The sequence below is a fragment of the Streptomyces sp. NPDC086989 genome (assembly GCF_044745505.1).
Classification (GTDB): domain Bacteria; phylum Actinomycetota; class Actinomycetes; order Streptomycetales; family Streptomycetaceae; genus Streptomyces.
This window is the reverse complement of sequence record NZ_JBIVAL010000002.1, coordinates 1-225,215: the sequence shown is the minus strand read 5'-3', so window position 1 is coordinate 225,215 and position 225,215 is coordinate 1. Positions and strand designations below refer to the sequence as shown.

Here is a 225,215-nt window from a genome sequence, read left to right as displayed (position 1 = left end):
GGCCACGTTGACGAGCAGGGCGAGGAGCAGCAGCGCACAGAAGTACGCGCACCAGCGGATGTACCGGATCACGCAGCGCCCTCCGCTCCGGCCGGGCGGGGCCGGCGGGCACTGTCGCCGAGCCGGACGAGCAGCGCGACCATGATCCAGTTGGTGACGACGGAGGAGCCGCCCTGGGCGAGGAAGGGCATGGCCATGCCGGTGAGCGGGATCAGCCCGGTCACTCCCCCGGCGATGACGAAGACCTGGAGCGCGACGGTCGAGGCGACTCCGGTGGCGAGCAGGCGCCCGAAGGGATCGCGCAGCGAGAGCCCGGCGCGGAAGCCGCGGTCGACGAGGAGCCCGTACAGCAGCAGGATCGCGGTGAGGCCGGCCAGGCCGAGCTCCTCGCCGGCGGTGGCCAGGATGAAGTCCGACTTGGCGGCGAACCCGATCAGGAAGGACTGGCCGTGGCCGAGCCCTGAGCCGAGGAGCCCGCCGGCCCCGAAGGCGAACAGGGACTGCGCGAGCTGTCCGGGGCCCTCGCCGCGGTCGATGGAGGCGAAAGGATTCGTCCAGTCCCCGACCCGACTGTGCACGTGCGGCTCCAGGGTGCCGACGGCGTACGCCCCCACGGCGGCGAGCAGCAGGCCGATCGCGATCCAGCCGATCCGGCCGGTCGCGGTGAACAGCATGACGACGAACAGCCCGAAGAAGAGCAGCGACGTCCCCAGGTCCCGCTCCAGGACGAGTACGCCGACACTGAGCAGCCAGATCGCCAGGATCGGGCCGAGGACCCGGCCGGGCAGCAGCCGCAGTTTCCAGAAGAGCCGGCGCCCGGTGAGGGCGAGCGCGGTGCGGTTCGCGGCGAGGTAGGCGGCGAAGAACACGGCGAGCAGGATCTTCGCGAACTCCCCGGGCTGGAAGGAGAGTCCGGCGAACCGGATCCAGATGTGGGCGCCGTTGACGGCCGGGAAGAACACGGGGACGAGCATCAGCGCGAGCGCAGCGGCCACGGAGAGGTACGCGTACCTCTGGAGCACCCGGTGGTCGCGCAGCAGCACGACGACGAGGACGAAGAGGGCCACGCCCAGCGCCGACCAGCGCAGTTGGTCGCCGGCGGCGAGATGGGCGGGGGTGGTGAGGTCGAGCCGCTGGATCAGGACCAGGCCGAGTCCGTTGAGCAGGACCGCGATGGGCAGCACGAGCGGATCGGCGTACGGGGCCCGGAACCGGACCGCGAGGTGCGCGAGCAGGGCGGTCCCGGCGAGGCCGGCGGCGTACCGGCCGGCGGTGCCGGGAACGCGGCCGGTGGTGGCGAGGCCGACGTAGAGGTGGCCGAGGACCGAGATGAGGACGGCTCCGGCGAGGAGCGTCAGCTCGACACCCCCGCGCGGGGACGCGGGGCCGTCGGGGGGCGGGGGCGGGGCGGGCTCCGCCACCTCTGCCGTCAGAGCGGTCATGCGGGAAACGTAGCAAGCGGACGGATGGTATGTCCGCTTATGTCATAGAGTGCCGAAGAGTCGTCAGAAACGGTCACGAGTGGGAGCCGCGGCACATGGGACCAGTGGAATTCATCGTCCTCGCCTTCCCGGAGGAACAGCTGCGGGTACCCGCGGTCGAGGCCGTGATGGGACTGCGCAAGGCCGGGGTCGTACGGCTCATCGACGGGCTCGTGGTCACGAAGACCGCGGGCGGCGAGGTGCTGGCGGCGGAGTTCGACGAGTTCATGGAACTCCAGGGCCTGCTGCGGCACCGGGAGGCCGCGCAGCTGATCGGGGCGGAGGACGTCACGGAGTCGGCGGAGCTGCTGGAACGGGGCAGCTGCGCGCTGCTGCTGGTGGTGGAGCACGTGTGGGCCGAGGACGCGGCGATCGCCGTCCGGGCGGCGGGCGGACGGATCGTGGGCTCGGTCCGGATCCCGCCGGAGCGGACGGGGGCGGCCTGATGTTCATCCGCCCGATCGGAACGAGAGTCGAACCGGCCCGGCGCCCCTCGGGCCACCCCCTCCTGGCCGGCCTCCTCTCCCGGGCCGCGGGCCACACCCCGGGCCCCCCGCCCCCGCAGACCCCGCAGAGTCCGCAGGCCGAACCGGCCCCCGGGACGGAGGCCCCGCCGGCCGCCCGACCCGGCGGCACCACCGGCGGGCTGGCGGCCGAACTGGCGCAGCTGGCCGAGCTGGCCCGCGAGGGCGTCCTGACACCGCAGGAGTTCAAGGAGGCCAAAACCCGCCTCCTCCACCCCTGACCCCGGGGCTGCGGCAGGCTCGGCCCGCGGGGATGGGCCGGTCGGGTGAGCGCGCGGAACTGGCCGTTCCCGGTCGGGGATTTGTCATACCGGGCGTGGCAGCATCGGCCGCCTGGAGGTGATCACATTGTCATGCCGCCTGCTCCGCGCCGCCTGCATCGCCGCCGTGCTCGTCACGGCGGGCCCGCCGGCCACCACCCACGCCGCCGACCCCCTGCCCGACGCCCACACGCACAGCCACACCCCGTCGCAGGCGCCCCCCGCCACCCGAAGCCCCGGCCCGGCCGACGCGATCCGCACCCCCGCCGCCACCGCATCCCCCGCCACCACCCCTTCTTCCCCCACCGCCACCACCGCCCCGAGCCCCCGTCCGGCGGCGGACTCCGGTGGCAGTGCCCTGCCCGGGCCCGAACAGTCCGTGGGGGCCCTGCTCACCCGGTTGCAGGGGCTGTACCGGCAAGCCGAAGAGGCCTCCGAGGCCTACAACGCCACCGAGGTCGCCCTCAAGGCCGGCCAGGACGAGGAGCACCGGCTCAGCGCCGAGCTGGGCAAGGCCCGTACCGCCCTCCGCGCGCAGAAGGCGGCGGCCGGGCGGCTGGCCCGGGAGCAGTACCAGCACGCCGCCGGCGTCGGCTTCTCCCCGTACGCCCGCATGCTGCTCACCGGCGACGCCCAGGCCGCCGTGGAACAGCGCCGGCTCGCCGCCCGCGAGGGCGCCCGCCGGGCCGGGGTGCTGGCCCGGCTCACCCGGGACGTCCACCGGGCCGACCTCCTCGCCACTGCCGCCCGCAAGACCCTCGACGCCCGCCAGACCCTGACCGCGCAGCGCAGACTGCACAAGCAGCAGGTCGACCTGAAGCTCAAGCAGGTCGAGGCCGTACTGGCCTCGCTCACCCCCGAGCAGCTCACCCGGCTCGGGGCCCGCGAGGCCGCGGACACCGCCACCGCCCAGCGCACGCTGGTCGATTCGGGCCGGCTCGCCGCCACCCCCCGTACGCCGACGGCGGCCGGCGGGGCCGCCCTGACCTACGCCACGGAGCAGATCGGCAAACCGTACGTCTGGGGTGCCGAGGGGCCGGGCTCCTTCGACTGCTCCGGGCTGACCTCACAGGCCTGGGCGCACGCCGGCCGGTCCATCCCCCGGACCAGTCAGGAGCAGTGGGCGCAGCTCCCCAAGGTGCCGCTGGACGAGCTGCGGCCCGGCGATCTGGTGGTGTACTTCCCCACCGCCACCCATGTGGCCCTGTACGTCGGCGACGGGAAGGTGATCCAGGCGCCGCGGCCGGGGGCGAAGGTCAAGGTGTCCCCGATCGCCGCCAATCCGCTGCTCGGCGCCGTGCGGCCCGACGCCGACGCGGCCCCGCTGAGCCAGTTCACGCCGCCGTCCCTGCCGGAGGCCCCGGAGGGCGGCGACGCCGGCTACTCCGCCGCGGCGGCACCGGATCCGGCCGACGACGACGCGACCTCGTCCAAGTAGTCCTGCGCGTCCTCGGGGTCGTAGAAGTACGCGTCGAAGTCGGCCGGGTTGTCGAAGCCGTTGGCGAAACGGTCCGCCACCGGCTGGAGCCGCCCGGCGGCCCCGATCAGGTTCAGTACGTGCTCCGGCGGGACGCCCAGCATCGCGTTCGTCCACCGGGTCACCGGCTTGCCCGTCGTGAACCAGAACTTGTCGAAGGTGGCCTTCATCCACGCCTCGTCGAACGGCTTGTCCCCGTGCATCAGGATCGACGACAGGTAGGAGGCCGCGCACTTGGACGCCGCGTTCGAGCCCTGGCCGGTGATCGGGTCGTTCGCGACGACCACGTCGGCGACGCCCAGCACCAGCCCGCCGCCCGGCAGCCGCCCGACCGGGTTGCGGACGACCGGCGCGTACCGGCCGGCCAGCGTGCCGCCCGCGTCCGTCAGCTCCACGTTCCTCGCCCGCGCGTACTCCCAGGGCGTGAACTTCTCCATCAGTTCCAGCGTCAGCGCCAGGTGTTCGGCCGGGCCGGCGACCCCGCGGAACACGTCGAGCGGGCCGCCCGGGAGCCCCTCCCAGAACAGGATGTCCGCCCGCCCCGACGTCGTCAGCGCCGGCATCACGAACAGTTCGCCCACGCCCGGGACGAGGTTGCAGCGCACCGCCTCCGTGTCGGGGTGCTCGGGGCGCGGTGCGAGCCCGTGCACGTACGAGACGGCCAGCGCGCGCTGCGGCGTGTCGTACGGGGAGCGCGCCGCGTCCCGGCCGAACATCGACACCAGCTCGCCCTTGCCGGCGGCGACGAGAACCAGGTCGTACGTACGGGAGAAGTAGTCGAGGTCGGCGACCGACGCGCCGTGGATGACCAGCTGTCCGCCGCGCTGCACGAAGGTGTCGAGCCAGCCGGCCATCTTCAGGCGCTGGTCGACGGACTGCGCGTACCCCTTGAGGCGGCCGAGCCAGTCGACGGGGCGCGAGGTGTCCGGGGCGGCGACGGAGACGCCGATGCCCTCGATCCGCGGGGCGTGCCGCTCCCAGAAGTTCAGTTCGAGGTCACGCTCGTGCTGGAGCGCCGTGTCGAACATGACCTGCGTGGACATGATCCGCCCGGTGCGGATCTCGTCCGCCGTCCGGTTGGACATGAGGGTGATCTCGTACCCCTTCGCCTGGAGGCCGAGGGCGAGCTGGAGACCGGACTGGCCGGCCCCCACGACGAGTATCTTGCGCATCTCACGTTCTCGATTCGGGTGAGGGGTCGGCAGTACGGCGGTTCGACGGTTCGGCGGTTCCGGAGGCTCAGCGGATCCGGAAGCCGGGCGGTTCGGGAGGCCGGGCGGTTCCGGGGGCCCGGGAGCCTACGCGGGCGTCGCGTCGAGGGCGTGTCCCACCAGCGTCAGCAGGGAGGCGACGACCGTGTCCCGGCGCCGCGCGTCCATGATCTCCACCGGTACGTGCGCCGGGATGGTCAGCGCCTCGCGCACGTCCTGCGGTTCGTACGCGCGCGAGCCCTCGAAGTGGTTGACGGCGACGGCGTACGGGAGCCCGCAGCTCTCGAAGTAGTCGAGGGCCGGGAAGCAGTCGCGCAGCCGGCGCGTGTCGGCCAGGACGATGCCGCCGATGGCACCGCGCACCAGGTCGTCCCACATGAACCAGAACCGCTCCTGGCCCGGGGTCCCGTACACGTACAGCACGAGGTCGTCGTCGAGGGTGACGCGGCCGAAGTCCATCGCGACGGTGGTGGTGCCCTTGTCCGGCGTGGCGGAGAGGTCGTCCGTGGGGAGGCTGGCCTGGGTCATCACCGCCTCGGTGCGCAGCGGGGTGATCTCGGAGACGGACGAGACGAAGGTGGTCTTGCCGACGCCGAAGCCTCCGGCGACGAGCACCTTGACGGCGACGGGCGCGCGGGAGCGGTCGTACTGCCAGGGCTGGACGGGCTCGTCGTCCGGGGCGGCGGGACGGACGGGCGGGTCAGAGACGGCGAAGACCACTGAGCACCCTTTCCAGCAGCGCGCGTTCGGGGCGGCCGGGGCCGTGCCCCGTCCCGTAGACGCGTATGCGTCCCTGGTCGGCGAGGTCGCTGACCAGCACGCGGACCACCCCGAGCGGCAGCTTCAGCAGCGCGGATATCTCGGCGATGGTGCGCATGCGGCGGCAGACCTCGACGATGGCGGGCATCTCGGGCGTGCGGTCCGTGGCCGCCGCGGGGTCCTGGGGGTCCGAGGCGCGGGTGTCGAGGGCGGCGACGAACGTCTCCACGTGCAGGACCTGCGTGAAGCGGGTGCGGCCGCCCGTGAGGGAGTACGGGCGGACGCGTGCGGGCCGGCGGTCGGCTCCGCGTATCGGCAGCCGGTCGGCCGCCGGGGCCGTGCTCCTCACGTGGTCTTCTCCATCGACTGGCGCAGCTCGCTGCGGACTTCCGGGGTCAGGACGTGGCCGGCACGGCCGACGAACAGCGCCATGTGGTAGGCCACGACGCTCATGTCGCAGTCGGGTGTGGCGTGCACGCCGAGGAGCGAGCCGTCGCTGATGGCCATGACGAAGACGGAACCGTACTCCATCGCGACCATCGTCTGCTTGACCGCCCCGCCGTCCATGAGTTCGGCGGCGCCGGTGGTGAGGCTGCCGAGGCCGGAGACGATGGTGGCCAGGTCGGCGGAGGCGCCGCGCGGGCCCTTGGTGCGCGCGGGGTTCCCGGCTGCGGCCCCTCCGGGGTCGGAGGACAGCAGCAGGAGGCCGTCCGAGGACACGACGGCGACGGAGTTGACGCCGGGCACCTCCTCGACCAGGTCGGTCAGCAGCCACTGCAGGTTGCGGGCCTGGGTGCTCAGTCCGTACGTACTGGGCGCGGTCATGTGCGTGCCTCCTGTGCGGTGTCCCCCTGGTCGGTGTCCTGTGCGAGCTCGGCGGCCACGACGCGCCGTCCGTCCCGCGTCCCCTGGTAGAAGCCGCCGAGCCGGCGGCGCAGCTCCTCCGCGTCGACGCGGCGCGCCGGCTCGGGCCGCACGGCGTCGGTGCGGCCGGGCCGGGGGGCGCCCACCGTGCGCGGGGTCCGCTTGGGCAGGCCCTTGTCGGTGACGGCGTCCGGTCCGGCGTCGGGGTGGCTCCCCTGGCGGGGGGCCCAGTCGGCCTCGTCGGGTGCGTGCCGGTGGGGCTCCGCGGGGCCGTCGGGGGCGACGGCGGGGGCGGACCGCACGGGCAGGGACGGGCGTTCTTCCGGTACGTCGGCCCGGAGCCCGGCATCGGGCAGCGGACCGGGGGACACCGGCTCGGCGCCGGATCCCGCGAAGCCCTCCGGTCCTGCGTCGGGGACGACCCGCGCGAGCAGCTCGTCGCCCGGATCCCGGTCACCCGGGACCTCCGCGGCCGGGGCGGCCGGGGTGAACGGCCGGTCTCCGCCGGTCAGCTCGACCTCCGGCTCCGGCGCGGGCTCGAACTCCGGCTCCGGCACGGCCTCGGGGGCGGCCTCGGCCTCCGGCTCCGGCGCGGGCTCGAACGCGGGCGCGGGCTCGAACTCCGGGGCGGCTTCGAACTCCGGCTCCGGCGCGGGCTCGAACTCGGGGGCGGCTTCGAACTCCGGCTCCGGCTCCGGCTCGAACTCCGGCTCCGCTATGGGGGCCGGGTCGGGGACGACCCGGGCCAGCAGCTCCTCGCCCGGTCCGCTCGCCGCGGTGAACACCTGGTCGGCCGGAGGCAGTGCGGCCTCGGCCTCCGGGTCCGCGAAGGCGCGGCCGCCCGGGACCGGCTCCGCGTCCTCCTCCGGCGCCCGGGCCGTGAAAACCTGCTCGGCGGGCGGCAGTGCGTCTTCGGCCGCCGGGGCGGGCGTGTCCGCGTCGGGATCCAGGCCGCCGGCCAGGTCGGGGCCGAACTCCCCGGCCAGCTCCGCGCCCAGGTCCGAGGCCGCGGCCTCGGCCACCGGCTCGGCCCCTTCGGCGGCGGCCGGCGGAGTGGGGTCCCACTCCATGGCGCGCAGGAGCTCGGCGTCCGCCTCCGGTCCCGGGTCCGTGAAGGGCCCGGGCCCGGCGGCGGGCCCGGGCTCGGCCCGGACCTCGGCCCGGGCCTGCGGCTCCGCGTCCCGTTCCGCCGCCGGAGGCGTCCGGCGCGGCGGGATGGTGTTCTCGTTCGCCTCGGCGATGACGCCCGGCAGCCGGATCTCGGGCACGCCCGGCGTGGCGAAGGTGTGGACGGGCGAGGTCGGCGCGGTGGCCGGGAGCAGCGCGGCCGGGACGACCACGAGGGCCTCCGTGCCGCCGGGGCGCCCGGGGCGCAGCTCCGCCGTGACCCCGTGCCGGGCCGCGAGGCGTCCCGCCACGTACAGGCCGAGGCCCAGGCCGTGTTCCGCTTCCGGTTCCTCGTCGTACGCCTCGGGGGTGGCCAGGCGGGCGTTCAGCGCCTCCAGGCGGTCGCCGCTGATCCCGATGCCCTCGTCGACGACGGACAGCACGACGTCGCCGGAGTCGAGCAGCCGGCCGGACACCTTGACCTTGGCCTCGGGCGGCGAGAACGTCGTCGCGTTCTCCAGCAGCTCGGCGAGGACGTGCGAGATGTCGTCGGCGGCGTGCCCCGCCACGTGCGTGAACGGGGGAAGCGTCGTGAGGTCGACGCGCTCGTAGCGTTCGATCTCGCTGACCGCGGCGCGCATGACGTCGATCAGCGGGACGGGGACGGCCCCGGCGCCGTGACCGTGCTCCTGTCCGGCGAGGACCAGCAGGTTCTCGTTGTGGCGGCGCATGACCGTCGCCAGGTGGTCCATCTTGAACAGGGTCGCGAGGCGGTCCGGGTCCTGTTCCCTGGACTCCAGTTCCTCGATGACGGCGAGCTGGCGCTCGACCAGGCCGAGCGTGCGCAGCGACAGCGACACGGAGGTCGTCGACATGATGCGGCGGTGCTCTTCCAGGCCGGTCCGCAGCTCGGTGAGTTCCTTCTCCAGCGCGTCGCGGCCCGCGGTCAGTGCCTCGTTGCGGCCGATGAGGCGGCGGCCGTCCGCGTCGAGGCCGGCGATCCGGGTGTGCAGGGCGACGGTCTGGTCGCGGACGGCGTTCAGGTGGCGGACGACTTCGGCGAACTCGTCGTTGCGGCCGGTGAAGCGGACCGGTTCCACCGAGCCTTCGGGGGTCGCGAGCCGGGCCGCGCCGCGGCGCAGTACGGACAGCGGCCGGGTCAGGGAGCGTGCGACGGCGGTCGAGAACCCGACGGCGACGAGGAACAGCAGTCCGAGGACGGCGACCAGCATTTCGAGCCGGGTCACGTCGTCGTCGCGCAGGGTGGCGAGCGCGGTGGCCCGCTGGCCGGCGAGCGTGGACTCCACGGACCGCATGCGGTCGATGCGGGCGGTGAGCGCGGGGGCGATGGTGGCGCCGTCGAGCTTGCGGTCGGCCGTGGACAGCGTGGGCCGTTCGGTGAGCCGCTTGAGGTGGTCGTCGGCCGTCTTGACCTCGGGGCCGGTGACGGTGGCGGCGAGGGTCTGGCGCACGTCGGGGCGTGCGACCCGGGAGAAGTCGTCGAGGGCGGCCTGTTCGCGTACGCGGGCCCGCTGGGCGGCGGTGGTCAGTTCGTCCACGGCCGCGGTGCCGGAGGGCTGCTCGCCGCGGGGGACGGCCAGCGCGGCCAGCAGCAGCCCGCGGGTGGCCGAGGCCTGTTCGACGGCCTGGCCGAGGGGGGCCAGCGGGCGGGTGGTGGCGAGGGCGGCCACGGCGCGCGGCGGGGTCAGCACGGCGAGCCGGTCGCCGGGGGCGAGGAGTTCCGCGATGACGCCGGTGTACGCCTGCTGGGCGGCGAGGGCGGTGCCCTTGCCGTCGACGGCCTCGTTGCGGACGGTCTGGACGCGGGCGAGGGCGCGGGCGAGCGCCTCGTCGGCCTCGTTCTGGACCTCGGCGAGCTGGCGGTCGGTGAGCGCGGTGCGCTCCTGGACGGGGCCCTTCGCCTGGGCGCCTGGGCGGCCCTTGGCCACGTACTCGACGACGGCGTCGCGCTCGTCGCCGAGGAGGTGCGCGAGGGTGAGGGTGTGCTGGGCCTGCTCGGCGAGCGTGACCAGCTGCTGGGAGTCGTTCAGCTCCCGTGTCGCGGAGACCACGGCGGGAGCGCCGGCCGCGAGGACGGTGAGGCCGGCGACGGCGACGCCGAGGACGAGCCTGCTGCGCACGCGGACGCGGCGTCCTGCGGGGGCGGGTCCGTCGGTGGCGGTGCCGTTCTTCCGAGACCGCTTCTTCTGCACCGGTGCTCGCAATCCTGTACGTGTGCTCGTGCTCGTCTACTCGTGTGGCCGAGGTAACGGCCGGTCAACAAGTAAACGCCCCCTGCCCCCTCGTACCGCCTCAGACCTTTGCAGTGTGTTGGGGAGAGAGCCTGACATCGCCCACCCGGCCACTCGAACGAGTGAACATCACGGATGAGTTGGCGACCAACTCGGCGGGGCGCCGTCAGAGGGTCGCCATGGACGGGTGGTTGAAAGATAGACGGGGGCTTTGGCAATATGCGCGCCCACATCCCGTCCCGGGCCCGCCGGGCCCCCGTGCGGACGGGCGGGCGGCGCCGGCCCCACCCCCTCCGCATTGGTACGGACCTTCCATCCCGCCGCAGCTGCCCGGGGTGCGCCCGGCGGGCAGAATGTCCGTATGCGCATCGACCTCGCCTCGGCCCCCGGCAACCCGGAACGCCCCAACGAGGACTGGCTATCGGCGGCGATGCCCGCCATGGGCGGCGGAGTCCTCGTCGCCCTGGACGGGGTCACCCCACCGGGCGGCGAGGTGGGCTGTACGCACGGCGTGCCCTGGTTCGCGGCCCGGCTCGGAGGGCGTTTGACCGAACTGTCCGGATCGCGGCGGGACATGCCGCTGGACCGGATCCTGGCCGAGGCCATCCGCGGCACCGCCGACGCACACCGGGACACCTGTGACCTTTCTCACGTACGGACCCCGCAGGCGACGGTGGTGGTGGTCCGCTGGGACGAGGCGTACGTGGAGCACCTCGTGCTCTCGGATTCCGTACTGCTCCTCGAAGCGCCCGGGGGCGGGGTGACGGCGGTGCTCGACGACCGGCTGGACCGGATCCCGCGCGAGCTGCTGCGCACGCGGGCCTCGGCGGACGCGCTGCGCAACGCGGAGGGCGGCTTCTTCACGGCGGCCGCGGACCCGGCGGTCGCCGCCCGGGCGGTGACCGGCCGCAGCCCGCGCGAGCGGGTGCGGGCGGTGGCGGCGCTCACCGACGGAGCGAGCCGGTGGACGGACACGTTCGGGGAGGGCGACTGGGCCCAGTGCCTGGCGGTGCTGCGGAAGGAGGGCGCGCAGGGCCTGATCGCCCGGGTCCGCACCCTGGAGTCGGACCCGGCCCGCCCCCTCACCCGCGGCAAGCGCCACGACGATGCCTCGGCGGCCTACGCGGAGCTCTGAGGGCTGTCCCGTAATCCCCGGCGGGGGTTATTCCTCGCCCTGGTTCAACTGGTTCAGCAGCCGGGCCAGTTCGGCGACCTCGCCCCGGTCCCAGTCGGCGAGCTTGCGCATGTACTGCTCGCGCCGGGCCCCCCGTACGCGCAGGAAGCGCTCGCGCCCCTCGTCCGTGAGGCCGACCAGGAAGGCCCGCCCGTCGGCCGGATCGGGTTCGCGCGCGACCAGGCCGAGCAACTCCAGGGCGCGCAGCTGCCGGCTCATGGTGGCCTTGCCGACCCCGAAGTAGGCGGCGAGCTCGGTGGCGCGCTGCCGGCCCGCGGCCTCCAGGCGGACGAGCAGCCCGTACGCGGCCGGCTCCAGCTCGGGGTGCAGGGCGCGCGCCATCTCCCCCGAGGAGGCCCTGGCGCGCCGGAGGAAGACGGACAGCTCCCGCTCCAGGGCAAGGAACTCCTGGTCTTCGCTTCCGTGCACGTCTGCTCCCAATCGATGGTGTCCGGGGGCACCAGTATTTCGCAGCCCGCACGCCCCCGGCCCGGGACCCTCCCCGGGGGTCCCCCCGGACGGAGTCCGGGGGGGAGGGCTCCGGGCCGGGGGCGTGTACGCCGGGCGCCGGTCAGGCGGCCGCGGCGACCGGGACGGCGTCCGCCGCGAGGGCCAGTTCCAGGACCTGCCGCACGTCCGTCACCGGGTGCACCTCCAGGCCCTCCAGCACCTCGGACGGGACGTCGTCCAGGTCGGCCTCGTTGCGCTTCGGGATGATCACCGTGGTGAGTCCGGCCCGGTGCGCGGCGAGCAGCTTCTGCTTGACCCCGCCGATGGGCAGGACGCGCCCGGTCAGCGAGACCTCGCCGGTCATGGCGACGTCGGTGCGGACCTGCCGCCCCGACAGCAGCGAGGCCAGCGCGGTCGTCATCGTGATGCCCGCGCTCGGCCCGTCCTTGGGGACGGCGCCGGCCGGGAAGTGGATGTGCACGCCCCGGTCCTTCAGGTCGCCCACCGGGAGCTCCAGTTCGGCGCCGTGGGAGCGCAGGAAGCTGAGCGCGATCTGCGCGGACTCCTTCATCACGTCGCCGAGCTGCCCGGTCAGGGTGAGCCCTGCGGCGCCCGTCTCCGGGTCGGCCAGCGAGGCCTCGACGAAGAGGACGTCACCGCCCGCGCCGGTCACCGCGAGCCCGGTGGCCACGCCGGGGACGGCAGTGCGCCGCTCGGCGGGGTCCTGTGCGGATTCCGGGACGTGGTGCGGGCGCCCGATGAGCGCGCGCAGGTCCTCGGCGCCGATGCGCAGCGGCAGCTGCATCTCCCCCAGCTCGTGCTGGGAGGCCACCTTGCGCAGGAGCCGGGCGATGGAGCGCTCCAGGGTGCGCACGCCGGCCTCGCGGGTGTACTCGCCGGCCAGCTTGCGCAGGGCGTCCTCCTCCAGGACCACCTCGTCGGCGCCGAGGCCGGCGCGCTCCAGCTGGCGGGGCAGCAGGTGGTCGCGGGCGATGACGACCTTCTCGTCCTCGGTGTAACCGTCGAGACGGACGAGCTCCATGCGGTCGGCGAGGGCCTCCGGGATGGACTCCAGGACGTTGGCGGTGGCCAGGAACACCACGTCGCTCAGGTCCAGCTCGACCTCCAGGTAGTGGTCCCGGAAGGTGTGGTTCTGGGCCGGGTCCAGGACCTCCAGCAGGGCCGCGGCCGGGTCTCCGCGGAAGTCGGAGCCCACCTTGTCGATCTCGTCGAGCAGGACCACGGGGTTCATGGACCCGGCTTCCTTGATGGCGCGGACGATCCGGCCGGGCAGCGCGCCGACGTACGTACGGCGGTGGCCGCGGATCTCGGCCTCGTCCCGGACGCCGCCGAGGGCGACGCGGACGAACTTGCGGCCCATCGCGTGCGCGACGGACTCCCCGAGGGAGGTCTTGCCCACGCCGGGGGGTCCGACGAGGGCGAGCACGGCTCCGCCGCGCCGCCCGCCGATGACGCCCATGCCGCGCTCGGAACGCCGCTTGCGCACGGCCAGGTACTCGGTGATGCGGTCCTTCACGTCGCTGAGCCCGGCGTGCTCGGCGTCCAGGACGGCCCGGGCGCCGCGGATGTCGTACTCGTCCTCGGTCCGCTCGTTCCACGGCAGCTCCAGCACGGTGTCCAGCCAGGTGCGGATCCAGGAGCCCTCCGGGGACTGGTCGCTGGACCGCTCCAGCTTGTCGACCTCCTTGAGCGCGGCCTCGCGGACCTTCTCGGGGAGGTCGGCCCCCTCGACGCGGGCCCGGTAGTCGTCGGACTCCTCGCCTTCCTTCTCGCCGTTCAGTTCGCGCAGTTCCTTGCGCACGGCCTCGAGCTGGCGGCGCAGCAGGAACTCGCGCTGCTGCTTGTCGACGCCGTCCTGGACGTCCTTGGCGATGGACTCGGCGACGTCCTGTTCGGCGAGGTGGTCGCGGAGCCAGGTGACGGCGAGCCGGAGGCGGGCCACCGGGTCGGCGGTCTCCAGCAGCTCGACCTTCTGGGCGACGGTCAGGAACGGCGAGTACCCGGAATTGTCGGCGAGCGCCGACACGCCCTCGATCTGCTGGACCCGGTCCACGACCTGCCAGGCTCCGCGCTTCTTGAGCCAGGTGGTGGCGAGCGCCTTGTACTCCTTGACGAGTTCGGTGACGGCCCCGGGCAGCGGATCCGCGAGCCGTTCGTCGACGCTCTCGCCCTCGACCCAGAGCGCCGCGCCGGGGCCGGTGGTCCCGGCTCCGATCCGGACGCGGCCGATACCGCGGATCAACGCGCCGGGGTCCCCGTCGGAGAGCCGCCCCACCTGCTCGACGGTCCCGAGCACACCGGTGCCGGCGTACTTCCCGTCGACCCGCGGCACGAGCAGCACCCGGGGCTTCCCGCTGCGGACCGCCGCCTGGGCGGCTTCGACGGCTCCCCGCACCTCGGCATCGGACAGGTCCAGCGGAACGACCATCCCCGGCAGCACGACCTCGTCGTCGAGCGGCAGTACGGGCAGAGTGAGCGTTACGGACGTCGAAGCCATGATCTTCCCTCCGGCAGTGAAGTTGAGCTATGCCGACTCAATGCATGTGCGCCTCCCAATGTTCCCCACCTCCGTTCGCCCGGGGTGAACACTCGGATCCGCGTCAGGGGCGGGGCAGGGACCGGACCGCGGCCACGACCACCGCTCCCGGGATCAGCAGGCCCGCCTCGCCCAGTGCGTAGACCAGCCAGTGCGGCATGTCGGTCCAGGCCTCGTAGGGGATGCCCACGGCGATTCCGCTGGCCACCGCGAGCAGGCCGCTGAGCAGGAGGGTCGTCCAGGCGCACGCCGAGACCCGGCGGTTGAGGGTGGTCTCGTCCCGCCAGTGGCCCTGCGCAAAGGGAGGGGCGGGGGCGGGCCGGGGACGGGCCGCCACCAGCACAGGAGGACCAGCAGCATCAGCGCGGCCCCGCTCACCCATGACGCCGCGTCGGACCAGGGGGACGCGTGCCGGCGCAGTACCGCGTTGTCGAAGCCGATGGACGACACGATCAGCATCAGCACCGAGAACTGCGCGGCGAACTGGACCAGGCCGCGGAAGAAGTGGACCTCGCCGTGCCGGTTGCGTTGGTACGCGGGCAGCAGCCAGGCCAGTCCGGCGATCACCACGACGGCGTCCGCCGCGAGGATCGCCCCGGAGAACAGCTGCTCCGTCGTGGCGCGCAGGCACACCAGCTCGCCGGAGGCCAGCGCGTACAGGTACGAGGCCGCCGCGAGGCCGAAGAAGCAGGGCAGCAGGAGCCGCAGGCCGCGCGAGGCGTGGCCGTCCCCGCCCGGCGGGTTCTTCTCGCCGATCACCACGACGACCCCGGCGAAGACGAAGCCGGCGAAGATCCCGCAGAACGCGCTCATCGCACTGGCCGACCCGACGGCGCTCCAGTCCCCCGGCCCGTTCTGGCAGTTGTCCGGTACGAACGGCGGCGGGGCGGCGAGCGCATACGGCGTCATAGCGGCCGATGCTGGCACCGGGGCGCCGGCGCCGATCGGGGGTTGGCCTAAAAGTGGCACACGGGGTGAGGCATTGCGGAGCGCACTCGCGCGGCGCATGCGCCCTTGAAACGCCCCTCGGGCCCGATCCGGGCAGACGGAAGTTTGACGACAGGCCCTTAAACGCCCTCGATGCGGATGTCACCCGAGGAGGTCCGGACCGAGAGGTGGGACGGGGCCGTCGGGGTGGACAGGAGGGGGATGTCCCGTCTGCCCGATGAGGTGACGGTCGTGATCCGGTACGGGCCTTGCGGGAGCCGGAGCGCGACGTCCCCGGAGCCGCTCTGCGCGGACACCGACACCGGCGGCATCGCGAACGTCAGGCGGGCGTCGCCCGAGGAGGCGTGGACCTCCGCGGTCGGGCCGGTCAGGCCGGTGGCGGTGACCGACCCGGACGACGTACGGACCTTCAGCGGGCCCGCGATCCGGTCGGCCGTGACGTCGCCGGAGGAGGACGAGAGCTCGGCCCCCGCCACCCCGGCCACGGCGATGCGGCCGCTGCCGCTCTCCAGTCTGACCGTGACCGAGGCCGGGACCTGGAGGCGGTAGTCGATGAAGCAGGCGTCCGAGCAGCCGTCCGTGAGGCGCAGGACGCCTCCCGAGACCTGTTCGCCGCCCGGCTTCGGCGCGCTGTCGCCCCGGTAGTGGACCGTGCGCTGCAGGGATACCGCCGTCCCGGTGCCGGCGACGACCTCGATGGAGCCGCGCCGCACGCTCTTCACCTCGACCGCGGTGACGGCCCCTGCGACCGTCGCGTCGGCGGTCGCCGTCCTGTCCCGCTCGTCCTCGAAGGAGCAGCCGTAGAAGAGCAGTCCGGCGGCGAGGACGACGACCACCGTCCGGCTGAACCGCAATGACGTGACGTGAGAGGACATGCGCACCAGTGTCCTGTCGGCGGACCCGTCTCACGATGGGGGCCGTACCCGGGCACCGTGTGGGGTTATCCCCCCTCCACCACCGTTTCAGACGCCGATCGCACCGTCGATCCGTTCGCGCAGCAGGTCGGCGTGGCCGTTGTGGCGGGCGTACTCCTCGATCATGTGGATGAGCACCCAGCGCAGGGACACCTTCCCGCGCCACTCGTCGTCGGCCTCCACGTCCAGGTCGGGCGCCGCGGCCGTGAACGACTGCGCGAACGCGACCTCGTCCCGCCATGCCTCCCACGCCGTCGCGACGGCTTCCGGACCGGACACCGCCCTGTCGAAGTCGCCGTCCGGGTCCGCGTCCGAGGAGAACAGGGCGGGCGCGTGCTGCCCGGCCAGGACCCGGCGGAACCAGCGGCGCTCCATGTCGGCGAGGTGGCGGACCAGGCCGAGCAGCGAGAGCGTGGACGGCTCCACCGACCGCAGGGCCAGCTCGGCCTCCAGGCCCGCGCACTTCAGCTCCAGCGTCGCGCGCTGCGCCGCCAGGAAGTCGGTGAGCAGGACCCGCTCGTCGCCCGTCGCGGGCGTGGCGAACCGGTCCCCGGACGCGGCGCCGTCGAAGAGCTGCCCCCGCCGGCCGGTCAACGCGGGCAGCTCCGGGCGCATCGCCCAGTCGGTCCACGAGCCGTCGTACACGGCGAGCGACTCGTACCCGGCCAGCGTGGCGCCCAGGGCCAGGACGCACGCCGTCACGCCCGAGCCGCAGCTGAAGTACAGCCGCCCCCTGTCCCCGGTCAACGCGGTGAAGGCCGCGCGGAGTTCCGCCGCGGGCCGCATCAGGCCGTCGCGCTGGAGGTCCCCGAACGGCAGGTTCACCGCGCCCGGCATGTGGCCGCCGCGCAGGCCGGCCCGCGGCTCCGGAGCCGTGCCGGTGAAGCGCCCGCGGGTACGGGCGTCCAGTACGACGGCGGACGGATCGGCCAGGGCCGCGCGGACCGCACCGGCGTCGACCAGCAGCCCGGTCCGGGGCCGGGCGGTGAAGGAGCCGCGCGGGCCCTCGTACGCGGGTCCGCACTCCTCTACGGGCAGCCCGGCGGCGGTCCAGGCGGGCAGGCCGCCGTCCAGGACGGCGGCCCGGTCGAAGCCCATGGCGCGCAGCATCCACCAGGCCCGGGCGCTGGAGTAGATGCCGGCGCCGTCGTAGACGACGACGGTGTCGGTGTCGTCGACGCCGAGCGCGCGTATCGCGTCCTCGAACGCGGCGGCACCGGGCATGGTGTGCGGGGCGGGGGCATCGTGGTCGGACAGGGCGCCGTCGAGGTCGAAGGGCCGGGCGCCGGGGATCCGCCGGCCGGCGCCGCGGTGGGCGCCGACGGAGGCGTCGAACACGACGGTCCCCGGCTCGCCGAGGCGGCCGGCCAGCCAGTCCGCCCCGACCAGCGGTCCGGGCAGCGGTCCGGGCAGGGCGGTGGCGGGGCGGGGCGTGGTCATGCGGCACCTCCGGTCGGGTCGGCGGGCCTTCGCTTCGGGGGCCCGCCGGACATCTTCCTACGGCACCCGAATTCGCCGGCAAAGTGCTTTTTCGGTGCGGTAGTTCGCGAGGATCCTGTGCCGAACACCGGGGCACCGGGGCACCGGGGCACCGGGGAACCCACTCGCCACTCGGACCTGATACGCCTTCCCCCTGCCCCGCGTTCCGGGCCCGCCTGCTCCGGGGGGACGAGGGTACGGGCGGGGCCGACCCGCCTCCCGTCCTCTAGGGTGCGGACATGGAGCCGGAAACGATCACCGTCCTGGACCACTCCGAGTGGACTCCCGATCCGGAGGCGGTCCACCGCGTCCTGGCGGACCTGGTCGCCGGCGGCGCGGCGCTCGGCTGGGTCGACCCGCCCTCGGCGGACGAGGTCGCGGAGTTGCTCGACGAGGTGCTGTCGCAGGCCCGGGCCGGGGACGCGGCCCTGCGCGTCGCCCACCTGGGCGGCCGCCTCGTCGGGCTGGGCTACTGGCGGCGCTACGCCCGGCCGACGCACCGCCCGCACGCCGATCTGGAGAAGGTCGCGGTGGACGCCGCCGCCCACGGGCGCGGCATCGGCCGGACGCTCACCGCGGCCCTGGTCGCGGACGCGGCGGCCGCGGGCATCGAGGTCCTCACCCTGGACGCCCGGGGCGACAACACCCGCGCCCTGGCGCTGTACCGCTCACTCGGCTTCACCGAATACGGCCGCCTCCCGGACTTCGTCGCCGTCGGAGAGCGCCGCTTCGACAAGGTGTTCCACATGAACGACCTCCGCACCCGGGGCGGGCAGTAGCCGCCCGGCCGGCGAACGCCGAGGGCGGCCCCTCACGGGCACTGCCCCGGCTGCGCGTAGACCGCGATGCGGGCTCCCCGGACCTCGTCCATCGAGCAGAGGTCGAAGTGCGAGGCCAGCGTCTGCCGTTTGACCGCTTCCCTGGGGTACGCGTCCAGCGGCTGGTCCGCCGGATCGAGCAGGGCCACCACCCGGGGGGCGTCCACCAGGCGGGCCCAGATCTGCTCCGCCGGCAGTTCCGTGCCCTGGAGGCTGCGCGAAGCCGCCGGGGTGCGGGCCAGGGCCAGGTCGTGCAGGGTCCCGTAGAGCTCCGGCGAGGACAGCAGCCACTCGCGCCGCCGTGAGGGCATGAACAGCACCGCGTCACCCGGCCGGGCCCGTTCCCGGACCGCGGCGGCCACCGCGAGCACGTCGTCCTTGCGGCTGTCGGGCGTGCGCAGCCAGACCGACCACCAGCCGAACGGCACCAGCAGGGCGGCCGTGAGCAGCCACGGCCGGCGGCGCCGGGCCGCGGCGAGGCGGGTTCCGGCCAGCAGGGCGAGCCCGGCCAGGGCGTAGAGCACGTACCGGTCGACGTACCAGGGGTGGACGAGGGAGATCGCCATGAGCAGGCCGGGGGGCAGCAGCGCCAGCGGCACGGCCACCCGTACGAGCTCCCTGGGCGCGGCGGGGCCCCGGGCGAGCAGCAGCACGGCCGCCGCGAGCACCCCGTACGCCGCCCAGTCCTGCCAGCCGGGCCGCCCGAGCCAGCCCAGCTGCCGTTCCGCCTGCCGGACGCTCACGGCGGCCAGCGGCAGCAGCAGGAGCACCACCACGGCGGCGCTCCACCGCCAGCCGCGCGAGCGCCGCGCGGTGACCGCGTGCGCGAGCAGGGCCAGGGCGGCGAACTCGTGCAGCCAGCAGCCCAGCAGCAGGACCGCGGTGTACGCGGCCCACCGCTCGCGCAGCATCAGGTACGTCGCCCACACCACGGCGGCCGCGACGAGGGCGTACGAGCGGCCCTCCTGCGCGTACATCTGCACGGGCGGCAGCACGGCGTAGACGACCCCGGAGCACAGCGCGGCCCGCTCCCCGGCGAGCCGGTGGGCGATCGCGGCCACCCCGGCGGCCGCGAGGGCGGTGGCGGCGACGGACGGCAGCCGCAGCGCCCACAGGCCGCCGTCCCAGGCCTGGAAGACGGCGTGCATCAGCAGGTAGTACAGCCCGTGCACGGCGTCGACCTGGCCGAGCAGCTCCGCTGTCCCGCCGAGGGGCCGGTGCGCCACCTGCCAGGTGACGGACTCGTCGCGCCACATGCTGCCGCCGCGGCGCGGCCCCCAGAGGCCGAGGAGGACGGCGAGCAGCGGCGGCAGCCAGCGCCAGGCGGCGGCGATGCGGCGGATGTCGTCCTCCTGGTGCTATCCGTACGAGCCGTGTCCGCTCCATACTCGGGGGTCGGCCCGAAAACCTCCGGGGGTGGGTGTGCGCGCGTCACGAGCGGCGGCGGCGGTGCTGCTGAGTGCGGTGGTCCTGGCGGGATGCGGATCCGGAGGCGGCGGCACGTCGGCCGGGCCGGCCGCCGGCACCTCGTCCGGTGGCGGCACGACCGCGTCGGGACCTGCGCAGCCGTCCCCGGGGCCCTCGTCGGGTGCGACGGGAGCCCAGCCGGCGCCGGGGAAGCCCAGCGGCCCCCCGGCGGGCTCGTCCGCGCCCGGCTCCCCCGTCTCCCCGGGGCCGTCCTCGGCGGGGGAACGCCTGCTCACGGTCACCCGTAGCGGTGGCATCGCGGGCAGGACGAGCACGCTGCTGATCAAGGGCGACGGGTCGTGGACCCGGCTGGACGGGCAGGCGCGCCCGGCCGGCTCCGGGAAGCTGCCGCCGGAGCGGCTGGCCAGGCTGCGCACCGCGCTGGGGCAGGCGGATTTCGCGCACCTGCCGAAGGTCCCGAAGGGCGGCGCGACGGTGTTCGACGGATTCCGCTACGCCTTCGTGCACGAGGGCCACGAGGTGGCGGCCGGCCAGGAGTCGCTGACGCCGGCCCTGCGCAGCGCGCTCGACGAGCTCCCCCCGTTCGAGGCCGAGTAGGACGGTCCGGACGGCCGCCGACCCGCCTGCCGTCCCGGCTGCCGTCGCGGCGGGGTACGGCGGACTGGTGGCCGGGCGGGCGCGGCGGAGCCGGCGGTGCTGCGGCTGCGCACCCCGTACGAGCTGCGGACGTGCCGAACGGCGCGGTCGGCCCGGTGTTCCCGTACGGGCACGGCCTGGCCCTGTAGGGGGTCGACAAAAGCGCGCGGTGGCCGACGATCACCGTGCCCCGGGTGGCCGTGCCGTGGCGGACGGCCACCCGGCATCACCGCCCATATCCCCATTCACGCCGTAATCGGAATAGTCGGTTCCGCCAGTTTCCCTGTCTGAACCCCGCATAGCCGCAGGCCGGTGCCTCCTCTACGCTGCACCCCTACCACGCGGATCTTCAGGGGCGGGAAATGGAACAGACACACACCACCCACGGCGGCGCCGCGGCCACCCCCGGCGCCCAGCGGCGCGTGCTCGTGGTCGAGGACGATCGCACGATCGCCGACGCGATCGCGGCCCGGCTGCGCGCCGAGGGCTTCCAGGTGCAGGCCGCCTTCGACGGCCCGGCGGCCGTGGCGGCGGCCGAGAGCTGGCAGCCCGAGCTGCTGGTCCTCGACGTGATGCTGCCCGGCTTCGACGGCCTGGAGGTCTGCCGCCGGGTCCAGGCGCAGCGGCCGGTCCCGGTGCTGATGCTCACCGCGCGGGACGACGAGACCGACATGCTGGTCGGGCTCGGCGTCGGCGCCGACGACTACATGACCAAGCCGTTCTCGATGCGCGAGCTCGCGGCGCGGGTCCACGTCCTGCTGCGCCGCGTGGAGCGGGCCACCCTCGCCGCCACCACCCCGCGCGGGGCCACCCTGCGCCTGGGCGACCTGGAGATCGACCACGCGCAGCGCCGGGTCCGGGTCCAGACCGAGGACGTCCACCTGACGCCCACCGAGTTCGACCTGCTGGTGTGCCTGGCCGGCACCCCTCGGGCGGTGCTCTCGCGCGAGCAGCTGCTCGCCGAGGTGTGGGACTGGGCCGACGCCTCCGGGACCCGGACGGTCGACAGCCACATCAAGGCCCTGCGCCGGAAGATCGGGGCGGAGCGGATCCGTACGGTCCACGGCGTCGGGTACGCCCTGGAGACCCCGGCGCAGGCGTGAGCGGCGGGCGCCCCGACGGGGGGCTCCGGCCGTTCTCGCCGTTCTCGATCAAGACGAAGCTGGGCACGCTCGTCGTGGTCTCGGTGTTCATCACCACCGGGCTGTTGATGGTGGCGCTGCGCACGGACACGGAGCTGCGGTTCATCACGGTCTTCTCGGTGATCGCCTCGATGCTGATCACCCAGTTCGTGGCGCACGGCCTGACGGCGCCGCTGGACGACATGACCCGGGTGGCCCGGGCGATCTCCCACGGCGACTACACGCGCCGGGTGCGCGGGGCCGGGCGCCGCGACGAGCTGGGCGACCTGGCGTCCACGATCAACCTGATGGCGGACGACCTGGAGGCCGTGGACCGGCACCGCAAGGAGCTGGTCGCCAACGTCTCGCACGAGCTGCGCACGCCGATCGCGGCCCTGCGGGCGGTGCTGGAGAACGTGGTGGACGGGGTCTCCAAGGCCGACCCGGAGACCATGCGGACGATGCTCAAGCAGACCGAGCGCCTGGGCCGGCTCGTGGAGACCCTGCTGGACCTGTCCCGGGTCGACAACGGGGTGGTGCCGCTGAAGGCCCGCCGCTTCGAGGTGTGGCCGTACCTGTCCGGGGTCCTGAAGGAGTCGGGTCTGGCGGCCGCCGGCCGGCCGGGCCTGCTCTCCGGATCCGGCGGGCACACCCGCAACGACGTCCACCTGCACCTGGACGTGTTCCCGCCCGAACTGACGGCGTACGCGGACGCCGAGCGGCTGCACCAGGTGGTGGCGAACCTGATCGACAACGCGGTCAAGCACAGCCCCCCGCACGGCCGGGTCACCGTCCGGGCCCGGGCCGGCGAGACCCCCGGGAGCCTCGCGCTGGAGGTCCGGGACGAAGGCCCCGGCATCCCGGAGGCCGAGCGCCACCGCGTCTTCGAGCGGTTCAACCGGGGCAGCGCGAACGGCGGCGACGGCGGCACCGGACTGGGGCTCGCCATCGCCCGCTGGGCCGTCGGCCTGCACGGAGGGCATATCGGGGTGGCCGAATCGTCACGCGGCTGCCGCATCCTCGTCACGCTTCCGGGCAGCTCCCCGGCGTCACATTGACGTAGGGTTCGAGTGCGTAGGACATGATCTCGGCCACACGTGCCCGGGGTCCGTCAGGGGTGCGAAGCCAGGGGGCCGCAACCACGCTGCCCCCTACCCGAACCAGGCTCGTTTCCCGCCATTCAGAGCGCCGAAACCCGCCGTTCGATGTGACCTACATGACGTAAGTCCCGCCCGGTCTGCATCCAGCGGTCAGGGAGGCGTAGCCTTTATTCCCGCTGTCCATACCTTGTGAAGCGGAAGAGGGCGGTTGCCGCCGTGTCGCCACAGTCCCCCAGTAACCCGAGCACCACGACCGAAGCAGCAGAGGGCGGGAAGACCCCTGCCTCAGGCTTCGGTGCCAACGAGTGGCTCGTCGACGAGATCTATCAGCAGTACCTCCAGGACCCGAATTCGGTCGACCGGGCCTGGTGGGACTTCTTCGCCGACTACAAGCCGGGGGGCGCTGTCGCTCCGGTGAAGTCGGACGGTCCCGAGAAGCCCGCGACGACGACGGACGGCGCCTCCGCACAGGCCGCCACCACCGTCGCCGCGGCGCCGCAGGCCACCGACGCAGCCGCCACGGGGGCGGCGCGCGCCGCGGCCCCCGCTCCGACTCCCGCGCCCGCGCCTGTGACCGCTCCTGCCCCTGCTCCTGCCACCCCCTCTGGTGCCCCTGCTGTGACTGTCACCTCCCAGGCCCCGGCCGCCGCACCGGCCGCACCCGCCTCCTCCGCCGTAGCCCCGCAGAAGGCCGCGCCCGCCACCGAGGCCCCCGCGGGCCCCGAGCTGGTGACGCTCCGCGGCCCGGCGGCCGCCGTCGCGAAGAACATGAACGCCTCCCTCGACGTGCCGACGGCCACCTCCGTCCGCGCCGTCCCGGTGAAGCTGCTGTTCGACAACCGCATCGTCATCAACAACCACCTGAAGCGCGCCCGGGGCGGGAAGATCTCCTTCACGCACCTGATCGGCTACGCGATGGTGCAGGCCATCAAGGCCATGCCGTCGATGAACTACTCCTTCCAGGAGAAGGACGGCAAGCCGACCCTGGTCAAGCCGGAGCACGTGAACTTCGGCCTCGCGATCGACCTCGTGAAGCCCAACGGCGACCGCCAGCTCGTCGTCGCCGGCATCAAGAAGGCCGAGACCCTCAACTTCTTCGAGTTCTGGCAGGCGTACGAGGACATCGTCCGCCGCGCCCGCGTCGGCAAGCTGACGATGGACGACTTCACCGGCGTCACCGTCTCGCTGACCAACCCCGGCGGCCTGGGCACCGTCCACTCCGTGCCCCGCCTGATGCCCGGACAGTCCGTCATCATGGGCGTCGGCTCCATGGACTACCCGGCCGAGTTCCAGGGCACCTCCCAGGACACCCTGAACAAGCTGGGCATCTCCAAGGTCATGACCCTGACCTCGACCTACGACCACCGGGTCATCCAGGGCGCGGCCTCCGGCGAGTTCCTGCGCATCGTCGCGAACTTCCTCCTCGGCGAGAACGGCTTCTACGACGACGTCTTCGAGGCCCTGCGCATCCCGTACGAGCCGGTCCGCTGGCTCCGGGACATCGACGCCTCGCACGACGACGACGTCACGAAGGCCGCCCGCGTCTTCGAGCTGATCCACTCCTACCGGGTCCGCGGCCACGTCATGGCCGACACCGACCCGCTGGAGTACAAGCAGCGCAAGCACCCCGACCTCGACATCACCGAGCACGGCCTCACCCTGTGGGACCTGGAGCGCGAGTTCGCGGTCGGCGGCTTCTCCGGCAAGTCGATGATGAAGCTCCGCGACATCCTCGGCGTGCTGCGCGACTCGTACTGCCGCACCACCGGCGTCGAGTTCATGCACATCCAGGACCCGAAGCAGCGCCGCTGGATCCAGGACCGCATCGAGCGCCCGCACTCCAAGCCGGAGCGCGAGGAGCAGCTGCGCATCCTGCGCCGCCTGAACGCGGCGGAGGCCTTCGAGACCTTCCTGCAGACGAAGTACGTCGGCCAGAAGCGCTTCTCCCTGGAGGGCGGCGAGTCCGTCATCCCGCTGCTCGACGCCGTCATCGACTCGGCCGCCGAGGCCCGCCTCGACGAGGTCGTCATCGGCATGGCCCACCGCGGCCGCCTGAACGTCCTCGCCAACATCGTCGGCAAGTCGTACGCGCAGATCTTCCGCGAGTTCGAGGGCAACCTCGACCCGAAGTCCATGCACGGCTCCGGCGACGTCAAGTACCACCTGGGCGCCGAGGGCACCTTCACGGGCCTGGACGGGGAGCAGATCAAGGTCTCGCTCGTCGCCAACCCCTCCCACCTGGAGGCCGTCGACCCGGTCCTGGAGGGCGTCGCCCGCGCCAAGCAGGACGTCATCAACAAGGGCGGCACGGACTTCACGGTCCTGCCCGTCGCCCTGCACGGTGACGCGGCCTTCGCCGGCCAGGGTGTCGTCGCCGAGACCCTGAACATGTCGCAGCTGCGCGGCTACCGCACCGGCGGCACCGTCCACGTCGTCATCAACAACCAGGTCGGCTTCACCGCCGCCCCGGAGTCCTCGCGTTCCTCCATGTACGCGACCGACGTGGCACGGATGATCGAGGCGCCGATCTTCCACGTGAACGGCGACGACCCGGAGGCCGTGGTCCGCATCGCGCGGCTCGCCTTCGAGTTCCGTCAGGCGTTCAACAAGGACGTCGTCATCGACCTCATCTGCTACCGCCGCCGCGGTCACAACGAGTCGGACAACCCGGCGTTCACGCAGCCGCTGATGTACGACCTGATCGACAAGAAGCGCTCGGTGCGCAAGCTGTACACCGAGTCCCTCATCGGTCGCGGCGACATCACGCTGGAAGAGGCCGAGCAGGCGCTCCAGGACTTCCAGGGCCAGCTGGAGAAGGTCTTCGCGGAGGTCCGCGAGGCCGCGACCTCCCCGGCCGCCGGCGCCCCGGTGACGCCCGCGCAGACCGCGCAGGAGTTCCCGGTCCCCGTGAACACGGCGATTTCCCAGGACGTGGTCAAGCGGATCGCCGAGTCCCAGGTCAACATCCCGGAGCACGTCACCGTGCACCCGCGTCTGCTGCCGCAGCTGCAGCGCCGCGCGGCGATGATCGACGAGGGCACGATCGACTGGGGCATGGGCGAGACCCTGGCCTTCGGCTCGCTGCTGATGGAGGGCACCCCGGTCCGGCTGTCCGGCCAGGACTCCCGCCGCGGTACGTTCGGCCAGCGCCACGCGGTCCTCATCGACCGGGAGACCGGCGAGGACTACACCCCGCTGCAGTACCTGTCGGACGACCAGGCCCGCTACAACGTCTACGACTCGCTGCTCTCCGAGTACGCGGCCATGGGCTTCGAGTACGGCTACTCGCTGGCCCGTCCGGACGCGCTGGTCCTGTGGGAGGCCCAGTTCGGTGACTTCGTCAACGGCGCGCAGACCGTCGTCGACGAGTTCATCTCCTCGGCCGAGCAGAAGTGGGGCCAGACCAGCGGTGTCACGCTGCTCCTGCCGCACGGCTACGAGGGCCAGGGCCCGGACCACTCGTCCGCCCGCCCGGAGCGCTTCCTCCAGATGTGCGCGCAGGACAACATGACGGTCGCCATGCCGACCCTGCCGTCGAACTACTTCCACCTGCTGCGCTGGCAGGTCCACAACCCGCACCACAAGCCGCTCATCGTCTTCACCCCGAAGTCGATGCTGCGTCTGAAGGCGGCGGCGTCGAAGGCGGAGGAGTTCACGAGCGGTTCGTTCCGCCCGGTCATCGGTGACACCACGGTGGACCCGAACGCGGTCCGCAAGGTCGTCTTCTGCGCCGGCAAGGTCTACTACGACCTGGAGGCCGAGCGGGAGAAGCGCGGCATCACGGACACCGCGATCATCCGCATCGAGCGGCTGTACCCGCTGGCGGGTGCCGAGATCCAGGCGGAGATCGCCAAGTTCCCGAACGCGGCCAAGTACATCTGGGCGCAGGAGGAGCCGGCGAACCAGGGTGCGTGGCCGTTCATCGCGCTGAACCTGATCGACCACCTCGACCTGGCGGTCGGCGCGGACGTCCCGGCGGGCGAGCGCCTGCGGCGCATCTCGCGCCCGCACGGCTCCTCCCCCGCGGTGGGCTCGGCGAAGCGCCACCAGGCGGAGCAGCAGCTCCTGCTGAACGAGGTCTTCGAGGCGTAACCGCTGCACCGACCTGAGCAGTTGGAAGGCCCGGCCCCTACGGGGGCCGGGCCTTCCGGCTGTCGGGGCGCGATCTTGCCGGACGCCCGTTCCCTTCCCGGCATCCCGACTACGCTTGCCATGGTCACGGCCAAGATCGAACGAGGGGGGGCACACCCATGCCGTACGAGACCGGCGCGAAGGTGAAGCTGACCAGGGACGTGCAGCTCACGGCGGAGGGCGCGGCGGCCAGGACCGGCTTCCCAGGTCCGCTGTGCCTGGCCGAGGGATTGGCGGGCATCGTCACGGGCTCGGCAGCGGAAGCCGGCGGCGGCCTGGCCCAGGAGGGGCTCGCGGAGTTCGAACGCAGCGTGGGCGGCGTCCAGTTCGACGGCTTCACGGCCGGCGTGATCGACAACCTCCGTCAGCAGATCATCCGGCAGGGAGGGCTCGCCGCCGGAGCCGGCGCTCAGATCAGGTACACGGTTCGCTTCGAGAACGGTTTCGTTCTGGGCGGTCTCGAAGAAGGCTGCCTGACCCGGGCCTGAGCGCCCGCCACCACCGTGTGGGTGCGGTCCCGCTCACCCCGGGTATGCGATCGAGCCCAGCGGAGGGCAGGGGACGAGCATGCTGCCGGCGCCGGGGCGTTCGACGAAAGCCCGGGCCTCGGCGGCCCGCAGGCGCTGGGAATCCAGCCCGTCGGCGTACCAGGCGTCGCGCCTGGCACGGTCGTGGTCCCACGAGTCGTCGATGAGACTGAGGCTGGTATTGCCGGAGCTGCGCTGGAACTCCGCTTTCAGGGCGGCCCGTTGGAGTGCGGTCTGGACCGCGGCGAGGTCGATGCGGGCGGTCAGGACGCCGGGGGTGTCCGGTTCCCGGGTCGGCATGGGGGCCTGCGGGAGCGGCGACACCCCGGTGTCGAGGCGCCCGATGTTGTCGACGGCCGCGGTCTGGGCGTCCTGCAGCATGAGCTGCATCTCCTGGTGCAGCCAGAGGAACTCGTCGAGGTCGGCCTGGGTGATGCGCATCCGCTGGTACAGGGCCTGGAAACGGGGATCGCCGTGCAGCGGACGTATGGGTCCGGTGTGGAGCGCCACGCAGTCGTTGTAACCGGCCGCCACCGCGGCGTCGAAGTGGAAGATCCCCTGGTCCGCCTCTCCGCGCAGGACGGCCAGGACGCCGAGGTTCGCGTGACCCGCGGCGACGAGCCAGGCACCGGCGGGCCCGAGCGCCGCGGCGCGCACGACGACGTCGTGGAAGCCCGCGGTGCCCACGGTGGCGGGACCCTTGGTCATGGCCTCCACCAGCAGTTCGTGAACACGGGCGGCCAGTGAGTGGACGGTGTCGGCCATGGATCTCCTCGGACCTCGGTGGTGAAGAGCGTAAAGGGCGTTGGGTCTTCACAACACCCGTGTACACGACGGGCGGACGGCGTGCCCGTCCTGCGGGCGCGCAGTTCGGGGTGGTGCCTCATGATCAGGACGTTCATGTCGCTGACGCGCGAACGGTCGCGCTCCACGTGGGCCTGGAAGCGTGCCACGACGTGAGCGGCGCACTCGGCGCAGGAGTCCGGGGGGACCGGCAGCCGCGGGAACAGGTCGGCGGCGTCCATCAGACGGCCCGGATGTTGGCCACGGCCGTGGAGATCTCCCGGCCGGACGGCCCCCGGACGTACGCCAGCGTCACCCAGTGCTCACGGACGGGCGTGCCGCAGACGTCCTCCCGGACCACCGCCATGAGCTCCCCCTCGACGCCGGACGCGATGTCCCGCACCCGCTTGTGGAGCAACGCGTGAGGGACTTCCTCGAAGGGGCGGGGTACTGCTTCATGCATCACGGGGTCTCGCTCCCTGCCTCGTCTGCGGGTCGTGAGATGAGTGTGGGAGCAGGACAAGGCCCCGACTATCACGACATATTGATAGCCGGGGCCGAGGGTTCACGCAGCGTTAGGCCCCGAGCCAGGAGCCGTACGACAGGAAGGAGTCGGGCAGTTGGCGGCGGGCCGCCTCCAAGCCGGCGTAGGTCTCGCGGACGGTCTGGTGATATCGAGCCTGCTGCGGCGCGGCCTTCCGCGCCTTGAGCAGGTTCTGGAACGAGGCGTCGAGGTCGCCCGACCACATCTGCGCTCGGGCCAGCTCCGCGTAGTGGTGCGATCGACGGGACTTCGGCCAGTCGGCCGGGATCACAACGCTCCGGCCCGCCTGCGCGGCCTGCCCGTACTCGTCGAGCTCGGCGAGCACACTGACCCGGTGCACGGCAACGTTCGTCGGCCCGAACGCCAGCCAGTACGTACTGACGGCCTCGCCCGTACCGGACGCGATCCGCTCCGCTTCGGCGAGGTGACCCTCGGCCAGACCTCCGTCCTTCGACCGACCCGCCATCACCGCTGCGCCAAGGTGCAACTGACCCGTGACGACCTCCCGTTCCCGGGACGGATCCGCCTGTGCCAGAGTGCGCAGTCCGAGTTCCACCAGGCGCTCCCCCGTGCGGTACTCGCCGTCCCTGAGGTAGGTGAGCGCGCGCATGTACCGGTACATGCCGCCGAAGACAGCGTCGGACGCCCGCTCCGCCGCCCAGTCCATCCGGGCCAGGGCCAGCGCGGCGAGGTCGTAGTAGCCGAGCTTGCTGGCGACGTCGTAGGAAGTGCGGTACAGGCTGGCCAGCAGCAGCCACCGTTCCCGGCCGGGTAGCGCGTGGGCCGCTGTGGTGGCCTCTTGGATGAGTCCGGGGAGCCGGGCGGCAGTCTGCTTGATCTCCCCGGCTCGGACCGCGACGAGGAGTGCCTCGGCGTCCTCGTCGAGGAGCGGGTGGGCGCGCGGACTGATGTCCGGGTCGGCGCCGAGGTCGTACACATCCAGGGCCTGGCGGATCGGCCGGATCAGGATGTCCAGTTCGTCAGCCCGCAGTTCAGTGGCGTACGGCTGCCCGGTGATCGTGTCGACGGACACCCGAAGAGCGCGGGCGACTGCGGCGATCAGGTGCGGACTGGCCGGAATGACGCCCTGTTCGGTCTTGGTGTAGGTGCTGTACGGGACCTGGGAAAGATCCGAGACCGCCTGCTGGGTGAGGTGGCGTTCGAGGCGCAGGCGCTTCATGCGCGCGCCGGTGTGGTCGTTCGATAGAGAGTGCATGCTGGCTCCCGTTCAGACTCGACACCTGAACGGTACCGGCACGCGACGAAATGCTTGTCCGGGTCCAAGTGCTGAGCTTGGGGCAGGCGTCGGTCGGCAGGAGAGGAGCGCAGGGTGGGGACGGTCCTCAAAGGCATGAGCCGCATACGGTGGCACGAGCTGACGCATGCTTATGGATCCGCACGGGACGTGCCGGGCCGACTCTCGCGGGTGGCGTGGGGGGATGTCCGAACGAGCGTCGACGCGCTGAGTGATCTGGGCTTGTGGCTCGGCGAGCTGGCGGTCTTCGACGCGACCGTCGCAGCGGTCCCGTTCCTGTGGGATCTCGTCACGGCCGACTCGATCAGCAGTCGGGCCGGAGTGATCGAGCTGGCCACTCAGCCCCGGACGGGCGTCGAACGCCGTCGGTGAGGAGCGTGTAGCGATCTGGTGCGGGCAGTGGCTTGCGACGGGCTGCTGGTCGCTGCTTCGTGCGGGTAGAGCCGCCGCCGACGCGGAAGTGCCTGACCGCGAGCCCCGGGGCCGACGCCGCCTGATGCCCGAGTCCCCACGCGGCCCGGCCGGGCGGTGACCCTTGACCGGCTGCTGCCCCCTGGGAGCGGGCAGCTGCTCTCTGATCTGCCCGCTCCTCGTCCCCTGACCCGTGCCGTTCTTTTGGGGCTTCTCGGCAGTCCTTGTCTTTCCGGAGTGGGACGGGCGGTCAAGGGTGGCCGCAGGCCATCGCGCAGCGACGCGACCGCAGGGAGCGCCCTTGACGGGCCGGCCCGCGCCGGAAGGACGATGGGACTGACGGGAAACCCCCAAGCCTTCCCTGATCCCGGGTGACGGGATGCCGCACCCCGAAGCCGCCGACCCGGCCGCCCGCATGCCCGCTGACCCGCCGGCCCGCCGGCCCGCCGGTGAGGGCGGGGCCCCCGTCAGTGAAGCCCCGCGAAGAGCCAGAACCCCGGTGTCGGCCTCCGCCTCCACAGCCAGGCGCCCCAGGGCCGTTGATGATCTTACCGATTCATGACGCCCCTACTCGAGACGCCCACAAGTCCCCTGCTGCCTCTAGCGTGTTCGTACATCCCCGAGTGCGACCGGGTCGGCGTGAGCCGGACCCGTGACGGTTCGATTCCGGGGAAGCCCGAAATTTCGTGAGAAGGCGGAAAAATGACGGTCGAGACGCTTCCCCTCTGCGCCTACCCGGAGTGCACCAACCACCCCGAGGCGCCGACGCCCGGTAACCCCGAGCCGCGGTACTGCGCTCACCCCGACCACAACGCGCTGGGCGCGTTCCGCAGGTTCCGGGCCAAGCGGCAGCAGCGCAAGGACGAGAGGCGCCAGGAGGCCGAGGCCAAGAAGGCGGCCGGGCCGGCGCCCGCCGCGGACGCCCCTCCCGGCGAGCGGGCGATGGGAGCCGCGATGCCGGGCGTGGACGGATCGGACCCTCGTACCGCCCTCGTGGCGCTCATCTCCCAGCTGTCCACGGACCTGCCGGGCTACATCGAGGAGCTGGCCGTCATCACGGACTCGGCCGCCGCCGAGGAGCGCATCCGGACCGTGACCCGGGCCGCGGCCCAGCGGACCCTGGACGCCGAACAGCGCGCCGCGCTGGCGGAGGAGGCCGCGGACATGGCCATCGCACAACTGGACGTGGCCAAGCACCGGTTCGAGGAAGACGCGGACACGATCCGCCAGGAGGCCGCGCAGCAGGTGGCGGACGTGGCGTTCGTACGGGCCGAGCTGGAGCGTTACCGCGAGCGGGTCGCCCAGCTGGAGGAGCGACTCGACGGCGTGCGCGAGGAGGCGGACGCGGCCCGCCGGGAGCGCAGCGAGATCGCACGGCAGGCCGAACAGCACCGGTGCGCGGTCTGACGGCGACCCCCGAACCGCCAAGACCCGGTCCAGTCCAGACCAGACCAGTCCAGACCAGTCCAGACCAGTCCAGTCCAGGCCAGGCCAATTCGGATCTTTCAGCACAGAATCACTACCACTGGAGGAAACATGTCTCGAATCGTCAAGCGGAGCAGCACCCGGCTGGCAACCGTCGCCGGGATGGTGGCGGCTGTCGGCGCGGGAATGATCGTGACCGCCCCCGCGAGCCAGGCGGCACCGGTCGCCGCCTTCCGCCTCAGCAACTTCTCGGCGACCATCGCGAACGTCTGCGTCCACACGGACGTGGCGACGAAGTGCTCGGGAAACATAGCGGCCGGAAAGAGCGAGGTGTACAAGGTGGAGTACAAGGGGGCGAGCAACTGGTACTGCACTTCGACCGCGAAGGGACTGTCCGGCACCGCCAGCACCCCTTATTTCAGTCGGGCCAACGTCAAGGAGTGCGCGGAGGTCGGGAACATCTTCGGGGCCAGCATCATGCTCAAGTGACCGGTCGCCGGGAGTTCCGGGAACCGCTGGGAACCGTCTCCGCTCGGAGGCCTGCTGAGCGGTCCGGAGGACTCCGGCGCCGTCGTCACATCGCCCGACACATCGCCCGACACATCGCCCGACACATCGCCCGACACATCGCCCGACGGCTGACAGTGCCGCTCCCGCCCGGTCTCAAGGACACCACCGCCACGGGACCGGGCGCCGGACGCAACGCGGCGTACCACGGGCGGGCGTACCACGGGCGGGCCGCCGGCGTCCCGCGCCCACCCGCCTACGGCTGCGGCTCGAAGTCCCAGTACGGGCGGTTCTGCTGGCGGGCCGAGACCGTGTGGACGTGTTGGGGGCCCAGGGTGCGGGTCAGGGCGCGCAGGCCAGCGTCCTCGTGTTTCTGGGCCTCCGTGTCCTCGCGGACCGAGCGGAGGTCCGCCGCCAGGGCGATCTGGGCGCTCAGGGTCATCGGGTGGTCCGGGCCCAGGATCCGTTCGCAGCCCCGGAGGGTTTCGCGGCTGAGGGACACCGCGTCCTCGAAGTGCCCGGTGATGTTGCGGTGGCCGGTGGCGTTCAGGGCGCAGCCCAGGGTCCACGGGTGGCGGTCGCCGACCGCGCCGCGCATGCCGACCAGGGCCTGTTCGGCCAGGTTGAGGGCCTCGACCCGTTCGCCCTGGGCGCGCAGGACGAGGCCGAGGTTGCCCACCGTGCCGATGCTGTACGGGTGGGCGAGGCCCAGCTGCGTCTGGTAGCCGCGGACGACCTCCTCCGAGATCCGGCGGGCCTCGCCGATGTCCCCGTACTCCCGCAGGTACGTGGCGTAGTCCGAGGCCACCATCAGCGTCCAGGGGAACTCCGCGCCGAAGACCCGGGTGGAGCGTTCCAGGACGCTGCGCAGCCGGGCTCCGGCACCCGGGATGTCGCCGGAGCGGCGCAGGCACATGCCGAGGTTGTGTTCGGCGCGCAGGGTCTGGGGGTGGTTGGTGCCCAGCACCTGGGAGTTGAGTTTGAGTCCCTGTTCCTGGCGGGCGAGTGCTTCGCGGTAGCGGCCCATCAGGCGCAGTCCCATCGCGCAGCCGATCCCGGAGGAGAGGGTGGCGATGTGCCGTACGCGCAGGACCCGTTCGCGGCGGCGCAGGGTGTCGAGGTCGGTGTCGTAGGCCTCCTGGTAGCGGCCCAGCAGGCGCAGTGCGACGGCGACGTTGTTCTCGGCGTTGAGGGTGGTGGAGTCGTCCTCGCCGAGCAGTTCGCGGTAGCGGGCGAAGGCGTGTTCCAGCAGTTCGCGGGCCTCCTCGAACTTCGCGGTGCCGAGCAGTACCCCGGCGTACGTGCTGGTGGCGCGCAGGGTTTCCAGGTCGCGGTCGCCCCGTTCGGCGAGCATCCGGTCGGCGACCGATTTGGCGAGGGTCTCGGCGCGCTTGAAGTGCCCGAGCATCCGCAGGGCGCCTCCGTAGTGGTAGCTGAGCTCGCGGACCTGGTCGTGGTCGTCGCCGAGCATGGAGCGCCACACGGCGTCGGTCTGTTCGGCGAGCCGCAGGCAGGTCCGGTACTCCCCGGCGAGGATCAGGTAGCGCAGGCAGTGCAGCAGGAAGGTCTGGATCCGCGGGTTGCTGCTGGTCAGTACGCCGGCGGTCTCCAGGTGCGGGATCAGTTCCGCGTACCGGGGCCAGAGCCGGGAGTCGGAGGGCCGGCCGGGGTCGGCGGCGGCGAGGACCTGCCGGACGGCGCGGGAGAGCGGTTCGGCCTCCTCCTCGGAGAGGTTCTCGCGGACGATGCCGTGCACCATGCGGTGCAGCTGGACCGTCTCCAGGCCGCCGCCCTCCTCCACCGACAGGTCGGAGTACTCGAGGCGGACGACGGAGAACTGGACGAGCTTGTTGAGGGCGGCGTTCCAGCGGATCTGGTCGTTGATGAGCCCGGCGAGCTGCTCGGGCACGTCGTCGGCGGGGAACTCGCGCAGCAGCCGCAGCGGTACCGGCCCCGGGGCGAAGAACACGAACAGCCGCAGCAGGGACAGCGCGTCGGGGAAGTTCTCCCGGACGTTGTTGAGCAGTATCGCCAGGGCGGTGGGGAACGGCAGCGGGTAGTCGTCGGAGACGGTGACGGCCTCGCGGGAGTCCAGTCTGCGCTGGAGCAGGGCCAGGTAGTCGCCCACCGTCAGCGGGGAGTCGGCGAGCCAGCCGGCGGTCTGGTCGAGGGCGAGGGGGTAGTCCTCCAGGGCCTCGGCGAGCTGGTCGGCCTCGGCGCCGGTGAGGCGGCGCGCCCGGCGGCGGATGAAGGTGACGGACTCGGGCCGGGCGTACAGCGGGACTTCGAGGAGGCTGGTCTGCCGGGAGGCCCATTCGCGGTTGCGGGAGGTGATGATGACGTCGCCCGCGCCCGACGGCAGGAGGTCGGTGAGGTCGTCGGGGTTGTCGCAGCCGTCGAAGACCATCAGCCAGCGGCTGTACGGGGATCCGCGCCGCAGCGCCTCCAGGACGGCCCGGATCTGCTCGCCGTAACTGCCCGAGCCGAGCGGCAGGCCCATCGCGGGGGCCAGGTCGGCGAGCCGCTCGCGCAGGGTGGGCCGGTCCTCGGCGGGGACCCACCACACCACGTCGTACTCGGAGGCGAAGCGGTACGCGTACTCGGTGGCGACCTGCGTCTTGCCCACCCCGGACAGGCCGAGCAGGGTGACGGTCGAGGCGCCGGGCGGGGCGTCGGCGAGGGCGGCGCGCAGCCGGCCGATGACGTCGTTGCGGCCGGTGAAGCGGGGGTTGCGGCGCGGGACGCGGCCCCAGATCTCGGGCGGGTCGTTGGGGAAGCGGGGGCCGCGGCGGCCGGTCTCGGTGCCGATCCGGTCGGTGGGCAGTTCGAGCCGGCGCAGCACCCGGTATTCGGCCTCGTACGCGTCCAGGCCCCACAGGTCGGTCTTCTCCAGTACGGCGACGGCGCTGGGCAGCGGGGCGTCGGTGAGGCAGACGGCCGCGAACCGGTCGGGGTGGTCGTCCGTGACGGTGCGCAGGGCGGTGTTCCACTCCTCGTCGGTGTGGGCGGCGGCGGAGAAGTAGCGTTCGCTGAGGACGAGCAGGACCCGGCTGCCGCTGCGGGCGAGGTCGTCGAGGGCGGGGACGAGGCCGGGGCTGGACTGCGGGTCCCAGCGTGCGAGGGCGACGCGGTGGCCGTGCTCCTCCAGGCGGTGGGCGATCCACACGGCCCAGGGCCGGTTGAACCCGGCGAAGCTGATGACGAAGCGCTGCGGCTGCGCGGCTCCGTCGCGGTCTCGGTCCTGGCGAAGTCCGGTGGTCATGCGGCCGTCTCCCTGGCATCCGGGCGGTGGACGGGGTTGAAAAGGTACCGCAGCGGACGGTCCGTCAGCCCTGTGTGAACGGGGCGAGTTCGGGGTGCCGTGCGCACCAGTCGCGGCGTTCCCGGTCGACGGCGCGGCGGGCGGTGGCGTGCTGGTCGCCGGGCGGCGGCAGGTCGTCCATGGCCCGTTCGGCCGCGGCCATGGCCGCGGTGAACTCCCGCCCGGCGGTGGTGAGTTGCGGATGCCGGTGCAGGGCGGGGAGGACGGCGGCGACCTGGGCGCGGATCCTGGCGTGCTGGGCCCAGGCGCCGCGGGCGCCGTAGAGGGCGGCGCGCTGCCAATACCCGGCCAGGGCCAGGTGGGCGTACGCGCCGTGCAGGAGTCCCTCCAACGGGCGGGGGTCGCTGCGCCAGGGGGCCCAGTGGCGGGGCGTGCGGTCGGCGGTGTGCAGGGTGAGCACGTCGGCGAGGGCGGCCAGCTTGCCGTGCTGGACCTCGTGGACGAGGGTGGCGGCCAGGGCGGGCGGGGCCTGGGTGCGGGCGAGGACGGAGCCGGGGGCCGCGGGCAGGGTGGCGCCACTGGAGCGGGAGCCCCCGCCGAGCGGGACGACGGAGCGCAGCAGCAGGCCGATCTCCTCGGCGCGGGCGGTGTCGTACCGGTCGAGGAGGGTGAGCGCGCCGGACCACTGGGTGTCCCAGCGCTTGTGCCCCTTCGGGGTGAGCCGGCGGGCGGGACGTACGGGTGCCGGGTGGGCGGGGCCGGGGGCGCGGTAGGGGTCGAGGTCGTCGAGGGCGGTGCGGCCGCCGGGCAGGGTGTGCAGGGCGAGGGTGGTGGGGTCGTCCGGGTCCCAGGAGCACTCGGTGAGTGCGAGCGGGCCGGGGCGGGCGGGGCGCAGCAGTCCGAGGGTGGGCAGGACGAGCCGGCCGTGGACGGGCCGCAGGGTGGCCTTGAAGGCGATTCCGGAACGCAGGGCCGCGGCGGCGGCGAGGGCCCCGAGGTGGCCGAGGTCGGCCGGGGGCCCGTACGGGGCGTGCAGCCGGCGCAGGGTCTCCTCGGCCCACACCCCCGTGGCGGGGTAGTGCAGTACGTCGCGCACGGCGTCGGGGGCGTGCCGTTCGGCCTCCTCCAGCAGCGCCCAGTGGTCGGCGGCTTCGCCGGCCCGGCCGCCGGGGGCGGAGTCGAGCACCCCGCGCAGCAGGACGAGCCGCTTGGAGCGGCGGATGTCACGGACCAGGGCGCTGCCCTCGGCGGAGGGCTCGGTGGAGGCGAGTGCGCGCAGGGTGGCGGAGGTGACGGTGAACCCGGCCAGCGAGTCGGTCATGAGGCGGCCGCCCGCGGGGTCGCCTCGCCGGCGGTGAACGTTCCGGGCCGGCCGGCGCCCCGGTCGGCCGGCTGCGCGGGCGCGACCCCGGCCCCGGCCCCGGTCCCGGCTCCAGCTCCGGCTCCGGCCGCCGCGCCGTGGAGGGCGGTGGCGATGTGGCGGATGACGGCCTGGAGGTCGGCGCAGTACACGGATGGCCCGCGGAAGCCCTCGCCGGCGCGGTAGCGGTGCGGGTAGTGGCCGCCGCCGCAGACCTCGACGAGCCCGCAGGAGCGGCAGCCGTCAGCGAGGGCCTCCCGGCCGAGCTGGCGGGCGACGAGCCCGGGGTGGTCGAGGAACGCGTCGAAGCCGTGGCTCTCCACGTTCAGTCCGGTGGCCGCGGCGCCCTCGTAGGCGGATTTGAGCGAGTCCGCCTGCTCGATGCCGCCGTCGGTCTCGATGACGGCGGTGGCGGCGGGGGCGAGGCCGAGGGTTTCGGTGGCGGTGGGCAGTCCGAGCAGCAGGGCGATGATCTCCTCGAAGATCCGGATCCGGGTCCGCAGCACCTCCTCGCGCCACCAGCGGTCGAAGACGGCGACGAGCCAGTCGGCGTACGGGGTGGCGGGCGGGCGGTGGCCGGGCGGCGGGGTGCTCCGGTTGGCGAGCGGCAGGAGCAGTCCGAGGACCGGCGGGGCGAAGTCGAGCAGCGACTCGTACGTCTCCACCGGGTCCTGGGCGAGGTCGACGACGCAGAGCACCCCGGCGTAGCTCTCGGGGTGCCGGGCGAGCAGGCGCAGACCGCGGGCGGCGGCGCCGAACCCGGGGCGCCCGGTGTGGTCCACGCGGCGCAGGTTGTGCGCGGGCAGTCCGCCGTCGAGGCTGACGCCGACGCGTATCCCGGCGGCGGCCAGCGCGGTGAGCCGGCCACGGGTGAGCAGGGTGCCGTTGGTCTGGACGGTGGCGGTGACCCGGGTCCGCGGGGAGGTCCGGGCGAGTGCGGCCCGTACGGCGTCGACGGGGGCGGCCAGTTCGGCGGGGGCGGTGAGCAGGGGTTCGCCGCCGTGCAGGACGAGGTCGACTCGGGTCAGGCCGTGGGCGGCGGCGTGCTCGGCGATGCGTTCGGCGGTGCGGGCGACGGTGGCCGGGGACATGGCGGCGGGCTGCGTGCGCCAGCCCTGGTCGGCCATCTCGTAGACGTAGCAGTAGGTGCAGGCGAGGTTGCAGCGGCTGCGCGTCTTGAGGACGAACTGGCGTACGGGATGGGGCCGGTGGCCTGCGGCGCGGAGCGCGGGCACGTCCAGCCGGGCATACGGCCACGGTGCGTGGATCCGATGGGAGGGCAGCACGACGTCGCTCGTGTCGGTCTGCCTCATCGTTCGTACCTCCCGCGCCGCGGACGGTGCATCCCTGCCCGGCGGACGGCACCGGCTAACGGCGGAAACGGGTCAACTGTGGCTGCTCTGCGTGGCCTTGGGAATGCGGTGCGTGAGGGACCCCGGCCGGCCCGGGCGCGTACGGGGCATGGGCCGGCACCGACCGGTCAGGGGCCGGCGCGGACCGGACCGGGGCCGGCGTGGACCGGGCCGGGGCCGGCGCGGACCGGGCCGGGGACCCGTTCGGACCGGCGCGGACCGGGCGCGGGTCAGGCCACCCCGGAGTCGAAGGCGTTGAGGATCTCGGCGGGGTGGGTGACCCGCTCCACCATCCCCTCGATGACCCGGGCGAGCACGGGATGGTCGATCCCGCGCAGTGCGGCCAGATCGAACCCGGAGAGGTCCGGTAACTGCCCGGAACAGGGCCCGGGTCCGGCGGAGCCCTCCGTTTCCGCTTCCTGCTGCCGAGTCACCATGGGATGTCCGTCCCCCTGTCGCGTCGCACGTCCGATGGTCCCCTGCCCTCTTCCCCGGCCCGGGCCCGCCAAGCCCGGCCGGGGTCCGGCGGATCCGTCACAACCCCGCCTCCAGGGTGCGGACGCGGGACCGCAGGGCCTCCCGCCGCTGTGCGGCCGGCTCCCCGAGCCGCGTCCACAGCTCCACGGCCGAGCGGTAGGCGTCCAGCGCCGCCCGGGGCCGCGCCAGCCGTTCGAGCACCTCCCCCCGCAACTCCTGCACGCGGGCGCCCAGTTCCACCGCCACCTCCCGCCGCTCCTCCCGGTCGGCGGCCAGCGCGGCCCGCCATGCCCGCCGGTAGGAGTCCGCCGCCCGGTCGAGCCGGTCCAGGGCCCTGGTGTGCGCGTGGATCTCCTGCTGGACGTCGCCGTGCTCCCGCCAGGCGCGGGCCTGCTCCAGCGGGCTGCGGCTCTGCCGGACGGCCAGCTCCAGCAGGTACTCCGCCTCCCGCAGGTCCACCACGTCGCCCTCGTACGCGTGCCGCAGCCGCAGCCCCTCCGCGAGCCGCACCAGCCGCTGAGCGGAGCGGGCGTCGGACTGCGGGACTGCGGCCCGGCTGTCGCGCAGGACCCGTACGGCCGTCGAGGTGAACCGCCGCCCGCCGGCGGCCCGCGCCCGGTCCAGGAGCACGTCGCCCCACTCGGGCAGCAGCTCGCCGTAGGCCTCCCCGTCGCGGGGGATCAGCCGACGGGCCCTGCCGTACGCCTCGGCGGCGTCCTCCAGGGCCACCGGGTCCGTGTCCCGCGCGGACCGGGCCCGGTGCACCCGGGCCAGGCACACCAGGGCGGCCAGCCGCAGCTCCGGATCGCCGGTGGCCTCGGCCAGGGCCAGGTCCAGCTGCCCGGCGGCCTCCTCCAGCCGCCCGGGCAGGTAACGCAGGGCGGTGGCCAGCTCCACCCGGACGCGGGCGGCCTGCGGCCCCGACGGCTCGGCGGCCAGTCCGGCCGCCAGGTGCTCGGCGGCCTGCCCGGCCAGTTCGGTGCGCTCCTGCGGGCCGGGGGTGCGGGGCAGCAGCGCGAGCAGGACCCGGCCCAGGGCGGGCCGCACCACCGGGTCGGCCGCCGAGTCGCCGGCCACCGCCTCCAGTGCGGAGCGGGCCTCGTGCAGCGGGCCCGTGTCCTCGCGGAGCTCGCCGAGGCGGACCAGGGTGCGGGCCCGGCGCACCACGCAGTCCAGCCGCAGCCGCGGGTCCAGGTCCGGGTCGGGGACGCCGGCGACGGCCACGAACTCCCGTTCCGCGGCGGCGAGCAGCTCCGTGTCGGGCTCGGCCGCGAGGGCCCGCTCGTACAGCACCCGGCCGAGGACGGCCCGGGCCTGCGGGGTGCCGAGCCCGGCCACCGCCCGTTCCGCCTCCACCAGCAGTTCCGGATCCCGCTGGCCGGCCCACAGCCGCAGCAGCACGGCGGCCAGCTCGCATTCCGCCTCGCCGGGCGGGTCCTGGGGCCCGGCGGGTACGGCGACGGCCCGGCGCAGGACGGCGGCCGCCTCGTACAGCCCGCGCGGGCCGGCGTCGCCCCCCTGGCGGTCCTGCGCGGCGAGCCGTGCGCGGGCCGTGCGCACCGCCCAGGCCCGCCCGGGCGGGGGTGCCACGGGTTCGGTGACGGCCGGGTCCGCGGCGGGCGGCCCGGGCAGGTAGCGGCGTACGACACGGGCCGAGACCTCGGCGAAGGCCTGCGGGAGCCTGCCTGCGGGAACCCGCTCCTCGCCGCCCTCCTCGACCAGCGGTGCGCCGGTCAGCTGGGAGACGGCCAGCGCGGGGAAGTTGCGTACGCCCCGCCCGAAGTGCGCGAGGACGTACTCGGAGCAGTGCTTGAGCACCAGTGCGGCCTCGTCGCGGCCGAGCGGGCCCAGCAGGACGTCCTGGACGCCGGGCACGAACTCGTACCACTGCCCGGCGGCCTGGCCGCGCCGCAGCAGTCCGCTCAGCAGCACCTCCGCCAGGTCCGAGGGCTCGGAGTCCGGCAGCATCGTGCGCTGCACCAGCCGCATCACGGGCAGGGTCAGCGGGGCCGCCGACAGGTACACGGCGAGCTGTACGGCGCGCGGCGAGGCGGAGGCGCGGAAGCGGCGCACCAGTTCGCGCGGCGGGCGGGCGGCGCGGGGCGGCGGGAGGGGCGCGGAGGGGTGCTCGGCCAGCACCCGGCCCACATCGGCGGGGACGGGCCCGGTGCCCAGTCCGGCCACGAGCCGGGCCCAGGCGCCGAGCGCGGTCGCGCTGGGCGGCAGGACGGGGACGGTCAGCCCGCCGGTGGGCCGTCCGGGGCGGGCGGGCCGGTCGGGCCGGAAGCGCAGCCGGCCGGCGTTGCCCCCGGCGCGGGTGAGGGCGCCGCGCTCGGTCGGCAGCCAGCTGCGGCTCCACAGCCGCTGCGGCAGCGGCTGGACGACGACGCAGGGGGTGCACTCGGCCCACCGGTGCAGCAGCCGCTGGGCTTCGCCCTCGCGCCACAGGGGTCCGGCGCAGTCGGAGACGACCATGGTCAGCGCCCGCCCGGTCGGGTCGCGCAGCTGGTCCCCGGAGCGCAGCCGGGTGCCGGGGGCGGGGCCGCGGCCGACGGCGGCCCGGCCGTCGGCCAGCCGGTGCAGGTAATGCACCTGGACGTCGCGGAACGCGCCGAGGCGCTCGCACACGGACCGCAGTTCCTCGAACATGTCGTGCCAGACGGCCATCGACGGGGAGGCGTCCATCACGAGCCGTACGGTCGCCTCGCGCCGGGTTTCGGGCCGCAGTACGGGGATGACCATCCCGAGGGCGCGGGCGCTGGCCTCGGCGGTGGCCGGCTCGTCGAGGACGAGGCGGCCGGGCGGTCCGGGCGGGCGGTGCCGCTGGAGGGCGCGCAGGGCCCGCTGGATCTCCAGGATGCGGGGCAGCGCGGCCGCTCCGGGGACCCGTACGGGCACCCCGGCACCGGCCGGGAACTCGCCCGCCTCCTCCGTGACGGCCCCCAGGACCCGGGAGGCGTAGAGCCGGACCGGGTCCTCGGGTTCGGGTTCGGGCCGTACGGGCTCCTCCTCGGGCGGCGGTGCGCCGCCCGGGGTCCGCGGCCGCCGGGGCTGCGCCGTCCGGCCCCGGTCGGGGGCGGCCCGGCCGGGCGGGCCGATCCGCCCGGCCAGCCACAGCGCGTCGGCGAGTTCCTCGGTGGTGGGGTCGAGTCCGGCGGCGCGCAGCAGGACGGCGAGGTCACGCAGGGCGGCGACCTGGTGGAGGACGGAGGCGTCGTGGAGGGCGGTGGCGGGGACGGCCGGCCGGTCGGGGGACACGGGCGCTCACCTCGGGCGGTCGAGGCGCTGGATGAGCAGGTCGGCGAGGTCCTCCCGGGTGGGCGGGGCGGCGTAGTGGGTGAGGTAGATGGCGTTCAGCAGCTGGTCGGCGGCCACGAGTTCGGACTGGGAGCGGCTGAGGAACTCGCGGATCAGGTCGGCGCCGAGCTGGGCGGCTTCCTCTCCGAGGTGGGCGCGGACCATGGTGGCGAGGCGCTTCTCGCCGGGCTGGCCGAGTTTGAGCTGGATGCAGCGGCGCAGCAGGGCGGCCGGGAAGTCCCGTTCGCCGTTGCTGGTGAGGATGATGAAGGGGAAGGCCCGGCAGCGGACCCGGCCGCCCCGGACGGTGACCTTGGCCCCGTCGTCGGTGAGCACCTGCACCTCGGGCTCGGTGTCGGCGACGCGTTCCAGTTCGGGCAGCGCGAACTCGCCCTCCTCCAGGACGTTGAGGAGGTCGTTGGGCAGGTCGATGTCGCTCTTGTCGAGTTCGTCGATGAGCAGGACGCGGGGCCGTTCGGTGGGCAGCAGGGCCGTTCCCAGCGGTCCGAGCCGGATGTACTTGCCGATGCCGGGGGTCTGGCCGACGCTGCCGGATGTGCCGGGGGTCTGGCCGGCGCTGCCGGGGGCGTCGCCGCTCGCGGCGATCTGCACGTCCTGGAGCCGGGCGATGGCGTCGTAGCGGTACAGGCCCTCCTGGAGCACGGTCCGCGAGACCACGGGCCAGCGCAGCACCCGGCCGAGTTTCAGTTCGTGCGCGACGGCGTGCGCGAGGGTGGACTTGCCGGTTCCGGGGTAGCCGGTGACGAGCAGCGGGCGCCGCAGGTACAGGGCCGCGTTGATGGCCTCCAGCTCCTCGGGCTCGGGCCGGTGCAGCTCGGCGGCCTGCCGGTGGGCCCCGAGGCGCCGCGCGACGTTGCCGTCGGCGGTGTCCGCCGGTCCGCCCGGCTCGCCGACGGGGCCGCCGTCGAAGTCCCGCCACGGCGGCGGATCGGGCAGGGCCGCGATCCCGTCATGGGGTTCACCGACCCCCCGGTAGATGAGCCATTCCTCGTTCACGCCCGCTCCCTCCCCGTCCCGCCCGTCACAGGTCGCCCTGCAGTGGCTCGTCGTCGGGCAGCGCGCGGGCCGGGTCGTCCCACACGAGGGCCATGCCGTCGGCCCAGTACGCGTCGGGGTCGGCCCCGTGCGCGCGTGCCCGCAGTGCCTGGAACCGGACCGGCAGCGGCGCTCCCCGCCCCGCCTCGGTCAGCTCCTCGCGCAGCCCGCGGTGGAACGGCGCGCAGTCGGCCGCCGGGTCGGCCGGGGGCCGCCGGGTGACGGCCACTCCGTATCCGGCGTCGCGGACCGCGTACAGGGAGCCGCGGGTGGGCTCCGCGTCGGCGGCCCGGCAGTGCACGGGCACGGTGTTGTCGGGCAGTGTGCCGAGCCATTCGGGCGCCGGGGTACGGGGGCGTCCGCGCGCGCAGTCGGCCCGTTCGTCGAGCACGGGCCCGGCCTGGACGCGCGTCCAGCGGTCGGCCCGGCGGTGGACTGCCTCCTCGTCGGGCGGGGCCTCGCCGCTCCCGGCCGGGTAGCGGAACACCACCGGTCGCTGGGCGCCCAGCGGGACCCGGCCGGCGACCGTCCAGGTGTCCACGGGCAGGCCGAACAGCTCGGGGGCCACGGCGACTTCGAGGAGGGCGGCGGCCTCGTGGGTGTCGCAGCGCCGGAAGGCCTCGGCGAGGGGGACGCGCAGGACCTCGGCGAGTCCGGCGCGGGTGGCCCGTACGCCCGAGTCCACCGGGGTGAGCCGGCCGGGGTGGGCCGGCCCGTAGAGCACCGACACGCGCCAGTCGTAGACGTCCTCCCAGCCGTGCGCCCACGCCTCCAGCAGCACCGACGGGCCTTGGGGCAGCCCGGCGGGCGGCCGGGCGTGTCCGTGGGGGTGCCGGTCGGTGCGGGCGCGCCGGCTGTGGTCGCGGCGGGCCAGGCCCTGATCGCGGCGCTCGGCCAGCTCGCGGCGCAGCGGACGCCACAGCCGCTCGGCCGTGGTCCGCACCCACTCCCACAGTTCCTCGTCGGAGCCGGGGGCGGGCGGCTCACGGTGGTCGGCGACGCTGACGTCGGTCGCGTACCGGAGCATCGCGGCGGCCTCTCCGGTGCCGCCGGGCGGGTCGTGGAGCATGCCGAGGCCGTCGCGCCAGCTGAGCGGGGCCGGCAGGCCCGGGTCGGGTTCCTCGCCGCGGGCCGCTTCGACCAGGGCGCGGACGTCCTCGGAGGAGCGCGGCGGGGGCAGTTCCGCGAGCAGTCCGCACAGGGTGGTGTGCTCGGCGGGGGTGAGGCGCCTGCGGCCCTCGTACGGGTCGCCGGCGGTCGGGAGTTCGTCGTGCACGTCGGTCCAGGTGCGGCGGCTGCCCAGATCGCTCAGGTGCTGGTCGTAGTGGTACAGGTCGTGGGCCTGCATGACGCGGCGGTAGAGCCCGACCTGGCCGGTGGCGGCCAGCGGCAGGGTCCGTAACTGGACGACGGAGACGGCGAGTCCGCCGCCGCCGCCCTGCCGGCGGGCCTTGACCACGCCGACGACCTCGCCGCGGGCCAGGTCGACGACGGGGCCGCCGGACATGCCGGGTTCGATCTCGTCGTCGTTGCCCAGGCGCAGGGCGGCGCCGCCGCCGGCGGTGCCGCGCAGCCGGGTGGTGCGGCCGGTGATCTCGGGGATGCCGAGGTCCTCGGTGCAGCCGAAGTAGGCGACCTCGTCGAGGCGGGGTCTGGCGCGGTCGGTGAGGCGTACGCAGGCGTGCGTGATCGGGGCGAGGACCCGGACCAGTGCCAGGTCGGGCAGGTCCCACAGGGCGCGGCGGGCGGGGCGGCGCTCCTCCAGCCGCTCGGGCAGCACGCACTCGACGCGGCCGGGGACGGTCCCGGTGGCGCCGTCGGCGCCGGAGAAGAAGGTGATGCCGAGCTCACGCCCCGCGAGACGCACCGCTGCACCCCCTTCACCGATGACGTGCGCGCACGTCAGGACCCAGCCGGGGGCGATGAAGAAGCCACTCCCCCAGGTGGGACCGGTCCCAGGGGAGGCATACCCGTCCGGGGCCGCGTGGACGCGTACGGTGGCCGCCCGGACGAGGGGTTCGAGGAGCTCGAAGGCGCGCGCGGTGCCGCCCGTGCGCCCGTCCTGCATCCCCTGCCCCCTCAGGTGTTGGGCAGTCCAGGCTAGCGCCGGGGCGGGCAGGGCGGGAGGTCTCGGCGGGTATGCGGATTATCCTGGCGGGAAACGTCCCCCTGCACACCTTCATCACGGCACGGAGCCCGACTTGTACTTCACCGATCGCGGCATCGAGGAGCTGGAGAAGCGGCGCGGCGAGGAGGAGGTCACCTTCGAGTGGCTCGCCGAGCAGCTGCGCACCTTCGTCGACCTGAACCCGGACTTCGAGGTCCCGGTGGAACGCCTGGCCACGTGGCTCGCGCGGCTGGACGACGAAGACGACGAAGACGAATAGTCCACACGTGGGACGCACTGTCCCCGAGTACGCCGATGGGGCCCGACCGGCAGCGGTCGGGCCCCATCGGCGTACTCGGGGAGGCCTGGATCAGGCGGCCTTGGTCTCCCAGAAGATGCGGTCGATCTCGGCGATGAGGTCGAGGGCCTTCTGGCCGGTCGCCGGGTCGTTCGACGCCTTGGCGGCCGAGAGGGCCTTCAGGGTGTCGTTGACCAGGGTGTGCAGCTGCGGGTACTTCTCGAAGTGCGGGGGCTTGAAGTAGTCGCTCCACAGCACCGAGACGTGGTGCTTGGCGAGCTCGGCGCGCTGCTCCTTGATGGTGATGGCGCGCGCGCGGAAGTCTGCGTCCTCGTTGGCCTGGTACTTCTCCTGGACGGCCTTGACGGACTCGGCCTCGATGCGGGCCTGGGCAGGGTCGTACACGCCGCACGGAAGATCGCAGTGGGCGGAGACCTTCGCCTTGGGGGCGAAGAGGCGGGAAAGCATGGAGTTTGTCCTCCTCGTGATCGTCTTCTCAAGAGGGGAGATTACTCCGTGGGAAAGGGGATTTCGCGAGCGGCCCCGGCGGCTTAGGACAAAAGTCCAGGGTGGCGGCCGGACCGGTGAGCGAACGTACGGGAGCGTGCGGCAGCATGCGCAGTGGGGCGAGAGCGGGCGAGGAGGTGGCGCATGGCGGAGAGAAGGCACTCGCGGATGGCGTTCGAGGTGCTGGAGGTGGCGGGGCCCTCGATGGTGCCGACGCTGCTGCACGGCGACCGGCTGGTGGTCCGGTACGGGGCGGTCGTGCGTCCGGGTGACGTGGTGGTGCTGCGGCATCCCTTCCAGCAGGACCTGCTGGTGGTGAAGCGGGCGGTGGAGCGGCGGCCGGGCGGCTGGTGGGTGCTCGGGGACAACCCGTTCAACGAGACCGGCGACAGCACCGACTACGGGACGGTGCCCGAGGAGCTGGTGCTGGCGACGGCGGTGCTGCGCTTCCGGCCGCGCGCGGCGGATCAGAGTTCGCTGAGGGCGCGGGTGTCCTGGGCGCTGTCGGCGCTGCGGCCGCTCTGGCCGGACGCCTCGGCCTCCAGCCGTTTGCGGGCCCGGTAGGCGGCCACGTTGGCGCGGGTGGCGCAGCGGTCGGAGCAGTAGCGCCGGGAGCGGTTGGTGGAGGTGTCCAGGTAGGCGTTGCGGCAGGGGGCGGCCTGGCACAGGCCCAGGCGGTCGGGGCCGTGCTCGGTGAGGTGGAAGGCCAGGCCGAAGGACGCGATGGCCGCGTAGCCGGCGGAGGCGTTCGAGGGGTGGTCGGCGAGGTGGATGTGCCAGTTCGGGCCGCCGTCCTCGCCGATGGTCTCGTGGCCGGAGACCTGGGGGCTGACCGGGAACTCCATGAGCAGGGAGTTCAGCAGGTCGACCGCGAGGACGTGGTCGCCGCCGTCGGCGGCCTCGAAGACGGCGCGCAGCCGGCCGCGGACGTTGCGGAAGCGGGTGACGTCGGCGTCGGTGACGCGGCGGGCGGCCTGGACCCCGGCGCCGAAGAGGCCGCGGACGGCGTCCACCGAGGTCAGCGAATCCTTGTTGCGGGCCGGCTCCTCGGTGTTGACCAGGCGCACGGCATAGTCCGAGTAATGGGCCAGTTCCACTTGTAGTCCTTACGGCTGCGGATTAATGTCTCGCGGTAACGGATGAGACACATTCGAGGGTATTACGGCTGGAGGGTGGACGATGGTGCGGACCACGACCGACTGGCAGGCCTGGCAGGAGAGCTGGGACCGGCAGCAGGAGTGGTACATGCCCGACCGCGAGGAGCGGTTCCGGGTGATGCTGGACATGGTCGAGGCACTGGTGGGCCCCACCCCCCGGGTCCTCGACCTGGCGTGCGGTACGGGAAGTATTACGGACCGCGTCCTCAAGCGGTTCCCGGAAGCCACCAGTACGGGCGTCGACCTCGACCCGGCGCTGTTGACCATCGCCCGGGGCCACTTCGACGGCGACCGGCGCGTCACGTTCGTCACCGCCGACCTCAAGGACCCCGACTGGGCCTCGGCGCTCCCGTCCGACACCTACGACGCCGTCCTCACCGCCACCGCCCTGCACTGGCTGCACAGCCCGCAGCTCGCCGTGCTCTACGGGCAGCTCGCCCCGCTGGTGCGCCCGGGCGGGGTCTTCATGAACGCCGACCACATGCCCGACCCCGCGACCCCGGGGATCAACGCCGCCGAGCGCGCCCACCGGCACGCCGGGATGGACCGGGCCCGCGCGGCCGGCGCACTGGACTGGGCCGACTGGTGGGCGCTCGCGGCGGCCGACCCGGTGCTCGCCGAGCCGACGAGGCGCCGGTTCGAGGTCTACGGCGAGCACGCCGACGGGGACACCCCCGACGACGCCTGGCACGCCCGGACCCTGCGCGAGGCGGGGTTCTCGGAGGCCCGGACGGTCTGGCGCTCCCCCTCCGACGGGCTGGTCCTAGGCCTGAAGTAGCACCCTTGTAGGAAAGTGAGAACTTCGGAACGCGCACCGGAACGCGCGGAGGGGCGGTACGGGAGTCCCGTACCGCCCCTCTCACGCACCGTGTGCGGTTACAGCACCTTGGACAGGAACGCCTTCGTCCGGTCGTGCTGGGGATTGCCCAGCACCTCGCGCGGGTGGCCGGACTCGACCACGACGCCGCCGTCCATGAAGACGAGGTTGTCGCCGACCTCGCGGGCGAAGCCCATCTCGTGGGTCACCACGATCATGGTCATGCCCGACTCGGCCAGGTCCCGCATGACGTCGAGGACGTCGCCGACGAGCTCCGGGTCGAGCGCCGAGGTGGGCTCGTCGAAGAGCATCAGCTTCGGCTCCATGGCCAGCGCGCGGGCGATCGCCACGCGCTGCTGCTGGCCGCCGGAGAGCTGCGAGGGGTAGTTCCCGCCCTTGTCGCCCAGGCCCACGCGGTCGAGCAGCTTGACCGCGCGCTCGCGCGCCACCGCCTTGCTCTCGCCCTTGACCATGACGGGGGCTTCCATGACGTTCTCTATGGCCGTCATGTGCGGGAAGAGGTTGAAGCGCTGGAAGACCATGCCGATCTCGCGGCGCTGGGCCGCGACCTCGCTGTCCTTCAGCTCGTAGAGCTTGTCGCCCTTCTGCCTGTACCCGACCAGCTGGCCGTCCACCGAGAGCCGCCCGGAGTTGATGCGCTCCAGGTGGTTGATGCACCGCAGGAACGTCGACTTGCCGGAGCCGGACGGGCCGACCAGGCAGAAGACCTCACGCGGGGCGACCTCGAGGTCGATGCCCCGAAGGATGTGGGCGGCGCCGTACGACTTGTGGACGCCCTCGGCCTTGACCATCGGCTGAGCGGTCATCGCGCGACCTCCGTACGGCGGAACATGTTCAGGTTGGCCTTCAGGCGCTGGAACGGCGTCGGAGGCAGGTTCCGCGTGGAACCACGGGCGAAGCGGCGCTCGAGATAGTACTGGCCGACGCTGAACACACTGGTCAGGGCCAGGTACCAGAAGGACGCCACGAACAGCATCTCCATGATGGCACCGGCCGTGTTGCCGATGTTCGACGAGGCCCGCAGGAGTTCGGTGTACTGCACCGCCGAGACCAGGGAGGAGGTCTTCAGCATGTTGATGAACTCGTTGCCCGTCGGCGGGATGATCACGCGCATCGCCTGGGGGAGCACGACCCGGCGCATGGTCTTCGTCTGCGGCATGCCGAGCGCGTGGGCGGCCTCGGTCTGGCCCTCGTCGACCGACTGGATGCCGGCCCGGACGATCTCCGCCATGTACGCGCCCTCGTTCAGGCCGAGGCCCAGGAGGGCGACCATGAACGGGGTCATGACGTCGACGGTCTCGTTCTTGTAGATCGGACCGAGGTTGATGTACTGGAAGATCAGCGACAGGTTGAACCACACCAGCAGCTGCACGTACACCGGGGTACCGCGGAAGAACCAGATGTAGAGCCAGGAGACGGCGCCGGTCACCGGGTTCTTGGAGAGCCGCATCACCGCGAAGATGATGCCGAGCACGAGGCCCAGCGCCATGGCGGAGACGCTGATGATCACGGTGTTGCCGAGACCGCTCAGGACCGCCGGGTCGAACAGCTTGTCGCCGACCGTCTTCCAGATGACGTTGCCGTTGGCGAACGCGTAGACGAGCCAGGCGAGCAGCCCGACGACCACGACGCCGCTGACCCAGCGGCCGTAGTGCCGTACGGGGATGGCCTTGATGGCCTCGTACGGGAGGCCCGAGGCACCGGGCCCGGCCGGCGGGTTCTCGGCCGGACCCTTTTCGATCTTGTCAGTCACAATGACTGCCCTTCAGTGGAGCGTGGAGCGCTGGACTTACTGACCTGCGTTGACCGTCGCGGACTTGACGGCACTGTCCTGCACGTTCCACTTCTCCAGCGCCTTGGCGTAGGAGCCGTCCTTGATGATGGCGTCGAGGGCCTGCTTGAGGGCGTCGCGGAGCTGGGTGTTCTCCTTGCTCACACCGATGCCGAAGAGGCCGACGTCGCTCTGCTGGCCGGCGATCTCGAAGTCGTTGCCGCCACCGGAGGTCTTCACCGTGTAGGCGGCGACCGGGTAGTCGTTCAGGTCGGCGACGGCGCCGCCGGCCTTGACGCGGGTCTGCGCCTCGGCGTCGGTGTCGAAGGCCTGGATGGTGAGCTTCTTGTCGCCGCACTTCTCGGCCTGGGCCTTGAAGGTGTCCTCGTAGATCGTGCCGCGCTGGACGGCCACGGTCTTGCCGCAGAGGTCGTCCATCGACTTGATGCCCTCGGGGTTGCCCTTCTTGACGAGGAGCGAGAGGCCGGAGGAGAAGTAGTCGACGAAGTCGATCCCCTTGCCGATCTTCTGGCCCTTGTCGTCCAGACCCTCCTGGCGCTTCTTGTTGTCCGTGATCGAGGACATGATCGCGTCCTCGCGGCCGGTGTAGATCGAGGTGATCAGGCCGTCGAAGGTACCGGCGGTGAACTGCATCTTCACGCCGAGCTGCTTGCCCAGCGCCTCGGCGATGTCGGGGTCGACACCGACGATCTTGCCGCCCTCGACGAATTCCATCGGGGCGTAGGCGGAGTCCGTGCCGATCTTGATGACACCGGCGTCCTGGATCTTCTTCGGCAGGGCCGAGAAGAGCGGGGCGGAGCTGTCCTTCGACGTACCGCCCGAAGGGGTGGACGAGGAACCCTTGTCCGTCTGGTCACCACAGCCGGTGAGGATCAGGGCACCGGCGACCGCGATCGCGCCGACCGCGGCGATCCGGGACCGGGCGGCGGTCGTACGACGGGTGGTGCTTGCGGTCATGAGCTGGTTCCTCCGGGTGGCTGGGGAAAGCATCCGAGAGCGGTCGGGCACGCACCTTCGAGTGTCGCGACCTCGTGTGATTACGGCATCTTGCCATTCGGACTGACGCATTCAGGCAGTTCGTCAGGTCAAAATCGGATAACGGGTGGGTGGGGGTACCCAACAGGACTGCGGAATGGGCGGGTCGCGGCCGCAGGAACCGCTGTGACCTGGCCCTTTTGGCGGACTATTTGCGGTCCGTCTCGCCCATTGGACAGAGTCCTTTGGACCTTTCGCCGAAAACAGGACAAGCGGTCTACAGTCGAGCAGGAATCGACTCGTCTGAGCGAGCGTTCTTCGGGTACAACGGATCCTTACACCCCTCATCCGGGGCTCAGGGCGCGCGTGCGGCGCGCCCGCGCGTACGAACCTCCCCTTCGCGGAGACGGGCCAACCGTCGATGCGGAGTACGGACGCGGTGCCCGCCCACCCCTTAACCAGGTGTGGTCACCCTCAACGATTCAAAGACTTAAGGGGCCAAGAAAGTGGCAGCGGAGATCGTCAATCCTCGCAGCGACAGCGCGACGGACAACAACCCCGACGCGGTGTTCGCGCTGCACCGGGGCGGCAAGATGGCCATCCAGGCCACGGTGCCGGTCCAGAACAAGGACGACCTGTCCCTCGCGTACACGCCGGGCGTGGCGAAGGTCTGCAGCGCGATCGCGGAGCAGCCCGAGCTCGTGAACGAGTACACCTGGAAGTCCAACGTGGTCGCCGTCGTCACCGACGGCACGGCCGTGCTCGGACTCGGTGACATCGGTCCCGAGGCCTCCCTCCCCGTGATGGAGGGCAAGGCCATCCTGTTCAAGCAGTTCGGTGGGGTGGACGCGGTGCCGATCGCGCTCGCCACCAAGGACACGGACGAGATCGTCGAGACGGTCATCCGTCTCGCGCCGTCCTTCGGCGGGGTCAACCTGGAGGACATCTCCGCCCCCCGCTGCTTCGAGATCGAGCGCCGGCTCCAGGAAGCCCTGGACATCCCGATCTTCCACGACGACCAGCACGGCACGGCCATCGTGACGCTGGCCGCCCTGCGCAACGCCGCGAAGCTGACCGGGCGCACGCTCGGCGACCTGCGCGCCGTCATCTCGGGTGCGGGCGCGGCGGGCATCGCCATCGCCAAGATCCTCGTGGACGCGGGCATCGGCGACGTCTGCGTCACCGACCGCAAGGGCGTCGTCTCCGCGGACCGCTCCGACCTGACGGACGTCAAGGCGGAGATCGCGGGCCTGACGAACAAGACCGGCCAGACCGGTTCCCTGGAAGCGGCCCTGAACGGCGCTGACGTGTTCATCGGCGTCTCCGGTGGCACGGTTCCCGAGGAGGCGGTGGCCTCGATGGCGAAGGACGCCTTCGTCTTCGCCATGGCCAACCCGAACCCGGAGGTCCACCCGGACGTCGCGCACAAGTACGCGGCGGTCGTGGCCACGGGCCGTTCGGACTTCCCGAACCAGATCAACAACGTGCTGGCGTTCCCGGGCATCTTCGCGGGCGCCCTGAAGGTCCGCGCCAGCCGGATCACCGAGGGCATGAAGATCGCCGCCGCCGACGCCATCGCCGGCGTCGTGGGTGACGAGCTCGCCGCCGACTACGTGATCCCGTCGCCGTTCGACGCGCGCGTCGCCGAGGCCGTCGCGGCCGCGGTCGCCGCGGCCGCCAAGGCCGACGGCGTGGCCCGCCTGGTCTGACCGGGCAGCCGACGGAAAAATCCGAAAGAGGGGCCCGACCGGGTGAAGATCCGGTCGGGCCCCTCTCTTTCCGGGCATACCCTCCCCGCCCCCGAACCGGGAGGGGATGCTCCGCCTCAGCGCCTCGATGAAGCTGACGCTTCGTCAACGGGATGCGGCCAACGAATGACAGGCACATGACGAGCCGGGCCGCATGGCCTGAATTCTACCGCCACGCGAGGCCTGATCCTGACGTTCCGCTTCGCACCCCCGGCCACCCAAGAGCGCACGCAGCGTGCACGGTTGAGCATGCAACGAACGATTCCGCTCAGCATGTGGCCGGGCCCTGTGAGACGCACGGACACCCCCGCCCGGTTCCCGCCGACGGCGGGCGGACCGCAGGGGCCGCCGTGCGACGAAGGCCTCACCCACAGAGCCCCGCAGGGCTGGTCCGCCGGGCTACCGGGCGGTAGCGTCGCGGCATGTTCGCTGCCTACGCCGCCCGAATCGACCGTGACCAGCCGCTGAGCGGCCTCGTGCTGGGCGAGCGCCCGGCCCCCGAGGCCCGCCCCGGCTGGGTGACCGTGAACGTCAAGGCCGCCTCCCTCAACCACCACGACCTGTGGTCGCTGCGCGGGGTCGGCCTCGGCGAGGACAAACTCCCGATGATCCTCGGCTGTGACGCCGCCGGCGTCGACCAGGACGGCAACGAGGTCGTCCTACACTCCGTGATCGGCCAGAGTGGCCACGGGGTCGGCCCCGACGAGCCGCGGTCGATCCTGACCGAGCGGTACCAGGGCACCTTCGCGGAGCAGGTGACCGTCCCCGCCTGGAACGTCCTGCGCAAGCCCGCCGAGCTGTCGTTCGAGGAGGCCGCCTGCCTGCCGACGGCGTGGCTGACGGCGTACCGGATGCTGTTCACCAACGCGGGCGTCCGGCCCGGCGACTCGGTACTGGTCCAGGGCGCCGGCGGTGGCGTCGCGACCGCCGCGATCGTCCTCGGCAAGGCGGCGGGCCTGCGGGTCTTCGCCACCAGCCGGGACGAGGCCAAGCGCAAGCGGGCGGTGGAGCTGGGCGCGGTGGAGGCGTACGAGCCGGGCGCACGGCTGCCGCAGCGGGTGGACGCGGTGATCGAGACGGTCGGCGCGGCCACCTGGTCGCACTCGGTCAAGTCACTGCGCCCCGGCGGCACGCTGGTCATCTCCGGCGCCACGAGCGGGGACCGTCCCGCGCACGCCGAACTGACCCGGATCTTCTTCCTGGAGCTCAAGGTGGTCGGCTCGACGATGGGCTCGAAGGACGAGCTGGAGGACCTGCTGGCGTTCTGCGCGGCGACCGGGGTGCGACCGGTGATCGACGAGGTCCTGCCGCTGGACCGGGCGCGGGAGGGCTTCGAGAAGCTGGAGGCGGGCGACCTCTTCGGCAAGATCGTCCTCACGGTGTAGGGCAGACGGGGCCGACCCCCTCTTCCGCCCCCCTGGTCCGTCAACGGTGGTTGACAGACGTCTGCCCGTCAACCTACATTGACAGGCATGACGGAAGCGACCGATCTCGCCGAACGTGCCGGTGACCGCGACCCCCGCGTGGGCCTGCGTGCCGTGGCCGCCCTCCGCAGGCTGCTGGAGCAGCTGGAGGCCGTACAGGTACGCAGCGCCCGCGCACAGGGGTGGTCCTGGCAGGAGATCGCGGCCGAGCTGGGCGTCAGCCGGCAGGCCGTACACAAGAAGCACGGGAGGGCCTGATGTTCGAACGCTTCACGCAGGACGCCCGGGACACCGTGACCGGCGCCGTGGCCGCGGCCCGGCGGACGGGGGCCGCCACGGTCACCGAGGAGCACCTGCTGCTCGCCCTGCTGGAGCTGGGCGCGCTCGATCCGCTGGGCGTCGACCGCGCCGCGATGGCCGCGGACCTCGCCACGGCCCGCCGCCGGGGCGGCATGTCCCGGGCGGACGAGGAGGCCCTCGCGGACCTCGGCATCGACCTCACCGCGGTCCTCTCCCGGGTCGAGGAGACCCACGGCGAGGGCGCACTGGCCGCCGCCGCCCCGCGGCGGCGGACCCTGGGCTCCTCGCTCCGCTCGGCGCTGGGCCGGCCGGAGCCGGAGAGCCGCCACGTCCCCTTCGCCCAGGGCGCGAAGAAGACCCTGGAGAAGTCATTGCGCGTCGCGCTGGGCCGGGGCGACCGCCACATCTCCACCCTGCACCTGCTGCTCGCGCTGCTCTCCCGGCCGGGCACGGCCGCCGAGGTCCTGGCGGACCACGGCGTCACGTACGCGGCGGCGGAAACGGGCCTGACGGCTGCCTGACTCGCGACCTATCGCGACGGCCGGAGCGTCTCGGCCAGCCGGTCCGCGGCCGCCGCGAGGTGGGCGCGGGCCTCGGCCAGCCCGGCCGGGGTGATGCCGTGGTCGCGGGCCGCGTCGCGCACGTCGTCCCGGAAGCGGTCCAGCAGCCGGTCCAGGTCACGGGCCGGGTCGCCGGTGGGGGCGAGGTCCTCGGCCCACCGCGAGTCCGCGACCGGGGCCCCGGCGGCGGTTCCGGTGCCGTTTCCGCCTCCGGTGCCGGTACTGGTGCCGGTACTGCTGCCGGTACTGGTGCCGGGGGTGGCCGTACCTCCGCCGAGCCAGCTGCCGGCCAGGCTGCCCAGCATCCCGCCGGACTTCGCGAACTGCTCCTGGAGCTGGCTCGCGATCCGCATGACCTCCTCGCGCGCCCGCTCCTGCGCCTCCTTGGCCTGGCGGCGGGCCTGCTGGGCCTCCTCACGGGCCCGGCGGCTCTCGTCCTTCGCCCGGCGCGCCTGCTCCTTCCACTCCTGCTTGGCCTTGCGCAGCTCCTCCTTGGCCGCCGCCCAGGAGGCGTCCTCCACGGGGGTCGCCGTCGCGGAGGCCGCGGCCCGCATCTCGCGCCGCAGGGCACCCGCCGCACCCCGTACGTCGTCCCGGATCTCGGCGGCCAGCTCGGAGACCGAGTCGCGGATCTCCAGTTCCAGATCTGCGAGCTCCCCGCCGCGGTCGGCCAGTTCGGCCCGGCCCGCCTCGGTGATCGAGTACACCTTGCGCCCGCCTTCGGTGGCGTGCGTGACCAGGCCCTCGGCCTCCAGCTTGGCCAGCCGCGGGTACACCGTGCCCGCGGAGGGCGCGTACAGGCCCTGGAAACGCTCCTCCAGCAGGCGGATCACCTCGTACCCGTGCCGCGGGGCCTCGTCCAGCAGCTTGAGCAGGTAGAGGCGGAGGCGGCCGTGGGCGAAGACGGGCGGCATGTCAGAGCACCTTCTTGTCGAGCACGAGGGGGGCGGTGGGCGGGGTGTCCGCGGCCGGGCGGCGCAGCAGGGCGATGCCGCCGGAGACGGTGGTGGCCCGCAGGGTTCCGGTGCCCGCACCCAGGGTGCCGGTGATCCGCTTGGCGCCGAACTGGCCGGACACGTGCAGGTCGTCGAAGGCGTTGGAGACGCCGCCGCTGGCCGTGTTGGCCTCCACCCGCGCGTCGGCGGGATGCGGAATGCGGATCGCGACCTGCCCCGACACGGAGTTCAGGGAGATGTCCACCGGGCGCGGCGCCGCGGGGTCGAGGGCCAGGTCGACGAGCATGTCGCCGCTGACGGAGTCGGCCCGTACGCTGCCGCCGGCGCCGTCGACGACGGTCAGGCCGCCGGAGACGGAGTGGAAGCCGAGTTCGCCGGTGAGGGACTGGGCCTCGACGCTGCCGGAGACGGTGTTCGCGCTGACCCTGCCGGCCAGGCCGACCAGGGTGACGTCGCCGGAGACCCCGTGGACCTCGGTGCCGCCGCCGAGGCCGGAGACGACCGCGGCGGCGCTGACCGCCGCGAGCTGGGCGTGGGTGGCGGCGGGAACGGTGAGGGTGACGGTGGCCTTGCGCTCCCAGGCCTTGCGGCCCGCGCCGGAGCGGGACCAGGCCTTCCAGGGCTTGCCCTCGAACCACTTCTTGAAGTTCTGGGAACCGTTCCAGGGGAGGTCCTCGTAGGACACGGTGAGGACGCCCGCCTCCTGGACGACGTACAGCGGCGGCCCGTCGACCGCGGCGACCTCCAGCCGGGCCGGCCCCTCGTCGGCCACGACGTTCACCGTGCCGCCGACGATACGGACACGGAGCTCGGTCACCGGCTCGTCGAAGGTGAGCTTCTGCGGTTCGGCGACCGACCACGTCTTCTGCTCTGCCATGGATCCTCCTCAGGCACGCAACATATCGCGTCTTCTTCAGAACACGATATATCGCGGATCCCCGAAGTCAAGCCTCCCGCCCCTGGGCCGCGGGGACGACGTGCCGGCGCGCCGGCCACCCCGACGGGCCGGGCCGAGCCGGGCCGCTGCGCGGGGCTCCTCTCCCTGCCCCGCCCCTTTCTCCGCATGCAGGACTCAGCCCGCCCGGCGCCTCCGGCTCCGCCGACTTGGGGCGCGGGGTCGGGGCCGGCCCCGGCAGCGGTGCCGCGGTGGGCCACGGGGCACGGACGGGCGCACCGCCGGGCTGCACAGTCAGCCCCGCCGGCTCGCGAGGCGGGGGGCCGGGGGCGGCGCCCCCGGCAACGACGGTGCACGCCACGCGGCGGATACCCGCCCGGCTGCGGCGGAGGCGGTACGCGGGTGGACCGGCCGGAGGGCCTGCCGGCGGCGGCCGACAGGCCGGCATCATTGCGGCCCCCGGCACCACCCACCCCTACCGGCGTTCGAGGCGCGGGGTTCCGGGGCCGGCGCCCCAGGCGGCGGGGGCGGGCGCGGCGCCGTCGGTGGCATCCGGTCCCGTCGGCCGGGGAGGCGGGGGCTGTCCCCGCGCCCCAGGCGTCGCGGGCGGGCGCAGCGCCGCGGGCGGTATCCGGCCCCGTCGGCCGGGGAGGCGGGGCCAAGGGCTGTCCCGCGCCCCAGGCGTCGCGGGCGGACGCAACGCCGCCGACGGCATCCGGCCCCGCCAGGCGGGGAGGCGGGGCCAAGGGCTGTCCCCGCGCTCCAGGCGGCGGGGGGGCGGGCGGGCGCAGCGCCGCCGACGGCATCCGGTCCCCCGCCGCGCGGGAGGCGGGGCCACGGGCTGTCCCGGGATCCCCGGCGGCGCCGGCTACGGCACCTCGCGGCAACGTCGGGACCGCCCGGATACGCCCGGTACGAGGACGACCCTCCGCCTTGCGGTGCACCGCATCCGACGCCGCGCGCCGACCCGCCGCGGATCACGGGACGGCCCTCAGGCGGCCAGCAGAGGGCTTTCGTGGTGGCGGAGCCACGCCCGGTACGGCGGCGTGCGGAGCGCGGCCTCGCGGTACGCCGCCCGGAGGTCCTCGAAGATCTCGGCATGCGCGCCCGGCCGGCTGGCCATCAGCAGCCGGACGGCGAGGGGGTCCCCGGACAGCGGCCGGATCGCCATGTCGTCGCGCGGCCCCGACGTCGGCTGGCAGGGGGCCACCGCCTCGCCGGAGACGATCAGCGAGGTCGCGGTGTGGTAGTCGGCGTGCAGGACGGGCGGGTCCACCCCGGCGCCGGCGAACACCCGCCGCAGGCCGTCCCATTCACCGTCCACGGAGGGGTCGACCGTCCACCGGTCGGCCGCCAGGTCCTGTAACCGGACCACCGGCCGCCGCGCCGCGGGATGGTCCCGGGACATCGACACGAACTGCGGCTCCCGTTCCATCAGGACCCGCAGTTCCAGCCCCGCCGGCACCCGCAGCGGGCTGCCCTCGACCTCGTGGACGAAGGCCACGTCCAGCTGCCCCGAGGCCACCATCCGCAGGAGGGCGTTGGCCGACACGTCCACCACCAGCGAGGTTTCCGTGTCGGGCAGCCTGCGGTGGATCCGGCGCAGCCATCCCGGCAGGGCCCGGCTGGCGGTGGAGCCGATGTTCAGTCGCGGCCCGCGGGCCAGCGCCCTGGCCTCGGCGACGAGCGCGGCCATCTGGTCGAGGAGCGGGCGGGCCCGGCCGAGGACGGTCCGGCCGAAGGGGGTGGGCCGGCAGCCGGTGCGCTCGCGCAGGAACAGCTCGCCGTCCAGGGCGCGTTCGATGCGGCGCAGCTGCGTCGTGAGGGAGGGCTGGCTCACGCCGAGCTGCCGCGCGGCTTTGTGCAGACTGCCGGCGTCGGCAATGGCGCACAGTGCGCGCAGGTGCCTCACCTCAAGCTCCATGTCCCGAGGGTAGGCCGCCGTCAGTGGACCGCACCAGCCACTGATACCCCCTCTAATCCCGCCATTCTCATGGAAGTTGACCTTCCGAAATCTCCCCGATAGGGCGGCGTTATCGATGGCTGACATCATCCGCCGACCGCTCCGGCTCCCGCAGACTCCGGTACCGAACGACCCACCCCCCGCACCGGACGAGTAGGAGCTCCCCCACATGCGCCACTCCCGTATGTCCCGCAAGGCCGTTCTGGCCACCACCGTCGGCCTCGGCTTCGTGGCCGCCCTCGGCGTCGTCCCCACCGCCAGCGCGGCCCCCGCCCCCGCCCCCGCCGGCAATGCCGCGAGCTTCGCGGCGTACGAGCGTTCGCAGGAGAACCAGGACGCGAACCGCGCCTTCTTCGAGGCCGTGCAGCGCTCGGTCGCCGAGCAGCGTGCCGCGAACCCGGGTGTCCTCGCGGTGACCGTCACGTACAACACGCGCAACGCGCCCAGCTTCCGCAGCCAGATATCCCGCTCGGCGCAGATATGGAACAGCTCGGTCTCGAACGTGAAGCTCCAGGAGGTGTCCTCGGGCGGGAACTTCTCGTACTACGAGGGCAACGACTCGCGCGGTTCGTACGCGAGCACGGACGGCCACGGCCGGGGCTACATCTTCCTGGACTACCAGCAGAACCAGCAGTACGACTCCACCCGCGTGACCGCGCACGAGACCGGTCACGTGCTGGGCCTGCCGGACCACTACTCGGGGCCGTGCTCCGAGCTGATGTCGGGCGGCGGCCCGGGCACCTCGTGCACGAACCCGTACCCGAACAGCACGGAGCGCTCGCGCGTGAACCAGCTCTGGCGCAACGGGCTGGCCGCGTCGGGTCTGGGGACGAAGGGCTAGCGGTTTCGGCCAGCCGTCGGAGCTAGGGGAGTTTTCCCACCTCGGGTACGTATTCCGCGCAGTCCGGGTTCCGGCAGGGACCCGGTACCCACTCCGGAATGAAGATCCCCAGCGCCTTGCGCCGCCGGATGACGGTCTCGACGGGGCGCCCGCAGACCGGGCACGCGAGCTGTTCGTGCGCGGTCTGCGGGGCCACGGCCTCATGCGGGTGCGGGTGGCGCCGGTCCTGCTGTCGGTGCTGTTCGCCGGCCATACCTCCACGGTAGGCCGGTTCCGGCCGTTCGGCCGGTTTCAGCGCTTGACGGCGTACGGGCCGCCCGTCCGGCCGCCGCCGGGGAGGCGCACGCCGGCCGGCTCCGGGGGGCGCACCCCGAAGCCGGCGCGGGACCTCGGCATGCCGTGCCGGCCAGAGCGCCGCGCACGCACTGGCCGAGCAGCCGTGATCACCGTCACGAGGCCGCGAGCCCCTGCGGCTTGCGCCACATGGGCCACATCAGCGGCCCCTCCGGCAGCTGCACCGCCTCACCCGTGAACTGCCAGCCGAGCCGCTCGTACAGACCCTTGCTGCGCTCGCTGCTCGCCTCCAGGTACGCGGGGACGCCCTCGCGGTCGCAGCGCTCCAGCACCGGCCGCATCAGCTCGGTCCCCAGCCCCTCGCCCTGCCTCCCCGGCGCGACCGCGATCATCAGCAGGTACTCGTGCTCCTCGGAGGTCGGGTGCACCGCGCCCGTCAGCCGGCCCACCAGCTCGCACCGCTCGTTGTCCGGGTCGGCGACTGCCCGCATCTTCGCCGGGACGTCGTCCTCGGCGGCTTCCCCCTCCGGGTCCCCCGCCGGCACCCGGAGCCACAGGGCGGCGGCCGAACCGTCCACCGCGTAGTCGAGCCGCCCCTCGGCCAGTGCCACGTCCACGAAGACGCCCAGGAACCGGCCGTGCACCGCGGCCCGGTGCTCCGGGTCCGGGAAGACCCAGCTGCTCACCGGGTCGGCGCGGAAGGCCTCGTCGAGCAGGCGTGCCACCGCGTCCCGGTCCGACTGATCCGCCTGACGTATCTCCAGCGCCACTGGTCACACCCTTCGCTCGCGTTTCAACTACCGCGAGCGATCCTAGAGTTGGCCCCGAACAGCGGAAAGCCCCGTTCCGGCACCATGCGGTGCCGGAACGGGGCTTGCGCACGGACGTTTCCGCGCTACGGGCTCACCGGGTGCGCCGCGTGACGAACTCCGCCAGTGCCAGCAGCCCGCCCGCGGCCCCGAGGTCCGGTACGGCCCGGGACAGCAGCTGCACCGCCCGGCCCATCCGGTCCGCGGCGTGGGCCTGCGCCCAGTCGCGCCCGCCGGCCCGGTCCACGGCCGCGGCGGCCTTGCGTACGTCGTCCTCCGTCATCGGCCCCGCGTACAGGGCCGCCAGCTCCTCGCCGGCCGCGGTGCCCGAGGTGAGGGCGGCCACCACCGGCAGGGACTTCTTGCGGGCGATCAGGTCGGCCCCGGCGGGTTTGCCGGTGTGGCCCGGATCCCCCCAGATCCCGATCAGGTCGTCGATCAGCTGGAAGGCCAGACCCGCCTCCCGGCCGAAGGCGTCCATGCTGTCGACCTCGTCCGGTCCGGCGCCGGCGTACAGCGCCCCGAGCGCGCAGGCGCAGCCCAGCAGGGCCCCGGTCTTGGCCGTCGCCATGGTCAGGCACTCGTCGAGCGAGACGTGCGGCCGCCGCTCGAACGCGCAGTCGGCCTGCTGGCCGGCGCACAGCTCGATGATGCAGGCCGCGAGCCGCCCCGAGGCCGGAGCGGAGGCGGGATGCGGGTCCTCCGCGAGCAGCCGCAGCGCGAGTGCCATCATGGCGTCGCCGGTGATGATCGCGTCCGGTGTCCCGAACACGGTCCAGGCGGTGGGCCTGCCCCGGCGCTTGGTGTCCTTGTCGATGACGTCGTCGTGCAGCAGGGTGAAGTTGTGCGCCAGCTCCACGGCCGCCGCCGCCCGTACGGCGCTCTCGTCCGCCGTGCCGTCCCCCTCGCCGGCCCGGCCGCCCCGCAGGGCCCGGGCCGCGGCCAGCACGAGCGCGGGCCGGATGGCCTTGCCCGCGCTGCCCGTGGCCGGTGTGCCGTCCGCCCGCTCCCAGCCGAAGTGGTACATCGCCACGCGCCGCATGCCGCCCGGCAGGCTCTCGACCGCGCGGCGCAGTTCCGGGTTGACCGTTTCCCTCGTCCGCTCCAGCAGGGCCGCGGCCTCCTGCCCCTCGCCGGTCGTGATCGCCTCAGTGGTGCCCATGGCGTGTCCCCCCGATCCCCGAAATCCCGATCCCCGGTGGTGCCCGGCCGGCCGCTCAGCGCCAGCGGGCGATCTCGACGTTCTCCAGGACGCCGAGCGCGTCCGGCACCAGTACCGCGGCGGAGAAGTAGGCGGTGACCAGGTACGAGATGATCGACTGCTCGCTGATCCCCATGAAGCGCACCGACATGCTCGGCTCGATCTCGTCCGGGATGCCGGGCTGGTGGAGGCCGATGACTCCGGAGTCGGCCTCGCCGGTGCGCATGCAGAGGATGGACGTCGTCCGCGCGTCGCTGATCGGGATCTTGTTGCACGGGAAGATCGGCACCCCGCGCCAGGACGCCACCCGGGTGCCGGCGACGTCGACCGTCTCCGGGTACAGGCCGCGCTTGTTGCACTCGCGGCCGAAGGCGGCGATCGCCTTGGGGTGGGCGAGGAACAGGTCGGAGCCGCGGCGCATGCTGAGCAGCTGGTCCATGTCGTCGGGGCTGGGGCCGCCGTCGTGCGGCTGGATGCGCTGGTCGTAGTCGGCGTTGTGCAGCAGGCCGAAGTCGCGGTTGTTGAGCATCTCGTGCTCCTGGCGCTCGCGCAGCGCCTCGACCGTGAGCCGCAACTGCTGCTCGGTCTGGTTCATCGGCTGGTTGTAGAGGTCGGCGACGCGGGTGTGCACCCGCAGGACCGTTTGTGCAATCGAGAGCTCGTACTCGCGTGGCCTGGCCTCGTAGTCCACGAAGGTGCCGGGGAGGACGGCCTCGCCGCGGTGGCCGGCGGAGAGGTCGATCGCGGCCTCGCCGTACGCGTTGGTGCGCTGCGCGGGCAGCGACCGCTGGGCCTGTACGTGCTCGCGCAGCGAGTCGACCCGGTCGGCGAGCAGCCGGAAGTCCTGGCGGGACAGGACGAGCGCGGTGCCCGAGGTGGCGGCGCGGGCGGTGTACTCCCAGATCGCCTCCTCGTCGACGAGGGAGTCCTCGCCGAAGTAGGCGCCGTCGGCGACGGTCCGCAGCACGGCGTCCTCGCCGTAGGGGCCGGGGCCGATCTGGTCGATGCGGCCGTGGGCGAGCAGGAACACGCTGTCGGAGGCGCTGCCGAAGGAGGTGAGTTCCTGTCCGGCCTCGAAGTCGACCTGCCGGCACCGCTGGGCGAGCTCGGAGAGCACGTCCAGGTCCTCGTAGGTGCGCAGGAGCGGGAGTTCGCCGAGTTCGGCGGGGATGACCTGGACCTGGGTCCCGGTCTTGACGAACTCCACGCGCCCGTCGCCGACCGTGTAACTCAGTCGCCGGTTCACCCGGTACGTGCCGCCCTGGACGGAGACCCACGGGAGCATCTTCAGGAGCCACCGGTCGGTGATCTCCTGCATCTGCGGCGCGGACTTGGTCGTGGTTGCCAAGTTCCGGGCGGCCGCGGTCGCAAGGCTCCGCTGTGGTGTCTGGACCTCGGGTTCGGAACCTGCCTGGACCGACATGTGCATCCCTTTCGATCACTCCATGGATCTGCGGGATGCAGCCTTCCAGTACGGAACGTGGTGAGACCATTACACAAAAGGGTGGGACTACTCCGTCCGGGGGGTGGGCACCCTTTGGGGTCCCCCTCCTCCCTCCACCCGCCCCGGGCACCCCGGCGTACCTGTGAGTGACTGCCGTGACGGGTGGGCCGTTCGGGCCGAGTGTCCGGATCGGCTCGCTCACTGTACGAATGCACTAGCCCGGAAGAACTGCCTCCATTACACCGGAGAGCAACGAGGTGGACACGAAAGGTGACCATCGCGCATCCGGAGGGGAGGCGGCCCATGTCCGCACCCATGTCCGCGGACCGGTTCATCGGAGCACTGCGCAACGAGGGCCTGACCGTCGTCGAGGTCGGCGCCTGGCGCACCCACAACCGCAACCACAAGGGCCCGTGGGGCCCCGTGAACGGGGTGATGATCCACCACACCGTCACGCACGGCACCGCGTTCACCGTCTCGCTCTGCCGCGACGGCGACGCGGCCCTGCCCGGCCCGCTCTGCCACGGCGTGATCACCAAGGACGGCCGCGTCCACCTGGTCGGCTACGGCCGGGCCAACCACGCGGGGCTGGGCGACTCCGACGTCCTGGCGGCAGTGATCGCCGAGAAGCGGCTGCCCCCCGACCGCCACGCCGACACCGACGGCAACCGCCACTTCTACGGCTTCGAGTGCGAGAACCTCGGCGACGGCGACGACCCCTGGCCGGAGGTCCAGCTCGACGCCATGGCCCGCGCGGCGGCGGCCCTGTGTCGCGTGCACGGCTGGACCGAGCGCTCGGTGATCGGCCACCTCGAATGGCAGCCCGGCAAGATCGACCCGAAGGGCTTCACGATGGCCGCGTTCCGCGCCCGGGTCGGCGAACGCCTCTAGTGACGGAATCGGGTTGACACCCCGATGACCGAACCGTTTCCCTGACCCGATGGCTGATCTTCGCATCGAACGGGTGGCCGGCGAAGCCTCCCTCCAGGACTGGCGGCACGTCCACAACGTGATCATCCCCCCGGACGCCCTCACCCTCGACGAGGTCCGCGAGCGCGCCGGGCGCCACCTCCTGGACGTCGCCTACCTCGGCGACGAGCTCGTCGGCTGCATGACCGTGCGCCGGCCCACGGCCGACGCCCCGTCGGTGGCCACCGTGATCGCCCGGATCCTGCCCGCGCACCGCGGGCAGGGCTTCGGCACCGCCCTCTACGCCCACGGCCTCGCCGCGGCGCACGCGCTCGTCCCCGCCCCCGACACGATCGAGACGATCGTCCTGGGCTCCAACGAGGACGGCCTGCGCTTCGCCCGCGCCCACGGCTTCGAGGAGTCCGAGCGCTACGTCCTCCCGGGCGCGACGGTCCCGTACGTCCACCTGCGGCGGCACTCCGCCGCCCCGAACACCTGAGCACCCACAATGGACGGGTGAACCGTCCCGCGAACCCCGAGGAGCCCCTGCGGCCGCGCCCGCCCTCACCGCTGTCCGAGGTGCGCGACGAGCGGTTCGAGCGGTACGGGGTGCGGCTGCTGCTGAAGCGGGACGACCTCGTGCACCCCGAGCTGCCCGGCAACAAGTGGCGCAAGCTCGCACCGAATCTGCGGGCCGCCCTCGCCGGGGGCTTCCCCGGGGTGGTGACCTTCGGCGGGGCGTACTCGAACCACCTGCGGGCCACCGCGGCGGCCGGGCGGCTGCTGGGGATGGAGTCCGTCGGGATCGTCCGGGGCGACGAGCTCGCCGGCCGGCCCCTCAACGACTCCCTGGCCCGCTGCGCGGCGGACGGGATGCGGCTGCACTTCGTCACGCGCTCGGAGTACCGCCGCAAGGCCGAACCCGAGGTGCTGGCCCGGCTGCTCGCGCAGGCCGGCGCGGCCTCCTCGTACGTGGTCCCGGAGGGCGGCAGCAACGCCCTCGCCCTGCAGGGGTGTGCGGAGCTCGGGCGCGAACTGCGGGGCGCTTGCGACGTCGTCGCGGTGGCCTGCGGCACGGGCGGCACCCTGGCCGGACTGGCGGCCGGACTGGCTTTGGGCCAGCGGGCTCTGGGCGTGCCCGTCCTGGCGGGCGGGTTCCTGGAGGCGGAGATACGTTCCCTCCAGCAGGCGGCCTTCGGCGGCCCGGCCGGGGAGTGGAGTCTGGCGGAGGGCTTCCACCACGGCGGCTACGCACGCGTCCCCGCCCTGCTCGACGCGTTCGCCGCCGACTTCGAGGAGCGGCACGGGTTCCCGGTCGAGCGGATCTACGTGGCCAAGCTGCTCTGGGCCCTGGCCGCACTCGCGGAGTCGGGGGCCTTCCCCGCCGGCACCACCCTGACCGCCGTCATCACGGGCCGCCCGTGACCGGTGCGGCGCGTGTGGCGTGCCAGTACCAGCGGGTGGCCGCCAGCAGGGCCGGCCCGTAGCCCGCGAACGCCGTGCAGCCGCTCCACGCCACCGCCAAGGTGTCGCCCCGGGAGGGGAGGTCCCCCGGCCGCACCGGCAGCGCGCCCAGCTGGGCCGGCACCAGGTACGCCAGCCCCAGCAGGCCGTACGGCACGAGCGTGCCCACCCCGATCAGTGCCGGAGCCGGCGGCAGCCACCTCGGCAGGCGCAGCCCCCACGGCCGGATCAGGCAGAAGAACAGCAGGATCCCGGCCAGGGCCGGCAGGGCCGTCGGGTCCAGGCCCCACCGCTCCAAAGCGAGCCACGGGCCCGCCGTCCCCGTCCCCCGGGCGGGGGATCAGGCCGCTTCCTCGCGGTAGGCCGCGGCCTCCTCCAGATCCAGCCTGCGCAGCAGGCCGCGCAGCATCTCGTCGTCGATCCGGCGGTGGTCGCGCAGGTTCACGAACACCTCGCGCTCCGCCGCGATCATCTCCCGGGCGAGGCGCCGGTAGACGTCGTCCGCCGATTCCCCGGTGACCGGGTTGACCTCCCCCAGGCGCTCCCACACCGCGTTGCGCCGGCGTTCCATCACCGTGCGCAGCCGCTCCGCCAGCGGCGGCGGCAGCGCGTTCTCCGGCTCGGCCAGCAGCTCGGCCAGGCGGTCCTCCGCCGACCGCGAGGCCTCGCTCTGCGCCTGCGCCTCCGCGAGGGTCTCCGCCTGCAGGTCCCGCGGTGGCAGCCGCAGCAGCCGGATCAGCGGTGGCAGTGTCAGGCCCTGCACCACCAGCGTGCCGATGACCGTCGTGAAGGTCAGGAAGAGGATCAGGTTCCGGTGCGGCACGCTGACCGGCACCGAGAAGGCGATCGCCAGCGAGACCACCCCGCGCATCCCCGCCCAGCCGACGATCACCGGCGCCTTCCAGTTGGTGTCCGGCTCCCGCGTCCGGATCCGCTCCGACAGCCGGGGCACGAACGTGGCCGGGAACACCCAGACGAAGCGGGCCACCACCACGGCCAGGAACACCGCCAGCGCGTACCAGGCCGCGTGCCAGCCCTCGTACTCGGCGACCCCCTTCAGAACCACCGGCAGCTGGAGGCCGATCAGTGCGAAGACCACCGACTCCAGGATGAAGGCGACCATCTTCCACACCGCCTCCTCCTGGAGCCGGGTCGCGAAGTCCACCTGCCAGTTGCGGTGCCCGAGGTACAGCGCCACGACGACCACCGCGAGCACGCCCGAGGCGTGCACCCGCTCGGCCGCCGCGTACGCCACGAACGGGATCAGCAGCGAGAGCGTGTTCTGCAGCAGCGGCTCCCGCAGCCGCTTGCGCAGGTGGTGGATCGGAACCATCAGCACCAGGCCCACGCCCACGCCGCCCACCGAGGCCAGCAGGAACTCCGCGATCCCGCCCGCCCAGCCGGCGCTCACCCCGACGGCCGCGGCCAGGGCCACCTTGTACGCGGTGATCGCCGTGGCGTCGTTCACGAGGGACTCGCCCTGCAGGATGGTGGTGATCCGGTTCGGCAGCCCCAGCTTGCGGGCGATCGCCGTCGCGGCCACCGCGTCGGGGGGCGCGATCACCGCGCCGAGCACCAGCGCCACCGGCAGCGACAGCCCGGGCACCACCAGGTACGCCGCGTACCCCACGGCGACCGTCGCGAAGAGCACGTACCCGACCGACAGCAGGCCCACGGGCCGGATGTTCGCCCGCAGGTCCAGGTACGAACTGTCCACCGCAGCCGTGTACAGCAGCGGCGGGAGCAACAGGGGCAGCACGATGTGCGGGTCGAGGGCGTACGAGGGCACGCCGGGGACGTACGAGGCCATCAGACCGGCGGCGACCAGCAGCAGGGGCGCGGGCACCCGCGTCCGGCGGGCGGCCCCCGCTACGGCCGCGCTGCCCGCCACCAGCGCCACCAGCGGCAATACCTCCATCGAAGATCCACCCTCGCTCGTCGTAACTGATCGGCATTCGTCCTGCGGCGCCCGCACGTCAGTACGCTGGCAATCATGAGCGAGTGCACCCACGTTCCTGAACTGCCGCGCCCCGAGCCCGTCCCGTCCGCCCTGACCTGTCCCGAATGTCTGGCACTGGGGAGCCATCCGGTGCAGTTGCGGATGTGCCTGGGGTGCGGGTACGTGGCGTGCTGCGACTCCTCCCCCCACCGGCACGCCTCCGCGCACTACCAGAGCACCGGCCATCCGGTCATGCGAAGCTTCGAGCCGGGCGAGACGTGGCGGTGGTGTTTTGTCGACGGTTCGATCGTCTGAGGCGGGGTAGGTCAACCCTCCGCCGGTTCCCCTGATTTGGGCCCGCAGACCCCTAGCCACTGTGCGTACCCGTGGGCTTACCATCAGTCACCGGCCGCGGGCAGGGGTGTCTGAAACGGGCGCGATGAGGGGTGCCGCGACACGATCGCCCGGATCGCGATAGCGTCACCGGCGAACAGAGCTCGTACCACCTTGGAGGTGAGGGTGTCCCAGATCGCAGGCGAGCCCGGGACCCAGGACTTCGTGGAAGTCCGGCTGCCCGCTGCGGGTGCCTACCTGTCGGTGCTGCGAACGGCCACGGCCGGCCTCGCGGCACGTTTGGACTTCACCCTCGACGAGATCGAGGACCTCCGCATCGCGGTGGACGAGGCCTGCGCGATCCTGCTTCAACAGGCCGTGCCGGGCTCCGTCCTCAGCTGCGTGTTCCGGTTGGTCGACGACTCGCTGGAGGTGACGGTCTCCGCACCGACCACGGACGGGCGCGCACCCGAGCGCGACACGTTCGCCTGGACCGTCCTGTCGGCGCTGGCCGGCAAGGTCGAGTCCACGGTCGAGGACGACCGGACGGTGAGCATCAGCCTCTACAAACAGCGCGGCGCGGGTCCAGGCCCGGCGTGAACAGCGGGGAGATCCCGGTGCGGGGCGGGGATCGGCCCCGGGTACGGCACGAGGTCGACGGCGGCATCCCGGAGCAGCAGCACGCCCGGCCGCACCCGGCTGACGCGGATGCGGAAGACGGCTTTTTGGACTCGGCGGAGCGACGGGCGGGCCCTATGAGCGAGAACCAGCACGAAGAACCACAATCCTCACAGCCACCCGGGGCCGCTGCCACGGCCCCGGACGCGGAACCGGCGGCGGCACCCGTGCTGCCGGTGCCCGCGGTGCTGCCCGATCCGCGCGACCGCAGCGGCGCGCGGGCCCTGTTCATCGAGTTGCGGGCGCTGCCCGACGGCTCGGCGGAGAAGGCGGAGCTGCGCAACCGGCTCGTACGGATGCACCTGCCCCTGGTCGAGCACCTCGCCCGGCGGTTCCGCAACCGCGGTGAGCCGCTGGACGACCTGACCCAGGTCGCCACCATCGGCCTGATCAAGTCGGTGGACCGGTTCGACCCGGACCGCGGGGTCGAGTTCTCCACCTACGCGACGCCGACGGTGGTCGGCGAGATCAAGCGGCACTTCCGCGACAAGGGCTGGGCCGTGCGCGTGCCCCGGCGCCTTCAGGAGCTGCGGCTCTCGCTGACCACCGCCACGGCGGAGCTGTCCCAGCAGCACGGCCGCTCCCCCACCGTGCACGAGCTCGCGGAGCGGCTCGGGATCTCCGAGGAGGAGGTGCTGGAGGGGCTGGAATCGGCCAATGCCTACAGCACGCTCTCCCTGGACGTGCCCGACACCGACGACGAATCGCCGGCGGTGGCGGACACCCTGGGCGCGGAGGACGAGGCGCTGGAGGGCGTCGAGTACCGCGAGTCGCTCAAGCCGCTCCTGGAGGGACTGCCCCCGCGGGAGAAGCGGATCCTGCTGCTGCGGTTCTTCGGCAACATGACCCAGTCGCAGATCGCGCAGGAGGTCGGCATCTCCCAGATGCACGTCTCGCGCCTGCTGGCCCGCACCCTGGCCCAGCTGCGCGAGAAGCTCCTCGTGGAGGAGTAGACGGGGAGTGGGCCGGGACGGTACGGGCCGTCGGGGCTATCGGGTCTGCTCGCCGGGCCCGATTCCCAGCGCCACGGTCGCCGTCGAGTTCACCAGCAGGGCCACGACGGCCACCGCGGCCACGGCCAGCGCCACGGCGGCGGCGATCATCGCCCCACCCGTGGAGTACAGGGTCCACGCCACCGGCAGCGCCATCAGCTGGGTGATCAGCGCGGGCCCGCGGCTCCAGCGGCGGCCCAGCCGCAGCCCGCGCGCCGCGATCAGCGGCAGGGCGGCGAGCGCGAGCAGGGTGACCCCGCCGGTCTCGGCCTGCTGCGGGGAATCGGGGTCGCCTGCGATGCCCACGAACAGCATGTAGACGCCGAGACCGGCCAGCGCGAGGCCCTCCAGGGCGGTCAGCGCGGCGGCGGCGGTGAGCCGCCGGGGCAGCGGGGCGGTCGGCCGGGCGGGGGCGGGGGTGGGCTTCGTACTCACCCCAGCAGGGTAGCCGCGCCCCCGCGGAGCCGGAGGGGACGGGCAGTATGGGCGGCATCCGAACGGGTCGGTAGGCTGGCGTTCATGCGTGCACTTCTCGTGGCCAATCCAGCAGCAACGACCACCAGTGCGCGCACGCGCGACGTCCTGACCCACGCCCTGGCCAGCGAAATGAAGCTGGAGGCGGTGACCACCGAGTACCGCGGACACGCCCGGGACCTGGGCCGCCGGGCGGCCGAACAGGGAATGGACCTCGTCGTGGCGCTCGGCGGCGACGGCACCGTCAACGAAGTGGTCAACGGGCTCCTCCACGACGGGCCGGATCCGGAGCACCTGCCCCGGCTGGCGGTGGTCCCCGGGGGGTCGACCAATGTGTTCGCCCGCGCGCTCGGACTCCCCAACGACGCCGTCGAGGCGACCGGCGCCCTGCTGGACGCGCTGCGGGAGCAGCGCGAGCGGACGGTGGGCCTGGGCCTGGCGGCCGGCACCCCGGGCACGGAGGACGAGTCGGCTCCGGCGCGCTGGTTCACGTTCTGCGCGGGGTTCGGTTTCGACGCGGGCGTCGTGGGCCGGGTGGAACAGCAGCGCGAGCGCGGCAAGCGTTCGACGCACGCCCTGTACGTACGGCAGCTGGTGCGCACGTTCTGGGAGGAGCCGAACCGGCGCCACGGCACGGTGACCCTGGAGCGCCCCGGCGCGGATCCCGTGACGGATCTGGTGCTGTCGATAGTCTGCAACACCTCGCCGTGGACGTATCTGGGCAATCGTCCGCTTTACGCCTCCCCGGAGGCGTCCTTCGATACCGCACTTGACGTATTGGCACTCAATCGTTTGTCAACTCCGGCGGTCGCTCGCTACGCGACACAGCTCCTGACCTCGACTCCTGAGCGCGGTCCGCACGGCAAGCATGCGGTGTCTCTGCACGATCTGACCGACTTCACCTTGCATTCGAAGGTTCCGCTTCCGTTCCAGATGGACGGAGACCACCTCGGTCTGCGCACCAGCGTTCGGTTCACAGGCGTACGCCGTGCACTGCGTGTGATTGTGTGAGTGGAAGGGCCCAAAGTCCTTTCACTCGAACGTTTACACGCCGGTCCACCCTCACGATGTAGGGCTGTGACCTAGTAGACACCGACGAATCAAAAAAAACTTTCCGGAAGGGGTTGTATCCCCGTCCGAGGTTTGCGAATCTCTTCATGGCGATCGGGACAGCCCGCAGGACCCGGCACCCACACAGGCCGCCAGAACCCCTCCACGAGTCCCTGACTGAACCTTCCAGGAAACTGGGTGGTCGCCCTTCCCTCACGGGGGGATTCGTGAAAGCGTTCACATTCACAAGCAACCTGCCCGCAATACAAGGAGATGGAGCAGCCATGGACTGGCGTCACAACGCCGTTTGCCGCGAGGAAGACCCGGAACTCTTCTTCCCCATCGGCAACACCGGTCCTGCGCTGCTGCAGATCGAGGAAGCCAAGGCCGTCTGCCGCCGCTGCCCCGTCATGGAGCAGTGCCTGCAGTGGGCGCTCGAGTCCGGTCAGGACTCCGGCGTCTGGGGCGGTCTCAGCGAGGACGAGCGCCGCGCCATGAAGCGCCGCGCCGCTCGCAATCGGGCGCGCAACGCGACCGCCTGACATCGACTTTCGAGCCTCGAGCCGCAGCGCGTAGCAACACCAGACAAGCGCTCAGCAACGTGCTCTTGAGCCCCGGACCGAGAACCTTCGGTCCGGGGCTCAGTGCTGTCCGGGGTGCACCCGGGATCGGGGTCCGCGTCCGGGCCCGAGTCCGGGTCCGGGCCCGGATCCACTCCGTCACACTGCGTGACTACTTCTGCGGGCTGGCCGGGATGTCGAGGACGACCTTGGTGCCGCGCGGCTCGGCCCGGAGCATGTCGAACGTGCCGCCGAGCTCCCCCTCGACCAGGGTCCGGACGATCTGGAGGCCGAGGTTCCCGGCCCGCTGCGGGTCGAAGCCCTCGGGCAGGCCGGAGCCGTCGTCGAGCACCGTGATCAGCAACCGGCCGTCCGCGCGGCCGGAGCCGGTGCGGAGCGCGGACACCTCGACCCGGCCGCCCTCCCCCTGGGTGAAGGCGTGCTCCAGGGCGTTCTGGAGGATCTCCGTCAGCACCATCGACAGCGGAGTGGCGACCTCCGCGTCCAGGATCCCGAACCGGCCGGTACGCCGGCACTCCACCTTGCCGGGCGAGATCTCCGCGACCATCGCGATCACCCGGTCGGCGATCTCGTCGAACTCGACGCGCTCGTCGAGGTTCTGAGAGAGCGTCTCGTGCACGATCGCGATCGAACCGACGCGGCGCACGGCCTCGTTGAGGGCTTCGCGGCCGCCCTCCGAATCCATCCGGCGGGCCTGCAACCGCAGCAGTGCGGCCACGGTCTGGAGGTTGTTCTTCACCCGGTGGTGGATCTCCCGGATGGTCGCGTCCTTGGTAATCAATTCGCGTTCGCGACGGCGCAGTTCCGTGACGTCCCGGCACAGGACGAGGGAGCCGATCCGGGTGCCCTTGGGCTTGAGCGGGATCGCGCGCAGCTGGATGACCCCGCCGTTCCCCTCGACCTCGGTCTCGCGCGGGGCCCAGCCGCTGGCGAGCTTGACGATCGCCTCGTCCACCGGGCCCCGCGTGGGGGCGAGTTCGGCGGTGGTGGTGCCCAGGTGCTGGCCGACGAGGTCGGCGGCGAGGCCGAGCCGGTGGTAGGCGGAGAGGGCGTTCGGGGACGCGTATGTGACCACGCCGTCGGCGTCGAGCCGCATCAGGCCGTCCCCGGCGCGCGGGGAGGCGTCCATGTCGACCTGCTGGCCGGGGAAGGGGAAGGAGCCGGCCGCGATCATCTGGGCCAGGTCGGAGGCGGACTGGAGGTAGGTGAGCTCCAGCCGGCTGGGTGTACGCACAGTGAGCAGATTGGTGTTGCGCGCGATCACGCCCAGCACCCGGCCCTCGCGGCGCACCGGGATGGACTCGACCCGGACGGGCACCTCCTCGCGCCACTCCGGGTCGCCCTCGCGCACGATCCGGCCCTCGTCGAGCGCGGCGTCCAGCAGCGGGCGCCGTCCGCGCGGCACGAGGTGGCCGACCATGTCGTCCTGGTAGGAGGTGGGGCCGGTGTTGGGGCGCATCTGTGCGACCGAGACGTACCGGGTGCCGTCGAGGGTGGGGACCCACAGAACGAGGTCGGCGAAGGAGAGGTCGGAGAGCAGCTGCCACTCCGAGACCAGCAGGTGGAGCCACTCCAGGTCGGTTTCACTGAGAGCGGTGTGCTGGCGTACGAGGTCGTTCATGGAGGGCACGGGGCGAGCGTACCCCGGGTATGGGCCATGACTTTCCCCACGGCGACTACTCAGGAGTATCCAGGAGGGGCCCGGTCCGCGTACTGTTGGAGGAAGTGACGGGATGGCAGAGCCCGCCATTGGATAGACAGAACAGATTGGTCTAGTCCACAATTGAGTGATACTTCCGCCCTCCCCGCACAGGAGGACGGATCGAGGTAAGCCGCGCGCTCTGCCCTGACCGCGCAGGCACCTCCCCCCGGCCGACGGGAACCGCACACCCTTCGGCCGTAAGTACTCCGGGCTACGGTGCCGGACGGGTTGAGGGTCCCGTCCCGGCACCGTGGCCCAGAGGAATCCTCACGAGGCGGAAATTCCCGGCCAGGCTCCCATCGCGAGCTCCGCGACCGCTTCCAGTTCCTCCCGGCCCGCCCCGTCGCGCGACTGCTGGGACATCCCCACCAGGACCGCCAGCGCATAGCGGGCCAGCGCCCGGGCATCGGTACCCGCGGGCAGCACGCCGGCGGCGACGTCCGCCCGGATCCGGCGCTCGAACATCTCCAGGCTGGCCTCGCGGCGCTCGCGCAGCGCCCGGGCCACCTCGTCCGAGGTGGTGTTGACGGCGGCGCTGATCACCAGGCAGCCCGGCGGGTGGGCCGGGTCGGTGTAGATCTCGGCCGCCTCGCGCAGGACGCGGCGCAGACCGGCCCCGGCGGTGGGCTCCTCGGCCAGGGCCGCGCCCGCGAAGTCCGCGTACCGGCCGCCGTAGACCGCCACGACCTCGTCGAAGAGCTTGCGCTTGTCGCCGAAGGCGGCGTAGAGGCTGGGCGCACTGATGCCGAGGGACGCGGTCAGGTCGGCGATCGAGGTCGCCTCGTAGCCGTGCTCCCAGAAGGCGAGCATCGCCTTGTCGAGGGCTGCGTCGCGGTCGAAGGAGCGGGGCCTGCCCCGCTGTCCGGTCACCATGCGCCGATTCTATAGCGGGCACTACGGAATCTGGTACGGTCCCTTTCTGTAGCGACCACTAGCAAATGCTGAAGGGGGGCGCGTCATGGGCGTGCTCAAGGGGAAGACGGCACTGGTCACAGGCGGCAGCCGGGGCATCGGGCGAGCGGTGTCCGAGCGGCTCGCCCGCGACGGGGCGCTGGTCGCCGTGCACTACGGGCGCAACGAGGCGGCGGCGGAGGAGACCGTCGCGGCGATCGGGGCGGCCGGAGGGCGGGCTTTCGCGATCGGGGCCGAGCTCGGGGTGCCGGGCGACGCGCAGGCGCTGTGGGCGGCGTACGAGGCCCACCCGCTGCACACGGACACGGTCGACGTCCTGGTGAACAACGCGGGCGCCGCCACGTTCGCCGGCCTCGCGGACACGGACGAGGACACGTACGACCGGGTCCACGCGCTCAACGCGAAGGCGCCGTTCTTCGTGATCAAGCACGGGCTGGCACGGCTGCCGGACGGGGGCCGGATCGTGAACGTCACCGGCACCCCGGACATCGCCCTGCCGGCGATCCTGGCCACCATCACCGCCAAGGGGGCGGTGAACGCCCTGACCCGGTCCCTGGCCGCCGAACTGGCCCCGCGCGGGATCACGGTGAACTCGGTGGGCCCGGGCATCACGGACACCGACCTCAACGCGGGCTGGCTGGCGGACCCGGCGGCGCGGGCGCACGCCTGCGCCCGGTCCGTCTTCGGCCGGGTGGGCACGGCCGAGGAGGTGGCCGACGTGGTGGCCTTCCTGGCCTCGGCCGACTCCCGGTGGGTGACGGGCCAGCACCTGGACGCGACGGGCGGCCTCCAGCTGTCCCTGCTGTGAGCCGCCCGCCGGCCGGCCCGGGCGGCCCGGACCGGACCCCGGGGCGCCGCGGGGGTGCGCGCCGGGGGCGCGGCGGGCGTCGGGAGGCCGCCGGCGGGCATCCGGACCACGATGGAAGGGGGTCGCAAGACCGGCCGCGGAGGGCCCCACCTCTGCTAGATTGGTCTATACCACCCTACCGCCCCACTCCAGATCGGCAGGCCCCGCGTGGAAGTTGTCATCGTCCCGGACGCCAAGGCAGGCGGCGAACTCATCGCGGAGGCCATGGCCGCCCTGGTCCGCCGCAAGCCCGACGCCCTGCTCGGCGTGGCGACCGGTTCTACCCCGCTGCCCGTCTACGAGGCCCTGGCCGCCAAGGTGAAGGCCGGCGAGGTCGACGCCGGCCGCGCCCGCGTCTGCCAGCTCGACGAGTACGTCGGCCTGCCGGCCGGCCACCCCGAGTCCTACCGCGCCGTCGTACTCCGCGAGGTCGTCGAGCCGCTCGGCCTGTCCGAGGCCTCCTTCATGGGCCCGGACGGCTCCGCCGCCGACCTCGTCGCGGCGTGCGAGGCGTACGACCGCGCCCTCGCCGAGGCCGGCGGGGTGGACCTCCAGCTGCTCGGCATCGGCACCGACGGGCACATCGGCTTCAACGAGCCCTGTTCCTCGCTCGCGTCCCGCACGCGGATCAAGACGCTGACCGAGCAGACCCGCGTCGACAACGCACGCTTCTTCGACGACGACATAGCCCAGGTCCCGCACCACGTCATCACCCAGGGCATCGGCACCATCCTCGACGCCCGCCACCTGGTCCTGCTCGCCACCGGCGAGGGCAAGGCCGAGGCCGTCGCCCAGACCGTCGAGGGCCCGCTGTCCGCGCTGGTCCCGGCCTCCGCGCTCCAGCTGCACCGGCACGCGACCGTCGTCGTGGACGAGGCCGCCGCATCCAAGCTGAAGCTGGCCGACTACTTCCGGCACGCCTACGCCAACAAGCCGGCGTGGCAGGGCCTTTAGGGTCCCTCCCGCGCGCCGAAGGGCCGGGCTCCCCTCCACGGGAGCCCGGCCCTTTCGCGTCCCCCGGGTGGGCCCGTGCCCCCGGGACAGGGCGTCCGGGGGCACGGGACAGGGCGGCCGGGAGCTCCGGGGCTGGTCAGACCCCGGCGATCAGCTCCGCCGCCGCCCTGCCACAGACGCGCGAGGCGCCGTGGGTCGCGAGGTACAGGGCTCCGCGGGGCTCGGCCCGCGGCACGCCCATCTCGACGACGACGGTGTCCGGGCGGACCGCGACCAGCGCGTCCAGGGCCGCCGTCATCCACGGGTGCCGGTGCGCGTCGCGGACCACCAGCACGACGGTGCGCTCCCCCGCCGCCGCCAGGACGTCCGCGGCGGTGGCTCCCTCCGCGAACACCCCGGAGGAGGTCCCCGGCACCAGCGCGGCCAGTTCGCCGGCCAGGCCCCAGGGGGTCTCGTCACCGACCGCGATGTTCGCGACGGGTGCGAGCGTGGCCACGTACGGCGCGCTCACGCGCGCGGCGGCGCCGGACACGACCACCGCGCGGCGGGCCGCCGCCAGACCGATGCCGGGCGCGCCCCCCTCCGGCGCGCCCGGCGCGGCGGCGGCCCGGGCCTGCCGGGTCCATGCGGCCAGCGCCCGTACCCGGGCGGCGGCGTCGGCGAGCCGCTCCTCCGGGAGGGCGCCCTCCCGTACGGCCGCGACGAGGGCGTCGCGCAGCCGCAGCACGGTGGCCTCGTCGGCGAGCCCGCCGCCGACGCAGATGGCGTCGGCGCCGGCCGCGAGGGCGAGGACCGAGCCGCGCTCGATGCCGTACGTCCCGGCGATGGCGTTCATCTCCATGCCGTCGGTGACGATCAGCCCCTCGTAGCCGAGCTCCTTGCGCAGCAGACCGGTCAGGATCTGCGGGCTGAGCGTGGCCGGCCGGGTCGGGTCGAGGGCGGGCACGAGGATGTGCGCGCTCATCACGGCCTTGCTGCCGGCCTCGATGGCGGCCTTGAACGGGACGAGCTCACGGGCGTGGAGGGTGTCGAGGTCCACGTCGATGCGGGGCAGGGCGTGGTGCGAGTCGACGTTGGTGTCGCCGTGGCCGGGGAAGTGCTTGGTGCAGGCGGCGACGCCGGCGGCCTGGAGGCCCTCGACGTACGCGGCGGTGTGCCGGGCGGCGAGGTGGGTGTCGGCTCCGAAGGACCGGACGCCGATGACGGGGTTGTCCGGGTTGGAGTTGACGTCCGCGGACGGGGCCCAGTTGAGGTTGACCCCGCACTCGGCGAGGCGGCGTCCCAGCTCGCGGGCGACGTCCCGGGTGAGCGCGGTGTCGTCGACGGCGCCGAGGGCCAGGTTGCCGGGGAAGGAGGAGCCGCCGCGGACCTCCAGGCGGGTGACGTCGCCGCCCTCCTCGTCGATGGCGACGAGGACGTCGTCCCGCTCGGCGCGCAGCCGGGCGGTGAGTGCGGTGAGCTGCTCGGGCGAGGCGATGTTGCGGCCGAAGAGGCCGACGGCGGTGAGGCCTTCGCCGATCCGGCGGAGCAGCCACGCGGGGGCGGTGGTGCCCTCGAAGCCGGGCTGGAGGACGGCGAGGGCGTCGCGGTTGAGGCGGTCGCCCGAGGAGGACGCGGCGGTGCGGTGCGCAAGGACAGTCATGGGCCGTTATCCCTTCACGGCGCCGGCGGTCATGCCGCCGACGGCCTTGCGCTGGAGGAAGACGAAGATCACCAGGACCGGGACCGCGAACAGCGAGGAGGCGGCCATGGTGGCGCCCCAGTCGTTGCCGAAGGCGGTCTGGAACTGGGTCAGCCACAGGGGCAGGGTCTGCGCGGTCTTGTCCTTGTTGAGGATGAGGACCATCGCGAACTCGTTCCAGGCGGTGATGAACCCGAAGAGCGAGGTGGACATCAGGCCGGGCGCCAGCAGCGGGAAGATCACCTTGCGGAAGGCCTGGCCGCGGGTGCAGCCGTCGATCTGCGCGGCCTCCTCCAGCGTCACCGGGACGGCGGCGATGAAACCGCGCAGGGTCCAGATGGTGAAGGGCAGGACCATCACGAAGTAGATCGCGGTCAGGAGCGGGAGGCTGTTCAGCATGTCGGCGTCGCGGGCGATCATGTACATCGCGATGACCATGACCTCCCAGGGGGCCATCTGCGCCATCATCACGCCGAGCACCAGGCCCTTGCGGCCCTTGAACTTCATCCGGGCGATGGCGAAGCTCGCGGCGAGGGCCACGGCCAGGGCCAGGACGACGGCGCCGACGGTGACGAGCAGGCTGTTCTGCACGTACGTCCAGAACAGGTCGACGCCGGTGGCCTTGGTGAAGTTGTCGAGCGTCGGGGTGAAGACGAAGACGGGGTCCTTGGAGAGGATCTGCCCGGACGGCTTGAGGGCCGAGGAGAACATCCAGTAGACCGGGAAGACGAAGACCACGGCGAGGACGAGGGCGCCCAGGTTCTTCGCGACCGCGGCGGGGCGCAGCGGGCGGCGCGTACGCAGCCGCCGGGCGGCCTCCGGTGCGGCGGGTGCGGGCTTCGGCGCGGTGGTGGTGCTCACTGCTCCTCCTCCTGCTTCAGGATCAGGCGGAAGTAGAAGGACATGACGATCACGAGCATGACGATCGTCAGGACGGAGATCGCTGCCGCGAGGGCGTAGTGGCCCTGGCTCTGGCCCTCGACGAAAGCGAAGACGGGCAGGGTCTCGGAGGCGCGGTCCGGGCCGCCGCGGTTCATCGCGTACACCTGGGTGAAGGCCTTGAAGACCCAGATCACTTCGAGGAACGTGGTGACGAGGAAGAACGGCTTGAGGTTGGGGAAGACGACCTGCCAGAACGTCTGCCAGCCGTTCGCGCCGTCCATCCGTGCCGCCTCGTACAGCTCGCCGCTGACGGTGGTCAGGCCTGCGTACATGTTGAGGGCGACGAACGGGACGGAGCCCCAGACCACCAGGACGGTGACGATGACCAGGGTGGAGAAGCCGGACTCGAACCAGTTGTGCTGCTCGTAGCCGGAGAAGCCGACCGTGCGCATGACCCAGTTCATGACGCCGAACTGCTCGTCGAACAGCCACTGGAAGACGGTGACGGACGCGACGATCGGCATGGCCCAGGCCATCACCAGGGCCATCGACAGGACCAGGCGCATCCATGTGCCGAGGCGGTTCAGCAGGATCCCGAGGAGGCTGCCGATCAGCATGATGAGGGCGACGTTGGCCGCGGTGAAGGCGAAGGTGCGGGCGACGACGGTCCAGAAGTGGGAGTCGCCCAGCAGCCGGGTGTAGTTCTCGACCCCGTTGAAGGGTGCCTTCCGCTGGATGAACTCGATCTTGTCGACCTTCTGGAACGACAGGATCACGTTCTTGGCCAGCGGGTACAGCAGCAGCGTGGCCAGGCTGAGGACCGCGGGCCCGACCAGGAGGTAGGGCAGCCAGCCCGAGGGGAGCGGCTTTCTGCCCCGGCGGGGAGCCGGCGGGGTGCTCCCCGTGGTCTTGGGCGGCGGCTGCCGCCGTCCGGCGGACTTCGGTGGTGCGTCCTGTGGAGCGGTCACCGCTCCCTGGGAGTGCACGGTCATGTCTTGGTTACCTCGGCTGCGGTCGGGCGTCGCACGGGTCGGTCATGCGCGACCGGGGGTGCGGCGGGCGCCTGGGCGCCGTCCGCACCCCCGGTGCTGCGTGCTGTGCTACTTGTTGATGCGGTTCGCGATTTCCTTGTCCGCGTCCGCGCCCGCCTTGGCGGCGTCCTCACCCTTCAGGACCTTGGTCATGAACTCCTTGAGCGGGTTGGGCTCGGTCTCGACGTTCGCCCAGCCCGGGGTGACCGGGGTGATGCGGCCGTTGACGCCGGCCTTGCCCATCGCCTCGGCGAAGGAGCCCGCGGCGGGGGCGAAGTTCGCGCCGGCCTGGTTGGGGAGCAGGGCGCCCTTGACCTCGGCGGCGTACTTCGTCATCTGGTCCTTGCCGGCGGCGAGGGCCAGCCACTCCTTGGCGAGCTCCTTGTTCTTGGAGCGCTCGGCGACGGCGAGGTTCGAGCCGCCGAGGAAGACGGTGCCCGGCTTGTCCGCGGTCTTGCCCGGGATCGGGAAGTAGCCGAAGTCGGCTTCCTTGCCCGCGTCCTTCAGGGCCTTCTCCGCACCGCCGGCCTCCCAGCCGAGACCGATCCAGGAGGCGACGCCGCCCTTGGGGACGATGTCGGTGGACTGCTGCGGGGTGGCCTCGTCCTTGTCCTTCGGGGCGGTGGAGTAGGCCTGGAGCTTCTTGTAGAAGTCCATCGCGGAGGCGGCCTGGGGCGTGCCGAGGCCGCCCTTCCACTTGCCGCCGTCCTTGACGGCGAGTTCGCCGCCCTCGTCCCAGATGAAGCCGGCGAGGACGTACCAGCTCTGGCCCGGGAGGTAGATCGGCTGCGTGGACGGGTCGGCGGCCTTCAGCTTGTCGAGGCCGGCGATCCACTCGTCGCGGGTGGTCGGCGGGGTGACACCGGCCTTGGCGAAGGCCTTCTTGTCGTAGACGACGACGCGGTTGGCCGCGTACCAGGGAGCGGAGTAGAGCTTGCCGTCGTACTCGGCCGAGGCGAGCATGCCCTTCTGCCAGGCGTCGGCGCCGAGCTTGGCCTTGTCCTTGGTGAGGTCGGCGAGGCCGCCGGTGACGGCGTAGCCGGCGGTCTGGGTGTTGCCGAGCTCGAGGACGTCCGGCGGGGTGTTCTCGGAGAGGGCCGTGGTGACCTTTTCCTGGATGCCCTTCCACTGCTGCTCTTCGACCTTTACCGTGACACCCGGGTGCTTGGCCGAGAACTCGGCGTTGACCGCGTCGATCCAGGCCTTGGGTGCGGAGCCGTCCATCACCCAGACGGTGATCTCCTTGGCGCCGCCCGCGTCGGTCTTCCCCTTGTCGTCGCCGCCGTTGCCGCACGCCGCGACACCGGCCATCATGCCCGCGACACTGACCGCCGCGATGAGCTTGCGCTTCACGCCACCCTCCTCAGGGATGCTGCCTGCACCTTCCCTCGCCCGCCGCGGTGACATGCACCAAGTACTGCCCTGGGGCCGGGATCTGATCCATATTGGTTTAGACCAGTAACCGGAGCTTGGCCTAGACCTTTAGGGGTGTCAAGGGTCTAATGAGCGGGTGATCGGTCCGTTACCGGACCGACACCTGGGGGAGGGAGGAGGCCTGTCCTCCCGCCCGTGTCACGATGTGACCGCACATATCGGAGGAGCCGGTGACGGCAGCGAAACTGGAGTCGGGAAGGCGGGCGGCGATGTCCACCGAAGGGGCGACCACGGAGCCGGAGGGCGGGGCAGCCACTCGCACGGCGCGCGTGCCCAAGTACTACCGACTCAAGCGGCACTTGCTCGACATGACCGAGACACTGCCCCCCGGCACGCCGGTGCCGCCGGAGCGCACGCTCGCGGCCGAGTTCGACACCTCGCGGACCACCGTGCGCCAGGCACTCCAGGAGCTGGTCGTCGAGGGCCGGCTGGAGCGCATCCAGGGCAAAGGCACCTTTGTCGCGAAACCGAAGGTTTCGCAGCCGCTCCAACTGTCCTCGTACACGGAGGACATGCGGGCCCAGGGGCTGGAGCCCACCTCCCAACTCCTCGACATCGGCTACGTGACGGCCGACGACACCCTCGCCGGACTCCTCAAGATCGCCACGGGCGGCCGGGTGCTGCGCATCGAGCGGCTGCGGCTGGCCAGCGGCGAGCCCATGGCCATCGAGACCACGCACCTCTCGGCCAAGCGGTTCCCCGCGCTGCGCCGCTCGCTGGCCAAGTACACCTCCCTCTACACCGCGCTCGCCGAGGTGTACGACGTACGGCTCGCGGAGGCCGAGGAGACCATCGAGACCTCCCTGGCCACCCCGCGCGAGGCGGGTCTGCTGGGCACCGACGTCGGCCTGCCGATGCTGATGCTCTCCCGGCACTCGCTCGACGCCGACGGCGAACCCGTCGAGTGGGTGCGCTCGGTGTACCGCGGCGATCGTTACAAGTTCGTGGCGCGACTCCAGCGCCCCGCCGTCTGATTCGTAGTTGACTCTCGTTCCGCTATACGGACGGGGGCTTACGTTCACCGGGCGGGCCCCCGTAGATTCCCTGCGCTTATGCAGATGATCAACGAGGGGACGAGGATCATGCCGGAACCGGAAGCAACAGGTACAGAACGGGACGCGGCGAGTCCGGGCACGGACTCGCCCTCCGCGCCGGGGAGCTCCGGGGGCATGACCCCCAAGTCGGTCGCCGTCTGGGTCCTCGTCGGTCTCATCGGGGCCCTCGGCTGGGGCATCCTCGCCCTCTCGCGCGGCGAGGAGATCTCGGCCGCGTGGCTGCTCGCCGCCGCGCTGGGGTCGTACGCCATCGGCTACCGCTTCTACGCGCGCTTCATCACCGACCGCGTCCTGAGGGTCGACAAGACGCGGGCCACCCCGGCCGAACGCCTCGACAACGGTGTCGACTTCCACCCCACCGACCGCCGGGTGCTGTTCGGCCACCACTTCGCCGCCGTCGCCGGCGCCGGCCCGCTCGTCGGTCCCGTGCTCGCCGCGCAGATGGGGTACCTGCCGGGCACCATCTGGATCGTCGCCGGCGTCATCTTCGCGGGCGCCGTCCAGGACATGGTCACCCTCTTCTTCTCCACCCGTCGCGACGGGCGCTCCCTCGGCCAGATGGCCCGGGACGAGATCGGCCCCGTCGGCGGAGCCGCCGCCCTGGTCGCCGTGTTCGCCATCATGATCATCCTGCTCGCGGTGCTCGCCCTGGTCATCGTCAACGCCCTGGCGCACTCCCCGTGGGGCGTCTTCTCCATCGGCATGACCATCCCGATCGCGCTCTTCATGGGCTTCTACCTGCGCGTGCTGCGCCCGGGCCGGGTCACGGAGATCTCCGTCATCGGCGTCGCCCTGCTGCTGCTCGCCATCGTCGCGGGCGGCTGGGTCGCCGAGTCCTCGTTCGCGAGCACCTTCACGCTGGAGAAGGAGACGCTCGTCCTCTGGATGGTCGCCTACGGCTTCATCGCCTCGGTGCTGCCGGTGTGGATGCTCCTCGCGCCCCGCGACTACCTGTCCACCTTCATGAAGGTGGGGACCATCGCGCTCATGGCGGTGGGCGTGGTCCTGGCGATGCCGACCCTGAAGATGCCCGCGGTCACCGACTTCGCCGCCCGCGGGGACGGACCGGTCTTCGCCGGGTCGATGTTCCCGTTCGTGTTCATCACCATCGCCTGCGGCGCCCTGTCCGGCTTCCACGCGCTGGTCTCCTCCGGCACCACCCCGAAGATGATCCAGAAGGAGACCCAGGTCCGGGTCATCGGCTACGGCGCCATGCTGACCGAGTCCTTCGTCGCCGTCATGGCGATCATCGCGGCCACCATCATCGAGCCCGGCCTGTTCTTCGCGGTCAACTCCCCCGCCGGCGTCATCGGCACCACCGTCGACACCGCCTCACAGGCCGTCACCCACTTCGGCTTCGCCATCTCGCCCGAGTTCCTCACACAGGCCGCGAAGGACGTGGAGGAGAGCAGCCTGCTGTCCCGGACGGGCGGCGCGCCGACCTTCGCACTCGGAATGTCGGAGATCTTCTCGTCCGTGCTCGGCGGCGCCGGGATGAAGGCGTTCTGGTACCACTTCGCGATCATGTTCGAGGCCCTGTTCATCCTGACCACCCTCGACGCGGGCACCCGGGTCGGCCGGTTCATGCTCCAGGACACCCTCGGCAACCTGCACAAGCCCTTCAAGGACGTCAGCTGGAAGCCGGGCGTGTGGCTGGCGAGCGCGGTGGTCGTGGGCGGCTGGGGCTACTTCCTGTGGGTCGGCGTCAAGGACCCGCTGGGCGGCATCAACCAGCTGTTCCCGCTGTTCGGGATCGCGAACCAGCTCCTCGCCGCGGTGGCGCTGGCCGTCTGCACCACGCTGCTGGTCAAGTCCGGGCGGCTGAAGTGGGCCTGGGTGACCGGTGTCCCGCTGGCGTGGGACGTGGCCGTCACGCTCACCGCGAGCTACCAGAAGGTGTTCTCCGACGACGTGAAGGTCGGGTTCTTCGCCCAGCGCGACAAGTACCAGGCCGGGATCGATGCCGGGAAGGTGCTGCCGCCCGCGAAGGACGCGGGCGAGATGCACACCATCGTCACCAACGCCACGGTCGACGGCGTGCTGTCGGCGCTCTTCGCGGCGCTGATCGTCATCGTGCTCCTGGACGCGGCGCGGACCTGCCTCAAGGCGGTCCGCAGCCCGGAGTCGGTCAGCCTGGCCGAGGTCCCGTGGACCGAGTCGAAGATCATCGCTCCGGCGGGGCTCATCGCGACGCCCGAGGAGCGGGCCGAGCTCGCCGCCGCCGGCCTGGACTCGGGCGGCGGCCGCGCGAAGGAGCCGGTGGCGTGAGCGGCGTCCGCGGGGCGCTGGCGAAGGCGAGGTACTTCGTACGGGAGTTCTCGGGCGAGGCGGCGTACGACCGGTACGTCGCGCACGCCCGCTCGCACGACCCCGGGGCCGAGGTCCTGACCCGCCGGGCCTTCGAACGCGCCCGCACGGACGCGCGCGAGGCCGATCCCCGGGAGGGGTTCGGCTGCTGCTGAGACGCGAGTGAAGGGCCCCGCCGACATCCGGCAGGGCCCTTCACGTGGTGCGTGTCAGCGCACCCAGTCCTTGAGGGGCTCGGTCCGCAGAGCGATGCCGACGGGTTCGGGAAGTGCAATGTCCTTGCCGAAGGGGACGGTGCGGACACTCTCGTAACGGCTGCCGTCCGGCTCACTGTGGACGGTGACCTCGCAGGCGTCCCGGTCGATCAGCAAGTACACCGGAATGCCCGTCTCCGCGTAGCCGCGGGGCTTCTCGTGCCGGTCGCGCGCGTCCGTGTCGGTGTCGGTGTCGTACGAGGTCACCTCCACGACCATGAGGGCCGGCTCGGGATCGACCCACTCCCCTTGCCCGGCGATGGAGCCGCTCGGCGCCAGGAGACCGTCGGGCCGAGCACGGCCGCCGCGGTACTGCTGGATCTTGATGCCTTGCTCGGCGAAGAGCCACAACTCCGGCCGGGACTGCATACAGATCCGCGTCAACCACTCGATGATCGCCCCGTGGCCCCCGTCCGGCACCGCCTTGACACCCAGCTTCCCGTTGATGAACTCGAACCGCAGCCCCTCGACCTCTCTGGCGGCAATCCGCGCCACGGTCTCGAACTCTTCGGTCAGCATCTGGGGCCGGTCTGTCATCACGGTCATGCCTCGCTCGCCTTCCTCGACGGTGCTGCCTTCGACGATAGCGCCGGGCACCGACAGCCGTCCGGCACACTCGACCGCATGGACATCGTGATCAGGGAAGCGCTGGCGGCGGAGTACGGGACGCTCGGGGAGATCACCGCACAGGCCTACCTCGGGGACGGGCTGCTGACGTTCGGCGAGGACGATCCGTACCTCGCGCGGCTGCGGGACGTGGCGGGGCGGGCGGCCGACGGGGTGATACTCGTCGCCGCGGCGGGCGACGGCCGGCTCCTCGGCGGTGTGGCCTTCGCCGCGCCCGGGAGCCCGCTGTGCGACATCGCCGGAGCCGACGAGGCCGAGTTCCGGATGCTGGCGGTCGCCCGGGAGGGCCGCGGGCGGGGCGCCGGGGAGGCCCTCGTGCGGGCGTGCATCGACCGCGCCCGGGCGATCGAGGGCGTGCGGCGCCTCGTGCTGTCCACCACGGACGACATGACCGGCGCCCACCGGATCTACGAACGGCTCGGTTTCGTCCGTACGCCCGCACGCGACTGGGAGCCCGTCCCCGGCCTCCCTCTGCTCACGTACGGTCTCGATCTGTAGCCACGCCGACACAACATCTAGGGGGTCGCGCAGGACGCGGCCCCCACATGTATGCTCGTCCTCGCTGTCGTCGCAGGGGAATCCGGTGGGAATCCGGAACTGTCCCGCAACGGTATGAAGTACACCCATTGGTGTCACCGCAAGTCCGATGACCTGCCGACAGTGCGCCCGGCTCGACCGAACCGGGTGTCGATACGTCCGGGCCTCGCGGTTGGGCCGGTGGACGCCGCGCGGTGCTGCCCCGTCATGCCCGCACGCGCCCGCTCGCGCCCGCACCGCAGGTGTCCCGGAGCCGAGCGAGGGAGAGCTCCCCCCGTGACCATCGCGCCTTCCGCACCGCGCGCCGAGTCCGACCCGTCCGACACCGGAATCGAGACCGGGGGACCTGGGGCCGCACTGCTGCGGACCCTCACCGAGCTGACGGCCGACCTCCCCGACACCGACCCGGGCCGGGTCGCCGCCGCCGCGCTGCGCGGGCGCAGCGCCGCCGCCGACGAGGCCGAACTGCGCGCCCTGGCCACGGAGGCCGCCGCCGGTCTGATCTCCGAGGACCCGGCGTACTCCCGGCTCGCCGCCCGGCTGCTGACGCTGGCCGTCGCCGAGGAGGCCGCCGGCCAGGGGGCCACCTCCTTCTCCGCCTCCGTCGCGGTCGGTCACCGCGAGGGCCTGATCGCGGACCGCACCGCCGAGTTCGTGGAGCTGCACGCGGGCCGCCTGGACGCGCTGGTCGAGCACACGCTCGCCGAGGGCGCCGACGACCGCTTCGGCTTCTTCGGCCTGCGCACCCTGCACAGCCGCTACCTGCTGCGCCACCCGATCACCCGTCAGGTGATCGAGACCCCGCAGCACTTCATGCTGCGCGTGGCGTGCGGTCTCGCCGAGAACGACAGCGTCCAGGCCGTCGAGGAAGTGGCCTCGCTGTACCGGCTGATGAGCCGCCTCGACTACCTGCCGTCCTCCCCCACGCTGTTCAACTCCGGCACGCGGCACCCGCAGATGTCCTCCTGCTACCTGCTGGACTCCCCGCTGGACGAGCTCGACTCGATCTACGACCGCTACCACCAGGTCGCGCGCCTGTCGAAGCACGCCGGCGGCATCGGTCTGTCGTACTCGCGCATCCGCGCCCGCGGTTCGCTGATCCGCGGTACGAACGGCCACTCCAACGGCATCGTGCCGTTCCTGAAGACCCTCGACGCCTCCGTCGCCGCCGTGAACCAGGGTGGCCGCCGCAAGGGCGCCGCCGCCGTCTACCTGGAGACCTGGCACGCGGACATCGAGGAGTTCCTGGAGCTGCGCGACAACACCGGCGAGGACCAGCGCCGCACCCACAACCTGAACCTCGCGCACTGGGTGCCGGACGAGTTCATGCGCCGCGTCAATGCGGACTCCGAGTGGTCGCTGTTCTCCCCGGCCGACGTGCCCGAGCTGGTCGACCTGTGGGGCGACGAGTTCGACGCCGCCTACCGCAAGGCCGAGGCGGAGGGCCTGGCCCGCAAGACGATGCCCGCGCGTGACCTGTACGGCCGGATGATGCGCACCCTCGCGCAGACCGGCCAGGGCTGGATGACCTTCAAGGACGCCTCCAACCGCACGGCGAACCAGACCGCCGAGCCGGGCACCGTCGTCCACTCCTCGAACCTGTGCACCGAGATCATCGAGGTCACCAACGACGGCGAGACCGCCGTCTGCAACCTCGGCTCGGTCAACCTCGGCGCCTTCGTGCTCCCCGAGACGGGTGACATCGACTGGGAGCGGCTGGACGAGACCGTCCGCACCGCCGTGACCTTCCTCGACCGCGTGGTCGACATCAACTTCTACCCGACCGAGCAGGCCGGCCGCTCCAACGCCCGCTGGCGCCCGGTGGGCCTGGGCGCGATGGGCCTCCAGGACGTCTTCTTCAAGCTGAAGCTGCCGTTCGACTCCCCCGAGGCGAGGGCGCTGTCCACCAAGCTCTCCGAGCGGATCATGCTGGCCGCGTACGAGGCCTCCTGCGACCTCGCCGAGCGCAGCGGCCCGCTCCCGGCCTGGGAGCAGACCCGCACGGCCCGCGGTGTCCTGCACCCCGACCACTACGACACCGAGCTGAACTGGCCGGAGCGCTGGGACGCCCTGCGCGCCCGCGTCACGAAGTCCGGCATGCGCAACTCGCTGCTCCTCGCCATCGCCCCGACGGCGACGATCGCCTCGATCGCCGGTGTGTACGAGTGCATCGAGCCGCAGGTCTCCAACCTGTTCAAGCGCGAGACGCTGTCGGGCGAGTTCCTCCAGGTCAACGGCTACCTGGTGGAGGAGCTCAAGAAGCTCGGCGTGTGGGACGCGCAGACCCGCGAGGCCCTGCGCGACTCCAGCGGTTCGGTCCAGGGCTTCGGCTGGATCCCGGCCGAGGTGCGCGAGCTGTACCGCACGGCGTGGGAGATCCCGCAGCGCGGTCTGATCGACATGGCGGCGGCCCGTACGCCGTTCCTCGACCAGTCGCAGTCGCTGAACCTGTTCCTGGAGACCCCCACCATCGGGAAGCTGTCCTCGATGTACGCGTACGCCTGGAAGCAGGGTCTGAAGACCACGTACTACCTGCGTTCGCGCCCGGCGACGAAGATCGCCCGCGCCGCGCAGGCGGCCACCCCCGCAGCGCTCCCCCTGGCCGACGCCGCCGCCGAGGCCGCGGCCGCGGAAGCGCTCGCCTGCTCCCTTGAGAACCCCGAGTCCTGCGAGGCCTGCCAGTAATGAGCTCCACCGACAAGAAGAACCTCCTGGACCCGGGCTTCGAGCTGACGCTGCGCCCCATGCGCTACCCGGACTTCTACGAGCGCTACCGGGACGCGATCAAGAACACCTGGACCGTCGAGGAGGTCGACCTCCACTCGGACGTCGCGGACCTCGCGAAGCTGACGCCCGCCGAGCAGCACATGATCGGCCGTCTGGTCGCGTTCTTCGCGACGGGCGACTCGATCGTCTCGAACAACCTGGTGCTGACGCTCTACAAGCACATCAACTCCCCGGAGGCGCGCCTGTACCTGTCGCGCCAGCTGTTCGAGGAGGCCGTGCACGTCCAGTTCTACCTGACGCTGCTCGACACCTACCTGCCCGACCCGGACGACCGCGCGGCCGCCTTCGACGCGGTCGAGGAGATCCCGTCGATCCGCGAGAAGGCGCAGTTCTGCTTCAAGTGGATGGACTCGGTCGAGAAGATCGAGCGCCTGGAGACCCAGGCCGACCGCCGCCGCTTCCTGCTGAACCTGATCTGCTTCGCGGCGTGCATCGAGGGCCTGTTCTTCTACGGCGCCTTCGCGTACGTGTACTGGTTCCGCTCGCGCGGTCTGCTGCACGGCCTGGCCACCGGCACCAACTGGGTGTTCCGTGATGAGACCATGCACATGAACTTCGCGTTCGAGGTCGTGGACACGGTCCGCAAGGAGGAGCCGGAGCTCTTCGACGAGCAGCTCCAGCAGCAGGTCACGGACATGCTGAAGGAGGCCGTGGAGGCGGAGCTGCAGTTCGGCCGCGACCTGTGCGGTGACGGCCTGCCGGGCATGAACACCGAGTCGATGCGCGAGTACCTGGAGTGCGTCGCGGACCAGCGTCTGGTCCGCCTCGGCTTCCCGCCGGTGTACGGCTCGCAGAACCCGTTCTCGTTCATGGAGCTCCAGGGCGTCCAGGAGCTGACGAACTTCTTCGAGCGCCGCCCGTCGGCCTACCAGGTCGCGGTCGAGGGCACGGTCGACCTGGACGAGGACTTCTAAGTCCCCTCCGGCCGCCACCGGCACGGCTTGATAGCGTCCCCGCCCATGGGGAGCAACACCCGGTCCTCCGGGTTCTCGGGCGGGGGCGCTTCGTCGTGCCCGGGGCCCTCGGCATGACCGCCGGCGGGTGGGCGGGACGGACCCGGCTGCGGCCTGGAGGCCTGCTGTACGGGGGCGCCGTCGGGTCCGCCGGTGCACACGCGCACCACTCCGTCCAGGTCATCGCGGCGCTGGGCGGCGACGAGCTCGTGATGGCCGGGCCGGACGGGGAACCCTTCGGGTGCCGGGCGTACGTGGTCCCGGCCGGGGTGCGTCACGCGGTGCTGCGCGGGGTGTCGTGCGGGGTGGTGCTGCACTACGACCCGCTCTCCTCCGCGGGGCGGCGGCTCGCGGAGCTGGCGGGGGACGCGGGCGACCTCGTACCGGCCGACGCCCTGCCCGCCGACGCCTTCGAGGCGGCGTGCGCGCTGGACGCCGTACTGCCCGGAGCGCCGCAGCCCCTCGCGGCGGCGCATCCGGGGCTGGCGCGGGTGCTGGAGTGGCTGCCCGGCCGTGAGCCGGTGCGGCTGTCCCGGGCGGCGGAGGTGGCGTGCCTGTCGGAGAGCCGCCTCGCGCACCTGTTCCGGGCGGAACTCGGGCTGCCGTTCCGGCCGTACGTGCTGTGGCTGCGGCTGATGCGGGCCGCCGAACTCTCCTCCCAGGGGCACTCCCTGACGGACGCGGCGCACGGCGCCGGCTTCGCGGACGGTGCGCATCTGAGCCGCGTGTGGCGGCGGATGTTCGGGATCGCGCCGTCGGACTTCACCCGCACCGTCCAGTGGATGTAGCAGGTTCGTTCAAGCGCCGCGGGGCCCCGCGGCGCCACCGTGGACGCATGAGGAAAACGATCAGGAAGTGCGTGGCCGCCTGTACGGGCAAGACCATGCCGGCCGCCGTCCGCAGGGCCTTCGAGGACGAGCTGCGCCGCGCCCGCGACGCGGCGCCCGACACCCGGGCCATGTGGACCGCCCTGGAGCGGGCGCACATCATCTCCCAGGCCTGGGCCTGGCCCCACACCCGTGCCCACTGGCACATGTTCCGGCTCGCGGTGCGCTGCCGGGACCGGGCGGAGACGGTGGGGCAGGTGGTGCGGATCCTGGTGGCCGGGGCCGGGTCCCTCACCGGGCGCGTGCCGTACGGCAACACCGGGCGCACGGCGGCGGGCATCTCGACGCCGATGCCCCTGCCGGAGGATCTGCGGCTGCTGCTGGGCCGCGCCTAGGGAGTGTCGTCGAAGTGGCCCCGGCCAGACGGGACTTCGACGACACGAGCTAAGGGCGGCCGCCGCCCCGGGCCCGGCCCCGACGCCTTCCGGCGTGCGGGGCGGGCCCTGGTCCGGGGCCAGGGCCCGGGCCAGGGGCTACGCGTTCGGGACCGTCTCGTAGCGCGGGGTGCCCTCTTCCATCTGGCGCAGGGCGTCCTTGCGGTCTCGCTTCGAGAGGCGGTCGATGTACAGGTACCCGTACAGGTGGTCCGTCTCGTGCTGGAGGCAGCGGGCGAAGTAGCCCGTGCCGCGCACCTTGATGGGGTTGCCCTGGGCGTCCTGGCCGGTCACCTCGGCGTAGTCCGGGCGGGCCAGCGAGGCGTAGGCGGTCGGGACCGACAGGCAGCCCTCGTTGGAGTCGTCGAGCACGCGGGAGCCGGCCGGCAGCTCGACCAGCTTCGGGTTGACCACGACACCGGTGTGGCGCACGCCGTCGTCGTCCGGGCAGTCGTACACGAAGACCTTGGCGTCCACGCCGATCTGGTTCGCGGCCAGGCCCACGCCCTCGGCGGCCTTCTGGCTGGCGAACATGTCGTCGATCAGCTGCGCCAGTTCGTCGCCGAACTCGGTGACGTCCTTGCACTCCCGGTGCAGCACGGGGTTGCCGACCACCGTGATCGGGCGGGCGGTACCGCGCTCGCGGTGGGCGAGCTCGCGCGCCTCACAGTCCTCGGTGTCCACGACGTACCCGTCGTTCACGACCTCGACGACCTCGTTCTCCTGCTGCGCCATGTCCGCCGTACGCCTTCCGTAAGTCCACCCGTTCACAATGTGCCGGTACAGCCTACGGTGCCGGTCAGCAGACCTCTTCGAGATCCCGCCATTCCCGGGTCTCCGGGCTGTCCGCGACCCACCCGTCGAGCAGTCCGCGCACCAGGCCGGCCGGCGCCGCGATGCCGCATTCGCGCTCGGGGACCCACAGGGCGCCGGAGCCGTTCGTCCGGTGCCCCAGCGGGCCGGGGTGCCCCGGTTCGCTGTGGTCGTGCGGGTCCAGGTGCTCCCCGTCGCCCTCGCCGCTCGGCATCACGCTCTCCGAGCAGGTCCGGCACAGCAGCCGCACCGAGGACGACCAGTCCTCGGCGGCGAACCCCGCGTCCGAGGCGAGCTGCTCCAGTGCGTCGCGGTCCTCCTCGGTGGCCGCCTCCAGCAGCACCACCCAGGTCGGCACCGGGGAGGGCGCCCACAGCTCGATCTCGTCGAAGACCGGGTACGAGGGACCGGCCGCCGTGACCCGCTCGCCGTGCGGGACCCCGTCGTGCAGGACGACCTCGCCCCAGCGCCGCCCCGAGGAGGGCAGCGGGATCGAGAGGACCTCCATGCGGGCCGGATCGAGCCTGCGGCCCCACACGACCTCGGCCTCGCCCTCGGGCGAGAGCCGCACGGCGGCGCTGCCGAGCTCCATGCCGACGGGTTCGCCTCCGCCCTTCGCGGGGCGGGCGCCCTGGCCGTGCGGGTCCCCGGGCACCTTCAGCCCGTACGCCTGCCAGGCCCGGCGGGCCAGCGGCCAGTCCTGCAGTGCGGTCGCGGCGATCCCGACGTTCCACCAGTCGGGGGCGCCGGTCTCGCGGTCCAGCAGGGCCACGGCGCGCAGGCCGGCGGCCCGCGCCTGCTCCCAGTCGTGCCGGAACTTGTGCAGCAGCGCGAGGTTGAACCAGGACTCGGACAGCCAGGGCTCCAGGTCCGCGGCTCTGGTGAGCAGCGCGCCCGCGTCCTCGTACCGCCCGTCGCCGATCAGCGTGAACGCGCGGTCGGTGGCCTGCCGCCACGAGGCGGAGGGCCGATGCCGTACCTTCCCGAAGATCCTCACAATTCCCGCCTGCCTGGGGGCACCTCCCAGCGGTGGCTGGGGGACAACGGTGCAGCCTTGCGGACACTCCTACTGGCATCCAACCATGCCCACTCGGACGGCCGCTCATTACCCATGGGTTACCCGGGTGGGACGGGAACAACTCTGTCACGTCCGTCCCTGGCCAGAACCCTGGCAAGACATTCCACGACCTCTGGCTGGTAGTCGCGCCCGGTGCCCAGCCGCAGCTGCTCCAGCGCCGCCAGTGACCCGCCCGGGTGACGGCTCCCGCCGAGCAGGTCGTCGTAGGCGTTGACCGCCCGTACGATGCGCGCCGCGACCGGCTGGTCGCGGTACGGGTCCGCCTGCCGCTCCACCACCACGGCCACCTCGGCGGGCACCCCGCTCTGGCGGGCCACCTCCCCGCCCAGCTCGGCGATCCGGCGGGCCTCGGCGGCGGGCAGTCCGGCGGTGGCCCCGGCCCGGACCGGGTCGACGAGGGAGAGCTGGCCGATGTCGTGCATGAGGGCGGCGTATTCCAGCACCGTGAGCTCCCGCTGCGACAGGCCGAGCTCCCGGCCGACGGCGCAGCTCAGCGCGGCGACCCGGCGGGCGTGCCCCGGGCGGGTGCAGCCGGCGATCTCGGTGGCGCGGGCCAGGGAGGTGATGGTCTGGCGGTAGGTGGTGCGGATCGCGGTGATCCGGTGGAAGGACAGCTGGGTCAGCAGCAGGGGCACGCAGAGGACGGGCAGGGCCCACAGCCCGGCGACGGCCACGCCCAGGGCCATGACGACGCCGGTGGCGCAGATCGCCGAGCCGATGCCGACCTGGGCGCGCAGCTCGTCGCGCAGCAGCGGCCCGTACGGCCAGCCCGTGCGGGCGCCGGCCAGCGCGGCGGCGAGCACGGCGTCGCACAGGGCGGTCAGGCCGAGCAGGAGCAGCAGGAGGAGGACGAGGTACGGGCCGTGCCCGATCCCGTGCTCCAGCCGGCCGGAGTTGTAGAGCGGCTGGAAGCAGACGGCGGCGAAGGACGCGGTCAGGACCCGGCGGGCCAGGTGGTCGGCGGTGGGCCCGCGGCCCCGGGCGACGTGCGGGACGATCCCGGCGAGCACGGCGGCGACGACGACCGCGACGACCTGGAGCACGCCGTGGTGGGTGGGCTGGGCGGCGTTCGGGCCGAGCAGGGCGTACGCGAGGGTGCCCGCGGAGCCCAGCGGTGCGGAGCGGCGGTCCTGCGCCGCGTCCCCCGCGGGCCCCGGGGCGCCGCCGTCCCGGCCGTCCCGGGTGCCGGCGGGGTCACGGCGGGCGAGCTCGCCGCAGGTGATCAGGGCGCCGAAGGCCAGGGCGGTGCCGGGTTCGACGACTCCGTACCAGAGGGTGTGGGCGAGCCCGGCCAGGGTGAGCACCCCGGCGGCCCCGAGCACCACCCGGACGACCGCGCCCCTCACGGCTCGTCCCCGCCGTCCGGTTCCCGCCCGGCCCGCCGGTCCACGGTCCGTACGACGAGGCGGGCGCCCTGGGCCGGCAGCCCGGCCAGCCCGGGGCCCGCGGGATCACGGACCGCCGCGGCGGCGGGGGCGGCCGCGCCGGGGGCGACGGCGGGGGCGGCCGCTCCCGGGGCGACTGCGGGGGCGGCCGCTCCGGAGGCCGGACCCGGACCGCAGGCGGAACGGGAAGCGGAACCGGAAGCGGAAGGGGATGCGGAGCCGGCCGGGATCACCTGGACGTCGTCGTCCGCGGTGACCACCGGGTGCCAGCCGTGCCGCCCGATGGAGGCGACCAGCGCGCGGACCATCACCGGATCGAAGTGCGCCCCCGCACACCGTTCCAGTTCGGCCAGCGCGACCGGCACCGGCCGGGCCCGGCTGTAGGAGCGGGTCGAGGTCATCGCGTCGAAGGCGTCGGCCACCGCCACCACCCGGGCCGGCACCGGGATCTGCTCGCCGGCCAGCCCGTACGGATAGCCGGAGCCGTCGACCCGCTCGTGGTGGTGCAGGATCGCGGACCGGGCCTCGCCCAGGAAGCCGATGCCGCGCACCATCTCGTGCCCGTACTCGGGGTGCAGCTCGATCACCCGGCGCTCCTCCGGGGTCAGCGGGCCGTCCTTGCGCAGCAGCCGGGTGGGCACGCCGATCTTGCCGACGTCGTGGAGGATCCCGGCGATGCGGACGACTTCGAGCCGGTCGGCGGGCATGCCCAGCTCTCGGGCGATCATCGCGGAGGCCTGGCCGACGCGCTCGCCGTGGCCGCGTGTGTAGCGGTCCTTGAGGTCGACGGCCTGGACGAGCGCCCGGATCGTGGCCTGGTGGGCGGCCCGCTCGCGGTGGTACTGGGCGAAGACCCAGCAGGAGATGTACATCGGCAGCAGGACGAGCAGTGCGGCCGCGAGCCCGTAGGGGCTGCGCCACATGACGGCCATCATCAGCCCGGCGAGACCGTGCACGCAGTGCGGGGCCAGGGCGCGGGTGAGCAGGCCGTCCCATGCCGTGCGGACGGGCCGGCGCTCGGCGGTGGCCAGGACGCCGCCTTCGAGGGCGGTCAGTACGAGGCAGAAGGCTGCGGCCGCGGCCGCCGCGGGGAGCATCGCGTACGGGAACTGCGCGAGGCCCGCCCCGGCGGGTTCCCCGACGGAGCCCGTGCCCGGCGCGGCAGGCCCGCCCAGCAGCGCGAACGTCCAGCCGGCGGCCCAGGCGGCGACGGCCTGCTGCGCCGCGTGCCACACCCGGCGGACGAGGGCGGGCCGCTGGACGACCGCCTGGGCGAACCCGCCGGGCAGTGCGACGAGCGCGGCGGCGGCGGGCGGCAGCAGGAAGACCGCGGCGAGCACCACGGGGAAGAAGGAGCCGATGCCCTCGGGCACCCGGCCGCCCGGCAGCGGGCAGGCCCTGACCAGTTCGCAGCCGAGGTAGAGGAGGGCGAGCAGCCCCACGGCGCGCCAGGGGGTGCCGGGATCGGCGAGGGCCGGGGCGGTGCAGGCCGACGCCGCGAGGACGGCGCCCAGGATGTATCCGCGCGCCGCCGGAGGAAGTACCCGCATGGCGCTCTCCTCCCCTGTGCGGTGCACATCCGGCGCCGCATCGCACCGGCACCGTCTGGGGAGAATAGGTGGGGCCCCTTGTGCAGCGGGCCACATTTTCGTATTGCGCCGTACGGGCGCCCCCGGATTAGCACCTTCGGGTGAACGAAGTGGGCTTCCAGGGGCGGTTGTTCGATCAGCCGGTGGCGGGGTCCGCGGTCACATCGTGATCGGGGACGGCCTGGCCGGAACGGATCAGCTCGATCCGCCCCATGACCTTCGAGCGCAGGTCGGTCGGCACGTCGTCCGAACCGCAGCAGCGCTTCACCAGCTTCTTGACGGCCTGCTCAAGGCCGTACTTCTCCAGGCAGGGATTGCACTCGCCGAAGTGTGTCTCGAACTTCGTGCAATCGCTGTCCGGCATCTCGTGGTCCAGGAACTCGTACAGGTGGTCCAGGACCTCGGAGCACTCCGTCTCGTGCGGCTCTCCGCAGCTCATGAGCCCGAGCCTTTCAGGTCGTTCGACTCTCCCGCGCCCGCGGGGACCAGCCCGCGCTCACGGGCATAGTCCTCCAGCATTCCGCGGAGTTGACGGCGGCCACGGTGCAGTCGTGACATGACCGTACCGATGGGTGTACCCATGATGTCCGCGATCTCCTTGTACGCAAAGCCCTCTACGTCTGCAAGATAGACCGCGATGCGGAACTCTTCCGGAATGGCCTGGAGGGCTTCCTTCACATCCGAATCGGGCAGGTGGTCGAGCGCCTGCGACTCGGCGGAACGCAGTCCCGTCGACATGTGCGACTCGGCGCGCGCCAGCTGCCAGTCCTCGATCTCCTCCGCCGCGCTGCGCTGCGGTTCACGCTGCTTCTTGCGGTAGGAGTTGATGAACGTGTTGGTCAGAATGCGGTACAGCCACGCCTTGAGATTCGTGCCCTCGCGGAATTGGTGGAAGGACGCGTACGCCTTGGCATACGTCTCCTGGACCAGGTCCTCGGCGTCGGCCGGATTGCGCGTCATGCGCAGCGCGGCCGAGTACATCTGGTCGAGGTAGCCGAGGGCATCCCTCTCGAAGCGCGCATTGCGCTCCGGGGTCGTCTCCTCCGCGTGGCCTTCGTCGGTCCCAGCGACAGGACCCACCTCCTCCGACTGCGTGACGGCTCCGAAAGCGGACCCGCTCGAATCGGAGAATAGTCGACCATCCCGGCCCTCCGCCGCCTGAAGCGGGCCGCGCCTGGGCCCGGGCAGGACCGTCCAGTCCAGGCCTGCCGCCTGCGGACGGTGCTGGCTGATGACCTGGGTCATGCGCTCCCTCTCCTCCGACGTGTTCCCGTACGTTCTGACATCCGGCACAACAGAAGGGTCGGGCCGCGCATTCCCGGGCGGGGCGGGGTTTTCGGCCTCTGTCAGGTGGGCGCCGCAAAGTGATCGGAATCACTCGGCCTTTCCGGCGGATTCCCGGATTCCGCACGCTGCGGGCCCCGAGTGCGGGTCAGCGGGGAATACGGGTCAGCCAGGCGGCGACGGCCTCGGTGATCACCGTGAGCGTCTCGTCCTGGGTCGGACCGGCCTTCTTCGGCACGGCGAACCCGTGGTCGGCGTACGGGATCTCCACCAGCTCGTACGGTCCCTGCGCCGTCGGCGGCGGGAACTCCTGCGGCCGCCCGAACGGGTCCCGGTCGCCCTGCACCACCAGAGTGGGCCGCCCGGCTCCGGTGAGCTCGGCCGCCCGGGACTTCTCGGGCCGCCCCGGCGGGTGCAGCGGGAACGCCAGGGCCAGCACCCCGGCCGCCCCGAGCTCGGCGGCGGTCCGGCAGGCCACCCGGGCCCCGGCGCTGCGTCCGCCCGCCACCACGGGCAGCCCGGGCTTCGCCAGGGCCGGCCACAGGGCCCGCCAGCCCTCGTCGAGCACCTTGGGCGCGGCCGCCACCTTCTTCCCGGCGACCCGCCAAGGCTGCTCGACCAGCGCGACGGTGACCCCGTGCGCGGGCAGGGCGGCGGCCAGCGCCACGAGGTCGCGGGCCTCGATCCCGCCGCCGGCACCGTGGCTCACGGCGAGGACGAGGCGGGCCGTGCGGGCGGGGGCGGGGTGCCAGGTGATGCGGGCCTCGCCCGCCGGGGTGTCGACGCTCTCGGTACGCGTGGTCATGGCGCCCATCCTGCCCGGGGCGGACGGTCCGGGCAGGCCCCGACATCCGCGCGAACGCACGACCGCGCGGTCGACCGCACGACGCGCCACCGCGCGACCGCACGGGTCAGAACAGCGTGCCCTCCTCCGGAGCGGCCAGCTCCTGGAGCAGCTCCGGACCGTTGTTGCGGACGTTGCTCACGGCGGTGGAGACCGGGTACGCGCGCATCAGGCCGCCCGGCGGCGGTGCGAGCAGGGCCTGGAGTTCGTCGGGGTCCGTGCGGGCCGGGTCCAGCCAGGCGTCCCAGCGGTCCGGGGTCAGCATGAGCGGCATCCGCGGGTGGATCTCGGCGAGCGAGGCCGGCCCCTCGGCGGGGGCCACCCCCAGCGGCCCGGTCTCGGCCTCGGCGGTGATCACCGAGCAGGTGGCCCACCAGGCCTGCGGGTGGTCTCCGGGCAGGGCCGGGTCGCGCCAGAACTCGTATATCCCGGCCATGGCGAAGACGGAGCCGTCGGCGGGGAGCACGAAGTACGGCTGTTTGCGGGCCCGCTTCCTCCTGCCCTCGACCTCCAGCTGCCGCTCGTCGTGGGCGGTGACCCACTCGTAGTAGCCGTCGGCGGGGACGATGCAGCGCCGCTGCGCGAAGGGGCGGCGGAAGGACGGCTTCTCGGCCAGCGTCTCCGACCGGGCGTTGATCATCCGGGCGGCGCCGTCGGGGTTCTTGGCCCAGGAGGGGACGAGGCCCCACTTCACGACGCGCAGCTGACGAACCGGACGGGGGTCCGCCGCGTCTTTCACGGGACGGTCGAGGACGACGTGGACCTCCTTCGTCGGGGCCACGTTCCAGTCGGGTGCCAGGGTCTCCTCGGGCTCCCACCGCTCGACGCCGAAGGCCTCCGCCAGGTCCTCGGGCTTACGACTCGCTGCATACCGTCCGCACATGGCTGCCACACTGCCATCCCAGCCACCCGCCATCGCAAGGAGTCCGCCACTCTATGGACAGCACGACGACCGCCGGCATATGGGACCGGCTCACCGGCCTGCAGACCCCGCCGGCCCTGTGGCTGGTGATCGTGACGGGCCTGGCCGCGCTGACCACCGTGGGGGTGCGCCCGCTGTGGCGGGTCTCCCGCAACGCCGTGACCATCGCCCACGAGGGCGGTCACGGGCTGATCGCCCTGCTCACCGGCCGGCGGCTCGACGGGATCCGGCTGCACACCGACACCAGCGGCGTCACCGTCAGCTGGGGCAAGCCCACCGGGCTCGGCATGATCCTGACGGCCGCGGCCGGGTACACGGCGCCCCCGCTGCTCGGGCTCGGCGGGGCCGCGCTGCTGTCGGCCCACCGGATCACGCTGCTGCTGTGGGCGGCCACGGTGCTGCTGCTGGCGATGCTGGTGATGGTCCGCAACGCCTACGGCGCCCTGACGGTGGTGCTGACCGGCGGCACGTTCGTCCTGGTCTCCTGGTTCGCGTCGGCCGAGGTCCAGGCCGTCTTCGCGTACCTGGTGGTGTGGTTCCTGCTGCTGGGCGGGGTGCGGCCGGTCTTCGAGCTGGGCGCCAAGCGCCGGGGCGGCGGGGCGCCGGATTCCGACGCGGACCAGCTGGGGCGGCTCACGCACGTCCACCCGGTGGCCTGGCTGCTGCTCTTCCACGCCGTCGCGCTGTGCTCGCTCATCGGCGGCGGGCGCTGGCTTCTCAACCTCTGAGACCGATCCCCCGGCGGCGGCGCGATCAAGATCTGGGCCCGGGGGGAGCCACTAAAGTGGGGGCCATGACCGAGACCCCCGCGCTCCCCGCCCTCTGGCCCGCCCCGCTCGCCGACGGCACCGTCCACGCCACCGTCACCGTGCCGGGGTCGAAGTCGGTCACCAACCGCGCCCTCGTCCTCGCCGCGCTCGCCGCCGAGCCGGGCTGGGTGCGCCGCCCGCTGCGCTCGCGCGACTCCCGGCTGATGGCGGACGCGCTGCGCGCGCTCGGCGTCGGGATCGAGGAGACCGCCTCCTCCAGCTCGGGTGACGGCGCCGGCGGCGAGGCGTGGCGGATCATCCCCGCGGCCCTGCACGGCCCGGCCACCGTCGACGTCGGCAACGCGGGCACGGTCATGCGCTTCCTGCCGCCCGTCGCCACCCTGGCCGCCGGCGACATCCGCTTCGACGGCGACCCGCGCTCCTACGAGCGTCCGCTCGGCCAGGTCATCAGCGCCCTGCGCACCCTCGGCGCCCGGATCGACGACGACGGCCGGGGCGCGCTGCCGCTGACCGTCCAGGGCGGCGGGGCGCTGGAGGGCGGTGTCGTCGAGATCGACGCCTCGAACTCCTCGCAGTTCGTCTCGGCCCTGCTGCTGTCCGCGCCGCGCTACAACCAGGGCGTCGAGGTCCGGCACGTGGGCACCACCCTGCCGTCGATGCCGCACATCCGGATGACGGTGGAGATGCTGCGCGCGGCGGGCGCCCAGGTCGACACCCCCGAGGCGGGCGGCGAGCCGAACGTGTGGCGGGTCGCGCCGAGCGCGCTGCTGGGCCGCGACATGGTGGTGGAGCCGGACCTGTCGAACGCGCAGCCGTTCATGGCGGCGGCCCTGATCACCGGCGGTACGGTCACGATCCCGGACTGGCCGCGCCGCACCACCCAGCCCGGCGACGAGCTGCGCCGCATCTTCACGGAGATGGGCGGCTCCTGCGAGCTGACCGACGCGGGCCTGGTCTTCACCGGCAGCGGCAAGATCCACGGCATCGACGTGGACCTGGGCGAGGTCGGCGAGCTCACCCCCGGCATCGCGGCCGTCGCCGCGCTGGCCGACTCCCCGTCCACCCTGCGCGGGGTGGCCCACCTGCGCCTGCACGAGACGGACCGGCTGGCGGCGCTGACCGCGGAGATCAACGGGCTCGGCGGCGATGTCACCGAGACCGCCGACGGCCTGCACATCCGCCCGCGCCCGCTGCACGGCGGCGTGTTCCACACCTACGACGACCACCGGATGGCCACCGCGGGCGCCGTGATCGGCCTGGCGGTGGAGGGCGTGCAGATCGAGAACGTGGCGACGACCGCGAAGACCCTGCCGGACTTCCCGAGGATGTGGACCGGGATGCTCGGCGAGACCGCGCGGGTAGCGGGAGCGTAGGGCCCGTCATGCGCAGGTACGGCAAGCACACCGACGAGGACGACATCCGCCAGCGGCCCAACCCCAAGGGCAACCGGCCCCGGACCACCATCCGGCCCAAGCACGAGGACGCGGCCGAGGGCTTCGTCCTGACCGTCGACCGCGGGCGGCTGACCTGCCTGGTCGACGGCCGCACGATCCACGCCATGAAGGCCCGCGAACTGGGCCGCAAGGCCGCGGTGGTCGGCGACCGGGTCTGGATCGTCGGCGACCTGACCGGGAAGAAGGACACCCTCGCGCGGATCGTGCGGATCGAGGAGCGCAAGTCGGTCCTGCGGCGCACCGCGGACGACGACGACCCGTACGAGCGGGTGGTCGTCGCCAACGCGGACCAGCTGGCGATCGTCACGGCGCTGGCCGACCCGGAGCCCCGGCCGCGGATGATCGACCGCTGCCTGGTGGCGGCGTACGACGCGGGGCTGGAACCGCTGCTGGTGCTCACGAAGTCGGACCTGACCTCCGCGGACAAGATCCTGGAGATCTACTCCACGTTCGGCCTGAACTACGTGGTGACCAATCGGGAGGAGCTGGCGAACGGGGACGCCGCCGACCGGGTGCGCGAGCGCCTGGCCGGCCGGATCACGGCCTTCGTCGGCCACTCGGGCGTCGGCAAGACCACCCTCGTGAACTCGCTGGTCGCCGAGGGCCGGCAACGCGCCACCGGGCACGTCAACGCGGTGACCGGCCGCGGCCGGCACACCACCACCTCCGCGCTCGCGCTGCCGCTGCCGGACGGCGACGGCTGGGTCATCGACACCCCGGGCGTGCGCTCCTTCGGCCTGCACCACGTGGATCCGTCCCGGGTGATCCTGGCCTTCCCGGACCTGGTTCCCGGTACGGAGGACTGCCCGCGGGCCTGCAGCCACGACGAGAAGGACTGCGCCCTCGACAAGTGGGTGGAGGACGGCCACGCGGATCCGGCGCGGCTGTACTCGCTGCGGCGGCTGCTCGAGACCCGCGAACGCCGCGAAGGCGACTGATCGTCCGGGGGGGTTTGCCGGGTGCCACGTCTGGTAAATGCATAATCGCACCACGTGACACGACGTCACCTGACGCGGGGAGGCATGCGCCATGGCGTGGCTGCTGGTGGTCGTCGCGGGGATCCTGGAGACCGGTTTCGCGGTCTGCCTCAAGCTGTCGCACGGATTCACCCGGCTGTGGCCGACCATCGCCTTCGCCTGCTTCGCCCTGGGCAGCTTCGGCCTGCTGACGCTGGCCCTGAAGAAACTGGACGTGGGTCCCGCCTACGCGGTGTGGACGGGCATCGGGGCCGCCGGAACGGCCATCTACGGCATGGTCTTCCTCGGCGACCTGGTCTCGACCCTCAAACTCGTCTCGATCACGCTGGTCATCCTGGGCGTCATCGGTCTCCAGCTGTCCGGTTCGGCTCACTGAGCAGGCACAGCAGCCGCATCAGTTCACCGAGGCCCGGCTCTTCGCCCGGGGCTATCACGTACGACAGCGCGAGGCGCACGGCGAGTTCGCACCGCTGCGCCCCCTCCCCCGGGGCGATCATGGCCGAGGCCCGGTCGCGGACGGCCCGGGCCAGTTCCCCGGGGCCGGGGGCCGGTACCCCGGGGCGCACCCCCTGCCCGGGCGGCATCGGTAAGTTCCCGTCCCAGCACCCGGTCAGCAGGGCCCGTACGAGGGGACGCGCACGGGCCGCCCGTACGGTCCACTCCGCGACCGAGGCGAGGCGCTCGGTCGCCCCGGCCGGGGAGCGCAGCACCCGGTCCACCCCTTCGAGGTACCAGTCGGCCTCGCGGCGCACCAGGGCCCGGCCGAGGCCGGCCTTGCCGCCGAACTCGTTGTAGAGGGTCTGCCGGGACACCCCGGCGGTGGCGGCCACGTCGACCATCCGCACGGAGGGCCAGGGGCGCGCCAGGAGCGCCGCCCCGGCCGCCTCCAGCAAGGACTCCCGGGCTGCCGGCATGCGCGCCTCCCCGCTCGACTTCCCCGCTCGGCCGTTCCCGCCAGAGTTGACGGACCGGCAGATCCTGTCAAGGGCGCCTGCCGGCCGCACCGTGGACGCCGTTCGCCGGGTCCGGGCAGTCCCGATACTGTTCGGCCATGCCCGAGTATGACGATGACCTGCGCCTTGCCCTCGAACTCGCCGACGCGGCGGACACCGCGACGATGCAGCGGTTCCGCGCCCTCGACCTGAAGGTCGAGACGAAGCCGGACATGACGCCGGTGAGCGAGGCGGACAAGGCGGCGGAGGAGGTCGTGCGCGCCGGGATCGAGGCCGCGCGGCCCGACGACGCCGTCCTGGGCGAGGAGTACGGGCTCGAGGGCAGCGGCCCGCGCCGCTGGGTCGTGGACCCGATCGACGGCACGAAGAACTACGTGCGCGGGGTACCCGTCTGGGCGACGCTGATCTCGCTGATGGAGGAGGGCTCCGACGGGGTCTTCCGGCCCGTGGTCGGCGTGGTCTCGGCGCCGGCGCTGGGCCGCCGCTGGTGGGCGGCGCAGGGCGGGGGCGCGTACGCCGGCGGTGCGCTGGGCGGTGCCCCCGTACCGCTCGGCGTCTCGAAGGTGGCCGCCCTGGGCGACGCCTCCTTCGCCTACTCCTCGCTGAGCGGCTGGGAGGAGCAGGGCCGCCTCGCCGGGTTCCTGGACCTGACCCGGCAGTGCTGGCGCACCCGCGGTTACGGTGACTTCTGGCCGTACATGATGGTCGCGGAGGGCTCGCTGGACCTGTGCGCGGAGCCGGAGCTGAACCTGTGGGACATGGCGGCCATCGCGGTCGTGGTCCAGGAGGCGGGGGGCCGGTTCACCAGCCTGGACGGCGCGGAGGGCGTACACGGCGGGAACGCGGCCGCCTCGAACGGGCTGTTGCACGAGGAGATGCTGGGGTATCTGCGCCCGCGCGCCTGAGGCGTCCGAGTGTGTCGGGGTACTGCACCCGGACAACCGGGTGCGCCCTCTTGATTACCCTCCGTGTCCATGGGAATCTGAGACTCCTCCGCTTGTGCGCTTGTGAAGACCTTCTCTAAGTGCGGCGGGGGACTCTCCACAGGAGGTGGTTCTCTTCATGCTCGTCCGCGACGCCATGAGCACCGTGATCCTCACCCTCGGACCCGCCCACACCCTCCGGCAGGCGGCCTGCCTGATGTCCGGCCGCCGTGTCGGCGCAGCCGTCGTCCTCGATCCCGACCACAGCGGGATCGGCATCCTGACCGAACGCGACATCCTCAACTCCCTCGGCGCGGGACACGATCCCGACCGGGAGTCCGTGGGTGCGCACACCACCAACAACGTGGTGTTCTGCACCCCGCAGGCCACCGTCCAGGAGGCTGCGGAGGCCATGGTCAGCGGCGGTTTCCGCCATCTGATCGTGCTGGAGCACGGCGGCCCCGTCGGCATCGTGTCCGTACGCGACGTCATCCGCTGCTGGGTGCCGGCACGGCGCAGCGCCGTACCTGCGTAAAGCCGGAGGGCCGGCCCCCTGACGGGGTCCGGCCCTCCGGCTCTCGGCGCGGGGCGTTCAGCCGCGCAGGGCCTGGACCGCGGCCTCCAGCCGCTTGCCGAAGTCGCCGTCTGCCTGGCGGAAGTTGTTGATCGCCCGCTCGGCGATGTCGTCACGGGAGACCTTGGCGATGAAGCCGGAGAGGTTCTCGATCAGACGGGACTTCTCGTCCTCGGACATCAGCCGGTAGAGGGTGCCGGCCTGGACGAAGTCATTGTCCTCGGAGTGCACCGGGGCGGCGTGGTTGCCCGTGCCGCCGGTCAGCGGGACGGGCTGCCACAGCGGGCGGTCCGTCTGGTGCGGGCCGCCGAAGCTGTTCGGCTCGTAGTTCTTCGCACCCTTGTGGCGGCCGTCGTACAGGAAGCCGTCACGGGAGTTGGTGCGCGCCTCGGTGGCGTGCGGGCGGTTCACCGGCAGGTGGTCGGCGTTGATGCCGACGCGGTAGCGGTGGGCGTCGCCGTACGCGAAGAGGCGGCCCTGGAGCATCTTGTCCGGGGACGGACCGATGCCGGGGACGAAGTGGGCCGGGCTGAAGATGGACTGCTCGACCTCGGCGAAGACGTTCTCCGGGTTGCGGTTGAGCTCCAGCTTGCCGATCTCGATCGGGGGGTAGTCCGCGTGCGGCCACACCTTGGTGAGGTCGAACGGGTTGAAGCGGTACTGGGCCGCTTCGGCGGCGGGCATGATCTGGACCTGCACGGTCCAGGTCGGGAAGTCGCCGCGCTCGATGGCCTCGCGCAGGTCGCGCTGGTGCGAGTCGGGGTCCTCGCCGGCGAGCCGGTTGGCCTCGGCCTGGGTGAGGTTCTTGATGCCCTGGTCGGTCTTGAAGTGGTACTTGACCCAGAAGACCTCGCCGGCCTCGTTGTTCCACTGGAACGTGTGCGAGCCGTAGCCGTTCATGTGACGGTAGGACGCGGGTATGCCGCGGTCGCCGAACAGCCAGGTCACCTGGTGGGTGGACTCGGGCGACAGGCCCCAGAAGTCCCAGACGTTGTCGGCCTCCTGCGAGCCGGTGTACGGGTCGCGCTTCTGGGTGTGGATGAAGTCCGGGAACTTGATGGCGTCCTTGATGAAGAACACCGGGGTGTTGTTGCCGACGAGGTCGTAGTTGCCCTCTTCGGTGTAGAACTTCAGCGCCCAGCCGCGGGGGTCGCGCACCGCGTCGGCCGCACCGAGGTTGCCCGCGACGGTGGAGAAGCGCAGGAACGTTTCCGTCTGCTTGCCGACCTCGGACAGGAACGCGGCCCGGGTCCACTGCGAGACGTCACGGGTCAGGGTGAACGTGCCGTACGCACCGGCGCCGCGGGCGTGCACCACGCGCTCCGGGATGCGCTCGCGGTTGAAGTGCGCGAGCTTCTCCAGCAGCAGCTGGTCCTGGACCAGGACGGGTCCGCCGACGCCGGCCGTCTCGCTGTTCTGGTTGTCGGCGACCGGAGCCCCGGCCTCCGTGGTGAGCGGTCCCTGCGTCACGTGCGCCTCCTGCGTCGTTCCTGCCATGTGCCTGTCCTTGGCTCCTGCTGCACTCGATCCTACGATGGACTTTGTCTAAGTCAAGCAAGGTTCCAACTCCATACGGGTTCGGGAGTTACACCGGACCCTGCACTGTTAGGCTGGTGTCCATGAGTGACCTGCTGGAACGACTTCGCGGACGCGGATGGCGCATGACCGCACAGCGGCGCGTCGTGGCCGAGGTGCTCGACGGTGACCACGTTCACCTGACGGCCGACGAGGTGCATGCGCGCGCGGTGGACAAGCTGCCGGAGATCTCGCGCGCCACCGTCTACAACACGCTGGGTGAGCTCGTGTCCCTCGGCGAGGTGCTGGAGGTCTCCACGGACCGCCGGGCCAAGCGGTACGACCCGAACGCCCACCAGCCGCACCAGCACCTGGTCTGCGCCCAGTGCGGCGCGATCCGCGACGTGCACCCGTCGGGCAACCCGCTGGCCGACCTCCCGGACGCGGAGCGCTTCGGCTTCGTCGTCTCGGCGGTCGAGGTGACGTACCGGGGGCTGTGCCCGTCCTGCGCGGGGGCCTGAGGAACCCGACCGGACCGACGAAGGGCCCGGGAGCACTGCTCCCGGGCCCTTCCTCGTTCCCGAAAACGACTGAAGGCCCGGATCCAGAGGATCCGGGCCTTCAGTCATCAGTAGCGGGGACAGGATTTGAACCTGCGACCTCTGGGTTATGAGCCCAGCGAGCTACCGAGCTGCTCCACCCCGCGTCGGTGAACACGACTTTACGCGACGCCTCCGTACAGATGCAAATCGCTTAACGATGGGCCGGCGACCCCGGCTGCGGTCCCCGCATCCCCGCTCCCCGGCCGGGGAGGGGTTGCGGGGATGCGCCGCTCAGGCGGAGAGTTCCTCCGCGAGGGCCTCCCGGAGGCGGGCCGCGCGTTCGGAGACTTCGGCCGGGCCCAGTTCCATGGCGCGCACGCACCACTTCTGCCCCTCGGCCAGGTCCCCGTGCCGGGCGGCCAGCAGCCCCAGGCGCAGTGCGGCCCGGCCGTGGCCGGCCACCGCGGCCCGGGTCCACCACAGTGCGGCCTCCGGCTCGTTCCCCTCGCGCGCCAGCAGCAGCCCGAGGTTGAAGGCCCCGTTGCGGGAACCGGCCTCGGCCGCCTCCCGGTACCACCGGGCCGCGACCGCCGCATCGCCCCGCGCGGCGGCCAGCATCCCGACCCGCACCTGGGCCCGCCGGTGTCCCAGCTCCGCGGCCCGCTCGTACCACTCCTCGCTCTCGGTGCGCGGGGCGCTGCCCACCGGCTCGCCCAGCGCCACCGGCTCCGGCGGCGGAGCCAGCGACTCCAGCAGCGCCGCCAGCCGGAACGCCGCCTCCGCGCTGCCGCCTCCGGCGGCGCAGCGCAGGTGCCGCTCGGCCGCGCGGTCCTCGCCGTCGCGGACCAGCGCGATCCCGACCTGAAGCGCCGCGTCGGTGTGGCCCGCGGAGGCGGCCCGCTCGTACCACTTCAGCGCGGTCCGGTCGTCGTCCCGGCTCGCGAACAGGATCCCGAGGTTGAACGCGGCGTCGACGCTGCCGGCCTCGGCCGCCTTCGAGAACCACGGCTCGGCCCCGGCCGCGTCCCCGACCTGGAGCAGCATGATCGCGAGGGCGTTGGCGGCCTCCCGGTGCCCGGCGTAGGCGGCGCGCCGGTACCAGTGCTCGGCCTGCGCGGTGCGCTCCTGTGCGGCGCACAGCAAAGCAAGGTTGTACGCCCCGTTCTGGTCGCCCGCGTCCATGGCGGCGCGGTACCACTTCTCCGCGGTCTGGGTCTCGCCCCGCGCGGCGTGCAGCGCGCCCAGGGCGTTGGCGGCGTTCCCGTCCCCGTCCTGCGCGGCCCGGTTCCACCACGCGACGGCGCTCTCCTCGTCGCCCGCGTCGCGCAGCAGGAAGCCGAGCGCGCACGCGGCGCGCGCCTCGCCCTGCTTGGCGGAGGTCAGGTACCAGCGCCCGGCCTCCTTGAGTTCCCCGCGCGCCTCCAGCAGGGCGCCCAGGTGCAGGGCGGCCTGCCGGTGCCCGCGCGCGGCGGCCTGGCGGTACCACTGCTCGGCCTCGGCGGGGTCGCCCTTGCGCAGGTGCCGGGCCAGCCGGTAGGCGGCCTCGCGGTGCCCCTGCTCGGCGGCCTGGCGCAGCCAGCGTTCGACGCCCTTGTCGCCGCGGTGCTCCAGCAGCTCGGCGAGCCCGTACGCGCCGAGGGCATGGCCGGATTCCGCCGCCTGGCGCAGCCAGTACTCGGCGGCGGGCTCGTCCCCGCGCTCGCGGAAGTGGCGGCCCAGCGCGTGTGCGGCCGGTGCGGATCCGGCGACGGCGGCGACCCGCCACCAGCCGGCGGCCTCCTCGGGGTAACCCCGCTGGAGCAGCAGCACTCCCAGGTTGTTGGCGGCGGCGCGGTCCCCCTCCGCGGTGGCGCCGCGCAGGTACGGCTCGGCGCCGGCCAGGTCGCCGCGGCGCAGCAGCAGCGCCCCGAGCACGCTCATGGCGCCCGGGTCGCCCCGGTCGGCCGCGACGCGGTGCCGTGCTTCCAGCTCGGTGTCGCTCGCCGGGTCGGTCTCGGCGAACATTTCCTCCGCGAAATCCGCATCGGTCAAGGCGGTCTGCGCGTTAACGACCGGAGCCTCCTCATCGGCCTCTGCGCCCGATTCGACTTCCGCCCTCACAAACCGCCCTGTCTCCAGCAGAGTTGACCTGTCCCCCATAAATCCCATCGTCGCATCACCTGCTACCCGCGTACACCTGGTATGTCGCAGCCTGTGAGGTCACTACAGCGTTTTGTCGACATGCCCACAGAGAGATAAGTCAAACACGGTCCCGCCCCAACTCACCCGTCTCAGCTACCACATGACCCCGCGTGTCCCCCCTGGACATGACGAAGGCCCGGATCCCATGGATCCGGGCCTTCATCTTCAGTAGCGGGGACAGGATTTGAACCTGCGACCTCTGGGTTATGAGCCCAGCGAGCTACCGAGCTGCTCCACCCCGCGTCGGTGAAACCACAGTATCACGACGCGGGACTGAGCCATTACCCGTTATCCGCCGGGCTTCGGGGCCGTCAGCTTCGCCTCCGCGTCGATCGCCCGCTGCAGCGCCGCCTTGATGTCGTCCTGCGCCTTGCCGAAGGCCGTCCAGTCACCGGACTGACGGGCCTTCTCGGCCGCGTCGATCGCCTTCTTCGCGTCGTCGAGCGCCGCCTTGACCGTCGGGTCCTGGGAGGTCGGGGGCGTGGTGGTGCCCTCGCCCGGCGGGGTCACGGGGGCCACCGGCACCGTCGGCGCCTCCGCCCCGAACACCACGTTCAGCGCCTTCTCCAGGCTGTCCTCGAACGCCGTCTGGTTGCCGTAGGTCACCAGCACCTTGCGCAGCAGCGGGTACTTCAGCCCCGAACTGCGCACGTACACCGGCTCCACGTACAGCATCCCGCCGTCGAGCGGCACCGCGAGCAGGTTGCCGTACTCGACCTCGGAGTCGCCGCCGCGCAGCAGCCGGATCGACTCGGCGATCTTCGGTTCCGACTGGAACTTGCTCTGCACCTGCTTGGGGCCGTCGACCGGCTTGCTGGTCGGCAGCTTCAGGATCCTGATCTTGCCGTAATCCTGGGTGCCCGGATCGGCGTTGACCGCCATGAAGGCGCTCAGGTTGTCCCGCTCGTTCGGCGTGAACGTCGTCGTGAGCGAGAAGACCTGGTCCTTCTCCTTCTGGTCCGGCATCTTCATCGACAGGTAGTACGGCGGGACCGCCGTGCCGGCCTTGGTCGTCGGGTCGTCCGGGACGGCCCAGGCCTCACTGCCGCTGAGGAACGTCTGCGGGTCCGTGACGTGGTACCGGGTGAGCAGCTCGCGCTGGACCTTGAAGAGGTCCTGCGGGTAGCGCAGGTGGTCCATGAGCGGCTTGGAGATCTCGCTCTTGGGCTTGACCGTTCCCGGGAAGGCCTTCATCCAGGTCTTGAGGACCGGGTCCTGGGTGTCCCACTGGTACAGGTCGACCGTGCCGTCGTAGGCGTCGACCGTGGCCTTGACCGAGTTGCGGATGTAGTTGACCTGGTTCTCCTGGGCCACCACCGCGCGCTGGCTGTTGGTGAGGGAGTCCGCGGTGCTCTGGCCCAGCGTGGTGCGCGAGGCGTACGGGTAGCCGTTCGTCGTCGTGTAGGCGTCGACGATCCACTTGATCCGGCCGTCGACGACCGCCGGGTACGGCGCCCCGTCGATGGTCAGCCACGGGGCGACGGCCTCGACGCGCTCCTTGGGCGTGCGGTGGTAGAGGATCCGCGAGCCGTCGCCGATGGCGCCGGAGTACAGGATCTGCGGCTCGCTGAACGCGAGTGCGTACGCCGCCCGGTTGACCGGGTTGTCGAGGTTGACGCCGGAGTCGCCCTTGTAGCTCGTCTCCTTCTCGCCCTTGTCGTCCGAGTAGTCGAGCTCCTTCTGCGGTCCGCCGACGATCGAGTACTGCTTCGTCTGCTCGCCGTAGTAGATGCGCTGCTCGAAGTCCGTGCCGAACATGCCCTTGGAGGGCAGGTCGGACTGGGTGAAGTCGGGGGCGCCGTCCTTGACCGTGGTGCCCTTGGCGGCGACCACGCCGTAACCGTGCGTGTACTTGAAGTGGTCGTTGATCCAGTTGTTCTTCGGGATGCCGGCGATGTTCAGCTCGCGCAGCCCGATGACCGTGTCCTGGCCGCTGTACCGGTCCACGGCGAGCGTGGACGGGAAGGCGTAGTAGCCCTTGACCTGCTGCAGCTGCTGGAAGGCCGGCGAGACGATGTTCGGGTCGAGGAGCCGGACGCTGGCCGTGGTGTCGGCCACCTGCCGCAGCTTGGTCTTGTCGTCGGTCTGCGGGACGCCCGGGTAGTCCTTGACCTCGGAGCGGTCGATCCCGTAGGCGTTGCGCGTCGCCTCGATGTTCTTCTCGACGTACGGGGATTCCTTGGCCTGCTCGTTCGGCTGGACCTGGAACTTCTGCACGATCGCCGGGTAGAGCCCGCCGATCAGGATCGCCGAGAGCACCATCAGGCCGAAGCCGATGACCGGCAGCTGCCACGTGCGCCGCCACAGCGTCGCGAAGAAGAGCACGGCGCAGATCGCGGCGATGGCGACGAGGATCGTCTTCGCCGGCAGGTACGCGTTCGCGTCGACGTAGCGCAGGCCGGTCCAGTTGTCCGCGGCCTTGAAGTCGCTCGACTTCACGGCGAGGCCGTACCGGTCGAGCCAGTACGCCACGGCCTTCAGCGTCACGAAGAGACCGAGCAGCACCGACAGGTGCCCGGTCGCCGCGGCGGTGGCCCGGGCGCCCGGGCTCGTCACGCGCAGGCCGCCGTACAGGTAGTGGACGACGACCGCGGCGATCACCGACAGTACGACCGCGGCGAAGCCGAAGCCGAGGAGGAAGCGGTACCAGGGCAGGTCGAAGGTGTAGAACGACACGTCCAGATGGAACTGGGGGTCCTTCTGCCCGAAGGGCACCCCGTTCACGTACATCAGCCAGGTCTTCCACTGGCCGGCCGCCGAGGCGCCCGCGATCATGCCGACGAGCGCCGCGATCCCGAGGAGCAGCCACGTCTTGTACGGGGCGACGCTCATCCGGTAGCGGTCGAGGCTCTGCTGCTCCATCGACATCGCGGACAGCGGTGGCCGCAGCCGGTACGCCAGCCAGATGTTCAGGCCGACGGCGCCCGCCATCAGCAGGCCGAAGACGGCGAAGAGGCCGATCTTGGTCCACAGGGTGGTGGTGAAGACGGTGGAGTACTTGACGGAGCGGAACCAGAGCCAGTCCGTCCAGAAGCCCGCGAACATGACGAACGCCATGCCCAGGACGGCCAGTACGCCCAAGGTCATCAGAAGAGTGCGGGCGCGCCGGGAGGGGCGGCCGACTCTCATCCGTGGCCCGGAAGGGCCTCCGCCGCGGTCCGGCATCTGGAAAGCCAAGGTGCGCACCTCGAAAGTCGCTGAGTGTCGTGGCTGGACATTTCAAAAGCTGGGCCCCCGATCGTAGGGCCCACTCATGCAACTTACTGAGGCTTTAGTCAGTTCCCGGTATCGGCCGGAAAGGAGGCAGGATGTTGTCCATGTCCAACCTTTCGCCTTCCCCGGGCACGCCGATGGCGGCCACTCCCCTGACGCGTGCCGTCCTCGAGATCGACGAGTACGCCTCCTCCCTCGGCTGGGACAAGCCTGCCCGGCTGTTCGCTCTCGTCGACACGGCCCGGCTCCGCAAGTCGGAACCGCGGCTCGCGGGCCAGCTCGGCCTCGACCAGGACGACGCCGGCAAGAGCCAGCTCACCCCGATCGAGCAGGAGGAGGTGCCCAAGGGCACGCCGCTGGACAAGTTCCTGGGAACCATCGCCTGGCCCCCGTCGATCGTCGGCTGCGCGCTGACCGTGGAGCGGCTGATGCTGCCGCCGTCCGCGGAGGCCTCCGTACCGGAGGGGCTCAGCGACAAGCAGCTGGCCAAGTGGGTCGCCGCCCATCCGGACCGGCAGGAGGTGCGCCTGACCGTGGGCGTGCTGCGCGACGGCTCGCGCGAGTCCGCGGTGCGGCTGCGCGAGAAGGACTCCTCGACCGAGGTGCTGACCGGCGCGAGCCTGGTGCCGGGCCTGGCCGAGGCGCTGGCAGCGACGTTCCTGGACTGAGCGGGTCGGGCGGCCGGTCCCGCCCGCCCGGGCCCGTCCTGCGGATCGGGCGGCCGGGCCCTAGCCGCACTGCGGCAGGCCGGCCGTGTCCCCCTTGCTGATCTTCTCCAGTGCCTTCGTGGCGTCGTCGATGGTGGAGACCTTCACGAGGGTCAGGCCGTCGGGGACGTGCTGGGCGGCGGAGGAGCAGTTCTCGGCGGGCGTCAGGAAGTACTCGGCGCCGGCCTTGCGGGCGCCGATCGTCTTCATCTGGATGCCGCCGATCGGGCCGACCTTGCCGGTGTCGTCGATGGTGCCGGTGCCCGCGACGAACTTGCCGCCGGTCAGATCGCCCGGGGTGAGCTTGTCGACGATGCCGAGGGCGAACATCAGGCCCGCGCTCGGGCCGCCGACGTCGGCGAGCTTGATGTCGATGGCGAACGGGAAGGTGTGGTCGGTGCCCGCCCGGATGCCGACGATGGCGTGCCCGTCGCCCTCCGCCTTGGCGGTGGTGATCACGACCTTGGTCGTGCCGGTGGGCTCCTGGTGCGCCTTCTCGGCCGCGGCCGCCTCGGCGGCGGGCACGATCGTGAACTCGACCGGCTCGCCGGCCTTGCGCCTGGTGACGAGCTTGGCCACGTCCTCCGGGGCGTTGACCGGGCTGCCGTCGACGGCCCGGATCACGTCACCGGCGTGCAGCTTGCCCTCGGCGGGGCTGCCCTTGACGACGGTGGAGACCACGACGCGGGACGTGACGCCCGGGGTGCCCAGCTGCTTGAGGGCCGCCACCTTGGCGCTCTCCTGCGACTGGCTGAACTCCTCGGCGTTCTCCTGGGTGGACTGCTCCTCCGTCTTCCCGCCCGGGTAGAGGTTCTCGTGCGGGACGACGATGTTGTCGTCGGAGAGCCAGCCGTAGACCGCTTCCAGCAGGTTCATGTCGTAGTCGGCGCCGGTGACCCGGACCGTCGTCATGTTGAGGTGCCCGCTAGCCGGGTACGTCTTGTGGTCCGCGATGCTGATGACGGGCTCGCCGTGCGAGTCCCCGAGCGTGTTCACCGTCGGGCCCGGGCTCATTTCCGAGTACGGGACCTTGATGAACACCCCTGCGCAGAGCAGCGCGAACAGCAGGAGGGTGGAGGCGAGCATCGTCGCAGTGCGGCGTGGCATGGATCGACAGTACGGGACGCCCCTGACGGGCGGCCGCCGGGGCCGGTCCGACGGGGACCGCGGGCGGAACTCTCAGCGGATTCTCAGGGGGCCTCGTCCGGGACGCGTCATACCGCGTCGGAACCGGAATGGGCCGCTTCCTTCACCCTGGCCTGATCGGCCCTGTCCATGGCTTCACGGAACCTCGCGTATCCCGCGAGTTCGGATATGTCACCTTGAGTGCGGTCGCGTGCCGCCCAGCTGCCCCATATCGCCGCTCCGACGGCGGCGAACAGCGGGATCAGCAACCATGCCAGTGACGCCATGGACGTGCCTCCCTGCCCCGAAAAGTACGTGTCGTTGGTGGCTTCAACGCTCGTGCCCGGGAAGGGGTTACGCAAATCGAGGGCGTGTTGCGCGGCCGAACGGGTGGGACAGTACAAGATCGCCCCCCGGCTCCCGCACGCGGCCCCCCGAACCTGCTCAGCAGGCGCCGACCCACTCCTCGGTACCGTCCGAGAACGTCTGGTGCTTCCAGATCGGCACCTCGTGCTTCAGGTCGTCGATCAGCATCCGGCACGCCTCGAAGGCCTCGCCGCGGTGCGGGCAGGACACCGCCACGATCACCGCGAGATCGCCGACGGACAGGTCGCCGATGCGGTGGACGGCGGCCAGGGCGCGGACCGGGTACTTGTCGATCACGCGCTCGGCGATGCGGCGCATCTCGGCCTCGGCCGTGGGATGGCACGAGTAGCCGAGGGCGTCGACGTCGGCCCCGCCGTCGTGGTTGCGCACCGTGCCGACGAAGAGCGTCGTGCCGCCCGTCGCGTCGTCGCCGACGGCCTGGAAGACCTCGTCGATCGAGAGCGGGGTCTCACGGATTTCGAGCAGCCGGATCGGGTCCGTTGCGGCCTGCTCGCCGGGGTGGTCGAAGTGCGGTGCCATGCAGCCATCGTGCACCACGGGTCTCACATCGCGGTATAGCCGATTCGACCGGCTGTACGACCCACGCGTATGGAGCCTCCTACAGGACCGGAGCCCCGGCCGACCGCCCGGACGGGCGGCCGGGGGCCGGGGCGGGGTCAGAGGCCGCGGCGGCGGCGGGCGGCGCGGACCACCGCCGCGGCGCCCAGGAGGGCGACCGTCGCGCCCGCGGCGCCCGCCGCGGTGGCGTCCTTGCGGCCCAGCCGGCGCCCCGCGACCGTGTGCCGGCCCGCGACCTCCTGGAGGAGCTCGGCCAGCACCTCCTCGTTGGTCCAGCGCGGCCGCCAGCCCGCCGCGTGCAGCCCGCTGACGCTGACCACCCACGGGTGCATCGTGTACGCCAGGTCGCCCGCCGGGGACGGCGTCAGGCCGATCCGGTGCAGCCGGGCCGCCGCGCCCAGTGCGACCGCCGACGGGAGCTCCATGCGGCGGATGCCGCTCAGCTCCTCGACCTCCTCCTGCTCCAGCCAGCCCTCGCAGCCCACGGCCAGCTCGCCCTCGACCTTCTCCAGCGCCGCGTACTCCAGCGCGCTGACCAGGTCCTCGACGTGGCAGAACTGCCAGGTCGGCCGGGATCCGGCCACCACGAGCAGGCGCGGGGACTCGAAGTACCGGGTCAGGGCGGTGTCGGTGCCGCCGACCAGCACGGCCGGACGGACCACCGTCACGTTCAGCCCGGGGTGCGCCCGCGGCGCCCGCCGGCCGAGCCGCTCGATCTCCAGCAGGTCGCCGACGCCGGTCGCCTCGGCCGTGGCCCGCAGCTCGGAGTCCTCCGACAGCGGGATGTCGTTGTCCGGCAGGGCGCCGTAGACCATCGCGGACGTGCACAGCACGACCCGGTGCACTCCGGCCGCCGCAGCCGCCGTCAGCACGGTCTGGGTGCCGCGTACGTTGTACGCCGTACGGGCCGCCGGGTCCGTTTCCAGGTCGAGGTCCAGTGCGAGGTGGACGACCACGTCGGCCCCGCGCAGTCTCTCGGCGATCGCGGGGTCCCGTACGTCCAGCACGTGCCACTGCGCGGCGGCGCAGTCACCGCGCCGTTCGTCGATCGCGACGACCTGCTTGACCTCGTCGGAGGCGGCCAGGCGGGCCACCAGGGCCGCCCCCACCCCGGAGGCGGCGCCGGTCACGGCGATCACGGGACCTCGTGCAGCCTGGTTTCGCGGCCGGCGAACGTCTTGGGCGCTCTCGCCGTGCTCAGGGCGGTTTTCGGCGTCGTGCGGCGCGCGAACCTGTGGATCTGGGGAACTCACCAGGCGTCTCCAGCGGTTGTCTTCAGTAGGGACGCGCCGTGACGCGTACCTACCAGGTGATGTCCATCCTGCCGCAGCCCAGGAGCCGGCGGAGCACCGAGCCCGGAAGCGGGTGTGGTGTCTACGCTGGGTGGTGTTGTCGGACCATTTCCCGTCGGCCCTGCCGGCGGCCCTACGAGCCGAGGAAACCCGTGAGCGACACCCCATTCGGATTCGGCCTTCCGCCGGAGGAGCCGGAGAACGGCGACGAAGGCAAGAAGAAGGGCAATCAGGGCGGTCAGGGCGGCCCGAATCCGTTCGGGTTCCCGGGCATGGGCCTGCCGGGCGGCGCCGGCGGCCCGGGCGGCCCGGACAACCCGTTCGCGGCGATGTTCGGGGCGATGAACCCGAACGACCTGGGCGCGGCCTTCCAGCAGCTCGGCCAGATGCTCAGCTACGAGGGCGGTCCCGTGAACTGGGACATGGCCAAGGACATCGCCCGCCAGACCGTCGCGCAGGGCACGGCGGACGGCGTGAAGGACTCCAGCGTCGGCATGGCCGAGAAGTCCGCCGTCGAGGAGGCCGTGCGCCTCGCCGACCACTGGCTGGACGGGGTGACCTCGCTGCCCTCGGGCGCGACCACGGCCGTCGCGTGGAGCCGTGCCGAGTGGGTCGAGGCGACCCTCCCGGTGTGGAAGGAGCTCGTGGACCCGGTCGCCGAGCGCGTCGGCGTGGCGATGGGCAGCGTGCTGCCCGAGGAGATGCAGGCCATGGCGGGCCCGCTGCTCGGCATGATGCGCTCCATGGGCGGGGCCATGTTCGGCCAGCAGATCGGCCAGGCCGTCGGCACGCTCGCGGGCGAGGTCGTCGGCTCCACCGACATCGGTCTGCCGCTGGGCCCGGCCGGCAAGGCGGCGCTGCTGCCGCTGAACATCGAGGGCTTCGGCAAGGACCTGAGCGTCCCGGCCGACGAGGTGCGGCTGTACCTGGCGCTGCGCGAGGCGGCGCACGCCCGGCTGTTCGCGCACGTGCCGTGGCTGCGCTCGCACCTGCTGGGCGCGGTCGAGGGGTACGCGCGGGGCATCAAGGTCGACACCTCCAAGCTGGAGGACGTGGTCGGCCGGCTCGACCCGACGAACCCGGAGCAGCTCCAGGAGGCACTCCAGGGCGGCATGTTCCAGCCGCAGGACACCCCCGAGCAGAAGGCCGCCCTGGCCCGCCTGGAGACGGCGCTCGCGCTGGTCGAGGGCTGGGTGGACGCGGTCGTCCACGAGGCGGCCAAGCCCCGGCTGACCTCGGCGGACGCCATGCGCGAGACCATGCGTCGGCGGCGTGCCTCGGGCGGCCCGGCGGAGCAGACGTTCGCGACCCTGGTCGGGCTGGAGCTGCGCCCGCGCCGGCTGCGGGACGCCTCGCGGCTGTGGGCCTCGCTGACCGACGCCCGCGGCGTGGACGGCCGGGACGGGCTGTGGGAGCACCCGGACATGCTGCCCACGGCCTCCGACCTGGACGACCCGGACGGGTTCGTGCACCGCGAGCAGCTGGACTTCTCCGAGATCGACAAGATGCTCGGCGAGGCGGCCCAGCGGCGCGAGCAGGGCGACCAGGGGGACCAGGGCAGCCGGGGCGACGCCGATGGCGAGGGGGAACCGAAGAAGTGAGCCTGTACGACGACGTGGTCCTGGTCCTGAAGGACTACGAGGACCAGCCCGAGCTGCGCGACCTGTACCTGGAGCACCTGGAGGCGCACCCGGACGGGGTCTACAAGCCCTGCCGGGCGGGGCACATCACCGGCAGCGCGCTGGTCGTGGACCCGGTGGGCGAGCGGGTGCTGCTGACCCTGCACAGGAAGCTCGGCATGTGGCTCCAGATGGGCGGGCACTGCGAGCCCGAGGACACCTCGATCGCGGGGGCCGCGCTGCGCGAGGCCGTCGAGGAGTCGGGCATCGCGTCCGGGCTGACGCTGCTGCCCGGCGGCCCGGTGCGGCTGGACCGGCACCCGATCCCGGCGCCGTGCAACTGGCACCTGGACGTGCAGTACGCGGCGCTGGCCCCGGCCGGCGCGGTGGCGGAGGTCAGCGAGGAGTCGCTGGACGTGCGCTGGTTCCCGTACGGGGAGGTCGCGGCGGTGGCCGACGCCTCGGTCGTACGGCTGCTGGAGGCGACCCGGGCACGGCTCTGACGCGCCGGGTGGTCCATAACGCCGGAAGGGGCGGCCCCGCATCCGCGGAGCCGCCCCTTCCGTGTGCCGTGCGCCCTGTGTCGAGCGCCGTGCGCCGTGCGTCAGTTCCAGGCGTTGTTCTGGTTCTGGGCGTGGACGCCGTGCTGGCCCATGCCGTACTGCGCGGCCATGCCCTGCCCGAGCTGGGCGTTCTGCGGGGGCAGCACCTCGCTGGGCTGCACCAGCGCGAAGCCGGTGCCGAGGAAGCTGAGCTCCCAGCCCTCGCCCGTGCTGCCGCGCCGCCGCCAGACGCCGCTGGAGTGCGTCTGGGCCTGCATCTGCACGCGCAGCGAGGTGGACCAGGCGACGATCGCGTCCGCGTCGGCGTTGACGTACTTGTCGGGCGTGACCTGCATCATCAGCGGCTGCCCGGAGGTCATCAGCGCGACCTTGCCGCGGCCGGTGATGTTGAGCTGGTACTTGCCGGAGCCGGAGATCCCGTACTGGCTGTCGACCGCGATGGCCTCGGTGTGCAGGGTGGAGTCCATGGCCAGCACGTAGCCGCTGTCGACGGTGAGGCCGTCCTGGTCCACGTCCACGACGTGGACGTACTGGGCGAGGTTGGCGAAGTAGACCGTGCCCTGCCCGGAGCAGCGCATCAGGTCGAGGCCCTCACCGGTGCGGGCGCGGGCGGTGCGCTGCGTGGTGCTCTGGTACTCGCCGTCGAAGTCGATGATGCCCTGGTAGGCGACCATGGCGCCCTTGCGGGCGAGTACGTCGTCGGAGCCGGCCAGGGTGACCCGCAGCAGCTGCGGGTTCTGGACGGCGTACCGCTCCTGGGACTGCTGCTCGGCATGGCCGAAAAGTGAGCTCTGCATGATGTGTCCGCTCCCCCTCAGCCCCGGGTCCGGAGCCGGTCGGTGCTGTCCTCGCTGGGCTGTACGACGACGATGCCCTGGCCGGAGAAGGCCATCTGGTAGGCCTCCCCGCTGCCCCGGCCGATCATCGACGAGGCCTTGAAGCTGCGCTTGCCCTTCACCTTGAGGTTCGGGGACCAGGCGACGAGCGCGTCCGGGTCGACGTACGTCTCGTCCTCGCCGCGGCCGCAGTCGACCACGATCGGGGTGCCCCGGGAGGTGATGGCGACCCAGCCGGTACCCGAGACCTGCACGTTGAACAGGCCCTGGCCGGCGAACTTGGCCATGCCCTTGACCCGTTCGACGCCCCACTGGAGGTGGGCGTCGAAGGCGAGCAGGTTGGTGCCGTTGACGGAGAGCGCGTCGTTGTTGAGGTTGATCACGACGACGTCGGCGCCGTAGTCGGCGAGGTAGAGCAGGCCGTCGCCGGTGCACTTCATCAGCGGGGCGCCCTCGCCGGTGAGCCACTGGGAGGCCATCTGGCGCAGGGCCGGCGGGTTGGGCTCGTACTGGACGAAGCCCTCGTAGGCGACCATCGACCCGGTGCGCGCGAAGAGGTCCTGGCCGCTCTGCATGGCGACCTTGAGCATGGCCCGGCCGTGGTTCTCCATGCGGGCCGTGACGGGGGTGGGGGCGTAGCCCGCGAGCTGCTGGTTCATTGCGTTCATGACGGGCTCCCTCAGACCTCGTACGGCTGGACGACGATGAAGTTGCCGGGAGCGCCGCGGAACTGGAGGTTCACGGTCTCCCCGCTGTGGCCGGGGTAGGCGTTGCGCCGCAGCCGGACCTGGCTGGAGACGATCACCTGGGAGGCCGCGGACCAGGCGACGATGGCGTTGCTGTCGGCGAAGGTGGTCGGGGTGACGGGCAGCACGACCGGTGTGCCGTGCGTCTTGACGATCACCGTGCCGGAGCCCTGGAACAGCATCGTGAACAGGGCGCCGCCGGGGATGCCGTGGCCCTCGATGCGGCGGACCTCGTGCTGGAGGCTCTCGTCGAAGGCGAGGACGCTTTCGGCGGAGACGCAGATCCCGTCGCCCTGGAGCTCGATGGCGTGCAGGTGGGCGCCGTTCTCGGCGAGGAAGACCTGGCCGCGGCCGCTGCAGCGCATCAGCTGCATCTCCTGGCCGGTGGCGTTGCCGACGATGCGGCCGGCGAAGCCGGCGCCCTTGTAGCTGAAGTCGACCTTGCCCTGGTAGAGGACCATGCTGCCCTGGCGGGCGAGGACGGGCTGGCCGCCCATGGACAGGTCGACCCGCATGAGCTGGTGGTTCTGCGCGGTCCAGCGGGCGCCCGTGGGGACTTCCTTGTACGGCTGGAGGGCGGCGGTGAGTCCGGCGCCGGCGGGGTGCGGGGCGCCGCCCTGGCCGTAGCCGGGCTGCTGGCCGGGCATCTGGCCGTACGGGGGCGGCTGCTGGCCGGGGACGTGGCCGTGACCGGGGGGCTGCTGGCCGTAGGGCGCGGGGGCCGGGGCCGGAGGCGGGACCTGGCCGCCGTAGCCGGGCATCTGGCCGCCGTACGAGGGCTGCGGCGGCCGGCCGTACGAGGGCGGCCCGGGGGGCTGCGGGGCGTGCGGCGGCTGGCCGTACGGTGCGGGGGCCGGCGGGGTGGTGAGCGGGCCGACCATGGTCGGGGCCGAGTGCACGGGAGCGGGCGCGCCGGGCTGCTGGTACTGCGGGGCGGGAGCAGGGGCGGGCGCGGGCTGCGGGACGTACGGGGCCTGCGGGGCGGGCGGGGCCTGGACCGGGGTGCCGAAGGACGGCGCCGGGGCGGCGGCACCCTGCGGCGGCGGGGCGAATCCCGGCGCGGCGCCGGACGGGGCCGGGGCCTGCGGCTGCTGCTGCGGGGCCTGCTGCTCGTCCTCCTCGGCGACCTCGCCGCCGAAGTTCTTCAGCAGTGCGGCGAGTCCGCCGTCGAAGCCCTGGCCGACGGCGGCGAAGCGCCACACGTCCTTGAGGTAGAAGTCGCCGAGCATCACGGCGCGCTCGGTGGTGAACTCCGCACCGGTGAAGGAGTACCGGACGACCTCTTCGCCGCCGGCCACGATCCGGATGTAGCCCGGTCCGATCTGCGACATCTGTCCGTCGCCGTCGACCGTGGCGGTGAAGGACAGCTTGTGGATGCTCGCCGGGACGCGGTCCAGCGTCACGCGGAAGGACTCGGTGTCGCCGGCCTGCGGGCCGAGCTGCTGGATGGACTCCTCCGGCGACTTCGGCTGGTTGTAGAAGACGAAGTACCGGTCGTCCGACAGCTGCTCGTTGGCGTCAAGGCCGAAGCAGCTGATGTCGAAGGCGAGTCCGGGCCCGGCGATCTGGACGCCCACGTACAGATCGGTGCCGGCCGTCAGATCGCTGATCTTGGCCTTGTGACCGCGTTGGAATTGCCTGGCCATACGTAACGACCGTCCCCCATCCCGACTGTGAAATGCGTGCCGCTCAGGCTAGCCGCATCTGCCGACATCCGGCCAAGCCGGTACCGACCCGGTACATATCGATACGTCCGCGCCCGGGACGAGCGGACCGGTCATTCCTCCCGGGCCGCGGGGACCTTGGGCAGGCGCTCGGCGGCGACCACTCCCTCCAGGTAGCCGCGGGCCCGCTCGGTGCGCGGATAGGCGTCGAGCAGTTCCCAGAAGCGGGGCCCGTGGCCGGGCACGAGGAGGTGTGCCAGCTCGTGCAGCAGCACGTAGTCGACGACGTACTCCGGCATCCCCTGGAGGCGGTGCGAGAGCCGGATGCTGCCTTCGGCCGGGGTGCAGGAACCCCAGCGCGTGTTCTGGTTGGTGACCCAGCGCACCGAGCGGGGCCGGGCACGGCCGCTGAAGTACTGCTCGGACAGACGCTCGGCGCGTTCCGTGAGTTCCGCGTCCCCGAGGGTGCGCCTGCTCTCCTGTGCGGCCAGCTTGTCGAGCATGACCCCCACCCAGCGCTGCTCCTCGGCCTCGGACATCCGGGCAGGGATGAGGACGACCGTCCGGTCACCCTCGCGGTAGGCGGAGACGGTCCTGCGGCGGCGCGCGCTCCGGCGGACTTCGACGGCGCGCTGCTGTGGGTCGGCGGACACGCCCCAGACCGTACCCGCTCGCCGTGGCCGAAGTCCTGCCGCTCCACCGTTCGAACATGATCGATTCGAAGGTGGCACAGGAAGCGTCCCTTTTCTCCATCTCATATGCCTAATACCTCTTGCCTGTGGACAAATACGCGCGGGGAATGCGGCGGGCGGGCACTCTGCGGGGGAAGGGAACGAGACGCGGTGCGTACGGAGGGGGAGAGCCATGTATCCGAAGGTGAAGCCGGCGCTGGCGAGGGCGTGGCGGGATCTGCAGACGGTGCAGTTCGGGGTGACGCCCGCTCATGCGGTGGTGCTCGGCCCCGTGGACACGGCGACGGGATCGCTGATCGACCGGATCGACGGGACGCGGGGCATGGAGCTGCTGCGCGCGGAGGCGGCGGCCGTGGGGCTGCCCGAGGGGCAGGTGGACACGCTGGTCCGGCGGCTGGCGGCGGCCGGGCTGCTCGACGACGCGACCGCGGGCGGTCCGCGGGCGCAGGCCCTGCGCAAGCGGCCGGAGGCACTGGAGCGGCTCGGGCCCGACCTGGGCTCGCTGTCGCTGGTGCACCGGGAGCCGGGGGGCGACTTGCGGGGCGCCGCGGCGCGGCGGGCCATACGGGTCCAGGTGCGCGGGAGCGGCCGCGTGGGCGGGATGATCGCGGGGGTCCTGGCCGGAGCCGGCGTGGGCCGCATCGAGGTTCTCGACGGCGGCCGGGTGGAGCCGGCTGACGTGGCACCGGGCGGGCTCGGTCCCGGCAGCGTGGGCCGGCTGCGGGCCGAGGCGGCGGCGGGGCTGGTCCGCGAATCGGCCCCCGCGCGCCCGCCGCGGACCACGGAGCACGAGGGGCCGGGACCGGCAGTGTCCCTGGTGGTGGTCGCGCCCCGCGACGGCCTACAGGCCTGGGCCCCGGATCCTGGCACCGCGGCCGACTGGATCGCCACCGGCACCCCGCACCTGTACGCCGGGGTGCTGGAGGGCACCGGGCTGGTCGGGCCGCTGGTGCTGCCGGGTGCCACGGGGTGCGCGGGCTGTATGGAGCGCGCCCGGGTCGAGGCGGATCCGGCCTGGCCGCGGATGCTGGTCCAGTGGCGCTCGGCGCACCGCCGCCGGGCCACCGCGGCCTGTGACCTGGGCCTGGCCACGGCGGTGGCCGGCCTCGCCGCGGCGCACGCCCTGTCCTTCCTCGACGGCGAGCTGCCCGCCTCCACGGCCTCGCGCTGGGAAGCGGCGCTCCCCGCCGTCCACTGGGAGCAGACGGCCGTGCGCCCGCATCCCGACTGCCCGTGCGCCGCGGCCAGGGTCCCGGCGGAACAGGGGGCGAGGTGACGAAGGTTCGGTCCGATGTCGGGCCGTGCCCGCCCCGCAGGGCGGATGCTGTCCCGGGGCGGGGAGTCCCGGGGCGGGGAGTCCCACCCCGTCCGGGGCCGGTGCCTCGGACGGGGTGGGGCCGGGGCGCCATGACAGGATGCGGTTGTCCGAGGGGTCATCCCGAACCGCCGCTTGCGGCACAGCTGTCTGGGAATTGGAGGGGCTCATGTCTGATCTTCCCCGGAAGGCGGTCACCCGCACCGTCAAGCTGGCCGCGCTGCCACTCGGCTTCGCGGGCCGGGTCACCTGGGGGCTGGGGAAGCGGATCGGGGGCAAGTCGGCGGAGATCGTGGCGCGCGAGCTCCAGCAGCGCACCGCCGAGCAGCTGTTCCGCACGCTCGGGGAGCTGAAGGGCGGTGCCATGAAGTTCGGGCAGGCGCTCTCGGTCTTCGAGTCGGCCCTGCCGGAGGAGGTCGCCGGACCGTACCGGGCGGCGCTGACCAAGCTTCAGGAAGCGGCTCCGCCGCTGCCCGCCGAGACGGTGCACCAGGTACTGGCGGACCGGCTCGGGGCCGACTGGCGGGACCTGTTCGAGGAGTTCGAGGACAAGCCGGCCGCGGCGGCCTCGATCGGGCAGGTGCACCGGGCGGTGTGGCACGACGGCCGGCAGGTCGCGGTGAAGGTCCAGTACCCGGGGGCCGGCGAGGCGCTGCTGTCGGACCTGAGGCAACTGGGCCGGTTCGCGGGGCTGCTGGGGCCGCTGGTTCCGGGCATGGACGTCAAGCCGTTGATCGAGGAGCTGCGCGACCGGGTCGCGGAGGAGCTGGACTACGAGCTGGAGGCCGAGGCCCAGCGGATCCACGCGGACGCGTTCGAGGGCGACGAGGACGTGGTCGTGCCGGATGTCGTGCACCAGGGCGACCAGGTGCTGGTGACCGAGTGGATGGAGGGGACCCCGCTGTCGGAGGTGATAGCGGACGGCACCCCGGAGGAACGTGACCGTGCCGGTCAGCTGCTGGCCCGGTTCCTCTTCTCGGGGCCCGCGCGCACCGGGCTGCTGCACGCCGATCCGCACCCGGGCAACTTCCGCCTGATATCCGGGGCGGACGGCCGCATACGGCTGGGCGTGCTGGACTTCGGCACCGTCGACCGGCTGCCCGGCGGCTGGCCCAAACCCATCGGCACGTCGCTGCGGATGACGCTGGACGGCGACGCCGAGGGGACCTACGGGCACCTGTGCGCCGAGGGGTTCGTGAAGGAGTCCATCGAACTGGACCCGGAGGCGGTGCTGGACTACCTGCTGCCCATCATCGAGCCGGCCCGGGCGGAGGAGTTCACATTCACGCGGCCGTGGCTGCGCGGTCAGGCGGCCCGGATCGCCGATCCCCGCTCCCCCGCGCACCAGTTGGGCCGGCAGATCAATCTGCCGCCGTCGTACCTGCTGATCCACCGGGTGACGCTGAGCACCATCGGGGTGCTGTGCCAGCTGGGCGCGACGGTACGGCTGCGGGGCGAACTGGAGTCCTGGCTCCCGGGGTTCCTGCCCGAGGACTGAGCGCGGTGACAGGGGGCCGGCGGCCCTCTGTCACCACCAGGACGAATCGAGGCGGCCCTCGATCGCCCTGAGGTTGGCCCGCGCGCAGTCGACGCAGAAGTACTGTCTGGCCCCGTTCTCCACCGAGCAGGTCCAGGTGGGCGGGGCGCCGTCTGGGGCCTTCTTGCCGCAGCGCGCGCAGACGACGGGCTGGGCCTCGGGTCCCGACGGGGCGGGGTGGGGAGTCGGCTGGTCCACCTCCAGACGATATCCCCGCGAGGGGTGGAGAGCCCTGCGCAACGCACCGGGGGGACCGGTCCGTTCGGACCGGTCCCCCGTACGCTGCGGCGCCGCTGGTCAGCGGCGGCTGCGTGGCTGCTTACTGCATGACGGCCATGGCGAGCGCACGCCGGGCGCGCAGCGAGACGCGCTCGGCTCGCCGCTGCATGCGGCGGGCGGCGACCAGGCGCAGGGCGCGACGCTCGGCGTCGACCTCACGCATGCGGTCGTCCATATGGGCACGAGCCAGGGCTTCTGGGATGAGTTGCATTTCGCGGGTCCTGTTCTGACGCGAGGTGATCGCGCCGGCGGTGATGAAGTCTGCGGTGGCGGAGCCGTGCGGCTGCTCGCTCGTCGTGTGGGCGGTCATGAGGGCCTGCTTCAAGGGGTCGTGCGTCAGGGGGCGGTCGATGGTTCCGATGGCGGTCATGCCGCGGCAACCGGGTTCTTGCGCGGACGGCCACGGGGCCGCTTCCGGGCTACGACAACGCCCTGGACGAACAGCTCGCCACCCCAGACACCCCAGGGCTCGCGGCGCTCGAGCGCGCCGGCGAGGCAGGCCTCGACCAGCGGGCAGGTGGCGCACAGGGACTTGGCGTACTCGACGTCGGCCGGGGACTCGGCGAAGAAGACCTCGGGGTCGTAGGTACGGCAGGCGACGGGTACGCCGAGGTTCTCGATGGCGTCGTCGAGCGCGGTCAGCGCGGTGAGGGGAGTCAAGGTGGAGTCCTCCGGGACTGCGGGCGGGGAGATCGTCTGGGTCTGCGGTACGGACGGGGCGTGCGCTTCGAGTTGCACGGTGTTTTCTTCCTCGTCTTGGTTGGCTAGTCGTTCCGGCCGGGTTCGGCCGGGGGCGGCTGGTACCTGGTCTTGCCAGTCCCGAGGCTCCTTCGTGCTGCCGTCCCCGTTCGGGGACAAACAGAAGGGCCGCGGATCCCGGGTGGGGTTCCGCGGCCCTGAAGGCGCCGGCCTGATCGTGAAATCAGGCTGGATCACTCCAGGGTTCGAGCCCACGGAAGGCCCACATCAGGTGGTGCTGCTGCTTCGTCTGCGTCGTCTTGGATCCGGCACCGGCTGCGGCCGCAAACCCATAGGCGCCGTGCGCCTGGGCTTCCAGTACTGCCACCGGTGCCTGGGTCGGTCGCTCATTCCGCACGCTCGCCAGGAGCGCCGAGGGCGCAGCCAGCAGGGCAGGGCTGTCAGCGGAAATCGCGGACAGACCGGTACCCAGGAGCGGGAGGAGCGAGGAGGAGCCGAGCGTGCAGGAAGCGGCGACCGAGCGATCGGTCATTTTGGTGGTGGTGATGAAGCTGGTCACTGGTCTCGCCTCCTCTCGGCGTCTCGGGGACGGGGGCCCGGGGGCCTGTCCCATACGTATTCGGATAAGTACAGCACGGATCCGGAGCTTCGGAGAAGCCACCGTTTCCGTTGCTAAGAACCTATGGGGATTCGCTGGGCATGTGCAAACTATTTTTCCGACGAGTTTCTACGCGTCGTCAGGTTGGCCGCCCCCAGGCTCTTGACCTGCACAGATGGCCAGGACATCAGCCCCGTACCGGTCGAGCTTGCGGCCGCCGACTCCAGAGATCATCGAGAGCTCACCCTCCTCGGACGGCGCGGCCTCGGCGATCGCGACGAGCGTCTTGTCCGTGAACACGCAGTACGCGGGCAGTCCCTGCTCCTTGGCCTGGCCCGCGCGCCACTCCCGCAGCCGCTCGTAGAGACCCTCGTCCATGTCGGACGGGCAGTCCTCGCAGCGCATCAGCTTCAGCTCGCCGGCCTCGGTGAGGGTCTTGCCGCACACCCGGCACAGCGTCGGTCCACGGCGTCCGCGGGTGCGCGGCGCCCGCTCGGCGGCCGGACCGCCGGCCCGGCCGCCGGGGGCCGCAGAGCCCGGCCGCAGCCCGTTCAGGAAGCGGCTGGGGCGTCGGGAGGGCCGGCCGCCCGGAGCCCGCGAGAGCGCCCAGGAGAGCGTCAGGTGGTGGCGTGCCCGCGTGACGCCGACATAGAGGAGCCGGCGTTCCTCCTCCACCTGTTCGTCGGTCTTGGCGTACGTGATCGGGACCATGCCGTCGGTGAGGCCGGCCAGGAACACGGCGTCCCACTCCAGGCCCTTCGCGGCGTGCAGCGAGGCGAGGGTGACGCCCTGGACGGTCGGGGCGTGCTGGGCCGCCCGGCGCTCGTCCAGCTCGACGGTCAGGTCGGCCAGGGTCGCGCCGGGCCTGCTCCGGGCGAAGTCCTCGGCGAGCCGGACCAGGGCGGCCACGGACTCCCACTGGTCGCGGACGGCGCCGGAGCCGGCGGGCGGCTCGGCGGTCCAGCCGGTGGAACTGAGGACGGCCCGGACCTGGGAGCCGAGTTCGACGACGTCGTCGAGCAGGGGGTCGTTGCCGCCGGAGCGGGCGGCGCCGCGCAGGGCGAGGATCGCCTTCTGCACCTCCCCGCGCTCGAAGAAGCGCTCGGCGCCGCGCAGCTGGTACGGCACCCCGGCGTCCGCGAGGGCCTGCTCGTACACCTCGGACTGGGCGTTGATGCGGTAGAGCACGGCGATCTCGCCGGCCGGGACGCCCGCCGCGATCAGGTCCCGGATCCGCAGCGCGACGCCCTCGGCCTCGGCGGGCTCGTCGGGGTACTCGGCGTACACCGGGTCGGGGCCGGGCTCGCGCTGGGAGATCAGTTCCAGGCGGTGCTCGGCGGCGCGCCCCTTGGCCTGGCCCAGCAGCCCGTTGGCGAGGTGGACGACCTGAGGGGTGGAGCGGTAGTCGCGGACCAGCTTGACCAGCGTCGCCTGCGGGTAGCGGGTGCGGAAGTTCAGCAGGTGGTCCGGGGTTGCCCCCGTGAAGGAGTAGATCGTCTGGCTGGCGTCCCCGACCACGCAGAGGCTGTCGCGCTCGCCGAGCCACAGGTCCAGCAGCCGCTGCTGGAGCGGGCTGACGTCCTGGTACTCGTCCACCACGAAGTGCTGGTACTGGGTGCGGATCTGCTCGGCGATGTCGTGCCGGTCCTGGAGGATGCCGACCGTGAGCAGCAGCACGTCCTCGAAGTCGATCACGCCGCGGTCGCGCTTGAGCTGCTCGTACGTCCCGTAGATCTGGGCGATCTCCGCCATGTCCCGGGGGGCCTCGCGGCCCGCCTTGAGGGCCGCGGCGGGGTAGTCGGAGGGCACGGTCTGGGTGACCTTCGCCCACTCGATCTCGCCCGTGACGTCGCGCAGCTCGCCGCGGTCGAGCCGGATGCGGCAGCGCGCGCCGGCCTCGGCGACGAGCTGGACCTTGCGCTCGACGAGCCGGGGCACGTCGCCGCCGATCGCCTTGGGCCAGAAGTACTGGAGCTGGCGCAGGGCGGCGGAGTGGAACGTCCGCGCCTGCACCCCGCCCGCGCCCAGAGAGCGCAGACGGCCGCGCATCTCGCCGGCGGCGCGGTTGGTGAAGGTGACGGCCAGGACACTGGCCGGCATCAGCTGGCCCGAGCGGACCCCGTAGGCGATCCGGTGGGTGATCGCCCGGGTCTTGCCCGTGCCCGCGCCCGCCAGCACGCACACCGGCCCGCGCAGGGTCGTCGCGACCTGGCGCTGCTCCGGGTCCAGGCCCAGGAGCACCGCGTCGGCCGAGTCCGCGCCGGCGGGGAAGGATGAGGAGTGCGTTGCTGATGTCACCCCGCCATGCTGCCAGGTCCCGCGGGGCGGACGGGAAACCCGTCCACAGGGTGCGCGCATTCGTCGTACCGGTCCGCGTCCCGCGTGACGCACCTTACGCACTTGACGTACCAGGGGCACCGCGGCTGCGGGAATGGCCCCGCGGTCCCGTACGTTCGAGTACTCGGACCAGCCAGACCCCACAGAGGAGACCGCAGCATGCAGGACACGGGTTCCGTGACGATGTACAGCACGACCTGGTGCGGCTACTGCCGCCGGCTGAAGACCCAGCTGGACCGGGAAGGCATCGCGTACAACGAGATCAACATCGAGCTGGACCCCGAGTCCGCGGCGTTCGTCGAGAAGGCGAACGGCGGCAACCAGACGGTCCCGACCGTCCTCGTGGTGTCCCCGGCCGGGGCCGAGTCGGTCATGACGAACCCGAGCCTGGCCCAGGTCAAGCAGGCCCTCGCCGTCTGACCTCCGGCCACCGGACCGGTGCGCTGCGAACAGAGAGGCCCCCGCCGCCGCGGGGGCCTTCTGCTGCGACGTGCCTTACGTGCCGGGCCTCACGCGACCGGGCGCGGCAGCGGCTCCCCGTACCAGCGCTCGACCAGGCGGGCCGCGATGGAGATCCCCGACGGGGGCACCATCTCGCCGCTCTCGAACGCGGCGCGCAGCTCCTCGCGGGAGAACCAGCGGGCCTCCTGGATCTCCTCGCCGTCGACCGTGATCTCGGTGGTGGTGGCCCGCGCCGTGAAGCCCAGCATCAGGCTGTACGGGAACGGCCAGGGCTGGCTGGCGACGTACTCGACCTCACCGACCCGGATGCCCGCCTCCTCCCACACCTCGCGGACGACGGACTGCTCGATCGACTCGCCCGGCTCCACGAACCCGGCCAGCGTCGAGAAGCGCCCCTCCGGCCAGTGCACCTGGCGCCCCAGCAGCGCACGGTCGTGCTCGTCGGTGACCAGCATGATCACCGCCGGGTCGGTGCGCGGGTAGTGCTCGGCGCCGCAGCCGGGGCAGCGCCGGATGTGCCCGGCGGCCGCGACCACGGTGCGCTCGCCGCAGCGGGAGCAGAAGCGGTGCATCCGCTGCCAGTTCTCCAGGGCCACCGCGTGCACCATCAGCCCGGCGTCGCGCGGGCCCAGCAGCAGCCCGGCCTCCCGCAGGCCGGCCGGGCGGGCCGACTGGTCCATCCGGCCCGGCAGCGAGTCCTTCTGGAGCGCGAAGTACCGTACGCCGTCGTCGTCGGTGCCCAGGAAGTAGCGGTGCGTCTCGGTGAGCGGGGCCTCGAAGGCCGGGGTCATCACGATCCCGGTCTCCCCGTCGGGGGTGTCGTCGATCAGGACCTGGCCGCCGGAGACCACGAAGACGCGGGTCGTCGGGTGGCTCCAGGCGGCCGCGAGCCAGGCCTCGTCGAGGCGGTGGTGCGCGGCGCGGTCGATCCCGCTGGGCGCGGCGAGCGAGATCGGGTGCTCGGTATGGGTGCTCACAGGTACTTCCAACTCCCCCGGTGGTGGGACAGGCAGGCTCAGTGACTCGTGACGGGTGACTCGTGACTCGTGGCTCGTGGCCGGGTGGCGCGGTGCGGCGGTGGGGTCAGGCGGGGTCCGGCGGGGTCCGGCGGGTCAGGCGGGGTTCCCGCGGCCCTCGGCCAGGTCACCCCACAGGTAGGCCGCCGTCTCGACGCCCTTCATGAGCAGGTCCAGCTCGACCTTCTCGTTCGGCGAGTGCCAGCCGTCGGACGGCACCGAGATGCCGAGGAACAGGACGGGCGCGTCCAGGACGTCCTGGAGGTCCGCCGCGGGTCCGGAGCCGCCCTCGCGGGTGAAGCGGACCTTCTCGCCGAACGCGCGGCCCATGGCCCGCACGACGGACCGCAGCGCCGGGTGGTCCAGCGGCGTCAGGCAGGGCCGGGTGGGCGCGCCGAACACGATCGAATGGCGGATCCCCTGCGGGATGCGCGCGGCGACCCAGTCCCTGACGGCCGCCTCGACCTCGTACGGGTCCTGCCCGGACACCAGCCGGAACGAGAGCTTCAGGTGGGCGGAGGCGGGCACGATGGTCTTGCCGCCGGGGCCCTGGTAGCCGCCGCCGATGCCGTTGACCTCGGCGGTCGGGCGGGCCCACACCCGCTCCAGGGTGGAGTAGCCCTTCTCGCCCGCGGCGGCGTGCGACTTGGCCGTGCGCAGCCATTCGGACTCGTCGAACGGCAGCTCGGCGATCAGCGCCCGCTCCTCGTCCGTGAGCTCGGCGATGTTGTCGTAGAAGCCGGGGATCGTGACCCGCTCGTCGGCGTCGTGCAGCGCCGCGACCAGGCGGGCGGCGACCGTCGCCGGATTGGGCACGGCCCCGCCGAAGGCCCCGGAGTGGATGTCCTGGTCGGGCCCGTGCAGGTCGATCTCGCAGTCGGCGACGCCGCGCATGCCGGTGCAGACGGTGGGCGTGGTCTCGGACCACATGCCGGTGTCGGAGACGATCACGATGTCGGTGGCGAGGCGCTGCGCCTCCCGCTCCACCAGCGCACGGAAGTGCGGGGAGCCCGACTCCTCCTCGCCCTCGACGAGCAGCTTCAGGTGCACGGCCGGGGCCTCGGCGCCGGTCGCGGCGAGGTGGGCCCGTACGCCGAGGGTGTGGAAGAAGACCTGCCCCTTGTCGTCGGCGGCGCCGCGCGCGTACATCCGGCCGTCCTTGACGACGGGCTCGAACGGGTCGGTGTGCCAGCCGTCGGCCACGGCGGCGGGCTGTACGTCGTGGTGCCCGTAGACGAGGACGGTCGGGGCGTCCGGATCCGCGCTCGGCCACTCGGCGAAGACGGCGGGCGCGCCGGGGGTCTCCCAGACCTCCGTGACCGGGAAGCCGGTCTCCTTGAGCTTCGCGGCGAGCCACTCGGCGCTGCGACGTACGTCGTCCGCGTGCTCGGGCTGGGCCGAGACGGAGGGGATGCGCAGCCACTCGGCGAGGTCGTCGAGGAAGGCGGCGCGGTGGGTGTCGATGTACGTGCGGACGACGCTGTCCGCCGGGGTTTCGCTCATGCCTACGAGCCTAACTGCCGGGTTGCGCGTCACTGTCCGTGTCCGATTTGCCTTGGAGGATCCGCTCAAGACGGGCCCGGTCGGGGAGGTTCCGGGGCCGGATCACGCGGCCGCTGCGGACGTGCAGGAAGGCGGCGGCGACCTCGTCGAGGGGCGTGCCGGTGGCTTCCGCCCAGGCCAGGCGGTAGACGGCGAGCTGGAGCGGATCGGCCTCGGTGGTGCGGCCGGTCTTCCAGTCGACGATCTCGTACGAGCCGTCGGGATTGCGGTACACGGCGTCGATCCGGCCACGGATGACGCGGCCGGCGAGGGTGAGCTGGACCGGGACCTCCATCCGGTGCGGGGTGCGCTCGGCGTACTCGCTGCGCTCGAAGGCGGCCTTGAGGGAGTCGAGGTCGGCCTCGTCGGCGATCTCCTGGTCGGAGCCGGGCAGCTCCGTGGCCGGGTCGAGGACGTCGAGGAGCGGCAGGGGCAGCTCGTCGAAGCGGGACTCGACCCAGGCGTGGAACCGGGTGCCCTGGCGGGCGGCGGGCTGCGGCGGCTTGGGCATGGGGCGGGCGAGATCGCGGGCGAACCCCTGGGCGTCCGCGGCCAGGCGCAGGAGCTGGCTGGCCGAGAGCGCGGCCGGGAGCTCGACGTCGCGCACGGCGGCGCGGGCACGCCGGAGCTCGCCCTCGAGGGCGTCGAGATCCCGGTCCCAGGAGGCGACGGCCCGCGCCTCTTCGGGGGTGAGGGCGGTGGGCGCCGTACGGGGGGCCCGGTGCCGGTCGCCGTGCGGCGGGCCGGAACGGTACGGGTCGCCCTGCGGCCGGCCGGAACGGTACGGGCCGGTGTCGCCGGGCGGCGGGGTCGGACCGGTCCCGGGCCCTTCGGCCCAGGGGTCAGCGGCCCAAGCCTCTTCGGCCCAGGGGTCGTCAGCCCACGTCTCTTCGGCCCAGGCGTCGTCGGCCCACGGCTCACCGGCCCCGGCCTGGGGGGCGCCGGCCCGGGTCTCTTCGGCCCGGGGGGTGGTTTCGCCTGCCGCGGCCCCTCCCGGAGCCGGGGTTGCGTCCCGGGCCCCGGGTACGGCTGCGCCGGCGGCCGGGGTCAGCTCGCCGCGCGCGTGCGGCACGGGCGCGGCGGCCTCGCCGGGCCCCCACACGTCGTCGCCCTCCGGCGCGCCGGTGCCCGGCCGGGCGGCGGTGGGCCCGTCCGGGGCCCAGAGGTCGTCGGCGGCCGGCTCCTGCGCGTACGACGGGTCCTCACAGTGCGGCGGCCACAGGTAGGGGTCCTCGGCCGGGGCCGACAGGTGGGATTCGACCAGGGCCGCCGCCGCCCGGCGCAGGGCCAGGGAGTCCGGGTCCAGGGGAAGGGGCCAGGACCCGTCCGCGGTGGACTCCGTGGCGAGGGACGGGTTCTCCGTGTCCGGGTCCGGTTCCTGCGCCCAGGCCTCGATCTCGCCGTGGCCCGCCACGCAGTGCTCGTACAGGGCGGTCAGGAAGGCGGAGGGACCGCGGCGCTTCTTCTGGGTGGGGCCCCACCAGTGCCCGGAGGCCAGCAGCAGCGAACGGGGCCGGGTGAACGTGACGTAGCCCAGGCGGAGCTCCTCCACCGCCTTGTGGTCCTTCAGGGCGGCCTTGAAGGACTTGAGCCCGGCCGAGGTCCACGCCGGATCGCCCGGGAGCGTGGCCGCGTCGCCGCGCAGCGCGTACGGCAGGACCTTGGCGTACGAGGTCCACGGCTCCGGCGCCTTCTCGTTCGGGAACGAGCCCGCGCACAGGTCCGGAACCACCACCACGTCCCACTCCAGCCCCTTGGACTTGTGGGCGGTGAGCACCTTCACCGTGTTCTCCCCGCCGGGCAGGGCGTGGTCCAGGCCCTTCTCGTACTGGACCGCCGTGCGCAGGAACCCGAGGAAGGCCAGCAGGGAGGCCTCGCCGTCGAGGGACGCGAAGCCGGCCGCCACGTCCAGGAAGCCGGACAGCGATTCGCGGCGCCGGGCCGCCAGCGCGTGCGGCGACGCGGACAGTTCGACGTCCAGGCCGGTCACGGCCAGCACCCGGTGCAGTACGTCCATCAGCGGGTCGGCGAGCGAGCGCCGCAGGTCGCGCAGTTCCTGGGCCAGGTGCGCGAAGCGGACCCTGGCCGCCGCCGAGAACGGCAGGTCGTCGGCGGACGCCGCCTGCCCCGATCCGTCCAGGAACGTCTCCAGCGCGTCCGCCAGCGAGACGACCTCCGCCGGGTCCACGCCCTCCACCGCCGCCGCGAGCCGTTCGTCCGGGTCCACCTCGCCCGGCGCGCGGCCGACCAGCTGCCGTGCCCGGCGGCCCAGCAGGGCCAGGTCGCGGGCGCCGATCCGCCAGCGCGGGCCGATCAGGAGCCGGACGAGGGAGGCGTTGGCGCCCGGGTCCTGGAGCACCTCGCACACGGCGACCAGGTCCGCGACCTCCGGCAGGTGCAGCAGGCCCGACAGCCCGACGACCTCGACCGGCACGTCCCGGGCCACCAGTACGGCCTGGATCTGCGCGAAGTCCCGCGCCGACCGGCACAGCACCGCGATCTCGCGGGGCTCCGTCCCCGTACGGACCAGGTGCGCGACCGAGTCCGCGAGCCATTCCAGCTCCTCGGCGTGCGTGTCCAGCAGGGCGCAGCGGACGGTTCCGGCCTGCTCCTCCCCCGGCGCCGCGCGCAGCGCTTCGACGCCCTCGTGCAGGGAGCGCAGCGGCGCGGCCAGCCCGTTGGCCAGGTCGAGGAGGCGGCCCCCGCTGCGCCGGTTCTCGCTGAGGGAGAAGCGGGTGGCGGGGCGGCCGTCGGCGTGCGGGAAGTGCTCGGGGAAATCGTCCAGGTTGGCCACGGACGCACCGCGCCAGCCGTAGATCGCCTGGCAGGGGTCCCCGACGGCGGTCACGGCATGACCGGTGCCCCCGCCGAACAGGCCGGACAGCAGCAGCCGCTGGGCGACGGAGGTGTCCTGGTACTCGTCGAGCAGGACCACCCGGAACTCCTCGCGCAGCAGCGTCCCCACCTCGGGGCGGGTCGTGGCGAGCTCCGCCGAGAGGGCTATCTGGTCGCTGAAGTCGAGCAGGTCGCGGGAGCGTTTGGCGGCGCGGTAGCGCTCGGTCAGCTCCAGCAGTTCGAGGCGGCCGCGCACGGCCTCGGGGACCTTGCGCAGGTCGTCGTTGGTGAGCCTGGTCGTGGCGAGGGCGTCGAGGAGCCCGGTGTCGTACGCGCGCAGCCGCGCCGGTGAGACCAGGTGCTCGGAGAGCTCTGCGTCGAGCGCGAGCAGGTCGCTGACCAGGTCGGGGACGGATTTGGTGAGCGCCGGGTACGGTCCGGGCGCCTCGCGCAGCACGCGCGCCGCGAGCTGGAAGCGGGTCGCGTCGGCGAGCAGCCGGGCGCTGGGCTCCAGGCCGATGCGCAGGCCGTGGTCCTTGAGCAGCTGGCCGGCGAAGGCGTGGTACGTGGAGATGCGGGGCTCGCCGCCGGCGGCGTCGGCGATCGCCGGGGCGGGGCTCCCCCCGGCGAGGACGGGGGGCGGGTCCGGGTCGGTGATGCCGGCCCGCGCGAGGGCCTTGCGCACGCGCTCGGCGAGCTCGGCGGCGGCCTTGTTGGTGAAGGTGAGGCCGAGGACCTGCTCGGGGGCGACCGCTCCGGTGCCGACCAGCCAGACCACGCGGGCGGCCATGACCGTGGTCTTGCCGGACCCGGCGCCGGCCACGATGACCTGCGGGGCGGCGGGGGCGGTGATGCAGGCCAGCTGTTCGGGCGTGAAAGGGATGCCGAGGAGCTCCTTGAGCTGCTCGGGGTCGGTGAGGACGGACGGACGCGCGGACACGTGAAGAGGCTAGCCCGAGCCACGGACACTCCCGGCCGCCGTCTCACCCGCCGGGCGTCACCGGGCGGTCACTCGACGGTCTGGCGGCCCTCCGGGCGGGCGCTGCACGAGCTGCGGAAGGAGCAGTGGTCGCAGTGCCTGCCGGTGGCGGGCGCGAAGCGCTCGTCCAGGACCCGGCCGGCGGCGGTGGCGAGCAGGTCCCCGACCCAGGTGCCGTCGAGGGGCTGCTGCGCCTGGACCTTCGGCACCGCGTCCCCGCCGTCCCGTACGGCGGCGCCCTGGCGCAGGTGCACCAGTTCGGCGCCGCCCGGGTCGGGGCGGACCCCGTCGAAGACCTCGTCGACGGCGCCCTCGCGGACGGCGAGCTGGTACACGGCGAGCTGGGGGTGCCGCGCGACCTCGTCCTTCGTGGGCGCGGCCTTGCCGGTCTTGAAGTCGACGACGTACGCACGCCCCTGGGGGTCCGATTCGACCCTGTCCATGGAACCCCGGATCCGGACGGCGTACTCGCCCGCTTCGAGCGTGACGTCGAACGAGTGCTCCGTGGCCACGGCCACCCGGCCCCCGCGGTCGGTGGTGTGCCAGCGCAGGAAGCGCTCCAGGGCGGCGCGGGCGTTGTCCTTCTCCTGGCGGGACTTCCACGGCGCGTCGAAGGCGAGGGCGTCCCAGACGGAGTCGAGGCGTTCCATCAGGACGGCCAGATCGGCGGGGGTGCGGCCGGAGGCGACCTCGTCGGCGAGGACGTGGACGACGTTGCCGAAGCCCTGGGCGGCGGTGGAGGGGGCGTCGGCCTTGACCTCGCGGCCGAGGAACCACTGGAGGGAACAGGTGTTGGCGAGCTGGTCCAGGGCGCTGCCGGAGAGGGCGACCGGCCGGTCCCGGTCGCGCAGCGGGACGGCCGAGGCGGTGGGCTCGTACAGGCCCCACCAGCGCTGCGGGTGCGCGGCCGGGACCAGCGGGCGGTCGTCCTCGTCGGTCAGCGCGGCCAGGCGGGCGAGCCGGCGCGCGGCGGCCTCGCGGAGCGCGGGTGAGGCGTCGGGGTCGACGGTGGTGGCGCGCAGCTCGGCGACCAGGGCGGGGACGGCGAGGGGGCGGCGCGGCCGGCCGGCGACGTCCTTCGGGGGGACGCCGAGCTCGGTCAGGAAGCGGGAGGGCTGGTCGCCGTCCTCGGCGGGGGCCTTGACGGCGGTGACGACGAGGCGGTCGCGGGCGCGGGTGGCGGCCACGTAGAAGAGGCGGCGCTCCTCGGCGAGGAGGGCGCCGGGGGTGAGGGGCTCGGCGAGGCCGTCGGAGCCGATGCGGTCGGCTTCGAGGAGGGAGCCGCGGCGGCGCAGGTCGGGCCAGAGCCCCTCCTGTACGCCGGCCACGACGACGAGGGACCACTCCAGGCCCTTGGAACGGTGGGCGGTCATGAGGCGGACGGCCTCGGAGCGGGTGGCGCGGGTGGTGAGGGTGTCGGCGGCGATGTCCTCGGCTTCGAGCTGTTCGAGGAAGTTGAGGGCGCCGCGGCCGCCGGTGCGTTCCTCGGCGCGGGCGGCGGTGTCGAAGAGCGCGCAGACGGCGTCGAGGTCGCGGTCGGCGTTGCGGCCGCCGGCGCCGCCGCGGCGGGCCTGCCGCTCCAGTCGGTCGGGCCAGGAGGTTCCGTCCCACAGGGTCCACAGGGCCTCTTCGGCGGTGCCGCCGCCCTGGAGGAGCTCGCGGGCCTTGCGCAGGAGCAGTCCGAGGCGCTGGGCGCCGCGGGCGTACGCGGGGTCGTGCGCGACGAGCCGCTCGGGCTCGGCGAGGGCGCGCGCGAGCAGCACGTCGGAAGGGGCCGGCACCTTGATGCCGGCGGCCCGCTCCTCGTCGCGCAGGGCGCGGCCGAGCCGGCGCAGGTCGGCGGCGTCCATCCCGCCGAGCGGCGAGCCGAGCAACGACAGGGCGGCCTCGACCCCGACCCACCCGGCGTCGACGCCGCCGCCCGCGGAGCCGGTGTCACCCTCCCCGGAACCCTCCGCGGAACCCTCCGTGGAACCCTCTTCCACCGGCGGCCCGGCCTCGGCGGCGCCCGCCGCGTCAGGCGCCAGGCCGTCGGCGGAACCACCACCCCGCCGCTGCCCGGGCAGGCCGGGGGCCTCGCCACCGGGGCCGGCCGGGTCGGCCGCGTCGGCCGGGCTGGCCGGGTCCGCCGCGGGGGCGTGAGCGGGGTCGTGAGCGGGGTCGCGAGCGGGGTCGTCTTCCCCCGCGCCCTCCGCGGCAGGTGCCGGGGCGGCCTGCGCGGTGGCGTTCGCCGAGGCTTCGGGCCCGCCGGGGCCCTCGGCTGCGGGCAGGGGGGTGGCGGCGGTGCGGAGGGCCGTGAGGAGGGGGGCGATCGCCGGTTCGTGGCGCAGGGGGGTGTCGGTGCCGTCGGTTTCCGCCGGGACTCCCGCCGAGATCAGGGCGCGGCGCATCGCCGGGAGGGTGCGGCCGCCGGAGCGGACCAGGACGGCCATGTCCTGCCACGGCACGCCGTCCTCCAGGTGCGCCCGGCGCAGGATGTCGGCGATGTTGTCGAGCTCGGCGCCGGCCGTCGGGTACGTGAACACCTCCACCCGGCCGCCGTCCCGCGTCGGCTCCAGGCCGCGGTGTGCGCGGACCGCCGCCGCGGGCAGGCGCGGGACCGGCATGCGGGAGGTCAGGAGCCGGGTCGCCGCGAGGAGGTTCGCCCCGGAGCGGCGGCCCACCGTCAGCGCGTGCACCGCCGCGCCCGGGAAGGAGGACTCGAAGTCCAGGATGTTGTTGATGTCGGCGCCGCGGAAGGCGTAGATCGACTGGTCCGGGTCGCCGAACGCGACGAGCGTGCCCGCCGGCCCCGCCAGGGCCCGCAGCAGCCGCAGCTGGGAGGCGTCCGTGTCCTGGTACTCGTCCACGTAGATCACGTCGTAGGCCGACGCGAGGGAGGGGGTGCGTTCCGCCAGCAGCACCGCCCGGTGCACGAGCTCGGCGTAGTCCAGCGTGCCCTGCATGTCCAGGACGTCCAGGTACTCGGAGAGGAACGCGGCGGCCGCCTTCCAGTCCGGGCGGCCCAGCCGGGTCGCGAACGCGTCGAGCGCCGTCGGGCCGAGGCCCAGTTCGCGGGCGCGGGCGAGGACGGCGCGGACCTCGTCGGCGAACCCGCGCGTCGTGAGCGCGGCCCGCAGGTCGTCCGGCCAGCGGATGGACCGGATCTGCCGCTGACCCTCCAGCAGGGTGCGGACCATGACGTCCTGCTCCGGCCCGGACAGCAGTCGCAGCGGATCGGCGAACAGGTCGGTGTCCTGGTGGGCGCGGACCAGGCCGTAGCAGAAGGAGTGGAACGTGGTGGCCTGGGGCGCGCGCGCCCCGCCGAGCCGCAGGGCGGCCCGGTCGCGCAGCTCGACCGCCGCCTTGCGGCTGAAGGTGAGGACCAGGATCCGGGCGGGGTCCACCCCGGCTTCGACGCGCGCCGCGGCCGCCTCGACGAGCGTGGTCGTCTTCCCGGTGCCCGGTCCGGCCAGGACGAGGAGCGGGCCGCCGGTGTGATCAACCACCGCCTGCTGCGTTGCGTCCAGAACAGGGGGATCCACCCGCTGCGGCCCGGTGCGCACGAGGCGGTACGCGTCAGGGGTCCGCGTACGCCGCCGCTCGGAGCGGTCGGATGGAGAGGTGATCACGTGGGGTGCCGGTCCTGGTGGGTCTGCGGTTGCTGCGGCCGAAGAGGCAACGCTACGGCAAGCGGCGGGTGGCGCGCAGTTCCCCGAGGTGGGGCCCGGGAGGCCGCCGGGGAGCTCACCGGTCCCCGCAACCGGCTCCGCAACCGGCTCCGGAACCGGCCCCGGAACCGGCTTTGGGGCCGGCCCCGCACCCGGCCTCACCCCGGGCCCCGCGGCCTTCCCCCGTACGGGCCTTCGTACGGGGGTCCGACCGCCCGCCGCGGCCCCGCATGGCCGAAGCTGTCAGATGTGACCCTCGTCCCGTGCGGCGTTCTCCTCCCGGCCGTCCCAGCGCGCCCGCGGCATGTTCAGCCGGGCCTCGCCGTCGGCGGTCAGACGCAGCGGAGTGGCCTCCGCGCGGTAGTGCTCCAGCGCCCGGTGCTCGCTGCCGGGCAGCGGCCGGCCGTCGGCCCGGACCACCCGCCACCAGGGCACGGCTCCCCCGTACAGGGCCATCACCCGCCCGACTTGACGCGGTCCGCCCTCTCCGAGCCACTCGGCGACGTCCCCGTACGTCATCACCCGGCCGGGCGGAATCCGCTCGGCCGCATCCAGCACGCGCTCCGCATACGCGGGCAGCTCTTCGCTCATTGCGCCCATGGTGCCGCACATCACGGACTGGTTCCCGGAAGGTTTCCTTCCGTACCGGCACGCACCCTGATGCCCCGCCCGCACGTCGGTCCGTGCCACCATCTTCCGGGCGGTGACTGGTGATACGTGATCAAGAAGAGACGGAAGTGACGACGAAGGAGCAGGGTGTGAGCCCTCCGGACGGCGCGGCTGAGGACGACGGCACGCGCCCAGACCCGCACCCCGGGCCCGGGAAGCTTCCCGACGAGCCCGGGCACGGGACGGGGGCCGCAGCCGAGCCCACGACCGGGCAGGAGGCCGCAGCCGAGCCCGGAGCCGAGCCCGCGGACGGCGCCGCGGCCGCACCCCGGGCCCGGGCCGCGTCCGCAGGCGAGCCCGGGTCCGGGGACGGGCCCGCGGCCGGGCCCGACGCCGACGGGCCGCACGGGCACACCTCCGCGTGCGCCGACCAGGTCGAGGTCGACGAGCCGCTGCTCGCCGCCCGCGTCCACCGGCCGTCCGACCTCGTACGCCTGCTCGTCGGCGTCCTCGGCATCGCCGTCGTCCTCGGCATCGCCGCCTTCGCCCACCGCACCACCGCCGGCCTCGAAGCCGACATCAGCCAGGGCACCGGCGCCGCGCCCGATCTGCTGATCAAGGTCGCCGGGCTGGTGTCCAGCATCGCCGTGCTGCTCGTCCCCGTCGCCTTCGCCATCGAGCGGCTGATCAAACGGGACGGGCTGCGCATCGCCGACGGCGTGCTCGCCGCCGTCCTCGCCCACGGCGTGACGCTGGCCACCGACCTGTGGGTCTCCCAGGCCGCCTCCGACACCATCCAGGAGGCCCTGACCCGTCCCACCAGCGTCGGCGGCCCCCTCACCGACCCGGTGCACGGCTACCTCGCGCCCGTCATCGCGTACATGACCGCCGTCGGCATGACCCGCAGGCCGCGCTGGCGGGTCGCGCTGTGGGTGGTCCTGCTGCTCGACGCGTTCGCCATGCTGGTCAGCGGGTACACCACCCCGTTCTCGATCATCCTCACCGTGCTGATCGGCTGGAGCGTCGCGTACGGGACCCTGTACGCCGTCGGCTCGCCGAACGTCCGCCCCACCGGGCAGACCCTCCTCGCCGGCCTGCGCCGGGTCGGCTTCAAGCCGGTCAGCGCCATGCGCGCGGAGCTCCCGGCCGGCGCCGACCCCTCGGAGGTCAGCGACCGGGGCCGCCGCTACCACGTCACCCTGGAGGACGGCCCGCCGCTCGACGTCACCGTCGTCGACCGCGAACAGCAGGCCCACGGGTTCTTCTACCGGGTCTGGCGCCGGCTCACCCTGCGCGGCATCACCACGCGGCGCAGTCTCCAGTCGCTGCGCCAGGCCCTGGAGCAGGAGGCGCTGCTCGCTTACGCCGCCATCGCGGCCGGGGCCAACGCGCCGAAGCTGATCGCCACGTCCGAGCTCGGTCCGGACGCCGTGATGCTCGTGTACGAGCACCTGGACGGCCGGCCGCTGGACGCGCTCGCCGACGAGGTGATCACCGACGACCTCACGCGCAGCACGTGGAAGCAGGTACGGGCGCTCCAGTCGCGGCGGATCGCCCACCGGCGGCTCACCGGTGACGCGCTCGTGGTGGATCGTTCCGGCAACGTCGTCCTCACCGACCTGCGCGGCGGCGAGATCGCGGCCGGCGACCTGGTGCTGCGGATGGACATCGCCCAGCTGCTGACCACGCTCGGCCTGCGGGTGGGCGCCGAGCGGGCGGTGGCCTCGGCGGTGTCGGTGCTCGGGCCGGACGCCGTGGCGGACTGCCTGCCGCTGCTCCAGCCGATCGCGCTGAGCCGCTCCACGCGGGCGACGCTGCGCAGACTGGCCCGGGAGCGGGCCGACCGGCAACGGGAGGCCGTGCTGGAGTCCTCGCGGGTGGCGAAGGCGGCGCGCGAGGCGGGAGCCAAATCGGCGGGAGCCAAGTCGGCGGCGTCCACGGCCGCGGAGAAGAAGGCCGAGAAGAAGGCGCTCGACGACGCCCTCGACGGGGCCCGTGAGGAGGATCTGCTGAGCCAGATCCGCCAGCAGGTGCTGCTGATCCGCCCGCAGGCGCCGGTGGAGCCGGCCCGGCTGGAGCGGATCCGGCCCCGCACGCTCGTGTCGTTCATCGCGGGCGCGTTCGGTGCGTACTTCCTGCTCACGCAGCTGGCGCACGTGGACTTCGCGACGATCGTCGGCGAGGCGCAGTGGGGCTGGGTGGGGGCCGCGCTGGCCTTCTCGGCGCTGACGTACTTCGCGGCGGCGATGAGCCTGCTGGGGTTCGTACCCGAGCGGGTGCCGTTCCTGCGGACGGTGGTCGCGCAGGTGGCGGGGTCCTTCGTGAAGCTGGTGGCACCGGCGGCGGTCGGCGGTGTCGCGCTGAACACGCGGTTCCTCCAGCGGGCCGGGATCCGGCCGGGGCTGGCGGTGGCGAGCGTGGGTGCCTCGCAGCTGTTCGGGCTGGCGAGCCACGTCCTGCTGCTGCTGGCCTTCGGCTATCTGACGGGCACCGAGAAGACCCCGGAGATGACCCCGTCCCGGACGGTCATCGCGGGTCTGCTGACGGTCGCCGTGCTGGTGCTGGTGGTGACGGCGGTGCCGTTGCTGCGGAAGTTCGTGGTGACGCGGGTGCGGGCCCTGTTCGCGGGTGTGGTGCCGCGCATGCTGGACGTGCTCCAGCGGCCGCAGAAGCTGATGACGGGCATCGGCGGGATGCTGCTGCTGACGGGCTGCTTCGTGATGTGCCTGGACGCGTCCATCCGGGCGTTCGGCGGCGGCCAGGCCATCAGCTACGCGAGCATCGCGGTGGTCTTCCTGGCGGGCAACGCCCTGGGCTCGGCGGCGCCGACGCCGGGCGGCATCGGCGCCGTGGAGACGACGCTGACGCTGGGCCTGATCGCGGCCGGCCTGGAGAAGGAGGTCGCCATCTCGGCGGTCCTCCTGTTCCGCCTGATGACGTTCTGGCTGCCGGTCCTGCCGGGGTGGCTGTCGTTCAACTACCTGACCCGGAAAGAGGCCATCTAGTGCTGTGACCGGCCGCCGGATCCACCCGCTCGCGGGCGGGAGGACGAGCCCCTTTCCGCCCGCGCCGGTTCCGGCGCCCCGGGCCCCGAATGGGTCAGCGCGGGGGCGGGGGGTGCGGGGGCCGCGCAGGATGGGGGCATGGGTCGAAACGTCGTGCGGGGTGCCGTTGCCGTTGTCGTCGCCGTCGGGCTCGCCGGGGTCGGCGGGTGTGCCGACAGCGGCGAAGGGAAGCCCGAGGCCGGGGGGACCCCGGGGGCCGCGCCGTTGAAGTGGGGGGCGTGCGAGGCCCCCGATGTCGCCGAGGGCGGGGGGCAGGCGCCGCCCAAGGACTGGGAGTGCGCCACCCTCCACGTGCCCCTCGACTACGCCAAGCCCGAAGGAGAAACGATTCCGCTCGCGCTGATCCGGGCCAAGGCCCGGGACAAGAGCAAGCGGCTCGGGTCGCTCGTGTTCAACTTCGGCGGCCCCGGGGGCTCCGGGATCAGTACGCTGCCCGGCGCCGCCAAGGAGTACGAGGCCCTGCGGGAGCGGTACGACCTCGTCAGCTTCGACCCGCGCGGCGTCGGCCGCAGCGCCCCCGTCCGGTGCGAGGACGACAAACAGCTCGACGCCTACTACGCCCAGGACTCCTCGCCGGACACGCCGCAGCAGGAGAAGACCTATCTCGACAACCTGGCGAAGTACCAGAGGGCCTGCAAGGACAACTCCGGGCACCTGCTGCCGTACGTCGGCACCGAGAACGCCGCCCGCGACCTCGACCGGATCCGGCAGGCCCTCGGCGACGAGAAGCTGAACTACTTCGGGATCTCCTACGGCACCGAGCTCGGCGGGGTGTACGCCCACCTCTTCCCGAAGAAGGTCGGCCGGGCCGTCTTCGACGCGGTCGTCGATCCCACGAAGACCTCGGAGCAGGGCTCCCTCGGCCAGGCGAAGGGGTTCCAGCTGGCCCTCGGCAACTTCGCGCAGGACTGTGTGAACCGCGGCGACGAATGCCGGCTCCAGGGCAGCACCGCCCAGGAGATCGAGGACAACATCATCAAGCTCCAGAAGAGCCTGGCGGCCAAGCCCATCCCCGGCCTCGGCAACCGGATGCTGACCGCGACCGCCGCCACGAACGGCATCGCCCAGGCCCTGTACTCCAAGGAGCTGTGGCCGCTGCTGGAACAGGGGCTCGACGAGGCCGACGGCGGCGAGGGGCAGCTGCTGATGGCGTTGTCCGACTCACTCAACGGCCGTGACCAGCAGGGGCGTTACAGCAACCTCGGCGCCGCCAACACGGCGATCAACTGCGCCGACTCCAAGGACCGGTACACGCTGGCGCAGACGAAGGCGAAACTGCCCGCCTTCCGCGCCGCCTCCCCCGTCTTCGGCGACTTCCTCGGCTGGGCTCTGATGAGCTGTACCGACTGGCCGGTCGCGGGCACCTGGGAGACCCCCGACGTCTCCGCCCCCGGCGCCGCGCCGATCATGGTGATCGGCAACACCGGCGACCCGGCCACCCCGTACGAGGGCGCCCGCAACATGGTGGAGCGGCTCGGCCCCGGCGTCGGCGTGGAGCTCACGTACAAGGGCGAGGGGCACGGCGCGTACAACAGCGGCGACAAGTGCGTGCAGAGCGCGGTGAACGGCTACCTGCTGGACGGGAAGGTGCCGGCCGCCGGGGCCGTCTGCACCCCGTCCGGGGAACCCACGGGCACGGCGGCACCGGTCACCCCGCAGGAGCCCGCCGGCGCCTGACGCGTGAGCGCACGCCCGAGGGGGCGTACCGCGCCCGTGCGCGCTACGCCCCCTCGGGCGCTGTGACCGGTGGCGACTAGTAGACCGGCTTCTCGGGCTCGATCTGGTGGACCCAGCCGATGACGCCGCCGCCCACGTGCACCGCGTCGGAGAAGCCGGCGGACTTCAGGACCGCGAGGACTTCCGCACTGCGGACACCCGTCTTGCAGTGCAAGACGATGCGCTTGTCCTGCGGGAGGTCCTGGAGGGCGGAGCCCATCAGGAACTCGCCCTTGGGGATCAGCTTCGCGCCGGGGATCGAGACGATCTCGTACTCGTTGATCTCACGGACGTCGATGATCTCGATCGCCTCGTCGTTGTCGATCCACTCCTTGAGCTGCTTCGGAGTGATGGTGGAGCCGACGGCCGCCTCCTGGGCCTCCTCCGACACGACGCCGCAGAAGGCCTCGTAGTCGATGAGCTCCTTGACGGTCGCGTTCGGACCGCAGACCGCGCAGTCGGGGTCCTTGCGGACCTTGACCTGCCGGTACTGCATCTCCAGGGCGTCGTAGATCATCAGACGGCCGACCAGCGGCTCACCGACGCCCGTGAGGACCTTGATGGCCTCGGTGACCTGGATGGACCCGATGGACGCGCAGAGCACGCCCAGCACGCCGCCCTCGGCGCAGCTCGGGACCATGCCCGGCGGCGGGGGCTCCGGGTACAGGCAGCGGTAGCACGGCCCGTGCTCGGACCAGAAGACGGAGGCCTGGCCGTCGAAGCGGTAGATCGAGCCCCACACGTACGGCTTGTTCAGCAGCACGCAGGCGTCGTTGACGAGGTAACGCGTCGCGAAGTTGTCCGTGCCGTCGACGATGAGGTCGTACTGGCTGAAGATCTCCATCACGTTCTCGGCCTCGAGCCGCTCTTCGTGAAGGACCACGTTCACGTACGGGTTGATGCCCAGCACGCTGTCGCGGGCGGACTCGGCCTTGGAGCGGCCGATGTCCGACTGGCTGTGGATGATCTGGCGCTGGAGGTTCGACTCGTCGACCTCGTCGAACTCCACGATGCCCAGCGTGCCGACGCCGGCCGCGGCCAGGTACATGAGGGCGGGCGAGCCGAGTCCGCCCGCGCCGACGGCCAGCACCTTGGCGTTCTTCAGGCGCTTCTGGCCGTCCATCCCGACATCCGGGATGATCAGGTGGCGGGAGTACCGACGGACCTCGTCAACGGTGAGCTCAGCAGCTGGCTCGACCAGGGGTGGCAGCGACACGGGGACTCCGTAGATGGGAAAGTCTGAACGGTGGTTCTCCCCGTAACACTGCCACGCCCTTCTTCATTCCGAGACACCCGGTCCGATCCGCGAGACGATTTCATCCCAGTAAGCGGGCATCGACGCCCAGGGGTCGCAGCCCCCGCCGTTGCCCCGGTCGGTGAACCAGATCGTGCCGGCGCCCTGCCACCGGGCGATCCGGACGGCCTCCTCCAGATGGGTCCGCGGCACCCCGTGCACCAGGTGGCAGAAGCGCTCGGGCGGGTGGTCGGCGGTCCACTCCGCCACCTGCGACCAGCGGTAGTCGGCCCATGCCCCGGAGAAGGTGACCAGTTGGTCGGCGGCCTCCGCGTAGCCCTCGTACGGGTGGGTGCCGTGTCCCAGCACGATGCGCAGCCCGTCGCCGAGGCCGCGCAGGGTGTCGGCGACGCGGCGCACCGCGGCCAGTTCGGTCCGGTCCGCCGGGGCGTCGGCCAGGTAGAAGCCGCCCACCCGGTACCAGTCCAGGTACCGGTGGGCGTCGGAGACCAGCTCACCGAACGACCGCGTTCCGTCTCGCACCGCGAGATGTCCGAGTACGGTCCCGCCGGCTTCGCGGAGCCTGCCCGCGGCCTCCGTGCAGTGCGGGTCGGGACGGCCGCCCGGGCCGTCCGTGACGTTGAGCACGGTCCAGTGCAGCGGGGTACCGGGCCGGGTCAGCTCGGCCCATTCGACGGGGGCGAGCAGGGGGTGGGCGTAGCCGGGGACGCCGAGGCCGAGGCGGCCCGCCCCGGTCGCGGCGGCCGTCGTCGCCGCCGTCGTCAGATGCGGCACGCCGCCTCCATCCAGATGTCCGCGAGGGACTCCTCCAGGTTGATCCGGGGCCGCCAGCCGAGCCGGTCCCGGGCCGTGCGCACGTCGGCCTGCTGCCAGGCACCGCAGCCGTCGGGGTACGGGTACGCGGGCGTGACGGCCGCGGCGGCGAGCTGTTCGGCGGTGGCCTCGGAGCGCGGGGAGCCGATGGCGGCGAGTCCCTGCGGGCGGCCCTGGTGGCCGAGCGCGTGACCGTGCCCGGCACCGTGGCCCGGGCCGTGGCCCTGCCCGTGCGGCCCGTGCTGGCCGGGTACGTCGAGTTCGTGGAGGGCGCCGCCGTACCCGGCGACCCGGGCCAGTACGGCCGCGGCGTCGCGCAGCCGGACGGCGCGCCCGGTGCCGATGTTGACGACGCCCTGGGCGGCGGAGAGCGAGGCGGCGTGCACGGCCCGCGCCACGTCCCGTACGTCCACGAAGTCGCGCTGGACGCCGAGCCCGCTGAGCTTGAGCTCGCCGTCCCCGTTCTGCATCGCGCGGCGCATGGCCTCGGCGAGCCGGCCCAGCGGGGAACCGGCGGGGGTGCCGGGCCCGACGGGCGAGAAGATCCGCAGGACGACGGCGTCGAGCCCGGACCCGAGCACCAGCTCGGTGGCGGCGAGCTTGCTGACGCCGTACGGCCCGCCCGGTCTCGGGACGGCGTCCTCGGCCGTGGACGATCCGGGCTGGCTGGGCCCGTACTCGGCGGCGCAGCCGAGCTGGACGAGGCGGGCCCCGCAGCCGCTGCGGCGCAGGGACTCGCAGATGGTGGCCACGGCGACGGTGTTGTGCCGGGTCAGCTCCCGCGCCCCGCCGCGGGTGGCGCCGGCGCAGTTGATGACGACGCCCGGGTGGACGGCGTCGAGGAACCGGGTGAGGGCGCCGGGGCTGCCCGTGGCGAGGTCGAAGCGGACGTCCGCGTCGTCGCCGCGGCCGAGCGCGGTGAGCTGGACGGCGGGGTCGGCGAGCAGCCGGTCGGCGACGTAGCGGCCGAGGTATCCGTTGGCTCCGATCAGCAGCACCCTCATCGCGCGGCCCCTTGGTTGGTTGGCTGGCCGGTCATCCTGTGTCTCCTTGGTCGATGGGCGGGGGTCGGGGGAGGTCGGGGATAGGGGGTGGGGGGTGCGGCGCTCCGCTACGGCGCTCCGGCGGCGGAAGGGTTCGGGGGCCGGCTCAGGGCCGTGCGTGCGCGGACGCGCGGGACAGCACGAGGGCGGCGTGCACGAGGAGCCCCGCCGCTGCGACCGCCACCGCCGGCGGGGTCGGGACCAGGGCGAGTGCCAGGGCTGCGGCGACGGGCCCGCGCGGGGCGCCGTGCGTGAGCAGCAGGCGGGTCAGGAACAGCAGCAGGGCGAGCGGTACGGCGACGGCGTACGGGGTGCCGGCGAGTGCGGCCGCCCCCGCGGCGGCCGCGGTGAAGGCCAGGGTGGCCGCGATCAGCAGCGGCCGGGCCCGGTCGGCGAAGTCCTCCAGGACGCGGCTCCCGGCGAGACGGCTGCGGGCGCGGGCGGCGTACGCGGCGCCGGCGAGGTGCCCGGGGGCTGCGGCCAGTGCGAGGGCGACGCCGAGGGGGGTGCCGTGGCGGTGCACGGCCCAGCCGACGGCGGCCGCGGCGAGCAGGAGCACGGCGTGGGGGAACCGTCCGGCGGCGGCCCGCCCCGGCCTGGCGGGCCACACCAGGGCGGCGACGGTGACGGCCACGGCGAGGGGCCCGGCGTACGGCACCCCGGCGGCGGCGGCCCCGAGCGCGAGGACCCCGGGGAGCAGGGCGTACCCGAAGCCGCGTAACGCCCGGGCATCGGACGGCCGGGCGGTGGACGGCGCGGCCGGCTCGTCCCCGCGCGGGGTGCGGGCGTAGAGCTCCTCGGCGAGGGAGAACACGTCCCGGTGCCGGAAGCGCGCGGCGGTGCGGTCGGTGATGCCCTGCACCTCCAGCCCGGCGGCGATCTCCAGCGGGTCCACGGCCCGCTCGCACAGGGCGCGGTGGCGGTGCAGCAGCGTTTTGACGGGATCCCCGGCGGCCCGGCGGCGGGGGGCCGCGGCGACGGGGGCGGCTTCGTCCAGGGTCATACCGGCGCCTCCGTGGTGGTGGTCGTGTTCGGGGTCTGCGCGGGAGCGCCCGGACCGTTCGCGGGAACAGGGGCGGCGGCCGCCCAGGTGGGACTCGTCCAGTGGCCCGGGACCCGGGCCTCGGGGGGCTGTTCGAAGGGGACGCCGCCGTCGGGCCGGGCCGGTCCGCGGGCCAGCAGCTGGAGGTAGATCTCCCGGAAGGCGGCCACGTTCTGCTCGACGGTGAACAGCTCCAGGGCCCGGGCCCGGGCGGCGGCACCGAGCCGGTGGGCCCGCTCGGGGTCCCGCAGCAGCGACAGGCAGGCGTCGGCCAGGGCCCGCGGGTTGCGCGGCGGGACGACGAGGCCGGTACCGCCGATGACCTCGCAGACGGCGCCGGCGTCGGTGGACACGGTGGCCCGGCCGCAGAGCATGGCTTCGGCGAGGGTGATCGGGAAGCCCTCGATCACCGAGGACAGCACGACGACCCGTCCGCAGCCGTAGGCCTCTGCCGGCGAGGCTGCGTCGGGGCCGCCGATCTCCTCGAAGGTGACGGGATTCTCCCCGGCGGTGACGGCGTCGGCGGCCTCGTCGGGGAAGAGCTGTGCGGCGAGCGAGCGGCAGTCGGCGAGGTAGCGGGGGACCACGGCGGTCGCGAAGATCCGCAGCCGGGTCTCCGGAGCGGCCCTGCGCACTTCGGCGAAGGCGTGCAGCAGCGCGATCAGGTCCTTGGCGGGCTCTATCCGGCCGACCCAGACCAGGGTGCCGGGGTCGCCTCGGTCCGGGTCCTCGCCGACGGTGGCGAATCGGTCCGCCTCCATCCCCGGGTACACCGTGCGCAGCCGGTCGCGGGTGGCGCCGCAGCGCTCCTGCCAGCGCCGGGCGTGCGCGTTGCCCGGGGTGAGGAGGTCGGCCCGGGCATAGATCTCGGTGGCCAGGCGCATGTGGAAAGCGGCGAGCAGGGCCCGCACCGCGGGTCTGGGGGCGCCGCCCGGGGCGCCGCCGGGACCGGAGTGCGCGTCCGGCGAGTGTTCCAGGTAGTGGGCCCGCAGCTGGACCCCGTACTCGGTGACCAGCAACGGAACCCCGAAGAAGCGTTTGGCCAGCAGGCCGGGGAGCGCGGCCACACCGCCCGCGGCCGCGTGGCAGACATCGACCTCGCTCAGGTCCTCGTACCAGTCGAGGGACAGCGGCCGCAGCAGCCGTTCCAGTTCGTCGACGAAGTCCAGCAGGTCGGCCACCTGCGCACGCTGTACGGAGCGCAACGCGCCGGGTGCCCGGCAGGCGGACTCGACGGCCCGGACCGCGGTCTCGGAGCGCAGGGCCGCGTACAGCCCGCCCTGTTCCCGGGCGAGTTCGGCCAGTCCGTACAGTCCGGCGGCGAAGGGCTCGGACTCGCCCGCGCAGATCCCCCGGACCAGTTCCTTGAAGCAGTCGGCGAAGCGGCGGCGCTCACGCCGGGAGTACGTGTGCCCGTCGTCCGCCGGGGCCCAGAGCGGTGCGGTCCAGACCCGGGTGACGTGCTCGGGCAGGACGACCCGGCCGCGCTCCTCCTGCTCGGCGCTGCGGCTCAGCGCGTAGAGCTCGAACTCGTGCTGCGGCAGTCCGCGGACGAGCCGGTCGCACCAGAGCCTCGCTTCTCCCGTCGCATACGGATAACCACCTTCCGTGAGCAGTCCGATCCGCACGAGTGGCACCCCCGATCTCCCGTTCAGGCGGCCGCCGTCGGTCCGGTGACCCGCCGCGGGAAACTCAAGCGGATATGCCGGTGACGCGACGGACGGTTGTCCGTCGCGCCACCGGAAGGGGTGAAGAGTCGTAACTTTCGCCCACGGCCCGCGTTCGAGCGCGCTAGAAAGGGCCTGCGGCCCTCGTACCTCTCGGGCCTCCCCGCACCTCTCGTCAAGACGCCGCCTGGGCGAGGACCTCCTGTCGCGAGGTGCGGCGCGCGGCGGCGAGCTCCGGGTCCAGGGCCGGTACCGCGGCCAGCAGCCGCCGGGTGTAGGCGTGCCGGGGCCGGTCGTACACCTGGTCCACCGGGCCCTCCTCGACCACCAGGCCGCCCCGCATGACGGCGACCCGGTCGCTGACCTGCCGCACGACGGCGAGGTCGTGCGCGATGAAGACCAGCGCGATACCGAGCTCCCTCTGGAGCTCGGCCAGCAGCGCCGTGACCTGGGCCTGGGTGGTCACGTCGAGCGCGGAGACGGGCTCGTCGCAGACGATCAGGCGGGGCCGGGGCGCCAGGGCCCGGGCGATGCCGACGCGCTGGCGCTGGCCGCCGCTGAACTCGTGCGGGTAGCGGTCGTAGTGCCCGGCCTCCAGCCCGACGCGGACCAGGAGTTCCCCGACCCGGGCCCGGATCGCGGCCTCGTCGCGCTCCCCCGCCGCGCGCAGCGGGTCGGCGACGGACTCGCCGATGGAACGGCGCGGGTTGAGGGAGGACACCGGGTCCTGGAAGACCATCTGGACCCCGGGGACGATGCCCCCGGTGCGCCGCCCGTCGTGCCGGACGTGCCCGGAGCCGGGCTCCAGCAGGCCGACGAGCATCCGCCCGAGGGTGCTCTTGCCGCTGCCGCTCTCCCCGACGATCCCCAGCGTCTCGCCCGCGTGCACGGCGAGCGAGACCCCGCCGACGGCGGCCACCCGTCGCTTGCCCCGCCCGAACTCCCGGCGCAGCGCGACCGCTTCGACGACGGGCACGGCCGCGTCGCCGCCGCCGTCGGCACCGGCACCGGCCGTCGGGTCCGCCGGCCCGGGAACCGGGGCCGCGACCTTCCGCGGGACCGGCGCGGTGCCGGACCCGTCCGCCCCCGCCGGCACCGGGTCCGGGGCCGGCGCCCGGGTTCCCGCCGGATCCGGGCCGGCCGGCCCGGATCGCCGCGGGACCGGCGGACCGTCCAGCCGGGGCACGGCAGCCAGCAGGGCCTTGGTGTACGCGTGGGACGGGGCGGTCAGGACCCGCTCCACCGGGCCGCGTTCCACGGCGGAGCCCTCCCGCATGACGAGGAGCTCGTCCACGCTCTCCGCCGCGACGCCGACGTCGTGCGTGACCAGCAGCAGCCCGAGTCCGCGTTCCTCCCGCAGGCCGTGCAGCAGGTCGAGGATCTGGGCCTGCACGGTGACGTCCAGGGCGGTGGTCGGCTCGTCGGCGATCAGCAGCCGCGGTTCGCAGGCCAGCGCCATGGCGATCAGCACCCGCTGCCGCATGCCGCCGCTGAACTCGTGCGGCCGCGCCCGGGCGCGGCGCACCGCGTCGGGGATGCCCACCCGGTCCAGCACCTCGGCCGCCCGTGCCCGGGCGGCGCGCCGCGGGACGTCCGCGTGGACCCGGTACACCTCGGCGATCTGGTCGCCGACGGCATGGTAGGGGTCCAGGGCGCTGAGCGGGTCCTGGAAGACCATGGCGGCGGTGGCTCCGCGCAGTGCGCGCAGCTGCGCCGCCGAGGCTCCGGCCACGTCGGTGCCGCCGACCCGGACGGAGCCGGCGAGCCGCGCGCCGGTCCCGCGGTGCAGCCCCAGCAGGGCCGCGGCGACGGTGGACTTGCCGCTTCCGGACTCGCCGACGATGCCCAGCGCGCCGCCCGGTTCCAGGGTGAAGGAGACCTGGTCGACGGCCCGTACGTACGTCCCGGACCCTCCGACGGGGAAGTCGACCGCGAGATCGGTGACCTCCACCAGCGGTTCGCTCATGCCAGGGCCACCCTTCGGTCCGCGAGGGCGTACAGCAGGTCGGCCACGGCGCCCGCGACGACCACGGCCGCGCCGATGACCAGGACGACGCCGACGACCACCGGCAGGTCCACGACCCGCACGCCGTCGATCAGGGTCTTGCCGAGCCCGGGTATCCCGAACAGCGACTCGGTGAGCACCGCGCCTCCGATCATCGTGCCGAAGTCCACGGCGCTGAGTGCGATCACCGGGGCGACCGCTCCGCGGACGGCGTGCCGGGTGATGATGGCCCGCTCCCCCACCCCGTAGGCGCGGAAGGTGCGGATGTGGTCCTCGGCGAGCGTTTCCAGGGTGGAACTGCGGGTGAGCCTGGCGTACTTGGCGCTCTCGAAGACGCCGAGCGTGATCCACGGCAGCAGCAGGTTCCAGGCCCACTGTTCGGGGTCCTCGCCCAGTGGCACGTAGGTCGGGAACGGCAGCCATTGCAGGTACGCGCACACCGCCATGAGCAGCAGCAGTCCCAGGACGAACACGGGGGTCCCGGTCGCGCCCAGCGTCAGCACGGTCAGGGCCCGCTCCGTGATGCCGCCGCGGCGAAGCGCGGACAGCAGTCCGGTGCCGACGCCGACGACGAGCCAGATCACCAGGGCGCCAAGGGCCAGCGACAGGGTGGCCGGCAGCCGGTCCAGCAGCAGTTCGGTGACCTGCCGGTCGTTCTGGTACGAGAATCCGAGGCAGGGCGCGTCGCAGTGCAGCACGAGCCCCGCGCCGCCGGAGTAGTCGCGGCCGGTGAACAGCCCCTGGAGGAAGTGCAGGTACTGGACGGTCACGGGGGCGTCCAGTCCGAGCTGCTCGCGCACCTGGGCGACCTGGACCGGGTTGCAGCGTTCCCCGCAGGCGAGGCGGGCGGGGTCGCCGGGGGCGACGTAGAAGAGGACGTAGACGGTGACGGACAGGGCGAGCAGCACGAGGAGTGCGCCGCCGGCCCGGCCCAGCGCTGGGGGCACCCTCAGCGGTAGCTGGGGGAGGGTCATCGCGTGGGCTCCTTTCCGGTGCCGATCCGCAGGCGGGAGCCTTCGCGCGGGTCGAGGGCCGTGCGGACCGCGTCGCCGAGCACGGTGAAGGCGAGCACGGTGACGAAGAGCAGTCCGGCGGGCAGCAGGACGTAGGCGGGGTCGGCGCGGAACCAGGTCTGGGCGCCGGACAGCATCTGCCCCCATGACGGGGTGGGCGGTTTCACGCCGACGCCGAGGAAGGACAGCGAGGCCTCGGCGACGATGTCGGCGGGGACCAGGATCGCGGAGTAGGTGATGAGGGGCGCCGCGAGTGCGGGCAGCAGTTCCCGGCGGGCGATCCGCAGGGTGCCGTTCCCGGAGAGCCGGGCGGCGGCCACGAAGTCCAGTTCGCGCAGGGCCAGGGTCTGGGCCCGGACCATCCGGGCCGTCGACCCCCAGCCCAGCAGGCCGATGACCAGGATCAGCAGCAGCGGGCGCGGGAAGTCGGCCGGTACGACGGCGGTGAGCGCGATGGCGAACACCAGCGCCGGCAGGGCGATCATCACGTCGGTGAGCCGGCCGACCAGCTGTCCGACGAGGCGGTTGCCGAGGGCTGCGGCCAGTCCGGCGGCGATCCCGAGGAGGATCTGCACGGCGGTGGCGCCGAGGGCGACGAGCAGGGAGATCCGGGCCCCGTACAGCAGCCGGACGAACAGGTCCCGGCCGGTACCGGGTTCGACGCCGAGCCAGTGGTCGGCGGAGATCCCGCCGAAGGAGCCGAGCGGGACGCCGCCGCGGGCCGATTCCACGAGGTCGTCGTGGTACGCGTTCGGGTCCTGCCCGGCGAGGTGGGCGAGGAGGGGTGCGGCGAGGGCGAGGAGGACGAGGAGGACGAGGACGGCGGCGGCCGCCAGGGCGGAGGGCCGTCGCCGCAGCCGCCGCCAGGCCTGGCGCGCGGCGCCCGCGTCCGCACCCGGGGTGAGCCCCCCGGTTGCGGACGCGGGCGCGGGCGCGGTCGGCGCCGCCGGCGCCGCCCGGTCCACGAATGCGCTCACTTGACGGAGACCTGCGAGATGTCGAGGACGCCGGTCCAGTCGCTGATCACGACGTTCTTGACGTCCTTGCCGACCAGTCGCTTGTAGACGGGGTGGAAGAGCGGCACGTCGAGGGCCTGCTCGCCGATCTTCTTGTCGAGCGCGCCCCAGCGCTTGCCGGCCTCGGTGAGGTCGGTCAGCTTGGCGATCTCGTCGATCTCCGCGTTGACGGCCGGGTCGTTCAGCTGGGCGTGGTTGTAGTTGGTGCCGTTGGTGACGATCTGCCGGCCGTCGAAGATGGGGGCGAGGAAGGGGCCGCCGGAGGGCCAGTCGGCGCCCCAGCGGGAGAGGAAGAACCCGGGCGTGTTCTTGGCGTCCCAGCGCTTCTCGTTGAACGCGTTGTTCTCCAGGCCCTCCAGCTTGACGGTGATGCCGGCGGCGGCGAGCGCCTGCTGGACGGCGGTCGCGACCTCGGGGCTGGTCTGCCGGTTCTGCGCGGTGGAGTGGGTCAGGGTGATGCTGAGCCCGTCCGGGAAGCCGGCTTCCTTCAGCAGTTCCCTGGCCTTGGCCGGGTCGCCCGCCTTGCCCGCGGGGAAGTGGTCGTAGGCGGTGAAGCCGAAGGCCTTCTGCTCGGGCAGGAAGGTGGTGGCGGGCTCGGCGAGGGCGGAGCCGCCGGCCGCGTTGACCACGCTGGTGCGGTTGATCGCGTACGAGATGGCCTGGCGCACCTTCGGGTTGTCGAAGGGGGCCACCTTCGGGTTGAAGGCGAGGTAGTTGGTGTAGCCGAAGTGCCCGGTGCCGACCCGTGCCGCGAGCTCCCTGTTGTCGCCGATCTGCGCGAGCTCTGCCGGACCGAGGTTGGTGTCGGTGGTGACGGCGGCGGCGTCGGGGCCGGAGCTGGTGGTCAGGCGCTGGTTGATGACGGCGGCGTCGAGGCCGGAGCGGACGTCGATCTTGTCCGGATAGGCCTTGCGCTCCTCGTCGGTCTTGGGGTCCCAGTGCTCGTTGCGTTCGAGGGTGAGGTGCTCGCCGTCGTTCTCGTTCTTGACGACCTTGTACGGGCCCGAGGAGACGGGGTGCTCCTCGTACTTGACGCCGGTGTCCTTGGCCTTGGGGACGGGTGCGAACTGCGTCTGGGTGGCGACGAAGGGGAACTCACCCTCCGGCTTGCGCAGTTTGAAGGTGATCGTCTTCGCGTCGGGCACGACGATGGAGTCGAGGCCCTTTCCGCCGTCCTTGTACGGGCCCTCGTAGTTCTCCCCGCCGATGAGCCAGTCGCGCAGGTACGGGGCTCCGCCGGACAGCTCGGCGGCGAACGACCGCTCGATGCCGTACTTGATGTCGGCGGTGGTGATCGGGCTGCCGTCCTCGTACGTCAGCCCGTCCTTGAGGGTGTACGTCCACTCGGTGGCGTCGGCGTTGGGCTTTCCGGTGTCGGTGGCCAGGTCGGGCACGACCTTGGTGCCGGCGGCGCCGTTCTCGCGGTTGCGGGTGGTGAGGGTGCGGAAGACCAGCGAGGGGATGTTGCCGCCGCCGGAGGTGTAGAGGCGGGCCGGGTCGAAGTCGTTCTGCGGCTCGGAGTTGAGGACGGTCAGGGTGCCGCCCTGCTGCGGGGCGCCGCCGGTGGCGCCGGGCCGGCCGCCGGCCTGGTCCGCCGCGTCCTTGGGCCCGCACGCCGCGGCGCCCCCGGCCAGGACGATGCTGACGGCGGCCGCGGCCACGCGGCGCGATATCTGGGACTGACGGAGCATGGGAAAAGGGACCTCTCGGCGTGAAGTTTCGGGCGTTTGCACCGAACGACGGGAAAAAGGCCACGCGAGGGGCAGCGGTCAGCAGTCAGGAACCGGCTGCATGCCGGTGGAAGGAGAAAGCCGCGCCTGCGGGCATGGGTGCACCCGGGCGCGGCGGAGGAAGGGAAGGAAGGAAGTCGCGCGCGATCGGGTGGGCGTCAGCGACAGAGGATGTCGGCCACGCTGTGCGCGGTCACACCGAGCAGCGCCAGCTCGATGGCGGCGCTCGCAGCGATGGTGTGGTGGTGCGACATGCGGAGAACAATGACCGGTCACCGGACGGGTTGTCAACGCGAGATGCCGCAGTCCACCACCTTCCCCCGTCAACTCCCCGGGAACACCCAGGGGTTGGCTTTGCACTGGATTCCGCCGATGTCGAGGGACTTCGTCTGCTGCTGCATGATCGGCGCGAGCGCGCCCGGGGTCTGGCAGTTCACGTGCCCGTGCCCGAGCCGGTGGCCGACCTCGTGGTTGATGAGCATCTGCCGGTACGCGAACATCTGGTCCGCGCCGTACGTCGTCGATCCCTGCGCCCACCGGTACGCGTTGATCATGACTCGCTCGGTGGAGGCGGAATCGCAGCTGACGTTGTCGACGGTCGTGTCCAGACCGGACTTGGCGCACCAGACGCCGGTGGTGCCGGGGCTGGCCAGCGTGATCACGAAGTCGGCCTCGCCGCCCGGAACCCGCTCGAAGGTCTTCGTCCCGCCGTGGCCCCAGCTGCGGTCGTCGTTGAGGGTGCGGTGGACGGCCTCGGCGAACAGCTGCGCGTCCAGGTTCAGCCCCTGCTCGACGTCGACCCGATAGCGGATCTTCTTGCCCTTGCCGGGCGCCGGCGCCACCCCGGGGACGGTGTCGAAGGTCCCGGGCCCCTTCAGCTTCTCGTCGATGGGGAACTGCTGGGCCATCTTCTGCTCGTACGACAGCTCCACCCCCGGTGCCGCGGGGGTCACCCGGCCGTCGGAGCGGGAGGCCGCGGACGTGCCGGGCTGGGCGCGCTTGCCGGTGTCGCCGGCGGCGCGCGCGGTGGGCGAGGAGCCGCTCTCGCCGTCGGGGACCAGCTGTACGGCGACGACGACGGCGAGCGCGGTGATGGCCGCGGCGGCCACCACCGTGTACGTACGGACCTTGCGCCCGCGCCCGGGGACGGGCTGCTCCTCCGCGGGCTCGACGGGAGCGGGCTCGACGGGTGCGGCGGGCTCGGCGGGCGCCGCGGGCTCGGCGGGCGCGGCCATCGGCGTACGCGGCCCGGGGACCCGGCGGTGCGAGCCGGTGGAGGTGAGGGGGTCGGCGGCGGGCTGCGGGATGGTCACCTGCGGGAAGCCGACCGCGGGGGTGCCGAAGGCGGGGGTGTCGGTGTCCAGGACGGCGGCGGCCGACGCCCTGTACGCAGGGCGCGCCCGCGGGACGCCGCGCCAGTCCCCGTAGACCGTGCCGGGCCCCTCGCCCCAGGCGCCGCCGGGCTCGCGCTGCTCGGGGTGGCCGCCGCGCGGCTGCTCCTGCCCGTACGCGCGGTGCCCGTCGTACGCGCGGTGCTCCTGCTGCGGGGGCCGCCCCGGGCGGGTGGCCCGCTCCTCGTACGCAGACCGCTGCTCGTACGGCCGGGGCTCCTCGTACGGGAGGTGTTCCGCGTACGGAAGGGTCCCCTCGTACGGGAACGGCGCTGCGGGCTCCGCCGCCGGCGCCGGGCTGACAGGGGCGGGGGCCGGAGCGGGCCCCTTGCGACTATGTCGTCCCACGGTCCTCAGCCTCTGCCGTCGTCTTCGGAATCCCGGATGTCCCGGGCGTCCGGGGTGTCCCGGGCGGTGTCGTGCAGGAGGTCACGGAAGGCGTCGGCCACGACCTCGGGGTACTCCATCATCGCCACGTGCCCGGCCTCGGGCAGGGTCAGCAGCCGCGAACCCCGGAAGGCCGCCGCCGCCTTGCGCGCCATACGGTACGAGACCAGCTGGTCCCGGCCACCGTAGACGAGCAGCGTCGGGGCGAGGACCCGCTGCGCCTGGCGCCACAGCCCGTGTTGCCCGCCGAGGGTGTACGCGTCGACGATGCCGCGCGAGGAGCGGGTCATCGCCTCCCAGAAGTACGGCAGGGCCATCCGCCGTTCCATCTCGGCGACGGCGTGCGCGAACCCCTCCGGTGTCACCCGGGAGGGGTCCCCGTAACAGAGCTGCGTCACCCCGCGGGTGCGCGCCTCGGCGGTCAGCCCGCGGGTCAGCCGCAGGAACAGGGCGGCCATCCCGGGTACGGCGAGCAGGGCGGTCGGGACGGCCGACTTCTGCACGCGCAGCTCGGGCAGTGCGGGCGAGACCAGGGTGAGCGTGCGCACCAGGTCGGGGCGGGCGGCCGCGACGCGGGTGGAGACGGCGCCGCCGAGGGAGTTCCCGAAGAGGTGCACGGGGCCGCGGCCGGCTGCGTCGAGGTGCCGGATGACCGCGCGGGCCAGTGCCGTGACCGAGTAGTCCCGGTCGGCGGGCGGCGGGGACCATCCGAAGCCGGGCAGGTCGACGGCCTCGCCGTCGACGGTGTCCTCCAGCTGCACCATGAGGTCCGACCAGTTCGTCGACGAACCGCCGAGTCCGTGGACGAACAGCGCGGGGGGCAGATCCGTACGCGCCGGGGGCCGGGACCGGACGGCGAGCTCCAGTCCGGGCAGCACCACCGTGCGCAGCTGCTCCCCCTCGGCGACGTGGACGGCTCCCACCTGGGATGACGCCTCGGATGCGGATCGCACACCCGGCAGCTCGGTCGAAGACATGCGGCCAATGTTACGAGACGATCACGTCCGGACTCTTGTGTTCGGCATCACAGATGCATGGGGATCCGCATAGCGGGGTATCCGCGATCCTCCTAGGCTCGTAGGTGAGGCACACCCGCGAGGGGAGAGGGAAGAAGGGGAGCCACATGACCGTCGACCCCGCAGAGCCGGACACTTTCCAGGAGCGCATCCGGGAGGCCCTCGACGCCGAGGCGCCCGAGGCCGATGCGGCGGAACAGCTGGCCGAGTTGCAGCCCGACGAGGACGACGACCGGGTCACGGGGGTGGACCGCGACGAGGCCGCGGACGGCGACGCCGTCGAGCAGGCGCGGGTGGTGCCCCTGGACGAGGACGACTACCGCTGACTCCCCCGGCCTTGCGGTCCGGGAGGCATCCCCCCAGCTCAGGCTACCGCCCGGTACGCCTGTCGAGCAGCGCTGACCAGCGCCTCCGGGCGGTCCGTACAGCGAGAAAACTCGGCTTCGACCCTCCAGATTCGGTTACCGAAAAGTACGATGGCGGGCGCGGCGCAGAGCGCACTGTGTTCTTAGAGAAAGTGGGAGGCGGCGTGACAGCCATCGAGCAGACGGAGGCAGCGCGTCCCCGGGGCACGCGACTGCCGCGCCGAGCCCGACGCAACCAGCTCCTGGGTGCGGCCCAGGAGGTGTTCGTCGCGCAGGGGTACCACGCGGCGGCGATGGACGACATCGCCGAGCGCGCCGGCGTCAGCAAGCCCGTGCTGTACCAGCACTTCCCGGGCAAGCTCGACCTCTACCTGGCGCTGCTGGACCAGCACTGCGAGGCCCTGCTCCTCGCCGTGCGGACGGCCCTCGCGTCGACGACGGACAACAAGCTGCGCGTGGCCGCGACCATGGACGCCTACTTCGCGTACGTGGAGGACGAGGGCGGCGCGTTCCGGCTGGTGTTCGAGTCCGACCTGACCAACGAGCCCGCGGTGCGCGAGCGCGTGGACCGGGTCTCGCTCCAGTGCGCCGAGGCCATCTCCGACGTCATCGCCGAGGACACCGGCCTGTCCAAGGACGAGTCGATGCTGCTCGCCGTGGGGCTGGGCGGGGTCTCGCAGGTGGTGGCCCGGTACTGGCTCTCCAGCGAGAGCCCCGTCGCCCGCGACACCGCGGTGGGACTGCTGACCTCGCTGGCCTGGCGCGGCATCGCCGGTTTCCCGCTGCACGGCACGGAGGGCGGCCAGGCGGCCCAGGCCTGACCGCGGGCGGGCCGGACGGGCCCGGCGGCGCCTGACCGGCCGCTGTTCGCTGCGAGCGTGTCCGGAGCGCCGCATCCGCGTCCCCTCTCCGGGCTAATGTGGTCCGGGTACGGCGCGGCTGATCGCGCACAACCGACCATCGGAGGGACAAAGCCGTGGAGGTCAAGATCGGCGTGCAGCACGCACCCCGGGAGATCGTGCTGGAGAGCGACTTGAGCGCCGAGGAACTGGAGCGCATCGTCACCGCCGCGCTGACCGGTTCGGAGCCGCTGCTGAGCCTCACCGACAACAAGGGCCGCAAGGTCCTGGTGCCGGCCGACCGCCTGTCGTACGTCGACCTGGGCGAGCCGAGCGTGCGCAAGGTCGGTTTCGGCGCGCTCTGACGCAGTCGGGGCGCAGCGGGACCGGCGTACGAGAACTGGATGGAACGGCCCGGTGGTTGACCCCACCGGGCCGTTTCCCTTTCTTCCGCTTCGGGTAGGACCGCTGTGAACCGGTTTGCCCCTGACCTGCGGGAGGCCCCCATGCTGCTGATGGAAGTGCTCGGCTCCGCCCTCCTGGGCCTCGCCCTTGCCGGAGTGGCCGTGCGAGTGCTGGCCCGGCGGCTGCCGTCTCCGAGAGTGGTGCTCGTCAGCGGCGTGCTGGGAGCGCTGTTCGGGGCGTACCTGACGCAGTTCGCTCTCGGCCCGGGGCACAACACGCTGCCGGCGACGCTGATCGGCTCGGTCCTGGTGTCCGCGGTGGTGCTGTCGCTGCTGCTGCGCCCCGCCTCGGGGCCCCGGCGCTCCCCCCGCAGGACTCCGTTTTCACTCCCGTCGCAGGGCTGACCGGCCCTCCGGATCCCCGGGTCCACAGGATTCTGGGGGTTCCACGGGTTCCGACGACTCCCCCGACTGACGACGTACGCCGGCCCCGGCGCGGGATTCCGCGCCGGGGCCGGCGTACGAGCGGGTGAAGAGCGGCAGGTGGAACTCAGGCGGCGAGGCCCAGTGCGGCCATCCGCTTGGTGTGCGCCTTGGTGATCCGGGTGAACATCTCGCCGACGGCCGCCAGGTCGAAGCCGGCCGCCATCCCGTCCACGCCGCCGACCAGCATGGTGGAGAGCGCGTCGCGCTCGGCGACCACGCGCTGCGCCTGCGAGAGCGCCTCGCCCATCAGGCGGCGGGCCCACAGCGCGAGCCGGCCGCCGCAGCGGGGGTCGGCCTCGATGGCGGCGCGCACCTTCTCGACGGCGAAGCCGCCGTGGCCGGTGTCGTCCAGCACGCTCACGACGAGCGCGCGGGTGTCGCTGTCCAGGTGGGTGGCGACCTCACGGTAGAAGTCGCTGGCGATCGAATCGCCGACGTAGGCCTTGACCAGGCCCTCCAGCCAGTCCGACGGGGCGGTCTGGCGGTGGAAGTCGTCCACGCCCTTGGCAAAGGGTTCCATGGCGGCGGTGGGCTCGGCGTCAATGGCCGCCAGCCGGTCGCGCAGCCGCTCGAAGTGGTGGAACTCCGCGGAGGCCATCTTCGCGAGCTCGGCCTTGTCGTCGAGGGTGGGCGCGAGCTTCGCGTCCTCCGCGAGGCGCTCGAAGGCCGCGAGCTCTCCGTACGCGAGTGCGCCCAGCAGGTCCACGACGGCGGCGCGGTACTGCGGCGAGGCGGAGGCGGCCGCCCAGTCCTGGGCGGCGATCCCGGTCGCTTCGGCGGCGGCGCCGTCGTCGGAGGGCGATGCGTTTTCAACGGTCGACATGCTCCGCACAATAGCCCGCCGGAAGGCCGCTCAAGGCACCGCATCAGGTCGCTGACAGTCCGCCTAAACACGACTACCAGGTGAATTCACCCGACACACCTGCGCGATTCCGGGGTACAGTGGTAATGCGCCTGCCGGATACTCGGCGGGCCATCCGAATGAGGATGCCCGGTCGGTGGCCCGATCGGCTCCACCCGACCGCCCTCGGCGTGATGCGTACGTCCATGCGTACCGCTTCTCCACGAGGGGCCCCCTCAGCGGCACAAGCGCTTGAGCGAAGGCCAGTGGTCCCGCGCAGCTTCGTATTGCTCTCCCGAACGTGGGAGGGCGCAGTACTGCAAGCCAGGCACGGTACGACCCTCCTCGCCGCCTCGCGCCGCGTCTCACAGAAGAGGCAGCACCCTGACTACGTTCCGAGACCTCGGGATCTTTCCCGAGACGGCCGAAGCCCTTGAGGCCGTCGGCATTGTGTCCCCCTTCCCGATCCAGGAGATGACCCTCCCCGTAGCCCTTTCCGGCACGGACGTCATCGGCCAGGCGAAGACCGGAACCGGCAAGACGCTCGGTTTCGGCCTTCCGCTGCTGGAGCGGGTCGTCGTCCCCGCGGACGTCGAGGCCGGCCGGGCCACGCCCGCGCAGCTCACCGACTCCCCGCAGGCCCTCGTCGTCGTCCCGACGCGCGAGCTGTGCACCCAGGTCACCAACGACCTGCTGACCGCGGGCAAGGTCCGCAACGTCCGCGTGCTCGCCATATACGGCGGCCGCGCGTACGAGCCGCAGGTCGAGGCGCTCAAGAAGGGTGTCGACGTGATCGTCGGCACCCCGGGCCGCCTGCTCGACCTGGCCGGCCAGCGCAAGCTCGACCTGTCGCACGTCAAGGCGCTCGTCCTGGACGAGGCCGACGAGATGCTCGACCTGGGCTTCCTGCCCGACGTCGAGAAGATCATCAACTATCTGCCGGCCAAGCGTCAGACGATGCTGTTCTCGGCGACCATGCCGGGTGCGGTCATCGGCCTGGCCCGCCGGTACATGACGCAGCCGACGCACATCCGCGCCACCTCGCCCGAGGGCGAGGGCGTGACCGTCGCCAACATCAAGCAGCACGTCTTCCGTGCGCACAACATGGACAAGCCGGAGCTCGTCTCCCGTATCCTGCAGGCCGAGGGCCGCGGGCTGGCCATGATCTTCTGCCGTACCAAGCGCACGGCTGCCGACATCGCCGAGCAGCTGGAGAAGCGCGGCTTCGCGTCCGGCGCCGTCCACGGCGACCTGGGCCAGGGTGCGCGCGAGCAGGCGCTGCGCGCGTTCCGCAACGGCAAGGTCGACGTGCTGGTGTGCACGGACGTCGCCGCGCGCGGCATCGACGTCGAGGGCGTCACGCACGTCATCAACTACCAGACGCCGGAGGACGAGAAGACCTTCCTGCACCGCGTGGGCCGCACCGGCCGCGCGGGCAACAAGGGCACGGCCGTCACCCTGGTCGACTGGGACGACATCCCGCGCTGGCAGCTGATCAACAAGGCGCTGGAGCTGGACTTCCACGACCCGGTCGAGACGTACTCCACGTCGCCGCACCTGTTCGAGGAGCTGAACATCCCGGCCGGCACCAAGGGCATCCTGCCGCGCGCCGAGCGCGTGCGGGCCGGCCTGAAGGCCGAGGAGCTGGAGGACCTGGGCGAGACCGGCGGCCGCGGTGGCCGTGGCGGCCGTGGCCCGGCCGCCGCCGCCCCGGTCGAGGAGCGTCCCGCCCGGACGCGCACCCCGCGCCAGCGCCGCCGTACGCGCGGCGGTGCCGAGGTCGCTGCCGATGAGGCCGCCGTGACGCCGGTGACCGAGGTGGCGCAGGCCCCCGAGGCCCCGGCCGCCGACGAGCCGCGCAAGCCGCGCCGCCGCCGGACCCGTTCCGTGACGACGGCGGCCGCCGCGGCCGCCGTGGCCCAGGTCGCCGAGGCTCCGGTCGCGGTCGCCGAGGTCGTGGTCCCGGCCGTCGAGGTCGCGCCGGTCGCCGAGGCCCCGGCTGCCGAGGCTCCGGTCAAGGTCCGACGGACGCGGACCCGCAAGGTCGCCGAGGCCGAGCCCGTCGAGGCCGAGCCGGCCAAGGCCGAGCCGGCCAAGGCCGAGCCGGTGCGGGCCCGCCGGGTCCCGACCCAGAAGCCCGTCCTCGCGCAGGTGACGCCGATCGCCGAGTCCCCCGTCGCGGAGGCCCCGGTCAAGGCCCGACGGACGCGGACCCGCAAGGTCGTCGACGCGGCCCCGGAGCCGGACTTCCAGGTGGCCCCGCCGGTGGAGCCGGTCAAGGCCCGCCGCGCCCCGGCCCGGACCCGCAAGGCCGTGGAGGCCGCTCCGGTCGCCGAGGCCGTCGCCGTGGCCGAGGAGGCTCCGGCGAAGCCGAAGCGCACCCGGACCCGCAAGGCCGCTGCCGCGGTCGTCGAGGCTCCGGCCGCTCCGGTTGCCGAGGAGGCTCCGGCCAAGCCGAAGCGCACCCGGACCCGCAAGGCCGTCGCGGAGACCACCGAGGCCTGATCCGCGTTCCGCCGTCCGGTGGCCCCGGTCCCCTTCCGAGGGGGCCGGGGCCACCGGCGTACCCGGGCTGGACACGCCCCTACGGGCCGGTAACCTCTGGCCATGAGCAAGCCGCCCCGCCTCACGCTGCCGTCCGGTGCCCGCGCGCACCTCCTGTCCACCGCCCGCGGTGATTTCGCCGTGCACGAGGCCGGCGAGCCGGTCCGCGGGACCGCCCTGCTGGTCCCCGGTTTCACGGGCAGCAAGGAGGACTTCATCGGGCTCCTGGAGCCGCTCTCCGCCGCCGGGTACCGGGTGGTCGCGGTCGACGGGCGCGGCCAGCACGAGAGCCCCGGTCCGCGCGAGGAGTCGGCGTACGCGCTCCGGGAGCTGGCGCTGGACGTCCTCGCCCAGGCCGCCGCGCTGGACGGGGGGCCGGTCCACCTGGTCGGGCACTCGCTGGGCGGGCTGATCGCCCGGGCCGCCGTCCTGCGCGACGCGGCGCCCTTCGCCTCCCTCACGCTGATGAGCAGCGGGCCCGCCGCGATCGCCGAGGACCAGCAGGAGCGTACGAAGCTGCTGGTCGCCGCGTTGGAGGCGATGCGGGAGGACATGGCGGGGGTGTGGACGGCGATGCGGTCCTTCGACCCGGAGGACGCGGTCCCCGAATCCCCGGAACTCACGGAGTTCCTGCGCGGGCGGTGGATGGCGACGGTGCCCGAGCAGCTGATCGCCACGGGCCGGATCCTGGTCTCCGAGCCGGACCGGGTGGAGGCGCTGAGCGGTGTGGACCTGCCGAAGCTGGTGCTGTCGGGCGAGGTCGACTACGCGTGGCCGGTCCCGCTGATGGACGACATGACACATCGGCTGGGTGCGGAGCGGGTGGTGGTGGCGGGCACCGAGCACTCCCCCAATGCGGAGAACCCGCAGGTCACAGCGGGTGCGCTGGCAGCGTTCTGGAACGGCCGCCCCCAGGGTTAGTTAGCTAGTCAAAAAATTTCCTTAGCGTAGGGAATGTTTGCGTCTTACACTTCGTTGGGAACAGTGCAAGGAGAACACTGACGAAGGGAGAAGCCCCATGCGCTTCGAGATTCTGCGCCTGGACGATGTCGACGGAAACGCCGTGGACAGCACCGTCGTGGACGCGGCCTCCGTCAACCGGATCGTGCAGCAGGCAGCCGCCGTGGGCCAGCGCATTCTGATCCGACCGGCCGAGAGTGCGTCCTCCTGACACTCCGCACGAATACACACACGCGAAAGCCCCCGCACCGGTCCGGTGCGGGGGCTTTCGCGTGCCCGCGGAGCCCGCAGGGGCTCCCGGCCCGGCAGGCGCGCGCCGGTCAGGCGCCGTGCACGACTTGGAGCACGCCGTTGATGATCTGCTGGACGGCGATCGCGGAGAGCATCATGCCGGCGAGGCGCGTCACGAGGACGACGCCGCCGTCCTTGATGACCCGGATGATCACCAGCGAGTAGCGCATCGTGATCCACAGCACGACGTGCATGGCGATGATCGCGGACCAGACCGAGACCTGTGCGCCGACCCCGTCCGCCTTCTGCACGGCGAGGATGACGGAAACGATCGCACCGGGGCCCGCCAGCAGCGGCATGCCCAGCGGCACGAGGGCGACGTTCACGTCCTTGGTCTGCTTGGGCTCGTCGGTCTTGCCGGTGAGCAGGTCGAGCGCGATGAGCAGGAGCAGCAGACCGCCTGCGATCATCAGCGCGGGGACGGAGACGTGCAGGTAGTCCAGGATCTGCTGGCCGCAGATACCGAAGACGGCGATGACGCCGAAGGCCACGCAGACGGCCTGCCAGGCCATGCGGCGCTGCACCTTGGCGGGGCGGCCGGAGGTCAGGGCGAGGAAGATCGGCGTGATCCCCGGGGGGTCCATAATCACAAAAAGCGTGAGAAATAGGGATCCGAAGACGGCGAAGTCGAACACAGTGATGCCTTGCAGGAGAGAGGGGTGTTTCGAAGGAGGAAGAGGGGGCGGGCGGGCGCGCTTACGCGCCGGTCGCTCCGCCGGCGCCCGGCACGGGGAAGGCCCCCGTCGCGCGGCGCGTGATCTCGCCGTAGATCTCGGGGTCCGTCGTGTACTCGCCGAGGCGACAGGTCTTGCGGCTGCCGTGGTAGTCGCTGGATCCCGTCGTGAGGAGGCCGAGCTCGCCGGCCAGGGCGCGCAGCCGACCGCGCGTGTCACCGTCGTGGTCCATGTGGTCCACCTCGATCCCGTCCAGGCCTGCGGACGCGAGCTCGGCTATCGCGGACTCGGGGACGCAGCGGCCGCGCTTGACGGCGGCGGGGTGGGCGAAGACGGTGACCCCGCCGGCCGCCTTGACCAGGCGGATGGCGTCGAAGGGGTCGAGCTCGTGCTTCTCGGCGTACGCGCGGCCGCCGTCGGCGAGCCAGTCCGGCGTGAACGCGTCGGACACGGTGGGGACGACGCCCAGCTCGACGAGCGCGGTGGCGATGTGCGGGCGCCCGACGGAGCCTTCGCCGGCGATCCGGGCCACCTGCTCCCAGGTGACGTCGACGCCGAGCTCCCGGAGCTTGCCGATCATGGCGTGGGCGCGCGGGGTGCGGTCGTCGCGGACGAGTTCCCGCTCGCGCGCGAGCTCCGGCTCCTCGGGGTCGAAGAGGTACGCGAGCAGGTGCATCCCGATGCCGTCGAGCCGGCAGGACAGCTCCATGCCGGTGACGAGGGTGAGCCCCTGCGGCAGTGCGGCGAGGGCTTCGGCGTATCCCCCGACGGTGTCGTGATCGGTCAGCGCGACCACGTCCAGCCCGGCGGCGGCCGCGTTGCGGACCAGCTCGGCGGGGGTGTCGGTCCCGTCGGAGGCCGTGGAGTGGGCGTGCAGGTCGATGCGCACGGCCGGTTCTCCAGGGGTCTCGCGGGTACGGGGGGACACCCCAGGATACCGCCCGCCCGCCGTGCGGGCGTCACGCCGCCCGCGGCCCCGCCCCCGTGAGCAGGGCCTACGGACCGAGGACGCGGGGGCTCAGGGCGCCGCACGGGAGGAGTTCGACCTCGGATCCCGCGTCCCGCAGGTCCGTCAGCACCAGTTCGTCGTACATCAGCAGACCCGACTGCTCCGGCCAGACGACGGCCCACAGCCACAGCCCGCGCGCCTCGCCGGCGAACACGGCCCGGTCGTCGGGGGCCCCCTTCACATGCCACAGCGGTGTCGGGCGGCCCGCCGCGACGACCTTGGCGTGCGGCGGGGAGGAGATGTCGATGTACGTACCGGGGTCGGGCCCGTCGATCCCGGCGTACCGCGCGCCGAGGCCGACGCCCAACTCCTCCGCTACCAACAGCAGCTCGCCGATCCCGCCGAGCGGTCCGGGGCCCGAGCAGGCCACCGCCGTCGCCCGGCCCCCGCTGTGGTCGTCACCGGCTGCCGCCACTCCGGTGAACAGCCACCCCACCGGCAGCGGCCACGGCATCCACACCGGCACCTTCGCCCGGTTCACCACCACGCCCAGGCCCTCGACGCTGGGCGGGATGACGGGTTGCAGGGGGTGGACCGTGCCGTGCAGTGCGCACTGCCACGAGTCGGAGAAGAGCCCGGGCGCCCTGACCCGGCCACCGCACTTCGGGCAACTTGGTTCGCCCCTCATAAGAAGCCACGCTCCTCCCCGCCCGGCGCCCCGTCAAGACACGATCACCCGTCCGGATGTGTCAGTCCAGCGCCACGGCGGTACGGAGGGGGTCCCGCAGATCCGTGCCGTGCGACAGCCAGCGTTCCTGGAGCGCCGCCGCGCCGTGCACCCGCTTCCAGGCGGCCTCGTTCGCCGTCATCGGCAGGAGCGGGAGGAAGTGCACCGGGTCCATCGGCGCGTCGAGTTCGAGGTCCTCCACCAGTCCGCCCGGCTCGCCGACGAGCACGGAGGTGAAGGGCGCCCCGTCCCACAGCGGCCCGCCCACGTCGAGCGAGGCGCCGGGGGACACCACCAGCCCCTCGACCTGGGGCGAGGCGCCGAGCACGGCGAGCGGCCGCAGCAGCTTGTCGGTGGGCGCCAGGCCCGCCCGTACGGTCAGCACGAGCTCGGCGCGCGGCCCGCGCAGCGGGTCGGCGACCACGACGGTCGGATCGGACATCGGGTGCGCGGACATGCCGAGGGTCGCGTACCGCACGAGGTCGCCCTCGGCGAAACGGAGCACCTCGATGCGGTCGGTGCCGAGGAAGGTAACGGCGGCGCGGGCGTCGGGTTCGCCGAGCGCGCTGCGCAGCCGGGCTTCGACAAGAGCCAGAATTTCTGCCATGAAGCGAGCATAGAACTCGTATGAGGCGGGTAAAGGGCGGGTCTTGACCATCCGTCGGCTGATAATGTTGACCGCTGGTCGGGGCCACACTCTGCATGGGGGCACCTCCCAGCGGTGGCTGGGGGCGTTTCGCGGCATCCGGCGACAGGACGTCCTCCACGGAGGACCGGCCGGAGGAGGTGGGGCTGCAATGGATCGAAGTCGATCGTGCAGTACCAACCGCTCTTCCACTCCCTGTACGGGCGCGTTCCCGCCCGTCTGATCATCTGATCAGTCGAAGAGCGACGGCAGAACTTTGTCCTCCCGTCCTGTTCCTTCCGTCCGCCCGGGCCTGCCCGCCCGCCGCGGCCGTGCCATCCGGAAGGGACCTCCCACCCGTACGGTCCGCAGCCGTGCGTGCGAAGGAGCCTGCCATGTCGATGCTGCCCTACCTGCGTGCCGCCGTACGTCCGGCCCTGCGCAGGTCCACCCCCGTCCTGCCGGGCTACGACACCACCCGCGACCCGTCCGCGAGCAGCGCGGTCGTCGACTGCGCCGTGTACCGCGACGGCCGACGCGCCCTGGGATCGGCCTGCCTGACGCCGCGTGAGGCCATGGCCCGGGTCCGGGCGGACGGCGGGTTCGCCTGGATCGGGCTGCACGAGCCGACGGAGGCCGAGTTCGCGGGGATCGCCGCCACGTTCGGCCTGCACCCGCTCGCCGTGGAGGACGCGGTGCACGCGCACCAGCGGCCGAAGCTGGAGCGCTACGACGACACGCTGTTCACCGTCTTCAAGACGATCCACTACGTGGAGCACGCCGAACTGACCGCGACCAGCGAGGTGGTGGAGACCGGCGAGGTCATGTGCTTCACCGGCCCGGACTTCGTCATCACCGTCCGGCACGGCGGCCAGGGCTCGCTGCGGTCCCTGCGCCACCGCCTCCAGGACGACCCCGAGCTGCTCGCCAAGGGTCCCTCCGCCGTCCTGCACTCGATCGCCGACCACGTCGTCGACGGGTACATCGCGGTCGCGGCGGCCGTCCAGGACGACATCGACGAGGTGGAGAGCGCGGTCTTCGCGGCGCCCGCCAAGGGCGGCGCGCGCGGCGGCGACGCGGGCCGCATCTACCAGCTCAAGCGCGAGGTGCTGGAGTTCAAGCGGGCCGTCTCCCCGCTGCTGCGGCCGATGGAGCTGCTGAGCGAGCGCCCGATGCGGCTGGTGGACCCGGACATCCAGAAGTACTTCCGCGACGTCGCCGACCACCTGGCGCGGGTCCACGAGCAGGTCATCGGCTTCGACGAGCTGCTGAACTCGATCCTCCAGGCCAACCTCGCGCAGGCGACGGTCGCCCAGAACGAGGACATGCGCAAGATCACCTCCTGGGCCGCGATCATCGCCGTCCCGACGATGATCTGCGGGGTCTACGGGATGAACTTCGAGCACATGCCGGAGCTCCACTGGCGCTACGGCTACCCGGTGGTGATGGCCGCGATCGCCGCGTCCTGCTTCACCATCCACCGCGCCCTGCGCCGCCACGGCTGGCTCTGAGGGCTGTCCCGTGATCCCCGGCGGGCACCCCCTACTCTGTTGCGCATGACTCTCAGCACGCTCGACCTGGCCCTCGTCGAGGAGGCCACCAAGAAGTCCGGCCTGATCTGGGTCCGCGGCTCCGGGGCCGACCGGGCCCTGTGGCACGCCTGGGTGGACGGCGCGGCCCACGTGCTGGGCGACGGGCCCGGGGAACAGCCGTTCCCGGGGCTCGCGGACGGCGGAGCCGCCGAGGTGACCGTGCGCAGCAAGGACAAGGGCGGCCGGCTGGTCGCCTGGACCGCGACCGTGCGGGAGCTCGAACCCCGGGGCGAGCAGTGGCAGGCCGCGGTCGCCGAGCTGAAGGGCAAGCGGCTGAACGCGCCCGACTCGGAGGAGATGACCGAGCGGTGGGCGCGCGAGTGCCGGCTGCTGCGGCTGGAACCGGTGACGGCGAGCACGGACCTGCCCGGCGGATCGCTGGCCGCGGCCCCGCTGGGATCGCCGGCGGTCACCCGCAGGGCCGTGCCGGCCGGTCTGCCGAAGCTGCTGTTCCGGCGGAAGAAGGCGGCCGGCCGGACCCCTACTTCGTAGGGTTCGAGCCCTGCCCGGAGCTCTTGCCCGGGCTCGGGACCGGGCCGGACCCGGCGCTCTGGTCCTTGGTCGTCGGCATCTGCGACCCGTAGTCGACGGTCTGGTCCTGTGCGGGCGCCTCCAGCGGGAAGGTCTTGCCCCACTCCGCGAGCTCGACCCGGCCCGCCCCGCCGGCCCGCTCCAGGCGCAGCGGGTACGGGGTCCCCTCCAGGGACACCGACAGCTTGCCGCCCTTGCCCTTGTCCGCCGTGAGCAGGACCGCGCGGGTGGGTCCGACCTTGGTGTAGTCGCCCTTGGCGAGCTTCCCGTCGAGCGCGAGCAGCCCGTCGAGCAGCACGTGCATGTCGGTGAACCCGCGGAACTGCTTGTACGTGGGATCGCTGTCGGGCACCTTCACGTACTTGTCGCCGAGCTTGCCGGCCGAGTCGGACTTCCCCCAGAAGGCGGCGCTCGCCTTGAGGTAGAGCTGCTCGCCCACCCGCAGCACCTGGAAGGTGTCCTCCTGCAGCTTCACCTCGCCGGAGCCGCCGTCCTTCCCCAGCCGCATGTCGAGCGTGAACGACTTGCCGCCGCTGACGAGCGTGCCGGACAGGTGCACCGAGGCGGCGCCGGCGGCCGCGGCCTTCGCCTTGCCGTCGATCTGGTCGGCGGAGAGCTTGCCGACGCCGTTGGTGCCCTCGTCCGGGTCCGCCCCGCAGCCCGTGCCGGTGACGGCCAGGCCAGCGAAGAGGACACCGGCGAGGGCCGCCCGGCGCAGCCGAGCGGCGGGGAGGTGGGCGGTCACGGGCGGGTGCCTCTCGTCGTGCGTCTTCGAGCAGCAGGCAGCGTACCCGCCCGTAGTTCCGGTGCCGGGCGGGTGGTCGGCCCTCCGGGCGGGTGGTCGGCCCTCCGGGCGGCCGCGGCCGCCCGGCTCACGGGCGGACCGCCCCACCAGGACGCTCTCCGGCGGCACGGGCTAGCCTGAGGGGCGGCAGGACTGGATCGACGCTCTAGGAGGCGCTCGCATGGCTGGTGGCGCCCCGCGGATCTTCGTCTCGCATCTGTCGGGTGTACCCGTCTTCGACCCCGCCGGCGACCAGGTCGGCCGGGTCCGCGACCTCGTCGCGATGCTGCGCGTCGGCGGCCGTCCGCCGCGGCTGCTGGGCCTGGTGGTCGAGGTGGTCAGCCGGCGCCGGATCTTCCTCCCGATGACGCGGGTGACGGGCGTGGAGTCCGGACAGGTCATCACCACCGGCGTCGTCAACATGCGGCGCTTCGAGCAGCGGCCCACCGAGCGGCTGGTCCTGGGCGAACTGCTGGACCGGCGGGTGCGCCTCGTCGCGGGTGGCGAGGAGGTCACCGTCCTGGACGTGGCCATCCAGCAGCTGCCGGCCCGCCGCGACTGGGAGATCGACAAGATCTTCGTACGCAAGGGCAAGGGCGGCGCGCTGCGCCGGCGCGGCGAGACCCTGACCGTCGAGTGGTCGGCGGTGACCGGGTTCTCGCTGGAGGAGCACGGGCAGGGCGCCGAGAACCTGGTGGCCACCTTCGAGCAGATGCGCCCGGCCGACGTGGCGAACGTCCTGCACCACCTGACGCCGAAGCGGCGCGCCGAGGTGGCCAACGCCCTCGACGACGACCGGCTCGCGGACGTCATGGAGGAGCTGCCCGAGGACGAGCAGGTGGAGATCCTCGGCAAGCTGAAGGAGGAGCGTGCCGCCGACGTCCTGGAGGCGATGGACCCGGACGACGCGGCCGACCTGCTGTCGGAACTGCCGGAGGACGACAAGGAGCGGCTGCTGACGCTGATGCAGCCGGACGACGCGGCCGACGTGCGCCGCCTGCTGTCGTACGAGGAGAACACCGCGGGCGGTCTGATGACCACCGAGCCGATCGTGCTGCGCCCGGACGCGACGGTCGCCGACGCGCTGGCGCGCGTCCGGCAGGCGGACCTGTCGCCGGCGCTGGCCGCGCAGGTGTACGTGTGCCGGCCGCCGGACGAGACGCCGACGGGCAAGTACCTGGGAACCGTGCACTTCCAGCGGCTACTGCGGGACCCGCCGTTCACGCTGGTGAGCTCGATCGTGGACACGGGCCTGCCGCCGCTGCGTCCGGACGCCTCGCTGCCGGTGGTCACGAGCTACCTGGCCGCGTACAACATGGTCGCGGTGCCGGTGGTCGACGAGAGCGGTTCGCTGCTGGGCGCGGTGACCGTGGACGACGTACTGGACCACCTGCTGCCGGACGACTGGCGGGAGACGGACTTCCATTCCGAGGAGGCCGTGCATGGCCGCTGAGCGGGGGCGCGGGGACCGCGACCGCGACGGGGCGCGCGAGCGTGCCCGCGAGTGGCGCCGGGAACAGTCCCGGGAGCGGCGCGAGCAGGCGCGGCTGCACTCGCGCGAGCACGGGCTCGCCGAGGCCAACGAGCGGGCCGAGCGCGCGGAGCGGGCCGCGGAGCGCGCCGAGCGGACCAAGGCCGGGCAGTCGACGGGGTCGAGTGCGCTGACGCGTTCGCGGGTCCGCCTCGACCAGCCGCGGGCGCCGCGGCGCTCGCTGCTGCCCGAGTACGACCCGGAGGCGTTCGGGCGGCTGTCGGAGCGGGTGGCACGGTTCCTCGGCACGGGCCGGTTCATCGTCTACATGACGCTGGTCATCATCGTGTGGGTGCTGTGGAACGTCTTCGCGCCGGACCACCTGCGGTTCGACCAGTACCCGTTCATCTTCCTGACGCTGATGCTGTCGCTGCAGGCCTCGTACGCGGCTCCGCTGATCCTGCTCGCGCAGAACCGGCAGGACGACCGCGACCGGGTCAACCTGGAGCAGGACCGCAAGCAGAACGAACGGTCCATCGCCGACACCGAGTACCTGACCCGGGAGATCGCGGCCCTGCGGATGGGCCTGGGCGAGGTGGCGACCCGCGACTGGATCAGGTCGGAGTTCCAGGACCTGATCAAGGAGATGGACGAGCGCCGTCTATTCCCGGCGGAGAGTGACGAAGGCGACCGCTAGCGGCCTTTCCTGAGGCAGGCTACCGAGCCGTACCATCGGGGCATGGCTACCGACACAAGCTCCGCCGCCGTGCCCGAGCAGGACGCGATCCTCGACGCGCTGGCGACGGTGAACGACCCCGAGATCCACCGGCCGATCACCGAGCTCGGCATGGTCAAATCGGTGGAGATCGGCGACGGCGGCGAGGTGGCCGTCACGGTCTACCTCACGGTGTCGGGCTGCCCCATGCGCGAGACGATCACCAAGAACGTCACCGAGGCCGTCGAGCGCGTCGCCGGCGTCACCTCGGTCGCGGTCACGCTGGACGTGATGAGCGACGAGCAGCGCAAGGAACTGGCGGCCACGCTGCGCGGCGGCACCGCCGAGCGCGAGGTCCCGTTCGCCAAGCCGGGCTCGCTGACCCGCGTGTACGCGGTCGCGTCCGGCAAGGGCGGTGTCGGCAAGTCGTCGGTGACGGTGAACCTGGCGGCGGCGATGGCCGCGGACGGCCTGAAGGTCGGCGTCGTCGACGCGGACATCTACGGCCACAGCGTGCCGCGCATGCTGGGCGTGGACGGCCGCCCGACCCAGGTCGAGAACATGATCATGCCGCCGTCGGCCAACGGCGTGAAGGTCATCTCCATCGGCATGTTCACCCCGGGCAACGCGCCCGTGGTCTGGCGCGGTCCGATGCTCCACCGGGCCCTCCAGCAGTTCCTCGCCGACGTGTTCTGGGGCGACCTGGACGTCCTGCTGCTCGACCTGCCGCCGGGCACCGGCGACATCGCGATCTCCGTCGCCCAGCTGGTGCCGAACGCGGAGATCCTCGTCGTGACCACCCCGCAGCAGGCCGCGGCCGAGGTCGCGGAGCGCGCCGGCTCGATCGCCGTGCAGACGCACCAGAAGATCGTCGGCGTGGTCGAGAACATGTCCGGGCTGCCCTGCCCGCACTGCGACGAGATGGTCGACGTGTTCGGCTCGGGCGGTGGCCAGAAGGTCGCCGACGGCCTGACCAAGACGGTCGGCGCGACCGTCCCGGTGCTGGGCTCCATCCCGATCGACGTACGGCTGCGCGAGGGCGGCGACGAGGGCAAGCCCGTCGTCCTGTCCGACCCGGACTCCCCGGCCGGCGCGGCGCTGCGCTCCATCGCCGGCAAGCTGGGCGGCCGCGCCCGCGGCCTGGCCGGCATGTCCCTGGGCATCACCCCGCGCAACAAGTTCTGACGCTTCCGGCACGGGCGGCCCACACGGGACCGCCCGGGCCGCGCAGCGCGAAGGGCACCGCCGTCCGGCGGTGCCCTTTCACGTATCGGTACCGGGACCGGGCGGGCCTACTCGTAGGCCGCGAGGTCCGTGATCACCGAGAAGCCGAGCCCGTACGCGCTCATGCCGCGCCCGTACGCCCCGACGTGCACGCCGCCCCGCGTGGACCCGGCGAGCACCCAGCCGAACTCGGACTCGCGGTAGTGGAACGGCGTCGGCTCCCCGTCGACCGGGAGCGAGAGCGTCGACCAGTCCTCGCCGTCGAGGTCGTCGGCGAGCTCCCACGCGGCCTCGGTCTGCTGGTCGAGCCAGTCGTCGCGCAGGGTGTGGTCCATCTGGCCGGGCCAGCTGTACGCCAGCAGCCCCGAGCCGGCCAGCCAGGCCGCCGAGGAGACCGAGGTGGCCTCCAGGACGCCGGTGCCGTCGCTGCTGCGGCGCAGCGGGTTGCTCGCGACGGTGACGACCACCGCGAAGCGCTCCTTCTCCCCGGTGGCGAGCTCTCCGCGCGCGGACGGCTCGTCGCCGTGGCCGGTGGAACCGTGCTCGACGGTGCCGTCGGCTCCGGTGCCCACCTGCATGAGCCAGCGGGGGCCGGTGAAGGCCCCGTCCAGCCCGTACCAGGGGAAGTCGGCCCGCAGGTACCCGTCGGCCGTCCGGCGGGCCGCCGGTACGGGTGCGGCGGCGTCCTGCGGCTGTGCGGGGGCCGGCTGCGCGGGGGCCGGCTGCGGGGTCTCGGCGGCGGCCTCCGCCGGTGCGGCGGGAGCGGGTGCCTCGGCGGGCTGCACCCCTACCCGGCTACTGCTCGTCGTCTCCATCTGAGCCTCTCGTTCCGTGGGTCCGGAACGGCCCTCCCCCACATCGTGTCGGGGGGACCCCCACCCTGGGGCGTCCTGGGTCCGGACTCATGGAGGATAGCCACCGGACCCCGAATCGCCCGGAAGGCTCGAACTCAGGTGGCGTCGGCGTCGTACGGAGTGCGCTGGTCGGCGGCCGGGGCGGCGGGCTTCTTCAGCAGGTCCGGGCCGGTGGCGGCGGGCGCGGCGGAGGCGCCGGCGGCGGCCGGGGCGGAGGCCGTCTCCCGGCTGTTCACGGCGTCGGTGACGTCGTTCAGCTCCTTGCGGAGGTCGAATGTGCTGCGGATCTCCCGGAGGTCCTCGTTCTCGGCGAGCTGCTTGCGCAGGAACGTCTTCGGGTTCAGGTCCTCGAACTCGAAGTCCTTGAACTCGGGTCCGAGTTCGGAGCGGATGTCCTGCTTCGCACTGTCGGAGAACGCCCGGATCTTACGGATGAAGCCGCTGACGTCCTGGATCACCTTGGGGAGCTTGTCCGGACCGAAGATGAGGATGGCGAGCACCACGATCGTGACGAGTTCGAGTGCGCCTATGTCGTTGAACACGTTGCCGCTCCTCGGCTCTCTCCGTTTCGGGCCACGACACACGGTACCCGGCGTTGTCGGCGGGCCCATACATCGGTGCCGCACCAGCCGCGGATTCTCCGGATGGTCATGATCCGTTCGCCGAACCGAGGACGAGTTCCAGGGTGCGTTCGCGGCCGTCGCGCAGCACGGTCAGGGTGAGCGGGTCGCCCGGCCGGTGGGACCGGATCTTGATGACGAGTTCGTCGCCCCCGTGCACGCGGACGCCGTCCACCTTGGTGATCACGTCACCGCCCTGGATCCCGGCCCGGGCGCCGGGGCCACCGGGGGCGACGGCGGGCTTGCCGCCCTCCCCCTTGGCGGCCACGCGGGCGCCGTCGCCCGTGTACTCCATGTCGAGGGTGACGCCGATGACGGGGTGGGTGGCGTGGCCGGTGCGGATCAGCTCCTCGGCGACGCGCTTGCCCTGGTTGACCGGGATGGCGAAGCCGAGCCCGATGCTGCCGCTCTGCTTCGTGCGCTCGTCGCCGTCACCGCCCGCGTCGGCTCCCCGGATGGCGCTGTTGATGCCGATCACTCGGGCCTTGGCGTCGAGGAGCGGGCCACCGGAGTTGCCGGGGTTGATGGGGGCGTCGGTCTGGAGGGCGTCGACGTAGCTGATGTCGCTGCCGTCGCCCTTGTCGCCGCCGGCGGTGATGGGCCGTCCGGTGGCGCTGATGATGCCGGCGGTGACGGTGTTGGAGAGGTCGAACGGCGCGCCGATGGCCACGACCGGGTCGCCGACCTTCACGTTCTCGGAGTTCCCGAGGGAGAGCGGCTTGAGGCCCCGTACGCCCTCGACCTTGACCACGGCCAGGTCGTAGCCGCCGTCCCGGCCGACCAGCTCGGCGGAGACGCTCTCGCCCGTGCTGAAGGTGACCGTTATGTCCTGGGCGTCGGACACGACGTGGTTGTTGGTGAGGATGTGGCCCTGCGGGTCGAGGACGAACCCGGTACCGGTGCCGCTGCCGCTGCTGCCGCGGACATGGAGGGTGACGACGCCGGGCAGCGCGGTGGCGGCGATCCCGGCCACGCTGTCGGGGGCGCGGCCCTTGCTCTCGACGGCGGCCTGGGGCAGTTCGAGGCGGGTGCTGCTCTGCCGTTCGGCGAGGACGCCGAGCCAGCCGCCGACGCCGCCTGCGAGCAGGGCGATGCCGAGGCCGAGCGCGACGGCATGGCGCAGCCGGACCGCTGCGCCGCCCGGCGCCTTCCCCTGGTCGGCGACCTGCAGCGGCTGCTCCCCCCAGGGGTCGTACCGCACCCCACTCACCGCGGACCCCGACTCGGGCGACGGCGGCGCGGACTCAGCCGACGGCTGCGCGGGCTCGGGCGCCGGGGCGGACTCGGGCGCCGGGTGGGAAACCGCACCGGGAGTCTCCGATCCGGGACCGGTCGCAGGGCCCGGAGTCGACTCCGGTGCCTGCGGGGCGGCATCGGCCGCCTGTCCAGCCGCGCCCCCCGCCGACGGAACGTCGTCGGGCGCCAGGGCGGCAGCCGGCCCGGGCGACTGCGGGGCAGGCTCGGGCGCCGAGGCCGGCCCGGGCGACGGCGGGGCGGGTTCGGGCACCGGGCCGGGCTCGGGCGCCGGGGCGGGCTCCAGCGCCGGTGGCGCGGGCTCGGGCGCCGGGGCGGGCGCCGGCTCAGGCGACGGCGGCGCGGCCTCGGGCGCCGGGGCGGGCGCCGGCTCAGGCGACGGCGGGCCGGGCTCAGCCCCCGGGGCGGCAGTCGGCTCGGGCGACAGCGGCGCGGGCTCGGGCGCCGGGGCGGCAGTCGGCTCGGGCGACAGCGGCGCGGGCTCGGGCGCCGGGGTCGGCGCCGGGGTCGGCCGGGCCGCCGGGGCGGGGGCCGACGGGCCGGTCGTGGCGGGCTGCTGCTGGTCGGCCATGGGCGCTCCCCCGAGGTACCTGTGGCACCGCCGGGCGGCGCATCTGCCGCAGATTCAACCAGGTCCCCCGGGGCCCGGGCCGCCCGGGCCCGGGACCGCGTCAGCGGGTCAGCGAGACCGGCCGGGGCGACGGGGTGAGCGACGGGGAGGCCGGCGGCAGGGGTCCCATGGGACGCGGGCCGGCGACGAACCCCGGACCGGGCGCCCGGTCCCGGACCACCGCGTCGGCCACGGACACCGCCGGGCCGGGCCGGGACGCCGGGGCCTCGCCCCGCACGTTCGGGTCGAGGTTGTCGACCGGCAGCGAGCCGCCCAGCGCGATCGCGGCCAGCGACACCGCTCCGGCCGCCACGAACGCGAAGCGCCGGCGCGGCCGCCCCACCTCGTGTATGCGGAAGCTCTGCTGCGGCGGGGTGGTCGGAGCCACGTACCCGAAGAGCTCCGCCCCCGGCGGAGCCGGCGGGCGCGGCGACCCGTCGGGGCCGTCGCCCGGCAGCCCCTGCAACCGGGCCAGCAGCCCGGCCGACAACGGCGGCGGCGCGCTCTCGACGAACAGGCTCTTCACGCGGCGCTGTGCATCGGCCTCGGCCTTGCACTTGGCACAGGTGGCCAGGTGCGCCAGGACCCGCTCGCGTGCGTCGTGGTTCAGTTCCCCGTCGACCAGGGCGGCAAGCCGGTCGCCCAGGTGCTGTTCGGCAGGAGAGGGACTGACTCCGCTCACTCGGCTCCGCCCTCTCCCCCGGCGCCCGGCGCGCCCACCGCCGCTCCCGCCAGCGCCCGCTGCTCCGCACGGGCCTCGGGGGACCGGTGCTTGAGCGCCTTGCGCAGGTGCGAACGGCCTCGGTGGATACGGCTGCGCACGGTGCCGAGCTTCACGCCCAGCGTCGCGGCGATCTCCTCGTACGACAGGCCCTCGATGTCGCACAGCACCACGGCCGCACGGAACTCGGGGGCGAGGGTGTCCAGCGCCTGCTGGACGTCCGCGTCGAAGTGGGTGTCGTGGAGGACCTGCTGCGGGGACGGCTCACGGCTCGGCAGCCGCTCCGCGGCGTCGTCGCCGAGCGCGTCGAAGCGGATCCGCTGCTTGCGGCGGACCATGTCGAGGAACAGGTTCGTGGTGATCCGGTGCAGCCAGCCCTCGAACGTGCCCGGGGTGTAGGTGGAGAGCGAGCGGAAGACGCGGACGAAGACCTCCTGCGTGAGGTCCTCGGCGTCGTGCTGGTTGCCCGTCAGACGATAGGCAAGGCGGTAGACCCGCGCACTGTGCGTGCTGACGATCTCCTCCCATGAAGGAGGGGTCCACGCCTGGGTGCCCGCATCGTCGGCAAAGGTCGCGGTGGCAGCGGTGTGGAAGCGGTCAGCAATGTTGGTCACGGATTTCGGCTCACCCGCCGACCAGAAGAGGCGTCTGAATACGCCTCCACGATCCACAGGCGCAGCCGCACCTCCCCTATCGGCTCTGGTGGTGTCCAGTGGAGTCCCTACCATAGCCACCCCTCCCGTCAGCTCCGGATAAGCGTTTTTGCAGTAACTTTGCACGTGCCTGTGGCTCGCCGGGCCGTCGATCTGCCCGGTGCCGTCCCCATCTATCCCGGCTGCGCCCCGCCCTTACGCCCCTTTTGCCTCGCTGGGTCTTTCCGCCGCCGTTTTCTTCAACGTGCGGTCCCATCTGCGGGTTCCCGACGTCAGCGGATACAGTCACCGTTGCGCCAACTATGGGGACAGGAGAGGGTCATTACCGGCAACCGGCAGACGAGCTGGGCGTTCGCCGACGCGTTTGTCGCCGAGGACGACGCTCTGCGGTGGGCCCGCGACCGGGCCAGGGAAGCGGGCCTGCGCTCCGTCTCCCCGGGCACCGGCGCCGCGCTGCGCCTGCTCGCCGCCACCGCGGACGCCAAGGCGGTCGCCGAGATCGGCACCGGCACCGGCGTCTCCGGCATCCACCTCCTCCACGGCATGCGCCCCGACGGGGTGCTGACCACCGTGGACCCCGAGGCCGACCGGCAGGCCTTCGCCCGCCAGGCCTTCCGCGCCGCCGGCTTCGCGGGAAACCGCGCCCGGTTCATCCCCGGCCGGGCACTCGACGTACTCCCCCGGCTCGCCGACGGCGGATACGACCTCGTGTTCTGCGACGGCGACCCGACCGAATCCCTCGACTACCTCGCCGAATCGTTGCGCCTGCTGCGGCCCGGCGGGCTCGTGTGCTTCGAAGGGGTCTTCTCGGACGGCCGGACCGTCGATTCGGGGGCGCAGCAGACGGAGGTCCTGCGCGTGCGGGAGCTGCTGCGCAGCGTCCGCGAGAGCCCGGCGCTCGAGGCGGCCCTGCTGCCGGTCGGCGACGGCCTGCTGTGCGCGGTCCGGCGCTGACGGTTGCGGTTCCGGTTGCGGCGCCCGTCCGGGCAGATCGCCGGCCGGGCCCGGAAAACAACACCGCCCCGGCCGCAGGGAGCGGACGGGGCAGCGCAGAGAATGCTGAGAATGCAGATGGTGCGGTGCTGCCGACTGGTTAGCCGACGACCTTCTTCAGGGCGTCACCCAGGGCGTCCGCCTCGTCCGGAGTCAGCTCGACGACGAGCCGACCGCCGCCCTCGAGCGGTACGCGCATGACGATGCCCCGCCCCTCCTTGGTGACCTCGAGCGGGCCGTCGCCCGTCCGCGGCTTCATGGCCGCCATGCTCGTTCCCCTTCCTGAAACCAGCTCATCGTCAGCCGACGGCCCCATTCAGGCGCCTGGAACCCGGCATCGAACACATTGCTTCTTGGCCATTATCCCGCATGTCAGGACCCGATGACCAACATCGGCAGGGAACGCTTGCGCAACGCGCTCGGCCAAAACCACTCATTTCGGGGACGTGCCTGCGATACTGCGCCGCCGCACCCGGCGTCCGCCCTCCGCTTTCTTTGACGCACATCACATGCCTGCGGACGGTCCGGTCCGCCATGCTGGCCCTTGCACCGGCCGGTACCGGCCGGTAGCCAAGCCCGCGACGAAGGGGGACCCCCTGCCATGGCCGACAGCGTGCTCTACGAAGTGACCGACGGACTGGCCACGATCACGATCAACCGGCCCGACGCCATGAACGCGATGAACACCGAGGCCAAGGTCGCGCTGCGCGACGCGGTCCAGTCGGCGGCCGCGGATCCGGCCGTCCGGGCGGTGCTGCTGACCGCGGCCGGGAACCGGGCGTTCTGCGTCGGCCAGGACCTCAAGGAGCACATCGGGAACCTGGCGGCGGACCGTGAGAACGGGTCCTCGCTGACGATGAGCACGGTCGCGGACCACTACAACCCGATCGTGCGCGCCCTGACCGAGATGCCCAAGCCGGTGGTGGCGGGCGTCAACGGCGTCGCGGCCGGAGCGGGCTTCGGCTTCGCACTGGCGGCGGACTTCCGGGTGGTCGCCGACACGGCGTCCTTCAACACCTCCTTCGCGGGGGTGGCCCTCACCGCGGACTCGGGCGTCTCCTGGACCCTGCCCCGCCTGATCGGCGCGTCGCGCGCCTCCGACCTGCTGCTCTTCCCCCGCTCGGTGAAGGCGCAGGAGGCGTACGAGCTCGGCATCGTGAACCGCCTGGTGCCCTCCGACTCCCTGCACGCGGAGGCCGAGGCCGTCGCCCGCGCCCTGGCGGCCGGCCCGACGGTGGCCTACGCCGCGCTGAAGGAGTCCCTGGCCTACGGGGCGTCCCACTCGCTGACGGAGGCCCTGGCCCACGAGGACACGCTGCAGGCCCGCGCCGGCGCCTCCGCGGACCACGCGATCGCCGTCGAGGCCTTCCTCGCCAAGCAGCCGCCGAAGTACCTGGGCCGCTAGGCCCTGTCGGGCCCGCCCGCCGTCCCCCCGCCGCTCAGGCGGGGGTACGGGCGACGCAGGGGGCCAGGTGGTCGTTGACCAGCCCGCAGGCCTGCATCAGCGCGTAGGCGGTGGTGGGGCCGACGAAGCGGATCCCGGCCTTCTTCAGGGCCTTGGACAGAGCCGTGGACTCGGGCGTCACCGCCGGGACCTCGGAGATCGTCGCGGGGGCCGGCCGGCCCGGCTCCGGGGCGTGCGACCAGATCAGCTCGTCCAGTTCGCCCGGTTCCCACTCCGCGAGGACCTTCGCGTTGGCGAGCGTGGCCTCGATCTTGGCCCGGTTGCGGATGATCCCCTCGTCGGCGAGCAGCCGCTGCGCGTCGGCCGGTCCGAACGCGGCGACCTCGGCGATCACGAAGTTCGAGAAGGCGGTACGGAACCCCTCCCGGCGCCGCAGGATCGTCAGCCAGGACAGCCCCGACTGGAAGGCCTCCAGGCACAGCCGCTCGTACAGGGCGTCGTCCCCGTGCACGGCGCGGCCCCACTCCGTGTCGTGGTAGGTGATGTAGTCCTCGGTGGCCAGCGCCCAGGGGCAGCGCAGGCCCCCGTCCGGGCCGGCGATCGCCGTCACTGCTGCTCCTCGCCCTTGTGCAGGTCGACCGTCGCGCCGGTCGCCTGCGCGCGGGCGTGCGCGGCCGCGGCCGTGAGCTCCGCGATCCGTGCGTCGCGCTCGGTGAGCTCCGCCGCGAGCCGCTCCAGTACGTCGTCCACCTCGGCCATGCGGTAGCCGCGCGGGGCGACCGGCAGCCGCAGCGCGTCGATGTCGGCCCGTACGACCGGGCGGCTCTCCGGAAGCGCGTCGGCCACCCGGTCCGGCTCCGCCTCGGGCAGCACCGCCTCGGAACCGCCGCCCACCACGGCCAGGGTGACCGCCGCGACGACCACGACCAGCGCGATCAGCAAGAACCAGAACACGAGCAACTCCCTGAGAGACATCGGGCCACCGGCCACCAGGTTAAGGTCGCAGCGAGGCGCGAGGGCCGCCGGAGGAGGAAAGAACGGGATGCTGCGACTGGGCAGGCGCGAGTTCGACACCCACGAGCCGGTGATCATGGCCATCGTGAACCGGACGCCGGACTCCTTCTACGACCAGGGAGCGACGTTCCGCGACGAGCCCGCGCTGGACCGGGTCGAGCAGGCGGTCGCCGAGGGCGCCGCGATCATCGACATCGGCGGGGTCAAGGCGGGTCCGGGCGAGCACGTGGACGCGGCCGAGGAGGCCCGGCGCACGGTCGGCTTCGTGGCCGAGGTGCGGCGCCGCCACCCGGACGTGGTGATCAGCGTCGATACCTGGCGGCACGAGGTCGGCGAGGCGGTCTGCGAAGCCGGGGCCGATCTGCTGAACGACGCCTGGGGCGGGGTGGACCCGAAGCTCGCGGAGGTCGCGGCGCGCCACGGCGCGGGTCTGGTCTGCACGCATGCGGGCGGGGTCGAACCGCGCACCCGGCCGCACCGGACCACGTACGACGACGTGATGGCGGACATCCTGCGGGTCACGGTGGGGCTGGCCGAACGCGCGGCCGCGCTGGGCGTCCGCCGGGACGCGATCATGATCGACCCGGGCCACGACTTCGGGAAGAACACCCGCCACTCGCTGGAGGCCACCCGCCGGCTGGGCGAGATGACGGACACGGGCTGGCCGGTGCTGGTCTCGCTGTCCAACAAGGACTTCGTCGGGGAGACCCTCGACAAGCCGGTCAAGGAGCGCCTGTTGGGCACGTTGGCCACGACGGCGGTCTCGGCATGGCTGGGCGCCCAGGTCTACCGCGTCCACGAGGTCGCCGAGACCAGGCAGGTGCTGGACATGGTCCGCTCCATCCAGGGCCACCGCCCCCCGGCGGCGACCCGGCGCGGCCTGGCGTGAGCGGTGCCCCCGGCGGTGGGCCGCCGGGGGCTCCGGGGGTGCGGGCCGGCTACTTGCCGACCTCCTTGGTCACCAGCGCGATCGCCTCGTCCACGTCGTCCGTGACGTGGAACAGGTAGAGGTCGCGCTCCGAGGCCTTGCCCTGCGCGATCACCGTGTTCTTCAGCCAGTCGACGAGCCCGGACCAGTACTCCGACCCGAACAGCACGATCGGGAACCGGGTGATCTTCTGGGTCTGGACCAGGGTCAGCGCCTCGAACAGCTCGTCCAGCGTGCCGAGTCCGCCCGGCAGGACCACGAAGCCCTGGCTGTACTTCACGAACATCGTCTTGCGGACGAAGAAGTACCGGAAGTTCAGCCCGAGGTCCACGTGCTGGTTGAGCCCCTGCTCGAACGGCAGCTCGATGCCCAGGCCCACGGAGATGCCGTTGGCCTCCCGGGCGCCCTTGTTGGCCGCCTCCATCGCTCCCGGGCCGCCGCCCGTGATGACCGCGAAGCCCGCCTCGACGAGCGCGCCGCCGATCCGCACGCCGGCCTCGTACTCCGGCGACCCGGCGGGCGTACGCGCCGAGCCGAACACGCTGATCGCCGGCGGCAGCTCGGCCAGCGTGCCGAAGCCCTCGATGAACTCGGACTGGATGCGCAGGACCCGCCAGGGATCGGTGTGCACCCATTCGGAAGGCCCGGCCGAATCCAGCAGCCGCTGGTCCGTCGTACTGCCCGCCTGCACCTGGCCCCGCCTGCGCAGCACCGGCCCGAGCTGCTGCTCCACGGGCCGACGACGAGCGTTGCCTTCGGGGTTGCCCATGATGTGCTCCCTCCTGCTGATCGTTGGATCAGGGTAGGCGCACAAAGGTGACGGGAAGCGGAATTCAGGAGGTCAGCCAGGCGCGGAGTCGTTCCTCGCAGTGGAGGATCGCCTTGGTCTCGACGCGCTCGTCGACCTTGTGGGCCAGCAGGGCGTCGCCCGGGCCGTAGTTCACCGCCGGGACGCCGAGGGCGCTGAAGCGGGAGACGTCCGTCCAGCCGAACTTCGGCATCGCGCGGCCGCCGACCGCCTCCATGAACGCGGCCGCGGCCGGGTGGGAGAGACCGGGGAGGGCGCCGCCGGAGAAGTCGTCGATCACGAACTCGTCGACGCCGCAGTCCGCGAAGACCTCACGGACGTGGGCGATCGCGTCGTCCATGCTGCGGTCCGGGGCGAAGCGGAAGTTGACCGTCACGGTGCAGGCGTCGGGGATGACGTTGTTGGCGACACCGCCCTCGATGCGGACGGCGTTCAGGCCCTCGTGGTACTCCAGGCCGTCGATGACGGGCTTGCGGGGTGCGTACGCCGCGAGTTTGGCGAGAATCGGGGCCGCCGCGTGGATGGCGTTGGACCCCATCCAGCTGCGCGCGGAGTGGGCGCGCTCGCCGGAGGTGCGCAGCAGGACGCGCAGGGTGCCCTGGCAGCCGCCCTCGACCTCGGCGTTCGACGGTTCCAGCAGGACCGCGAAGTCGCCGGTCAGCCAGTCGGGGTGGGCCTCGGCGACCTTGCCCAGGCCGTTGAGGTCGGCGGCGACCTCCTCCTGGTCGTAGAAGACGAAGGTGAGGTCGCGGTTGGGCTCGGGTACGGTCGCGGCGATGCGCAGCTGCACGGCGACGCCGGACTTCATGTCGGTCGTTCCGCAGCCCCACAGGACGTCGTTCTCGTCGAGGCGGGACGGCACGTTGTCGGCGATCGGCACCGTGTCCAGGTGGCCGGCGAGCACGACGCGCTCGGGCCTGCCGAGGTGCGTGCGGGCCACGACGTTGTTGCCGTACCGGTCGACCGTGAGGTGCGGGAGGGCGCGCAGCGCCTGCTCCACCAGGTCGGCGAGGACCTTTTCGTCGCCGCTCACGGACGGGATGTCGACGAGCCGGGCGGTCAGCTCGGCGGCGTCCAGGGTGAGGTCCAGCTCGGATTCGGACATGGCTCTGACCCTAACGCCCCGGGCTGCGACGAACCTCCCACGTCCGGCCGGTGGACGCGTCGCGTGGCTCAAGTACGGTGGGCGGCGTGTCCCAGAGCGATCACCTCCGCCCTCGCCGCCGCCGACCGCTGCTCAAGGTCGCCGGTGCGTTCGTTCTGCTCGCGCTGATCGGCTACGGCGCCGCGCAGTACGACTCGACGAACGGCAGCGGCGGCGCTCCGCACTGCACGGCCAGCCTGCGGACGGGCGAGCAGGCGGTCGACATGACCCCCGAGCAGGCGGCCAACGCGGCGACGATAGCGGCGGTCGGCGTGGCCAAGGGCCTGCCGGACCGGGCCGTGACCATCGCGCTGGCGACCGCGATGCAGGAGTCGATGCTGCGCAACCTCGACCACGGCGACCGGGATTCGCTGGGCCTGTTCCAGCAGCGGCCCTCGCAGGGCTGGGGCACTCCGCAGCAGATCATGGACCCGGTGTACTCGGCCGGGATCTTCTACGACCGGCTCGCGGCGATCAAGGGGTACTCGCGGCTCCCGCTCACGGAGGCGGCGCAGCAGGTGCAGCTGAGCGGTTTCCCCCAGGCGTACGCGAAGCACGAGCCGGACGCGACCGTCCTGACGGCCGCCTTCGCCGGTGACGGCGAGCTGATGTGCGGCGGGCCCGCTCCGACGGCGCCGGGCGACCCGGAGAAGGTGCGCACGGAGCTCACCCGGATCTTCGCGAAGGACAAGATGCACTCCGCGCCGGCGGGCCCGAACCGGGCGGCGGAGGCGGGCCGGGCGGTGAAGGAGGCCGAGGTGACCTTCGTGGAGAAGCGGGACGGCGGCGCGTCCGCGGCGCGCGGCAGCAAGGCGATGGCGGGCTGGGCAGTGGCCAACGCGCACGGGATGGGCATCGCGCGGGTGTCGTACGACCGGGCGGGCTGGATAGCCGGCCAGGCCAAGGGCAAGTGGCAGCCGGCGGGCGCAGCCGGCGGGAAGTCCGCCCCCGGGGATCCCTATGAGGCGAAGCAGGACGAGGTACGGATCTTCGTCGCGCGCTGAACCGGCCCGCGCGACCGGTCGCCCGTACGAGGCGTCCCCCGTGCGGGCGGGACCCGGTGGGCGTCCCGATCCGCCTCCGGAGGGACGGAACCCCTGGTCGGCGCGCATTCGTGGGCTTGTCGCGGAAGCCGATTAAACGATGCGTTACTGATCCTTTACCCGGTGCCTGCGCAACTCCACCCGCCCCCTGAGCGGTTGTACACGGTGTACTCAGCCGCTACCGCTTAGGAGCATCATGTCCCTCCCCCTGACCCGCCGGATCGCCCGTACCGCGCTGCTGCTCGCAGCCGGGGCAGCTCCCGTGGTCGGTGCGGCCGGCGCGGCCAGCGCCGCGGGCCTGGAGTCCGTGCCGCAGCTGGGCGCGCTCACCAGCCCGGACGCCGCCGGCACCGCGGGCGACGTGGTCGGCACCGGCGAAGCCGCCGCCACCACCGCGACGGGCACCGCCACGGACACCGCCGCCAAGGCCGTACCCGGCGCCCCCGCCCAGGTCACCGACACCGCGGGCGCGCTGCTCGGCGGGCTCCCGGCGGCCAAGGGCCTGCCGACGGGCGGGCTGCCGACCGGCGAGCTGGCCGGCTCGGTCCCCACCCAGGCGCTGCCGCTGGGCGGCCTCCCCCTGGGCGGCTGACCCGCCTCGGGCAGAGCGCCGAGCAGAATGCCGAGGGGCCGGGAGCGCGAACTCCCGGCCCCTCGGGCTGCGTACGGGGTGCGTACGGGCTGCCCGGCGGCCTCGTACGGGGTGCGTACGGGCTGCCCGGCGGCCTCGTACGGGGTGCGTACGGGCTGCCCGGCGGCCTCGTACGGGGTGCGTACGGACCGGTACCGGATCAGGCGAGGCGCTTGACCGCCGCGTCGACGCGCTCGTCCGTCGCCGTGAACGCGACGCGGACGAAGCGCGCGCCCGCCTCGCCGTAGAAGTCGCCCGGCGCGACCAGGACGCCCAGCTCGGCGAGGTGGGCGACCGTGTCCCAGCAGGGCTCGTCCCGGGTCACCCACAGGTACAGGCTGGCCTCGCTGTGCTCGACCCGGAAACCGTGCGCCTCCAGGGCGGAGCGCAGGGCCTCGCGCCGTGCGGCGTAGCGCCCGCGCTGCTCCGCGACGTGCACGTCGTCGCCGAGCGCGGCGACCGTGGCCGCCTGCACGGGGGCCGGGGTCATCATGCCGCCGTGCTTGCGGATCTCCAGCAGTTCGCCGAGCACCTCGGCGTCACCGGCGATGAACGCCGCCCGGTAGCCGGCCAGGTTCGAGCGCTTGGAGAGGGAGTGGACGGCGACGACGCCCTCGTACGAGCCGCCGCAGACGTCGTCGTGCAGGACGGAGACGGGCTCGGCCTCCCAGCCCAGCTCCAGGTAGCACTCGTCGCTGAAGAGCAGGATGCCGTGCTCGCGCGCCCAGGCCACGATCCGGACCAGGTCCTCCTTCGGGATGACCTTCCCGGTCGGGTTGGACGGGGAGTTGAGCCACAGCAGCTTGACGCCGGCCGGGTCGAGCTCGGTCGGGTCGTCGTAGACGACGGCCTCGGCGCCGCACAGCCGCGCGCCGACCTCGTACGTGGGGTAGGCGAGACGGGGGTAGGCGACCTTGTCCCCGGCGCCCAGGCCCAGCTGGGTCGGCAGCCAGGCCACCAGCTCCTTGGAGCCGACGACCGGCAGGACGTTGCGGTGTCCGGCGGCGCTCGCGCCGAGGCGGCCCTTCAGCCAGCCGGTGATCGCGTCGCGCAGGGCGGCGGTGCCCCACACCGTGGGGTAGCCCGGGGAGTCGGCGGCCGCGACGAGGGCGTCCTGGATCAGCTGCGGGACCGGGTCCACGGGCGTGCCGACGGACAGGTCGACGATGCCGTCGGGGTGGGCCGCCGCCGTCTTCTTGTACGGCTCCAGCTTGTCCCAGGGGAAGGCGGGAAGACGTGCGGATACTGCGGCCACGGTGGTCTCTGCTCTCTACTGGTGCTGGACGTACTGGATGTCCCGGTGGGCGCACCGGGTGGACGTGCCGGGAAATGCCTCGGTCCCGCGCGGCACGGGGGCCGTACGGGACCGGGGCACGCGTTCCGCCGTGGGGGCGGTGGCCGTCAGTGGCCTTCACCCATGGGCGGCAGCGCGGCGATGAAGGGGTGGTCGCGCTCGATCAGGCCCAGCTTGGAGGCGCCACCGGGCGAACCGAGCTCGTCGAAGAACTCGACGTTCGCCTTGTAGTAGTCCTTCCACTCCTCCGGAGTGTCGTCCTCGTAGAAGATGGCCTCGACCGGGCAGACCGGCTCACACGCACCACAGTCGACGCACTCGTCCGGGTGGATGTACAAGGACCGCTGGCCCTCGTAGATGCAGTCGACGGGGCACTCTTCGATGCATGCCTTGTCCTTGACGTCGACACAAGGCTCCGCGATGACGTAGGTCACGCTCTCGTTCCTCCTCGGTAGGGCTTTCCATATCGCGCGGGAGCGCGGCGTCGTCGATGCCCACGCCTAGTATCTCCGTTCCCGGGCACGATCCGAACAGGAGGGGCGGACAGAGCTGTGGAAATCACTGCCGGCGGGCTGCTGGAGATCCGTATCACCCCGGCTGACGTGGGTAAACGAGTCTCTGTACGACGGGTGGAGAGCGCGGCGGACGAAGCGCCGTCGTTCACTGACACGGTAGGGGTTCTCACATCCTGGGACCAAGGTGTGCTGACGATCACACGAAAGAGCGGTGAGTCCGTCCACATCGCGGAATCGGCGCTGGTGGCGGGCAAGGTCGTGCCCCCGGCTCCGGCCCGGCGGAGGGGTCCCGCGGCCTCTTTCGAGGAGCTGGCGCGGATCGGGGCGCGGGCCTGGCAGCCGCTGGAGAGCGAGCCGCTGGGCGGGTGGACGCTGCGGGCCGCCGCCGGCTTCACCCGGCGGGCCAACTCCGTGCTGCCGCTCGGCGACCCGGGGGTCCCGCTGGACGATGCACTCGCCCGGGTGACCTCCTGGTACGCGGAACGTGAGCTTCCGGCATATGTGCAGACGGCGACGGGGGCGGCCGGCACCCAGGAGCTGCTGGGCGCCGAGCTGGAGCGCCGGGGCTGGGTGAACGAGGTGTCGGCGCAGGTCCGGATCGCGGCGCTGGCGCCGATCGCGGACGTGGACACCCCGGCGAGCGCCTCCGAGGTGCGGCTGACCCGCGCCCCGGACGAGGAGTGGCTCGGGATGTACGGGCGGGTCAAGGACCCGGAGGTGGCCCGGCGGGTGCTGGTGGCGGGGCCGTCGGTGTGGTTCGCGACGCTGCCCGGACGGGCGATCGGGCGGCTGGTCGTGGACGGCCGCTGGGCCGGCTTCGCCGCGGTCGAGGTCGACCCGGGCCAGCGGCGCGCGGGCCTGGGCACGGCGGTGATGGCCGTGCTGGCCCGGCGGGCGCTGGAGGAGGGTGCGTCGGCGGCCTGGCTCCAGGTGGAGGCGGACAACGCGGGGGCGCTCGCCCTGTACGACGGCCTGGGCTTCGCGACGCACCACGCGTACCACCACTTCCGCTCCGGGGCGGCGCGGACCGCGGAGGCGGGGCGATGAGCGCGCAGTCCCGCGAGCGGTTCGCGGAGGAAGCCCGCTCGGAGCGGCCGGACCTGGCGCTGCTGTGCCTGCTGCTCGCCGCGGAGGCGGACCCGGATCTGGACGAACGGGCCATGGACTGGGCGCAGATCGAACTGGACCGGCTGGCCGGGATGCTGCCGTACGGACTGCGCAGCGCCAAGGCGTGGGCCTCGGCGGTGACGGAGCTGCTGGGCGGCCGGATGGGCTTCCACGGCACCCCGGCCGACTACGACCGGCTGTCGTCCTCGCTGCTGCACGAGGTGCTGCGGCGCCGCCGGGGCCTGCCGATCCTCCTGTCCGTCGTGTGGCTGGAGGTGGCGCGGCGCGCGGGCGCGCCGGTGTACGGGCTGGGGCTGCCGGGGCACTTCGTGGTGGGCTTCGGCGAGCCGGAGGAAGGCCTGGTGGTGGACCCGTTCGCCGGGGGCGCCTCGCTGGGCGCGGGGCCGGCGGAACTGGCCGCCGGGCCGCGTACGCCCGCCCGGACGCGGGACATCGTGCTGCGGATCCTGAACAACATCCGGGCGTGGGCCTCGGCCCGTCCCGAGCAGTCGGGGGTGGCGCTGTGGGCGCTGGACCTGTCGCTGCTGCTGCCCTCCCACCCGGCGTCGCTGCGGTACGAGCGGGCGAAGCTCCTGGTCGAGCGGGGGGAGTTCGTGTCCGGGGCGACGGAGCTGGAGTCGTACGCGGTGGTCGTCGACGCGATCGACCCCGGGGCGGCGGCGCGGGTCCGCAGTGAGGCCACGGCGGCCCGGGCCCTCCTGAACTGACCCCGCCCGGTCGCCCCCCCTGCCCGCCCGGAGCGGCGGGCAGGGGTGGGTCAGAGCCAGCCCTTTTCGCGGGCCACGCGGATGGCCTCGGCCCGGTTCCGGGAGGCCAGTTTCTGGATCGCCGTCGAGAGGTAGTTGCGGACGGTGCCCTGGGACAGGTGGAGGAGGGCCGCCAGTTCGGCGTTGGTCGCGCCGTCCTCGGCCGCCCGCAGGACCTCCCGTTCCCGGTCGGTCAGCGGGTTCGCGCCCTCCGCCAGGGCCGCCGCCGCCAGCGTGGGGTCGATGACGCGCTCCCCCGTCAGGACCTTGCGCACCGCCTCCGCCAGCTGCGCCGCCGGGGCGTCCTTGACCAGGAACGCCGAGGCCCCCGCCTCCATCGCGCCGCGCAGGTAGCCGGGACGGCCGAAGGTCGTCAGGACGACGATCTTCAGGTCCGGGAGCGCGTCCCGCAGGGCGGCCGCCGCCTCGATGCCCGTCATGCCCGGCATCTCGATGTCGAGCAGCGCGACGTTCACGTCGTGCGCCCGCGCGGCCGCCAGCACCTCGTCACCGCGGGCGACCTGGGCCAGCACCTCGATGTCCGGCTCCAGTCCCAGGAGGGCCGCGAGGGCTTCGCGGACCATGGACTGGTCCTCCGCCAGGAGGATCCGGATGGGAAGTGCGCTCATGATCCCGATCCTAGGGGGACGCGGGCCAGCATGCGGAAGCCCTTCTTTCCGTTGGATCCGGCCGACAGCGTCCCGCCCACCGCCTCCAGGCGTTCCGTGAGCCCCGTCAGGCCGTTGCCGGCCACCGCGGGTCCGCCCCCGCCGTCGTCGGTCACCGACAGTTCCACGACCCGTCCCGCCAGGGTCTGGAGCGTCTCCAGCCGGACGGTGCACCGCTGCGCCCCGCTGTGCCGGACCACGTTCGTCACCCCTTCCCGCAGCGACCAGGCCAGGGCCGACTCCACCTCTTCGGGGAGGGCCTCCACCGGCTCCGCCGGCAGGTCGGCGCGTACGCCCGCAGCGGTCAGCGCGGTCCGGGCGCCCGCCAGTTCGCCGGGCAGGGTCGGCCGCCGGTAGCCGCTCACGGCCTCCCGCACGTCGACCAGCGCCTGCCGGCTGACCTGTTCGATGTCGGCGACCTGCTGGGCGGCCTGCTCGGGGCTGCCGGGCAGCATCCGCCCGGCCAGCTCGCTCTTGAGCGTGATCAGGGACAGCGAGTGCCCGAGGAGGTCGTGCAGGTCGCGGGCCATCCGCAGGCGTTCCTCGTTGGCGGCGAGCTGTGCCACCGTGGCGCGCGCCTCGCGCAGTTCCACCGTCGTCCGGATCATGGCGCGGATGCCGACCATCGCGAACCCGCCCATCAGGGCCGGGATCACCAGTCCGGCGAGGTACTCGTCCCCGCCCGGCACCGCGAGCGCCGTGACCGCGAGCAGGGCGGTGGCACCGGGCACCGTGAAGCGGGAGATCTCCGCCGGCAGCGCGGCTCCGGAGGAGATGGACACGTACACGAACAGGACGAGCCACTCGCGGCCCAGACACAGCGACAGGACCGTGGCCTGCGCGGAGAGCACCGCCACCGAGAGCAGTACGCGCCGCACGTGGTCCTGGCGGGCGGTGCGGAAGACCAGGACCAGGTACCAGGCGACGAAGGTCACGAGGCCCAGGACGCCGAGCAGCCGGGCCCCGAGACTGTGGCCGCCGCTGACCAGGTCGGTGACGGGGGCGCTGAGGTAGAACAGCCAGAGGCCGATCCACAGCGACTTCACGGCCTTCTGCCGGCGGTTCTCGGGGCGGAGCCCGATCATGGGTCCGCCCTTGATCACCGAAGTGCCGGTCCCGGTCGTCGGCCCGGCGCCATCCGTCGTACCCGTCATGCTCGTCACACCCGTCATGCCTTCAGCGAGTCCTTGCGGTACAGCCAGGCGGCGGCACCGGTGAACAGTACGAAGTACACGGCCAGGATCGCCACGTCCCGCAGGTGCGGTGCGCCTCCCAGCTCGATCGCCTGGCCCAGGCCCGTGTACGCCCGCGTCGGCAGCCACTCGCTGATGTCCTGCAGCCAGTGCGGGAAGTTGGCGGTCGGCATCCACAGGCCGCCGAGGATCGACAGGCCGAAGTAGAACAGCATCGTGATCGGGCGGACGGTGTCCCCGCTCGCGAGGTAGCCGATCGCCACGCCGAGGGCGGCGAAGACCAGACTGCCGGCCCAGATGGCCACGGTCAGGGCCAGCCACTGCCAGACCTCGAACCGCACGCCCTTGACGCCCGCGGCGACGGCGAACACGACGACGATGGCGGGCAGCGACAGCACGCCGGCGCTGGCGGTCTTGCCCAGGACGTAGCCGCGGCCCGGCAGGGCGGTCAGCCGCAGCTGGCGGACCCAGCCCTTCTCGCGCTCCTTGGCGATGCGCTCGCTGTTGCCCATCAGGACGGCCGTCAGCGCGCCGAACGAGGCCATGGAGACCATGTAGAAGGCGGGCATGGTCAGTTCGGTGCCCATGACCTTCGTGGTGCCGTCCAGGGTGCCGCCGAGCATCAGGAACAACGCGGCCGGGTACAGGACGGTGAAGAACAGGTACTTCTTGTTGCGCAGGGCGCGGCTGATCTCGAGCTTGACGAGCTGGTTCACGAGTGGGCCTCCTCGGCCTCGGTGAGGGCGATGAAGGCCTGTTCCAGGCCCAGGCCGGCGACTTCCAGGTTCCGGGGGTAGAGCCCCAGCGCGTACACGGCGTGGACGGTGGCGTCGGCGTCGCGCGACTGCAGCCTGACGGTGTCGCCGTGGCGCTCGTAGGCCGTCAGGTGCGGCAGCGCGCGCAGCTCCGCCTCGTCGGCCGGGGCGTCCGGGGCGAGGTCGAAGGCGATCCGGCGGGCTCCGGCCTTGGCCTTGATCTCGGCGGCGCTGCCGTCGGCGAGGAGGCGTCCCTTGTTGAGGACGAGGACGCGGTCGGCGATCGCGTCGGCCTCCTCCAGGTAGTGGGTGGCGAACAGTACCGTGCGGCCCTGGGCGGCCTGCTCCCGCATCGTGGCCCAGAAGGCCTGGCGGGCGGTGACGTCCATGCCGGTCGTCGGCTCGTCGAGGACGATCAGGTCGTTGCCGCCGGCGGTGGCGAGGGCGAACCGGACGCGCTGCTCCTGGCCCCCGGAGAGCTTGTTGACCATGCGGTCGGCGATCTCGCTGATCCCGGCGCGGCCGAGCACCTCGTCGACCGGGTAGCGGCGCGGGTGCAGGGCGCAGCCGAGGGCGACGACCTCCCGTACGGTGACGTCCTCCATCAGGCCGCCGCTCTGGAGCATGGCGCCGACCCGGCCGGCCGCGATGGCCTCGCGCGGGGTAGTGCCGAAGAGCCGGACGCTGCCGGAGTCGGCGGGGCGCAGGCCCAGCAGCAGGTCGAGGGTGGAGGACTTGCCGGCACCGTTGGGGCCGAGCAGGGCGACGGTCTCGCCGGGGTGGAGTTCGAGGGAGAGGCCGTCGACGGCGCGCACCGCACCGTAGCTCTTGGTCACGTTCTGGAAGGCCACCACGGGGCCGGCACCGGGTCCGGTGTCCTGCACGGCGGTGGTGTGCGCCGAGGTCGTCGTCATGCCCGAAGACTCCCCCGGACGGGGGCGTCGGCGGCAGTGTCTGCCGTCGTGACTGGTGGATGACAGATGTCATGTGCCCGGCATGACCGTCCCGCGGCCGGGGCCGGCCGCGGGTGCGCCGGAGCCCCCGCCCGGGGCCGGACGGGGGCTCGGGCCGCCAGCCGCTAGCCGGCGTTGGTGTCGATGGTGACGGTCCGGTCGGCCGGGGTCTTGCCGCGCAGGGCCTTGCGGAGGGCGCCGACGACGTCCTGCGGGGTGACGGCGGTCTTCTCGCCGGTTCCGCGCATGATCAGGACGCCGTCGAAGGCGTTCCCGTACGTGGCCTTGAGCGCTTCCAGGTCGTACTTCTCCGTCAGGTGCCCGTCCACCAGCTGCATGCTGAGGATCTTGGGGAGGGACTTGGCGCCGAAGGCGAGGGATTTGCCGCCCGCCTTGACGGTGGCGTTGCCGGACATCGCGGGCTCGGCGAACTCCTTCATGGCCCGGTTCAGTTCGGCCTGGTCCACGACGGGGTTCTTGGTGGTGACGGGGAGTTCGACCGGGGCGGCCTTGCCGGTGGCGACCATCTCGCGGAAGGCCTTGGTGACCAGGTCCGCGGAGGCGCCCGGGTCCAGGGTGGTGCCGGCCTTGCCGGGTACGGCGACGGCCTTGCCGGTGTCGAAGGTGATGGTGCCCTCGGTGACGGTGCCGGCGGTTCCGGCCAGCTCCTGGAGCGCGACCTGGAGCTTCTCGTCGTCGACGGGCAGAACGGGGTCGGCCACGCGCTGGTTGCCGAGCAGCGAGCCGATGACCGTGACGGGGTTGTAGTCGCTGCCCGCCGCGTTGCGGACGGTGGTCTGGGCGTCCAGGCTCAGACCGGCCTTCTCGGGCTTGAGCTCGACCTGCTTGCCGCCGACGGTGAGCGTGAGCGGGGACGCGGCCCGGTTGCCGAACGCCGCCTGGAGCTTGCCGACGGCGTCGTCGCGGCTGCCGCTGATGTCGACGCCGAGGACCGTGGTGCCCTTGGGGACGTCGGAGTGGTTGAGGAGCAGCCCGGCGCCGTAGGCCACTCCGAACAGGGCGAACAGGCCGCTGCCGAGGAGGACCAGCTTGGAGCGGCCCTTCTTGCTCTTGGGCTGCGCCGCGGAGGCCGGCTTCGGGCGCGCGGGGGCGGCCGGTGCCGGGGCGGGGACCGGCGTGGGGACCGGGCCCGGCGCGGGAGCCGGGAACGGGTCGTCCAGCTCGGGCCCGGGCCAACGGGGCGACTCGGCGCCCACGGGAACGCTGCCGAGCGCGGGGCCGCCGGTGGGGCCCGCCGGGGCTCCGGAGCCGCCGGGGCCCGCGGGGCCGCCGTACGCGGGGAACGCCTCGGTGCTGGGTCCGCCGTCGTCGTAGCCGGGCATGACCGGGGTCGTGCCGACGCCGGGGCCGCCGGGCCGCCGCGCGGCGAGGGGGGCGTCCGGGCCCGGACCGGGACCGCCCATGCCGTGGCCGGGACCGGCCGGACCGGGTGCCGGGGCGAAGCCGTGGGCGGGCGTGTCGTGGCCGGGGCCGGCGGGGGCGCCCGTACCGAAGCCCGAGGGGCCGGGGGCACTCGGCGCGAAGCCGGCGCCCGGGCCGGGCGCCGCCGGGGTGCGGATGGGCAGCGCGGGGGCGGAGCCGGCCGGGGTGCGGGTGGGCAGCGCGGGCGCCGGGCCCCCTGCGGCCGGGGTGCGGGTGGGCAGCGCCGCGGCCGGGGCGGGCGCGGGCGCGGGCGCCGGGGCGGGCGACTTGCGGGGGGCGAACCAGTTGCTGGTCGGCTCCTCCGGCTCCGCGGCGGGCGCGGGCTCCGCCACCGGCTGCTCGGCGGCGGCCTCCGCCTCGGGCTCAGTGTCGGCGGCCGCGACCGGCTTGCGCACGACCACCGGCGGGATCGGCCGCGAACCCGGGATGTTGATCCGGATCCGGGTCGTCAGGGTGGTCTCGGTCTTCGGCCCGTCGGTGTCGGGCGTGGACGGGTTCGAGGTCACAGGGTTCTCCTCCGAGGCAGTCACCGCGCCGGGCCCAGGCGGCACAGGCAAGGACGGGTTCCGGCCGTTTCCGTACGGCGGCGTACCCGAGGGGTAGGCGGTTCCACCGCGCCCCTGGGGCCCGGAGGACGAACTGTCGGTTTCACGACTCAAGGCAGGTTCTCCCGGTTGGCTCCGCCGCCCGCGTGCCGTGCGCGGGCAGCTCGGCGGCCCGACCACCATACTGGCCGACGCCCTCGCGCAACTGTCCTAGGGGAATCAGGGGTTCCCCTTCGCCCCCTCCGCCTCCCTTCCGGGCAGCCCGCGGGCCCGGTCCCAACGCCCGTGAAGACACACCGCGACCGAGTTCAACACCACGTCACTTGCCGGACTGCGCGGCCGAAACCGATCCTTCGAACGGACCGCGGAGCGTGGCGCACATCACAGCCAGCACCGTCCCGCCCAAAAGGTAGGCGTACATGCCGATTCCGGACGAACCGAGCAGGAAGTCCCCCTCGGGGCGCGGAACGCCGAGCACCACGTAGGCGAGGAACCAGCCGATCGCCCCGGCGCCCACCCCGAGCCCGCTCCCGACGGCGATCCGGCCGCCGAGGAAGAGCCCGAAGAGCGCCAGCAGCGCCAGCAGCAGTCCGCCGGGGAACCACAGGTCCACGACGAGCCAGCCGGCCGCGCCGGTCAGCGCGCCGAGGACCAACAGGGCGAGCAGGACGGCGATCCGCACGGGGTTCAGGGATGCGGTCATGCCCGCACCCCCGCGAAGAGGTCGTGCTCGCGCTCGCCCGCCGGGGCGCCGGGACGGCCCTCGACCAGTTCGTAGTACTCATGGGCGAACAGCGGCTGCGCGAGGTCGTTGGAGAGCGCGAAGAACGGCCCGTCCACGGCGATCTGGGTGGCGTGGGCGCGCATCGCGGCCGCCTTGGCCGCCACGGCCGCCTCGTCGGCGGCGATCTCGGCGGTGATCCGGTCGTCGGCGACGACCCCGGGCACGTCGTCCGGCGAAGCCACCCCGGGGAAGGGCGTCTTGGGGGCCGCCTCCGCCAGCCGGGCGAAGCCCTCCTCGACCACCGACCGCGGGACCCGGTTCCAGTAGATCTTCTCGGTCCGCCACGGGTCGCCGAGGTCCCGGCGGTACGTGGGCTCCGCGGCCAGTTCCGCACCGCGCATCGCGACCCGGTGGGCCTGGATGTGGTCCGGGTGCCCGTAGCCGCCGTCCGGGTCGTAGGTGACGAGCACCTGCGGGCGCACCTCCCGGATCACCTCGACCAGATGGGCCGCGGCCTCGTCCACGCCGGCCGACCAGAAGGAGCCGGGGCGCCGGTTCTGCTCGGCGCCCATCATCCCGGAGTCCCGGAAACGGCCGGGACCACCGAGGAACCGGTGGTCGGTGACGCCCAGTTCGGCCATGGCGGCGGCGAGCTCGCCGATGCGGTGGGCGCCGAGGGTGTCGTCGCGGTCGGGCGCCAGGTGGGCGAGCTCGGGCGGGATGACCTCGCCCTCCTCACCGAGGGTGCAGGTCACGAGCGTGACGTGGGCACCCTCGGCCGCGTACTTGGCCATGGTGACGCCGTTGTTGATCGACTCGTCGTCCGGGTGTGCGTGCACGAGGAGCAGACGACGGGCGGGAAGACCGTTCATGGGGCAAGACTACGAGCCGACGGCCTCGTCCTACAGCTTGAGGCCACTGATCATGCTGGCCACGTTGGTGGTCAGCTGGCTGAGCGTCGGGGCGATGGTCGAACTCGCCAGGTAGAAACCGAGGAGCACACAGACAGCGGCGTGTCCCGCCTTCAGGCCCGACCGGCGGACCAGCAGGAAGACGACGATCGCCAGCAGCACCACGGCCGAGATCGAGAGTGCCACGGCGTTTCACCTCCACGTCGAGCGGACATCGGTACGCGTACTCGTACTCAGTGCTCGGCGGAGTCATACCCACCGTGCGCTACGGATCATAACTATCCGTACCAGCGCATCGATCGAATTCCGGCAGCACGAGGGGCGCATGCCGCGCATGCGCAGGGTCACGGGGAGGCCGGCCGGGGAGGCCGTACGCCCTCCCCGGCCGGCTGTCGGCACCCGCACGGCCGCACGGGACCCAGGCTGCACGGCCCAGATCTCGGGACAGATACGGTCAAGTTGCCTCGATGTAAAGCGTGTTGGCGGGAAGGCAACCCTAACGGAGCGAATCCACGCGGGGTGGCTTGTTTTCGCCCCTCGGTTCCGCCGGTCATTCCTTCACCGGCGGAACCGGCGGAACCGGCGGAACCGGCGGAACCGGCGGCGGGGACGGTGGCGGCGGGAGGTCTCCGGGCGCCGGGACGACCTGCTTCTCCGCCGCGAAGTGACAGGCCGACGGATGGGCCGCCGCACCGGTGCGGAACTCCTCCGGGACGGCCAGCGGCGGGACCTCGTCCGTGCACCGCTGCCGCGCCTTCCAGCAGCGGGTGCGGAAGGGGCAGCCCGACGGCGGGTCGGCCGGGGAGGGCACGTCGCCGGTCAGGATGATCCGCTCGCGGTGGGCGCGGGCCTGCGGGTCCGGGACGGGCACGGCCGACAGCAGCGCCTGGGTGTACGGGTGGGTGGGGTGGTCGTAGATCTGGGTGTCGGTGCCGATCTCCACCACCCGGCCGAGGTACATCACGCCGACCCGGTCGGAGATGTGCCGCACGATCGAGAGGTCGTGGGCGATGAACACGTACGACAGGTCGAACTCGCTCTGCAGCCGCTCCAGGAGGTTGATGACCTGGGCCTGGACCGAGACGTCGAGCGCGGAGACCGGCTCGTCCGCCACGATGACCTCCGGCCGCAGCGCGAGACCGCGGGCGATGCCGATGCGCTGGCGCTGACCGCCGGAGAACTGGTGCGGATACCGGTTGATGTACTCCGGGTTCAGGCCCACGACGTCGAGGAGCTCCTGCACCCTGCGGCGCCGGTCGCCCTTCGGGGCCACCTCCGGGTGGATGTCGTACGGCTCCCCGATGATGTCGCCGACCGTCATGCGGGGATTGAGCGAGGTGTACGGGTCCTGGAACACCATCTGGATGTTGCGCCGGACGGCCTTGAGGGCGCGGCCCGACAGCCGGGTGATGTCCTCGCCCTTGTACGAGATCGCGCCGGACGTCGGGCGTTCCAGGTTGACCAGCATCTTGGCGACGGTGGACTTCCCGCAGCCGGACTCGCCGACGATGCCGAGCGTTTCGCCGCGGGCGAGGCCGAAGGAGACCCCGTCGACGGCCTTGACCGCGCCGACCTGCTTCTTGAACAGGATGCCCTGGGTCAGCGGGTAGTGCTTGACGAGGTCCCTGACCTCCAGGATGGTCTCAGCCACCGAGGCACTCCTTCCAGAAGAAGCACGCGCTCGCCCGGTCCGGTGCGACGTCCGCGAGCGGGGGGACCTCGGTGCGGCAGACGGCCTGCGCCATCGGGCAGCGCGGGTTGAAGGCGCAGCCGGGCGGGATGGCCAGCAGGTTCGGCGGCAGGCCCTTGATCGCGTACAGCTCCTGGCCCTTCTGGTCCAGGCGCGGGATGGAGTCGAGCAGGCCCCTCGTATACGGGTGCGCAGGCGCGGCGTAGATCTGGTGCACGGGGGCCGATTCCACGATCCGGCCCGCGTACATGACGGCGATCTTGTCGGCGACGTCCGCGACCACGCCGAGGTCGTGGGTGATGAGGATGAGCCCCATGTTGAGTTCCCGCCGGAGCTCCGCGAGCAGGTCCATCACCTGGGCCTGGACGGTGACGTCCAGCGCCGTCGTCGGCTCGTCCGCGATGATCAGGGAGGGCTCCAGGGCCAGCGCCATCGCGATCATGATGCGCTGGCGCATGCCGCCCGAGAACTGGTGCGGGTAGTCCCCCACCCGCTGTTTCGCCGCCGGGATCTTCACCCGGTCCATCAGCTCGACCGCCTTGGCCCTGGCGTCCTTGCGGGACATCCCGCGGTGGACCTCGTACATCTCCCCGAGCTGGGCGCCCACGCTGAGCACCGGGTTCAGGGAGGACAGGGCGTCCTGGAAGATCATCGCCATCTCTGCGCCGCGGATCCTGCGCCGCTCGTCCTCCTTCATCCTCAGCAGGTCCCGGCCCTTGAACAGGATCTCGCCGCCCGCGATCCGGCCGGGGGGCACGTCCAGGATCCCCATCACGGCCTGGGCGGTGACCGACTTGCCCGAGCCCGACTCGCCGAGCACGGCGAGCGTTTCGCCCTCGTCCACCGAGTAGTCGACGCCGTTGACGGCCTTGGCGACTCCGTCCCGCGTTCGGAACTCCACATGGAGGTCGCGGACTTCGAGCAGCATGGTGCCCACTCCTCAGCGCAGCTTGGGGTCGAGGGCGTCGCGCACCGCGTCGCCGAGCATGATGAACGCGAGCACGGTCAGGCTCAGGGCGCCCGCCGGGTAGAGCAGCATGTGCGGGGCGTTGCGGATCTGCGGGGCCGCGTTGGAGATGTCGATGCCCCAGGAGACGGTGGGCGGGCGCAGGCCGACGCCGAGGAAGGACAGGGTGGCCTCCAGGGCGATGTACGTGCCCAGGGCGATGGTGGCGACGACGATGACGGGGGCGACGGCGTTGGGCGCCACGTGCCGCAGCAGCATCCGGCCGTTGCCGGCGCCGAGGGCTCGGGCGGCCTGGACGTAGTCGTTGTGTTTGGCGGTGATGACGGAGCCGCGGCCGATGCGGGCGATCTGCGGCCAGCCGAGGAGCACGATGAAGCCGACGACCGGCCAGACGGTGGTGCTGGTGACCACGGACAGGAAGACCAGACCGCCGAGGACGACGGGGATGCCGAAGAAGATGTCCGCGGCCCGGGAGAGCAGGGCGTCGCCCCAGCCGCCGAAGAACCCGGCGAGTCCGCCGAGCACGGAGCCGAGCAGGGCGGCGCCGAGGGTGGCGCAGACGCCGACGGTGATGGAGGCGCGGGCTCCGTGGACGGTACGGGTGTAGACGTCGCAGCCCTGGGTGTCGTAGCCGAAGGGGTGGCCGGGTGCGGAGCCCTGCTGGGACTTGGACAGGTCGCACTGCAGCGGGTCGCCGCTCGCGATGAGCTGCGGCCAGATCGCGATGACCACGAGGAAGAGGATCATCAGCGAGGAGATGACGAAGACGGGGTTGCGGCGCAGCTGGTGCCAGGCGTCGGACCACAGGGACCGCGCCCTCTCCTGTGGCCCGGCCCCGGTGGGGGCGTCCCCCGACGGCCTCTCGAGGCTTTCGGCCTCGTCCAGCGCGAGATCCATGGGGCCGCCCTGGCCGGTGGGTGCGATGGCCTCCCCCTCTCCCGGTTCGAGTGGGTCGTAGACGGGCTCGCTGCGCTCAGGCATAACGGATCCTCGGGTCCAGGACCGCGTACAGCAGGTCGACGAGCAGGTTCGCCAGCAGGAAGACGATGACGAGGATGGTCACGAAGCCGACCACCGTCGGGGAGTTGTTGCGCAGGATGCCCTGGTAGAGCTGGTAGCCGACGCCGTGGATGTTGAAGATCCGCTCGGTGACGATGGCGCCGCCCATCAGGGCGCCGATGTCGGTGCCGATGAACGTGACGACGGGGATCAGCGAGTTGCGCAGCAGGTGGCGGGTGACGACCCGGTGGCGCGGCAGGCCCTTGGCGGTGGCGGTGCGCACGTAGTCGGCCTTGACGTTCTCGGCGATGGAGGTGCGCGAGAGCCGCGTGACGTACGCGAGGGAGACCAGGGCGAGCACGATGCCGGGCAGGATCAGCTCGTTGAAGGGGGCGTCCGGGGAGACGGTGGGCCGCACCCAGCCCCATTTGACGCCGAAGAGGTACTGGAGCAGGTAGCCCGTCACGAACGTCGGCACGGAGATGACGACGAGGGTGAGCACCAGCACGGTGGTGTCGACGGACTTGCCGCGGCGCAGCCCGCTGAGCACGCCGAGGGTGATGCCGATGACGATCTCGAAGAAGATCGCGACGATGGTCAGGCGCAGGGTGACGGGGAAGGCCGAGGCCATCAGCTCGGTGACCGGCTGGCCGTTGAAGGCGGTGCCGAAGTCGCCCTGGAAGATCTGGCCCATGTAGTGGAGGTACTGCTGCCACAGGGGCCGGTCGAGGTAGAGGTCCTTGCGGATGCGCGCGGCGGTGGCGGGGTCGGGCGCCTTGTCGCCGAAGAGGGCCGCGACCGGGTCGCCGAGCGCGTACACCATGAAGAAGATCAGGAACGTGCTGCCGATGAACACCGGGATCATCTGGAGCAGCCGCCGGATCACATAACGTCCCATGGACTGCTCCGGGATCGATCCGACAGGGGGTCAGCTGACCTTGATCTCGTTGTAGACGGGGACGCTGAACTGGTTGAGGGCCACATCGGAGAGCCGCTCGGCGTAGCCCGCGCTGCCGTTCTGGTACCAGAGGGGGATGGACGGCATCTGCGCGGCGAGGATCTTCTCGGAGTCCTGGAACTTCGCGATGGCCTTGGTGGCGTCGCTCTCCTGGTTGGCCTCGTCGACGAGCTTGTCGAACTCCGGGTTGCTGAACTTCCCGTAGTTGGAGGAGGCGCCGGTGTAGTAGAGCGGCTGGAGGAAGTTCTGGATCAGCGGGTAGTCGGCCTGCCAGCCGGAGCGGAAGGGGCCGGTCAGCTTGTAGGCGCTCTGCTGGTTGCGGAAGTCGGCGAAGGTGCCGACCGGGTTCACCGTGCAGACCGGGCCCTCGCCGATCGCGTTGTTGATGCTGTTGCAGACGGCGTCCATCCACTCGCGGTGCGAACCGGTGTCGACGTTCGACGTCAGCGTGACCTTGCCGCCGGGGAGCCCGCCCGCGTCCTGGATGAGCTTCTTGGCGGCCACGGGGTCGAACTTGCAGGCGTCGCCGCACAGGGTGGCGTTGAAGCCGCCCTTCTCGCCGAGGGCGGGGGAGGTCCAGTCCTTGGCCGGGGTGCGGGTCTCGCGGAAGATCTGCTTGGTGATCTCGTCGCGGTTGATCGCCATGGAGATGCCGCGGCGGACGTTCTCCATGCCCTCCTTGTTCCACTGCGGGTCGTACAGCGGGAAGGTGAGGGTCTGGATGATGAGGGCGGGCTGGTTGATGTACCGGTCGCCGAGGTCGTTCTTGACGTTCTTGAGCTGCTGCGCGGGGACGTCGTCGACGAGGTCGAGGTTGCCGGAGATCAGGTCCGTGTAGGCGGTGTTGTTGTCGGTGTAGACCTTGAGGTCGACGCCGCTGTTCTGCGCCTTGTCCTCACCGGGGTACGCGTCCCAGGCGCGCAGCTTCATGCCGGTGCCCTTGGTGTACGAGTCCACCGTGTACGGGCCGTTGCCGACCGGCTTGTTCAGCCAGCCGGCGTGATCGGTGAAGAAGGCCTTGGGCAGCGGGGAGAAGGCCTGGTAGCCGAGGGTCTCGGGCCAGGTGGAGAACTTGTTCTTCAGGGCGACGGTGAAGGTCTTGGGGTTCTTCACGACCAGCCCGGACATCGTCTTGGCCTTGGGCTCACCGGAGGCGGGGTGGACGTCGTCGTAGCCGACGATGTTCGAGAAGAACGGTGAGTTGTTCTGCTTGTTGCGGACGTCCGCACCGTAGTTCCAGGCGTCCACGAAGGACTGGGCGGTGACCGGCTCGTCGTTGCTGAACTTCCAGCCGTCCTTCAGGGTGACCGTGAAGTTCTGGCTGTCGGTCGTCGCGATGTTCTCGGCCAGCATGTTCTTGGCCTCGCCGGTCTTCGGGTCGTACCGCTTGAGGCCACGGAAGAGCATGTCGAGGACCTTGCCGCCCTGCACCTCGTTGGTGTTGGCCGGCTCCAGCGGGTTCTGCGGGTCGCCCCAGGAGGAACTGACGATTCCAGCGCCACCGCCGCCGCCCCCGCCGCTGTCGCTTCCGCCGCAGGCCGTCGCCGCGAGGGCGACGGCCACCGCACATGCGGCCCACTTGGCGTGGGTGGCTCCGCGCATGGAGTGCCTCCTATGGTCCCAAGACTCACTTAGGGCCCAATGTCACCCTATGTGGGAGCGGGAACACTCCTCGTTGGACCGATTGCCCCCTCGCGTCTCCCGGCTGTCACCCCTGCGAGTGCAATGTCAGCTCCCACGTGTCGACCGCGAAGTGCAGGCGCATGCCGTGCGCCTCGTAGAGCCCGAGCGCGCCGGTCTCGTCGTGGACGTCCACGCCGAGGCCCACGGTGTCGCGGCCGCGGGCCGCGTAGGCGGCGAAGCCGTGGCGCAGCAGGTGTCCGCCGATGCCCCGGCCGCGCTGGTCGGCGCGGACGCCGAGGCGGCTGAGCCAGCCCATGCTGGTGCGGTCGTCGCGGGTCAGCAGGACGCCCACGTCGCCGGCGCCGGGCAGGCTCGCGATCCACACCAGCGACCAGTCGAGGGAGCGGGCGTCCAGGTGGTCCAGCCAGGCCTCGTACGGGCGCTCCACATGGCCGAAGTGGGCGGCGAAGGTCTCCTCGACCAGGGCGTGGGCCCGGCGGCGGTCGGCCTCGTCGGCGGCGCAGTCCCGCAGGGCGAGCCCGGCGGGCCCCTCGGCGGGGGCGGGTCGGGGGTGGGCGGCGGGCAGGGTCCGGGTCATCACCTGGTGGTGGCGGACGGTGCGGTAGCCCCGGCCGGGCAGTACGTCGGCGTCGAGGGTGGTCCTCACGTTGAGCGGGAGCCGCATGACGGCCTCGGCCGCTCCGGCGGTGAGCTCCCGCGCCCGGACCTCCATCAGCTCCAGCAGCCGCACGGCGGCCTCGCGCCGCCCCGGCAGCACGTGGTGGTCGGAGTCGGCCCTGCCGGGCCCGGAGTCGGCCCACACCAGGGCGTAGGCGACGAGCCGGCCGTCCTCGAACGCCAGCCAGGAGTCCTTGCCGAGGTCGACGTCGGGGTGGTGGAGATCGGCCTCGACCGCCGCGAGGTCCGTCTCGGGTCTGCCGATCTCGATGACGTCGACGGCGTTGAGCAGGCCGCAGATGTCGGACGCGTCCCCGGGCCCGGCGGGCCGTACGGTCAGCGTGCGCGGGCGTCGGCGGGCGTGCGGTGTCCCGGTCATCGGGCCACTGTCCGCCCGGCCGCGGTGCGCCCGCAACTTCCCTCGTGTGTCAGTTGAGCTCGACGTGGGCCAGGTCGATGCGGCCCTGGGCGTCGACCTCGACGTTCTTCACGGACGAGGAGTAGGCCACGGCGGACATGTAGGTGAAGACCGGGATGTAGGGGAGGTCGCGGATGACGATGTCGTCGGCCTTCTGGTAGAGCGTCAGGCTCGTGGCCGGGTCGGTGGCGCTGTCGGCGGCGGCGAGGGTGGCCTCGAACTCGGCGTTCCCGTAGCGCCCGAAGTTGGAGCCGTTGGCGATGGCCTCCTTCGAGAAGACCGGGCGCAGGTAGTTCTCCGCGGCGGGGTAGTCCATGCCCCAGCCCATGCGGAAGGCGCCCTTGAAGTTCCCGGCCTTGACGGCGTCGGTCAGGTCGCCGGAGCTCTGGAAGGCCTTGGTGGTGACCTCGATGCCGAGGTTCGCCTTCAGCTGCGCGGCGACGGCCTGGATCCACTCCTTGTGGCCGCCGTCCTCGTTGTAGCCGAGTTCCAGCTTGTTGCCCGGTACGCCGCCGTTCTGCTGGAACAGTGCCTTCGCCTTGGCCGGGTTGTACGTGCCGGCCTCGCCCAGGGCGCCCTTGCGGTAGCCGGGGACGATCGGGCTGATGAAGTCGTCGGCCCGCTTGCGGGTGCCGTTGAAGACGGTCTTGGAGATGGCGTCCCGGTCGATGGCCATCGAGATCGCCTTGCGGATCTCGGGCTTGCCGAAGGCCCCGGGGTTGGTCTCCAGCGGGAGGCCGAGGTAGCCGACGGATGCCTCCGGCTTGTAGATGTAGCGGTCGCCGAATTCCTCGGCGACGTTGGGGAGCGCCGAGACGGGCAGCCTGTCGACGATCTGCAGCTTGTTCTTGCGCAGGTCGTTGTAGGCGCCGTCCGGGTTCTCGTAGATCTTGAACGTCACGCCGTCGAGCTTCGCGCGACCCTCGGCCGGGTACTTGTCGTACTTCTTGAGCTTGATCTGCTTGTTGTGCTCCCAGACGCCGTCCATGCGGAACGGCCCGTTCCCGATCGGGGACTCGCCGAACGCCTTCGGGTCGGCCTCGAACGCCCGGGGCAGCGGATAGAAGGCGTTGTACCCGAGCATGGTCTTGAACTGGGAGAACGGCGCCCTGAGGGTGACGGTGAAGGTCCTGTCGTCGATGACCCGCAGGCCCTTGAGCTCCCTGGCGGTGGGCTTCCTGCCGGCGCCGGGGGCAAGCTCGTCGGAGCCCTCGATCTTCGAGAAGAAGCCCATCGCCTCGGCGGTGTTCTCCTGGTTGGCGCCCCAGTTCCAGGCACGGACGAAGGACTGTGCGTCGACCTTCTCGCCGTTGTGGAAGGTGAAGCCGTCCTTGATCCTGATGGTCCAGGTCCTGGAGTCCGCGGAGTCGATGGACTCGGCTATCGCGAGTTTCGGCTCGTTGGTCCTGTTGTCGTAGGAGACCAGGCCGGTGAACAGGGCGTGGAGGACCTCGGCCCCCTCGGACTCGGCGGTTTCCTGACCCACCAGTCCGTGCTGCGGTTCACTGAGCACCACCGAAATGTGGCCGCCGGTCTTGTGGGCCGTCGCGTCCTGGTCGGTGCTGCACGCCGTGGCAGCGGTCGCCACGACGACGGCACCGGCGACCCATTTGCTCGCTGCGCGCACGGGTACTGGCCTCCTCGGGTGTCACGGGGGTGAACCGCGGCCGGGGCACAACCGGAATCGGCTGTGCCCCGGCCGGTGTCCGGCAGGATCAGACTCCCAGAACGGCCTTCTCTTCGGCGAAGTGGCAGGCCGACTGGTGCGCGGCGAGGCTGTTGACGCCCTCGAAGCGCGTCGGGATCGCCAGGATCGGCTCCTCCGTGGCGCACCGCTCCTCCGCCTTCCAGCAGCGGGTGCGGAAGCGGCAGCCCGACGGCGGGTTCGCCGGGGAGGGGACGTCACCGGTGAGGATGATCCGCTCGCGGTGGGCGCGGGCCTCCGGGTCCGGGACCGGGACGGCCGACAGCAGCGCCTGGGTGTAGGGGTGCGTCGGGTGGTCGTAGATCTCGCTGTCGGTACCGATCTCGGCCATCTTGCCCAGGTACATGACGCCCACGCGGTCCGAGATGTGCCGGACGATCGAGAGGTCGTGCGCGATGAAGATGTAGGAGAGGTTGAACTCGTCCTGGAGCTTCTCCATCAGGTTGATGACCTGCGCCTGCACCGACACGTCGAGCGCGGAGACCGGCTCGTCGCAGATGATGATCTCCGGGTTGAGCGCGAGGCCGCGGGCGATGCCGATGCGCTGGCGCTGACCGCCGGAGAACTGGTGCGGGTACCGGTTGATGTACTCCGGGTTCAGGCCCACGACGTCCAGGAGGTCCTGGACCTTGCGGCGCCGGTCGCCCTTCGGAGCCACCTCCGGGTGGATGTCGTAGGTCTCCCCGATGATGTCGCCGACCGTCATGCGCGGGTTCAGCGACGTGTACGGGTCCTGGAACACCATCTGGATGTTGCGCCGGACGGCCTTCAGCGCGCGGCCGGACAGCTTGGTGATGTCCTGGCCCTTGTAGAAGACCTCGCCGGCGGTGGCCCGCTCCAGGTTCATCAGCAGCTTGGCGACCGTGGACTTGCCACAGCCGGACTCGCCGACGATGCCCAGCGTCTCGCCCCGGTACAGGTCGAAGCTGATGCCGTCGACGGCCTTGACCGCGCCGACCTGCTTCTTGAACAGGATGCCCTGGGTCAGCGGGAAGTGCTTGACCAGGTTGCGGACCTGGAGGATCGGCTCGCGCTCGGGGGCGTTCTTGGTGAGCTCAGCCATGGAGCTGCTCCTTCCAGAAGTGGCAGGCGCTGGCGCGGCCGGGCAGCTCGGAGCCGTCCTGCGCGCTGACCACCTGGAGCAGGGGCACGTCCGAACGGCAGATGTCCTGCGCGACGGTGCAGCGCGGGTTGAACGAGCAGCCGGTCGGCAGTCGCAGGAGGTTGGGCGGCAGGCCCTTGATCGCGAAGAGCTCCTGGCCCTTCTGGTCCAGGCGCGGGATCGAGTCGAGCAGGCCCCGGGTGTACGGGTGGGCCGGCCGCTTGTAGATCTCGTGCACGGGAGCCGTCTCGACGATCCGGCCCGCGTACATGACCGCGATCTTGTCCGCGACGTCGGCGACGACGCCGAGGTCGTGCGTGATCAGGATCAGGCCCATGTTCAGCTCGCGCTGGAGCTCCGCGAGCAGGTCCATGACCTGGGCCTGGACGGTCACGTCGAGGGCCGTGGTCGGCTCGTCGGCGATGATCAGGTCCGGCTCCAGCGCGATCGCCATGGCGATCATGATGCGCTGGCGCATACCGCCCGAGAAGTGGTGCGGGTAATCGTCCACGCGCTGCTTCGCGGCGGGGATCTTCACCTTGTCCATCAGCTCGATGGCCTTGAGCCGGGCTTCCTTCTTCGACAGGCCCTGGTGGACGCGGAACATCTCGCCCAGCTGGTAGCCGACGGTGAGCACCGGGTTCAGCGAGGACAGCGCGTCCTGGAAGATCATGGCGATCTTCCGGCCGCGGAGCTTGCGCCGCTCCTCGAAGCTCATCTTGAGCATGTCCTGGCCGCGGAAGAAGATCTCGCCCTGCGGGATCTTGCCGGGGGGCATGTCGAGGATGCCCATGATGGCCTGGGCGGTGACGGACTTGCCGGAGCCGGACTCGCCGAGGACGGCGAGGGTCTCGCCGGCACCGACGGAGTAGTTGACGCCGTTGACGGCCTTGGCGACGCCGTCACGCGTGTGGAACTCCACGTGCAGGTCGCGCACTTCGAGGAGCGGCGTCTGCGGGTTCCCGTCACGCGGGGAGGGAACAGTGCTGGTGTTGTCCATGGTGATCACTTACGCCCTCCTCAGCGCAGCTTGGGGTCGAGGGCGTTGCGGACCGCTTCGCCGAGCATGATGAAGGCGAGGACGGTGATGCTCAGCATGATCGAGGGGTACAGCAGGATGTGCTGCGCCACTCGGATCTGCGCGGCGCCGGCGGAGATGTCCACACCCCACGAGATGGTGGGGGCCGCGAGACCCAGACCCAGGTAGGACAGGGTGGCCTCGGCCGCGATGTAGCCGCCGAGCGCGATCGTGGAGACCACGATCACGGGTGCCATGGCGTTGGGAAGGATGTGCCGCATCAGGATCCGGCTGGTGCCGGCGCCCAGTGCCTTGGCGGCGTGCACGTAGTCGGCCTGCTTCACCGTGATGACAGAACCGCGCATGACGCGGGTGATCTGCGTCCATCCCAGGAAGGCCAGGGCGAAGACGACGGTCCACACCGTGCGCTTGGTGAAGGCCTGGAGGACGACCATCGAGCCGAGCAGGAAGGGGATGCCGAAGAAGATGTTGGTGACCCCGGAGATGAGCGTGTCCGTGAGGCCGCCGAAGTAGCCGGCGATCATGCCCGTGATACCACCGACGAGGGTGACGATCGCCGTCACGCAGGTGGCGACGATGATCGAGGCCCGGGTGCCGTAGACGAGGCGCGCGTAGACGCTGCGCCCCTGGCCGTCGTATCCGAGCCAGTCCGGCGAACCGACCTTGGAGAGTTCCGGCTTGCCGAGGAAGTGGTGGACCAGGTCGCCCTTGGTCGGGTCGGCGCTGGTGAACCAGCCCGGGAAGGCGGCGATCACCAGGAGGACGAGGATCAGCGCCGCGGAGACGACGAAGTACGGGTTGCGGCGCAGGTCCGACCACGCGTCGCCCCAGAGGCTGCGCGCCTTCTCCTTGGTGGCGGGCGCGATCGCGTCGACGGGGGCCACAGCACCCTCGGTCGAAACGGCTTGGGTCTTGGTCATGTCAGGCATACCGGATCCTCGGGTCCATGACCGCGTAGAGGAGGTCGACGAGCAGGCTGGCGATGAGGTAGACGACGACCAGGACGGTGACGACACCGACCACGGTGAGGCCCTCGCGGCGGATGACCGAGTCGTAGATCAGACCACCGACGCCCTTGACGTTGAAGATGCCCTCGGTGACGACGGCGCCGCCCATGAGGGCACCGATGTCGGTACCCAGGAAGGTCACGACCGGGATCATCGAGTTGCGCATCAGGTGCACACCGATGACACGGCGCTTGGGAAGACCCTTGGCCACGGCGGTGCGGATGTAGTCCGCGCGCAGGTTCTCGGCCATCGAGGTGCGCGTCAGCCGGGCCACGTAGGCCAGCGACAGCGATCCGAGCACGATGGCCGGCGCGATGAGTTCGCCCCACGTCTCCTTGTTGCTGACGTTGGGGTCGATCCAGCCGAGCTGGAAGGCGAAGACCGACTTGACGATGAAGCCGAGCACGAAGACCGGCATCGAGATGATCAGCAGCGTGAGGATCAGGACCAGGTTGTCGACCAGCTTGCCGGCCTTCAGCCCGGCGACGATGCCGAGGGCCAGACCCAGGACGATCTCGATCGCGAAGGCCAGGAAGGCCAGTCGGAGCGTGACCGGGAAAGCGGAACCGATGACATCCGTGATCTCACGTCCGCTGCGGATCTGCTGTCCGAAGTCGAAGTGGAACAGGATGCCGGTGATGTAGTTGTAGTACTGGTGCCACACCGGCAGGTCGAGCCCGTGCTCGTGCCGGAGTGCGGCGAGCGTGGCGGGGTCGGTTCCCTTGTCACCGAAGAGTCCGGCCACGGGGTCGCCGGGCAGGCTGTAGACCATCAAGAAGATGAGCGCGGTCGTCCCGAAGAAGACCGGAATCATCTGGAGCAGTCGTCGTGCGACATAGCGCCCCATCATGCCTCCGTAGAAGATGCGGCAGAGGCAGCCGGACGGGCCCTTTCGCCACGCACGCACGTGACGGGATCGTCACTGCGTCGCGAAAGGGCCCCCCGGGGCTCTGCATTTAGGCCCGGATGCGGGCCGGCTCCCCGCCGGCCCACATCCGTCGAGCGGAATTACGCTGTGGGACTTACTTCTTGACCTCGACGCCTTCGAGGATCGGGTCGCCGTCCTGGGCGTACTTCACGTTCTGGACCTTCTCGGAGAAGCCCGCGTTGACCTTGTAGTACCAGAGCGGGATCGAGGGCATGTAGTTGACCAGGTCCTTCTCGATGCCCTGGTACGCCTTCACCGACTCGTCGAGCGACGAGGCCGTGTCGGCAGCGGCGATCTTGGCGTCCAGGTCGGGGTTCGAGAAGCCGCCCTGGTTGCCGCCCGCGCCCGTACGGAACAGGTCGCTGATGAAGTTGGCGTTCACGGGGTAGTCGAGGACCCAGCCGGAGCGGTAGATCGACTTGACCTGCTTGGACTTGCGGGCCTGGAGGTCGGCCTGGAAGTCCGGCTTGGCGTCGCCGGTGCACTTGACGCCGGTGGCCTGGGTGATGCTGTTGCAGACAGCGTCGACCCATTCCTTGTGACCGCCATCCGAGTTGAACTGGATGAAGATCTCGTTGTTCGGAACGCCACCGCCCGCGGTGATGAGCTCCTTGGCCTTGGCCGGGTTGAACTTGGTGACGTCACCGGTGGCGTTCGGCGTGTAGCCGAGGACGCCCTTGGCGACCCAGCCCGTGGCCGGCTCGCGGGTGCCCTGGAGCACCGTCTTGGTGATGGTGTCACGGTCGATGGCCATCGACAGGCCCTGGATGACCTTCGGGTCGACCGGCTTCGGGGTCTTCCACTGGTCGGCGTAGAACGCGATGGCCAGGGTCTGGATCGCGGAGTACGCCTGGTCCACGGCACGGTTGCCGAGGTCGGCGCGGTAGACCGGCAGGTCCTTCGGGCCGATCTGACGCAGGACGTCGACGTTGCCCGACTTCAGGTCCTCGTAGGCGGTTTCGAGGGTGGAGTAGTTCTTGAGGATCACACCACCGTTCTTCGCCTTGTTCTCGCCCTTGTAGTCGTCGAAGCGGGTGAGCTCGATCTGCTTCTTGTGCTCCCACGACTTGAACTTGTAGGGGCCGTTGCCGACCGGCTTCTCACCGGCGGCCTTCGGGTCCTTGTAGAAGGACTCGGGCAGCGGGGAGAAGACCTCGTAGCCGAGCTTGTACGCGAAGTACGGAACGGCGTTCGCGAGCTCGATGGTGAAGGTGTTCTCGTCGACGACCTTCAGGCCCTCCAGCGCCTCGGCGGTGGGCTTGGCGCCCTCGGCCTCGGGGTGGAGCGCCTCGAAGCCCTTGATGTCCGCGAACCAAGAGGCGTTGCCCTGCTTGTTGTTGATGTTCGCGGCCCAGTTCCAGGCCTTGACGTAGGACTCGGCGGTCACCTTGGTGCCGTCGTGGAAGGTCCAGCCCGGCTTGAGCTTGACGGTCCAGAGCTTGCTGTCCTTGGACTCGACCGACTCGGCGTTGACCATGGTCAGCTTGCCGTCGGCGTCGTAGTCGACGAGCTGCGAGAACAGACCGGACATGACGATCGAGCCGTTGGACTCCATCGTGTCGGCCGGCTGGAGGAGCTTCTCGGGCTCGCCCACCTCGACGGAGTAGATGCCGTTCGGGTCAACCTCACCCTTGCCGGCGGCGTCGCCCTTGTCGTTGCCACCGCAGGCGGTCGCAGCCAGGGCGACGACAATCGCGCCCGCTACCCACTTGGCGCTCTTGGCACCGCGCATGGGTTTCCTCCTCATGAGTCCACTGTTTGATGTGCGGGACACATGAACGATTCGCCGACACCCCTGACGGCGAGATGAACTGTGCCCCGAGTGTGCTCGTGAGTCGACGCTCCCCACAGCGTGTGACCCATTGACCCGAGCTCAATGGAGCCATCCTCAGGGACGACCTGACCGTAAACCACACTTAACTGGTCTCGTTTTCACAACATCACCGCACGGCGAAAACCCGAAATCCGGACAAACGGATAGGAGACAGACACGTGCGAAACGGACTGTTAGCTCACCATCCGGAGTGTCACGGTCGGTATACGGACACCGCGGACACTGGAATGCAACAATCCGCTTGACAAACGACGACAACCCCTCCCCCACGAAGCCGTGGTGAAGGGGTTGTCTGCCGAACAGCGGCCCCGCGGGGCCCACTTCCTACAGGCCGGACCTGCGGGCGGGCCTGCGGGCCGGACCTACTTGCCGGACTTGGCGCGCGACGCGGTGCGCGAGCGCTCCTTCTGGTCCAGGACGACCTTGCGGATGCGGACGGCCTCCGGGGTCACCTCGACGCACTCGTCGTCGCGGCAGAACTCCAGGGACTGCTCCAGGGAGAGCTTGCGCGGCGGGATCACGTTCTCCGTGTTGTCCGCGGAAGCCGCACGCATGTTGGTGAGCTTCTTCTCCTTGGTGATGTTCACGTCCATGTCGTCGGAGCGCGAGTTCTCGCCGACGATCATGCCCTCGTACACCTCGGTGCCGGGGTCGGCGAACAGGACGCCGCGCTCCTGCAGGTTGATCATCGCGAACGGCGTGACCGCACCGGCGCGGTCGGCGACCAGCGAACCGTTGTTGCGGGTGACCAGCTGGCCGAACCACGGCTCGTGGCCCTCGTGGATCGAGTGGGCGATACCCGTACCGCGGGTGTTGGTCAGGAACTCCGTACGGAAGCCGATGAGGCCGCGCGACGGGACGACGAACTCCATGCGGACCCAGCCGGAGCCGTGGTTCGACATGTTGTCCATGCGGCCCTTGCGGACGCCCATGAGCTGCGTGACGGCGCCCATGTGCTCCTCGGGCACGTCGATCGTCATGCGCTCGACCGGCTCGTGGACCTTGCCGTCGATCTCCTGCGTGACGACCTGCGGCTTGCCGATGGTCAGCTCGAAGCCCTCGCGGCGCATCTGCTCGACCAGGATGGCGAGCGCGAGCTCACCGCGGCCCTGGACCTCCCAGGCGTCGGGGCGCTCGGTGTCGAGCACGCGGAGCGAGACGTTGCCGATGAGCTCGCGGTCCAGGCGGTCCTTGACCTGGCGGGCGGTGACCTTGCGGTCCTTGACCGCGGACTTCGCGTCCGCGCCCTTGCCCGTGCCGCCGCGGCCGACCAGCGGGGAGGTGTTCGTGCCGATGGTCATGGAGATCGCCGGCTCGTCGACCGAGATCAGCGGGAGCGCGATCGGGTTCTCCGGGTCGGCCAGGGTCTCGCCGATCATGATGTCGGGGATACCGGCGACCGCGCAGATGTCACCCGGGCCCGCCACCTCGGCCGGCTTGCGGGTGAGCGCCTCGGTCATCATCAGCTCGGTGATGCGGACGTTCGACATGGTGCCGTCACGCTTGATCCACGCGACCGTCTGGCCCTTGCGCAGCTCGCCCTGCTCGACGCGGAGCAGCGCGATGCGGCCGAGGAAGTTGTCCGCGTCCAGGTTGGTGACGTGGGCCTGGAGGGGCGCCTCGTCGTCGTACACCGGGGCCGGGACGTGCTCCAGGATGGTGGAGAAGAAGGGCTCCAGGCTGTCGCTGTCCGCGGGGACGGTGCCGTCCTCCGGCTTGGTCAGCGAGGCGATGCCGTCACGGCCGCAGGCGTAGACGATCGGGAACTCGATCTGCTCCTCGGTGGCGTCCAGGTCCAGGAAGAGGTCGTACGTCTCGTTGACGACGTCGTCGATCCGGGAGTCCGGGCGGTCGGTCTTGTTGATGCACAGGATGACCGGCATCTTCGCCTGCAGGGCCTTGCGCAGGACGAAGCGGGTCTGGGGCAGCGGACCCTCGGAGGCGTCCACCAGCAGGACGACGGCGTCCACCATCGACAGACCGCGCTCGACCTCACCACCGAAGTCGGCGTGGCCGGGGGTGTCGATGATGTTGATCGTGATCGGGGCCCCGCCGTCCTTGGGGTGATACTTCACCGCCGTGTTCTTGGCGAGGATCGTGATGCCCTTCTCACGCTCCAGGTCGTTCGAGTCCATCATGCGGTCGTCGAGGTGCTGGTGGGCGGCGAAGGCACCGGCCTGCTTGAGCATGGCATCGACGATGGTCGTCTTGCCATGGTCGACGTGGGCGACGATGGCGACGTTACGGATGTCGTGGCGCGTGGGCACTTCGGCGCTTCTCCCGGGATCGTGGATGGCGGCGCGTACGGTCCGGCACGCGCGCCTCGACCGGGCGGAAAACCTGCCACGGCCTTACCCCATCGTACGTCGCGTGGCGGGAACCGCCCGCCGGGGGGTCTGTCAAGAGGCCGGAGGACTGAGAAGAGCCGGGTACGGGGTGGGGGGTCCCCGGCTGGGGGTACTGCGGGTATTGCCGCGGGTCAACGGGTAGACACGACCTTGCCCGCCGGAGGATCCGGCGGGCAAGCGACTTGAGTCACATCTGAGCTTGTGAGCCGAAGCTCAATCTGTCTGGCCCCGTTTTGTCACTTCTTCTTCCCCGAGTCTTTCGCTGCGGCCGGGGGCTTCTTCCAGCCGATGTCCTGGAAGCGGGGGGTGCCGAGGCCGAAGGCGCCGGCATTGACGAGGTTCGGCTTGACGGCCACCAGCTCGGGGCGCTGGTAGAGCGGGATGGAGCCGGCGGCGGCCCAGATCCGGGCGTCCGCCTTGCGCATCAGCTCGCGCGAGGCGTCCTCGTCCAGCTCGCCGAGCGCCTGGTCGAAGAGCTGGTCGATGTGGTCGGTGCCGACCCGGGTGTAGTTCTGTTCGACGAGGAGCGAGCCGTCGGCGGCCGGCTCCGGCTTGGCGAAGATGGGCCGGGCGTCGGTGGCCGGGTAGGCCGTCGCCGGCCAGGAGTACAGCGCCAGGTCGTACTGGCCCGAGGCGACGTGGTCCTTGAAGAAGCTCTCGTCGGCCACCTTGGTCAGCTCGGTGTTCACCCCGACCTTGCGGAGCATCTGGGCGATCCGCTCGCCGACCGTGCGCAGCGCCTCGGAGCCGGGGCCGGCCGGGAGGACGAAGCGCAGGCTGAGCGCCTTGCCGTCCTTGGCGAGCATGTTCCCGGAGGTGCGGGCCTGCTTGGCCGGGGCGGGCGCCGGGGAGGCGCTGCCCGCCTTGCCGGGTCCGGGGGCCTCGCCGTCGCGGGCCGGGCCGCGCTTGGCGTCGTCGGAGCCAGAGCCGGAACCTGCGCCCGCGCCCGCCGCGGCATCGGCGGTGCCCGCCGCGTCCGTGCCGGCCGCTTCGGCCGGGTCCGCCGGGTTCTTCGCGTCGAGGGCCTCGGCCTGGGCCAGCAGCGCCGCCCTCTGCTCCTGCGCGTGCAGGGCCGCGCCCGGCACCGGGGAGACCCGCTCGCCGCGGCCGCCCTGCGCGAACGTTTCCCCGCCGACCGCCGGGATCCCGCGCTCCAGGCCGTCGCCGTTGCGCTCGTCCTCCTGGCCCACGATGTACAGGCCGTCGTTCCCGGTGCCCGGGCCCGACGGGGTCTTCGAGTCGTCCTGGCCGTCGCCCTCCGCGTTCTCGGAGCCGGCCTTCGCGCCCGCCGGCTCGGTGATCTTGCCGCCCCGGCGCCAGCCCGCGTCCGCGAGCAGGGCCTCGGCCGCGTGGAGGTCCTTGCCGCCGAGTGCGTCGCTGTTGTCGGAGTACGCCCGCTGCCCGGCCAGCGCCACGTGGCTGCCGACCGGCTTCGCGGGGAGGCCCAGGGGCTTCAGTACGATCTCGGCCAGTTCCTTGCGGTCCAGGGCCCGGGCCACGGCCCGCCGGACCCGCTCGTCGGCCAGCGGGCCGGAGGCCCCGTTCAGGGCGAGCTGCGTGTAGGCCGGCTCCAGGGACTTGCGGACCGTGAAGGAGCGCAGGGCCGCCTGCTCGTCGGCGTAGTTCCTGGCCGTCTCGGCGTTCTGCGCCCGGGTGTCCCGCTCCGTCGCCGCCTTGCCCTCGTCGGGGCCGTTCGCCACCGCCCACGACAGCGTGGCCTCGGCCGGGGTGACGGCGGCGCCCGGCCCGTGCGCCGGGGCCCCGCCCGAGCCGGGGGCGTGCTCCGCCTCCCGGCGGGCCGCCGCGATCCGGTCGGCGCCCGCGCGGTCGACCTCCGCCAGGTCGACCTTGCCGGCGGCCAGCGCGGCGGGGCGCTGGGCGCGGGGCACGGCGGTCATGACGAGCGTGTCCAGCTTGGCCGGCCGGCCCCACCAGCGGGCGTTGCGGGTCAGGGCCGCGGTGCCGGTCTTCTTGTCGATGGCGCCGAGGTTGAAGGGTCCGGCGGTCACCTTGAGGGTGCCGCGGGCACCCTCGTTGAAGGAGTCCGGGGTGCCGGTGACCTGCTTGGGGTAGAGCGGCGTGAACAGGGAGCGCCAGTCGGTGTACGGCTTGGCGAAGGTGACCTTGACCTCCAGGTCGGTCTTGCCGCGCTCGATCTTCTCGATCCGGTCGTAGCCGGCGTTGCGGGCCGTCCAGTACGCCGAGTCCTTGCCGTTCAGGGCGCGCCACTGCGCCACGAAGTCGGCGGCGCCGATCTCGCGGCCGTCGCTCCAGACCGCCTGCTGGTTCAGCTTGTACAGGACGACCTGCTTGGGCTCCCGCTCGACGACCGCGGCCTTCTCCAGGTAGTCCGGGTTGGCGACCGGCCGGCCCTTCTCGTCCAGGGTGAACAGCTGGGGCAGCACCGCTCCGGCGATCCGGTTGGTGGTGGCGTCCGCGTCGGCCTGGAAGGTGTTCAGGGTGTCGGGGAGGGTGTCCACGGCCCAGCGCAGCACGCCGCCGTCGGCGACCTGGTCGCGGGACGTCGCCGCGATGTCCTGGCCGGCGGCCACGGGACCGCCGTCGTCGTCACCGGCGCCGCAGCCCGCGAGCAGCGGCAGTGCGAGGACTCCCGAGGTCAGGAGCGCCAAGGGCCTGCGCCTTCTCTGGGACATGGGCGGTACCTCCGGGACGGGGCGTGAAAGGGGCGGCTTGATCACGTTTGGGGGTATATGGAGCTGATCACACTGGGTGCCGCAACACACTGAAATCCACCGCCCGCCGCACCTCTCGCAGCCGGCCCTCGCCACGCCGCGAACCCCACCCGTGCGGACCAATCCCGCTTGCGCCACGGGCGGGCGTTCCCCCGGAAGAGGGATCAAAATGGGAGCGGGGAGGGGCGCACAGATTGCGCCTGCGCGCCCGCAATCGCTGCACGTCCCTTCACAACCGGGGACGGGAGGCGCGACACTCGCAGGCGCACATGAGCGTTGCCACCGCAACCAGCGGAAGTGAGGGCAAGTCATGTCCCTGCAAGACGATTTGACCGCCGTACGACGCAACCTGAACGAGCTGGTCCGCTCGGTGGAACGGCTGGAGCGGGACGTCAAGGACGCGGCCCGGCAGTCCCCCGGCACCCCGCGGGCGCCACGCCAGGAGGGGATGGTCCCCATTTCGGACGCCCCGTACGACAGCGCGCTGTGGCAGGACGTCGACGACGAGGGTCTCGGCGCCCGCGACCGCCGGGCACCCTGACCGGAGGGCTCGCCCCCCGCACGCGCGGCACCCCGCACCCCACCCGGCCCAGCCGTCCGCGGCTGGGCCTCGTGGGTCACCCCTCATCACTCCACCCGGAGTCCCCTTTGGCCACAGGCACGGAACCACCCCGGCTGACCGGCGTCCACGACGCCTCCCGGGCCGCGATCGCCGCCCGGCACCTGCGCACCGACCGGTGGTGGCTGGCCCCCGCGGCCACCGCGGCCGGGCTGCTCGCCTTCATCGTCTACTCGACGTGGCGGGCGTTCGCCAACGCCGACTACTACGCGGCCCCGTACGTCTCCCCGTTCTACTCCCCGTGTCTCGCGGAGAACTGCAGGGAGATGCGCGGCGGCCCCAACCTGGACCTGTTCGGCAGCTGGTGGGGCCTGTCACCCGCCCTGCTGATCCTGGTCTTCCCGCTCGGCTTCCGGCTGACCTGCTACTACTACCGCAAGGCGTACTACCGGGGCTTCTGGGCCTCGCCGCCCGCCTGCGCCGTCGCCGAGCCGCACGCGACGTACACGGGCGAGACGCGCTTCCCGCTGATCCTCCAGAACGCGCACCGGTACTTCTTCTACGCGGCGCTTCCGGTCGCGGGCATCCTCACGTACGACACGGCCCTGACCTTCCGCAACGACCGGTACGAGTGGGGCCACATGGGCCTCGGGACGCTGCTGTTCCTCGTCAACATCGTGCTGATCTGGGCCTACACGCTGTCCTGCCACTCCTGCCGGCACATCATGGGCGGCCGCCTGCGGCACTTCTCCAGGCACCCGGTGCGCTACCGGCTGTGGGGATGGATCAGCAGGCTCAACTCCCGCCACATGCTGCTCGCGTGGTCCTCGCTGGTCAGCGTCGCGCTGTGCGACTTCTACGTGTACCTGCTGGCCAGCGGCACCTTCACCGACCCGAGGATCTTCTGACATGGCTCAAGTGGACCGGCAGCAGTGGGACGTGGTCGTGGTCGGCGCGGGCGGCGCCGGGCTGCGGGCCGCGATCGAGGCCCGCGAGCGGGGCAGGCGCACGGCCGTGATCTGCAAGTCGCTGTTCGGCAAGGCCCACACGGTGATGGCGGAGGGCGGGATCGCCGCCTCCATGGGCAACGTCAACGAGGGTGACAACTGGCAGGTGCACTTCCGCGACACCATGCGCGGCGGGAAGTTCCTCAACCAGTGGCGGATGGCGGAACTCCACGCCAAGGAGGCCCCGGACCGGGTCTGGGAGCTGGAGACCTGGGGAGCGCTCTTCGACCGCACCCCGGACGGGAGGATCTCCCAGCGCAATTTCGGCGGGCACGAGTACCCGCGCCTGGCCCACGTCGGCGACCGGACCGGCCTGGAGCTGATCCGCACCCTCCAGCAGAAGATCGTCCAGCTCCAGCAGCAGGACTTCAGGGAGTTCGGGGACTACGAGGCCCGGCTCAAGGTCTTCCAGGAGTGCACGGTCACCCGGGTCCTGAAGGACCGCAGCCCGAAGGACGGGCCGAGGGTCTCGGGGGTCTTCTGCTACGAGCGCGAGTCCGGCCGGTTCTTCGTCCTGGAGGCCCCGGCGGTGGTCCTGGCCACGGGCGGGATCGGCAAGTCCTTCAAGACCACCTCGAACTCCTGGGAGTACACGGGCGACGGCCACGCGCTGGCCCTGCTCGCGGGCGCCCCGCTGCTGAACATGGAGTTCGTGCAGTTCCACCCGACCGGCATGGTCTGGCCGCCCTCGGTGAAGGGGATCCTCGTCACCGAGTCGGTGCGCGGCGACGGCGGGGTGCTGCGCAACAGCGAGGGCAAGCGGTTCATGTTCGACTACGTCCCGGACGTCTTCAAGGAGAAGTACGCGGAGTCCGAGGAGGAGGGCGACCGCTGGTACGAGGACCCGGACCACAACCGGCGTCCGCCCGAACTGCTCCCCCGCGACGAGGTGGCGAGGGCCATCAACTCCGAGGTCAAGGCGGGCCGCGGCTCCCCGCACGGCGGGGTCTTCCTCGACGTGTCGACCCGGATGCCCGCCGAGCGGATCAAGCGGCGGCTGCCCTCCATGTACCACCAGTTCAAGGAGCTGGCGGACGTGGACATCACCGCCGAGCCGATGGAGGTCGGCCCGACCTGCCACTACGTCATGGGCGGGATCGCGGTGGACTCGGACACCGCCGCGACCGTCGGGGTCCCGGGCCTGTTCGCGGCGGGCGAGGTCGCGGGCGGCATGCACGGCTCGAACCGGCTCGGCGGGAACTCCCTGTCCGACCTGCTGGTGTTCGGCCGGCGGGCCGGTCTGCACGCGGCGGAGTACGCCGAGGGCCTCGCCGGCGCACCGCCCGCGGTCTCCCAGGCCGAGATCGACGCGGCGGCGGAGGAGGCACTGGCCCCGTTCCACGCCACCGAGGGCGCGGAGAACCCGTACACGCTGCACCAGGAACTCCAGACGACCATGAACGACCTGGTCGGGATCATCCGCCGCGAGGGCGAGATGGCCGAGGCGCTGGAGAGGCTGGCGGGCCTGCGCGTACGGGCAGCCCGGGCCGGCGTCGAAGGGCACCGGCAGTTCAACCCGGGCTGGCACCTCGCCCTGGACCTGCGCAACATGCTGCTGGTCAGCGAGTGCGTGGCCCGCGCGGCCCTGGAGCGCACCGAGAGCCGCGGCGGGCACACCCGGGAGGACTGCCCGTCGATGGAGCGCACCTGGCGCCCGGTGAACCTGCTGTGCCGCCCGGTCGACCCGGTGCCCGAGGATCCTGCGGCCGACCGGATCTCCCTCGTGCGGACCCGCACCGAACCCATCCGCCCCGACCTGCTGGCGCTCTTCGAGAAGGAAGAGCTGGCCAAGTACCTCGCCGAAGAGGAGCTCTACGAGTGACTGACTACGACGCCCGCTTCCGGATCTGGCGGGGCGACGCGGAGGGCGGGGAGCTGAGGGACTTCACCGTGGAGGTCCACGACGGCGAGGTCGTCCTGGACATCGTCCACCGGCTCCAGGCCACCCAGACCCCGGACCTGGCGGTGCGCTGGAACTGCAAGGCGGGCAAGTGCGGCTCGTGCAGCGCGGAGATCAACGGGCGGCCGCGGCTGATGTGCATGACGCGCATGTCCACCTTCGACCGGTCCGAGACGATCACGGTCACCCCGCTGCGTGCCTTCCCGGTCGTCCGGGACCTGGTCACGGACGTGTCGTTCAACTACAGCAAGGCGCGCGAGGTCCCGGCCTTCGTGCCGCCGCAGGGGGTGGCCCCGGGCGCGTACCGGATGCAGCAGGTGGACGTGGACCGCTCGCAGGAGTTCAGGAAGTGCATCGAGTGCTTCCTGTGCCAGGACACCTGTCACGTGGTGCGCGACCACGAGGAGAACAAGCAGGCGTTCGCCGGTCCGCGCTTCCTGATGCGGGTCGCGGAGCTGGACATGCACCCGCTGGACGCGGCGGCCGACGCGGGCCTTGACCGCAAGCGCACGGCCCAGGACGAGCACGGGCTCGGCTACTGCAACATCACCAAGTGCTGTACGGAGGTCTGCCCGGAGGGGATCAAGATCACCGACAATGCGCTGATCCCGCTGAAGGAGCGGGCGGTGGACCGCAAGTACGACCCGCTGGTCTGGCTCGGGAACAAGATCCGCAGGCGCGGGGAGCCGTAGCACCCCCGGCCGGGGACTCAGCAGGACACGATGCCCCCTGGGGGAACGTCGCATGACGTGATGCCAGGGGGCTCTGCGGTGCGGGTGGGGGATGAGCCGGGAGTCGGGCCCGTTCGTCGCCGTTCCGGATCCGGCGACGGGCCGCCGTCGCCGCCAGTGGGAGCAGCCGGCGCTCGGCGACGGGGACGCGCAGATGGTCGGCGACCACCTCGTGCTGTCCCGCCCGGAACCGGCGGCGTACGCCCTCCCGTGGCGGGCCCCGGAACCCCGGGGTCCTCCGGGTGCGGGCGGCCACGGCCGCCCATACCCTCCCAGGTGTGAGGGCGCCCAGGAGCAGGACGACGCGACGCACCACCACCGGGATGTCCGTACGGGCCGGACTCGTCCTGGCCGCCGCGCTGCTGGGGCTCGGCGGCTGGGGGGTGGCCGTGGCGCCGGCCGTCCGGGCCGAGGACCCCGTCACCCTGTCCTCGCAGGGACAGATCACCGACCGCGTGGGCGCCCTGGGCGACCGGAGGGCCGCCGTCACCGCCGCGCTCGACACGCTGTACGCCCACCACCGGATCCGGCTGTTCGTGACGTACGTGCACGACTTCTCCGGGCGTTCCGCGCAGAGCTGGGCGGACGCCACCGCGCAGAAGAACGGCCTCGGCCGGGACGACGTGCTGCTGGCCGTGGCGACCGGGGCGCGCCGGTACGCCTATTCGGCCGACGTGGGCTCCCGGTTCACGCAGGCACAGCTCGCGGACGTCGCCCGGACGGCGATCGGGCCGGCGCTGCGGCAGAACGACTGGGCGGGCGCCGCGATCGGCGCCGCCGACGGGTACGGCGCCGTGCTCTCGGGCAGGCCCGTACCGGTGCCGGCCGTCACCCCGGGTGTGGCGGACCCCGGCGGGGACTTGGGCGAAGGCGGCGGGGCCGGCGACTACGTGCTCCCGGTGGTCGTCGTCGGTGCGGCCGGCGCGTTCGGGGCGTACGCGTACCGCCGCCGCAAGCGCGGGGGCGGCGCCGGAGGGACCGGCACGACGGGCTGGGGCGCGCAGCCGGCGACCACGACCGTGCTCCCGCTGTCCGAGCTGGACGCCAAGGCCAAGTCCCTGCTGGTGGAGACCGACGACGCGATCCGCACCAGCACCGAGGAGCTCGGCTTCGCCTCGGCGCAGTTCGGCGTTGCGGCGGTCGCCGCCTTCACCGAGGCCGTCGCCTTCGCGCGGAGCGAGCTAACGGCCGCGTTCCGGCTGCGCCGGCAGCTCGACGACGCGTACCCCGAGGACGATCCGGCGCGGCGGCGGATGCTCGACGAGATCGTGGCGCGCTGCACCGAGGCGAACCGGCGGCTGGACGCCGAGTCGGCGGACTTCGACCGGCTTCGGGACCTGGAGAAGAACGCCCCGCAGGCACTCGCCGCGGTGGAGGCGCACTACCGCGACCTGACGGGCCGTACGGCGACGGCCGAGGCGACGTTGACGGCTCTGGCGGGCCGGTACGCGGACTCGGCGTCCGCGCCGGTGGCCACCGCCGCCGACCAGGCCCGGGACCGGTTGCTCTTCGCGGCGACCAGCCTGGGCGAGGCCCGGGCGGCGGTCGACGGGGACGGCAACGGGGAGGCGGTGGTGCACGTACGGGCCGCCGAGGGTGCGGTGGACCAGGCGGCGACGCTGGTCGAGGCGGTGGAGCGGCGGGCGCAGGAGCTGGCCGAGGCGGTCGGGAAACTGCCCGGGGCGCTCACCGGGACGGACACCGACCTGGCCGATGCCCGCGGCCTGCTGACCGGCACGGCGGAGGGCACCTCCACGGCGGACCTGCGGGGCCGGATGGGCCGGGCGGAGGCGGTCCTGGCCGACGTACGAAGGGAACAGGCGGCCGGCCGGTACGACCCGATCGACGCGCTGCGCCGGGTGGAGGAGGCCGGTGCCGTCCTCGACGAGGCGCTGGCCGGGGCCCGGGAGCGCGAGAGCGGCCGGCAGCGGGCGGCCGCGCTGCTGGACCAGGCGATGCTCGCGGCCCGTAGTGCGCTCGGGGCGGCGGCGGACTACGTCACCACCAGCCGGGGCGCTGTCGGCGGCGAGGCCCGTACGCGGCTGGCGGAGGCGCAGCGGCGGTTGGAGCGGTCGGCGGCGCTGGCGGGTTCGGACCCGGGGGGCGCGCTGGCGCAGGCACAGCGGGCGGACGGGCTGGCGCGGCAGGCGCAGCAGCTGGCCGAGGAGGACGTACGGGCGTACCGGAACGCGTACGGGGGCGGCGGGCAGCAGCGGCAGGGCGGCGGCAGGGGCGGCGCGGTCCTCGGCGGGATCATCCTGGGCGAGATCCTGCGCGGCGGCCGCGGGGGCGGCGGGGACGGGAGCGGCGGGGACGGGAGCGGGGGCTTCGGCGGCGGGAGGCCGGGACCGGGCTCCTTCGGCGGCGTGGGCACCCGCGGCCGCCGGGGCGGCGGCGGCCGTTCCTGACCCACTCGCGTCCACCGTCATGGACCCGGGCGGGTGCGGCGTCGGGGGGGGGGGGGGTGGGGGGGGGGGGCCCCGCCCCCCCCCCCCCCCCCCCCCCCCCCCCCCCCCCCCCCGGGGGGGGCG

At 72.5% G+C, this 225,215-nt stretch carries 205 protein-coding genes, 2 tRNA genes, 1 pseudogene and 1 riboswitch (1 of these 209 running past the window's edge); of the genes and pseudogenes, 78 read left to right on the top strand and 130 right to left on the bottom strand.

Annotation, left to right across the window (positions count from 1 at the left end):
• Both ACIPK4_RS04755 and ACIPK4_RS04750 read right to left on the bottom strand, forming a co-directional pair.
• On the bottom strand, positions 1-72 hold the 5' portion of the coding sequence (locus ACIPK4_RS04755; RefSeq protein WP_402309293.1) for a penicillin-binding transpeptidase domain-containing protein. It extends 1,410 nt beyond the left edge of the window; the window shows 72 of its 1,482 coding nt (coding positions 1-72); the start codon lies at positions 70-72; its stop codon lies beyond the left edge, outside the window.
• Entirely contained in the window at positions 69-1,442 is a 1,374-nt protein-coding gene (locus tag ACIPK4_RS04750; RefSeq protein ID WP_402309291.1) for an FtsW/RodA/SpoVE family cell cycle protein, read from the bottom strand. Before ACIPK4_RS04750 ends, ACIPK4_RS04755 begins: the two co-directional genes overlap by 4 nt.
• A gap of 95 nt (positions 1,443-1,537) precedes the next feature.
• Between ACIPK4_RS04750 and ACIPK4_RS04745 the strand changes: the two genes are divergently transcribed.
• The 3 genes from ACIPK4_RS04745 to ACIPK4_RS04735 all read left to right on the top strand — a co-directional run bounded on the left by ACIPK4_RS04745 (position 1,538) and on the right by ACIPK4_RS04735 (position 3,703).
• Positions 1,538-1,927 (top strand): DUF6325 family protein, encoded by a 390-nt coding sequence (locus ACIPK4_RS04745; RefSeq protein ID WP_376194165.1) that lies wholly within the window; start codon positions 1,538-1,540, stop codon positions 1,925-1,927.
• On the top strand, positions 1,927-2,226 hold the full coding sequence (locus tag ACIPK4_RS04740) for an SHOCT domain-containing protein (protein WP_402309289.1): 300 nt from the start codon (positions 1,927-1,929) through the stop codon (positions 2,224-2,226). Before ACIPK4_RS04745 ends, ACIPK4_RS04740 begins: the two co-directional genes overlap by 1 nt.
• A gap of 127 nt (positions 2,227-2,353) precedes the next feature.
• Positions 2,354-3,703 carry an NlpC/P60 family protein gene (locus ACIPK4_RS04735; protein WP_402309715.1) on the top strand — a complete coding sequence of 450 codons (1,350 nt, stop codon included), beginning with the start codon at positions 2,354-2,356 and terminating at the stop codon, positions 3,701-3,703.
• On the opposite strand, the gene ACIPK4_RS04730 is transcribed toward ACIPK4_RS04735, so the two are convergent.
• The 5 genes from ACIPK4_RS04730 to ACIPK4_RS04710 all read right to left on the bottom strand — a co-directional run bounded on the left by ACIPK4_RS04730 (position 3,646) and on the right by ACIPK4_RS04710 (position 9,824).
• Positions 3,646-4,914, bottom strand: coding sequence for a styrene monooxygenase/indole monooxygenase family protein (locus ACIPK4_RS04730; RefSeq protein ID WP_402309287.1), 1,269 nt, complete (start codon positions 4,912-4,914; stop codon positions 3,646-3,648). The two genes, ACIPK4_RS04735 and ACIPK4_RS04730, sit on opposite strands and share 58 nt — an antisense overlap.
• Positions 4,915-5,040: 126 nt before the next feature.
• Positions 5,041-5,673, bottom strand: a complete 633-nt coding sequence (locus tag ACIPK4_RS04725) for a GTP-binding protein (RefSeq protein ID WP_402309286.1) — start codon at positions 5,671-5,673, stop codon at positions 5,041-5,043.
• Complete coding sequence (locus ACIPK4_RS04720; RefSeq protein WP_402309284.1) at positions 5,654-6,061, bottom strand: DUF742 domain-containing protein; 408 nt, start codon at positions 6,059-6,061, stop codon at positions 5,654-5,656. The genes ACIPK4_RS04725 and ACIPK4_RS04720 overlap by 20 nt, the downstream gene beginning before the upstream one ends.
• On the bottom strand, positions 6,058-6,537 hold the full coding sequence (locus ACIPK4_RS04715; RefSeq protein WP_402309282.1) for a roadblock/LC7 domain-containing protein: 480 nt from the start codon (positions 6,535-6,537) through the stop codon (positions 6,058-6,060). The genes ACIPK4_RS04720 and ACIPK4_RS04715 overlap by 4 nt, the downstream gene beginning before the upstream one ends.
• Positions 6,534-9,824: a nitrate- and nitrite sensing domain-containing protein gene (locus tag ACIPK4_RS04710; RefSeq protein WP_402309280.1), complete on the bottom strand. Its 3,291-nt coding sequence runs from the start codon at positions 9,822-9,824 to the stop codon at positions 6,534-6,536. Before ACIPK4_RS04710 ends, ACIPK4_RS04715 begins: the two co-directional genes overlap by 4 nt.
• A gap of 472 nt (positions 9,825-10,296) precedes the next feature.
• Between ACIPK4_RS04710 and ACIPK4_RS04705 the strand changes: the two genes are divergently transcribed.
• Entirely contained in the window at positions 10,297-11,070 is a 774-nt protein-coding gene (locus ACIPK4_RS04705; RefSeq protein ID WP_402309279.1) for a hypothetical protein, read from the top strand.
• A 27-nt stretch (positions 11,071-11,097) separates the two neighbouring features.
• Here ACIPK4_RS04705 and ACIPK4_RS04700 read toward each other — a convergent pair whose 3' ends face one another.
• The 6 genes and pseudogenes from ACIPK4_RS04700 to ACIPK4_RS04675 form a co-directional block, all read right to left on the bottom strand.
• Entirely contained in the window at positions 11,098-11,583 is a 486-nt protein-coding gene (locus tag ACIPK4_RS04700) for a MarR family winged helix-turn-helix transcriptional regulator (RefSeq protein ID WP_402309713.1), read from the bottom strand.
• Positions 11,584-11,680: 97 nt separating this feature from the next.
• Positions 11,681-14,077: an endopeptidase La gene (gene lon / locus ACIPK4_RS04695; RefSeq protein WP_402309277.1), complete on the bottom strand. Its 2,397-nt coding sequence runs from the start codon at positions 14,075-14,077 to the stop codon at positions 11,681-11,683.
• 153 nt (positions 14,078-14,230) lie between these two features.
• Positions 14,231-15,025 (bottom strand): hypothetical protein, encoded by a 795-nt coding sequence (locus ACIPK4_RS04690; protein WP_402309275.1) that lies wholly within the window; start codon positions 15,023-15,025, stop codon positions 14,231-14,233.
• Positions 15,026-15,183: 158 nt separating this feature from the next.
• The gene (locus ACIPK4_RS04685) at positions 15,184-15,939 is read right to left on the bottom strand and encodes a DUF4097 family beta strand repeat-containing protein (RefSeq protein WP_402309274.1); all 756 of its coding nucleotides are present in this window, start codon (positions 15,937-15,939) and stop codon (positions 15,184-15,186) included.
• Between the two features lie 87 nt (positions 15,940-16,026).
• A complete protein-coding gene (locus ACIPK4_RS04680; RefSeq protein ID WP_402309711.1) occupies positions 16,027-16,572 on the bottom strand; it encodes a DinB family protein in 546 nt (181 codons plus the stop codon).
• Positions 16,564-17,418: pseudogene (locus ACIPK4_RS04675) on the bottom strand (sulfurtransferase); the annotation flags it as partial. The pseudogene ACIPK4_RS04675 and the gene ACIPK4_RS04680, both read right to left, overlap by 9 nt.
• 278 nt (positions 17,419-17,696) lie before the next feature.
• Here ACIPK4_RS04675 and ACIPK4_RS04670 point away from each other — a divergent pair.
• Complete coding sequence (locus ACIPK4_RS04670) at positions 17,697-18,236, top strand: GNAT family N-acetyltransferase (RefSeq protein ID WP_402309272.1); 540 nt, start codon at positions 17,697-17,699, stop codon at positions 18,234-18,236.
• A 32-nt stretch (positions 18,237-18,268) separates the two neighbouring features.
• Here ACIPK4_RS04670 and ACIPK4_RS04665 read toward each other — a convergent pair whose 3' ends face one another.
• A complete protein-coding gene (locus ACIPK4_RS04665) occupies positions 18,269-19,531 on the bottom strand; it encodes a hypothetical protein (RefSeq protein ID WP_402309270.1) in 1,263 nt (420 codons plus the stop codon).
• 166 nt (positions 19,532-19,697) lie between these two features.
• Between ACIPK4_RS04665 and ACIPK4_RS04660 the strand changes: the two genes are divergently transcribed.
• The 5 genes from ACIPK4_RS04660 (at position 19,698) to ACIPK4_RS04640 (ending at position 27,179) form a co-directional block, all read left to right on the top strand.
• On the top strand, positions 19,698-20,300 hold the full coding sequence (locus ACIPK4_RS04660) for a hypothetical protein (protein ID WP_402309268.1): 603 nt from the start codon (positions 19,698-19,700) through the stop codon (positions 20,298-20,300).
• Between the two features lie 401 nt (positions 20,301-20,701).
• Positions 20,702-21,442 carry a response regulator transcription factor gene (locus ACIPK4_RS04655; RefSeq protein WP_402309267.1) on the top strand — a complete coding sequence of 247 codons (741 nt, stop codon included), beginning with the start codon at positions 20,702-20,704 and terminating at the stop codon, positions 21,440-21,442.
• Positions 21,439-22,518, top strand: coding sequence for an ATP-binding protein (locus ACIPK4_RS04650; protein WP_402309265.1), 1,080 nt, complete (start codon positions 21,439-21,441; stop codon positions 22,516-22,518). Before ACIPK4_RS04655 ends, ACIPK4_RS04650 begins: the two co-directional genes overlap by 4 nt.
• Positions 22,519-22,776: 258 nt before the next feature.
• Positions 22,777-26,652, top strand: coding sequence for a multifunctional oxoglutarate decarboxylase/oxoglutarate dehydrogenase thiamine pyrophosphate-binding subunit/dihydrolipoyllysine-residue succinyltransferase subunit (locus ACIPK4_RS04645; protein ID WP_402309264.1), 3,876 nt, complete (start codon positions 22,777-22,779; stop codon positions 26,650-26,652).
• 158 nt (positions 26,653-26,810) lie between these two features.
• Positions 26,811-27,179 (top strand): hypothetical protein, encoded by a 369-nt coding sequence (locus ACIPK4_RS04640; protein ID WP_402309262.1) that lies wholly within the window; start codon positions 26,811-26,813, stop codon positions 27,177-27,179.
• Positions 27,180-27,212: 33 nt separating this feature from the next.
• Here the strand turns inward: ACIPK4_RS04640 and ACIPK4_RS04635 are convergent, their stop codons facing one another.
• The 3 genes from ACIPK4_RS04635 to ACIPK4_RS04625 all read right to left on the bottom strand — a co-directional run bounded on the left by ACIPK4_RS04635 (position 27,213) and on the right by ACIPK4_RS04625 (position 29,761).
• Entirely contained in the window at positions 27,213-27,983 is a 771-nt protein-coding gene (locus tag ACIPK4_RS04635; protein ID WP_402309261.1) for a hypothetical protein, read from the bottom strand.
• Between the two features lie 259 nt (positions 27,984-28,242).
• Positions 28,243-28,464 (bottom strand): hypothetical protein, encoded by a 222-nt coding sequence (locus tag ACIPK4_RS04630; RefSeq protein ID WP_402309709.1) that lies wholly within the window; start codon positions 28,462-28,464, stop codon positions 28,243-28,245.
• A 112-nt stretch (positions 28,465-28,576) separates the two neighbouring features.
• On the bottom strand, positions 28,577-29,761 hold the full coding sequence (locus ACIPK4_RS04625) for a helix-turn-helix domain-containing protein (RefSeq protein WP_402309260.1): 1,185 nt from the start codon (positions 29,759-29,761) through the stop codon (positions 28,577-28,579).
• Between the two features lie 135 nt (positions 29,762-29,896).
• Between ACIPK4_RS04625 and ACIPK4_RS04620 the strand changes: the two genes are divergently transcribed.
• From ACIPK4_RS04620 to ACIPK4_RS04610, 3 genes are all read left to right on the top strand, one after another.
• On the top strand, positions 29,897-30,172 hold the full coding sequence (locus ACIPK4_RS04620) for a hypothetical protein (protein WP_402309258.1): 276 nt from the start codon (positions 29,897-29,899) through the stop codon (positions 30,170-30,172).
• A 741-nt stretch (positions 30,173-30,913) separates the two neighbouring features.
• Positions 30,914-31,618 carry a hypothetical protein gene (locus ACIPK4_RS04615; RefSeq protein WP_402309256.1) on the top strand — a complete coding sequence of 235 codons (705 nt, stop codon included), beginning with the start codon at positions 30,914-30,916 and terminating at the stop codon, positions 31,616-31,618.
• A gap of 129 nt (positions 31,619-31,747) precedes the next feature.
• A complete protein-coding gene (locus ACIPK4_RS04610; protein WP_402309254.1) occupies positions 31,748-32,125 on the top strand; it encodes a hypothetical protein in 378 nt (125 codons plus the stop codon).
• A gap of 274 nt (positions 32,126-32,399) precedes the next feature.
• On the opposite strand, the gene fxsT is transcribed toward ACIPK4_RS04610, so the two are convergent.
• The 7 genes from fxsT to ACIPK4_RS04575 all read right to left on the bottom strand — a co-directional run bounded on the left by fxsT (position 32,400) and on the right by ACIPK4_RS04575 (position 45,015).
• Positions 32,400-35,405 carry an FxSxx-COOH system tetratricopeptide repeat protein gene (gene fxsT, locus ACIPK4_RS04605; RefSeq protein WP_402309253.1) on the bottom strand — a complete coding sequence of 1,002 codons (3,006 nt, stop codon included), beginning with the start codon at positions 35,403-35,405 and terminating at the stop codon, positions 32,400-32,402.
• Positions 35,406-35,469: 64 nt separating this feature from the next.
• Entirely contained in the window at positions 35,470-36,726 is a 1,257-nt protein-coding gene (locus ACIPK4_RS04600; protein WP_402309251.1) for an HEXXH motif domain-containing protein, read from the bottom strand.
• Complete coding sequence (locus tag ACIPK4_RS04595) at positions 36,723-38,078, bottom strand: FxsB family cyclophane-forming radical SAM/SPASM peptide maturase (RefSeq protein WP_402309249.1); 1,356 nt, start codon at positions 38,076-38,078, stop codon at positions 36,723-36,725. The genes ACIPK4_RS04600 and ACIPK4_RS04595 overlap by 4 nt, the downstream gene beginning before the upstream one ends.
• Positions 38,079-38,347: 269 nt before the next feature.
• Positions 38,348-38,554, bottom strand: coding sequence for an FxSxx-COOH cyclophane-containing RiPP peptide (fxsA, locus tag ACIPK4_RS04590; protein ID WP_054220969.1), 207 nt, complete (start codon positions 38,552-38,554; stop codon positions 38,348-38,350).
• A gap of 97 nt (positions 38,555-38,651) precedes the next feature.
• The gene (locus tag ACIPK4_RS04585; protein ID WP_402309248.1) at positions 38,652-41,852 is read right to left on the bottom strand and encodes an SAV_2336 N-terminal domain-related protein; all 3,201 of its coding nucleotides are present in this window, start codon (positions 41,850-41,852) and stop codon (positions 38,652-38,654) included.
• Positions 41,853-41,858: 6 nt separating this feature from the next.
• The gene (locus tag ACIPK4_RS04580) at positions 41,859-42,908 is read right to left on the bottom strand and encodes an AAA family ATPase (RefSeq protein ID WP_402309247.1); all 1,050 of its coding nucleotides are present in this window, start codon (positions 42,906-42,908) and stop codon (positions 41,859-41,861) included.
• Positions 42,909-42,933: 25 nt separating this feature from the next.
• Positions 42,934-45,015, bottom strand: a complete 2,082-nt coding sequence (locus tag ACIPK4_RS04575) for a trypsin-like peptidase domain-containing protein (RefSeq protein WP_402309246.1) — start codon at positions 45,013-45,015, stop codon at positions 42,934-42,936.
• A 133-nt stretch (positions 45,016-45,148) separates the two neighbouring features.
• Between ACIPK4_RS04575 and ACIPK4_RS04570 the strand changes: the two genes are divergently transcribed.
• Positions 45,149-45,334: a DUF6104 family protein gene (locus ACIPK4_RS04570; protein WP_010061466.1), complete on the top strand. Its 186-nt coding sequence runs from the start codon at positions 45,149-45,151 to the stop codon at positions 45,332-45,334.
• A gap of 90 nt (positions 45,335-45,424) precedes the next feature.
• On the opposite strand, the gene sodN is transcribed toward ACIPK4_RS04570, so the two are convergent.
• Positions 45,425-45,820 (bottom strand): superoxide dismutase, Ni, encoded by a 396-nt coding sequence (gene sodN / locus ACIPK4_RS04565; protein ID WP_048475438.1) that lies wholly within the window; start codon positions 45,818-45,820, stop codon positions 45,425-45,427.
• Between the two features lie 183 nt (positions 45,821-46,003).
• On the opposite strand from sodN, the gene sodX reads away from it, so the two are divergent.
• Entirely contained in the window at positions 46,004-46,423 is a 420-nt protein-coding gene (gene sodX, locus ACIPK4_RS04560) for a nickel-type superoxide dismutase maturation protease (RefSeq protein WP_402309244.1), read from the top strand.
• Here sodX and ACIPK4_RS04555 read toward each other — a convergent pair.
• A complete protein-coding gene (locus ACIPK4_RS04555) occupies positions 46,327-46,956 on the bottom strand; it encodes a CGNR zinc finger domain-containing protein (protein WP_402309242.1) in 630 nt (209 codons plus the stop codon). The two genes, sodX and ACIPK4_RS04555, sit on opposite strands and share 97 nt — an antisense overlap.
• Before the next feature lie 82 nt (positions 46,957-47,038).
• Between ACIPK4_RS04555 and ACIPK4_RS04550 the strand changes: the two genes are divergently transcribed.
• Entirely contained in the window at positions 47,039-47,794 is a 756-nt protein-coding gene (locus ACIPK4_RS04550) for a class I SAM-dependent methyltransferase (protein WP_402309240.1), read from the top strand.
• Between the two features lie 98 nt (positions 47,795-47,892).
• On the opposite strand, the gene ACIPK4_RS04545 is transcribed toward ACIPK4_RS04550, so the two are convergent.
• The 3 genes from ACIPK4_RS04545 to ACIPK4_RS04535 are packed head-to-tail and all read right to left on the bottom strand — an operon-like array spanning position 47,893 to position 50,603.
• A complete protein-coding gene (locus tag ACIPK4_RS04545) occupies positions 47,893-48,660 on the bottom strand; it encodes an amino acid ABC transporter ATP-binding protein (protein WP_054220962.1) in 768 nt (255 codons plus the stop codon).
• On the bottom strand, positions 48,657-49,607 hold the full coding sequence (locus tag ACIPK4_RS04540; RefSeq protein WP_054220961.1) for an amino acid ABC transporter permease: 951 nt from the start codon (positions 49,605-49,607) through the stop codon (positions 48,657-48,659). The genes ACIPK4_RS04545 and ACIPK4_RS04540 overlap by 4 nt, the downstream gene beginning before the upstream one ends.
• A gap of 36 nt (positions 49,608-49,643) precedes the next feature.
• Complete coding sequence (locus tag ACIPK4_RS04535) at positions 49,644-50,603, bottom strand: ABC transporter substrate-binding protein (RefSeq protein WP_054220960.1); 960 nt, start codon at positions 50,601-50,603, stop codon at positions 49,644-49,646.
• A gap of 524 nt (positions 50,604-51,127) precedes the next feature.
• Between ACIPK4_RS04535 and ACIPK4_RS04530 the strand changes: the two genes are divergently transcribed.
• The 4 genes from ACIPK4_RS04530 to ACIPK4_RS04515 all read left to right on the top strand — a co-directional run bounded on the left by ACIPK4_RS04530 (position 51,128) and on the right by ACIPK4_RS04515 (position 54,614).
• Complete coding sequence (locus tag ACIPK4_RS04530) at positions 51,128-52,330, top strand: NADP-dependent malic enzyme (RefSeq protein WP_376203321.1); 1,203 nt, start codon at positions 51,128-51,130, stop codon at positions 52,328-52,330.
• Positions 52,331-52,791: 461 nt separating this feature from the next.
• Positions 52,792-53,754, top strand: a complete 963-nt coding sequence (locus tag ACIPK4_RS04525) for a zinc-binding dehydrogenase (protein ID WP_054220958.1) — start codon at positions 52,792-52,794, stop codon at positions 53,752-53,754.
• An 87-nt stretch (positions 53,755-53,841) separates the two neighbouring features.
• Positions 53,842-54,051, top strand: coding sequence for a helix-turn-helix domain-containing protein (locus tag ACIPK4_RS04520; protein WP_054220957.1), 210 nt, complete (start codon positions 53,842-53,844; stop codon positions 54,049-54,051).
• Positions 54,051-54,614, top strand: a complete 564-nt coding sequence (locus ACIPK4_RS04515; protein ID WP_402309236.1) for a Clp protease N-terminal domain-containing protein — start codon at positions 54,051-54,053, stop codon at positions 54,612-54,614. The genes ACIPK4_RS04520 and ACIPK4_RS04515 overlap by 1 nt, the downstream gene beginning before the upstream one ends.
• Positions 54,615-54,622: 8 nt before the next feature.
• On the opposite strand, the gene ACIPK4_RS04510 is transcribed toward ACIPK4_RS04515, so the two are convergent.
• The 3 genes from ACIPK4_RS04510 to ACIPK4_RS04500 all read right to left on the bottom strand — a co-directional run bounded on the left by ACIPK4_RS04510 (position 54,623) and on the right by ACIPK4_RS04500 (position 58,428).
• Complete coding sequence (locus ACIPK4_RS04510) at positions 54,623-55,567, bottom strand: helix-turn-helix transcriptional regulator (RefSeq protein WP_402309235.1); 945 nt, start codon at positions 55,565-55,567, stop codon at positions 54,623-54,625.
• A 1-nt stretch (position 55,568) separates the two neighbouring features.
• Entirely contained in the window at positions 55,569-56,486 is a 918-nt protein-coding gene (locus ACIPK4_RS04505) for a DUF4097 family beta strand repeat-containing protein (protein ID WP_402309233.1), read from the bottom strand.
• A 1,009-nt stretch (positions 56,487-57,495) separates the two neighbouring features.
• Complete coding sequence (locus ACIPK4_RS04500; protein WP_402309231.1) at positions 57,496-58,428, bottom strand: LysR substrate-binding domain-containing protein; 933 nt, start codon at positions 58,426-58,428, stop codon at positions 57,496-57,498.
• Between the two features lie 208 nt (positions 58,429-58,636).
• Here ACIPK4_RS04500 and snpA point away from each other — a divergent pair, with 208 nt between their 5' ends.
• A complete protein-coding gene (gene snpA, locus ACIPK4_RS04495; protein ID WP_063789335.1) occupies positions 58,637-59,308 on the top strand; it encodes a snapalysin in 672 nt (223 codons plus the stop codon).
• A gap of 22 nt (positions 59,309-59,330) precedes the next feature.
• Here the strand turns inward: snpA and ACIPK4_RS04490 are convergent, their stop codons facing one another.
• From ACIPK4_RS04490 to ACIPK4_RS04475, 4 genes are all read right to left on the bottom strand, one after another.
• Positions 59,331-59,561, bottom strand: coding sequence for a hypothetical protein (locus tag ACIPK4_RS04490; protein WP_054223107.1), 231 nt, complete (start codon positions 59,559-59,561; stop codon positions 59,331-59,333).
• 196 nt (positions 59,562-59,757) lie between these two features.
• Complete coding sequence (locus tag ACIPK4_RS04485) at positions 59,758-60,372, bottom strand: GNAT family N-acetyltransferase (protein ID WP_402309229.1); 615 nt, start codon at positions 60,370-60,372, stop codon at positions 59,758-59,760.
• A gap of 133 nt (positions 60,373-60,505) precedes the next feature.
• Entirely contained in the window at positions 60,506-61,573 is a 1,068-nt protein-coding gene (locus ACIPK4_RS04480) for a family 2 encapsulin nanocompartment cargo protein polyprenyl transferase (protein ID WP_402309228.1), read from the bottom strand.
• Positions 61,574-61,628: 55 nt separating this feature from the next.
• Entirely contained in the window at positions 61,629-63,035 is a 1,407-nt protein-coding gene (locus tag ACIPK4_RS04475; protein WP_402309226.1) for a family 2B encapsulin nanocompartment shell protein, read from the bottom strand.
• A gap of 324 nt (positions 63,036-63,359) precedes the next feature.
• Between ACIPK4_RS04475 and ACIPK4_RS04470 the strand changes: the two genes are divergently transcribed.
• The 3 genes from ACIPK4_RS04470 to ACIPK4_RS04460 are packed head-to-tail and all read left to right on the top strand — an operon-like array spanning position 63,360 to position 65,390.
• The gene (locus tag ACIPK4_RS04470) at positions 63,360-63,947 is read left to right on the top strand and encodes an N-acetylmuramoyl-L-alanine amidase (RefSeq protein WP_402309224.1); all 588 of its coding nucleotides are present in this window, start codon (positions 63,360-63,362) and stop codon (positions 63,945-63,947) included.
• A gap of 49 nt (positions 63,948-63,996) precedes the next feature.
• Positions 63,997-64,464 carry a GNAT family N-acetyltransferase gene (locus tag ACIPK4_RS04465; RefSeq protein WP_402309222.1) on the top strand — a complete coding sequence of 156 codons (468 nt, stop codon included), beginning with the start codon at positions 63,997-63,999 and terminating at the stop codon, positions 64,462-64,464.
• A gap of 17 nt (positions 64,465-64,481) precedes the next feature.
• Entirely contained in the window at positions 64,482-65,390 is a 909-nt protein-coding gene (locus tag ACIPK4_RS04460) for a 1-aminocyclopropane-1-carboxylate deaminase/D-cysteine desulfhydrase (protein WP_402309220.1), read from the top strand.
• Here the strand turns inward: ACIPK4_RS04460 and ACIPK4_RS04455 are convergent.
• Complete coding sequence (locus ACIPK4_RS04455; protein WP_402309218.1) at positions 65,374-65,727, bottom strand: hypothetical protein; 354 nt, start codon at positions 65,725-65,727, stop codon at positions 65,374-65,376. The two genes, ACIPK4_RS04460 and ACIPK4_RS04455, sit on opposite strands and share 17 nt — an antisense overlap.
• Before the next feature lie 42 nt (positions 65,728-65,769).
• Positions 65,770-67,347: a Na+/H+ antiporter gene (locus ACIPK4_RS04450; protein WP_402309216.1), complete on the bottom strand. Its 1,578-nt coding sequence runs from the start codon at positions 67,345-67,347 to the stop codon at positions 65,770-65,772.
• A 75-nt stretch (positions 67,348-67,422) separates the two neighbouring features.
• Between ACIPK4_RS04450 and ACIPK4_RS04445 the strand changes: the two genes are divergently transcribed.
• From ACIPK4_RS04445 to ACIPK4_RS04435, 3 genes are all read left to right on the top strand, one after another.
• On the top strand, positions 67,423-67,683 hold the full coding sequence (locus ACIPK4_RS04445) for a UBP-type zinc finger domain-containing protein (protein WP_402309214.1): 261 nt from the start codon (positions 67,423-67,425) through the stop codon (positions 67,681-67,683).
• 204 nt (positions 67,684-67,887) lie between these two features.
• Positions 67,888-68,301, top strand: a complete 414-nt coding sequence (locus ACIPK4_RS04440) for an anti-sigma regulatory factor (protein WP_376196528.1) — start codon at positions 67,888-67,890, stop codon at positions 68,299-68,301.
• Positions 68,302-68,318: 17 nt separating this feature from the next.
• Positions 68,319-69,332 (top strand): RNA polymerase sigma factor SigF, encoded by a 1,014-nt coding sequence (locus ACIPK4_RS04435; protein WP_376196527.1) that lies wholly within the window; start codon positions 68,319-68,321, stop codon positions 69,330-69,332.
• A gap of 36 nt (positions 69,333-69,368) precedes the next feature.
• On the opposite strand, the gene ACIPK4_RS04430 is transcribed toward ACIPK4_RS04435, so the two are convergent.
• Positions 69,369-69,806, bottom strand: a complete 438-nt coding sequence (locus ACIPK4_RS04430) for a hypothetical protein (protein ID WP_402309212.1) — start codon at positions 69,804-69,806, stop codon at positions 69,369-69,371.
• An 84-nt stretch (positions 69,807-69,890) separates the two neighbouring features.
• Here ACIPK4_RS04430 and ACIPK4_RS04425 point away from each other — a divergent pair, with 84 nt between their 5' ends.
• Both ACIPK4_RS04425 and ACIPK4_RS04420 read left to right on the top strand, forming a co-directional pair.
• Positions 69,891-70,856: a diacylglycerol kinase family protein gene (locus ACIPK4_RS04425; protein ID WP_054223115.1), complete on the top strand. Its 966-nt coding sequence runs from the start codon at positions 69,891-69,893 to the stop codon at positions 70,854-70,856.
• Positions 70,857-71,179: 323 nt separating this feature from the next.
• Positions 71,180-71,437: a WhiB family transcriptional regulator gene (locus ACIPK4_RS04420; RefSeq protein WP_004937597.1), complete on the top strand. Its 258-nt coding sequence runs from the start codon at positions 71,180-71,182 to the stop codon at positions 71,435-71,437.
• A gap of 190 nt (positions 71,438-71,627) precedes the next feature.
• Here the strand turns inward: ACIPK4_RS04420 and ACIPK4_RS04415 are convergent, their stop codons facing one another.
• Together ACIPK4_RS04415 and ACIPK4_RS04410 are read right to left on the bottom strand one after the other, a co-directional pair.
• Positions 71,628-73,097, bottom strand: a complete 1,470-nt coding sequence (locus ACIPK4_RS04415; RefSeq protein ID WP_402309707.1) for a sensor histidine kinase — start codon at positions 73,095-73,097, stop codon at positions 71,628-71,630.
• 348 nt (positions 73,098-73,445) lie between these two features.
• On the bottom strand, positions 73,446-74,051 hold the full coding sequence (locus ACIPK4_RS04410) for a TetR/AcrR family transcriptional regulator (RefSeq protein WP_402309210.1): 606 nt from the start codon (positions 74,049-74,051) through the stop codon (positions 73,446-73,448).
• An 85-nt stretch (positions 74,052-74,136) separates the two neighbouring features.
• On the opposite strand from ACIPK4_RS04410, the gene ACIPK4_RS04405 reads away from it, so the two are divergent.
• Together ACIPK4_RS04405 and nagB are read left to right on the top strand one after the other, a co-directional pair.
• Positions 74,137-74,898 (top strand): SDR family NAD(P)-dependent oxidoreductase, encoded by a 762-nt coding sequence (locus ACIPK4_RS04405; RefSeq protein WP_402309208.1) that lies wholly within the window; start codon positions 74,137-74,139, stop codon positions 74,896-74,898.
• 207 nt (positions 74,899-75,105) lie between these two features.
• Positions 75,106-75,891, top strand: coding sequence for a glucosamine-6-phosphate deaminase (nagB, locus tag ACIPK4_RS04400; protein ID WP_054223119.1), 786 nt, complete (start codon positions 75,106-75,108; stop codon positions 75,889-75,891).
• Between the two features lie 136 nt (positions 75,892-76,027).
• Here the strand turns inward: nagB and ACIPK4_RS04395 are convergent, their stop codons facing one another.
• The 4 genes from ACIPK4_RS04395 to ACIPK4_RS04380 all read right to left on the bottom strand — a co-directional run bounded on the left by ACIPK4_RS04395 (position 76,028) and on the right by ACIPK4_RS04380 (position 80,838).
• On the bottom strand, positions 76,028-77,533 hold the full coding sequence (locus ACIPK4_RS04395; RefSeq protein ID WP_402309206.1) for a glycoside hydrolase family 3 protein: 1,506 nt from the start codon (positions 77,531-77,533) through the stop codon (positions 76,028-76,030).
• Between the two features lie 6 nt (positions 77,534-77,539).
• A complete protein-coding gene (locus ACIPK4_RS04390) occupies positions 77,540-78,376 on the bottom strand; it encodes a carbohydrate ABC transporter permease (RefSeq protein ID WP_385184062.1) in 837 nt (278 codons plus the stop codon).
• Positions 78,377-78,429: 53 nt separating this feature from the next.
• Positions 78,430-79,446 carry a carbohydrate ABC transporter permease gene (locus tag ACIPK4_RS04385; protein WP_402309204.1) on the bottom strand — a complete coding sequence of 339 codons (1,017 nt, stop codon included), beginning with the start codon at positions 79,444-79,446 and terminating at the stop codon, positions 78,430-78,432.
• A 108-nt stretch (positions 79,447-79,554) separates the two neighbouring features.
• Positions 79,555-80,838: an extracellular solute-binding protein gene (locus ACIPK4_RS04380; protein WP_402309202.1), complete on the bottom strand. Its 1,284-nt coding sequence runs from the start codon at positions 80,836-80,838 to the stop codon at positions 79,555-79,557.
• A 290-nt stretch (positions 80,839-81,128) separates the two neighbouring features.
• Between ACIPK4_RS04380 and ACIPK4_RS04375 the strand changes: the two genes are divergently transcribed.
• The 3 genes from ACIPK4_RS04375 to ACIPK4_RS04365 all read left to right on the top strand — a co-directional run bounded on the left by ACIPK4_RS04375 (position 81,129) and on the right by ACIPK4_RS04365 (position 84,436).
• Positions 81,129-81,893, top strand: a complete 765-nt coding sequence (locus ACIPK4_RS04375) for a GntR family transcriptional regulator (protein WP_030153577.1) — start codon at positions 81,129-81,131, stop codon at positions 81,891-81,893.
• Between the two features lie 195 nt (positions 81,894-82,088).
• Positions 82,089-84,242, top strand: coding sequence for a carbon starvation CstA family protein (locus ACIPK4_RS04370; RefSeq protein WP_402309201.1), 2,154 nt, complete (start codon positions 82,089-82,091; stop codon positions 84,240-84,242).
• Positions 84,239-84,436, top strand: a complete 198-nt coding sequence (locus ACIPK4_RS04365; protein WP_402309199.1) for a CstA-like transporter-associated (seleno)protein — start codon at positions 84,239-84,241, stop codon at positions 84,434-84,436. Before ACIPK4_RS04370 ends, ACIPK4_RS04365 begins: the two co-directional genes overlap by 4 nt.
• Before the next feature lie 54 nt (positions 84,437-84,490).
• Here the strand turns inward: ACIPK4_RS04365 and ACIPK4_RS04360 are convergent, their stop codons facing one another.
• Positions 84,491-85,081 carry a Uma2 family endonuclease gene (locus ACIPK4_RS04360; protein ID WP_402309198.1) on the bottom strand — a complete coding sequence of 197 codons (591 nt, stop codon included), beginning with the start codon at positions 85,079-85,081 and terminating at the stop codon, positions 84,491-84,493.
• A 78-nt stretch (positions 85,082-85,159) separates the two neighbouring features.
• Between ACIPK4_RS04360 and ACIPK4_RS04355 the strand changes: the two genes are divergently transcribed.
• The 5 genes from ACIPK4_RS04355 to ACIPK4_RS04335 all read left to right on the top strand — a co-directional run bounded on the left by ACIPK4_RS04355 (position 85,160) and on the right by ACIPK4_RS04335 (position 90,661).
• Positions 85,160-85,660 carry a GNAT family N-acetyltransferase gene (locus tag ACIPK4_RS04355; protein ID WP_054223125.1) on the top strand — a complete coding sequence of 167 codons (501 nt, stop codon included), beginning with the start codon at positions 85,160-85,162 and terminating at the stop codon, positions 85,658-85,660.
• Between the two features lie 34 nt (positions 85,661-85,694).
• A riboswitch (cobalamin riboswitch) is annotated at positions 85,695-85,836 on the top strand.
• Positions 85,837-85,975: 139 nt separating this feature from the next.
• Complete coding sequence (locus ACIPK4_RS04350; protein WP_402309195.1) at positions 85,976-88,384, top strand: ribonucleoside-diphosphate reductase subunit alpha; 2,409 nt, start codon at positions 85,976-85,978, stop codon at positions 88,382-88,384.
• Positions 88,384-89,400, top strand: a complete 1,017-nt coding sequence (locus ACIPK4_RS04345; RefSeq protein ID WP_054223127.1) for a ribonucleotide-diphosphate reductase subunit beta — start codon at positions 88,384-88,386, stop codon at positions 89,398-89,400. The genes ACIPK4_RS04350 and ACIPK4_RS04345 overlap by 1 nt, the downstream gene beginning before the upstream one ends.
• Positions 89,401-89,513: 113 nt before the next feature.
• On the top strand, positions 89,514-90,227 hold the full coding sequence (locus ACIPK4_RS04340; protein WP_402309193.1) for a helix-turn-helix domain-containing protein: 714 nt from the start codon (positions 89,514-89,516) through the stop codon (positions 90,225-90,227).
• 47 nt (positions 90,228-90,274) lie between these two features.
• Complete coding sequence (locus tag ACIPK4_RS04335) at positions 90,275-90,661, top strand: DUF3703 domain-containing protein (protein ID WP_402309191.1); 387 nt, start codon at positions 90,275-90,277, stop codon at positions 90,659-90,661.
• Between the two features lie 138 nt (positions 90,662-90,799).
• Here the strand turns inward: ACIPK4_RS04335 and def are convergent, their stop codons facing one another.
• The 8 genes from def to ACIPK4_RS04295 all read right to left on the bottom strand — a co-directional run bounded on the left by def (position 90,800) and on the right by ACIPK4_RS04295 (position 98,576).
• Positions 90,800-91,435, bottom strand: coding sequence for a peptide deformylase (gene def, locus ACIPK4_RS04330; RefSeq protein ID WP_054223128.1), 636 nt, complete (start codon positions 91,433-91,435; stop codon positions 90,800-90,802).
• Positions 91,436-91,499: 64 nt separating this feature from the next.
• Positions 91,500-92,510 (bottom strand): tetratricopeptide repeat protein, encoded by a 1,011-nt coding sequence (locus tag ACIPK4_RS04325; protein WP_402309189.1) that lies wholly within the window; start codon positions 92,508-92,510, stop codon positions 91,500-91,502.
• Between the two features lie 119 nt (positions 92,511-92,629).
• Entirely contained in the window at positions 92,630-93,937 is a 1,308-nt protein-coding gene (locus ACIPK4_RS04320; RefSeq protein ID WP_402309187.1) for an HD-GYP domain-containing protein, read from the bottom strand.
• Positions 93,934-95,526 (bottom strand): HD-GYP domain-containing protein, encoded by a 1,593-nt coding sequence (locus ACIPK4_RS04315; protein ID WP_402309185.1) that lies wholly within the window; start codon positions 95,524-95,526, stop codon positions 93,934-93,936. Before ACIPK4_RS04315 ends, ACIPK4_RS04320 begins: the two co-directional genes overlap by 4 nt.
• Before the next feature lie 175 nt (positions 95,527-95,701).
• Positions 95,702-96,004: a mycothiol system anti-sigma-R factor gene (rsrA, locus tag ACIPK4_RS04310; protein ID WP_053784609.1), complete on the bottom strand. Its 303-nt coding sequence runs from the start codon at positions 96,002-96,004 to the stop codon at positions 95,702-95,704.
• On the bottom strand, positions 96,001-96,645 hold the full coding sequence (locus ACIPK4_RS04305; RefSeq protein WP_008741505.1) for a sigma-70 family RNA polymerase sigma factor: 645 nt from the start codon (positions 96,643-96,645) through the stop codon (positions 96,001-96,003). The genes rsrA and ACIPK4_RS04305 overlap by 4 nt, the downstream gene beginning before the upstream one ends.
• Before the next feature lie 352 nt (positions 96,646-96,997).
• A complete protein-coding gene (locus ACIPK4_RS04300; protein WP_402309184.1) occupies positions 96,998-97,654 on the bottom strand; it encodes an alpha/beta family hydrolase in 657 nt (218 codons plus the stop codon).
• Between the two features lie 106 nt (positions 97,655-97,760).
• A complete protein-coding gene (locus ACIPK4_RS04295; protein WP_402309182.1) occupies positions 97,761-98,576 on the bottom strand; it encodes an SOS response-associated peptidase in 816 nt (271 codons plus the stop codon).
• A 53-nt stretch (positions 98,577-98,629) separates the two neighbouring features.
• Here ACIPK4_RS04295 and ACIPK4_RS04290 point away from each other — a divergent pair, with 53 nt between their 5' ends.
• The 4 genes from ACIPK4_RS04290 (at position 98,630) to ACIPK4_RS04275 (ending at position 102,192) form a co-directional block, all read left to right on the top strand.
• Complete coding sequence (locus ACIPK4_RS04290; RefSeq protein WP_376196509.1) at positions 98,630-99,343, top strand: M50 family metallopeptidase; 714 nt, start codon at positions 98,630-98,632, stop codon at positions 99,341-99,343.
• Between the two features lie 65 nt (positions 99,344-99,408).
• Entirely contained in the window at positions 99,409-100,758 is a 1,350-nt protein-coding gene (aroA, locus tag ACIPK4_RS04285) for a 3-phosphoshikimate 1-carboxyvinyltransferase (protein ID WP_402309181.1), read from the top strand.
• A gap of 8 nt (positions 100,759-100,766) precedes the next feature.
• The gene (gene rsgA / locus ACIPK4_RS04280) at positions 100,767-101,777 is read left to right on the top strand and encodes a ribosome small subunit-dependent GTPase A (RefSeq protein WP_376196507.1); all 1,011 of its coding nucleotides are present in this window, start codon (positions 100,767-100,769) and stop codon (positions 101,775-101,777) included.
• 91 nt (positions 101,778-101,868) lie between these two features.
• Positions 101,869-102,192, top strand: coding sequence for a multidrug efflux SMR transporter (locus ACIPK4_RS04275; protein ID WP_007266432.1), 324 nt, complete (start codon positions 101,869-101,871; stop codon positions 102,190-102,192).
• Here the strand turns inward: ACIPK4_RS04275 and ACIPK4_RS04270 are convergent.
• Positions 102,158-102,730: a TetR/AcrR family transcriptional regulator gene (locus ACIPK4_RS04270; protein WP_402309179.1), complete on the bottom strand. Its 573-nt coding sequence runs from the start codon at positions 102,728-102,730 to the stop codon at positions 102,158-102,160. The genes ACIPK4_RS04275 and ACIPK4_RS04270 overlap by 35 nt on opposite strands.
• Positions 102,731-102,867: 137 nt before the next feature.
• Here ACIPK4_RS04270 and hisN point away from each other — a divergent pair, with 137 nt between their 5' ends.
• Positions 102,868-103,674 carry a histidinol-phosphatase gene (hisN, locus tag ACIPK4_RS04265; protein ID WP_054223137.1) on the top strand — a complete coding sequence of 269 codons (807 nt, stop codon included), beginning with the start codon at positions 102,868-102,870 and terminating at the stop codon, positions 103,672-103,674.
• A 157-nt stretch (positions 103,675-103,831) separates the two neighbouring features.
• On the top strand, positions 103,832-104,227 hold the full coding sequence (locus tag ACIPK4_RS04260; protein WP_054223172.1) for a cyclic nucleotide-binding/CBS domain-containing protein: 396 nt from the start codon (positions 103,832-103,834) through the stop codon (positions 104,225-104,227).
• A 57-nt stretch (positions 104,228-104,284) separates the two neighbouring features.
• Here the strand turns inward: ACIPK4_RS04260 and ACIPK4_RS04255 are convergent, their stop codons facing one another.
• Complete coding sequence (locus ACIPK4_RS04255; RefSeq protein ID WP_402309177.1) at positions 104,285-105,763, bottom strand: catalase; 1,479 nt, start codon at positions 105,761-105,763, stop codon at positions 104,285-104,287.
• Positions 105,764-105,885: 122 nt separating this feature from the next.
• Here ACIPK4_RS04255 and ACIPK4_RS04250 point away from each other — a divergent pair, with 122 nt between their 5' ends.
• Positions 105,886-106,302: a Fur family transcriptional regulator gene (locus tag ACIPK4_RS04250; RefSeq protein WP_053784599.1), complete on the top strand. Its 417-nt coding sequence runs from the start codon at positions 105,886-105,888 to the stop codon at positions 106,300-106,302.
• A gap of 111 nt (positions 106,303-106,413) precedes the next feature.
• Here the strand turns inward: ACIPK4_RS04250 and ACIPK4_RS04245 are convergent.
• The 4 genes from ACIPK4_RS04245 to ACIPK4_RS04230 all read right to left on the bottom strand — a co-directional run bounded on the left by ACIPK4_RS04245 (position 106,414) and on the right by ACIPK4_RS04230 (position 111,669).
• Positions 106,414-106,487, bottom strand: a tRNA-Met gene (locus ACIPK4_RS04245).
• Between the two features lie 127 nt (positions 106,488-106,614).
• Complete coding sequence (locus tag ACIPK4_RS04240) at positions 106,615-108,471, bottom strand: tetratricopeptide repeat protein (RefSeq protein WP_402309175.1); 1,857 nt, start codon at positions 108,469-108,471, stop codon at positions 106,615-106,617.
• A gap of 202 nt (positions 108,472-108,673) precedes the next feature.
• Positions 108,674-108,747, bottom strand: a tRNA-Met gene (locus tag ACIPK4_RS04235).
• A gap of 45 nt (positions 108,748-108,792) precedes the next feature.
• Positions 108,793-111,669: a UPF0182 family protein gene (locus ACIPK4_RS04230; RefSeq protein ID WP_402309704.1), complete on the bottom strand. Its 2,877-nt coding sequence runs from the start codon at positions 111,667-111,669 to the stop codon at positions 108,793-108,795.
• A gap of 143 nt (positions 111,670-111,812) precedes the next feature.
• On the opposite strand from ACIPK4_RS04230, the gene ACIPK4_RS04225 reads away from it, so the two are divergent.
• The gene (locus tag ACIPK4_RS04225; protein WP_376204583.1) at positions 111,813-112,385 is read left to right on the top strand and encodes a PPA1309 family protein; all 573 of its coding nucleotides are present in this window, start codon (positions 111,813-111,815) and stop codon (positions 112,383-112,385) included.
• A 60-nt stretch (positions 112,386-112,445) separates the two neighbouring features.
• Here the strand turns inward: ACIPK4_RS04225 and ACIPK4_RS04220 are convergent, their stop codons facing one another.
• From ACIPK4_RS04220 to ACIPK4_RS04205, 4 genes are all read right to left on the bottom strand, one after another.
• Positions 112,446-113,531, bottom strand: a complete 1,086-nt coding sequence (locus ACIPK4_RS04220; RefSeq protein ID WP_402309173.1) for a PDZ domain-containing protein — start codon at positions 113,529-113,531, stop codon at positions 112,446-112,448.
• Positions 113,532-113,638: 107 nt separating this feature from the next.
• Positions 113,639-113,836, bottom strand: coding sequence for a hypothetical protein (locus ACIPK4_RS04215; RefSeq protein ID WP_054223145.1), 198 nt, complete (start codon positions 113,834-113,836; stop codon positions 113,639-113,641).
• Positions 113,837-113,993: 157 nt separating this feature from the next.
• Positions 113,994-114,455: a molybdenum cofactor biosynthesis protein MoaE gene (locus tag ACIPK4_RS04210; RefSeq protein ID WP_054223146.1), complete on the bottom strand. Its 462-nt coding sequence runs from the start codon at positions 114,453-114,455 to the stop codon at positions 113,994-113,996.
• 137 nt (positions 114,456-114,592) lie between these two features.
• Positions 114,593-115,747, bottom strand: coding sequence for an SDR family oxidoreductase (locus ACIPK4_RS04205; RefSeq protein ID WP_402309170.1), 1,155 nt, complete (start codon positions 115,745-115,747; stop codon positions 114,593-114,595).
• A gap of 191 nt (positions 115,748-115,938) precedes the next feature.
• Here ACIPK4_RS04205 and ACIPK4_RS04200 point away from each other — a divergent pair, with 191 nt between their 5' ends.
• Entirely contained in the window at positions 115,939-117,387 is a 1,449-nt protein-coding gene (locus ACIPK4_RS04200; protein WP_402309169.1) for a zinc-dependent metalloprotease, read from the top strand.
• Entirely contained in the window at positions 117,384-117,908 is a 525-nt protein-coding gene (locus ACIPK4_RS04195) for an NUDIX hydrolase (protein ID WP_402309167.1), read from the top strand. The genes ACIPK4_RS04200 and ACIPK4_RS04195 overlap by 4 nt, the downstream gene beginning before the upstream one ends.
• Before the next feature lie 101 nt (positions 117,909-118,009).
• Here the strand turns inward: ACIPK4_RS04195 and ACIPK4_RS04190 are convergent, their stop codons facing one another.
• The 4 genes from ACIPK4_RS04190 to ACIPK4_RS04175 form a co-directional block, all read right to left on the bottom strand.
• Positions 118,010-118,765: an AIM24 family protein gene (locus ACIPK4_RS04190; RefSeq protein WP_402309165.1), complete on the bottom strand. Its 756-nt coding sequence runs from the start codon at positions 118,763-118,765 to the stop codon at positions 118,010-118,012.
• Between the two features lie 17 nt (positions 118,766-118,782).
• Positions 118,783-119,463: an AIM24 family protein gene (locus ACIPK4_RS04185; protein ID WP_134074411.1), complete on the bottom strand. Its 681-nt coding sequence runs from the start codon at positions 119,461-119,463 to the stop codon at positions 118,783-118,785.
• Positions 119,464-119,483: 20 nt separating this feature from the next.
• The gene (locus tag ACIPK4_RS04180; RefSeq protein ID WP_402309163.1) at positions 119,484-121,196 is read right to left on the bottom strand and encodes a TerD family protein; all 1,713 of its coding nucleotides are present in this window, start codon (positions 121,194-121,196) and stop codon (positions 119,484-119,486) included.
• A 131-nt stretch (positions 121,197-121,327) separates the two neighbouring features.
• Positions 121,328-121,972: a M48 family metallopeptidase gene (locus tag ACIPK4_RS04175; protein ID WP_402309161.1), complete on the bottom strand. Its 645-nt coding sequence runs from the start codon at positions 121,970-121,972 to the stop codon at positions 121,328-121,330.
• 106 nt (positions 121,973-122,078) lie between these two features.
• Between ACIPK4_RS04175 and ACIPK4_RS04170 the strand changes: the two genes are divergently transcribed.
• Complete coding sequence (locus ACIPK4_RS04170) at positions 122,079-123,182, top strand: ThiF family adenylyltransferase (protein ID WP_402309159.1); 1,104 nt, start codon at positions 122,079-122,081, stop codon at positions 123,180-123,182.
• A gap of 208 nt (positions 123,183-123,390) precedes the next feature.
• Positions 123,391-124,719: an ABC1 kinase family protein gene (locus ACIPK4_RS04165; RefSeq protein WP_402309157.1), complete on the top strand. Its 1,329-nt coding sequence runs from the start codon at positions 123,391-123,393 to the stop codon at positions 124,717-124,719.
• Between the two features lie 30 nt (positions 124,720-124,749).
• Here the strand turns inward: ACIPK4_RS04165 and ACIPK4_RS04160 are convergent, their stop codons facing one another.
• The 5 genes from ACIPK4_RS04160 to ACIPK4_RS04140 all read right to left on the bottom strand — a co-directional run bounded on the left by ACIPK4_RS04160 (position 124,750) and on the right by ACIPK4_RS04140 (position 128,692).
• Positions 124,750-124,956, bottom strand: coding sequence for a hypothetical protein (locus tag ACIPK4_RS04160; RefSeq protein ID WP_402309155.1), 207 nt, complete (start codon positions 124,954-124,956; stop codon positions 124,750-124,752).
• Positions 124,957-125,077: 121 nt separating this feature from the next.
• Positions 125,078-125,407: a hypothetical protein gene (locus tag ACIPK4_RS04155; protein WP_054223157.1), complete on the bottom strand. Its 330-nt coding sequence runs from the start codon at positions 125,405-125,407 to the stop codon at positions 125,078-125,080.
• Positions 125,404-125,775, bottom strand: coding sequence for a WhiB family transcriptional regulator (locus ACIPK4_RS04150; RefSeq protein ID WP_054223158.1), 372 nt, complete (start codon positions 125,773-125,775; stop codon positions 125,404-125,406). Before ACIPK4_RS04150 ends, ACIPK4_RS04155 begins: the two co-directional genes overlap by 4 nt.
• Before the next feature lie 184 nt (positions 125,776-125,959).
• The gene (locus ACIPK4_RS04145; protein WP_376197285.1) at positions 125,960-126,295 is read right to left on the bottom strand and encodes a hypothetical protein; all 336 of its coding nucleotides are present in this window, start codon (positions 126,293-126,295) and stop codon (positions 125,960-125,962) included.
• Between the two features lie 168 nt (positions 126,296-126,463).
• Positions 126,464-128,692 (bottom strand): ATP-dependent DNA helicase UvrD2, encoded by a 2,229-nt coding sequence (locus ACIPK4_RS04140; RefSeq protein ID WP_402309152.1) that lies wholly within the window; start codon positions 128,690-128,692, stop codon positions 126,464-126,466.
• Positions 128,693-128,830: 138 nt separating this feature from the next.
• Between ACIPK4_RS04140 and ACIPK4_RS04135 the strand changes: the two genes are divergently transcribed.
• The gene (locus ACIPK4_RS04135; RefSeq protein WP_054223160.1) at positions 128,831-129,091 is read left to right on the top strand and encodes a mycoredoxin; all 261 of its coding nucleotides are present in this window, start codon (positions 128,831-128,833) and stop codon (positions 129,089-129,091) included.
• 89 nt (positions 129,092-129,180) lie between these two features.
• Here the strand turns inward: ACIPK4_RS04135 and nudC are convergent, their stop codons facing one another.
• From nudC to ACIPK4_RS04110, 5 genes are all read right to left on the bottom strand, one after another.
• The gene (gene nudC, locus ACIPK4_RS04130; protein ID WP_082410460.1) at positions 129,181-130,122 is read right to left on the bottom strand and encodes an NAD(+) diphosphatase; all 942 of its coding nucleotides are present in this window, start codon (positions 130,120-130,122) and stop codon (positions 129,181-129,183) included.
• A gap of 123 nt (positions 130,123-130,245) precedes the next feature.
• Positions 130,246-131,652 carry a dipeptidase gene (locus ACIPK4_RS04125; RefSeq protein ID WP_402309151.1) on the bottom strand — a complete coding sequence of 469 codons (1,407 nt, stop codon included), beginning with the start codon at positions 131,650-131,652 and terminating at the stop codon, positions 130,246-130,248.
• Between the two features lie 10 nt (positions 131,653-131,662).
• A complete protein-coding gene (locus ACIPK4_RS04120) occupies positions 131,663-135,466 on the bottom strand; it encodes a UvrD-helicase domain-containing protein (RefSeq protein ID WP_402309150.1) in 3,804 nt (1,267 codons plus the stop codon).
• A 68-nt stretch (positions 135,467-135,534) separates the two neighbouring features.
• The gene (locus ACIPK4_RS04115) at positions 135,535-139,116 is read right to left on the bottom strand and encodes an ATP-dependent helicase (RefSeq protein WP_402309149.1); all 3,582 of its coding nucleotides are present in this window, start codon (positions 139,114-139,116) and stop codon (positions 135,535-135,537) included.
• Positions 139,117-139,398: 282 nt separating this feature from the next.
• Complete coding sequence (locus ACIPK4_RS04110; RefSeq protein ID WP_054223054.1) at positions 139,399-139,767, bottom strand: MGMT family protein; 369 nt, start codon at positions 139,765-139,767, stop codon at positions 139,399-139,401.
• Between the two features lie 98 nt (positions 139,768-139,865).
• Between ACIPK4_RS04110 and ACIPK4_RS04105 the strand changes: the two genes are divergently transcribed.
• A complete protein-coding gene (locus ACIPK4_RS04105; RefSeq protein ID WP_402309147.1) occupies positions 139,866-142,769 on the top strand; it encodes a YbhN family protein in 2,904 nt (967 codons plus the stop codon).
• Between the two features lie 138 nt (positions 142,770-142,907).
• Positions 142,908-144,506, top strand: coding sequence for an alpha/beta hydrolase (locus ACIPK4_RS04100; RefSeq protein ID WP_402309145.1), 1,599 nt, complete (start codon positions 142,908-142,910; stop codon positions 144,504-144,506).
• A gap of 76 nt (positions 144,507-144,582) precedes the next feature.
• Here ACIPK4_RS04100 and moeZ read toward each other — a convergent pair whose 3' ends face one another.
• The 12 genes from moeZ to ACIPK4_RS04040 form a co-directional block, all read right to left on the bottom strand.
• A complete protein-coding gene (gene moeZ, locus ACIPK4_RS04095; protein ID WP_402309143.1) occupies positions 144,583-145,761 on the bottom strand; it encodes an adenylyltransferase/sulfurtransferase MoeZ in 1,179 nt (392 codons plus the stop codon).
• A 63-nt stretch (positions 145,762-145,824) separates the two neighbouring features.
• Positions 145,825-146,574, bottom strand: coding sequence for a spherulation-specific family 4 protein (locus tag ACIPK4_RS04090; protein WP_402309142.1), 750 nt, complete (start codon positions 146,572-146,574; stop codon positions 145,825-145,827).
• On the bottom strand, positions 146,562-147,617 hold the full coding sequence (locus tag ACIPK4_RS04085; RefSeq protein ID WP_402309140.1) for an NAD-dependent epimerase/dehydratase family protein: 1,056 nt from the start codon (positions 147,615-147,617) through the stop codon (positions 146,562-146,564). Before ACIPK4_RS04085 ends, ACIPK4_RS04090 begins: the two co-directional genes overlap by 13 nt.
• A 145-nt stretch (positions 147,618-147,762) precedes the next feature.
• Positions 147,763-148,659, bottom strand: coding sequence for a hypothetical protein (locus ACIPK4_RS04080; protein ID WP_402309139.1), 897 nt, complete (start codon positions 148,657-148,659; stop codon positions 147,763-147,765).
• Positions 148,656-150,326: a DUF3492 domain-containing protein gene (locus ACIPK4_RS04075; RefSeq protein WP_402309138.1), complete on the bottom strand. Its 1,671-nt coding sequence runs from the start codon at positions 150,324-150,326 to the stop codon at positions 148,656-148,658. Before ACIPK4_RS04075 ends, ACIPK4_RS04080 begins: the two co-directional genes overlap by 4 nt.
• A 214-nt stretch (positions 150,327-150,540) precedes the next feature.
• Entirely contained in the window at positions 150,541-152,331 is a 1,791-nt protein-coding gene (locus tag ACIPK4_RS04070) for a dipeptide ABC transporter ATP-binding protein (RefSeq protein WP_402309137.1), read from the bottom strand.
• Positions 152,328-153,344, bottom strand: a complete 1,017-nt coding sequence (locus ACIPK4_RS04065) for an ABC transporter permease (protein WP_402309136.1) — start codon at positions 153,342-153,344, stop codon at positions 152,328-152,330. The genes ACIPK4_RS04070 and ACIPK4_RS04065 overlap by 4 nt, the downstream gene beginning before the upstream one ends.
• A complete protein-coding gene (locus tag ACIPK4_RS04060) occupies positions 153,341-154,360 on the bottom strand; it encodes an ABC transporter permease (protein WP_402309135.1) in 1,020 nt (339 codons plus the stop codon). Before ACIPK4_RS04060 ends, ACIPK4_RS04065 begins: the two co-directional genes overlap by 4 nt.
• Entirely contained in the window at positions 154,357-156,090 is a 1,734-nt protein-coding gene (locus ACIPK4_RS04055) for an ABC transporter substrate-binding protein (RefSeq protein WP_402309134.1), read from the bottom strand. Before ACIPK4_RS04055 ends, ACIPK4_RS04060 begins: the two co-directional genes overlap by 4 nt.
• A 197-nt stretch (positions 156,091-156,287) precedes the next feature.
• Positions 156,288-156,383, bottom strand: a complete 96-nt coding sequence (locus ACIPK4_RS04050) for an Ms4533A family Cys-rich leader peptide (protein WP_343234612.1) — start codon at positions 156,381-156,383, stop codon at positions 156,288-156,290.
• A 69-nt stretch (positions 156,384-156,452) separates the two neighbouring features.
• Positions 156,453-157,868, bottom strand: a complete 1,416-nt coding sequence (locus ACIPK4_RS04045; protein ID WP_402309133.1) for a DUF3152 domain-containing protein — start codon at positions 157,866-157,868, stop codon at positions 156,453-156,455.
• A gap of 5 nt (positions 157,869-157,873) precedes the next feature.
• On the bottom strand, positions 157,874-158,884 hold the full coding sequence (locus ACIPK4_RS04040) for an alpha/beta fold hydrolase (protein WP_402309131.1): 1,011 nt from the start codon (positions 158,882-158,884) through the stop codon (positions 157,874-157,876).
• Between the two features lie 146 nt (positions 158,885-159,030).
• On the opposite strand from ACIPK4_RS04040, the gene ACIPK4_RS04035 reads away from it, so the two are divergent.
• From ACIPK4_RS04035 to ACIPK4_RS04020, 4 genes are all read left to right on the top strand, one after another.
• Complete coding sequence (locus tag ACIPK4_RS04035; RefSeq protein WP_054227372.1) at positions 159,031-159,249, top strand: hypothetical protein; 219 nt, start codon at positions 159,031-159,033, stop codon at positions 159,247-159,249.
• Positions 159,250-159,452: 203 nt separating this feature from the next.
• Positions 159,453-160,109, top strand: a complete 657-nt coding sequence (locus tag ACIPK4_RS04030; protein WP_030291179.1) for a TetR/AcrR family transcriptional regulator — start codon at positions 159,453-159,455, stop codon at positions 160,107-160,109.
• Positions 160,110-160,264: 155 nt separating this feature from the next.
• Positions 160,265-160,492 (top strand): DUF3107 domain-containing protein, encoded by a 228-nt coding sequence (locus tag ACIPK4_RS04025; RefSeq protein WP_030153467.1) that lies wholly within the window; start codon positions 160,265-160,267, stop codon positions 160,490-160,492.
• A 141-nt stretch (positions 160,493-160,633) separates the two neighbouring features.
• Positions 160,634-160,936: a hypothetical protein gene (locus ACIPK4_RS04020; protein ID WP_054227371.1), complete on the top strand. Its 303-nt coding sequence runs from the start codon at positions 160,634-160,636 to the stop codon at positions 160,934-160,936.
• A 145-nt stretch (positions 160,937-161,081) separates the two neighbouring features.
• Here the strand turns inward: ACIPK4_RS04020 and ACIPK4_RS04015 are convergent, their stop codons facing one another.
• Entirely contained in the window at positions 161,082-161,840 is a 759-nt protein-coding gene (locus ACIPK4_RS04015; RefSeq protein ID WP_376205374.1) for a ferritin-like fold-containing protein, read from the bottom strand.
• Between the two features lie 492 nt (positions 161,841-162,332).
• On the opposite strand from ACIPK4_RS04015, the gene ACIPK4_RS04010 reads away from it, so the two are divergent.
• The 3 genes from ACIPK4_RS04010 to ACIPK4_RS04000 all read left to right on the top strand — a co-directional run bounded on the left by ACIPK4_RS04010 (position 162,333) and on the right by ACIPK4_RS04000 (position 165,573).
• Positions 162,333-164,363, top strand: a complete 2,031-nt coding sequence (locus ACIPK4_RS04010) for a DEAD/DEAH box helicase (protein ID WP_402309130.1) — start codon at positions 162,333-162,335, stop codon at positions 164,361-164,363.
• Between the two features lie 102 nt (positions 164,364-164,465).
• Entirely contained in the window at positions 164,466-165,323 is an 858-nt protein-coding gene (locus ACIPK4_RS04005; protein ID WP_402309128.1) for an alpha/beta fold hydrolase, read from the top strand.
• 97 nt (positions 165,324-165,420) lie between these two features.
• Positions 165,421-165,573 (top strand): hypothetical protein, encoded by a 153-nt coding sequence (locus ACIPK4_RS04000; protein ID WP_376192889.1) that lies wholly within the window; start codon positions 165,421-165,423, stop codon positions 165,571-165,573.
• Between the two features lie 109 nt (positions 165,574-165,682).
• Here the strand turns inward: ACIPK4_RS04000 and ACIPK4_RS03995 are convergent, their stop codons facing one another.
• The 4 genes from ACIPK4_RS03995 to ACIPK4_RS03980 form a co-directional block, all read right to left on the bottom strand.
• Positions 165,683-166,288, bottom strand: a complete 606-nt coding sequence (locus ACIPK4_RS03995; protein WP_402309126.1) for a MarC family protein — start codon at positions 166,286-166,288, stop codon at positions 165,683-165,685.
• Positions 166,289-166,349: 61 nt separating this feature from the next.
• Positions 166,350-167,216: a PHP domain-containing protein gene (locus ACIPK4_RS03990; RefSeq protein ID WP_054227366.1), complete on the bottom strand. Its 867-nt coding sequence runs from the start codon at positions 167,214-167,216 to the stop codon at positions 166,350-166,352.
• A 106-nt stretch (positions 167,217-167,322) separates the two neighbouring features.
• Positions 167,323-167,964, bottom strand: a complete 642-nt coding sequence (locus tag ACIPK4_RS03985; protein WP_376192896.1) for a DUF6758 family protein — start codon at positions 167,962-167,964, stop codon at positions 167,323-167,325.
• A 61-nt stretch (positions 167,965-168,025) separates the two neighbouring features.
• Positions 168,026-168,610: a suppressor of fused domain protein gene (locus ACIPK4_RS03980; RefSeq protein ID WP_054227364.1), complete on the bottom strand. Its 585-nt coding sequence runs from the start codon at positions 168,608-168,610 to the stop codon at positions 168,026-168,028.
• 413 nt (positions 168,611-169,023) lie between these two features.
• Here ACIPK4_RS03980 and ACIPK4_RS03975 point away from each other — a divergent pair, with 413 nt between their 5' ends.
• Together ACIPK4_RS03975 and ACIPK4_RS03970 are read left to right on the top strand one after the other, a co-directional pair.
• Entirely contained in the window at positions 169,024-170,139 is a 1,116-nt protein-coding gene (locus ACIPK4_RS03975) for a magnesium and cobalt transport protein CorA (protein ID WP_402309125.1), read from the top strand.
• Positions 170,140-170,184: 45 nt separating this feature from the next.
• Positions 170,185-170,712 (top strand): hypothetical protein, encoded by a 528-nt coding sequence (locus tag ACIPK4_RS03970; RefSeq protein ID WP_402309124.1) that lies wholly within the window; start codon positions 170,185-170,187, stop codon positions 170,710-170,712.
• Here the strand turns inward: ACIPK4_RS03970 and ACIPK4_RS03965 are convergent.
• Positions 170,702-171,496 (bottom strand): hypothetical protein, encoded by a 795-nt coding sequence (locus ACIPK4_RS03965; protein ID WP_402309123.1) that lies wholly within the window; start codon positions 171,494-171,496, stop codon positions 170,702-170,704. The two genes, ACIPK4_RS03970 and ACIPK4_RS03965, sit on opposite strands and share 11 nt — an antisense overlap.
• Before the next feature lie 220 nt (positions 171,497-171,716).
• Here ACIPK4_RS03965 and ACIPK4_RS03960 point away from each other — a divergent pair, with 220 nt between their 5' ends.
• From ACIPK4_RS03960 to ACIPK4_RS03950, 3 genes are all read left to right on the top strand, one after another.
• The gene (locus tag ACIPK4_RS03960; protein ID WP_402309122.1) at positions 171,717-172,988 is read left to right on the top strand and encodes a magnesium transporter MgtE N-terminal domain-containing protein; all 1,272 of its coding nucleotides are present in this window, start codon (positions 171,717-171,719) and stop codon (positions 172,986-172,988) included.
• A gap of 208 nt (positions 172,989-173,196) precedes the next feature.
• Complete coding sequence (locus ACIPK4_RS03955; protein WP_376193015.1) at positions 173,197-173,703, top strand: DUF1003 domain-containing protein; 507 nt, start codon at positions 173,197-173,199, stop codon at positions 173,701-173,703.
• An 87-nt stretch (positions 173,704-173,790) separates the two neighbouring features.
• On the top strand, positions 173,791-174,906 hold the full coding sequence (locus ACIPK4_RS03950) for an Mrp/NBP35 family ATP-binding protein (RefSeq protein ID WP_376193017.1): 1,116 nt from the start codon (positions 173,791-173,793) through the stop codon (positions 174,904-174,906).
• Between the two features lie 107 nt (positions 174,907-175,013).
• Here ACIPK4_RS03950 and ACIPK4_RS03945 read toward each other — a convergent pair whose 3' ends face one another.
• From ACIPK4_RS03945 to sigE, 5 genes are all read right to left on the bottom strand, one after another.
• Entirely contained in the window at positions 175,014-175,760 is a 747-nt protein-coding gene (locus ACIPK4_RS03945; RefSeq protein ID WP_402309121.1) for a hypothetical protein, read from the bottom strand.
• A gap of 134 nt (positions 175,761-175,894) precedes the next feature.
• Positions 175,895-176,341 carry a sec-independent translocase gene (locus ACIPK4_RS03940; RefSeq protein WP_402309120.1) on the bottom strand — a complete coding sequence of 149 codons (447 nt, stop codon included), beginning with the start codon at positions 176,339-176,341 and terminating at the stop codon, positions 175,895-175,897.
• Positions 176,342-176,447: 106 nt separating this feature from the next.
• Positions 176,448-177,620: a S1C family serine protease gene (locus ACIPK4_RS03935; RefSeq protein ID WP_402309119.1), complete on the bottom strand. Its 1,173-nt coding sequence runs from the start codon at positions 177,618-177,620 to the stop codon at positions 176,448-176,450.
• Between the two features lie 724 nt (positions 177,621-178,344).
• Entirely contained in the window at positions 178,345-178,965 is a 621-nt protein-coding gene (locus ACIPK4_RS03930) for a zf-HC2 domain-containing protein (protein WP_402309118.1), read from the bottom strand.
• The gene (gene sigE, locus ACIPK4_RS03925; RefSeq protein WP_376192910.1) at positions 178,962-179,732 is read right to left on the bottom strand and encodes an RNA polymerase sigma factor SigE; all 771 of its coding nucleotides are present in this window, start codon (positions 179,730-179,732) and stop codon (positions 178,962-178,964) included. Before sigE ends, ACIPK4_RS03930 begins: the two co-directional genes overlap by 4 nt.
• A gap of 216 nt (positions 179,733-179,948) precedes the next feature.
• Here sigE and ACIPK4_RS03920 point away from each other — a divergent pair, with 216 nt between their 5' ends.
• A complete protein-coding gene (locus ACIPK4_RS03920; RefSeq protein ID WP_054227355.1) occupies positions 179,949-180,611 on the top strand; it encodes an O-methyltransferase in 663 nt (220 codons plus the stop codon).
• Positions 180,612-180,750: 139 nt separating this feature from the next.
• Here the strand turns inward: ACIPK4_RS03920 and ACIPK4_RS03915 are convergent, their stop codons facing one another.
• The gene (locus ACIPK4_RS03915) at positions 180,751-180,918 is read right to left on the bottom strand and encodes a DUF3117 domain-containing protein (protein ID WP_003966491.1); all 168 of its coding nucleotides are present in this window, start codon (positions 180,916-180,918) and stop codon (positions 180,751-180,753) included.
• A gap of 333 nt (positions 180,919-181,251) precedes the next feature.
• Here ACIPK4_RS03915 and ACIPK4_RS03910 point away from each other — a divergent pair, with 333 nt between their 5' ends.
• Positions 181,252-182,055: an enoyl-CoA hydratase/isomerase family protein gene (locus tag ACIPK4_RS03910; RefSeq protein WP_402309117.1), complete on the top strand. Its 804-nt coding sequence runs from the start codon at positions 181,252-181,254 to the stop codon at positions 182,053-182,055.
• Between the two features lie 34 nt (positions 182,056-182,089).
• Here ACIPK4_RS03910 and ACIPK4_RS03905 read toward each other — a convergent pair whose 3' ends face one another.
• Together ACIPK4_RS03905 and ACIPK4_RS03900 are read right to left on the bottom strand one after the other, a co-directional pair.
• Positions 182,090-182,665 carry a DNA-3-methyladenine glycosylase I gene (locus tag ACIPK4_RS03905; protein ID WP_054227353.1) on the bottom strand — a complete coding sequence of 192 codons (576 nt, stop codon included), beginning with the start codon at positions 182,663-182,665 and terminating at the stop codon, positions 182,090-182,092.
• Positions 182,662-183,015, bottom strand: a complete 354-nt coding sequence (locus ACIPK4_RS03900; RefSeq protein ID WP_402309701.1) for a DivIVA domain-containing protein — start codon at positions 183,013-183,015, stop codon at positions 182,662-182,664. Before ACIPK4_RS03900 ends, ACIPK4_RS03905 begins: the two co-directional genes overlap by 4 nt.
• An 82-nt stretch (positions 183,016-183,097) precedes the next feature.
• Between ACIPK4_RS03900 and folP the strand changes: the two genes are divergently transcribed.
• Positions 183,098-183,958 carry a dihydropteroate synthase gene (gene folP / locus ACIPK4_RS03895; protein ID WP_054227351.1) on the top strand — a complete coding sequence of 287 codons (861 nt, stop codon included), beginning with the start codon at positions 183,098-183,100 and terminating at the stop codon, positions 183,956-183,958.
• A gap of 49 nt (positions 183,959-184,007) precedes the next feature.
• On the opposite strand, the gene ACIPK4_RS03890 is transcribed toward folP, so the two are convergent.
• On the bottom strand, positions 184,008-184,766 hold the full coding sequence (locus ACIPK4_RS03890; RefSeq protein WP_402309116.1) for a TIGR00730 family Rossman fold protein: 759 nt from the start codon (positions 184,764-184,766) through the stop codon (positions 184,008-184,010).
• A 64-nt stretch (positions 184,767-184,830) separates the two neighbouring features.
• Positions 184,831-185,910, bottom strand: a complete 1,080-nt coding sequence (gene dapE, locus ACIPK4_RS03885) for a succinyl-diaminopimelate desuccinylase (protein WP_402309115.1) — start codon at positions 185,908-185,910, stop codon at positions 184,831-184,833.
• A gap of 77 nt (positions 185,911-185,987) precedes the next feature.
• Between dapE and ACIPK4_RS03880 the strand changes: the two genes are divergently transcribed.
• Positions 185,988-186,953: a hypothetical protein gene (locus ACIPK4_RS03880; RefSeq protein ID WP_402309699.1), complete on the top strand. Its 966-nt coding sequence runs from the start codon at positions 185,988-185,990 to the stop codon at positions 186,951-186,953.
• Positions 186,954-187,188: 235 nt separating this feature from the next.
• Positions 187,189-187,584 carry an ATP-binding protein gene (locus ACIPK4_RS03875; protein ID WP_402309114.1) on the top strand — a complete coding sequence of 132 codons (396 nt, stop codon included), beginning with the start codon at positions 187,189-187,191 and terminating at the stop codon, positions 187,582-187,584.
• 199 nt (positions 187,585-187,783) lie between these two features.
• Here the strand turns inward: ACIPK4_RS03875 and dapC are convergent, their stop codons facing one another.
• Both dapC and fdxA read right to left on the bottom strand, forming a co-directional pair.
• Entirely contained in the window at positions 187,784-188,878 is a 1,095-nt protein-coding gene (dapC, locus tag ACIPK4_RS03870) for a succinyldiaminopimelate transaminase (RefSeq protein WP_402309112.1), read from the bottom strand.
• A 146-nt stretch (positions 188,879-189,024) separates the two neighbouring features.
• Positions 189,025-189,351, bottom strand: a complete 327-nt coding sequence (gene fdxA / locus ACIPK4_RS03865; RefSeq protein ID WP_030291119.1) for a ferredoxin — start codon at positions 189,349-189,351, stop codon at positions 189,025-189,027.
• Between the two features lie 117 nt (positions 189,352-189,468).
• On the opposite strand from fdxA, the gene ACIPK4_RS03860 reads away from it, so the two are divergent.
• A complete protein-coding gene (locus ACIPK4_RS03860; protein ID WP_376192922.1) occupies positions 189,469-190,479 on the top strand; it encodes a GNAT family N-acetyltransferase in 1,011 nt (336 codons plus the stop codon).
• Complete coding sequence (locus ACIPK4_RS03855; protein WP_402309109.1) at positions 190,476-191,267, top strand: transglutaminase-like domain-containing protein; 792 nt, start codon at positions 190,476-190,478, stop codon at positions 191,265-191,267. Before ACIPK4_RS03860 ends, ACIPK4_RS03855 begins: the two co-directional genes overlap by 4 nt.
• A 50-nt stretch (positions 191,268-191,317) precedes the next feature.
• Here ACIPK4_RS03855 and ACIPK4_RS03850 read toward each other — a convergent pair whose 3' ends face one another.
• The 22 genes from ACIPK4_RS03850 to ACIPK4_RS03745 form a co-directional block, all read right to left on the bottom strand.
• Positions 191,318-191,935 carry a response regulator transcription factor gene (locus ACIPK4_RS03850; protein ID WP_054227343.1) on the bottom strand — a complete coding sequence of 206 codons (618 nt, stop codon included), beginning with the start codon at positions 191,933-191,935 and terminating at the stop codon, positions 191,318-191,320.
• Positions 191,932-193,059, bottom strand: a complete 1,128-nt coding sequence (locus tag ACIPK4_RS03845) for a sensor histidine kinase (RefSeq protein ID WP_402309697.1) — start codon at positions 193,057-193,059, stop codon at positions 191,932-191,934. Before ACIPK4_RS03845 ends, ACIPK4_RS03850 begins: the two co-directional genes overlap by 4 nt.
• A gap of 83 nt (positions 193,060-193,142) precedes the next feature.
• Positions 193,143-193,883, bottom strand: a complete 741-nt coding sequence (locus ACIPK4_RS03840; protein WP_054227342.1) for an ABC transporter permease — start codon at positions 193,881-193,883, stop codon at positions 193,143-193,145.
• Positions 193,880-194,836 (bottom strand): ABC transporter ATP-binding protein, encoded by a 957-nt coding sequence (locus ACIPK4_RS03835; protein ID WP_402309107.1) that lies wholly within the window; start codon positions 194,834-194,836, stop codon positions 193,880-193,882. The genes ACIPK4_RS03840 and ACIPK4_RS03835 overlap by 4 nt, the downstream gene beginning before the upstream one ends.
• A 164-nt stretch (positions 194,837-195,000) precedes the next feature.
• Entirely contained in the window at positions 195,001-196,824 is a 1,824-nt protein-coding gene (locus tag ACIPK4_RS03830) for a hypothetical protein (RefSeq protein ID WP_402309105.1), read from the bottom strand.
• Positions 196,825-197,182: 358 nt separating this feature from the next.
• Positions 197,183-197,566 carry a DUF6113 family protein gene (locus tag ACIPK4_RS03825; protein WP_054226017.1) on the bottom strand — a complete coding sequence of 128 codons (384 nt, stop codon included), beginning with the start codon at positions 197,564-197,566 and terminating at the stop codon, positions 197,183-197,185.
• Entirely contained in the window at positions 197,563-198,459 is an 897-nt protein-coding gene (mshB, locus tag ACIPK4_RS03820; protein WP_402309103.1) for an N-acetyl-1-D-myo-inositol-2-amino-2-deoxy-alpha-D-glucopyranoside deacetylase, read from the bottom strand. The genes ACIPK4_RS03825 and mshB overlap by 4 nt, the downstream gene beginning before the upstream one ends.
• A gap of 30 nt (positions 198,460-198,489) precedes the next feature.
• Positions 198,490-198,684 carry a hypothetical protein gene (locus ACIPK4_RS03815; protein ID WP_030153401.1) on the bottom strand — a complete coding sequence of 65 codons (195 nt, stop codon included), beginning with the start codon at positions 198,682-198,684 and terminating at the stop codon, positions 198,490-198,492.
• Positions 198,685-199,048: 364 nt separating this feature from the next.
• Entirely contained in the window at positions 199,049-200,149 is a 1,101-nt protein-coding gene (locus tag ACIPK4_RS03810) for an ABC transporter ATP-binding protein (protein WP_402309102.1), read from the bottom strand.
• Positions 200,142-201,116, bottom strand: a complete 975-nt coding sequence (locus ACIPK4_RS03805; RefSeq protein WP_402309101.1) for an ABC transporter ATP-binding protein — start codon at positions 201,114-201,116, stop codon at positions 200,142-200,144. The genes ACIPK4_RS03810 and ACIPK4_RS03805 overlap by 8 nt, the downstream gene beginning before the upstream one ends.
• Before the next feature lie 12 nt (positions 201,117-201,128).
• Complete coding sequence (locus ACIPK4_RS03800) at positions 201,129-202,136, bottom strand: ABC transporter permease (RefSeq protein ID WP_402309100.1); 1,008 nt, start codon at positions 202,134-202,136, stop codon at positions 201,129-201,131.
• Entirely contained in the window at positions 202,129-203,052 is a 924-nt protein-coding gene (locus ACIPK4_RS03795; RefSeq protein ID WP_054226022.1) for an ABC transporter permease, read from the bottom strand. Before ACIPK4_RS03795 ends, ACIPK4_RS03800 begins: the two co-directional genes overlap by 8 nt.
• Before the next feature lie 30 nt (positions 203,053-203,082).
• Positions 203,083-204,714, bottom strand: a complete 1,632-nt coding sequence (locus tag ACIPK4_RS03790) for an ABC transporter substrate-binding protein (RefSeq protein ID WP_054226023.1) — start codon at positions 204,712-204,714, stop codon at positions 203,083-203,085.
• A gap of 106 nt (positions 204,715-204,820) precedes the next feature.
• A complete protein-coding gene (locus ACIPK4_RS03785; RefSeq protein ID WP_402309098.1) occupies positions 204,821-205,792 on the bottom strand; it encodes a GNAT family N-acetyltransferase in 972 nt (323 codons plus the stop codon).
• A 49-nt stretch (positions 205,793-205,841) separates the two neighbouring features.
• Positions 205,842-207,458: an ABC transporter substrate-binding protein gene (locus tag ACIPK4_RS03780; protein ID WP_402309097.1), complete on the bottom strand. Its 1,617-nt coding sequence runs from the start codon at positions 207,456-207,458 to the stop codon at positions 205,842-205,844.
• Between the two features lie 88 nt (positions 207,459-207,546).
• Positions 207,547-208,599: an ABC transporter ATP-binding protein gene (locus tag ACIPK4_RS03775; RefSeq protein WP_054226026.1), complete on the bottom strand. Its 1,053-nt coding sequence runs from the start codon at positions 208,597-208,599 to the stop codon at positions 207,547-207,549.
• A complete protein-coding gene (locus ACIPK4_RS03770) occupies positions 208,592-209,638 on the bottom strand; it encodes an ABC transporter ATP-binding protein (protein ID WP_402309695.1) in 1,047 nt (348 codons plus the stop codon). Before ACIPK4_RS03770 ends, ACIPK4_RS03775 begins: the two co-directional genes overlap by 8 nt.
• Positions 209,639-209,658: 20 nt before the next feature.
• On the bottom strand, positions 209,659-210,606 hold the full coding sequence (locus ACIPK4_RS03765) for an ABC transporter permease (RefSeq protein ID WP_054226028.1): 948 nt from the start codon (positions 210,604-210,606) through the stop codon (positions 209,659-209,661).
• A complete protein-coding gene (locus ACIPK4_RS03760) occupies positions 210,599-211,531 on the bottom strand; it encodes an ABC transporter permease (RefSeq protein WP_054226029.1) in 933 nt (310 codons plus the stop codon). The genes ACIPK4_RS03765 and ACIPK4_RS03760 overlap by 8 nt, the downstream gene beginning before the upstream one ends.
• 175 nt (positions 211,532-211,706) lie before the next feature.
• Positions 211,707-213,344, bottom strand: coding sequence for an ABC transporter substrate-binding protein (locus ACIPK4_RS03755; RefSeq protein WP_054226030.1), 1,638 nt, complete (start codon positions 213,342-213,344; stop codon positions 211,707-211,709).
• Positions 213,345-213,808: 464 nt separating this feature from the next.
• Positions 213,809-215,713, bottom strand: coding sequence for a translational GTPase TypA (typA, locus tag ACIPK4_RS03750; RefSeq protein WP_402309095.1), 1,905 nt, complete (start codon positions 215,711-215,713; stop codon positions 213,809-213,811).
• A 317-nt stretch (positions 215,714-216,030) separates the two neighbouring features.
• A complete protein-coding gene (locus tag ACIPK4_RS03745; RefSeq protein WP_402309093.1) occupies positions 216,031-218,448 on the bottom strand; it encodes an ABC transporter family substrate-binding protein in 2,418 nt (805 codons plus the stop codon).
• Positions 218,449-218,797: 349 nt separating this feature from the next.
• On the opposite strand from ACIPK4_RS03745, the gene ACIPK4_RS03740 reads away from it, so the two are divergent.
• The 5 genes from ACIPK4_RS03740 (at position 218,798) to ACIPK4_RS03720 (ending at position 225,092) form a co-directional block, all read left to right on the top strand.
• Entirely contained in the window at positions 218,798-219,028 is a 231-nt protein-coding gene (locus ACIPK4_RS03740) for a hypothetical protein (protein WP_376192949.1), read from the top strand.
• A 107-nt stretch (positions 219,029-219,135) separates the two neighbouring features.
• On the top strand, positions 219,136-219,954 hold the full coding sequence (locus ACIPK4_RS03735) for a hypothetical protein (protein ID WP_402309091.1): 819 nt from the start codon (positions 219,136-219,138) through the stop codon (positions 219,952-219,954).
• Position 219,955: 1 nt separating this feature from the next.
• On the top strand, positions 219,956-221,875 hold the full coding sequence (locus ACIPK4_RS03730) for a fumarate reductase/succinate dehydrogenase flavoprotein subunit (RefSeq protein ID WP_054226035.1): 1,920 nt from the start codon (positions 219,956-219,958) through the stop codon (positions 221,873-221,875).
• Positions 221,872-222,645 (top strand): succinate dehydrogenase/fumarate reductase iron-sulfur subunit, encoded by a 774-nt coding sequence (locus ACIPK4_RS03725; protein WP_402309090.1) that lies wholly within the window; start codon positions 221,872-221,874, stop codon positions 222,643-222,645. The genes ACIPK4_RS03730 and ACIPK4_RS03725 overlap by 4 nt, the downstream gene beginning before the upstream one ends.
• A 362-nt stretch (positions 222,646-223,007) precedes the next feature.
• Positions 223,008-225,092, top strand: a complete 2,085-nt coding sequence (locus ACIPK4_RS03720) for a TPM domain-containing protein (protein WP_402309692.1) — start codon at positions 223,008-223,010, stop codon at positions 225,090-225,092.
• Positions 225,093-225,215: the final 123 nt, after the last annotated feature.

Bases quoted from the DNA above. Each gene is read 5' to 3' on its own strand.
- ACIPK4_RS04750 (WP_402309291.1), bottom strand. From the start codon at position 1,442: ATGACCGCTCTGACGGCAGAGGTGGCGGAGCCCGCCCCGCCCCCGCCC.
- ACIPK4_RS04745 (WP_376194165.1), top strand. From the start codon at position 1,538: ATGGGACCAGTGGAATTCATCGTCCTCGCCTTCCCGGAGGAACAGCTG.
- ACIPK4_RS04740 (WP_402309289.1), top strand. From the start codon at position 1,927: ATGTTCATCCGCCCGATCGGAACGAGAGTCGAACCGGCCCGGCGCCCC.
- ACIPK4_RS04730 (WP_402309287.1), bottom strand. From the start codon at position 4,914: ATGCGCAAGATACTCGTCGTGGGGGCCGGCCAGTCCGGTCTCCAGCTC.
- ACIPK4_RS04715 (WP_402309282.1), bottom strand. From the start codon at position 6,537: ATGACCGCGCCCAGTACGTACGGACTGAGCACCCAGGCCCGCAACCTG.
- ACIPK4_RS04705 (WP_402309279.1), top strand. From the start codon at position 10,297: ATGCGCATCGACCTCGCCTCGGCCCCCGGCAACCCGGAACGCCCCAAC.
- lon (WP_402309277.1), bottom strand. From the start codon at position 14,077: ATGGCTTCGACGTCCGTAACGCTCACTCTGCCCGTACTGCCGCTCGAC.
- ACIPK4_RS04690 (WP_402309275.1), bottom strand. From the start codon at position 15,025: ATGACGCCGTATGCGCTCGCCGCCCCGCCGCCGTTCGTACCGGACAAC.
- ACIPK4_RS04685 (WP_402309274.1), bottom strand. From the start codon at position 15,939: ATGTCCTCTCACGTCACGTCATTGCGGTTCAGCCGGACGGTGGTCGTC.
- ACIPK4_RS04670 (WP_402309272.1), top strand. From the start codon at position 17,697: ATGGAGCCGGAAACGATCACCGTCCTGGACCACTCCGAGTGGACTCCC.
- ACIPK4_RS04665 (WP_402309270.1), bottom strand. From the start codon at position 19,531: ATGTGGCGCGACGAGTCCGTCACCTGGCAGGTGGCGCACCGGCCCCTC.
- ACIPK4_RS04655 (WP_402309267.1), top strand. From the start codon at position 20,702: ATGGAACAGACACACACCACCCACGGCGGCGCCGCGGCCACCCCCGGC.
- ACIPK4_RS04640 (WP_402309262.1), top strand. From the start codon at position 26,811: ATGCCGTACGAGACCGGCGCGAAGGTGAAGCTGACCAGGGACGTGCAG.
- ACIPK4_RS04635 (WP_402309261.1), bottom strand. From the start codon at position 27,983: ATGGCCGACACCGTCCACTCACTGGCCGCCCGTGTTCACGAACTGCTG.
- ACIPK4_RS04630 (WP_402309709.1), bottom strand. From the start codon at position 28,464: ATGCATGAAGCAGTACCCCGCCCCTTCGAGGAAGTCCCTCACGCGTTG.
- ACIPK4_RS04625 (WP_402309260.1), bottom strand. From the start codon at position 29,761: ATGCACTCTCTATCGAACGACCACACCGGCGCGCGCATGAAGCGCCTG.
- ACIPK4_RS04620 (WP_402309258.1), top strand. From the start codon at position 29,897: ATGAGCCGCATACGGTGGCACGAGCTGACGCATGCTTATGGATCCGCA.
- ACIPK4_RS04615 (WP_402309256.1), top strand. From the start codon at position 30,914: ATGACGGTCGAGACGCTTCCCCTCTGCGCCTACCCGGAGTGCACCAAC.
- ACIPK4_RS04610 (WP_402309254.1), top strand. From the start codon at position 31,748: ATGTCTCGAATCGTCAAGCGGAGCAGCACCCGGCTGGCAACCGTCGCC.
- fxsT (WP_402309253.1), bottom strand. From the start codon at position 35,405: ATGACCACCGGACTTCGCCAGGACCGAGACCGCGACGGAGCCGCGCAG.
- ACIPK4_RS04600 (WP_402309251.1), bottom strand. From the start codon at position 36,726: ATGACCGACTCGCTGGCCGGGTTCACCGTCACCTCCGCCACCCTGCGC.
- ACIPK4_RS04595 (WP_402309249.1), bottom strand. From the start codon at position 38,078: ATGAGGCAGACCGACACGAGCGACGTCGTGCTGCCCTCCCATCGGATC.
- fxsA (WP_054220969.1), bottom strand. From the start codon at position 38,554: ATGGTGACTCGGCAGCAGGAAGCGGAAACGGAGGGCTCCGCCGGACCC.
- ACIPK4_RS04575 (WP_402309246.1), bottom strand. From the start codon at position 45,015: ATGCAGGACGGGCGCACGGGCGGCACCGCGCGCGCCTTCGAGCTCCTC.
- sodN (WP_048475438.1), bottom strand. From the start codon at position 45,820: ATGCTTTCCCGCCTCTTCGCCCCCAAGGCGAAGGTCTCCGCCCACTGC.
- sodX (WP_402309244.1), top strand. From the start codon at position 46,004: ATGGCGGAGAGAAGGCACTCGCGGATGGCGTTCGAGGTGCTGGAGGTG.
- ACIPK4_RS04550 (WP_402309240.1), top strand. From the start codon at position 47,039: ATGGTGCGGACCACGACCGACTGGCAGGCCTGGCAGGAGAGCTGGGAC.
- ACIPK4_RS04545 (WP_054220962.1), bottom strand. From the start codon at position 48,660: ATGACCGCTCAGCCGATGGTCAAGGCCGAGGGCGTCCACAAGTCGTAC.
- ACIPK4_RS04535 (WP_054220960.1), bottom strand. From the start codon at position 50,603: ATGACCGCAAGCACCACCCGTCGTACGACCGCCGCCCGGTCCCGGATC.
- ACIPK4_RS04525 (WP_054220958.1), top strand. From the start codon at position 52,792: ATGTTCGCTGCCTACGCCGCCCGAATCGACCGTGACCAGCCGCTGAGC.
- ACIPK4_RS04520 (WP_054220957.1), top strand. From the start codon at position 53,842: ATGACGGAAGCGACCGATCTCGCCGAACGTGCCGGTGACCGCGACCCC.
- ACIPK4_RS04515 (WP_402309236.1), top strand. From the start codon at position 54,051: ATGTTCGAACGCTTCACGCAGGACGCCCGGGACACCGTGACCGGCGCC.
- ACIPK4_RS04510 (WP_402309235.1), bottom strand. From the start codon at position 55,567: ATGCCGCCCGTCTTCGCCCACGGCCGCCTCCGCCTCTACCTGCTCAAG.
- ACIPK4_RS04505 (WP_402309233.1), bottom strand. From the start codon at position 56,486: ATGGCAGAGCAGAAGACGTGGTCGGTCGCCGAACCGCAGAAGCTCACC.
- ACIPK4_RS04500 (WP_402309231.1), bottom strand. From the start codon at position 58,428: ATGGAGCTTGAGGTGAGGCACCTGCGCGCACTGTGCGCCATTGCCGAC.
- snpA (WP_063789335.1), top strand. From the start codon at position 58,637: ATGCGCCACTCCCGTATGTCCCGCAAGGCCGTTCTGGCCACCACCGTC.
- ACIPK4_RS04490 (WP_054223107.1), bottom strand. From the start codon at position 59,561: ATGGCCGGCGAACAGCACCGACAGCAGGACCGGCGCCACCCGCACCCG.
- ACIPK4_RS04480 (WP_402309228.1), bottom strand. From the start codon at position 61,573: ATGGGCACCACTGAGGCGATCACGACCGGCGAGGGGCAGGAGGCCGCG.
- ACIPK4_RS04475 (WP_402309226.1), bottom strand. From the start codon at position 63,035: ATGTCGGTCCAGGCAGGTTCCGAACCCGAGGTCCAGACACCACAGCGG.
- ACIPK4_RS04470 (WP_402309224.1), top strand. From the start codon at position 63,360: ATGTCCGCACCCATGTCCGCGGACCGGTTCATCGGAGCACTGCGCAAC.
- ACIPK4_RS04465 (WP_402309222.1), top strand. From the start codon at position 63,997: ATGGCTGATCTTCGCATCGAACGGGTGGCCGGCGAAGCCTCCCTCCAG.
- ACIPK4_RS04450 (WP_402309216.1), bottom strand. From the start codon at position 67,347: ATGGAGGTATTGCCGCTGGTGGCGCTGGTGGCGGGCAGCGCGGCCGTA.
- ACIPK4_RS04445 (WP_402309214.1), top strand. From the start codon at position 67,423: ATGAGCGAGTGCACCCACGTTCCTGAACTGCCGCGCCCCGAGCCCGTC.
- ACIPK4_RS04425 (WP_054223115.1), top strand. From the start codon at position 69,891: ATGCGTGCACTTCTCGTGGCCAATCCAGCAGCAACGACCACCAGTGCG.
- ACIPK4_RS04420 (WP_004937597.1), top strand. From the start codon at position 71,180: ATGGACTGGCGTCACAACGCCGTTTGCCGCGAGGAAGACCCGGAACTC.
- ACIPK4_RS04415 (WP_402309707.1), bottom strand. From the start codon at position 73,097: ATGAACGACCTCGTACGCCAGCACACCGCTCTCAGTGAAACCGACCTG.
- ACIPK4_RS04410 (WP_402309210.1), bottom strand. From the start codon at position 74,051: ATGGTGACCGGACAGCGGGGCAGGCCCCGCTCCTTCGACCGCGACGCA.
- ACIPK4_RS04405 (WP_402309208.1), top strand. From the start codon at position 74,137: ATGGGCGTGCTCAAGGGGAAGACGGCACTGGTCACAGGCGGCAGCCGG.
- ACIPK4_RS04395 (WP_402309206.1), bottom strand. From the start codon at position 77,533: ATGACTGTCCTTGCGCACCGCACCGCCGCGTCCTCCTCGGGCGACCGC.
- ACIPK4_RS04385 (WP_402309204.1), bottom strand. From the start codon at position 79,446: ATGACCGTGCACTCCCAGGGAGCGGTGACCGCTCCACAGGACGCACCA.
- ACIPK4_RS04375 (WP_030153577.1), top strand. From the start codon at position 81,129: ATGTCCACCGAAGGGGCGACCACGGAGCCGGAGGGCGGGGCAGCCACT.
- ACIPK4_RS04370 (WP_402309201.1), top strand. From the start codon at position 82,089: ATGACCCCCAAGTCGGTCGCCGTCTGGGTCCTCGTCGGTCTCATCGGG.
- ACIPK4_RS04360 (WP_402309198.1), bottom strand. From the start codon at position 85,081: ATGACCGTGATGACAGACCGGCCCCAGATGCTGACCGAAGAGTTCGAG.
- ACIPK4_RS04355 (WP_054223125.1), top strand. From the start codon at position 85,160: ATGGACATCGTGATCAGGGAAGCGCTGGCGGCGGAGTACGGGACGCTC.
- ACIPK4_RS04345 (WP_054223127.1), top strand. From the start codon at position 88,384: ATGAGCTCCACCGACAAGAAGAACCTCCTGGACCCGGGCTTCGAGCTG.
- ACIPK4_RS04340 (WP_402309193.1), top strand. From the start codon at position 89,514: ATGACCGCCGGCGGGTGGGCGGGACGGACCCGGCTGCGGCCTGGAGGC.
- ACIPK4_RS04335 (WP_402309191.1), top strand. From the start codon at position 90,275: ATGAGGAAAACGATCAGGAAGTGCGTGGCCGCCTGTACGGGCAAGACC.
- def (WP_054223128.1), bottom strand. From the start codon at position 91,435: ATGGCGCAGCAGGAGAACGAGGTCGTCGAGGTCGTGAACGACGGGTAC.
- ACIPK4_RS04315 (WP_402309185.1), bottom strand. From the start codon at position 95,526: ATGCGGGTACTTCCTCCGGCGGCGCGCGGATACATCCTGGGCGCCGTC.
- rsrA (WP_053784609.1), bottom strand. From the start codon at position 96,004: ATGAGCTGCGGAGAGCCGCACGAGACGGAGTGCTCCGAGGTCCTGGAC.
- ACIPK4_RS04300 (WP_402309184.1), bottom strand. From the start codon at position 97,654: ATGACCACGCGTACCGAGAGCGTCGACACCCCGGCGGGCGAGGCCCGC.
- ACIPK4_RS04295 (WP_402309182.1), bottom strand. From the start codon at position 98,576: ATGTGCGGACGGTATGCAGCGAGTCGTAAGCCCGAGGACCTGGCGGAG.
- ACIPK4_RS04290 (WP_376196509.1), top strand. From the start codon at position 98,630: ATGGACAGCACGACGACCGCCGGCATATGGGACCGGCTCACCGGCCTG.
- aroA (WP_402309181.1), top strand. From the start codon at position 99,409: ATGACCGAGACCCCCGCGCTCCCCGCCCTCTGGCCCGCCCCGCTCGCC.
- rsgA (WP_376196507.1), top strand. From the start codon at position 100,767: ATGCGCAGGTACGGCAAGCACACCGACGAGGACGACATCCGCCAGCGG.
- ACIPK4_RS04275 (WP_007266432.1), top strand. From the start codon at position 101,869: ATGGCGTGGCTGCTGGTGGTCGTCGCGGGGATCCTGGAGACCGGTTTC.
- ACIPK4_RS04270 (WP_402309179.1), bottom strand. From the start codon at position 102,730: ATGCCGGCAGCCCGGGAGTCCTTGCTGGAGGCGGCCGGGGCGGCGCTC.
- hisN (WP_054223137.1), top strand. From the start codon at position 102,868: ATGCCCGAGTATGACGATGACCTGCGCCTTGCCCTCGAACTCGCCGAC.
- ACIPK4_RS04260 (WP_054223172.1), top strand. From the start codon at position 103,832: ATGCTCGTCCGCGACGCCATGAGCACCGTGATCCTCACCCTCGGACCC.
- ACIPK4_RS04255 (WP_402309177.1), bottom strand. From the start codon at position 105,763: ATGGCAGGAACGACGCAGGAGGCGCACGTGACGCAGGGACCGCTCACC.
- ACIPK4_RS04250 (WP_053784599.1), top strand. From the start codon at position 105,886: ATGAGTGACCTGCTGGAACGACTTCGCGGACGCGGATGGCGCATGACC.
- ACIPK4_RS04240 (WP_402309175.1), bottom strand. From the start codon at position 108,471: ATGGGATTTATGGGGGACAGGTCAACTCTGCTGGAGACAGGGCGGTTT.
- ACIPK4_RS04230 (WP_402309704.1), bottom strand. From the start codon at position 111,669: ATGCCGGACCGCGGCGGAGGCCCTTCCGGGCCACGGATGAGAGTCGGC.
- ACIPK4_RS04225 (WP_376204583.1), top strand. From the start codon at position 111,813: ATGTTGTCCATGTCCAACCTTTCGCCTTCCCCGGGCACGCCGATGGCG.
- ACIPK4_RS04220 (WP_402309173.1), bottom strand. From the start codon at position 113,531: ATGCCACGCCGCACTGCGACGATGCTCGCCTCCACCCTCCTGCTGTTC.
- ACIPK4_RS04215 (WP_054223145.1), bottom strand. From the start codon at position 113,836: ATGGCGTCACTGGCATGGTTGCTGATCCCGCTGTTCGCCGCCGTCGGA.
- ACIPK4_RS04210 (WP_054223146.1), bottom strand. From the start codon at position 114,455: ATGGCACCGCACTTCGACCACCCCGGCGAGCAGGCCGCAACGGACCCG.
- ACIPK4_RS04190 (WP_402309165.1), bottom strand. From the start codon at position 118,765: ATGCAGAGCTCACTTTTCGGCCATGCCGAGCAGCAGTCCCAGGAGCGG.
- ACIPK4_RS04185 (WP_134074411.1), bottom strand. From the start codon at position 119,463: ATGAACCAGCAGCTCGCGGGCTACGCCCCCACCCCCGTCACGGCCCGC.
- ACIPK4_RS04180 (WP_402309163.1), bottom strand. From the start codon at position 121,196: ATGGCCAGGCAATTCCAACGCGGTCACAAGGCCAAGATCAGCGATCTG.
- ACIPK4_RS04175 (WP_402309161.1), bottom strand. From the start codon at position 121,972: ATGAGATGGAGAAAAGGGACGCTTCCTGTGCCACCTTCGAATCGATCA.
- ACIPK4_RS04170 (WP_402309159.1), top strand. From the start codon at position 122,079: ATGTATCCGAAGGTGAAGCCGGCGCTGGCGAGGGCGTGGCGGGATCTG.
- ACIPK4_RS04165 (WP_402309157.1), top strand. From the start codon at position 123,391: ATGTCTGATCTTCCCCGGAAGGCGGTCACCCGCACCGTCAAGCTGGCC.
- ACIPK4_RS04155 (WP_054223157.1), bottom strand. From the start codon at position 125,407: ATGACCGCCATCGGAACCATCGACCGCCCCCTGACGCACGACCCCTTG.
- ACIPK4_RS04140 (WP_402309152.1), bottom strand. From the start codon at position 128,692: ATGCGCGCACCCTGTGGACGGGTTTCCCGTCCGCCCCGCGGGACCTGG.
- ACIPK4_RS04135 (WP_054223160.1), top strand. From the start codon at position 128,831: ATGCAGGACACGGGTTCCGTGACGATGTACAGCACGACCTGGTGCGGC.
- ACIPK4_RS04125 (WP_402309151.1), bottom strand. From the start codon at position 131,652: ATGAGCGAAACCCCGGCGGACAGCGTCGTCCGCACGTACATCGACACC.
- ACIPK4_RS04110 (WP_054223054.1), bottom strand. From the start codon at position 139,767: ATGTGCGGCACCATGGGCGCAATGAGCGAAGAGCTGCCCGCGTATGCG.
- ACIPK4_RS04100 (WP_402309145.1), top strand. From the start codon at position 142,908: ATGGGTCGAAACGTCGTGCGGGGTGCCGTTGCCGTTGTCGTCGCCGTC.
- ACIPK4_RS04085 (WP_402309140.1), bottom strand. From the start codon at position 147,617: ATGAGGGTGCTGCTGATCGGAGCCAACGGATACCTCGGCCGCTACGTC.
- ACIPK4_RS04080 (WP_402309139.1), bottom strand. From the start codon at position 148,659: ATGACCCTGGACGAAGCCGCCCCCGTCGCCGCGGCCCCCCGCCGCCGG.
- ACIPK4_RS04070 (WP_402309137.1), bottom strand. From the start codon at position 152,331: ATGAGCGAACCGCTGGTGGAGGTCACCGATCTCGCGGTCGACTTCCCC.
- ACIPK4_RS04065 (WP_402309136.1), bottom strand. From the start codon at position 153,344: ATGACCCTCCCCCAGCTACCGCTGAGGGTGCCCCCAGCGCTGGGCCGG.
- ACIPK4_RS04055 (WP_402309134.1), bottom strand. From the start codon at position 156,090: ATGCTCCGTCAGTCCCAGATATCGCGCCGCGTGGCCGCGGCCGCCGTC.
- ACIPK4_RS04050 (WP_343234612.1), bottom strand. From the start codon at position 156,383: ATGTCGCACCACCACACCATCGCTGCGAGCGCCGCCATCGAGCTGGCG.
- ACIPK4_RS04040 (WP_402309131.1), bottom strand. From the start codon at position 158,884: ATGTCTTCGACCGAGCTGCCGGGTGTGCGATCCGCATCCGAGGCGTCA.
- ACIPK4_RS04035 (WP_054227372.1), top strand. From the start codon at position 159,031: ATGACCGTCGACCCCGCAGAGCCGGACACTTTCCAGGAGCGCATCCGG.
- ACIPK4_RS04020 (WP_054227371.1), top strand. From the start codon at position 160,634: ATGCTGCTGATGGAAGTGCTCGGCTCCGCCCTCCTGGGCCTCGCCCTT.
- ACIPK4_RS04015 (WP_376205374.1), bottom strand. From the start codon at position 161,840: ATGTCGACCGTTGAAAACGCATCGCCCTCCGACGACGGCGCCGCCGCC.
- ACIPK4_RS04010 (WP_402309130.1), top strand. From the start codon at position 162,333: ATGACCCTCCCCGTAGCCCTTTCCGGCACGGACGTCATCGGCCAGGCG.
- ACIPK4_RS04005 (WP_402309128.1), top strand. From the start codon at position 164,466: ATGAGCAAGCCGCCCCGCCTCACGCTGCCGTCCGGTGCCCGCGCGCAC.
- ACIPK4_RS04000 (WP_376192889.1), top strand. From the start codon at position 165,421: ATGCGCTTCGAGATTCTGCGCCTGGACGATGTCGACGGAAACGCCGTG.
- ACIPK4_RS03985 (WP_376192896.1), bottom strand. From the start codon at position 167,964: ATGAGGGGCGAACCAAGTTGCCCGAAGTGCGGTGGCCGGGTCAGGGCG.
- ACIPK4_RS03980 (WP_054227364.1), bottom strand. From the start codon at position 168,610: ATGGCAGAAATTCTGGCTCTTGTCGAAGCCCGGCTGCGCAGCGCGCTC.
- ACIPK4_RS03975 (WP_402309125.1), top strand. From the start codon at position 169,024: ATGTCGATGCTGCCCTACCTGCGTGCCGCCGTACGTCCGGCCCTGCGC.
- ACIPK4_RS03970 (WP_402309124.1), top strand. From the start codon at position 170,185: ATGACTCTCAGCACGCTCGACCTGGCCCTCGTCGAGGAGGCCACCAAG.
- ACIPK4_RS03960 (WP_402309122.1), top strand. From the start codon at position 171,717: ATGGCTGGTGGCGCCCCGCGGATCTTCGTCTCGCATCTGTCGGGTGTA.
- ACIPK4_RS03945 (WP_402309121.1), bottom strand. From the start codon at position 175,760: ATGGAGACGACGAGCAGTAGCCGGGTAGGGGTGCAGCCCGCCGAGGCA.
- sigE (WP_376192910.1), bottom strand. From the start codon at position 179,732: ATGGTAGGGACTCCACTGGACACCACCAGAGCCGATAGGGGAGGTGCG.
- ACIPK4_RS03915 (WP_003966491.1), bottom strand. From the start codon at position 180,918: ATGGCGGCCATGAAGCCGCGGACGGGCGACGGCCCGCTCGAGGTCACC.
- ACIPK4_RS03910 (WP_402309117.1), top strand. From the start codon at position 181,252: ATGGCCGACAGCGTGCTCTACGAAGTGACCGACGGACTGGCCACGATC.
- folP (WP_054227351.1), top strand. From the start codon at position 183,098: ATGCTGCGACTGGGCAGGCGCGAGTTCGACACCCACGAGCCGGTGATC.
- ACIPK4_RS03890 (WP_402309116.1), bottom strand. From the start codon at position 184,766: ATGGGCAACCCCGAAGGCAACGCTCGTCGTCGGCCCGTGGAGCAGCAG.
- dapE (WP_402309115.1), bottom strand. From the start codon at position 185,910: ATGTCCGAATCCGAGCTGGACCTCACCCTGGACGCCGCCGAGCTGACC.
- ACIPK4_RS03875 (WP_402309114.1), top strand. From the start codon at position 187,189: ATGTCCCTCCCCCTGACCCGCCGGATCGCCCGTACCGCGCTGCTGCTC.
- ACIPK4_RS03855 (WP_402309109.1), top strand. From the start codon at position 190,476: ATGAGCGCGCAGTCCCGCGAGCGGTTCGCGGAGGAAGCCCGCTCGGAG.
- ACIPK4_RS03850 (WP_054227343.1), bottom strand. From the start codon at position 191,935: ATGAGCGCACTTCCCATCCGGATCCTCCTGGCGGAGGACCAGTCCATG.
- ACIPK4_RS03845 (WP_402309697.1), bottom strand. From the start codon at position 193,059: ATGATCGGGCTCCGCCCCGAGAACCGCCGGCAGAAGGCCGTGAAGTCG.
- ACIPK4_RS03835 (WP_402309107.1), bottom strand. From the start codon at position 194,836: ATGACGACGACCTCGGCGCACACCACCGCCGTGCAGGACACCGGACCC.
- ACIPK4_RS03825 (WP_054226017.1), bottom strand. From the start codon at position 197,566: ATGACCGCATCCCTGAACCCCGTGCGGATCGCCGTCCTGCTCGCCCTG.
- mshB (WP_402309103.1), bottom strand. From the start codon at position 198,459: ATGAACGGTCTTCCCGCCCGTCGTCTGCTCCTCGTGCACGCACACCCG.
- ACIPK4_RS03805 (WP_402309101.1), bottom strand. From the start codon at position 201,116: ATGCTGCTCGAAGTCCGCGACCTCCATGTGGAGTTCCGAACGCGGGAC.
- ACIPK4_RS03800 (WP_402309100.1), bottom strand. From the start codon at position 202,136: ATGCCTGAGCGCAGCGAGCCCGTCTACGACCCACTCGAACCGGGAGAG.
- ACIPK4_RS03795 (WP_054226022.1), bottom strand. From the start codon at position 203,052: ATGGGACGTTATGTGATCCGGCGGCTGCTCCAGATGATCCCGGTGTTC.
- ACIPK4_RS03790 (WP_054226023.1), bottom strand. From the start codon at position 204,714: ATGCGCGGAGCCACCCACGCCAAGTGGGCCGCATGTGCGGTGGCCGTC.
- ACIPK4_RS03785 (WP_402309098.1), bottom strand. From the start codon at position 205,792: ATGACCGGGACACCGCACGCCCGCCGACGCCCGCGCACGCTGACCGTA.
- ACIPK4_RS03775 (WP_054226026.1), bottom strand. From the start codon at position 208,599: ATGGCTGAGCTCACCAAGAACGCCCCCGAGCGCGAGCCGATCCTCCAG.
- ACIPK4_RS03770 (WP_402309695.1), bottom strand. From the start codon at position 209,638: ATGGACAACACCAGCACTGTTCCCTCCCCGCGTGACGGGAACCCGCAG.
- ACIPK4_RS03765 (WP_054226028.1), bottom strand. From the start codon at position 210,606: ATGCCTGACATGACCAAGACCCAAGCCGTTTCGACCGAGGGTGCTGTG.
- ACIPK4_RS03760 (WP_054226029.1), bottom strand. From the start codon at position 211,531: ATGGGGCGCTATGTCGCACGACGACTGCTCCAGATGATTCCGGTCTTC.
- ACIPK4_RS03755 (WP_054226030.1), bottom strand. From the start codon at position 213,344: ATGCGCGGTGCCAAGAGCGCCAAGTGGGTAGCGGGCGCGATTGTCGTC.
- ACIPK4_RS03745 (WP_402309093.1), bottom strand. From the start codon at position 218,448: ATGTCCCAGAGAAGGCGCAGGCCCTTGGCGCTCCTGACCTCGGGAGTC.
- ACIPK4_RS03740 (WP_376192949.1), top strand. From the start codon at position 218,798: ATGTCCCTGCAAGACGATTTGACCGCCGTACGACGCAACCTGAACGAG.
- ACIPK4_RS03730 (WP_054226035.1), top strand. From the start codon at position 219,956: ATGGCTCAAGTGGACCGGCAGCAGTGGGACGTGGTCGTGGTCGGCGCG.
- ACIPK4_RS03720 (WP_402309692.1), top strand. From the start codon at position 223,008: ATGTCCGTACGGGCCGGACTCGTCCTGGCCGCCGCGCTGCTGGGGCTC.